A 230686-nucleotide genomic window follows, 5' to 3' on the forward strand; every position below is an offset into this window, starting at 1 on the left:
CGATGGTATTACCGCCCATTTGCGCGAAGATCGCCGCCATATCCGTGACGCAGACATGAAAAGGCTGCGCGAAGAGGTTGATCTGCCATTGAATTTCGAGATGGCAGCAACCGATGAGATGCTGTCGATCGCGCTTGAGACCAAGCCGCATGCGGTCTGCCTTGTGCCGGAAAAACGTGAAGAACGCACGACTGAGGGCGGGCTTGATGTTGCTGGTGGTCATAATCACTTGAAGCCCTTTGTGTCCGAGCTGGTTGAGGCGGGTATTCGTGTCTCGCTGTTTATCGAAGCATCCGAAGCACAGCTTGATGCCGCCAAAAGCCTTGGCGCGCCGGTGGTGGAAATCCATACCGGGGCCTATTGCGACGCTGAGACCGCCGAGGAACGCGCGCGCGAACTGGACCGTATTCGCCATGCCGTGCAATATGGGGCAGGGATCGGGCTTGAAGTGCATGCCGGACATGGTTTGAACTTTGAAACCGTCCAGCCGATTGCTGTCATGCCCGAGATTGCCGAGCTTAACATTGGTCATTTTCTGATCGGCGAGGCGGTGTTTGTCGGCCTGGAAGCGTCGATCGCGGAAATGCGCCGTTTGATGGATGAAGCACGCACGCAAGCAGGTTATGCGTAAATGATCATTGGGATTGGCACGGATTTATGCGATATCCGTCGGATAGAAGCGACACTTGAACGCCATGGTGAGCGTTTTATGAAGCGCGTCTATACCGATATTGAGATCGCGCGTGCCACACGCAAGCCACATCGTACCGCGTCTTCGTTGGCCATGGCATTTGCCGCCAAGGAGGCCTGTTCGAAGGCGCTGGGGACCGGATTTCGCCGCGGTGTTTATCACAACACCATGGGTGTGGTACATCAGCCCAGCGGCAAGCCGGACATGGTGTTGATAGACGGCGCGCTGGAAAGACTTAAAGAATTGACCCCGGACGGGAAAACTGCCTCTGTGTATGTGACCCTGACGGACGAATATCCGCTGGCCAATGCGGTCGTGGTGATTTCGGCAGATTGACAAAAAAATTGATTGGTTGAACACGGAATGGAAAAGCTTGTGCATAAAAAGAAAACGGGTGGTTTGCTCGACACCTTGAAAACCGTTTTCTGGGCCATTGTCATTGCACTTATGGTTCGGACCTTTGCTTTTGAGCCGTTCAATATTCCGTCAGGTTCAATGATCCCGACCTTGCTTGTGGGCGATTATCTGTTTGTGTCGAAATTCTCGTATGGATATTCGAAACACAGCATGCCGTTCAGCCTGCCGATCATTCCGGGCCGCGTATTTGAAAGCGAGCCGGAGCGCGGTGATGTTGTGGTCTTCAAACTGCCGTCAGATACATCGCAGGATTACATCAAACGTGTGATCGGCCTGCCGGGTGATACGGTCCAAGTCAAGGAAGGTCGTCTTTACATCAACAACAAGATGACGGAGCGCGAACGCATCGAGGATTACATCCTGACCGATGGTGGCGGGCGTTCAGCAGCCGTGCCGCAATATATCGAAACACTACCGAATGGTCGCGTACACCGCATCCTGGAGATGTTTGGCGATCAGGGGCCGAGTGACAATACCGAGGCCTTTACTGTGCCCGAAGGTCATTTCTTCATGATGGGGGATAACCGGGATAATTCCGCCGATAGCCGTGCCTTCCCGTCGCGGTTCCGCTTTGTGCCGATTGAAAACCTCGTTGGGCGTGCAGAATTCCTGTTCTATTCAAAGGACAGCTCCCAGCCGGTATATGACCTTGGCAGCATCCGATTTGATCGCCTGTTTCAGGGGGTTAACTGATGAGCGACGGCTTGCCGGTGATCGCCGAGATTGATCACGGTTTTTCCGACCCGGACCTTCTGCGTGTGGCGCTGACCCATCGCAGTGCGGCCAAGGGCAAGGATATGCTGAGCGGCGGCAACGAGCGCCTTGAGTTCCTTGGCGACCGGGTGCTGGGGCTTGTCGTGGCCGAAATGCTTTACACCCGTTTCGGGCGTGAACGCGAAGGGGCGATGGCCAAGCGGTTTGTCGCACTTGTTCGCCGCGAGACCCTTGCGCGTGTGGCCGAACAGATCAAATTGGGTGAACACATTCAGATGGCCAAGGGCGAACGTGCCGCAGGTGCGGACACCAACCCGGCGATTTTATCTGATTGCATGGAGGCGGTGATTGCCGCACTCTATCTGGATGGCGGGCTTGAGCCGGCACGGCGGTTTATTGAAAAGCTGTGGACGCCGCTTCTTGATGAAGCCAACAAGCCGCCACAGGATGCCAAGACGCAGCTTCAGGAATGGCTGCAAGGGCGGGGCAAGCCGCTGCCGAAATATGAGATGGTCGGGCGTGAAGGCCCGGCCCACGCGCCGGTATTTACCATCGAACTGACCACCGGAGACGGTGAACGTGTCAGTGCGGAAGGCAAATCGAAACGCGAGGCGGAGCAACTCGCCGCCAAATTGATGTTGGAAAAACTTAGTGATGAATGAGGTTCCCGAACCGGTGGCCGAAGACAGATTACCTTATCAGCAACGTTGCGGCTTTGTGGCCCTCGTTGGTGCACCGAATGCTGGCAAATCAACGCTTTTGAACCAGCTGGTCGGCACGAAAGTGTCGATTGTCTCGCCAAAGGTCCAGACGACCCGTACCCGCGTACGTGGCATCGTCATGACCGAAGATGCGCAGATTGTTTTCATTGATACCCCGGGTATTTTCGCCCCCAAACGCCGTCTTGACCGCGCAATGGTCAAGGCCGCCTGGAATGGTGCGGATGATGCGGATCTTGTTGTTCTGGTGATTGATGCCGGAAGTGGTGTCACCGATGAAGATCTTGCCATCATCAATCAGCTTAAAGATCAGAACCGCAAGGCTATTCTGGCACTGAACAAGGTCGACAAGGTTTCCGACAAGGAAAAGCTTCTGCGCCTGTCGCAAGACCTGTTTGCGCATGATGTCTTTACCGATGTTTTCATGATTTCGGCCAAAAAGGGTGCCGGGACGCAGGATCTGGTGAACTTCCTTGCCGCGAAGATGCCCGATGGCCCATGGATGTTCCCGGAAGACGATGTTTCGGACATGCCGTTGCGACTGCTTGCTGCCGAAATCACCCGTGAGAAGCTTTATTACCAGCTTCAGCAGGAGCTTCCCTATTCGGCAACGGTCGAGACGGAGCTTTGGGAAGAACGCAAGGACGGGTCGGTCAAGCTTGAGCAGACGATCTTTGTCGAGCGTGAAGGCCAGAAGGCGATCATTCTTGGCAAAGGTGGTAAACGTATCAAGGCGTTGGGCAGTGATGCGCGCAAGGAACTTGAAGCCATTTTCGAGCGCCGTGTGCATCTGTTCCTGTTTGTGAAGGTACGCGAGAACTGGGGTGATGATCCCAATCGCTTTGCCATGTGGGGCCTTGATCACAACGCGTAAGCGTGTGATTGGCCGCATATCGACTGACCATAACGTGCCGGGTAGGTAATGGAAATCGGATCCGTCTGGGGAATTGTCATGATCGTTGTCGGCGCTGCTGCCGCAATGATTGTCGCGCGTGTTGCCAGACGGCCTTTTCGTAACCGCAGTTCCAGCACGTCCGTGCAACGTGAAAAATCGTTCCTGCACAAACCGCTCAATCTGGTTGCGCTATTGGTCGCAATTGCCGTTTTCGTGCTGGGCCTGTTCTGGCGCATGACGGGTGGAGGCCCCGGCTAATGAGAAATAATTCGAAAGACCCGCTAACAGACGCCATCGACGAGATCCCGAACCGTCCGATCCTGCGCAAGGTGGTGTTTGGGCTTGCCCTGTTCAGTTTGGCGTCGTGCCTGCTTGGGTTCTTTTTTCTTGTTACCCGCTTGATCGTGCCCAGCGGATTTTTCTAATGGATTGGCGGGACGACGGCATCGTTCTTTCAACGCGTAAACTGGGCGAAAACTCAGTCCGTCTTTCCGTCCTGACCCGCGATTATGGCCGCCATGCCGGTCTGGTGCGCGGTGCGACCAGCAAATCCATGCGCGGGACGCTTGAGCCCGGAAATGAAATCAGGGTGGGGTGGTCCGCCCGTCTGGCCGAACATCTGGGCCAGTTTCGCTGTGAGCTGACCGGCGCACATGCCGCAGACCTTTTATTGCAAGCCGGGCCGTTAATGGCGATGAGTTCGGCTTGCGCCATGCTTGATGCGACCTTGCCGGAACGCGAAGCTCATCCGGATCTTTATCGCGGCACCGTTGCGCTGATGAGCGCCCTTAAATCCGAGCAGTGGCTCCCTGCCTATATCCGCTGGGAAGTCGGGCTGCTCGAAGAGCTTGGTTATGGCCTTGCGCTCGATCGGTGTGCCGCAACAGATGAAACCGAAAACCTTGCCTATGTATCGCCCAAAAGCGGCCGTGCCGTGGGGGAGGCATCCGGGAATGCCTATCGGGATCGATTGTTGCCATTGCCGGCCTTTCTGGCAGGCGGGCACGCGGCATCTTCGCGTCGGGAAATGTCGCTCGGGGAGCAGTTTCGTGATGGCTTGAAGCTGACCGGGTTTTTCATTCACCGCGATATTTTCGAGGCAAAAGGCATCAAACCCGTGGCGGCGCGTGATCGGCTTGTCAGTTATGTTTGGCGCACAGATCTTGGCGAAGAAAAATAAATTCGGCAATTTGTGCGCCATATGTTGACCAAGCCCATGCCCGGCGTAGTATGTTGCCAATAACGTAAGGTGTTCGGTTTCGAACGCACTTGCACATGTCCATTTTGACAAGCAACAAGAAAAATCGTTCATGAGCACCAAGACTTCCGATCCGGCCGGTTCCGGACAAATCAGGGAAACCCGCCTTGCCGACGCGCTGAGCGAACGTTATCTCGCTTATGCGATGTCGACGATCATGTCGCGTTCCCTGCCTGATGTGCGTGATGGTCTCAAGCCTGTGCATCGCCGTCTTCTTTACGCCATGCGTCAGCTTAAACTGAACCCGGAGCAGGGGTTCAAGAAATGCGCGCGTGTTGTTGGTGACGTGATCGGTAAATATCACCCGCATGGTGATCAGTCGGTCTATGACGCGCTGGTCCGTCTGGCCCAGGATTTCGCGGTGCGTTATCCGCTGGTCGATGGGCAGGGGAACTTCGGGAACATCGATGGCGATAACGCCGCTGCGATGCGTTACACCGAAGCCCGGATGACTGCGATCGCCGCCGCCCTGATGGACGGCCTTGACGAGGATGCGGTTGATTTCCGCCCGACCTATGATGGTGAGGAACAGGAACCGGTTGTCATGCCGGCAGCCTTCCCGAACCTTCTGGCCAATGGTGCGGCGGGCATCGCCGTGGGTATGGCGACCAACATTCCGCCCCATAACGTTGGCGAATTATGCGCCGGTCTGATCAAGCTGATTGATGATCCGGAAACCTCGATTGCGCAGCTTGCGCGTTGTGTCCCGGGGCCGGATTTCCCGACCGGTGGCGTTCTGGTCGAGCCGCGCGAAAACATTCTTGAAGCCTATGCCACGGGGCGCGGATCGTTCCGCCTTAGGGCAAAATGGGAAGTCGAGAAACTGAGCCACGGTCTGTATCAGGTCGTGATCACGGAAATTCCCTATCAGGTTCAGAAAGCCAAGCTGGTTGAACGTATCGCCGATCTGATGGTGGCAAAGAAATTGCCGCTTCTGAACGATGTGCGTGATGAATCGACCGATGTGATCCGTCTGGTTCTGGAGCCGCGTACGCGTGCGGTTGAGCCGGAACACCTGATGGAAATGCTGTTCAAGAATACCGAACTGGAAATCCGGTTTGGCTTGAACATGAACGTTCTGGATGCGGATAACACGCCGCGGGTGATGAACCTGCGTGAAGTGCTGCGCGCCTTCCTTGCGCACCGTCAGGACGTTTTGATCCGTCGTTCCAACCATCGCCTGGCCAAGATCAATCATCGTCTTGAAGTGTTGGAAGGCTATCTTGTTGCCTATCTCAACCTTGATGAAGTGATCCGGATCATCCGTTATGAGGATGAGCCGAAGAACGCATTGATGAAGGCCTTTGATCTTACCGAAGTTCAGGCCGACGCGATCCTGAACATGCGTCTGCGGTCTTTGCGCAAGCTCGAAGAGATGGAAATCAAGAACGAGCACGCCAAACTGACCGAAGAAAAACAGGGTCTTGAAGCACTTCTTGCCAGCGAAAGCATGCGCTGGGAAAAAATCCGCGACGAGATTGAGGTGATGCGCGAGACCTTTGGCAAGAAAACCGCCATTGGCAAACGCCGTACCGAAATCGGTGATGCGCCGGAAGAAATTGAAGTGCCGCTGGAAGCGTTGATCGAACGCGAACCGATTACGGTCATCTGTTCGAAAATGGGCTGGGTACGTGCGCTTAAGGGCCATGTTGCCGACGTCAGCGACCTCAAGTTCAAGGATGGTGACGAGCATCGTTTTGCGCTGAAGGCCTTTACCACCGACAAGCTTCTGATCCTGTCGACGGCCGGGCGTTGTTACACCATGTCGTGTGACAAGCTGCCGGGCGGGCGTGGCCATGGTGAGCCGATCCGTCTTTCCATCGATCTGCCCCAGGAACATGACATCGTTTCGATGGTTGTTCACAAGGACGGGCGGAACCTGCTGGTGGCAAGTTCTGGTGGCCGTGGTTTCCAGGTGGCTGAAAAAGAAGTCGTCGCACAGACCAAGAACGGCAAACAGGTTCTTAATCTCGGTACCGGTGAAGTTGCCAAGATCTTCGAGCCGGTCGAAAACGATCATGTGGCGGTTTTGGGTGACAACCGCAAGCTTCTGATTTACCCGGTTTCCGAAATCCCGGAGATGACCCGTGGCCGTGGTGTGATCTTGCAGAAATATCGTCAGGGTGGCTTGTCTGACTTGATGCTGTTTAACCTTGAAGACGGTCTGAGCTGGACCATGGGTGGCAGTGAAGGTCGTACCCGTACCGTGACCGAACTTGCTGAATGGATCGGCAAACGTGCCGGAGCAGGGCGCCTGCCGCCGAACGGTTTCCCGCGGTCCAACAAGTTCGAATAACACGCGATACAAGACGTTTATGAAAGCCGGATGGTGCGATGCCATCCGGCTTTTTCTCTGCGTGAATGGCGAAAAATGATGCAGGACCGATCATTTGTTACATTTCCCGGCAGAAATGGCGGAAATTCGGTGCAAAAGATATAGCGTTTTAGGTGGTTAATATGTAACTTCCCACCCTGATAAGCAGGATGCCCGCAATTTTCCTGTGAGATTCAAAAAGGGCTTGGGAGTGAAAAGTGAGATTTCTCGGAAATTTCGTCCGCGTGATCGATGGTCTTAATGACTGGATTGGACGCGGCGTGGCCTGGCTGGTGATCCCGATGGTGGTGATCACGTTTTTGGTGGCCACATTGCGTTATGGTTTTGCGATTGGCTGGGTGTCGATGCAGGAAAGCTATATGTGGCTGTATGGCATCATGTTCATGGTCGGTGCCGGTTATACGCTGCTGCATGGTGGCCATGTCCGCGTTGACGTGTTCTATCGGCCGGCTTCGGCACGCTACAAGGCATGGGTTGATCTGTTTGGGTCCCTGTTCCTGCTGGCACCGGTCATCATCATGATGTTCATGTACAGTTACCCCTATGTTGCGACCAGTTGGGAGCGCATTGAGGGATCCCATCAAACCGGCGGGCTTCCGGGCCTGTTTTTATATAAGTCTGTGATTTTGGTCTTTTGTGTCCTGATGCTGCTTCAGGGGCTGTCGCTTGCGGCACGCAGCATTCTGGTCCTTGCAGGTCACAAAGAGTTTGAAATTCAAGAAGAAGAGCACGAGGGCGTCTGATGTCGGGGGAAATTCTTAGCCTGGTAATGTTCGCCGCTGCGTGCGGTGTGCTTCTTCTCGGTTTTCCTGTTGCCTTCTCGCTTGCGGGGACCGGTCTTGCATTTGCGCTTATCGGCAATTCGATGGGCGTTTTCGATATGCCGCTTTTGGGCTCCTTGCCGTCACGCTATTTCGGTGTGATGACCAACGAGCTTTATGTTGCGATCCCGCTGTTCGTGTTCATGGGCGTGATGCTCGAACGCGCCCGGATCGCTGAGAAGCTCCTGACCACCATGGGCATGCTGTTTGGCACCATGCGTGGCGGTCTTGGCATTTCGGTTGTGATTGTTGGCATGTTGCTGGCCGCATCGACCGGTATTGTCGGTGCGACGGTTGTGACCATGGGTTTGCTCAGCCTGCCGGCGATGCAGAAAGCCGGGTATGATCCGAAACTTTCGACCGGTGTGATCTGCGCATCCGGTACGCTTGGTCAGATCATTCCACCGTCCATCGTTCTGGTTCTGCTGGGTGATATCCTTCAGGGGGCCTATGCCGAGGCGCAGCGTTCGCTTGGCAACTGGGCACCGGAACCGATTTCGGTGATGGATCTGTTTGCCGGTGCCTTTATCCCGGGTCTTATGCTGGTTGCGCTTTATATCGGCTGGATCATCATCAAATCACTGATCGATCCGAAGTCGGCCCCGGCACTGGTGGAAGGCAAACGCCCTGAAGGTCTTTGGGGTGAAGTGCTGCGCGCCTTGCTGCCACCGGCATTGCTGATTGTTGCGGTTCTGGGCTCGATTCTGACCGGTATTGCGACCCCGACGGAATCGGCTGCATTTGGTTCGGTTGGTGCGACCATTCTGGCTGCGTTCTACAAGCGCCTTGATAAGCCGGTTCTGCGCCATGTGGTGCGCCAGACGGTTCAGGTCAGTGCGATGGTGTTTGTCATTCTGCTTGGTGCATCGGTATTCTCGCTGGTGTTCCGTGGCCTTGGTGGTGATCACCTGGTCGAGGAACTGCTGCTCAACCTTCCGGGTGGTGTGTTCAGTGCGATGCTGGTCGTGATGTTGCTTATGTTCTTCATGGGCTTCTTCCTTGATTTCATCGAGATCGTCTTTGTCGTGATCCCGATCGTGGGTCCGATTCTGCTCAAGCTTGATATCGATCCGGTTTGGCTGGGTGTGATGATTGCAATCAACCTGCAGACCAGCTTCCTGACGCCGCCATTTGGCTTCGCGCTGTTCTATCTGCGCGGTGTGGCCCCTGCGGCAATCAGGACACTTGATATCTATCGCGGTATCATTCCGTTTGTGATCATTCAGATGCTGGGCCTGTGCCTTGTTGCGGCCTTCCCATGGCTGGCAACCTGGTTGCCGAGCATTCTGTTCTAGGAACGATAGCGACATATCTTCAAAGAAAAAGGCACCCAAGTCGGGTGCCTTTTTTATATCTGTTTTCCGCCCGATCAGCTTGGGACAGGGCAAACAAAAAGGGCTGGCAGATGCCAGCCCTTTGTCGTTTTCCGGTTTCGGAGAACTTAGTATTTGAACGGCAGGACACGTGCCTGTGCGAATGCTGATTCCGAGAATTTCGACCATGCGATCGACTGGGTACGGAAGGCAATCAGGCTTTCGAAGACTTCCTGAGACAGCGGGTTCGACGCAACGAGGTCACGCAGAACTTCACCGGACAGTTTGCCAAGGTTGGTGAGAATGTCGTCAGAGAACGGACGAACATCAACGCCGTGCTTGTTACGCAGGGTATCAAGTGCCTGAACGTTACGGGCGGTGAATTCGGACAGAACCATCTGGTTAACGGCACGGTTTGCCTGCTCGACGATGGCTTTCAGATCATCCGGGAGTGCGTTCCATGCATCCAGGTTGATGAAGTTGTCGAGAACGGTCGCCGGCTCGTGCCAGCCCGGGTAGTAGTAGTATTTCGCCGATTTATAGAGGCCAAATGCAAGGTCGTTATACGGACCAACCCACTCGGTCGCGTCGATCGCGCCCGACTGAAGGGCCGGCGGAATTTCGCCACCCGGAAGGTTCACAACGTTAGCACCTGCGGCTTTGACAACTTCGCCACCAAGGCCCGGAATACGCATTTTCAGACCTTTATAGTCATCAATGGTGTTCATTTCCTTGTTGAACCAGCCGCCCATCTGCGTGCCGGTGTTGCCCGACGGGAAGAACTTACAGTTCAGTTCTGCATAGACCTTGTCTGCCAGTTCCTGACCGCCACCCCACTGGAACCATGCATTCTGTTCCTGGGCGTTCAGACCGAACGGCATTGCGGCGATATACTGGGTCGCATCAACCTTGCCTTTCCAGTAGTAAGGCGCGCCGTGGCCCATTTCGACCGTGCCGCTGCCGACAGCGTCGATGGCTTCGAATGCCGGAACGATTTCACCCGCGCCGAACACGGTCACTTTTAGACGACCTTCGGATGCCTTGGTGATGTATTCGGCAAGAAGGTTCGCACCGGTGCCAAGGCCCGGAAAGTTTTTCGGCCAGGTGGTGACAAGGCGCCACTCACGGACGTCCTGGGCAATTGCCGGTTTGGCGAAAGTTGACGCGGCAGCAGCAGTCGCACCTGCTACGGCGGCGCCGGAAAGAAATTGACGACGTTTCATTGGTTACAACCTCCCAAAGATGCAAGCTCATGATTTATCAGTAAAAGCCGGTCTTATCGGCTATGAACCGCAGCTTATATGCGTCTTTGCGGGCAGGCAACCAAGGATCGAGTTGTCGTATCGTACTTTAGTCTAATTGGGGAAAGTGGTTCAGGCAATTGGTGCAGAGCGCAAGCCCAAAAAGCTTATTCGGAGTCTTCCATTGCGACCCACTGGCCGTCTCTAAATCCTTCAAGAGGCTGGAAGCGCATTTTATAAGACATTTTGCGACACTCATCGATCCAGTAACCCAGATAGATATGGGGAAGTGACAGCATTCTGGCTTCGTCGATCAGATCAAGAATGATGTATGTGCCCAGTCCCCGGCGGTCTTCGGCAGGATCAAAGAAACTGTACACCGCTGACAGGCCGTCAGCCAGAATATCGACCAGTGCGACGGCAATCAGGCTGTCATCCGCACGACGATATTCAAAGATCGAGGTTTCCACCGTGCTGTCTTCGATCATTGCACGGTAATCACGGGCATCCATGCGCGCCATGTCACCATTGCCGTGGCGGGCATCCTGATAGGTGCTGAAAAGCTGATACTGTTCCTGTGTCGCGGTTGGCGGCATCACGCTGCGGACAAGGTCGCTGTTCTTGTTCTTGATGCGGCGAAACGATCGGCCGGGATTGAACCCTTCACAACAGACACGTACCGGAATACAGGCATTGCAGTCGCTGCAGGCGGGCAAATAGGCGATGGAATGACTGCGACGGAAGCCGGCACGCGATAACAGGTCATGGACATTGTTGGCTTCTGGTCCGCGCAACTCGGTAACCAACTTACGCTCGAACCGGCCGGGCAAGTAGGGGCACGGCATTGGTGCGGTCATGAAATAATGCTGGGTCAGGCGCCGCTGATTAACTGTCATTTGGTCCGATCAGTCCCGGTCACATCAAGAAGAACTACCTTATGAGATTAGGTTCGATTTATGACAGTTTAAAGGCCTGACAGGCAAAAGGGCACTGAATTCTCATCCAGTGCCCGAAATCACTGTTGCGAAGGGACCGAGAAGGTCGGGCGGCGCTGGTTTTCATCTTGTGCCGGTTGGGCTGGTGGCGCCGGGCTTTCACCTGCTGGTGCGGTCTGACCGTCACCGGTCAGCTCAGAGCGTTCACCGGTACCGCGCAGCAAGGTGATGCTGATACGACGGTTGCTTTCATTTTCAGGTGCATCGGGTAGAAGCGGGTCCGTATCCGACAGGCCGGCAACCTTGGCAAAGCGGGCCGTTTCAAGCCCCATGTCTTCAAGGGCGCGACGGGTTGCAAGCGCACGGTCAGCCGAAAGTTCCCAGTTGGAATAGCCATCCGTTCGGTTAAATGGCACAGCGTCAGTATGGCCTTCGATCGAGACATCCTGGGGCATATTTTCGATCACGTCAGCTACTTGCTGCAACAGAAGCCGGGTATGTTCGGCCATGGCAGCACTGCCGCTCGGGAACATGGCCGTTCCGTCTTCATCGAGGATCTGGATGCGCAGGCCTTCGTCGGTATTTTCAATACGGATGTTCTTTTCAAGGCCTTGAAGTTCCTCGTTGGCTTCGATTGCCTTGAGGAGTTCTTCCTGTGCCTCGTTTAATTCCTGTTCTTCCATCTGGGCAACCCGGATGGCTTCGCGTTGTTCGGGTGTTTCAACCGGCGGGATATCCATGCTGATGCTGGGATTGCCGAATTCAGAACGCATCGAGCCTTCTTCGGCAAGGCTGGTACCACCCAGCAAGCCACCAGAACCCGACGCATTTTGCGAGATTGTTTCCGGCGTGAAATACATCGATACGCCTTGCAACTGTTCCTCAGTCGCGCTTGAAAGCAGCCACAGCAGCAGGAAGAACGCCATCATCGCCGTCACAAAGTCAGCATAGGCAACTTTCCACGCACCACCGTGATGCCCGTGCCCACCTTTCTTGATCTTTTTTATGACGATATCTGGCATGTGCTGCGGTGTCCCTTAAACGAACTCAGGTTCAGGCCGACGGCGCGTCTTGCAGCGCATCGTCGAGTTCCTTGAAGCTGGGCCGAAGATTATGCGGGAGTGTCTTGCGCGCGAATTCAACCGAGACTTGCGGGGCATATCCCTGCATATGGCCGATCAGCGCGGCTTTGATGCAGCCATAATATTTCCCGTCCATATCAACAGTGTTTTTGATGATGGATGCGGTCGGGCCAACAAAGCCATAGGCGCCCAGAATACCAAGGAAGGTGCCGACAAGGGCGGCTGCAATCAGGCCACCGAGAATTTCAGGCGGCTCGGTAACTGAGCTCATGGTGACAATCACACCAAGAACCGCGGCAACAATGCCAAGTGCCGGGAGGCCGTCACCGGCAGTCTGAACCGCAGCTGCGACGGCATGTTCTTCTTCATGGTGGGTTTCAAGTTCCTGATCCATGACCGCTTCAAGCTCATAGGAGTTGGTTGTGCCAAGGGTCAGCAGTCGAAGATAATCGCACATGAATTCCATCGCATGATGATCTTTCATCAGCGTCGGGAAATTGGAAAACAGGGCCGAACTTTCCGGGTTCTCCACGTGGCTTTCAAGTGCGAGGTCGCCTTTGGATTTTGCCAGACGGAAGACCGCGTACAGACAGATCAGGAGTTCCTGGTAAGCGGCTTTTTTCTTGGGGCCTTTCATGGCGCGCAGCGTGTATGTGAAGGATTTCTTCACAATGCCAAGCGGGTTCGCCGTCAGATAGGCGCCAAACGCTGCACCGAAAATGATCAGGACTTCAAGGGGTTGGACCAGAATTCCAAAGTCGCCATGCGGCAGATAACCGCCCAGAACAGAGCCGATTACGACAATATAGCCAATGATCAAGAACATTCTTTTTCTTCTCCGCTACCCCACGCCAGATTCCTGAACGATCATCCCCGTGTTCATTGAAACATCTGTCTTCTGCGGCAGTGCAGAACGCGTTTCTGGCATCTATATGCTCTTATTAAGTTTTAATCTTATTAACATCGCGTTTAAATTAGCGGCGAGTTAGGTTTGACAGGGCGATGATTAGACGCCATTTTCCCCAAGCCCTGCATGCGGGGCGCGTCAACCATCCGACTTCGTATACAAGAGAATTCTTAAATATGTCTTTCTCTCCGCGTGATTTTCGCGATTGCCTTGGTCAGTTCACAACCGGTGTGGCCGTTGTAACGACCCGTGCTGCCGACGGTGCAAAAGCAGGCATTACCATCAACAGCTTTGCCTCGGTATCGCTGGATCCGGCGCTGGTTTTGTTTTCGGTCGATCACCGTGCTGCGACGCACGCGCTGTTTACCGGCGAGGCGACGCGGTTTTGCATCAATATTCTGAGCCAGGACCAGAAACAGGAATCCGAGGTGTTTTCAGCCCCCGGACAGGATGGCTGGGACAAGATCGCGTATGAGGATGACAGCCTTGGCATGCCGCGCCTGACCGGCAGCGTTGCCGCGTTCACCTGCGAGCGCCATGCATTGCACGAAGGTGGTGATCACAGCATCATCGTGGGTCATGTGCGCGAACTGGTGATGGGGGAAACGGGCGCGCCGCTGCTGTATTACGGTGGCCGGTATCGCGCCTTGGGCGACTGAGTGCGCCTTTAAGGCCGTGCTTAAAGAAATAAAAGGGCCGCGGTGGAATGCCAGCGGCCCTTTTTGTTTGCGAGTTTGTTTGCGTAATGTTTCTCAGTCGAGTGACGTATTGCCGAGCAACCGGCCCCCAAAGCCTTCCTTGATCAGGCGGTCAATCACGTCCTGACCATGCTGGGTGTCGCGAACTTCAAGAACCATATCAACATCGGTCTGCTTGGCCGGAACATCATAGAAGTGACGCTGGTGGTAAACTTCTATGATATTGGCATCTTCTTCGCCAATCAGCGCGCTGATGGTCGACAATGCACCCGGGACATCGGGGATCTCGATCCGCACGCGCACAAGACGCCCTTCGCGCGCCATGCCGCGCATCAGAACCTGGGCCAGCAGGCGGGTGTCGATATTGCCACCACTGATAACCAGGCAGACTTTCTTGCCCTTGAAACGCTCAGGGTGATCGAGCAGGGCGGCAAGCGGGGCAGCACCCGCACCTTCGACAACGCTTTTCTCGATCTCGATCAGCATCTGGATGGAACGTTCGATCGAGCTTTCCTCGACCAGAACGACGTCATCAAGCTTTTCCTTGCAGATATGAAGCGTGAGGCCGCCGGGCTGCTTGACCGCGATGCCCTCCGCAATGGTCACACCGCCGCCGGTGAAATCTTCGCCGCGCATCCCTTCATACATGCAAGGGTACAGCTTGGTTTCAACGCCAACCACCTCGATGTCGGGTCGGCGGGATTTGATTGCGGTCACGATACCCGATGCCAGGCCACCGCCACCAACCGGTACAACAATGGTGTCGATATCATTGGTTTCATTAAGGATTTCGAGCCCGACGGTCCCTTGGCCAGCAATGATATGCGGGTCATCAAACGGGTGCACAAATGTCAGACCGCGTTCCTGCTGAATGCGACCGGCGGCCTCAAGGCTTTCGGCAAAGACATTGCCGGTCAGAACGACTTCAGCACCGTGCGAGCGTGTATGATGCACCTTGGTGTAGGGGGTGTTTTTGGGCATCACGATGGTGGCGGGAATACCAAGACGCTTGGCGTTATAGGCGACACCTTGCGCGTGGTTTCCTGCCGAAACGGCGATGACGCCTTTTTCGCGTTCTTCGGGTGTCAGGCTTGCCAGTTTGACGTAGGCGCCGCGTTCCTTGAAGGAGGCGGTATATTGCTGGTTTTCAAGTTTAAGATAAACTTCTGCCTGGCAAATGTTTGACAGCGTTAAAGATTTTACCAGCGGTGTTTTCGCGACAATGCCTTCAAGAAAGCCCGATGCGCGAACGATATCGTGATAGGAAACAGTCATAATTTCCATGCTCCTGCGGCCACCATCTTTATGGTGAGGTGGCAATATTATCATGTGTTGGGTGAAAAACGGTAATCAACCGGACCTGTCATCCGCAGATGACAGGGATCACATTCGCAGGTCGGAAATACCCATAATCATGGCGATCACACCGGCACGAAGCGTCGGGCGGGAGTGTGATGCGAAGATGTCAGTAGCTGCAGACATAGCCATGTACTTTCCGGGTTTGGATGTGTTTAACAAAAGCACCTTTGCGGATTGCGGGGGCAAGGTCAAGTACGCGAAAAGAAAAACCGGGTTGCGTTATGTGCAACCCGGTTTCTTGATGTTTGGCGTGTCTGACGCGCGACCTGTTATTCCATGTTCAGGATAACGGTCTTCTTGTAGGTGAAGTGTTCAAGCATGCTTTCAAGCGATGCTTCCTTGCCAAGGCCCGAAAGCTTGATACCGCCATAAGACAGGTTCGGCTGAACAACCAGGTTCTGGTTAACCTGAACAAAACCGGCTTCAAGGCGCTTGGTCGCGACAAGGGCGGTTTTAAGATCGGTCGTCCAGACGGTTGCAGCCAGACCGAAGTCGCTGTCATTGGCAAGTTCAAGCGCTTCTTCAAAGGTTTTGAACTTGAAGACGCAGGCAACCGGGCCAAAGATTTCTTCGCGGGCCACACGGGCATCCGGATCAACATCGGTGAAGATTACCGGGCGGACAAACAGGCCGTCGGAAAGGGCACTGTCGGTGGGAAGGGCGCTGAGTTCGTTCTTGGTCGCACCTTCTTTCTCGCCGGTTTCGATATAACCGCATACCTTGTCGAACTGTTTGCGGTTAATGATCGTGCCGATGTCGGTTTCTTCATCAAGCGGGTCCCCCATTTTAAGGGTGTTGACCTTATCAATCAGGCGTTTGACGAATTCATCATGCAGGCTTTCATGCACCAGCATGCGTGAGGCCGCCGTGCAGCTCTGTCCCTGACGGGTGAAGCGCATACCGCCAATCGCACCGGCGATGGCCTTATCAAGATTGGCATCATCCATGACGATCATTGGCGACTTGCCACCGAGTTCGAGGGTGACCGGAATAAGCTTTTCAGCAGCGGCGCGATACACGGTCCGGCCGGTTTCAACCGACCCGGTGAAGGAAACCTTTTTGACGTCCTTGTGTTCGACCAGCGGGCCACCGCAAGACGGGCCAAAGCCAGACAGGATGTTGAATACGCCAGCCGGCAAAACTTCCTGCATGATCTGGCACACGCGCAGAACAGCAAGCGGGGTGTCTTCGGCGGATTTGACAACGACCGCGTTACCGGCAACCAGTGCCGGGGCAACCTTGATCGCCATCAGCATCATCGGCACGTTCCAAGGAATGATCGCACCAACAACGCCGACAGCCTCACGCGTGGTCAGGGTCATCATGTTCGGGTTGAACGGAACGGTTTCGCCCTTGAGCTCGGACGCGAGACCACCAAAGAAGACGAACATGTCAGCCAGAACCGATGCCTCGACCCGGCTTTCGGTGCGCAGCGCCTTACCGGATTCAAGCGCGACCAGACGACCGAGTTCCTCGGAATGCGACATCAAAACGCGACCGCATTCAGACAAAAGCTTGCCGCGTTCACGTGCCGGGCGTTCTGCCCAATCCTTCTGCGCCTCTTTGGCGGCGGCGACGGCAAGTGCGACGTCGTCTGCGTCACCGTCGGCAGCCTGACCGATGACCTTACCGGTTGCCGGGTTGAGAACATCAAAGGTCTTGCCGTTTTTCGGGGCGACAAGCTTTCCGTTGATCAGATGATAGCCGGACAGTTCCTTGGCCAGTGCGGATGGATCAAGGATCGGATCGATGGGCATTTCAGGCTCCCTGTAGGTTGACGTGCGGGACCGCTCAAGCGCGTGGGGCGCACGATATTGGTTATTTGGTATTGGTTTACCAAATTATCGGCAGGGCGAAGCAATATCAAGCGCAATTCGTGCACGATTAGAACGATAGCAAATTCAAGGAACATGACAGGTGGGAAAAGGGCTGGTACGCTTAACGCGCTAAAAGGCCAGCCCGGCGGCGGTACGTGTCTGGGCGCCTGATATTCGTAAACGATGGAGTATATTGTGCCACGTCATTTCGATACGACGTTCGATGTTGTTAAGGAACTCAAACCTTCCTATCCGGTGTATTGCCTCAGACCCAATATTCTTCGAGAAACAGCGCAGCGCTTTGTCGAAATGTTCCCGGGAGACGTCCTTTATGCGGTGAAATGCAACCCGCATCCGGAGGTCATGCGATATCTTCACGAAGGCGGGGTGCGTCATTTTGATACCGCTTCGCCCGAGGAAATCTCTATCGTGCGTCGCCAGTTCCCGGGAATGAAGGCCTATTTCATGCATCCGGTCAAAAGCCGCGATGCCATCCGCAATGCCTATCGGATGTTCGGGATTGATCACTATGTGATCGACACCATCGAAGAACTAGAGAAAATCCGCGAAGAGACCGAGGGCGATACGAACCTGGTCATCCATGTGCGCCTGGCGACCCCGCCAGCCGGTGCGACCTATAACCTGTCGGCCAAGTTTGGCGCGCGTCCGATGGTGGCGGCCGAGCTTCTGAAAAAGGTTGATGAATACGGTTATCATGCCGGGCTGTGTTTCCATGTCGGGTCGCAATGCACGACGCCGACCGGTTACCGGATCGCGGTCGAGATTATCCGTCAGGTCGTCGATTTTTCCGGTGTGAAGGTCAAGCATATCGATGTCGGGGGTGGTTTCCCCGGTCAGTACATGAACCAGCGCGGGGCCAGCCTTGAAGAGTTCATGGATGAGATCAAGGATTGTATCCGTTGGCTTGATATGCCTGAGACGACCTATATGTGCGAACCGGGCAGGGCGCTGGTTTCCAGTGGTGTTTCGCTGATCACGCAGGTGCACTTACGCAAGGAAGATACGCTGTTCATCAATGACGGTGTTTACGGCAGTCTGTCGGAAACCGTGACGGGGCAGTTGCGGTATCCTGTCCGCCCGATGCGCATTGATGGTGATTTTGACGCCGAGGAGACGCTCGACTTCACGATCTATGGGCCGACCTGCGACAATATGGATGTCTTGCCGGCAACCGTGACGTTGCCTGCCGATATCCGCGAAGGCGACTGGATCGAGTTCGGTCATATCGGGGCCTATAGCAACGCGCTTGCCACCCATTTCAACGGGTTCCATCCCGAGGTGCAGGTAACGGTGGGTGAAGCTTTCCCGTATGTGGATGGTGAGTTCCCCCACGTTGCGATGGACTAGGGGCTTGATCCCAAAACCTGTGTGAACCACAGATAAAATCTATCATTGCGGTAAAAAGGTACTTGTTTACCTATAATGATTGGTTGCACTATGCTGCCCGCACAAAAGACCGGCAGGGAAACCTGCCGGTCAATTCTAAATTTTCGGGGAAGCAGTAAAGTGACCAACAGCCTATTCATGCGCATTCGTGACCGGTTTCCGGCAGACCTGTCTTCGGTTCTGATCGAGACGCCAGACGGCAAGACCTATAGCTATGGCGATGCCGATCATGCATCGGCCCGAATTGCGGGGCTTTTGACGTCGCTTGGTGCGAAGAAGGGCGACCGGGTTGCTGTTCAGGTCGATAAATCCCCCGAAGCACTGTTTCTTTATCTTGGCTGCATTCGTGCAGGGTTGGTTTATCTGCCGCTTAATACCGCCTATCAGGCGGGTGAGCTTGCCTATTTCATGGATAACGCATCCCCGATCATTTTCGTGTGCCAGCCCCATCGTGAAGATGAGGTCAAGGCGATCGCGAACGAACAGGGTGTATCGCACGTTCTGACACTGGGCATGGAAGCCGAGGGTAGCCTGATGGACGGGGCGGCATCGCAATCCACGGAGTTCGTCCCGGTTGCCTGCGAAGATGATGAGCTTGCGGCCATCCTTTACACATCTGGCACGACCGGCAAGCCCAAGGGGGCGATGATGACCCAGATGAACCTGTGGTCCAATGCCGCGACGCTTGAGAAGCTTTGGGGCTTTAAGGCGGGCGACACGCTTTTGCATGCCTTACCGATCTTCCATACCCACGGGCTGTTCATTGCGTGCCACTGCGTGATGCTGTCGGGGTCGAAGATGTTCTTCCTGCCGAAATTTGATCGCGACCAGGTTATGGCGCTTTTACCACGCAGCACCGTGATGATGGGCGTTCCGACCTTCTATGTGCGCCTGTTGTCGGGTGATGATTTCACCGCCGATGTGACATCAAACATGCGGCTGTTCATTTCCGGATCCGCACCGCTTCTGCCCGAAACCTTTACTGCCTTCAAGGAGCGCACGGGCAAGGCGCTGCTTGAACGTTACGGCATGACGGAAATGGGCATGGCAACGTCCAATCCGCTGGATGGCGAGCGCATTGTTCATACGGTCGGCCCGGCCTTGCCGGATGTCGAGGTGCGTGTATGTGATGAAGACGGTAATGTTTTGGGAGCGGATGAAATCGGCGTGCTTGATGCACGTGGGCCCAACGTGTTTGCCGGTTACTGGCAGATGCCCGAAAAAACCGCCGAGGAATTCCGCGATGACGGGTTCTTTATCACCGGTGATATCGCCAAGATCGATGCCAAGGGATATGTCCACATCGTCGGGCGTGCCAAGGATCTGGTGATTTCCGGCGGGTTTAACGTGTATCCGAAGGAAATCGAAACCCTGATCGACAAGATGGATGGGGTTGTTGAAAGTGCCGTGATCGGCGTTCAGCACCCCGACTTTGGCGAGGCGGTCGTTGCCGTGATCGTACCGGAAAAGAAGGGTGGCCTTAGCGAAGAGGGCGTGATTGCCGCGATTAAATCGGAACTCGCCAATTTCAAGGTGCCCAAGCGCGTGTTCTTTGTCGAGGAGCTGCCGCGCAATGCCATGGGCAAGGTGCAGAAGAATGTCCTGCGTGAAGAACACAAGGCGCTGTTTGCCAACTAGTGCAGCGCGCGTTTGTTCCGCGATCCTGAAATGCAGACAAAGAAAAAACCCCGACAGAAATTCTGTCGGGGTTTTCTCGTGGACGCTACGGTCGTGGCTTAGCGACCGAAAGCAACTCGGTGTGCTACATCGTCGATCATGTCGCGGTTCAGACCGATGTCTGCCAGTTCGCGCGGATCGAGTTTACGCAGCGCGCTCTGGGTCTGGTACTGAACGCGCAGAGCGCGGAGGAAAGCAAAAATCTTGGTTACGATCATTTCATCACCTATTTCAAACCGGCCGATTGTTCGGCGTCTAATTCAGTTAACCGGCATGTTCTCACCGAGATATTCCGAAGCGGAATAGTTAGCTGGTTTGACGTGTCGGTTTGCATGGGATGTATCGAATGATCAACTGCCTGGTGGCGCATTCATCAGTCGATACGTCCTAGTTCATTTCGTGAGGGCAATCTACGGGTGAATACGCAGATAATCCAATGCGTTTTTTGCATGCCAGCGGCTTGAAAAGTGCAAAAATCGCTGAAATCTCTCGTTAACCTGTCTAATGTGCGCATATCTGCGGCGTGTAGTACTTTTCAGAGCCATGCGCATGGTGCATGGATAATTGGGTCGTGTGAAGTGTTCCGGTTGATTATCCGTGTTTGAGCGGCTGCGAATAATTTTACGTGTAATTAAAGCGCTAATCGGTTTGAATACGCCGGAAATTGAATGACGTGCTGTTTGAGTGGGAGAAACGACGATGAGTGCCAATCGGTTGCAACTGGATTTTGCGCAGGCCATGGATGCCTATTTGCGCTATGCACCGCGTCTGCCACAGGTTCAGCCCGATGCCGTTCCGGCAGCCACCGATTATGTCGATAATCTTCTGGCGATTGCCGGTCAGTTTGACCTGATCGTGTTTGATGCCTTTGGGGTGCTTAATAGCGGACAAAGCGCCATTCCCGGTGCGGTCAAAACGGTCGCCGCCCTTCAGGATATGGGCAAGAAGATTGCCGTTGTCACCAATGATGCCTCAAGCTCGGGCGAGGCCATTCTGGCACGCCATCGCAATCGTGGTTTTGATTTTGACAATAACAGCCTGATCAGCAGTCAGCAGTTTGTCGCACCCCTTATGCGTGAATATGCCGATATCACCCATTGGGGGGCGATGGCACCGACTGACTGGCCGTTTGATATTCTGCCGGGAGATGTTGAGCCGCTTGGCAGTGATCGCGCGCTTTATGATGCCGTGGGCGGGTTCCTGCTGATTGATTCCGACAGCTGGACCGATACGCAGCAATCGCTTCTGGAAGCGAGCCTTAATGATAATCCGCGTCCGATCCTGGTCGGGAACCCGGATATCTGTGCGCCGATGGGGGATTTCCTGTCGGTTGAGTCGGGCTATTTTGCGCATCTGGCCGCCGATGCGTCGGGTGTGATGCCGCAATGTGTTGGCAAGCCATATCATCACGTGTTTGAGGAAGTGCTGAAACGTCATCCCGGCGTTGATCGCAACCGTGTGCTGATGGTGGGTGATACGGTGCATACCGATGTGCTCGGCGGGCTGGCATCAGGGATCAAGACCCTTCTGGTGCATCGGGGCGGATTCCTGGATGGGCAGGATATCGAAGGGGCGTTTGCCCTATCTGGCCTGCGGCCGCATTTCTGTGCACGCGCAATCGGCCATGGCGTTGAAGATGATGCCGACGCGGTTGCCGTTCAGTCCGCCTGATGTGGAACCGAGTTTTCCAAAACAAAAAGGGCCTCAAACGAGGCCCTTTTTTAATGCGGAATTTGTTGTGGCGCGGCGGAAGGTTAGCCTTCCAATGCCTCGGCCACTTCAATCGCGCTATAGGTCAGCACGCCTGAGGCGCCAGCACGTTTGAAGCAGGACAGGGTTTCAATCGCGCAGCCGATATAATCAAGCCAGCCATTCTCGGCTGCAGCGCGGATCATCGCGTATTCGCCCGATACCTGATAGGCAAAGACCGGCACGCCGAATTCCTGTTTGACGCGATAGAGCACATCAAGATAGGGCAGGCCCGGTTTGACGATGACCGAGTCAGCACCTTCATCCAGGTCATAGGCGACTTCGCGCATGGCTTCATCGCTGTTGGCCGGGTCAAGCTGATAGGTTTTCTTGTCGGCCTTGCCCAGTGCGCTGGCCGAACCAATCGCATCGCGGAACGGGCCATAGAACGAAGATGCGTATTTGGCTGAATAGGACATGATCTGCACGTTCTTGAGGTTGGCATCCTCAAGCGTTTTGCGGATGGCGCCAATACGGCCATCCATCATGTCAGACGGTGCAACCACATCACAGCCGGCCTGTGCCTGCACAAGGGCCTGACGTACCAGGGCCTCGGTGGATTCGTCATTTAGGATCTGACCATCGACAACGATGCCGTCCTGCCCATCGGCATTGAAGGGATCAAGCGCGACATCGGTGATGACGCCAAGATTGGGGCAGGCATCCTTGATCGCCTTGACCGCACGGCACACGACGTTGTCGGGGTTATAGGCTTCGCGCGCGTCCTTGGTTTTCAGGCTGGCATCGATATAGGGAAACAGCGCCAGAGCCGGAACGCCCAGCTTTTCGGCATGTTTGGCCGTTTCAACCAAAACATCGACAGATTGGCGTTCGACGCCCGGCATGGACGGGATCGCAGTGCGTTCGTTTTTACCGTCAATGACAAAGACCGGCAGGATCAGATCATGGGAGGTCAACCGGGTTTCCGCGACCATGCGGCGCGACCAGTCGGTCATGCGGTTGCGGCGCTGGCGGGTGCTGGGGAAGGTGCCATAGGCGAATTTATTGACCATGATCTAATCTCTGTAATGTGAGGCTGGGCAATTTATGCGGCAGATTGCGCCTTTGATCAACCATTGCCCGCAATTTGCAAGCGGCTCCGCATGGTTAGCAGATAAACCGGGATGATCATGGCAAGGAACATCGCCGTTAAGGCAAAGGCGTTAACAAGGCCAGCGGCCTCGCCAATTGCACCAATGATTGGTGGCCCGGCCATGATGGCGGAATAGCCCGTTGCGGCAATGATTGAAACAACAGCACCACCACCTTTTCCGGTCGTCTGGGCGGCGGCGGACAGCAACAAGGGCAGGATCACCGCAAGCCCCATCCCGGCAATCGCACAGCCAAGCCAGGCAATCACGATATGCGGGGAAAAGGTCAGAACAAGCGTGCCAAGCGATGCAAGTATTGAACTTGTCAGCAGGACCTGCACCCGGCCAAAGCGCGTGACCAGCGCATCACCCGACAGACGGGTGGCAGCCATGGCGCAGGAATAGATGGCAAAGCCGACGGCGGCCAAGGTTGGCCCGGATGACAGTTCGGAATTCATGAAGACCGTCGCCCAGTCAGTCAGGACACCTTCACCGAACTGGCCGATAAAGGCGCAAACCCCGAACGGCAGCAACATCAGGAACAGGTTGCGGTCCCTTGTGACTGTGTTGGAGGTTCGGGTGCCATCTTTTTCTTGGGCGAGATAGGTGTGTGCATCGTGATCGGTCAAAAGTCTGGCCTGAGCAATCATATGGGCGATCAGAAACAGCGACAGCACGAAGGGCAGGTGAAACTCATTGCCAATGGGCAGGGCGAACCAGGCAGCAGCGATACCAGCCCCGACAAAACCGCCCAGACTCCAGAAGCCATGCAGGCCCGACATGATGCTGCGGCCCTTGATCCGTTCGACCTGAAGCCCGTTGGCATTCATGGCGACATCCAGAAATGCACCGGAAAAGCCAAGCGCAAACATCGCAATCGAAATGCTGAGGTAATCGGGCATGAAGGCAGGAATGCCGACGGCAATGAAATAGAACAAACCGGAAAAGCGCACCACGCGTTCACTGCCAAACCGATCGGCGAGCCGTCCGGCAATCGGCATCACGGCAAGAACCCCGATGGCGGCTGCCAACAGAATACCGCCCAAGTCATCATGCCCCAAACCAAGGCGTTCCTGTACCAGCGGGATATGTGGCACCCAACTTGAAAATGCCGCACCATGCAAAAAGAAGATGGCGCGCACCCGGTTATGCGCAATGGCGTGGCTTTGCATTTATCGAATTGCTCCGCAGAGTAGGGCGATATGATCAGGCCTGAATGACATTCAAGCCGCGTCGGGTGTAATTGGAAAGATAGCCGGTCGAGAGCTTCCGACCGGTGACTAGATGTGAGATCGCATCAATGTCACAGACCCGATGCGGCAGGCTGGTTTCAAGCTTGTCAGCGGTGGTGATGGCAATGACTTCTGCTGATTGGGCGATCATCGCGGCCTTGGTTGCGCGTTCTTCGGGGCTACTGGTCGAAAGACCGGCTTCGGGGTGAAGGGCGCAGGTGCCAAGCAACGCGATATCCGCGTTGAAGTTTCTGAGTTCATCTAGGGTTGTCGAGCCACATACCGCCATATCGGTTTTGCGAAACGTGCCGCCCAGCATGATGACTTCGGCATTCGGATGATTGGCGAGCTCAACCGCGATCATCGGATTGACCGTGATCACCGTGCCACGAAAAGACGGTTTCAGGTTGCGCGCGACCTCGCAGATCGTGGTTCCGCTGTCAAAGAATGCCACGCAATCATCGGGGATCAGATCGCGCGCGGCCTTTTGGGCGATGGCTGTGCGTTCGGGTTGCAGTTCCTGCGCGCGTTCCGTGTAGCTTTCATGTGCGGTATTGGGCAGAACCGCACCGCCATGAATGCGGCGCAGATAGCCGTTTTCTTCCATCTGGCGCAGATCGCGCCGGATCGTATCAAGGGAGGCGTGGAAGAGGGCGGCCAGATCGTGGATATGAACCGTGCCCTGACTGCGCAGAAGTTTCTGGATTTCGTCCTGACGGCTGGTGACGCTCGACATCGTACTGCCTGTTTTGCATGTTATGCATGTATTGCCGGTATTGGTTATCTCGGCCGTGCAGTAGCGTCAATAAAAAACCGGTCAGACGATGGTCTGACCGGTTTCTTGATCTCGTAGCGATGCGGTGGTTGATCAGGCTTTATCAAGCGCCTGGGTCAAGTCCGCCAGAATGTCGTCAATATGCTCGATGCCGATGGAAAGGCGGACATAGCCGTCCGTCACACCCGATGACAGGCGATCTTCTTCGGAAAGCTGGCTGTGAGTCGTTGTGGCCGGGTGAATGGCGAGCGAGCGCGTATCACCGATATTGGCCACGTGATAGAACAGCTCGAGCGAGTTGATGAATTTCTCGCCGGCGTCTTTGCCGCCTGCCAGTTCAAAGCCCATCAGGGAGCCCAGACCGCCTTTAAGGTAGGTATCCGCGCGACGGCGGCTTTCGCCGTCCTGTTTGCTGGGATGGGTGACCTTGGTGACTTTCGGGTGTGCAGCCAGGAAGTCCGCGACCTTGATCGCGTTTTCGCAATGGCGTTCCATGCGCAACGGCAAGGTTTCCATGCCCTGGATGGTCTGGAACGAGTTGAACGGCGATGCGGCCGCGCCAACGTCGCGCAGAAGCGTGCAGCGCAGTTTGATTGCATAGGCCACCGGGCCAATCGGTTTGACAGCCTCGGTCCAGACAGCGCCGTGATAGCTTGGGTCCGGTTCATTGAGAAGCGGGAAGCGCTTGGCGTGTTTTTCCCAATCAAATTTGCCGGAATCAACGACAATGCCGCCAACCGATGTGCCGTGACCGGCAATGAATTTTGTGGTCGAATACATGACGATGCTGGCGCCATGCTCGATCGGTTTGCAGATCACCGGCGCGGCAGTGTTATCAACGATCAATGGAATACCAAGATCATCACCGATATCGGCCACTTCACGGATCGGGAAGACCTGAAGTTTCGGGTTCGGCAGGGTTTCGGCATAGAACGCGCACGTCTTGTCATCGGCAAGTCGGCGGAAGTTTTCCGGGTCTGATGGATCGGCAAAGCGGACTTCGATACCCATCTGCTTGAAGGTGTTGGCAAACAGGTTCCAGGTGCCACCATAAAGGTCGGTCGAGCTGACAATGTTATCGCCCGCCTGTGCGATATTGAGAACCGCAAAGGTTGATGCGGCTTGACCCGATGCCAGTGCAACTGCCGCGGCACCACCATCAAGGGCAGCAACGCGTTGTTCAAGCACATCATTGGTCGGGTTCATCAGGCGGGTATAGATGTTGCCGAGTTCCTTAAGCGCAAAGAGGTCTGCGGCATGCTGGGTGTCGCGGAACTGATAGCTGGTGGTCTGATAAAGCGGCACGGCAACGGAACCGGTTGTCGGTTCGGCGCGATAGCCGGCATGAAGGACAATGGTTTCCGGTTTGGTCGAAGACATGATGAATGTTTCCCTGATTTTTCGTTGTTCCTGACGCGAGGAGGGTATGCGCAGCCGCCCGGTATCTGCAAGGAACATTTGGCGAAATAGATCAGATCCATGCGCGTGGCGGGCGTTATCATGCGTAATTATGATAATTCGGTACGATTATACCGAATGAATTGACAAGCAGCCGATTTCACGTTTACGTAAAGGGAAATAACAAAAGTAAAAGAGGCGGCGATCCAATGGAATTCACCCTGTCTGAAGATCAGCAGGCATTTGCCCAGGCTGCGCGCGATTTCGCAGAGAATGAAATGGCCCCACATGCGGGCGACTGGGATGCAAATCATATCTTTCCGGAAGAAACCCTGCGCAAGGCGGCCGAACTTGGTTTTGCCGCGATCTATACCGGCGAGGAGCATGGCGGTACGGGGCTTGGGCGCCTTGATGCGGCGGTCATTTTCGAAGAACTCGCCGCAGCCTGCCCATCAACGGCGGCCTATATCTCGATCCATAATATGGCCTGCTGGATGATTGATACGTTTGGCAATGACGCGCAGCGCGCCAAGTACTTGCCCAAACTGGTCACGATGGAACATTTCGCCAGTTACTGCCTGACCGAGCCGGGTGCCGGATCTGATGCAGGATCGCTTCGAACCCGTGCCGAGCGTGGTGGTGATCATTACATTCTGAATGGCGAGAAGGCGTTTATTTCCGGCGGGTCGCGCAGTGATGTTTATGTCGTGATGGCGCGCACCGGCGATGACAGCCCGAAAGGTATTTCGACCTTTATCGTGCCAAAGGATGCCGACGGCCTGTCATTTGGCAAGCTTGAAGAAAAAATGGGCTGGAACAGTCAGCCGACCGCAGCCGTTATCTTTAGTAATTGCAAGGTGCCGGTCGAAAACCGTCTGGGTGAAGAGGGCGAAGGGTTCAAATTCGCCATGAAGGGCCTGGATGGTGGGCGGTTGAATATCGCGGCCTGTTCGATCGGTGGTGCACGCGCAGCCATGGAACATGCACGCGACCATATGAAAGTACGCAAGCAGTTTGGCAAAAGCCTTGATCAGTTTCAGGCGCTTCAGTTCAAGTTTGCCGATATGGTGACCGAACTCGAGGCTGCCCGTTTGATGCTTCACAAGGGGGCATGGAAGCTCGATCATAAGACCGACGATGCCACACAGTTCTGTGCCATGGCCAAGCGGTTTGCGACCGATACCGGCTTTAATGTCTGTAACGAAGCGCTGCAGCTTCATGGCGGATATGGTTATATTCGGGAATATCCCATTGAGCGGCTTTTGCGCGATTTGCGGGTGCACCAGATCCTTGAAGGTACCAATGAAATCATGCGCCTGATCATCGCGCGTGCAGCCCTGAAAGACTAGGTTATGAGCACAGTTTCAAATTCATCGGAAAATACAGCCGAAGCACCGGTTCTGTTTTCACAGGACGGGCCGGTTGGCCGCATCCTGTTGAACCGTCCCAAGGCGCTCAATGCGCTTGATCTTGCGATGGTCGATATGATGATGGCGCAGCTGAAATCCTGGGAACAGGATGCATCGGTAAAGGTCATTATCGTCGAGGGTACTGGTGAAAAGGCATTTTGTGCCGGCGGTGATATCCGTGGTCTTTATGATGCCCGCCAGATCGATGACGAAGAGATACTCGATGCGTTCTATCGCCGGGAATATCATCTGAACCATTATATTGCGACCTATCCCAAGCCCTATATCGCGTTGATGGACGGGATCACGATGGGCGGTGGCGTTGGCGTGTCGATCCATGGCCGGTTCAGGGTCGTGACCGAGCGAACGCTTTTTGCTATGCCCGAAACCGGGATCGGCTTCTTCCCGGATGTCGGCGGGGGGTATTTCCTGCCGCGATGCCCGGGCAAGATCGGAATGTATCTTGGCCTTACCGGCGCGCGGATCAAGGCCGCCGATTGCCTGTATGCCGGACTTGCCACCCACGGGGCACAAAGTGCGGATCTTGACGCGATCAAGGGCGCACTTGTCGGTGCAGAATGGGCTGGCGATGGCTTTGCCATCGCCGAGGAGATCCTTAACAAGCATGAAACACCGTTCGGTGTGGCGCCGCTTTCCGAAGTTCGCGATGAGATCAATCACTGCTTTGCGGGCGACAGTGTCGTGGCGATCTTTGAGGCCCTGCAGAATGCGGATAGTGCGTTTGGCACAGAAACCCTTGAGGTATTGCGCGGCAAATCGCCAACAGCGCTTTGCGTCAGTTTCGAGCAAATCCGTCAGGGTGGCGACATGTCGCTGGCCGAGGTCCTGAACATGGAATACCGCCTGTCGCAGCGCATGGTCTGCAAGCCCGACCTGTTTGAGGGTGTCCGGGCGGTGATTGTTGATAAGGATCATGCGCCGAAATGGCAGCATGGCGATATCGGGCAGGTCGATCCGCGCGAAGTGGCGGAATATTTCGAAATGTTGCCAGAAGACAAAGAGCTTAATCTTTAGAACGCATTGGGCGGGAACCCAAACCTGCCAGATCACCATAAATCAGAACAAAACACCCGATCGGGTGACAGAGGAGACTTCAAATGGCGAATATCGGTTTTATCGGGCTGGGCAACATGGGCGGGCCGATGGCGGCAAACCTTGTAAAGGCAGGACACGCGGTCAAGGTATTTGACCTGTCAGCGGATGCGGTGGCAAAGGCGGTTGATGCCGGTGCTGCGAAGGCCGCATCAGTCGGCGAAGCGGCAAGTGATGTCGCATTCGTCGTAACCGTTCTGCCGGCAGGCAAACATGTTCTGGCCGTTTATGACGGACCGGACGGTGTGATTGCGCATGCCAAACCGGGTACGGTTCTGATTGATAGTTCGACCATTGATGTGGACTCGGCCCGTAAGGCATCCGAGCTGGCCAAGGCTGCCGGACTTGGCGTTGTTGATGCGCCGATTTCGGGCGGAACGGCGGGTGCAGCTGCCGGGACGCTAACCTTTATGGTGGGCGGATCCGAGGCCGATTTCGCCAGTGCAGAACCCATTCTGGCAGGCATGGGCAGTAACATCATTCATGCCGGCGACAGCGGGGCCGGGCAGGCGGCCAAGATTTGTAACAACATGGTGCTGGGTGTCAGCATGATCGCGGTTTCCGAAGCCTTCATGTTGGCCAAGCGCCTTGGCCTGGATGCGCAGAAACTGTTTGAGGTCTCGTCCAAGGCATCTGGCCAGTGCTGGGCGCTGACAAGCTATTGCCCGGTGCCGGGACCAGTACCCGCATCACCGGCAAACCGCGATTATCAGCCGGGCTTTGCCGTTGATATGATGCTCAAGGACTTGAAGCTCGCCCAGCAGGCGTCTTCATCATCCGGGGCGACAACCCCGATGGGGGCCTTGGCCGAAAGCCTTTATGCGCTGTATTCCAATGGCGGGAATGGCGGTATGGATTTCTCGGCCATTGTCAAAATGCTGGATGGTGAAAAGTAATCAGAACGCAAGCAGTCGCGTAAAGAAGCGGGTCCGGTTTGCCGGGCCCGTTTTGTTATCTGTTGCGTTGTTCGAAAATGGCGGCAGAATAGCCATATTCGTTTTTTGACAATATCAGTACAGCAATGGCCACACGCTATAACACCTCAAACGAGATCTATTTTGAACTGCGCAAAGTGGGCACTTACTTGCGCTGCACGGCCATTGATGGAAGGACCGGGGTGGAAGTCACAGTGGCCGGCCCGATTAGCCGTAACCCCGAACAGTTAAAGCGCGTGGCGGCCCAGAAACTTCAATACGTCCTAAACAAGAAATCCTGAGACCAGTTTGGCTGTGTTTTTTGCTGCCGGACCAAAAAAGAAAACGCCGCCCGGAAATTGGGCGGCGTTTCTTGTTTCGGCGATTTAAGGGAAGGGCGTTATTTCGCCTTGCGACCCAGGCCGATTTTCTTGGCGAACTGCGAACGCTGCTTGGCGTAGTTCGGGGCAACCATCGGGTAATCCGCCGGCAGGCCCCATTTCGCACGGTATTCTTCCGGGGTGAGGTTATAGGTCGTGCGCAGATGGCGTTTGAGCATTTTCAGCTTTTTGCCGTCTTCAAGGCAGACAATATAATCATCACCAATGGATTTCTTGATCGGAACAGCCGGTTTCAACGGTTCGGCTTCAGGTTCTTTTTCAACTTCGTGTATTTCATCAAGAGAAGCAAAGACGGTGGAAATCAGTTCCGGAATCTGTGCCGCCGCAAGGGCATTGTTGCTGACATAGGCAGATACAATGTCGACGGTCATCTGTAAAAGTTCGTCGCGGTCAAGCACGCTGTTCTCGGTTTCAGCCATAATTGAAGTAATCCTTCATTTGATAATTCAGATTAAACTTAATGCACTATTCTTCCGATATAATCAAACCACAGAAAAACACAAGGTAAATTATTAAATCCGCCCTGTATTAGGTTATATTGGGGCTATATTAAAGTTTATGTTCTGTCGAATTTCATTTAAATCCATACGCTTTCAGACGGCGTAAGAAATACAACCGCACCGATTGCGCAATACTACTGTTTAAATGGCAGGATCATCCTGTACGGCGATATCGGCATTCTGATACCTCGTTTGGCCTTGTTGACGGCGTAAAAACCGACATATGTGTTCAGTATGTGGAGCGTCTGAACCATGCCGGTTTTGCTGCGTCCGTTCTGTTTGGAAAACTTGCCGTTTTGGGTGAGCTGCGCGTTGGCAGGTCCGACGCTATATGCTACAAGGCGCTCAAATTTTATCTTCTGCTTTTGGATGAAGGCACGCCTATGACCGTCAAGACCCTTGCCATTGCTTCCGATCACGGTGGTGTGGACCTGAAATCAACCATTGCCGAGACCCTGAAAAAGCGCGGAATTGAAGTGCTTGATCTGGGCACGGATGGTTCGTCTTCTGTCGACTATCCGGACTATGCGCAGGCGGTCGCCAAGGCGATTATCGATGGCAAAGCCGAGGCAGGCATTCTTGTCTGTGGTTCGGGCATCGGTATGAGCATGGCAGCCAACCGCTATCCGCAAATTCGGGCCGCACTGGTTCATGACCGTCTTTCGACCGAACTTTGCCGTCAACATAACAACGCAAATGTTCTTTGCCTTGGTGCGCGCCTTATTGGTGAAGCCACGGCACTGGATTGCGTGGATGCATTCCTGTCGACCGAATTTGAAGGTGGTCGTCACGAAGGTCGCGTCGCAAAAATGTCCTGCTCCGTCTGATTTTATCGCCATCTGGCATCAACCGGAACGGGCAGGCGGCCCAAGGGTCGCTCCCCGTCACATCGCATCGAAAGAGGCCCCCGCATGTCGTTCAAAGGCTTTTTTACCACCAGCTTGTCCGAAGCTGATCCGGCACTGTTCAAATCTGTTACCGACGAACTTGATCGTCAGCAGAACCAGATCGAAATGATTGCTTCGGAAAACATCGTTTCCAAAGCAGTTATCGACGCACAGGGCACCGTCCTGACCAACAAGTACGCCGAAGGGTATCCTTCGCGCCGTTATTACGGTGGTTGCGAGTATGTTGACGTTGCCGAACAGTTGGCAATCGACCGCGCCAAGGAAATCTTCGGCTGCGAGTTTGTTAACGTTCAGCCGCATTCCGGCGCACAGGCAAACGGTGCGGTGATGCTCGCACTTTGCAAGCCGGGCGATACCATTCTGGGCATGTCGCTTGATGCCGGTGGTCACCTGACCCATGGCGCACGTCCGGCTCTGTCGGGCAAGTGGTTCAATGCAGTTCAGTACGGTGTTCGTGAAGACGACCTGACCCTTGATTACGATCAGGTCGAAGCGCTTGCGGTTGAGCACAAGCCGGCCCTGATCATTGCTGGTGGTTCGGCCATTCCGCGTCAGATCGATTTCAAGCGATTCCGCGAAATCGCCGACAAGGTTGGCGCGCTGCTGATGGTTGATATGGCGCACTTTGCTGGCCTCGTTGCCGGTGGCGTCCATCCGAGCCCGCTTCCGTATGCCGATGTTGTTACCACCACCACGCACAAAACCCTTCGTGGCCCGCGTGGCGGCATGATCCTGTCGAACAACCTTGATATCGGCAAAAAGATCAACTCCGCTGTCTTCCCGGGCCTGCAGGGTGGTCCGCTGATGCATGTGATTGCGGCCAAGGCGGTTGCCTTTGGCGAAGCACTGCGTCCGGAATTCAAGGAATACGCCCAGCAGGTCGTTGATAACGCCAAGGCACTTGCCGAAGTCCTCGTAAAGCGTGGCTTTGACATCGTGACCGGCGGTACCGACACCCACCTGATGCTGGTTGACCTGCGCCCGAAAGGCCTGAAAGGCAACGCCGCAGAAGTCGCGCTGGAACGAGCCGGTATTACCTGTAACAAGAACGGCATTCCGTTCGACACCGAGAAGCCGACCATTACATCTGGTGTGCGTCTTGGTACGCCGGCTGGCACCACGCGTGGTTTCGGTGTTGCTGAATTCCAGCAGATCGGTGAACTGATTGGTGACGTTCTTGACGCCATGGTCGACAGCCCGGAAGGCAATGCCGAAGTTGAGGCAACCGTCCGTGCGAAGGTCGAAGACCTCTGCAAGCGTTTCCCGATCTATTCCTGATCGATTTGAGGCTTAGATAAACATATGCGTTGCCCGTTTTGCGGACATACCGATACCCAGGTTAAGGACTCCCGTCCGACCGAAGAGCATCACGCCATTCGCCGTCGCCGGTTCTGTCCTGCCTGTGGTTCACGCTTCACGACTTTCGAACGTGTCCAGCTGCGTGAGTTGATGGTCGTGAAAACAGACGGGCAACGCGAATTGTTCGACCGCGACAAGCTGGCGCGGTCGATCTTTCTTGCCTGTCGCAAACGCCCGATTGAAGACGAACGTGTTGAAAAGGCCCTTAATGGCATTCAGCGCCGTCTTGAAAGCAGTGGCGAAAGCGATATTTCCACCGATACCATTGGCGAAATGGTGATGGAGGCGCTCAATGCCCTCGATCAGGTGGCCTATGTACGCTACGCTTCGGTGTACAAGAATTTCCGTGAAGCGCGTGATTTCGAGCAATTCGTCGAAAAAATGCATGATGGGGAAGAAGAGGCGGACGCAGAGTAATGAGAGCCCCCGCGTTTAGCGAAGACGACCGGCATTTCATGCGGGTCGCATTGAGCCTGTCAAAACGCGGTTTGGGAAATGTCTGGCCGAACCCGGCCGTTGGCTGTGTCCTTGTTTCTTCTGATGGCACCATTGTTGGTCGTGGTCATACAAAGCCCGGTGGTCGCCCACATGCCGAACGTGTTGCCCTTGATATGGCCGGTGATCTGGCCCGTGGCGCAACCGCATATGTCACCCTTGAACCTTGTAGCCACGTTGGCAAAACGCCGCCCTGTGCGACCGGCCTGATTGAGGCGGGTGTGTCGCGTGTTGTCAGCGCACTGACTGATCCGGATCCGCGCGTATCGGGCAGGGGGCATGACATGCTGCGTGCGGCGGGCATTCAGGTCGATGTCGGGCTTTATGGTGATGACGCACGCCGGGTGAACGAAGGGTTCCTGTCCAAGGCCGAACGTGGGCGGCCGTTTGTGACGCTAAAGCTGGCATCCACCCTTGATGCGCGCTCCGCCACGAAAGCTGGCGAAAGCCAGTGGATTACCGGTCCTGTGGCGCGCGAAGCCGGACATCTGTTGCGTGCCAATCACGATGCCATTCTGGTCGGTGCCAATACGGTGATCGCCGATGATCCCAGCTTGACGTGCCGTTTGGCCGGGCGAAGCCATCAGTCCCCGGTGCGGGTTGTTCTGGATCGGGCAGGTGATGTTCCTCTGACCGCAAAGTTGGTCGAGACAGCAGATGCCGTGCCGACATGGCTGGTGACGGCAGAGCAGAATTTCACCGAACTATCGGAAAAATTTGAAAAAACGGCGATAAAAGTGATCGCTGCGGGATGCGCGGAAGATCATCTGGACCTACATGACGTCATGCACAAGCTTGCAGATGAAGGTTTGACACGTGTTCTTGTTGAAACGGGTGGCAATCTTGCCGCAGGCCTGATCAAAGCGGGCCTTGTGGACCGCATCATTCATTTCGTTGCGCCATCCGTGATTGGTGGCGACGGCAAGGCAATGATTGCGGACCTTGGTTTGGCGAAGCTTGAAAACGCACCGCGCTTCAAACGCATTTCGACTCAACAGATGGGTCAGGATATTGCGGTAACCTACGATAAAATAACGGAATAAGTGAATGTTTACTGGCATCATCACCGATATCGCAACCGTTCGTGCAATCGAAAAAACCGGCGACACCCGGTTTGAGTTCACCACATCTTTTGATACCTCAAAGATCGTTCTGGGCGCATCCATCGCCTGTAATGGTGCCTGCATGACCGTGATTGAAACCGGTGATGACTGGTTTGCCATCGAAGCATCGGCAGAAAGCCTGTCGCGCACGACGCTGGGGGATCTTGCAGTCGGCTCGAAGGTCAATCTTGAACAGGCGACCCGCGTAGGTGATGAACTGGGTGGGCATATCGTATCGGGCCATGTCGATGGGGTCGCAATCCTGACCAAACGGGTGCCAGAAGGCGACTCTTTGCGGCTGACCTTCGAGGTGCCGGAAGAATTCGCAAAATATATCGCATCCAAGGGGTCTGTGACGCTTGAAGGCGTTTCATTGACCGTCAATGAGGTTGACGGCAACACATTCGGTATCAATCTGATACCTCATACCCAAACCGAAACCACCTTGGGTTCAAAGCATCCGGGTGACCGGATCAATTTTGAAATCGACATGCTGGCACGCTATGTCGCGCGTATGCTGGGCAAGGATTGATCAACAATGCCGCACAATTACCTTTCGCCGATTGAAGACGTCATTGAAGAGGCCCGTAACGGCCGGATGTTTATCCTTGTCGATGACGAGGACCGCGAAAACGAAGGCGATCTTGTTATTCCGGCCCAGATGGCGACCCCGGATGCGATCAATTTCATGGCGACCCATGGCCGCGGCCTGATTTGTCTGACGCTTGAGTCCGAGCGGTGCGATGAACTCGGCCTGACGATGATGAGTGCCCATAACGGCACCCGCCACGAAACGGCCTTTACTGTTTCAATCGAAGCCAAGACCGGCGTTACCACCGGTATTTCGGCGCCGGATCGCGCGCGTACCGTCGCGGTCGCGATCGATCCCAATGCCGGACGCCACGACATCGTGACACCGGGGCATGTTTTCCCGCTGCGCGCCCGTCCGGGCGGGGTACTTGTCAGGGCCGGTCATACCGAGGCATCGGTGGATATCGCACGCCTGGCGGGTTTGAACCCGTCGGGTGTGATTTGCGAAATCATGAGTGATTCGGGTGAAATGGCGCGCCTGCCGGAACTGGTCGAGTTTGCCAAGAAGCATGATCTGAAAATTGCACAAATTGCCGATTTGATCCGCTATCGTCGCAAGCATGAAAAGGTTGTCCAGCGCAAGGCTACGACCAAGATCAAAAGCATCAATGGCGGCGAATTTGACATGCATCTTTATGTCAATAACGTCACCTATGCCGAACATATCGCACTGGTCAAAGGTGATATTTCCGACGACGCACCCGTATTGACCCGTGTACATGCGCTTAATGTCATCGAAGACGTTCTGGGCGACACCCAGGACGGCCATCAAGGCCAGCTTGCTGCGGCCATGCGCCAGATCGGCGAGGAGGGCCGTGGTGTGGTCGTTCTGATCCGTGAACCGCGCCCCAATACGCTTTCATCATCGATTGCGAAGCTGATTGAGCTAAATGGTGGTGATGGTTCAGCCCTCCGTCAGGAACTGGCCGATGAAAATGGCGATGGTGATTTACGTGATTACGGTGTTGGCGCGCAAATCTTGCATGATCTTGGCATTCGCGACATGATTCTGCTTTCAAATACCAAACGCCACATTGTAGGACTTGACGGCTTCGGCCTAAATCTGGTTGATCAGCGTCCGCTTGTCGTCTCGGAGGAATAAAATCATGAGCAACGCCCCCCACATTCTGATTGTGGATGCGCCCTATTACACGCATATCGTCGAGGACCTTGTAAAAGGGGCCGCATCGACGCTGGAAGCTGGTGGCGCAACATGGGACCGGATTTCGGTTTCGGGTGCGTTTGAGGTGCCGATCACCATCCGATATGCTGTGCAGTCGATGGAAGAGCTGGCAACCGGTCCGCGTTATGACGGCTATCTTGCGTTGGGCTGTGTGATTCGCGGTGAGACCTCGCACTATGATCACATCTGCGAAGAAGCCAACCGCGCGCTGATGCAGCTTTGCCTTGAATACAAGCTCGCAATCGGCAATGGCATTCTGACTGTCGAGAACGAGGCGCAGGCACTTGCACGGGCCAAAGCTGACGAAAAGAACAAGGGCGGCGAGGCTGCCAAGGCTGTTCTGCGTCAGATCGAAGTTCAAAACCATTTTGGAATACATCACAAGTAATGACCGATAAAACAAAGGCATCAGCCGCACAGCGGCGTAGCGCAGCGCGCTTTGCCGCCATTCAGGCGCTTTATCAGGCAGAGCTGTCGCAACTGTCAGCTGCCGATATCGTGCGCGAATATTCCGACTTCCGCCTTGATGGCACGGGTGGTCGTGATCTTGATGTGCCGAACGAAGACCTGATCGATCCGGATCGCGGCTTTTTCGCCGATCTGGTGCAAGGTGTCGCGGCACGCATGGTCGATATCGATGCACTGATTGATGGTGCACTTGAAAAGGGCTGGACCACGCAGCGTCTTGAGACGGTTCTGCGCAGCATCCTGCGCGCCGGCACGTATGAGTTGATCGCGCGTGAAGACGTGCCGATGCGCGTTGTCATCACCGAATATGTCGATGCCGCGCATTCGTTCTTTGATGAGAACGAACCGAAGCTCGTCAATGCCGTGTTGGATCGTATCGGGAAAACCCTGCGTCCCGGTGAAACCGGGCAAAATTGATATGGCAGCGCGATCCGGCGAATTTGAACTGATCGCGCGCCATTTTGCGCCCATCGCGCAAAGTGATCCGGCCGCATTGTCCCTTAGGGATGATGCGGCTGTGTTTTCTCCGCCTGCCGGGTATGAAGTTGTTGTCACAACCGATGCGCTGGTGGCCGATGTCCATTTCCGAAGCATCGATGATCCGGACCTGATCGCAAGAAAGGTTCTGCGCGTGAACCTGTCTGACTTGGCCGCCATGGGCGCCAGGCCGGGTGGGGTCGTGCTCAGTGCTGGCTATAACCGCGATCTTTCCGATGATTGGGTTGTGCAGTTCGCAGCGGGGTTTGGCCAGGATTGTAAATCCTTTGGTGTATCGCTTTGGGGTGGTGACACTGTTGCGACGCCGGGGCCAACCTTTTTCAGCCTGACAGCCTTTGGCTATGTGCCAACCGGGCGTGCCCTTAAACGTGATCAGGCAAAGCCCGGCGATGTTCTGGCCGTGACCGGAACGCTTGGGGACGCAGCCTTGGGACTTGCGGTGTTGAACGGGGAATTTCCCGATCTTTCAGCGGATTTGGCTGATTTCTTGAAAGACCGCTATTGGCTGCCGCAACCTCGCATGACGGAAGCTGAACGCTTTGTTGGCGCAGGAATGAGACTGGCTGCCATGGATGTCTCTGACGGGCTTTCCGGGGATTGTCGCAAGATTTGCGCGGCATCGAATGTCGGACTTGTGATCAATCGCGATGCGATCCCGCTATCCGCAGCGGCAAAGGCCGTTGTTGATAGCGACGAGACCCAGTGGGAACGCGTTCTTGCCGGCGGCGATGATTACGAACTTCTGATCACCGGATCACCTGACGATATTGCGTCGCTTGGCGATATGGTGACGGTTATCGGTGCTGTGACCGATGAAGCTGGCATTGTGTCGCTGGTCGGGGCGGATGGAAAAATGGCCGAACTCGCAGAAGGCGGGTTCGACCATTTCAAATAACGGCAAGGAGTTTGATCGGTGCGGCGGGCTTATTGCCCTTCGCTAAACCGGCCAAGGTTGCCAAAGAGCTGCTGCAGGATCGTGATTTCACGACCAGCCGTCGGGGTGACACGGTCCGTCGGGATCACCGGTTTTCCGTCCTCAAGATCATATTCGCTTAGGATTTCAACGCGGTTGGCGGCATCGAAGCTGATCAGGACGACCTTTTGTTCAACGGTTTCCGGTTCAAAGAAGGCGACGGTTTCGGTGACGCTGGAAATGTAAAGCCAGACATTTTCGTCAAAGGCAGCAACCGAGGACGGCGAGCCCAGAATGTTGGTGACATCACCCTTGGTCGATTCTCCGACAGAGATCTGTTCAAGCTGTTCTGGTTCCGGCGCGTTGCCGCGGGTCGCAATTCTGGGGCTGCAAGCTGTGACAAAGGCAACAGCCAGCCCTGCCAGCATGATCAGGGGAATGCGGGTAGTTTTATTATGCATGAAGCTCACCTGAGCGACCCTCTTGTTGAAGCCAAACCGGAATTGCCTTGAGTTTCTGCGCGAGGCGCATGATATTGCCGGGCAATGACTGGGGCAGACATGCCCCAATGAGATTTACGGTATTCTGCGTGCCATGACAGGAATGTCAACGAAGGAGTGTTACTGTTGTTTGGATGGCTAAAGAAAAAGGACCGCAAGCAAACTGCTGCGTTCGAACTTTACACGGCAATGGTAACCCAGGCGCGCCAACCCGGCTTTTATACAAAGCTCGGTGTGCCCGACACGATGGAAGCGCGTTTTGACCTTATTCTCGTGCATGCCTTCATCCTGTTTCGCCGCCTCAAGGCGGATGACGGGGACCGTGATCTTGCCCAGCACATCTTTGATGTGATGTTTGCTGACCTTGATCAGAACATGCGTGAAATGGGGGTTGGCGATGTCGGTATCCTCAAAAGGATCCGAAAAATGTCTGAATCCTATCACGGACGCATTGTTGCATATGAAGAAGGTGTTCAGTCGGGCGCAGCCGAGCTTGCCGCCGCACTGGATCGCAACCTTTTTGCTGACTGTGAGGTCAGCGACGCACAACTGATGGCAATGGTGGGCTATGTGCATGACGCACTGGCCAAACTTGAAAATCAAACCATTTTGCAAATGCAGAACGGTGCCGTGCATTTCCCCGAAGTGCCCGACGTCGCCGTGACTGACCCGCAATAGAAAGAAAGACCGGATGTCTGATAAATTTACCCCCGAGTTTTCCCGAATTGTCAAAACCTACGAAATGGTCAGTGGCAAAGAGAAACTTGTCGTCGAAGCCAATGAAAAAGAACGCGCTGCCCTTGCTGAGCGTTTCGAACTGGTTTCCATCAACAGCCTGCGTGCCGAGCTTGAAATCAGGACCGCATCGAACGGCGAGGTGACCGTTCTTGGTCCGATGAGTGCTGATATCGTTCAGCGCTGTGTCGCGACGCTCGAGCCTGTGCCTGAAACCGTCGAAGATACCGTCGAAGTTCTGTTCTCCCCGCATGTGTCCGAAGAAGACATGCCGTCAAACCCCGATGATCTTGACGATCTGTCGGAAGAAGAACTGATGGCGCTGCTTGAACAGCCAGAGCCGCTGGTTGATGGCATGATTGATCTCGGTGAAGTTGTCGCCCAGTTCCTGGCTGTTGCGATGGACCCGTACCCGCGCAAGGACGATGCGGAAATGCCGGAATCGATCCAGTCCGAAGAAGAGGCCGAAGCCGAAAAACCCAATCCGTTTGCGCAGCTGGCTGGCCTTAAAGAACAGCTCGAAAAGAAAAAATAGTGGTCATTCGGGCGGGAACGTCTGATGATTAGACCTGATGAATATGCCGGTATTTACCGGCATTTCACTTTTGTACGGCACGATGGCTGCGTTTAAGCTGTCATGCTGCGGGTCACCGGAATAGGCTTTACCTTGTATCTGGTCGAGATTTCCGGTAATTACGGGCCTTCCGGCCTATGAATGACGGCTATTGCCTATTGGCTTGTCTGCCGGGTATCCGGTTCAGAGATTTTAGAACAACCATAAGAGAATACGTTGCCTGAACAGGTTTGCATATCACTTGACGCGATGGGAGGAGACCACGCGCCTGAGATGGTTTTGGCAGGTGCCGAAATTGCTCTCAAGCGGTTGCCCCATCTCAAGTTCATGATGTTTGGTGATGAAGCGCAGCTCAAACCGCTGCTGGCCAAGTATCCATCCCTGGAAGCCGTGAGCGACATCCGCCATGCGTCCCAGGAAGTCTCGATGGAAGATAAGCCTTCCGTCGCACTGCGCCAGCGCCGTGATTCCAGCATGCGTCTTGCCATCAATGCCGTCAAAGAGGGCGATGCGCAGGGTGTCGTCTCTGCCGGGAATACCGGTGCGCTGATGGCCATGGCCAAGTTTGTCCTTAAAACCGTGCGCGGTATCGACCGTCCGGCGATCGCGACCTATATGCCGACGCAGCGCGGCGAAACGGTCATGCTTGATCTTGGTGCGAATATCGAATGCGACGAACACAACTTGGTGCAATTCGCCCTGATGGGTGAGGTGTTTACCCGCATTCTGTTTGGCCTTGAAAAGCCGTCTGTCGGTCTTCTCAATGTCGGTATCGAAGAGCTCAAGGGTAATGAATCGGTCAAGAAAGCCGCTGCAATCTTGCGCGAGATTGATCTGCCGATCCGTTTCGAGGGCTTTGTCGAGGGGGATGACCTTGCCAAGGGGACCGTTGACGTCATCGTGACCGATGGCTTTACCGGCAACGTCGCGCTAAAAACCGCAGAAGGGACCGCACGCCTGTTGGTGCATTTCCTGCGTGAAACCTTCAAAAGTTCGTTCTTTGCCAAGATCGGCTATCTTCTTGCCCGTCGTTCGCTTCAGCGTTTCCGCGATCGCATGGATCCGCGCCGTTACAATGGTGCGATGCTGCTGGGGCTGAATGGTATTGCGGTCAAAAGCCATGGCGGTACGGATGCGCTTGGTTTTTCCAATGCCATCGGCGTGTGCCATGACTTGATCGTCAATAACCTCAATGACAGCATCAAGCATGAACTTGAAGTGTTTGAGCAGGCCATGACCGGCCTTGAAAATGCTGAACAAGAAGACGTTGCCGTTCCTGTTGGTCAAGCCAACTGATTAACCCACCAGAAAACAGAAAGCCGGCGGTTCCCAAATCATGACAATTCGTTCTCGCATTATTGGTTGCGGTTCATATCTACCTGCAAACGTTGTAACCAATGATGATCTGGCCAAGCGCGTCGATACGTCAGATGACTGGATCGTTGCGCGGACCGGTATCCGTCAGCGCCACATCGCTGCCGAGGGGGAAACCACCAGTGATCTGGCGTTCGCCGCAGCCACAAGTGCGATGGAACATGCCGGTGTCACCGCAGAAGACATCGACCTGATCATTGTCGCGACGGCGACACCGGACAATACCTTCCCGGCAACTGCAACCAAGGTGCAAAACCGTCTTGGGGTCAAAGGGTTTGCCTTTGATGTGCAGGCTGTGTGCTCTGGCTTTATCTATGCCCTGACGACTGCAGATATGTATATCCGCAATGGCCAGGCCAAAACGGCCCTTGTCATCGGGGCCGAGACATTTTCGCGCATTCTTGATTGGGAAGACCGCCGGACCTGCGTGCTGTTTGGTGACGGTGCGGGCGCGGTTGTTGTTCAGGGTGTCGAAGGAAATGGCACCATGGATGACGTCGGCATTCTCGCCAACCGTTTGCATTCCGATGGCAGCAAATACGAACTTCTTTATGTCGATGGTGGGCCGTCCGCGACCCAAACCGTTGGACATCTGCGCATGGAAGGCCAGGAAGTCTTCCGCCATGCTGTGACCAACCTTGCCGGCGTGATACGCGAAGTCCTAGCCGATACCGGGTTTGAGCCGACAGATATCGATTGGCTTGTTCCGCATCAAGCCAACCAGCGCATTCTTGATAGCACCGCGCGCAAATTTGGTATTTCCAAAGACAAGGTCGTTGTGACGGTTGATCGCCACGCCAATACATCTGCGGCGTCGATCCCGCTGGCCCTGGCTGAGGCCGTTCATGACGGACGTGTTCAGCGTGGTGATATCGTCGTGCTTGAAGCCATGGGTGGCGGTTTCACATGGGGTGCGTCGCTGGTGCGCTGGTAACCAGGCCAGCGGTTGCGCAGAATGGCCGAAAAACACGTGAAATTCTTAATTTTCACAACATTCTGTCAAAAAGCAGTGTATCCTGTTGATATTGACTGATTTCGCTACCAGATATAGCCTTGTAAATTAAGTCCCGTAATTAGGAGGCGGCCTGTCATGTCGGAAACAACGATTACCCGTGCGGATCTCGCTGAAGCCGTTTACCAGGAGGTAGGTCTGTCGCGGAACGAGTCCGCCCAGCTGCTGGAAACTGTTCTTGATGAAATTTCGTCTGCCTTGATCAAGGACGAAGTCGTGAAAATTTCCTCGTTCGGAAGTTTCTCGGTTCGTCAGAAAGGACAGCGCATCGGCCGAAACCCGAAAACGGGCGAGGAAGTGCCGATCCTTCCGCGCAAAGTGCTTGTCTTCCGGCCGTCACAGGTCCTGAAAGCCCGCATTAACGCTTAAGAAAAAGAACTCATGAAAACGAATTTGGGGGCTGCGGCGGGGAATTCCCGCCGGACAGCAAAGTCTGACTCTGCTTTTCGCACAATTAGTGAAGCTGCAAAGGAGCTTGGTCTCCAGCAGCATGTTTTGCGGTTCTGGGAATCCAAATTCCCCCAGATCCAGCCGATGAAACGGGCAGGGGGACGGCGCTATTACCGTCCCGAAGATATTGATTTCCTTGCCCATATTCGAACCCTTCTGCATGATCAGGGGTTCACGATCAAAGGGGTTCAAAAGCTTCTTGATCAGAACAAGGGCAAGTTGCCCTCTGAAATCGCGGTTGTCGGACAAGACGCAGACGTGGCTGCTTCTGATGTGGCGCCAAGCAGCTCAGCATCGGTTGAGGCCAGTGCTTCCGGTCCAGACAAGGCGGCGCTCAAAGCTGTTTTGGGCGAACTTGAAGAACTTCAGGCGATCCTGCGCACAGGCCTGCAGGACGCCAAAAAAAATCCGTAAAAACCATTTGCGTCTTTGGCGTGGCGCCGCTATTTATCGAGCCGCGCCAAACGGCGCATCTCTACGGTCGGAGCGTGGCGCAGCCTGGTAGCGCACCTGCATGGGGTGCAGGGGGTCGGAGGTTCGAATCCTCTCGCTCCGACCAATTATCTCTCCCTTGATAACATTTCTTTGTTCACGTCCCGGGATGCTAGGGCATCAAGCGGGTCAGTACGTCTATGTCATCGTTGTTTTCCGTCAGTCGGAACAGAATGATTTCGCCAGATCGCGGGAAAATTCCCGTCAGGGCGGTGATGTTTACCTGATGGGTCACCAGTAATACTTTTTCCGTGTCAGACAGGCCTGCAATTTTCTGTTTGATCAGGCGCGTTTGGGCGCCTTCCGTCGAGCGGTCACGGAAAAAGGAATTCAGCGCGGGTTCTTCGGTGACCGGGCCGACGTCCAGCAGATCTGCCGTATCAACGCATCGACACCACTGGCTTGTCAGTACAGCGGTGAGCTTTATGCCTTTGTCGCGAATGGCATTTCCGGTGTCGCGCGCCTGTTTGCGGCCGGTTTCATCAAGGTTGCGTTGGGTTGAGCAGTCACCAAGCACAAAGCTTGCCGGATCGCCCGTGCCCGGTGCGATGGCATGGCGCATCAGGGCGTGAACGCCATCTTGCTGCCAAATCCGCCACGCGTCTTCGCTGGCGTTCGCGGGGTGCGAAGAAAAGGTCAGTACGCCCAAAACACACACGGCACGGAACATATTTCTGAGCAATATCGACATCAGCCTTACCCATCTGTCATGCACAGGAAGTTAAGTCTGATACCGTTGAGCGGTGCTTTTGGATCAGAAAGTCAGTGAACCTAGTGGGATTGGTTGGGGTAATCTCAAGCTTAACCGGTGTCAGATGCCGGCACTTGCGACGCGGCGTCCTTCGTCGGTCAATTTGCAGATCAACCAGTCCGGTTTGACCGGGTTTTCGAACCACGGGGCCGCCCAGCCATGGTCAATGCAGCTCCGAACCGTTTTTTCGTTGATCTGTTTGCCGTTTCCGTCAAATAACGGCAGCTTGCCGCCCGGCTGGCTTAGGCCGCGACGTAGCCATTCAAGCTGTACTTCTGTGGGTTTCGAATGTTTTTTCCCCGCCATCGGTACTCCCCGCACCGTTATGATATGATTGGTGATACAAACATCAGATGTTGGTCAGTGTGACGGATAATCAACCAAGGAGCAATCGCAATGACGCCAGAAGAGTTTCAGCCAAGCGAGATGTCATTTCTGTATGTGACGGTTCCGGATATGGAAATCGCACGCGTGATTGCCGGTGGTGCGATCCGCGAGAAACTCGCAGCCTGTGCAAATGTGTTGCCCCAAATGACCGCTATTTATGAGTGGGACGGGGATGTAGAAGAAGAAACCGAGATTGTTGTTCTTCTGAAAACATCGAAAACAACCGCCATCGAACTGGCGCAATGGGTGGAAGATCACCATCCTTATGAAGTTCCCTGCATCCTGGAGCTGCCATTGGGGCGGGGAAATCATGATTATGTGTCGTGGCTTCAAAGCCAGCTGGGATCAAGATCACGGCTGATGTGATTGCATCTGTGGGCCATGGCCCCTAGGATGGCGCAAATTTTAGTCCTTGGATGATACGAGTTAATGAATCAGCTTACCAAAATGGCCCTCGAAATGGGGCCGTTGATCCTGTTTTTCGCAGTCAACGCCACGACCAATCTGATGACGGCGACGGCGGTGTTCGTGGCCGCCACCGTTGTTGCCCTTGCCACGTCCTATGCGTTGGCGCGGACCATTCCGGTCATGCCCCTGATCGGCGGGGTTTTCGTCATCGTGTTTGGTGGTTTGACGCTGTATCTTGATGATGAACTGTTCATCAAGATCAAGCCGACCATTGTTAACCTGCTGTTTGCCGGCATCCTGTTTGGCGGTCTGGCTGCTGGTAAGCTGTTTCTGAAGCTTGTTCTCGAAAGCGCATTCAAGGCAACCGATGAGGGTTGGCGGATCCTGACCTGGCGTTGGGCGTTCTTCTTTGTGTTTCTGGCCGTGGTCAATGAACTTGTCTGGCGCAATTTCTCGACCGATACTTGGGTGGCCTTCAAGGTCTGGGGTATCATGCCGATCACCATGGTGTTTGGCATGGCGCAGGTACCGGTTCTGATGAAGCATCAGTTGCCAGAAGAAGAGGGCAGCGAAACGGCGTCTTAGGGCTTCTGGTCTGCGTACGTACCGCTGACATGCAAAAGGGCAGGATTTCGATCCTGCCCTTTGTTCGTTTGCAGTAGGATTAGTGATTAGCTGATCGGCAGGGCAACACTGACCGCGGCCTGAGCCGCAATGCCTTCTTCACGCCCGGTAAAGCCAAGCCGCTCGGTGGTGGTGGCTTTGACATTCACCCGATCAACATCAATCTCGAGGATTTCAGCGACCTTTTCACGCATTGCTGGCGTGTGAGGGCCAATCTTCGGGCGTTCGCAAATCAGCGTTACATCGACATTCACAATCCGTCCGCCGCGTTTGCGCACAAGGTCGGCTGCATGTTTAAGGAAAATATCGGATGCGGCACCTTTCCACTGCATGTCGCTTGGCGGGAAGTGCTGGCCAATGTCACCAGCACCAATCGCGCCCAGTATGGCGTCGGTCAGCGTGTGGAGGCCGACATCGGCATCGGAATGGCCTTCAAGCCGTGCGGTGTGCGGTACTTTGACCCCGCACAGGATGCAATGGTCGCCCGGGGCGAAGCGGTGAACATCAAATCCGGTGCCAGCCCGGTATTCTTCTTGCGACATGTGCGCTGTTTCCTTGTTATTCGTATCCGCCCAGCTTTGCGCGCGGCCAAAATCATCACGATGGGTGATCTTGTCATTGTTGGTGGTGCCGGCCACACAGATTACATCAAGACCGATGGCTTCAAGCAGGGCGGCATCATCGGTAAACTCCTGACCCTCGAATTTCTGATGCGCATCAAGAATGGTTTTGAAATCAAACCCTTGCGGCGTTTGAGCCCGTTGAAGGCTTTCACGCGGAATGGTTCGGTGGATAATGCCATTGCTGTCTGTCTGCTTGATGGTATCCGCCACGGGCAGGGTGGGGATCGCACCAGATTGCGTTTCAAGGGCTGCCATGACCCGTTCAATCACATCATCGGAAATACCCGGGCGCGCGGCGTCATGGATCAGGACGCTGTTTGGCGCGCGTCCTGCCAGTGCACGCAAACCGTTCAGGACGGATTGTTGACGGGTCTCGCCACCCGCAAGCGGAGCCGGGAGCGATACGGTATCGCTCAAGGACGCGGTTGCGCTATCATACCAGTCCTGATGGGCCGGGTTATAGACCACCTGAATAAGGTTTGGGTCGGTGTGTCGTGCAAAACATTCGATACAATGCGCCAGAATGCTTTTGCCGCCAAGCATGTGATATTGTTTTGGTATTGGGTCGCCAAATCTGCTACCGCTGCCGGCAGCAACGATGACAACGCCTGTTTTTTGGGTCATAAACGTAATGCCATGGCTTGTCTGAACTGCGCCGCAGGCTATCTTTCTGCGGAGGTTTTGCCAAGTCGGCAAATGCAATATCGGGATCGTTTACGGTTCTGAAGATCAAGATGGGTTCCAAGATGCTTGCTGCATATATCCATATCCTTGCGCTGCTGCCCCTGACCGCGCAGATCATGCGTGCCGAACCACGTCGTGACGTGTGGCTATATGCATCGATTTGTCTGGCAGCACTCGGCACGATGGTATTGCTTGGTGTTACCGGCGAGGAAGTCCAGTCACGCGGTTTTGCGGCCGCTTTGCATTGGTCGGAACTGACCGTCATCATGATCTTTGGCGGGTTGGTGATCTGCAAGGGCCCACATCAGGTCTGGCGTCTGGCCGGCTATATTGGCGGTTATCTGCTTTTGTTTGCCGTTCTTGCCGCGATCTTCCGGCTGTTTGGCAATAGTGATCCGGAAGTGGTCAATGGTCCGGCACTCTATTCCGGTTGGCTGTGGGCGCATATCGGCAGTTCGTTGATCACCTATGCGCTGGTGACGTTGGCCGCGATTGCTGCGATGGCCTATGTGGTGCAGGAATACGCCCTTAAAAAGCGCAAGCCAACCCGTTGGAGCCGCCGCTTGCCGCCATTGCGCGACAGTGAATACATGCTGGTCGGCTTTTTGAAATGGTCGGCCTGGGTGTTGATTATCGGGATCATATCAGGCTTTGCATTGCGCTACGTCGAAGGCCAAAGCCTTTGGGAAATTGACCACAAGATGCTCCTGACTCTGCTGGGATTTGCCACCATCTGTATCCTGATCTTTATCCACGAACGATCAACCCTGCGTGGGCGCATGGCTGTGCGGTTTGTTCTGGGCGCCTGGTTGCTGCTGACCCTGGCATTTCCGGGCGTTCGGCTGGTGACCGGCTTTATCATCGGCTAGCCAGAAAATCGGTGCTACACACAGCTGTTGCCCAATTTTTACGATGATTTTGATGCCTTATGCATAATTGCTAGTCATTCACCCGGGCGTCTTACCCTTTGCCACGCACGACGCGGGGGCGGGGGATTTGAATTTTCCACGGTTTTTCTTTGAATTATCAGGTTTGACGTCACGATATTTGCGTTGATGCGCCGAGAGTTGTTGCATGTCGTGGCCAGTTTTATTAATCTGCCCAAGTTTTAGGCAATTGGAAATCCTTCATGTCATTGCAGATCGGTTCTGTGCATGTGCCAGAGAATGTTGTGCTGGCACCGATGTCAGGTGTGACTGACCTTCCGTTTCGGCAACAGGTCCGCCATTTTGGTGGGCATCTTGTTGTGTCCGAAATGATTGCGTCAGACGCCATGACCCGCATCCAGCGGCATGAAAAGGAAGTCCGGAAAATGAACGGCGATTGCGCTGCCGAAAGCCCGCTTTCGGTTCAGCTTGCCGGTACCGAGCCCGAAGAAATGGCCGAGGCCGCCAAGATGAACGAGGCCCGCGGTGCCATGATCATCGATATCAATATGGGCTGCCCGGCCAAAAAGGTCACCAAGGGCTATGCCGGATCAGCGCTGATGCGCGATGAAAAGCTGGCAGCAGACATCATCAAGGCGACCGTTGATGCGGTATCTGTTCCGGTGACGCTTAAGATGCGTCTGGGCTGGGATGATGATAACCGCAATGCCCCGACACTGGCCCGTATTGCCGAGGACCTTGGGATTGCGATGCTGACCATTCATGGGCGCACGCGCTGCCAGTTCTACAAAGGCGAAGCCGATTGGGATGCGATTGCGTTGGTCAAGGACGCGGTTTCTATTCCGGTTCTGGGCAATGGCGATGTGAACAGTGAAGAATGCGCCAGGGAACTTCTGGACCGATCCGGTGCCGATGGCGTGATGATCGGCCGTGGTGCGCAGGGGCGCCCGTGGTTCCTTGCGCAGGTTTCGCATTATCTCAAAACCGGTCAAAAGCTTGCGGCGCCAAATCTGGAAATTCAGCTTGAAACCATCCTGCGCCATTACGATGCGATGATTGATCATCATGGCCGTCAGGGTGTGCGCATCGCGCGCAAGCATCTGGCATGGTATTGCAACAGCTTGCGCAATGCGACGGAATTTCGACGCGTTGTCAACGTGTTGGACGACCCGCGCGAAGTTAAAAATCAAATTCGGTCATTCTACGATCCGTTGATCGAAGCCGAAATCAAACTGGATCAGGAAGCAGCCTGATCGCTTCATAACAATAATATGGCGACCGTCAAAAATGCGTCGTCGGGGAAGATATGCATGAGACTGGGATTTGGAAAAGGCAATGGGGTTGATCCCACCGGCGTTCTGAACGCCATTGCCAGCGCTGTTGTCGTCGCCAATCGGGATGGCAAGATCAAGTTCGTCAATCAGGCGACAGAGCAGCTGTTTAACACAAGCTCGAGCGTGTTGTGCCGCAGTGACCTGACGGACTTCATCCCGGCAGACAGCCCGGTTTTCTCGCTGATCAAACAAGCGATCGACGAAGCAACACTGGTTGCCGACCACAATCTTCTGATCGAAAGCCCCAAGATCGGCAAGCATACGGTCAACCTGACCGTGGGGTCCATGCCCGATGACAGTGATTGTGCGGTACTGACATTCGAGCCGCGATCAATCGCGCAAAAGATAGATAACCAGTTGCTCAGCCGAAATTCGGCACGGTCCGTCAGTGCAATGGCAGCTATTCTGGCCCACGAGATCAAGAACCCGTTGTCGGGCATTCGCGGGGCGGCGCAGTTGCTTGAACAAACCAGCAATGAAGATGACCGCGTTTTGACGCGTCTGATCTGTGATGAGGCCGACCGGATTGTCGAGCTTGTTGACCGCATGGAGATCTTCTCCGACAAGCCGCTTGAGCGTGGGGCCGTCAATATCCATACAGTTCTTGAGCATGTCCGTCGTCTGGCGGAAAACGGGTTTGGCAAGAACCTGACATTCGAGGAAATCTATGATCCGTCCTTGCCGCCTGTATTTGGCAACCGCGATCAGCTTGTTCAGGTGTTCTTGAACCTGATCAAGAATGCTGGCGAGGCCGTCGATCCCAAGGATGGCAAAATCACCATTTCGACGCGCTATCAACATGGCATCCGCTTGGCGGTTGCTGGCGGTGACGCACGCGTTCACCTGCCGTTGGTGGTGTCGGTACGTGACAATGGACCGGGCATTCCGCAAGACATGCGTGAAAGCCTGTTCGATCCGTTCGTTACAACGAAGCCGACCGGTTCGGGGCTTGGCCTTGCGCTGGTGGCGAAAATTATCAATGACCATGGCGGTGTGATTGAAGTCAAAGATGTGCCCGGGGGAGGTGCAGAGTTTCAAATCATGTTGCCGATATACAATCGGGCTCTGGCCGAAGGGGCATCTGACCCGGTCATAATCAAAAACAGGGAAGAAACCGCATGAGTACCAGCCCTGCGAGAATTCTGGTCGCCGACGATGATCGGGCCATTCGCACTGTCCTGACCCAGGCATTGTCACGTCAGGGACATGAAGTCCGCAGCACCGGCCATGGCCGCACGCTGTGGGACTGGATTGCCGATGGGGACGGCGATCTTGTGATTACCGACGTCATGATGCCTGACGAGAACGGGCTGGATATGGTGCCGCGCATTCGCAAGCTGCGCCCGGACCTGCGCGTGATTGTCATGAGTGCCCAGAATACCCTGATGACCGCTGTAAAAGCAGCTCAGCGCGGTGCGTTCGAATATCTTCCAAAACCCTTTGACCTCAATGAGTTGATGGGCATTGTTGACCGTGCGCTTGAAACCCCGCAGGAAAGCGAAATGGGCGAGGAAGAAGACGAAGAGGGTGATGATCGCCTGCCGTTGATCGGGCGCTCGCCGGCCATGCAGGAAATCTATCGGGCGCTGGCGCGCCTGATGAATACCGATCTGACCGTAATGGTCACCGGTGAAAGTGGAACCGGCAAGGAACTTGTTGCGCGCGCACTGCACGAATATGGCGGGCGTCGTCATGGACCGTTCGTTGCCATCAACATGGCCGCGATCCCGCGTGAGTTGATCGAAAGCGAGCTGTTTGGTCACGAAAAGGGCGCCTTTACCGGTGCGAACGAGCGCAAGGTGGGCCGGTTCGAGCAGGCCGAGGGCGGCACGCTGTTCCTTGATGAAATCGGTGATATGCCGCTTGAGGCGCAGACGCGCTTGCTGCGTGTTTTGCAGGAAGGCGAGTATACCCGTGTCGGCGGCCGTACGCCGATCCGCGTCAATGTTCGTATTGTCGCCGCCACCCACCGTGATTTGCGCAAGCTGATCCGCGAAGGCACGTTCCGTGAAGACTTGTTCTATCGCCTCAATGTCGTGCCGATCCGTTTGCCGTCGCTTCGTGAACGTCTTGAAGACATTCCAGAACTGGTCAATCACTTCCTGATGCAGGCAAGTGAAGAGGGCCTACCGCGCAAGACCTTGTCCAATGAAGCGATGGCACGTTTGAAAGCGCATCGTTGGCCGGGCAACATCCGCGAACTCGAAAACATGGTGCGGCGTCTGACGGCCCTGTACTCGCACGATGTGATCGGTGTGGATGTTATCGAAACCGAGTTTTCCGAGAACAATGTCAGCGAAGCAGCCCCAAGTGCCGAGCCACAGTCGCTTTCGGAATCCATCGAACGCCATGTGCGTGAGTATTTCGATGCCCATGATGATGATCTGCCGGCCAACGGGCTTTATGATCGCATACTGCGTGAAATGGAACGTCCGCTTTTGAATGTGACGCTTGAAGCAACGCGCGGCAATCAGGTCAAGGCGGCAGAGGTTCTAGGTCTTAACCGCAATACGTTGCGCAAAAAAATCCGTGATCTTGGACTGGAAGTCGTCAGGGGCACGAAATGAACAATACCGACCGTTCGATCTCCAACCGGTTCCTGCGGTCGGGCTTTGTACGGTTTCTGGGGCGGCTGGGCCAGTCACGGCGCTTTGCGTTCAGTGTGGTTACAGCGGCCCTGATTTCGGTCACGGCGACCTATCTGGCCATGACGGGGACGGCGCCATTCCGTCCTGACCCACGGCTTATTCTGCTGTTACTCAACATCGATCTGGTGCTGGTATTGCTTCTGGCAACGCTGGTGGCGCGCAAGCTTGTTCAGATCTGGGTAGAACGTCGGCGCGGGGTGGCAGGGGCCAAGCTTCACACCCGAATGGTGTTGATGTTCTCGCTAGTCGCAGTGACACCAGCGATTGTCGTGGCGATTTTCTCCGCACTCTTTCTGCATTTCGGTATTCAGGGCTGGTTTAGCGACCGCATCCGTACCGCGGTTGAAGAAAGCATGGTGATTGCGGATGCCTATTTGCGCGAACACCAGGAACTGATCCGCGCCGATGCCCTGGCGACCACCAGCGACTTGCAGCGCTTTGGTGTCAATTTCTCAACCAATCCGGATCGCATTTCCAGCATTCTGACCGATCAGGCGCTGGCGCGTGGTTTGCCGGAAGTCATGATGGTTGACGGGGCGGGCAGGATCATCGCCCAGTCAGAATACAGTTTTTCCTATGACGCAAATCAGACGTCTGTTCCCGAAGAAGTGTTTGACGAAGCACGTCAGAAAGATGTGGTTTTGATGGTGGGCGCAAGTGACAACCGCATCCGCGCCATCGCCAAGATCCCAAGCCTCATTGATGCCTTCCTGCTGGTTGGGCGCTTTGTCGACCCGAATGTGCTGGATCGTATCGACAAGGCGCGCCGCGCCGTTGATGCCTATGAAAGCCTGGAAGGTGAACGATCCGGGATCGTGATCACCTTTGTCATGATCTTCGTTCTGATTTCGGTTGTGCTTTTGCTCGCCGCAGTCACGCTTGGCTTGATGGTGGCAACCCGTCTGGTGCAGCCGGTCTCACAACTGATTACCGGTGCAGAGCGTGTCCGTGACGGGGATTTGTCCTTCCGGGTGCCGCTTGACGGGCAGGGCGATGAGCTTGAAGCGCTGAGCCGGGCATTTAACCGCATGACCGCGCAGCTTGAAACCCAGCGCAATGAACTGATTGCCGCCAACCGGTTAAATGATGAACGTCGCCGCTTTACAGAGGCGATCCTTGGTGGGGTGACCGCTGGTGTGATTGGTCTTGATCCGAACCGCAACATTGATCTGCCTAACCGCAGTGCGTCGGATTTGCTTGGTGTCGACCTTGAAGATTACCTGTCTCAGGAACTGACAGAAGTTATTCCGGAATTCCAGCCACTGTTTGATGACTTTGGCCGCGATGGCGAGCGCAGCAAACCCCGCCAGGTTGAAATTCGCCGCGATGGGGTCAGTCGCACCTTGATGTCACGGGTGACCGCCGAGTGGGCCGATGACGGGACGGTGTTTGGCTATGTGGTGACGTTTGACGATGTCACAGAGCTTCAGACCGCACAGCGCATGGCCGCCTGGGCGGACGTGGCACGGCGTATTGCCCATGAAATCAAGAACCCGCTGACCCCGATCCAGCTGTCTGCAGAGCGGCTTAAACGCCGATACCTCAAGCAGATCAATGATGATCAGGAAGTATTTACGACCTGTACCGATACCATCATTCGACAGGTTTCCGATATTGGACGGATGGTTGATGAGTTTTCCAGCTTTGCCCGCATGCCAACCCCGACGATGCGCCTGGAAAATATCGGTGAACTGGTGAAAAGTGCAGTGTTCCTGCAAAAGCAGGCGCATAGCGATATCAGCTATGATTTCGATCGCAGTGGCATCGAAGATCTGCAGATTTCCTGTGATGCCCATCAGGTCAATCAGTGTCTCACCAACACGCTTAAAAACGCGGCCGAGGCGATCGAAGGCCGCGAAAAGCCCGAAGACGGCGATCTGCCAAAAGGCCGGATCGAGATTTCGGTCGCGACATCGCCCGATAATCAACGTGTTTTCGTCGCTGTATCGGACAACGGAAAAGGGCTTCCTGCCGAACACCGCGAACGATTGACCGAGCCGTATGTCACCACGCGATCCAAGGGAACCGGGCTTGGCTTGGCGATTGTAAAGAAAATCATGGAAGACCATGGCGGAGAGCTTATACTCTCTGACGGCGTTGAAAGCGGAGCGACGATTACGCTATCTTTCCCGAAGGTTATTGAACCCGAAACCGATGGCGTTGCTTCGAACGCAAACTCCTCAGGCAATTGATTTAATTGTCAAAATCGTAACAAGAAAAAGATTGATTTGGTCACGACATGGCGCACGACATTCTTATTGTCGACGATGAAGAAGATATCCGGGCTCTGATTTCCGGCATCCTCGAAGACGAGGGCTATACAACCCGCCAGGCAGGATCAAGTCAGGGCGCTTTGTCCGAGGTTGCTGCCCGCCGGCCGAGCCTTGTGGTGCTTGATATCTGGATGGATGAAAGCGACCATGATGGCATCGAGACGCTCAAGCTGATCAAGCGTGAGCATAGCGAAGTCCCGGTGGTGATGATTTCCGGTCACGGTAATATCGAAACCGCGCTTGAAGCGTCGCGGATTGGGGCCTACGACTTCATTGAAAAGCCGTTCAATACCGATCGCCTGTTGATGGTGGTGGAGCGCGCGATTGATGATGCGCGTTTGCGCCGCGAGAACCGCGAGCTCACTCTTAAGGCAGGCGGCGATACCGAGCTTGTCGGCAAATCATCGGTCCTGAATAACCTGCGCCAATCGGCCGAACGGGTGGCGCGCACGGGAAGTCGCATTTTGATCCATGGTCCGGCAGGGTCGGGCAAGGAAGTTGTCGCCCGGCTTATTCATCAGAAATCTGCCCGTGCCGAAGCCCCGTTTGTGGTCCTGAATTGCGCAAATATTGCGCCGGATACCATGGAAGAGTCGCTTTTCGGTGCAATTGCGACGGCGGACCGCGAAGCGCGCACCGGCGTCCTTGAATTGGCTCATGGCGGGACCTTGTTGCTCGATGAAGTGGCGGACATGCCGCTTGAAACCCAGGGCAAGATTGTCCGGGTGTTGCAAGATCAGACGTTTGAACGTGTTGGCGGTTCCGTGCCGGTTAATGTGGATGTGCGTGTGATCGCAACGACTGCGCGTGATCTCGAACAGCGGATCGAAGAACAGAAATTTAGGCAGGATCTGTATTACCGCCTGAATGTGGTTCCGCTTGAGGTGCCATCGTTGCAGCAACGCCGTGATGACATTCCGGTTCTGGCGGAAATGTTCCTTGATCGCTATGCCGACGCAACGGGTCTTCCGAAAAGAAAGCTCTCGCCCGAGGCGATGGCAACCCTGCATGCCTATGACTGGCCGGGCAATGTGCGCCAATTGCGTAACGTGATCGAAAGACTGATGATCATGGCGCCCGGCGACGAAGACAAGGTCGATCTGATCAGCGGCAAGATGCTGCCATCCGAGCTGTTTTCTGACGTGCCGACATCGCTAAGTTTTGACAAGACCAGTGAAATCATGGCATTGCCGCTCCGCGAAGCACGTGAGATGTTTGAAAAAGAATATCTCCAGACACAGATTGATCGTTTTGGTGGAAACATCTCCAAAACGGCCAGCTTTGTCGGCATGGAACGTTCAGCATTGCACCGCAAGCTGAAAAGCCTTGGTGTGAACGGGCAATAAGCCCAAGATCACCACGGACTGTTGTGAACGGGAGAACTCGACATGAAGGTCATCATTTGCGGCGCCGGGCAGGTGGGCTTCCACATTGCCAAATATCTGTCTGCCGAAAACAATGATGTAACCGTGATCGACCAGTCCGAAGAACTGGTGCGCAAGATTTCCGATACGCTTGAGGTCAAGGGCATTATCGGGTTTGGCTCGCATCCGGACGTGCTGCAGCAGGCCGGCGCTGAAGAAGCCGACATGCTGATCGCCGTGACTTTTGCTGATGAAGTTAACATGACGGCCTGTCAGGTGGCGCATTCGCTGTTTAACGTGCCTACCAAGATCGCGCGTATCCGCAGCCAGACCTATCTGCAGCCGGAATGGGCCAGCCTGTTTGGTCGCGAAAAGCTGCCGATCGATGTGGTGATTTCCCCGGAGATGGAAGTTGCGCGTGCGGTTGCACGCCGCCTTCAGGCGCCCGGTGCGTTTGACATGATCCCGTTTGCCGATGACAAGGTCAAAATCCTTGGTATTCGCTGCAGCGATGATTGCCCGGTGATCAACACACCGCTACGTCAGCTTCATCAACTGTTCCCGGATCTCAATATCTCGATCCTTGGCATGATCCGTGGCGACAAGGCGGTCTATCCCAAGGGCGATGATCAGATGCTGGCGGGGGACCTTGTCTATCTGGCGGTATCGGGTGATCAGGTGGATCGCGCCATGTCGGCATTCGGCCATGAAGACCCGGAAGCCCGCCGGATCGTAATCTTTGGCGGCGGGAACATCGCGCTGTTCCTGGCTGAAGAAATCAACAAGAACTTCCCGGGTGTCACCACCCGACTGGTCGAAGCCGATCCGGAGCGCGCGCGTTTTGTTGCCCAAAAGTTGCCGAAGAAAAGCGTTGTTCTGCGTGGTGACGTTCTGGATCCGGAACTGCTGGAAGAAGCCAATGTCGGTAATGCCGAAGCAGTTGTGGCCCTGACCAATGATGATGAGACCAACATTCTGGCGTCTCTACTGGCCAAACGGTATGGCTGCCCACGTGCGCTGACCCTGATTAACAAAAGCACCTATAACTCGCTGGTGTCCGAACTGGGCGTGGATGTGGTGATCAGCCCGCGTATGACGACGGTGTCGACCATCCTGCATCATGTACGCCGTGGGCGTATCCGGGCTGTACACAGCCTCTCAGAAGGCTTTGGCGAGGTTCTTGAGGCAGAAGCGCTTGAAACCGCACCAATCGTTGGCAAGGCGATCAAGGATATCTCGATGCCGGCCGGTGTGGTGTTTGGCGCTATTTTGCGCAATGGCGAAGTTGTGATGCCGCGCGCCGCAACCGTGATCGAGGCCAATGACCGGATTGTGGTATTTGCAGGGTCCGAGCAGATCAAAAAGGTTGAAAAGATGTTCGCTGTTCGTCTCGAATATTTCTGATCGGGCAGGCGGTTCTTTTAATCCTCACACAAAACAATACCCAGCCAGCCACCGGAAATTCAAATGTCTGACCAATTGCCCCATCCGCCTAAAGCCGTCATTTTTGACTGGGATAATACCCTTGTTGATAGCTGGGGCACCATTCAGGCTGCCCTTAACATGACGTTTGAGGAATTTGGGCTGGAACAATGGTCGCTTGATCAGACCAAGCAGCGGGTTGCGCGCTCCATGCGCGACAGTTTCCCCATCCTGTTTGGCGAAGATCGCTGGGAAGATGCCAAAGACAGCTTTTATGGTCATTTCCAGTCCATCCATCTTCAAACGTTGAAGCCGCTTGATGGGGCGCATGACCTTTTATGTGCGTTGCGTGATAACGGGACCTATATCGGTGTCGTGAGCAACAAGAATGGTGACTTCCTGCGCAAGGAAGCCGATCACCTTGAATGGACGCCGTTTTTTGGCAAGATCGTCGGGGCGACGGATGCGGCAAAGGATAAACCAGCAGCCGATCCGGTGCATATGGCGATGGGCGACTCTTCGGCATCGCAATATGAGAATCTGTGGTTTGTAGGCGACAGCGTGGTTGATATTCAGTGCGCGCGCAATGTCGGGGCGACGGCAATCCTGATTGGTGATGAAATTACCGGTCACGGCGACACGCAGAATTCTGCGACTCTTAGCCCTGATTGGCATTTCGCCGATTGCGAGGCGCTTGTAAGGGTTGTAAAAGGCTTCTCGAACGTCTTATAGTTCATGAAGGTCATTAAAAATGGGGCCGGAATCGTGACTGACCTGAAAAGTCGACGGTTCCACATTTTCCTTGGCCGCCCGAAACCAAAAAAACGCTCATAAAAGAAGGCTAGGTCTAACCAATGGCGGAAAAATCACAAAATGTTCAGGACGTCTTTCTGAACTATTGCCGTAAAAACAAAACGCCGGTTACCGTGTTTCTGGTCAACGGAGTCAAATTGCAGGGGATCATTACCTGGTTTGACAATTTCTCTGTTTTGCTGCGGCGCGATGCTCATACCCAGCTCGTGTACAAACACGCGATTTCGACGGTAATGCCGACGACCCCGATCAAGCTGTTTGATCCGAGCCAGCCTGCGACGGAAGAAGAAAATAGCTGACGAGTCTCTGACTTCGGGGGGCGGCGATACGCCGGAATCTCCCCGGGTCCTGGTTTTCCACCCTGAACTAAAACGCGCAGACCCAACCGGGACTTGGCGCGACGCTTCGTCGCGTCTGGAAGAAGCGATCAGTTTGACGGGTGCACTTGAATTTGAAGTGGTGGGCGCAGAAATCGTGCCCATCGCAAAGTTGCGTCCGTCCACCTTGTTTGGCAAGGGCGTGACCGAACGGCTTGGTTTGCAAATCAAGGCTGAAGAAGCCGACATTGTGATGATCAATGGCATTCTTACCCCGATCCAGCAACGTAACCTGGAACGGGAATGGAAATGCAAGGTCATTGATCGAACCGGTCTGATCCTTGAAATCTTTGCCGATCGCGCGCGAACCCGTGAAGGTCGTTTGCAGGTGCAGTTGGCATTGCTGAGCTATCAGCGATCCCGCCTTGTGCGCACCTGGACGCACCTTGAACGTCAGCGTGGTGGTCGTGGCTTCCTTGCCGGTCCTGGTGAACGTCAGATCGAGATCGACCGCCGTCTTATCGGTGACAAGCTGGCCAAGCTCCGTCGCGAGCTTGAGGAAGTCAAACGTACGCGTGAACTGCACCGCGAAGCGCGCCGTCGGGTGCCTTACCCGATTGTCGCGCTTGTCGGCTACACGAACGCCGGCAAATCGACGCTGTTTAACCAACTGACCTTGTCTGAGGTGTTTGCCGAGGACATGCTGTTTGCGACGCTGGACCCGACCATGCGCGGTCTGGTCCTGCCGAGCGGCCGCAAGGTTATTCTGTCTGACACTGTGGGCTTTGTTTCCGATCTCCCGCACGACCTTGTCGCGGCCTTCCGCGCAACCCTTGAGGAAGTGCTGGAAGCGGATCTGATTGTTCATGTGCGCGATGCGTCTTCGCCCGAAACCGAAGAACAGAAGCTTGATGTGCTCGAAGTTCTCAAGGAACTCGGGCTTCAGAAGGCAATTGACGGCGAAGAGCTGGTTGAGGCACTGAACAAGATCGATCAGCTTGAAGGCGAAGACTTGCAGGCGGTGTCTGAATATGCCGCACGCCATGACAACACCATTGCGATTTCGGCCGTCAAGGGCACGAATTGCGAGGCATTGCTTGATCTGATCGAAGATCGCCTGACCGAAGATATGCCGATCTTTGAACTTTGCGTGCCGTATGCGGACGGGAAGTCACTTGCGCGGCTTTATGAGCAGGGTGAGGTTCTCAAACGCAATGAGGGGCAGGACGGTATTTCAGTTCAGGTCCGGGTCGATGCAACCCGTGTCGGCCGGTTCGAAGATTGGTGTGCCAAGGCCGGGCTTGATATTCATCTGGTGTGATAGGGAGAAAGCGCGTGGCGATCAAAGTCGATATGGACAAGGTAACCGAGATCATTCGGGAAGTGTCGGCTGCTGAAATCGCCCCGCGTTTCGGCCAGCTTGATGATGCAGATATCGACACCAAGACCCATGCGATGGATCTTGTTACCATCGCCGATACCGAGGCAGAGCGTGTTCTGACCCGCCGTCTGACCGATCTTTTGCCCGGAAGTCGTGCGCTTGGCGAAGAAGCCGCCCATGAAGACCCGAGCCTTCAGGAACGCATTTTTGCCGCAGATGACCCGTTCTGGATCATTGATCCGGTCGATGGCACCAAGAATTTTGCCCATCACAGACAGCCGTTTCGCTGCATGGTTGGGCTTTATGCGGGCGGGGAAACTGTCGCAGCCTGGATTGTCGATCCGATTGAAGGGGCGGCAACTGTCGCCGAACTGGGATCAGGCACACGCTATCAGGATCAGCCGGTTTCGGTGCGATCCAACATTACCAAGGCGTCCGATGCCAAGGGCTTTCTGATTTCATATGCGCGTGATCGCATCCGCAAGCATTATGGTCATCTCGATTTCTTTGCCGATGTTGCGCATTATTCCTGCTGCGGGGCGGAGTATGAAGAAATGGCGCGCGGGGCATTTGATTTCTGTGCCTATCGCACACTCAAGCCCTGGGACCATGCACCGGGAACACTTCTGGTGCGCGAAGCAGGCGGTTATGCACGCTATATCACCGCAGATAAAGATAACGAATATAATGCCAATGCCACGGCGGCAGGGCTTCTCTGCGCGAGTTCCGAAGAACTCTGGGCCGAGATTAATGAAATCCTGATGCCGCTCTTTCCGGCGTAACGAGCGGTCGCAAGTCCGCAAGATTTGTCAAATCGACGCGTGCTAGCGTTTTCGAACTGCACAACAAACTGCACGAGAGAACGATGAACAAATTGCATGCCCAGAAGTCCTATCAGGAACGTCTTGCCCGGGTGCAGGGCTATATCCATGATCATCTCGACGAAGAGCTTGATCTGAACAAGCTGGCCGAAATCGCCTGCATGTCGCCAACTCATTGGCATCGCATCTATCACGGCGTGTTTGGGGAAACCATTGCCGCGACCGTGAAGCGCGTGCGCCTTCATACGGCAGCCGGAATGCTGGCAAATAGCGCCATCGCGATTGAGGAAATCGGCAAACGGTGCGGGTATCCGAACCTGCAATCCTTTACGCGCATCTTTTCGGATTGTTATGGCATGCCGCCCGCGCGATATCGCAAAGAAGGTAGCCACGCGAAATTCCAAAGCGCCCTTGAAGATCAAGGGGCTGTCATCAGCGGACCTTGGGACGTCGAAATTCGTGAAGTGCCGGAAATGTCGCTGCTGACGATTGATCATCATGGATCATTCATGCAGATCGGCGAGGCGTTTGACAGGTTGTTCGGATGGCTGGCCGTCCGTGATTTGATTGCGCCTGATGTCAGGCTAATAGGGGTGTATCACACCGACCCCGATAGCCATCTTGAAGAGGACCTGTTTTCCAAGGCGGGTGCGTTGCTTTCAAGCAATTCGGAGATCGAACTGCAGGCACCGGTTGAGAGAACAAAGTTGGCGGCGGGAAGATATGCCTGCCTGCACTATAAAGGGCCGTATGCCGATATGAAGGCGGCCTATTTGTGGCTGTTTGGCAAATGGTTGCCGCAGTCGGGTGAAGAGGCGCGCGAAGGTCCCGTATTTGAAGAATACCTCAACAATCCGCGCGAAGTTGCGCCAACCGAACTGCTAACCGAGATCTATATGCCGCTGGAAAACTAGGTTGGGGAATCTGGACCAGGTCAGGTGCGCATTCACACCTGACCTCGTTCGGTCTTTTTCGCCAGATTCCAAAGATTATCCATCTCTTCCAGATTTGAATCCGCAGCCGTTCGGCCATCACGCGCGAGTTCATCTTCGATGAAATGGAAGCGTTTGGTGAATTTGTGGTTTGCCCCCCTTAGGGCAACTTCGGGATCGACGCCGATCTTGCGCGCCAGATTGGCCATGACAAACAACATGTCTCCCAATTCATCTTGCAGACGCGCCGGATCGGGGGTGTCGGTCATTTCGGCTTTGAGTTCGTCAATTTCCTCGTGCAGCTTATCAAAGACTTCATCGGTACTGGGCCAGTCGAAACCAACGCGGGCGGCACGCTTGGTGAGCTTTTCCGCGCGCATTAATGCGGGCAAGGCGCTTGCCACGCCATCAAGGGCACTGTGGCGTTCATGACCCTTGTCTTCGGCTTTTTGGGCACGCTCAGCTGCCTTGATCTTTTCCCAGGTCTGATTGACGCCATCGGTTGTGGTAGCATCGCCGTCGCCAAACACGTGCGGATGACGGCTGATCATTTTTGAAACGATGCTGTTGGCGACGTCTTCGAACTCGAAATGACCGGCTTCCTTGGCCATCTGGGCGTGGAATACGACCTGGAGAAGCAAATCCCCCAGCTCGTTGCAGAGCTCGGGCATGTCGTTATCAGCAATCGCGTCGGCAACTTCGTAGGCTTCTTCGATGGTGTAGGGCGCGATGGTCGAGAAATCCTGTTCCAGGTCCCACGGGCAACCGCCATCCGGGTTGCGCAGCTTTGCCATGACGTCGAGAAGGTCGTTGATGGCTTTGCTGTTATGCGTGGTCATGGTGAGTGTCCCGTCAGTTTGCTGTTTTGCCCAGTGCTATTGTTTGATTCCTATCGCGCTGCACCACGACTGACAAGAAAGATGATGCGGGCAAAACAAAACCCGCAAGGCCAAACTGGCACTTGCGGGTTTCGAGGTGATGTTTGGATGCCCTTTTGACTTATGCAGCCTTGAGCTTTTCCTGTGTGGTAGCGCTGTCATCCTTGGTTTCCTTGGAGGATGCGCCTTTCTCTTTCTTGCCTTCAACGAGGCCGCGGTGCAGGGCAACGATTGCCTTGTTGAAGTCGCCTTCGGCAACAACAAACTGCAGATCAACGCGGCGGCTCGGATAGTGGGAGGCCACCAGCTCAACACCGGCTTCATCCAGGATCGAAACGGCACGGGCAAACAGACCCGGCTGTTCGATATTGGCACCGATGACCGAAACAATCGCGACCTTACGGGTCTGAACGGTTGCTTCGGGCTGATTTGCCTCGATCTCGTCAACACAACGACGGATCTGTTTCAGCGGTGCCGAGACATAATGCGTGATTGTGTTGGCATTCAGGTTCTTGGTGACAGTCGGCACCTTGTAACGTTTCAGAACGTTCAGGATTGCTTCCTCGCCACCTGGAACACCCACCATGTCCTGATTGAAGACTTCAATCTCGAACGCGGTCGGAACGCCGGTCACGATTTCAACACGGCTGTTTTCCGGTTCCCAATGATCATCAATCACCGTGCCCGGATGTTCCGGTTCGAAGGTGTTGGCAATCCGCAGCGGAATGTCGTTCTGACGAAGACCCTTGGCTGCGCGCGGGTGGATGGCTTCCATACCCATGTTCGAAAGCTGATCGGCCACGTCATAGCTGGTGCGGCCAATCGGGCGCACTGCGTCTTCACCGACGATGCGCGGATCGGCGCTCGACAGGTGGAATTCCTTGTGAATGATCGCTTCGCGCGCCTGGGTCAGGCAGGCAATGCGCGAGAAGGTCACTTCACTGTAGCCACGACCATAGATGCTCATCAGGCCTTCGCTGCACTGGGCATAACCCGTTGCAATTGCAAGCTGGTTTGACAGATCAATGTCTTCGAACACCTTGTTGATGCGACCATCAAGGGTGGATGCCTCTGGCTCGCGCCAGCCTGAAAGGTCGGCAAACACGGCGTTTACGCCCTTTGCGCGCAGCAGCAACATGGTGTTGTGCGCGCTGTGGGCTTCACCAATGGCGGAAAGCATTTCGCGCACGGTCAGCAGATGCTTTTCAAGCTTGAAGTGACCGAAGCTGCACAGGCGATGAAGATCCATCAGGCAGCTGCGCGTGCCTTCGATGCGTTCCTGAACAAAGGCATTGGCCAGTTTCAGTTCCGGCGCATCACCAAAGATTTCTTCGTTGATGGCACACATTTTTTCGGAAACTTTGGTCAGAGCATCGCCCCAGGCCCAATCGGTTTCCGAACCGGCGTAAAGCTGATAGACGCCTGCTTCGCCAGTCTTTTTGTTTTCGAGCAGAAGGTCGGTAAATCCGCCATATGCCGAAACGACAAAGACACGGTTGTAAAGTTCGTCTTCGCTGCGATTGCCGACCAGAATGTTGTCCATGACCGCGTCAACCTGGGTCATCGACGTACCACCGATCTTGTGAACGCTATGCCCAGCGTCCTTGTTTTTCTGGGCTGAAAGCATGTTGCCTCCTTTGGGGGCGTTTCCTTTAAAAAATATGCTCAAGAGCGTCCGGGGCGGTGAATGAATTCCGCCCCGAACAAAAGTGTTTAGCTGGCGAGTGCGTCGCCATCGAGCGGGTAGACACCGTTCTCGTCATGGACTTCACGACCATTGAGCGGCGGGTTGAAGGCACAAGCGACAACCATGTCCTCGGTGCCGCCGCGTAGATAGTGGCGGTCATGCTTGTCGAGGATGTAAACCGTGCCCGGCTCAATCTTGTATTTCTTGCCGTCAGCAATGGTTTCCACTTCGCCATTGCCCGAGATGCAATACACCGTCTCGAAATGGTTGGCGTAGCAGATCTCGGTTTCGGTGCCGGCATAGATGGTGGTGATATGGAAAGAGAAGCCCATACCGTCTTCGGCGAGCGACAGACGGGTGCTTTCCCAGTTATCCGAAACCACACGGCGACCGGATGCTTCACATTCTTTCAGAGTACGAACAATCATTTTTAACTCTTTGATCTAATTAAGTTGTGGGGCAGGGCGACGCAGCAAAGCGTCGCCCCAACTTGTTGTTACTCAGCGGCTGCTTTGGCCGGGGAAACTTCCTTGCCCATGGCTTTGGCGGTTGCCAGTTCAAGGATGTCCAGACCGTGTGCAAGATCCTGCTTGGAGATGATCAAAGGCACAAGGCATTTGACAACTTCATCTTCCGGGCCGCTGGTCTCGATGACAAGGTTATGCTTGAAGCATTCCTTCGTGACCTTGGATGCGACGTCACCGCTTTCAAAGCAGATACCCTGCATCAGGCCGCGGCCCTTGCGATAAAGTTTGCCATCGCCGTAACGATCAACAATCTCCGAAAGGCGCGTTTCAAGGAATGCAGCCTTGTCACGGACATCAGCAGCAAACTTGTCATCTGACCAGAAGTGCTCAAGGGCAGCTGCAGCGGTCACGAATGCGTGGTTGTTACCACGGAAGGTGCCGTTGTGTTCGCCCGGATGCCAGACATCAAGTTCCGGCTTCATCAGCAGAACAGCAAGCGGAAGACCATACGCCGAAAGCGATTTCGACAGGGTTATCATGTCCGGCTTGATGCCGGCCGGTTCGAAGCTGAAGAACGTACCGGTACGGCCACAACCCGCCTGAATGTCATCAACAATCAGAAGGATGTCATGCTTGCGGCAAACCTGTTCAAGGTTCTTGAGCCAGCCGAAGTCAGCAGCATTCAAGCCGCCTTCACCCTGAAGGGTTTCAACGATGACAGCTGCGGGCAGGGCAACACCACTGGAATTGTCCGACAGGACACGGTCCAGATATTCGGTGGTATCGGCGCCATCGCCCATGTAACCGTCAAACGGCACGGCAACGGCATTGTCCAGCGATACGCCAGCAGCGCCGCGGTGATGTTCGTTACCAGTGATGGCAAGCGAACCCAGCGTGCAACCATGGAAACCGTTGGTGAATGAAATCACGGTTTCACGGCCTTTGACACGGCGCGCGAGCTTCAGCGCGGCTTCGACGGCGTTGGTGCCGGTCGGGCCGGTAAACTGAACCTTGTATTCCATGTCGCGCGGCTTGAAGATTTTGTCTTCGAGAGCTTCAAGGAAGGCTGCCTTGGCTTTGGTGTGCATGTCCAGGCCATGGGTCACGCCGTTTGATTTGATGTAATCAATCAGCTTTTCCTGCAGAACAGGATGGTTGTGGCCATAGTTCAGGCTGCCGGCACCGGCGAGGAAATCAAGATAACGGTTGCCGTTATCGTCGGTCAGCCAGGCGCCTTCTGCCTTTTCAAAGGTTACAGGGAAGGAGCGTGCATAGCTCTGAACTTCCGATTCAAGGCGATCAAATACAGTCATGGTTCCCTCTTTTCATTTTGGGAAAAATCAAGTCCACCTGTCATGCCAAACGTTCCGGCTTGCCGGTTGTTCCAAAAATGGCCGTGCCATTTTGTGCATGAAAGGTGGGAAAAATTCGGTCAGCCGGATCAGGCGGCGACGCGTTCGACGTCTTCGCGCTCGAACGGTCCGATCTGCCACAGAATCTCGCTGGCAGCGGCACCTTCGAAGTGCGTTTCACGTTCAAACTGGACTTTGCGTTTGACGTCCGCGCCCAGTTCGCGTGCAACAGAACGGAAGACACCCTGCGACGGGGCGTTGGTCGACGTAATCGTCGTGTTCAGCTGCGAGACGTCATGGCAGGACGGACGATCCAGAATGTCGAGGATCAGGCGTTTCGCCAGACGCAGGCCACGGGCCTTGGGCGAAACGGCGACCTGCCAGATGAAAAGCTGTTCGGGCTTGTCCGGGACGATGTAACCCGAAACAAAACCAACGGCTTCACCGTTGAGTTCGGCAATCGCGCACGTGTCCGCAAAGTGCGAGCACTGCAGCAGATTGCAATACATCGAGTTTTCGTCCAGCGGCTTACAGTCGGAGATAAGGGTGTTTACCGCAGCACCGTCTGTTGCCTTGGGTTTACGGATAATCAGGTTGGCTTTCTGGCCGGTATTGCCGTTTGTGTTGGCAATTTTCATCGGTCTGCCTGCTCTGTTATTTCGATACACGATCATTTATGTCGCGGCAGATATATAGAACACCGATAGAAATTGATCAACCCCTTCTGTGTGACTTTCCTGTGAAAAGCACTAAAATACTGAAAGTAAACGAAAGAATGATCTATCGGCCTTCGATGAGGATAATGTTCCTTCGATGAAATATTCTTTCATTAAGGGATCTATGTCCGATGGAATAAATAATCGAAATTCGATATAAAAATGTCTTAAAGCGTTGCACAGTCGCGGTTGTGCGGCTAAAACAGCGTCTTCTACTGGAAACCGAAGATGCCCGGAAAATAACAATGGATAAATTGCATGAAGCGTTGATCTCCATCCGCCGTATTCTGCGCGCGAGTGATATCCACGCAAAAAAGCTTGGTAAGGTGACCGGGCTTAAAACCTCACAGCTTCTAGTTTTGCAGTCCCTTGAGGAATTCGGCGAGATGACGGTTGGCCAGATTGCTGCCAAGGTTAATCTGGCCCAGGCATCGACCACGGCACTTGTTGACAAGTTACAGGCGATGCAGCTTGTCACTCGCGAACGTGGCGATACGGACAAACGCAAAGTATTTGTCCGATTGACCGACCCGGGCAGGGCTATACTGGATCGTGCACCGATGGCGCTTCATGACCGGTTTTCAGAGAACTTCAACAGTCTTGAAGAATGGGAACAGACCTTCCTGATCGCCGCACTTCAGCGTGTTTCAGGCATGATGGATGCAAGCGACATCGATGTTGCCCCGGTTCTTGATCACGATGTGATTGTTGAAAAGGCCGCCGATCGTCGTTGAATGTAGCGCTTTTGAAGTTTATTTCAGTGGGCTGTAAATAAATAAAAAATCGGGTGAGTATCCAACGGTTACTGGCACGGACATGGGTGCAGTATCCGAGGCTTTCCGCGCGCAATTATCTCCACATGATGTGTTTTTAGGTTGACCAACTCAACCATGAGTGCATTCATTCAAAAAAACATATATGTGGAGGATGCAATGTCTGGAAACGGTTTCTGGTCTCGTCGTGACGTTCTGAAATCTTCGCTGGCCCTCGCTGGTATTGGCGCCGCCGGGATGTTTCCCGGGCCTGCATCGGCGGTTGGATCGCTGAAAGTAGGGGCCTCTGACATCACGGTCATATCGGATGGGAATCTGATGTTGCCGTTATCCTTTGCCTTCCCCGATGTTTCACGCGATGAACTGATTGCTTTCCTCAAAGCCGAAGGACAGCCCACCGATGCGTTGCTGCCAGATTGCAATATCACGGTGTTGCGCCATGGTGATCGGGTGGTGATGTTTGATGTCGGGTCAGGGTCGCATTTCATGCCGTCAGCAGGCAAGTTGATGGACAACCTTGATGAGGCTGGCGTCAGCCCGGATGAAATTACCGATGTTGTGTTCACTCATGCGCATCCGGATCATTTGTGGGGCCTGATTGATGATTTTGACGAGCTGATCTTTACCGATGCCCGCTATCACATGAACCGGATCGAGTGGGAATACTGGCGCGCGGAAGATACCCTGGAAAAAACGCCGGAAGCGCGGAAAAGCTTTGTCGTCGGGGCGCGCAATCGCATGGCGTTTCTTGAAGACCGTATCGAGTTGTTCGAGTATGGTGCTGAGGTCGTTTCAGGCGTTGAAGCCGTTGACACGTCTGGTCACACACCCGGGCATACATCCTTTATGATCCATGATGGATCAAACAGTGCGCTTGTGGTGGGCGATGCCATTACCAATGTTGCGGTTTCGCTGGCCCATCCGGAATGGGCAAGCGGATCTGATCAGGATGCCGAAAAGGGCATTGCCACGCGCAAGATGTTGCTGGACCGCCTTGCCGTTGATGGATCGCGGATTATCGGTTTTCATATGCCGCATCCGGGGCTGGGCACGGTCGAGCGGGCAGGTGCGGCGTATCGGTTTGTCGTGGCGGGATGATTGCGCCGCAGGCCTTGGCCTAGCCATGCTTGCGCAGGGATATCGCGCGCAGGAACCCGAACGGTGATCCTTCGAGAAGCACACCAAGGCCCACCCGTGCCCCGATCGTAATCGAGATCATGACAATCGGCGAAGAGATTGCCAGCGTGGAAAACGCGCTGACACCCTGGCCGATGGTGCAGCCCAGCGCGAAGACGCCGCCGGTCCCCATCAAAAATGCGCCCAGCAGATGACGGCCGAGCTCGCGGGCATCGTCACAGGCTTCCCAGCGCATATCGTTGCTTTTCCATGCCGCCAGCGCCGCGCCAAGAAACACCCCGATCACCAGACCAACACCATAGTCGGGCAGGATTCCGGTGACGGTGATGATCTGCATGATCGTGTCGCCGACCGGGGTGACAAAGGATCCGGCTTCGATCTGGGTTTCAACGAAGCGATATTGGGCGAATGTCGTCGTCCATACCCAACCAAGCGATATGCAGGCACCAATCACAATGGCGCCAAGCGCCTTGGCCCGTTCTGCACGGAAATCAGCACTGCGAAATACCCACCAAAGTCCGACAGCCCCGGCAAGCAGGGCGATCGGATAATGCAGATCCAGGCCGCTGGCCTTTGACAGGACCGCCCCGATTGATTGCGATCCGGCCGCGGTGAATTCAATGGAAAGCGGGTCAAGGAACCAAACACGAAAATGGCCGGTAACACCGCGAAGTGCGGCGATGGCCGCCAGTCCGATCCCGGTCAGAACGACAAGCGCACGCAAATTGCCACCGCCCAGACGGATGATGGCACCAAATCCGCAGGTGCCGACAAAGGCCATGCCAAAACCAAACATCAGACCGCCCAGTATGCTGCCGGCAATGGGCAGGGTCGGGGTGATGTAAAAGCTGTTGGAAAGATCGACAATGCCGAGCGCAACAAAGGTTTGGGTACACAACAATGCTGTGATCGCCGCCAGCACCCAGGCACGCAGACCGATGCTGTTGGCAGCAAACCAATAGCGTTCAAGCGCAGCCATCGTGCAGAAATGTTGTCGACGTGCGACAAATCCCACCACAATCCCGGTCAAGATACCGGCAAGCGGCAGGGCCCAGGGATTATCCAAACCCAGCATGACGTTTTCCTCCCGCCTTGTTGATTGTAATTTTTTGCCAAGGCGTCGGCGGAATCGTGACGTTTTTTTTGTTCTAATTCAAGAGAGGTTTTTCGATCAGCGGTTGCTGCTTATTCCGCAGCAGCTTTTTCTTCGTCGCGGACCGGGGCACAGAACAGGTCATAAAGGGTGCCAATGATTGTCGCCATTTCGGTGTCAACAATGCGGTAATAGATCATGCGACCTTCGCGGCGCGCGGAGACGAGACCATCAATGCGAAGCCGGGCCAGTTGCTGGGATACAACGGCCTGGGGCATGGACAGAATTTCTTCGAGATCGGATACCGACTTTTCGCCTTCCTGCAGGATGCAAAGGATCAGCAAGCGTGTCTCATGCGACAGCGCCTTGAGCATTTCACTGGCCTTGCGCGCCTGCTTAAGGAGGGCTTCGGCTTCGGTCGAGTCCATGTCTTGCTTGAAACGTGGTAGGGCCATCGTTTGCTATGCTCGTTGGTTGAAGGGTCCGAAGCCGTTAAATGTCCATCCTATACGGACATCTAGGTCAATACACGATCCGTTGCTGTGCTTCAAACCGAATATACAGTTTTCCTAATCGTTCGGCAATTGTGAGAGCATATCATCAAGCATGGGCCAGAAAAAATGATCGCCGGGATAACCACGCAGGCGTGCGACTTCCTGGTTGTCGTCTATCAACACAAAAGTGGGTGTAACGCGTTCACGCGCGATGTGATCAAGATCCTCAGGCCATTCATGGATATCGACGCGACGAAGAGGGGCCTGCTTGCCTTGATCGGTATTCGGGTAGGCTTCGCCAATTTCCTGATGCCAGCGCAGACACCACGCGCATCCCTGCTGTTCAAGCATCAATAATTCGGTCGCCAACGCGGAGCCGATCCACATCTGCGATGCAAGGATGATGATTAGAATGCGCCCGAAAGCACCGGGAATATGCGGGTTTTTCATGTGTATGACTTCTACATAAACTTGTGATTGAATTATATATATGAAAAAGACTATGCTTTGAGAAGGCGCTGATAAACAAATTGCAAAATCAGCTACCCACAGCGCCGGGAGGAACATGAATTGCTTGATATCGGTTTCGGCGCAGCCTTCCTTGCCGGGGTGCTGTCGTTCTTTACGCCATGTGTATTGCCGATTGTCCCGCCATACCTTGCCTATCTGGCAGGGGTCAGTGTTGCGGATCTTGATGATCGTGCGGTTGCGAGTGCGAAGTCACGTCAGGTGTTCTTTACCGCCCTGGCTTTTGTGGCGGGTTTCAGCACGATCTTCGTCGCACTTGGCGCAACGGCCAGCGTCATTGGCCAATCACTGGCCAGTTATTTTGACATTCTATCGATCATTGCCGGGATCATGATTGCCGTCATGGGCCTGCATTTCATGGGCGTGTTCCGGATATCGCTGTTGTATCGCGATGCGCGGGTCAATGTCGCGAACAAGCCGGCGGGATTGATCGGGGCTTATGTGATGGGGCTTGCCTTTGCCTTTGGCTGGACACCCTGTGTGGGGCCGGCACTGGCGGCGATCCTGTTTGTGGCCGGGGCGGAAAGCACAGCGTTGCGCGGCGCTGGGTTGCTTGCGGTCTACTCGCTTGGAATCGGCTTGCCCTTTGCGTTGGCGGGGCTTTTTGCCGGACAGTTTGTTGGCTGGTCGCGGAAATTCAAACGTCACATGCACACTGTTGAACGGGCAATGGGGCTATTGCTGGTGTTGACCGGCGTTCTGTTCATGACAGGGCAGATGTCAGCCATCGCCCAGTGGTTGCTTGATACTTTTCCTTCGCTTTCGACCCTCGGATAGGAGTTGTGTGATGAATATGCGTCATCTGCTGCGTGGAGTGCCTTTGGCGAAATATCTGGTCGCCGGTTTGCTGATGGTGAGTTGGCCGCAAGGATCACAGGCCGCATCTTTGGGCGAAGACGGACTGCACAAGCAGGACTGGTTTTCGATCACCTTCCGCGACATTGCCGATGATATCGCAGCCGCCCGTGATGAGAACAAACGTCTGGTGATGATCTTTGAGCAGCGTGGCTGCATCTATTGCGCCAAGATGCATACAGATCTTCTGAGTGATCCGGAGGTATCGGATTACATCAAGAAGAACTTCAAGGTTGTTCAGTACAACATGTTTGGCGACGAGGAAGTGATCGACCTTGATGGCGAGGTGCTGAGCGAAAAAACCGCGGCGCGCAAGTGGGGCTATGTCTTTACGCCGACCCTTGTTTTCTTGCCTGAAGAAGCCCCGGAAGACGGCATGAGTGCAGCAGACGCGGCGGTTGCGACCATGCCCGGGGCGTTTGGCAAGTGGACGTTTCTGAACATGTTTCGTTGGGTGAATGAGAAGGGCTACGAAACCGACGAGCACTTCCAGAAATACCATGCGCGCATCATTCGTCAGCTTCAGGAAGAGGGGCGTCTGGGGCAGTAGCAAGCGTTTGATAACCCTAGTGTATTCCTAATTCAGCACTTAACACATTAAAAATATCATATTTATGTGTTGAATTAAAAGTTGAGTTTGAATAACGTTAAATAAAGGCGCCGTTAGAGCAGCCAGATGTCAGACCGGGGATGCGCCCATGCCACACAGAGGGCAGGGACATCGTCACAGGAGGAAACATAACGCCATGTCTTGGAAACCAAGAGCCTTTCTTGCGTGCCTGATCGCTGGCCTTCCGGCCCTTGCTGTCGCTGATGGCCTTGCGCCCGCAGACGTCAAATATGATGACATGTCTGTATCCCAGCCACTGACCAGTCAGCCGGGGGATCCGGAAAAAGGCCGCTCGGTCTTTGCCAATCGTAAACTTGGCAACTGTCTGGCATGTCACGCCGTCAAAGATCAAATCGAACAGCTGTTCCACGGCGAAGTCGGCCCGCCCCTTGACGGTGCTGCCGATCGCTGGAGCGAGGGTGAACTCCGCGCAATCGTTGCCGATGCCAAACAGGTCTTCTCTGAAGAAACCGTCATGCCCGGTTTCTATTCGCTGAATGTCGGCGTCAATGTCCGCGAGGATCTGGTCGGCAAAACAATCCTGACGGCTCAGGAAGTTGAAGATGTCGTGGCCTATCTGGCGACGCTCAAAGAATAACAAACACCGAGGAACCAAGATGAATCTCACACGACGCCAAATGCTTTGTGGATCGGTCGGTGCAGCTGCAGCCGGAGTGTTCGGCTTCTCGCTGTCCGCCTCTGCCACGCCGGAAGCCACAGCCGAAAGCATCAAGAACTTTGCCGGTGGCAAAGATCCCGCCATGGGTGGGGATCTGACATTAAACACGCCGGAAATTGCCGAAAACGGCAATACGGTTCCTGTTGAAGTATCCGTGGCCAGCCCGATGACGGATGACGATTACGTTGAATCGGTTGTCATCTATGCCGAAGGCAACCCCAATCCGGATGTCGTTGTCTTTCACTTCACCCCGATGAGCGGTGCAGCCGAAGCGAAAACCCGCATGCGTCTTGCGAAAACCCAGAATGTGGTTGCCGTCGCCAAGACCAGCAAAGGGCAGGTTTTCATGGATAAAAAAGAAGTCAAAGTGACCATCGGTGGTTGCGGCGGCTGATCGGATCGGGAGCAAGTTAAATGGATAATATCAAGCCGCGTGTAAAAGTGCCGAAATCCGCATCGGCAGGTGATGTCATCACCATCAAGACCCTGATCAACCATCCAATGGAATCAGGTTTGCGCAAGGGCAAGGATGGGAACCTCATCCCGCGCCAGATCATCAATAAGTTCACCTGTGAATTCAACGGTAAGCCGGTGTTTTCCTGTGACCTTGAGCCGGCAATTTCCGCCAACCCCTATATCGAGTTTTCCGCCAAGGTTACCGAAGCGGGAACATTCAAGTTCAGCTGGTTGGATGATGACGGTTCTGTCTACGAGACTGAAAACAAGATCGCCATAAAATGATTCGGGACGGGTCCGTTGGTCAGGTGATCACGGGCCCGCCACTGTATCGGGAGGGAATGTCTTGAGAAACCAAATCATAGCCAAAGCTGCAGCGGTTGCCATGACCGCAATGGTTCCGGGGATCGCGTTTGCCGGTGGGCCTGTTGACGATGAACTCGTGATTGATGGTGAAATCCAGATGATCACGCGGGCTGCACCGCCAGAGGGGCACCCGCTTGACGAGGTACGGTCAGGCTGGCTGTACCGAACCGATGAAACGCGGATGCTCGAAACCGACACCTTTGAAAACCCCGGAATGCTTGAGGTGGAAGATGGTGCGGATCTGTGGAATACGGTCGATGGAACGGCGGGAAAATCCTGTGCATCCTGTCACGGTGATGCCGAGGAAAGCATGGCCGGTGTCGGGGCGAACTTCCCGAAATGGGATGAAGCATCCAACCGCCCGATCAATGTGGAACTTCAGATCAATAAATGCCGTACCGAAGAGATGGGGGCGGAGGCCTACAAGTTTGATGCGCCTGAGCAAAAGGCACTGACTGCCTATGTCAAACATCAGTCTTTGGGAACCCCGGTCACCATCGACCTTGCCGAAGGGCACATGCAGAGCTGGTGGGATCGCGGGAATGAGCTTTATTACACCCGGACCGGTCAGCTCAATCTTTCCTGTGCGTCCTGCCATGAGCAGAACAATGGCAACTACATTCGGGCCGACCATCTCAGCCAGGGTAATGTGAACGGGTTCCCGACCTATCGCCTGAAACAGGCCAAGTTGATATCGCTGCATAACCGTTTCCGTGGGTGCATTCGCGATACCCGTGCGGAATACCCTGCTGCGTTCTCTGATGAGCTGATGGCACTTGAGGTTTATGTGACCTGGCGCGGTACCGGATTGTCGGTCGAGACACCGGCAGTTCGCCAATAAGACCCAAAAGTTACTTCAGGGGTGATTGGATTATCCTCCCGGTTGCCCCGCCTTTTTTCCTTTAAATGCCTCGGCCGCGCTGCCGAACAGGTGAATATTGCCCGGAGGCCACTAATAGATGTTTTCGCGCCGTGAATTTTTACAATGGGCTGCTGTGACCACCGCAGCGACCGGCTATGTGGGCAGTTTGACCCGTGTTGCCGCCCAACAGCGTCTGACACAGGACGATCTTTTGAAGTTTGATAGCAAAGGCACGATTACGCTTTTGCACTTCACAGATGTTCATGCCCAACTAAAGCCCGTCTATTTCCGCCCGCCATCAGAGAACTATGGCGTCGGGGCGTTTGAAGGCATTCCGCCGCATCTTGTCGGTAAGGAGTTCCTGTCTCACTTCGGCATCAAGCGGGGCAGTCCGCTTGCCTATGTCCACACCATGGTCGATTACATGGATATGGCGCGCACGTATGGTCGCCTTGGTGGTCTGGACCGAACGGCAACGCTGGTCAAGGCGATCCGTGCCGAACGCGGGGATGGCAACGTTCTGTTCCTTGATGGTGGCGATACCTGGCAGGGGTCCTATACGTCGCTTAAGACCAATGGGCAGGACATGGTCGATTGCATGAAACTACTCAAGCCGGATGCGATGGTCGGGCACTGGGAATTCACCTTTGGCGAAGACCGGGTTAATGAGATCGTTGATGATCTCGGCTATCCGTTCCTGGCCAGTAACATCTTTGACAATGAATGGGATGAACCGGTTTTCGAACATACCGCGTTCTATGAAACCGGTGGGCACAAGGTGGCCGTGATCGGGCAGGCGATGCCATATACCCCGATTGCCAATCCGCGCTGGATGATCCCGAACTGGTCATTTGGCATTCGCCCCGAAGTCATTCAGGCCAATGTTGATGCCGCCCGCGAAGCCGGGGCGGCAGTCGTGGTTCTGCTGTCGCATAACGGATTTGACGTTGACCAGAAACTGGCAACCGTTGTGAGCGGCATTGATGTGATCCTGACCGGCCATACCCATGACGCCGTGCCCGAAGCCATCAAGATCGGCAGTACGTTGCTTTTGTCGTCGGGGTCGCACGGCAAGTATCTTGGGCGTGTGGATCTGGAAGTTAAAGATGGTCGGGTAACAGATTATAATTCAACGCTTATTCCGGTGTTTGCCGATGTGATTGCACCAGATACGGAAATGGCCGCTAAGATTGACGAGGTTCGCGCACCTTATGAGGCCGAGTGCAACCGAGTGCTGGGTAAGACATCGGACCTTTTGTATCGCCGCGGGAATTTCAATGGCACCTGGGACGACCTGATTTGTCAGGGAATGATGGAAGAACGTGATGCCGAGCTGGCATTCAGTCCCGGCTTCCGTTGGGGCACGACGGTGCTTCCGGGTGGGGATATCACGGTCGATGAGCTCTATAACCAGACCAGCATGAATTATCCCTCTGTTTATCGACTGGAATTCACCGGTACGCAGATCAAGGAAATCCTCGAAGACGTCTGTGACAACCTGTTTAACAAGGATCCGTTCTTCCAACAGGGCGGTGACATGGTTCGGGTCGGCGGCATGGCGTATAGCTGTGCGCCGAAGGAAAGCATCGGCAATCGCATTTCGAACATGACCATGATCAAGACCGGCGAAGCGATTGAAGCCGATCGCAGTTATGTCGTTGCCGGTTGGGCATCCGTCAATGAAGGCGTCGAAGGTCCAGCGGTTTACGATCTCATGGAAAACTACATCACCCGTCACAAGGTCATTGATATTCCACGCAATGACACTGTGAAGGTGATCGGGATGAACTAGGCGAAATCACTTGGCCGGTTGCAAACACCGGGCAAGGCATTTTTGTCTCAATATATATAAAATATCGAATGTGTAGGGAGGACACCAGGAGCCATGTCCCAACAACCAGAAAAAGATAAGAATTTTGTGCCAAGCCGGCGCAGTTTTCTTCAGGGTGGGCTGACAGCTGCCGGTGGTGCAGCGGTCGCTGCAATTGGTGGCGGTGCCGCGATTGCAGCCGGGACACCCGATCCGGCGATTACCGAACTCAAGGATTGGAACCAGTATTCCGGACCGGGTGTTGATGCAGCACCGTATGGCGTCCCATCGCCGTTTGAATCACATGTCGTGCGCCGAGATGTGCCGTGGCTGACAGCCGATCCGATATCGTCGATCAATTTCACGCCATTGCATGAGCTTGACGGCATCATCACGCCAAACGGTCTTTGCTTTGAGCGTCATCACAGTGGGGTTGCCGAAGTGGATCCGGCAGAACATCGGCTGATGATCAATGGTTTGGTCGATAAGCCGCTTGTTTTCACCATGCAGGACCTGATGCGTTTCCCGCGTGAAAACCGGGTGTATTTCCTGGAATGTGCGGCGAACTCCGGGATGGAGTGGCGTGGCGCACAGCTTAATGGCTGTCAGTTCACGCATGGGATGCTGCACAACGTGATGTATACCGGCGTTCGCCTGCGTACGCTTCTGGAAGAAGCAGGCGTTAAGCCATCTGGCAAGTGGATCCTGGCCGAAGGTGCCGATGCATCGGGGATGGGCCGTTCAATCCCGATTGAAAAGGCGCTTGATGATTGCCTTGTCGCCTTCAAGATGAATGGCGAGGCTTTGCGTCCGGAACAAGGATATCCGGTGCGTCTGTGTGTGCCGGGTTGGGAAGGCAATATGTGGGTGAAATGGCTGCGCCGGATCGAAGTCGGTGACAAGCCATGGCAGCTGCGCGAGGAGACGTCGAAATATACCGATCTGATGCCCGACGGTCGCGCACGGCGGTTCACCTGGGCGATGGATGTCAAATCCGTCATCACCAATCCAAGCCCGCAGGCCCCGATCACGCATGGGCGTGGTCATACGATCATCACCGGCGTTGCATGGTCCGGTCATGGCAAGATCAAGCGTGTCGATGTGTCGATTGACGGCGGTCGCAACTGGCAGCATGCCCGGATCGATGGGCCAAGCCTGAGCCGGTCACTGCATCGGTTCTATTACGAATTCAACTGGGATGGATCGCCGCTTTATCTGCAATCGCGCGCGATTGATGAGCATGGCTATGTCCAGCCGACCAAGGATGCGTTGCGCGCGGCGCGCGGGGATAACTCAATCTATCACAATAATGGCATCCAGACCTGGTACCTGAAGTCGAACGGAGAGGCGGAAAATGTCGAAGTTTCTTAAGTTTACCGCAAGCATCGTTCTGCTTGGTGCTGCGTGGGCAACCCATGCCAGCGCCCAAGATGCCGATGCCGGCGAAAAGGTTTTCCGCAAATGTGCGGCCTGTCATGCCGTCGGTGACGGGGCCAAGAACAAGGTCGGCCCGGAGCTCAATGAAATTTTCGGCCGCCTTGCCGGTTCGCATGAGGATTTCAAGTATTCCAAGGCCATGGTCAAAGCCGGTGAGGAAGGGTTGATCTGGGATCATGATAGTCTGAGCGAATATCTGGCGAAGCCACGTGCCTTTGTCAAAGGGACGCGTATGGCCTTTGGCGGTCTGAAAAAGGATGACGAGATCGCCAACGTCATTGCCTATCTTGCGACCTTCTCGACAACTGCGGAGCAGGTGGCAGCGGAACCGGATCCCGAACCAGCAGCGGTTGAAGGTGGGGAAACCGCGCCGGTTGAAACCGCCGCAGCACCGGCGGCGAATGCCGCAGATGCGGTGATCCCGGAACATGGTGTTTATCACCTTGGCCGTGAAGCACTGCCGGAAGAAGTGGCGGCATGGGATATTGATGTCCGCCCGGATGGTGTCGGGCTGCCGGTTGGGAGTGGCACGGTCGCCGATGGTGGTGTTCTGTATGATGACAACTGTGCGGTGTGTCACGGTGTGTTTGGTGAGGGCGAGGGACGCTGGCCGGTTTTGGCCGGGGGTTTTGATACCCTGACCGCGGATCGCCCCGTCAAAACCATCGGATCATATTGGCCGTTCGCGTCGACGATTTTCGACTATGTACATCGGGCGATGCCGTTTGGCAATGCCCGGTCACTGGACGCGGATCAGACCTACGCAATCACCGCTTATCTGTTGTATTTGAACGATATTGTGACGGATGAAGATTTCGAGCTGTCCAACGAAACCTTCAACGAGATTTCGTTGCCCAACGAAGAAAACTTCTATCCCGATGATCGATTGGAAGAGGCCAATTTCGCGACCAATGTCGAACCCTGCATGGAAAACTGTGGCGATGGTTCGGCCGAAATCGTGATGCGGGCGCGTATTCTTGACGTGACCCCCGACGGCGATGATGAAGGTGGTACCGGGGGCATTGATTAATGCGGAGCTGTCACCGGAAACACTATGAAACGGATGGTGACGGCAGTTTCATGGCGCGCGGTTTTCGGGCGTTGGGGATTCATAAAATCGGGCTGTTCGCAGCGTGCGGGATCTTTGTGATCCCGCATTTTTCGTTTGCTGAACCCGGTGCGCAACCGCCAATACCCGACATGCCGCTGGGCGCGGCCATCGGACAGGTATTGGCAATTCCGGGCGATGCAGAATACGGCGCGTATCTGGCGACCGAATGTGTGACATGTCACCAGCAGCATTCAACCAACCATGCGATCCCGGCGATCAACGGGCTACCGCGCGAGTATTTTGTCGAGGCGATGCTGGAATACAAATATCGCCTACGCGACAATTCTGTGATGCAGGCCATCATGGCAAGCCTTGGCATGGAGGAACTCTCTGCGCTGGCAACCTATTTTTCGACCAAGGACTAGAATCTGGAGTTTGTGAAACGTCATTAATCAACGGATCAGGAACAAGAAAATGAGCAGTGTCACACGGAGAACGTTCAACAAGTTGCTTGGCGCCGGGGCGGGGGCCATGGCGATGCCGGGGCTTTTGCATGCGCAAGGGCGCAAGAATGTCGTGATTGTCGGCGGCGGAGCAGGCGGTGCGACGGTGGCACGCCATCTGGCGGAAAAGGCAGGCGGTGCCATTAATATCACCCTGATCGAAGATTCCGAAAAATACACGACCTGCTTTTTTTCCAACCTGTATCTGGGCGGCTACCGCGATTTTGCGTCGATCACCCATGGCTATGACCGGCTGGTCAATGATTACGGCATCCGCAAGATTACCGCACGGGCCGAGGAGATTGACCGGACTGCCCAGACAGTCCGCACATCAACCGGCGAAACCATCCCCTATGACCGCCTGGTCCTGTCACCCGGTATTGATCTGGTTTTCGAGAGTGTGCCGGGATATTCCAAGGAATTTGCGAAAATCGCACCACATGCCTGGCAGGCCGGACCACAAACGCAGCTGCTGAAATCAAAGATTGATGGCCTCAAAAATGGAGATCAGGTGGTGATGGTTGCGCCGCCCAATCCGTATCGCTGTCCGCCGGGACCGTATGAACGTGTCTCAATGATCGCCCATACCCTGAAATCCCGCGGGCTCAATGACTGCACGATCGTGGTTCTGGACCCCAAGGAGAAGTTCTCCAAACAGGGGCTGTTTACGGCCGGTTGGGAAAAATACTATCCGGGCATGGTCGAATGGTATGGCCCTAATATCCATGGCGGGATTACAGGCGTGGATGTTGAAGCCGGAACTGTTGAAACCGACTTTGATACCTTTGGCGGTGCGTTGCTTAACATCATTCCAGCCCAGCGGGCCGGGAGCATTGCCATCAGCGCAGGGCTTTCGGATGACAGTGGTTTCTGCCCGGTGCACGCCGAAACCATGCGGTCCAAACGGGATGAAAACATCTTTGTTATCGGGGATGCATCGATTGCTGGTGCCATGCCCAAGTCCGGATCTGCGGCCAACAGTCAGGCGAAAGTGGTGGTGATGCACTTGATGGGCGATCTGACCGATGCCCGAGTTTTTCCGGCACGCTATCTCAATACCTGCTGGAGCCTTGTTGAGACCAATGACGGGATCAAGGTGGGCGCGCAATATGCCAATGTGGATGGCGCGATCGCCAGCACATCGTCCTTTATCAGTCAGCCTGATGAAAGTGCCGATATCCGCAGACAGACTTTTGCGGAATCCATTGCCTGGTATGACGGGATCACCAAGGACATGTTCGGCTGATCCGGCAAAGGGATCGCGTGAGGATTAGTGTAAATCCTGCCGGGTGGCCTTCTTTTGCATGTGGCGCTGAAACCACTTGGCAAGGATCGGCGCCAGCAGGACGATTTCGAAAATACGCACGATGTGGTGGAAGGCAACAAAGCTTGGCTCGACGTTTAGTGCGAGTGCAATCAACGACATCTCGGCGACACCACCCGGCGCAAAGGCCAGCAACACGGCGATAAAATCAAGGTCAAGCCATTGCGACACAAACCACGCAACACCGCCGGTAAAGGCCAGAACGACAAGGGTCGCCAGCACGGAATAGCCGGCAAGTCGGACAAGAACCGCCATCTTGACGCCAGAAAATCGGCTGCCAATTGCCGATCCCAGGATCAAAAGACTTCCTGCCAGCAACCAGCCCGGCAGGTTGCCCTCAACCACGCCCGATATATGCAAAACCATGCTGGCAGCCATGGCACCGGTCATGTAGGCCGCTGGAACGCGTAGCTTGCGAAAGAGCAGAACAGCGAGGAGGGCGCAGACAGCAGTCAAAACACCTTCGCCCAGTGTCATCTGAACGGCTTCGCCGCCGCCATGTCCGTTTGCGACTACGCCCGTGATCATGAGAACGATCAAAGGGGCTGACATCACCAGTAACAGAACCCGTAACCCTTGTGTCAGGGCGATTTCCTGTTCATTGCCGCCTGCGGCGGCACCCAGAACCACCATCGGTGTCAACCCGCCCGGTGTGGCAGAAAACAGGGCTGTCGCCGGATCAAGGCGCGCGATGCGGGAATAAAACCATGTAATGACAAAGGTAATGATCGGCACATAAAGAAGCACCGCGATCATGCTGATCGGCCAACGTGCCGCCTGATCAAGTGTGTCGGGCGTGAAGGAGGCGCCAAGAAAAATGCCGATAATGCCGAGAATACCGGAGCGAAACTGCATCGGTACGCCCATTGGAACCCGAAGCAGGCTTGCGACAAAGGTTGCCAGCATCGGGCCCATCATCCAGGCAAGCGGCATATTGATGAAATGGGCAATTAGGCCGCCCACGAGACCAATGCCCAAGGCGACCGACAGTTTTTTAAAAAACTGGGGTGTCAAAACACCGGAGATTTGATTGATCCAACGGGCGTTTGATGGACCGTCCGGTGTTCTGGTCATTATGCTTGGGCCTTGTTCTTGTCAATCTGCTCGAGGAAACCATCAATCGCGTTGCGCAGTTTGGTGGCCTCGGTATTGAGCGTGCTTGTCGCGCGCGTCACATTGGCAGATCCGTTATGGACGCGTGCCGTTTCGCCGTCGAGTGCGCCGACGGCCTCGGCAACGGTGCGCATGCCGCCATTGGCATCCTGAATGCTGTCAGAGATGCCCGCAGTGGACGCCTGTTGTTCTTCAACAGCGGCGGCAATCGCCGCAGCAGATTGATCAACCTCGCCAATCACATCAGCAACGCCTTGTAGGGCATTTACAACATTATCGGTCAGGCCGCGAATTTCTTCGACCTGATTGGCGATGTCCTCGGTCGCACGTGCCGTTTGGGAAGCAAGGTTTTTGACCTCGCCAGCAACAACGGCGAAGCCTTTGCCGGCATCGCCAGCGCGTGCGGCCTCGATCGTGGCGTTCAGGGCCAGAAGGTTGGTCTGGCTTGCGATTTCTTCGATCAGGCCGACGATATCGCCAATCCGCTGGGTGGCGTTGGTCAGCTGTTCAAACAGGGCGCGGGAATGTTCGCTTTCTGAACGGGCGCGTCCGGCAACCTCGGCGGAATTCTGGGCCTGTTGGCCAATTTCGGCAATGGCTTCTGACAGGCTGGCGGTCGTTTGTGATACGGCTTCGATATGATGCAGGACCTGTTCGGAATGCTGATTGGCATCGGCCGAGCGTTCGCTTGCCAGGGTGGCGATCTGTTCCATGTCGCTGGCAGAGCCATTAAGCGAGCTGAATTCCTGATCAAAGCCCGATAATGCTTCCTGAACCGCGCGTTCGAAATGATGGGTTGCATCAATCAGGTTCTGCTGACGCTGACCTTCAAGGCCGCGCACACGTTCGCGTTCCTGACGCAGCATTTCGGCTTCTTTGGACTGATTGCGCAAGACCGTGACGGAGCGGGCAACCTTGCCGATTTCATCCCCGCGTTGACCACCCCGGATATCGACATCAAGGTCGCCGTTGGAGATCTGTTCGATCAGTTCGGAAAGATCGGTCATCGGGCGAGATATACGGCGCGATACAAAAACAGAAACCGCCACTGCAGCGACAATGACTATCAGGGCAACAATCACAAAGATGCGTTGCAGGGCTTCGGCCTGGGCATAGGCATCTGCAAATGATGTTGTGGCAATGTCCTGGGATTGCGCAAGGATATCGTTCAGCGGGGCTTGAAGGGCCTGGAAGGTTTCATCGGCCTGGGCAATGACTTCAAGTGCGCCATAGATGTTCATTTCGCTTTCAACAAGGAACTGGCTGACCTGTTCCATATATTTGGCGTAGTTCTCGGTGAAGGCGTCACCACCAACCGCGGCAAGACGCTCGGCAAGCGGGGCCAGCTCGCCTTCAAGTTTGCTGACTTCTTCGCGAAGGTCCGGGACAACCGCAGCGTTAATGCCGTTGGAATCCCAGGTCAAAATGCGAAACAGCGATCCGTGCGCCTCGTTCAGCGCGTTGCTAAGGGTTAGCGCATCGGATCGCCGTTCATAGGCTTCAACGCGAAGGCTGGTAAGTGTGTTCTTTTCGCTTTCAAGCGTTGCGACAGTCGCAATCCCCATGGCGATGATGACGATCATCAGGAAGACCGGAACCAAAAGGGTTTTGGGACCAATCGATAGGTTGTCAAGAAAGCGCATAACCAGTTTCCTTCGCGTCGCTCATTATCGGAGCTTAGAGTTCACCATCATTCGGAACTGCTGCCTTGCGGTTGGCCAACCAGCTGCGCAGGTTGGCAATCAGCGGTGCTGACAGGAACAGCAGGCTCAGCAACAGAATGACCAGCGTAATCGGGCGTTCCCACAGGAAGGAAATCGAACCGTCACTGATTGCCAGTGCGCGACGCAGGTTTTCTTCCATCATCTTGCCGAGAATGAAGCCAAGCAGCATCGGTGCCATCGGATAGTTCAAAAGACGCAGGCCGATCGCGATGCCAGCTGCAATCACCATCATGTGGATGTCCATGGTGTTAAAGGTCACCAGATAGACACCAACCAGCGAGAAGAACAGAACGAACGGAACGAGAAGCTGCTGGGGCAGGGCGAGAAGACGCGAGATATACGGGATCAGCGGCAGGTTCAGAACCAGCAGCACGATGTTGCCGATATACATCGATATGATCACTGACCAGAAAACATCGGGCTGTTCAACAAACAGGCGCGGGCCCGGCTGTACGCCATAGGAAATCAGCGCACCCATCATGACGGCCGTCGTCCCCGAACCCGGAATGCCAAGGGTCAGAAGCGGCACGAACGAGCCGGAACATGCCGCGTTGTTTGCTGTCTCCGGTGCCGAAAGTCCGCGGATCGACCCCTTGCCAAAGCCAAGCTTTTCCTTGGCGGACGCAATGTTGCGTTCCATGCCGTATGCCAGGAAAGATGCGATGGTCGCACCGGCACCCGGCAGAACGCCGGTGAAGAAGCCCAGAACCGAGGAGCGGCCAATGACCGGTACCATGGTTTTTACTTCTTCCTTCGACAGCTTCATCGAGCCCAGGCTTTTTAGCGCCTTTTCTTCTTCGGAGCGGGTGTCCTTGGTCGGACGCAGGATCGAAAGAAGGGCTTCGGACAGGGCGAAGGTCGACATGGCCAGCAGAAGGAAGCTGATGCCATCAACAAGATCCATGCTGCCGAATGTGAAGCGGGCCACACCGGCCGCCGGATCTGTCCCGATGGTCGAAAGCATGATCCCGAACAGGGTCATGGTAATCGCTTTGAGAACCTGTCCTTTGCCGGCAAAGGCAGAAACGGCTGTCAGACCAAGTACCATCAGGGCGAAATAATCGCCCGATTGGAACGAAAGTGAAACGGACGCCAGTGCCGGGGCGGCAACCAGAAGGAAGATCGCCGCAATCGTACCGCCAGAGAATGACGAGTAGGCGGCAATCGCCAAGGCCTTGCCAGCCTGGCCTTTTTGCGCCATCGGATAGCCGTCAAACGCGGTCGCAACCGTACCGGCAACACCCGGTGCGTTGATCAGAATAGATGAGGTCGAACCGCCAAAGATGGCCCCGTAATACACGCCCGCCATCAAAATCAGGCCGGTGGACGGATCAAACCCATAGGTGATCGGGATCATCAGGGCAATGGCAGTGATTGGGCCAAGACCGGGAAGCATCCCGATAAAGGTGCCTGCGAAACAGCCGACAGCAACCATCAACAGGTTGACCGGCATGACAGCGGTCGAAAGACCGGAGAAAATTCCCTCAAGCATCGTTTGACATCCAACCGAGATAATAGAAGAAGTCGCCCGGGGTCAGGTAGATGCCCATGGCATAAAGCAATCCCCAGAAGGCAAGCGTGACACCAACAGCCGTCAGGATCAGAACCAGCGGGCGTCGCTCACCGAGCGTATAGAAACCGCCCATCAGGAAGAGCGATGTCGAAATCGGGAAGCCGATCTGGCGGATCGTCAGGCCGTAGAACACCATCAGAGCCGCAAGAATGATCACGCGTTTCCATTTAAGGCCACGAAACGCGTGTTCGAGACTGCCGGCCTCTTTGTTGGTCGGCAGCACGAGTTGAAGGAAGGAAACCACACCAAGCAACCATGCAAGGGCGTTCGGGAGGGTTCTGGCATTAAACGGGGCATCCTCGTCGCCAAACAGCAGCGGAATGTCACCGACATAAAAGCCATAAATCAGCGCAAGGCAAAGAAATAGCAGCGCGCCAAATTTGTCGCGATTGATGGACATGGCGTGATTTCCTTCGGAGGTCTTTTTAGTTGTGTATCAGTGGCTTATTTCAGGAAGCCAAGTTCGCGCATCAGATCGCCGACAACTTTTTCCTGCTCTTCCATGAAGGCAGAAAACTCGGCACGCGGCTTGTAGATTTTTTCCCAGCCATTGCGGGTACGAACGGTTTCCCATTCCGGGGTTGCCTGAACGTCCTTGAGGATTGCGGCATAGGCATCAGCTTTTTCAGCCGACAGGGCCGGCGAACCGAAGTAACCGCGCCAGTTGATGAATTCGGCATCAATGCCGAGTTCGCCAAGCGACGGAACGTCCGGAGCAGCTTCAACACGTTCTTTCGAGGTTACAGCCAGAATGCGAACCTGACCTGCTTTTGCAAGTTCAAGCAGTTCACCCAGACCGGTCGACAGAACGTTGGTTTCACCCGACAGAAGGCCAGCGATTGCTTTGCCGCCTGCGTCATAGGGAATGTATTTGACCTGTTTTGCATCGCCGCCGCCTTTCTGAACAGCGTAGGCTGCAACGATGTGGTCCATACCACCACGAACCGAACCCCCACCGAACTTGACCGAAGACGGGTCTGCTTTGACCGCTTCGACAACATCGGTGAAGGACTCATACGGGCTGTCTGCCGGAACAGCGAATGCTGCGTATTCGGCAACAACAGCTGCGATCGGGGTCAGGTCACGGAAGGACTGCGGGAAGACACCGGTCAGCGAACGCACGATGATCGGGGTGGAGTTGACCATCAGGGTGTTGTCAAGGCGATCAGCAGCTTCGATCATGTAGGCAATGGCTTTACCGCCGCCGCCGCCAGACATGTTTTCGTAGGACGCGGTGCCGACCAGACCCGATTTGGTCAGGGCTTCACCGGTACCACGTGCCGTACCATCCCAGCCGCCGCCTGCGCCGCCCGGAATGACGAAGTGAATTTCGTCCATTTCTGCCGCTTTGGCATCCATTGCACCAAAGGCAGCAGTCGAAACAGCAACAGCCGTGGCTGCTGCGATAAATCCGCGACGCGAGAACATCGACAGTTTGTTCATCAGAGTCTCCTCCAGACACTAAAGCAATTTCCCAGCCACCCGAATGGTGGCGAGCCGACCGTAAGGAACAAAGATCCTGCAAGGGGAATCTGAACACCGCTTTCAGAGGGAACTGACCGCCTGACCCCGGAATTTTCACTGTCCTCCCTTGCCGAATATTATTCTTGTTTGTTCCGGGCCAATTTATGACTCACGGATCGGCAGTAGCGGGACGGTATCAGTCAAACCTGTCACCAACCTGTCATCGGCAAAAATCGGGTGAAAAAAGTTCACATGATTTATGCGCTCAGGGCAAAAATAAGCGTTCGCTTGTGATCATGAAGACATGCGTTTGCCACAATCATATGCACGCGATTGTAGAGATTTCAGGCAGTTGAGTCGCTTTTTGGGTGTAAATCGACTGATCGGACCAGACAGGGCCAGTGCGCCCAGAAGATGGTTCTGACGATCAAGGACCGGAACGGCAATTGCTGAAATATCCGGGTCACGTTCGCCTTCGCTAAGTGCGAATCCGTCATCAAGAACCTGAAGAGCTTTGTCATCGACACCATCGCCCCAGGCGCGGATCACGTGGCCTGCAGCCCCGAATTCGCACGGCAGGATCGCACCTTCTTCAAGGTGATGGCGCAGGCTGCTGGGTGAATTTTCACGAAACAGGCACAGGCGGTTCGGACCTTCGGGCACATAAAAAGACGCGGTTTCACCGCTTTCTGACACCAGCATGGAGAGATGCGGGCGAACAATGTCATCCATGCGGTACGATCGCCGGTAAATCGACCCCAAACGCCAAAGGGCAGGGCCAAGCCGATATCGGCCGCGCCCGGAGACCATCAAGAAACCACAGGACTCTAACGTTCCCGCCAGCCTGGAGATGGTGCTTTTATACATCCCGGTGCGTTCTGACAGGTCCTTCAGCGACAAGTCAGGGTCCTGGTCGGTAAAGGCATCGAGAATTCCCAAGGCCCGTTCGACGGCCGTAACATTTTGTTCTGACATGGATAAATCCGTTTTGGTTTTATGTGCGCACATTGCAACGGCGCGAATACCATTTTGCCGAAGTCAGAAATTCTATATAATAGAACATAATTCTACTAGACAGAATTTAGGAAATATCCATGAGCGGACCAAACTCTCTTTCCGGAATCACGGTTCTGGACTTGACCAACGTCTTGGCCGGACCATTTTGCTGTCATCAGCTGGCCCATATGGGGGCTGACGTCATCAAGGTCGAAGCGCCAGGACGTGGTGACCTTGCGCGGCAATTGGGCGCGGATATGGAGCTCAATGAAAAGCTGATGGGCGTTTCATTTATGGCGCAAAATGCCGGCAAACGGTCAATCACGCTGAACCTCAAGGATCCGCGCGGCAAAGAAATCCTTAAAAAACTCGTGGCGAAGGCAGATGTGCTGGTCGAGAACTTCCGACCCGGTGTGATGGACCGGCTCGAGCTCGGTTATGATGTGCTTTCAAAGGTCAATCCGGGGCTTGTCTATTGTGCGATTTCCGGTTTTGGTCAAAGCGGTCCGATGAAGAAACTCCCGGCCTATGATCAGATCGTTCAGGGTCTTTCGGGCATCATGACCATCACGGGCGAGGAAGATACCGGTACCTATCGCGTGGGCTATCCAATGGCGGATACCATCGGCGGTATGACGGCGGCCTTTGCGATTAGTTCCGCCCTTGCGGGCCGTGCGATGGGTAACAAGGACGCAAAGGGCAATTTCATCGATATCTCGATGCTGGAATCCGTGATTGCCACCATGGGATGGGTGGTGTCGAACTATCTGATTGCCGGCAAGGAACCGACGGCCAATGGCAATGACAATTTCACATCGTCGCCATCTGGCGCATTCGCCACGGCTGACGGTCAGATCAATATTGCAGCAAACAAACAGGAACAGTTCGAAGCGCTTTGTGGCGTTCTTGGGCTTGAACCGCTTCTGGAAGATGCACGGTTCGTAACCCGCAAGGAACGGCTTGAAAACAGATCCGGCCTGACCGAGGTGCTGGAAGAAGTGCTGGTCACGCAGTCAACGGATTACTGGGTTGAAAAACTGAATGCAGTCGGGGTTCCGGCCGGGGCGGTTCTGACCGTGCCACAAGCGCTTTCCCTTCCACAGATTGCAGATCGCGGCATGATGGCGTCGTTTGACAATGTTCCGGGGGCTGATCGCGATATCCGAATTCTTCGGACCGGGATCAAGATGGATGGCGATGCACCGTCGGTGAATGCGCCGCCGCCCGAACTGGGTCAGGACAATCAGGATATTCTGGCGTCACTTGGCTTTTCCAATGACGAGATCGATAACCTTGCCAAGGAGGGCGTGCTGTGAGTTCAAAAACCGTTGAAGACGTTGAAAACGAAGTACGCGACTGGTGGCAGACCGGTATCATCGATATGGAGCCGGGAAAAATTCGTTATGGCGGGTATGCGATCGAAGATCTGATCGGCAATATCAGTTTCCCGACCATGATCTGGTTGATGACGCGCGGTGAACTGCCATCCGCCCCGCAGGCCAAGCTGCTTGAAGCAGCACTTGTTTCCGCGGTTGATCACGGCCCACAAGCCCCCAGCATTGCGATTGCCCGCATGGCGGCGACGTGTGGTGTGGGCCTTAACAATGCCATGGCCAGTGCGGTCAATGTGCTTGGCGATGTGCATGGCGGGGCCGGTGAGCAGGCCGTGGCCCTTTATCATGACATTGCGGCACGCATGGATGCCGGTCAGGATTTGCCAGCGGCAGTTTCAGACGGGCTTGATCATCAGATTGCCGAACATGGCAAACATATTCCGGGCTTTGGTCACCGGTTCCATCCGGTTGATCCGCGCGCACCAAGGTTGCTTGCGTTGGTCAGCGACGCGGCCAAAGAAGGCCACATTTCCGGGCGCTTTAGTGAAATTGCAAGCGCAGTTGAGGCGGAGCTTCTGGCGCGCAAGGGCAAGCGCATCCCGATGAATATTGATGGGGCGACGGCTGTCATCTATGCCGAACTGGGCTTTGCCGCCGAACTGGCACGCGGGCTTTTTTGCCTGTCGCGTTCGGTCGGTATTCTAGCCCATGCCTGGGAACAGACCGAGCAGGGTGGGCGGAACAAAGGGCCAATCCCGCGTCGGATGATCTGGAATTATACCGGCCCGGATCGCCGAGCGGTGCCTGACAGCGCCAAATCATGAGTTTTAACTCGGACACACGGGCAGGGTGCATTATCTGCGGTTCAGCAGCGCATCCTGCCAGTGGCGCAAGAAGCGTTGGCGTTTGGCCTGATCAAGGTAGACCAGCAATCCCGGACCGACCGGGAAGGAACGCACGCGTTCGCCATATCGATCAAAAACCAGCGAAGAGAATGTGCTGGGCGGAACATCCGCACGCACCGGATTGAAGTTGCCTTCATTCTGCAGGACGCTTTGCCCCTTGATCGAAAGCATGAAATCAAGAAAGCGCCCGCCAAGTTCCGGATTGCGTGCACCGCGCGGAATGATGGCGATCCGCGAATAAACGACAATGAAATCATCGGGCAGAATGACGCCAAGATTGGGGTTTCGCTGATTAAAGGTGTCCGCGTAGGACCCCAAAAGGTTGTAGCCCAACACGACCTGGCCGGATGCGATCTTTTCAAGCATCGGTGATGTGTTGGAATATAGCTTCACCTTTGCCTGTCCGAGGGTGCGGACAAAATCCCAGATACCGGGGAAAAAGCGTTCATCCCTGGCTAGAAACAGGAATCCGACCCCGCTGCGCTCGATATCATAGGTCGTGACCTTCTCGCTCAGTAATTCATCGTGGTGGGCCAGCAAGGCGATGAAGTCCTCGCGGGTTCTGGGCGGCTCAAGGTCGTTGTCGCGGAAAAATGCCCTGTTATAGGCAATGACGGCGGGTTCCTGTGTGACAGCAAAGGCCTCGTTGCGCCAGCGGGCCCAATGGGGCAGGGCATCGGTCTCGGCACTTTGATGCGATGTGGCGTAGCCGTCATTGGCCAACTTCATCTGCAGGTCCATCGCGGAGCTGATGATTAGATCCGCATTCGCGTCCCCATTTGTACGCTGACTTCGCGTCATATCATACATTTCAAGGGTTTGCAGCTGATGGTAATCGACAGCGATAAACGGGTTGTCTTCCTGAAACGCCTCGATCACCGGGGCAAAGGCGCCGATATCAGCGGAACCATAAATAACGGCGGTCGGTTGCGCGGTGGTCAGCAGGGATTGTTCGGGGTCGGACGCCTGTATTGTACGCAAGGCCGGAAAGGTGAAAACCTCGGCCAGAGCAGAAGAAACTTGCATCGCAAGCGCGATGACACATAAACCAATACAGATACGGCCCGAATTCATGCTGCAATACTCTGTGTCACGGATGGTTATAGGCATATGGGGCGGCAATAACGATATCGCTTGTTCTCGCATGCCTTTGCCGGGAAAATGAGACACGCAAAACGCCTCTGACGAGGTTTATCAGGGAAAAGTTACGCAAACAATGAGAGTCCTTGTCGTCGAAGATCACGCGGCCCTTGCAGATGGCATTGCCGGTTCCCTGCGCCAGTCCGGCTATGCGGTTGACGTGATTGCCGACGGCGAAGAAGCCGATGACGTTTTGCGTACCCAGGAATATGGCCTTGTGGTGCTTGATTTGAACCTGCCGAAACTGGATGGCCTGGAAATCCTCAAACGACTGCGCCATCGTGGGGCGGAAAGTGCTGTTCTTATTTTGACCGCACGCGGGGATATCGAAGACCGGGTCAAGGGATTGGACCTCGGCGCAGACGATTACCTGGCCAAACCGTTCGAGCTTGTGGAGCTTGAAGCACGGGTGAGGGCACTGATGCGGCGCAATGCCGGGACGCATAATACCCAGATTAAATGCGGCAAGCTCAGTTTTGATACGGTTGCGCGTCGGGTGACGATTGATGGCAGTGATGTCGATATCCCGAAGCGAGAACTTAACATCCTTGAAATCCTGCTGATGCGGTTGGGGCATGTTCTGAGCAAGGAACAGATTGTCGATCAGCTTGCCGGGTTTGAAGACGAATTCAGTGCCAATGCGGTCGAGCTTTATATCAGCCGCTTGCGCAAACGTGTTGAGGCAGCAGATGTTAAAATCCAGACCGTGCGCGGTCTTGGGTATCTGTTGAAAAAAACATGAAATGGCGTAACCGATCCCTTCGACGCAGACTTGTGATCTCCTTGCTGGTGCCGCTTCTAGTGGTCAGTTCCTTGATGCTGCTCGAGGTCAGAAGCAACGCAGTTAAGTCGACAAATCAGGCATTTGACCGCGCACTCTTAAGTTCCGCATTAGCAATTGCAGACCGCGTTGTTCTGATCGGTGGCAAGATCGAAGTGGATGTGCCCTATGTTGCGCTCGAGATGCTGACCAGTGCAGCTGAGGACCGCGTTTTCTATCAGGTTAGCACGGCACAGGGCGAATTCATCACCGGGTATGAGGATTTGCCACCGGTACCCGAACGGTTCCTGCCGCTGCGTGAGGAGCCGGTTTTCTATGACGCGGTCTATAACGGTGAAACCGTGCGGATCGGTGCACTGTCGCGATATGTGGCAAGCGTGCGAAAAGCAACGCGTTTTCAAGTGCTTGTTGCAGAAACCATGGGCACACGAACCCGGCTGAGTGAAGATATCCTTGCCAGTGCTGCAGCCCGCCAAATCTTGCTGATTGTGATTGCCGCAATGATCGTCTGGTTCGGGATCGGGCAGGGCCTGAAACCGCTGGCAAGGCTGGAAGAAGCACTTAATAGGCGGTCTCCAAGTGATCTCAGGCCCATTTTACATGATGTGCCGATCGAAGTCCGTCATCTGGTGGGCGCGATCAACCAGCTTTTCGGGCGCTTGGAAAACAGCCTCAAGACCATGCAGCGCTTTACCGCCGATGCAGCCCATCAGCTCAGGACACCGCTTGCAGCGCTGAGAACCCAGGCCGAATTGGGCCAGCGAGAGAAAGACCCTGAAAAAGTCCGGCAGATCATGGATACCATCGCAGCATCGACGCGCCAGACATCACATCTGGCCAATCAGCTGCTGGCATCGGCACGTGCAGCGCCGGAAGGCCTTGCTGGGCGGCCGTTTGACAAGATTGACCTGTGTGAAATTACCCGGACGGTGACGGGTTCTAAAGTGCCAGTCGCGTTGGAGCGTGGCATTGATCTTGGATATGAAGGCATTACCGAGACCACTTGGATTATGGGTGACGCAACTCTGATCGAAGAGCTGCTTAAAAACCTGGTGAATAACGCACTGACATATTGTCCGGGCGGCAGTGCCGTCACTGTCCGACTTGAAGAGGAAGCCTCAGATAAGGTCTTGTTGACCGTCGAGGACAATGGCCCGGGCATTCCGGCCGAACATCGCAAGGATGTCTTCAAGCGGTTCTTCCGGATGAATGATGCGGGATATGACGAGGGATGCGGCCTGGGACTGTCTATCGTCAAAGAAATCGCTGCGCGTCACGAAACGAAAGTGAGACTGACCGAACCGAAAGGCCACAGCGGCTGCATCTTTAGTATCAGTTTCGATCTGGCAGAAGAAACCGAAGGTGCGGACGTTTGACCGCATCGGGATAGACGGATGTGAGAGCAACAGATCCTAAGACATTGATTGGATTACTGAATGACCAACATCTGCAGCAACCATTATTTACCAAAGTGTCTCACCAAATTTTACGTTGTGATTTTGGCTGAAAATTTGGCTTTATAAAACAATGATATACTCAAATTTTTACTTTAAATCACAACGTGCAAAAAAAGTGCTTCCAAATGATTGGTGTTGTGATTCCTCCTAGGATCAGATCCAACAGTTTGACCTTGTCAAGGATAATGCCGACACATGGGCGGTTATTTCAACGTCCTGATGTCTAATTTGCTGCATATGCTTTTAGGGCGCTTAACGGGGCTTGTTGGGACATTTGCAATCCCATCTGTTTGATAAGAATCCCATTGGCCCAAGGTTCGTGCACCAAAGGTGCCTTACATGGAGTAATATCGACCATCTCACCATAAATTTCTCTGTCGAAGGTGGTTTGTACTTTTTGTTAGTTGATCTGGATACCCTGGGGTTCTAAGACACCGAGTGTCCAGAGAGGGTGGACAGCATTTTTGAACTTCCGTTCTTCAGACGAATACTTAAGGCGTGGCTAGATAACCGGAACGCGCAACTTGCCATGTAATGTAGCTGGACGGTCCGGTTTCTTCTTAAGCCTCAACATATGATCGGTTCGACTTGAATTGGTTAGTGATTTCATCACTGGCCAAAACTTGTTTTGGGCCGACAAGCCATTGTCTCGTGCGAGCAGCGGATTCCCAATTAATGGCGTTGACCTCATAGGGAGTTGCAACGTCCTGTGCAATCTCTTTGCTTGGCGATACATCTGGCGTGAGTATCAGGGCCTGATTGCGGGACATTGGAATTCGAATCCCCTTAGCAACATCACCTTTCTCCGTCAGCAAGGGATTGTCGCCGAGGATGAACTCAACCGTCTCTGAAGTTTTCAGGGTCCATTGCATGTTCAACAACGCTGTTCTAATGACGCTCAAACCGCTTTCATCAGTCAACAGGTCTGTGTGAGGCGCATCCGGATGTCCGTCACTATTTCCTAGAGCGTCGTAGATAGCCTGAAATCTTGTGTCGTTGTTAATACCAGACGTCTTGCCCAACTCGGAGACGAGCGCGTCGTATTGGTCTTCCGATGGCATCATTCCTGCGTGGGGAATTTCCTTACGAAGCTTAGTACTGAAATCATCATAGTCTCGAGCCTGAGAGGCCGCCTCTTTAATAGCGACAAGCATTTCTTGCATTGCGGGCGCATAACGGGCCATGGTTGATGGATCTCGCATGAACTGAACGGAGAAGAAAGAGGCCAGGCTGTCTTTTACAGTTTCGCTATAATCTTCGTTTTTGAGAAGGGCGTCGAACGCTGTTACGCATTCCTGATCCACTTTTTTCAGCTCGACTTCTTCTGCATCCGTATTGTCGATGCCTTTAGGGTCCACTGTGTAAAGGTTGAAGATCTCCATTATCTTCTTTGTTGTCTGAGGTTTAATGCGGATGCCAGCCTCATTGTATGTCATGACTTGTACGTGATTTGGCTTATTTTCAGTGATTTCTGGATCATGGACCGGTCGAAAGCGCTTTATCCAGGATTGCGTTACAAAATGGTGGTGTCTGGACTTTTCTTGGGTTGTAGCATTCATCAGGGAAACTCTCTTATGGTTGTTGTTTACAGTCGTATATCTTTTTGGGGCAGAGGCTCCGCAAGTGTTGGTGGCAATTTTGTTCAGCATAAAATCAATAACATGTGATCCATAAAGACTGCCCAACCGACGTATCATGGGATTATTGTACCGAGATTCCGAGTGCCGTCAGGGTTGCATTGTCACCTGGAGGTTGTATTTTTAGTGGAGGGGGGACGTTGGTTAACCGCGCAAGAAAAGCGGAGAACTGCATCGCGCTTACACAATTATACCCCATGGCAGGAATTCGATGAGGAGCGAGGATTTGGAGCGGTATCCGGCGAGGTGCATGATTACTCATAGTCCAAAACAGGCTGCAAAACGGAGCTCCGGCCGCGGTACTTCTGCCATTTGTGTGTTTTGGCACTCAGAGCCGGAGCGCAATGCCGACAGCTGCTGCGGGGGTGAGATTGGTACGGTGCTCCGCCCCTATCTGAATGCGCTGACGACAAATGGCTAAGGCTGGCGGATATATCTTACGTCTAAGCCATGAGCGGTGCGATGTCTTTCATCATGCCTTAGACGAGTATGGCCGTTTTGCTGAAGCGGTACCGTCGTTTGGGCATAGCCGCAACGCACCGTTGATCTGTTTCATCGTCGATCCGTCTGGCCGTGTCACGCATATCGGACGGGGACGACGAGGGGTGAACGCGGGAACGCAGCAAAGCCGCCTCAACATTGAGGAAATCCATCCGGTCGAGAGCGCCATATCCATTCAACTAATTATCGATGGCGTTCCAAACCGCAATCGGAAAGTCGTCGAAGAGCGATTCCTAAATGGCGGTTTGCTATCGCCGAAGGCATTTCAGGAGACTATCGATCTCTTTGTCCAGCTCGCGCCAAGCGTTCGTAGCTTAGTTGGTCGTTTCACAACATCGACCCGCCAGCGCCTTAAGCGGCTTAGCGAGCGGACGCGGGATAATCTTGCCTATCAGAAGGAAGCGTTGGCGGTCGCGTTAAGCCTTGCCGGGATCGATCGTGCGCCGCTGGCTCAGTGGTCATTGGAGGATGAGGCCCCCGGGTCATTCTTGGACGGGTTGCCGGAGGCTCGCATGCGCGAAGATCCGATGGTTATCCAAGATATGCGACAAGTGCCGGGTTATGATTACCTGCGAGAGATTCCCAATGCTGCCGCTGCCGTTTTTGCTGACGGTGACGACCGCCTTACCGTGATAATGGCCAACCGGCAGCCGCTCGAGGAGCAGACCGGGACTGACCTGATCTACTATAATGAGCGGTTCAAGGCGTTCGTCATGGTTCAATACAAGGCCATGGAGGCGGATGACGGTTTAGGTGCGATCTTTCGGTTCCCTGAGGCAAAACTCACCGATGAGCTTAATCGAATGGACAGGTTTCTCAAGGAGTTGTCCAAGGTAAAGGCCGCCTCGGCACTGGATGATTTTCGCTTTAGCGACAACCCGTTCTTTTTGAAGTTTTGCCCACGCATTCAGTTCGAACCCGATAGCACAGGCCTGACGAAAGGAATGTACATCCCCCATGCCTATTGGAAGCTTCTTGAAAACGATGACCGATTTAAGGGCCCGCGGGGCGGTCGCCGTCTGGCGTACTCGAATGTGGGTCGATACTTCGACAACACCTCGTTCACAATGATGGTCAAGGATGCATGGGTGGGGACAAACATTCCACAATCCGAACTTCTGGAAATGTGGATGCGCGATGTCGTGGCCGCCGGCCGCTCCATCACCTTTGCGGTCAAGCCCGACGATCCGGACCCCGATGGGGACGGTGTGTTAGTCGTGAATCCAAACTTGGATCTGGATGGCTCGGTTGTCGAACACAACGAAGAGCCCGAGCGAGTCCAAATTTCACGCGGGTGACGAAGCTAGGGGTTGGCGGTAAGCGTCTGGGAGAAGAACATGGCGGTTATTCGAAAGGTTGAGATTTCGCATTTTCGATCGATCAAGTCGTTCGAATGGTATCCGTCACCTGGTTTTAATTGTCTTATCGGGTCTGGTGATGCTGGCAAGAGCACGGTTCTCGACGCTATCGACCTGTGCCTTGGTGCGCGTCGGTCCGTTCAAATAACTGATGCGGATTTTTACGAACTCGACGTTGAGACGCCTATCTCTATCACACTGACCTTGGGTGCGTTGTCAGACGCACTAAAAAATTATGAGGCGTATGGGGACTATTTACGCGGTTATCAGGACGTACTTGGAACGATCGAAGATGAAGCCGGGCACGAACTCGAAACAGTTCTGTCGTTGAATCTTGAGATCGCAGGCGACCTCGAGCCACGCTGGAGGTTAAGGTCGGATCGTGCAGACGCTAAGGGCGCGGAGCGAAATCTCAATTGGAAGGATCGGGTCGAGCTTGCGCCAACTCGTCTCGGTGCGACGTCTGATCACAATCTCGCATGGCGGCGCGGCTCCGTTCTAAATCGATTGAGTGAGGAGAAGCCGGATGCGTCCCTCGCTTTGTCGCAGGCGGCACGCGATGCAAGAAAAAGCTTTGGAAATGAGGCGGACGCTCAGCTTGGCGAAGCGCTAACATTGGTAAAGAAGGCGGCGGATGAATTGGGCATCCCGATTGGCGAGAAGGCGCAAGCACTTCTCGATATGCATTCTGTTTCGGTCACCGGTGGTTCGATCGCCCTGCACGACGAGCGAGGGGTTCCTCTGCGGGGTTTGGGGCTCGGTTCCACCCGATTACTTATCGCAGGTCTTCAGCGCGAAGTTGCGGCGATGTCCTCCATTTTATTGGTTGATGAAGTGGAGAATGGTCTTGAACCGCACCGGATCATTCGGCTTCTCGGCTCACTAGGAGCAAAGGACGAAACGCCGTCCCAGCAGGTCTTCGCCACGACACATTCACCGATCGTGTTGCGGGAGCTTTCTGCGATTCAGCTTCGGATCTTGCGGCGGTCTGGCGAAAAACATCAAGCACAACCTGTGCGTAGTTCGGCGCAGGGGACACTACGCCGATCACCGGAAGCTTTTCTGGCGCCATCTGTTCTGATTTGTGAGGGCGCGTCAGAAGTTGGGTTTGTGCGCGGGTTCGAGCTGTTTTGCGCGGGACGGGGTCAACCTTCGGTTTTCGCTCGGGGCGTAGCACTAGTTGACGGGGGTGGCGGCCATCCGGATCAACTGTATCAGCGTGGCACCGAATTCGCGAAGCTTGGATATCGGACAGCCGTTTTTCGAGATGCCGATATCACGCCCACTACGCAGGTGCAGGTGACATTTCATGAACTGGGCGGCACCACGTTCACTTGGGACATGGGTCAGTCTCTGGAAGCCGCGATCTTAAATAATGTGGGGGATGCGGCCCTCCTGGCGATGCTAGACTATGCGATTTTCGAGTACGGGCAGGAAATGGTGACTGCTCATATTCAGTCGGCGTCCGGTAATCAAGAGACGGTCGAAAATCTACGAGCGTTGCTCCACTCGCCCCAGCACACCATTACGCCTGTGCAGCGTGCTGTTCTCGTCACAGCGAGCACCAACAAGAGCAACCCGTGGTTTAAGTCGGTGGGTCGGATGGAACATGTTGCCAGCAGAATCTTGGCTTTGAACTTCGCCAATGTAAGTGAAGACTTCCGTAACCGCGTCAATGCGTTGCTCGGCTGGGCACAGACGTAGCATGGCTGATATCGATCTGCTCAAGATTGACTGTGGCAGCGTTTCAGCTCCTGCTGGTTGCGGGAAAACACACCTGATCGCGTCGGCTCTATTGCGGCATGATGATGCGAATCCGGTCCTCATCCTGACTCATACCAATGCAGGGGTCGCGGCGCTCCGCGCTCGGCTGACGCATCTGGGTGTATCACAACGTGCCTATAGGATCACGACAATCGATGGCTGGGCGATGCGCCTCATCGGTACTTTTCCGCTCCGGAGCGGTCATGCCAGAGGCATTCTTGATCTGACTGATCCGAGAAATGACTACCCCGCAATCCGACAGGGAACGGTCAATATCCTAAAAGGCGGTCACCTTCGGGATGTGCTGAAAGCGACTTATGCGCGTTTGTTCGTGGATGAGTACCAAGACTGTATTGTTGAGCAGCATGCGATGGTCTCTATGATAGCAGATGTACTGCCGACCTGCGTGCTCGGTGATCCGATGCAGGCGATCTTTGGATGGGGCACTAATGTGCTGGTCGATTGGGAGGCTGACGTTCAGTTGAGGTTCCCACCGGCGGGCGAACTGGATACGCCTTGGCGTTGGCGGAACGTTGGAACTGAGCACTTTGGTCGATGGCTCCTGACTGTGAGAGCCGCGCTAAAAGCTGGTCAACCGATCGATCTTCGTGTGGCTCCGCCTGAAGTAGAGGTGATTACAGTCACCGGTGATGACGACATCGAGAATCAAACCAAGGCTGCCAATACACGTGTACCGATCGAAGGTGGAAACGTGTTGATTGTCTGCGATGCCCGACGGCCTCCGCGGCATCGGGAGATCGCTGCACGGGCACGAGGTGCTGTTGTCGTCGAGAACGCTGATCTGACGGACTTCATTCGTTTCGCGGCATCTTTCGATATGCATGCGGCGACCGCCGCCGATGACTTGATCGATTTCGCCGGATCGACAATGACTGGCGTCGGTGCTGCACATATGAAGCAGAGGTTACGCGTTCTTCTCGCTGGCCGGGAACGATCTCCGCCAAATGATGCAGAGGTAGCTGCACTGGCATTTGCACGAGCGCCAAGCCCGACAACAGCCGTGACTTTGCTGGTCGAGATCAATCGCCAGGCCGGCGTCTTCCCGTTACGACCAGCACTGGTGCAGTCCGCAATTCAGGCCTTCAACGGCTGCGTCGATGCAAAGGATTTTCATGAAATGGCGGTCCGAGCTCGCGAGCAATCGCGCGTTAAAGGGCGTATATTGCCACGTCGAGCGGTTGGAAGTACCTTGCTTCTCAAGGGATTGGAAGCCGATGTCTCCGTCATTATCGATACAGATCATTTGAGTGCTCGTGATCTTTATGTTGCAATGACACGCGGATCCCGAAAGCTTGTGATTTGCACGACCAATCCAATTCTCACGCCAGCTGTTTAGTGGAGGCGCGAGACCGTTAATGGGGTGTTGGGAGAGAGTAAACCATAGCTTTTTAAGCTCGCCTCGGCGTGATGCAAACTGTCGCAGGAAACCTGATCATGCCTAAACTCGATTATCAGATCGCTTCCACCCATCAGATCCATCAGGATATTGCTCAACGACTGAATCGATACCGGATTCATCTTGAACTTACCCAGCAGGAACTCGCCGATGAAGCCGGCATATCTGTTCCAACCCTCAGCCGATTGCTCAATGGCAAGGGTGCTACACTCGATACATTCCTGCGCGTTCTCAAAGCGATGAACCTAGTCGAGGCAATGGCTGCCTATATTCCGGAGCCACGTGACAGTCCGTTAGCGCCACGTCGTGCTCGGCCAATTGCAGATCGGCAGCGTGTTCGGGGCAAGAGTGAGCCGCCTGTCTGGGAAGGCTTCGATGATACCGCGCCTATATTCGATGATGACTAAATACCAGTAACCCGCGTCCGAGTGCCGCGGGTGTTTTGGCATCTGCCAAACAGGTGCGTACTCGATAATGACTGCTATTAGGCCCCTGATTTAATGTATCACTATTGATACGTTAACGTCGAAAATGCCAGTTAATACATCAAAATTGATGTGTTAGTGTTTGGCGATATTGCCCTCCCAAGAAACTGCCCGGCAACGTGCCGGGCAGTCCGTGTTTGCTCGATGTCACAACCTGATATCAGGACGCCTTTTTCGCTTCTTTTTGCTCTTGGAGTGTTTCAAGGGCCGGTTTGAGATAGCACGAAACATAGAAGTATCTGCGATCTCTCATGGCCTGTTTAAGTGCCTGCTTGAGAAGTGTCTCCAGATCAGTTTGGTTGTGCATCGAATTCCCTCCATGGAAGCAAAACGGGCGATATGCCCAGGACAACACAACACACAACCTATGATTTAGATGTGATGGTGGTAATATTAGAAAATGAATTTATCGCGAGCAGGCTCAAGCATCAGAAAATCCAAAGAAAATATCGATACTTGCTGTTAAACTTTCTGGCGTTTTACACATGACAGATGTCTGGTGTTCCCGGAGGCTCTGTGAACCATCAGATTACAAAGGAGCGTCGGAATGCCTGACTTGCAGGGAGATCAAAGTGCGAATTATCTCGATTCAGCCATTCTGAATTCTTTGCGGCAGCTTATTGAGTTACATCCGGCTCTTGAGCAAGCGACCGGGCAGCTCCCGAGGGTCGACATCGTGCTTGATGCGAACATCGCCATTAGAGATTTGTTGTATAAATACCGAAAACCTCACCTCAAACAAACCACCCTTGAAGAGGTCGTCAAATCAGGTGTCGTAAGGCTTTACGCACCGAGCTGGCTTGAAACGGAGATGCTGTCTAGCACCATCCCGCAGATATCGGAAAAATTCAAAATACCGCAGGAAACCCTGTTTTCCAGTTGGGAGAGCTATAAGGCGATCATCATATTTGACGCACGATTTAATCAACCAGAAGAGGTCAACTCATCGTGCTTAGACCCCAAGGATGCCCCTTATGTGCAGCTACAGAACGCCATATCGGCGCTCGGTATCTTGAGCAACGATAGAGATATTGATGCGCTGGGGGGTACCAGGCTTGACCGAGAACTCGTGATGACGATCCGCGCCTACGCGCGCTCAGCCAGCTATTCGGTTTCGATCAAGGTAGGGGGTGTTGTTATTTCCAACATAAGCCTCTCGGTGCTGGGAGACGTCATGCTGTTTATCCGTGATATGGTGGCACGCATGCCTGACTGGATGAAGCTGCTGTTGTTGGTCGGGGTATTCTTTGTGTTGGCCCATCCAGAGAGCCGTGCACGTCTCACTGCTGTGATCAGATCCATTGGCCACGGGATCGGCGATGTCTGGCCGGACATTCAACAGTTTCTGGTCTATGCATCAGACAAGGTTGCTGAGGAACAGAGAGCCCTTGCCGAGCTGAACAACGCGACCAAACCCTATATTGGTTCGTGAAAGGGCATTCTGGCAATATTACCGAGATTACAGCAATTGTTTCGGCTGTGAATTTGTCCGTTAAGGAACTTTAATGAACAAAATCAGTAACACCGCTTTAGGAAGATGCCGACCAATGCTCTAGGCTTGATGAGCGTACAATCATAACTACTAATGACCGGAGGAACAGTGTGAGCAAAATTGGTCGGAATGATCCGTGCCCCTGTGGGAGCGGCAAGAAATATAAAAAATGCTGCTTACGGTCCGGTTTTGAGGAACCGACGCCTCCTAATCTCCACCAGGTTCTTGGCATGATAGGCTCGTCTTCGCCTACCGACGATCCTCACGACCAGCAATTTAATAAAGTGCGGTCCTCGTTGGAGGCGCTATTCACAGCGTATTCCGCTGAAGACGTCATTCTGACACTAGGCGTTTCAGATCTTTGGCTTCCGAATATTTCAAGCCAGATCAAACACCTGTTTGCGTTCGGCATTTTTGCTGCAATTTCACCACATCGATTTAAGTCTGAATCCAGAGTGAAGGATTATGAAACATTTTGTGAGGCTTTAACACACATCCACGAACTGCTTCCGTCGTTTCCTATGCTCGAGGACTATGTTCCCGAAGCAGATTGGGGCGAAGTCAAGAGTTACTGGCAGGGGCGAGCACTGCGCCTGTTTTATGGCACCTCGCTTGAGCGCGTTCCGGATTACATCGAAGCCTTTCGCCTCACGAATGCAGATAAGCAGGCCGCTTTGGACGACATGTTTGCCGCGGTCCTTCTGCAAGATAGCATTTTAACTTCCATCGATAAATCGCTCATCGGTGACATAGACGGCATTTCTCCGGGGCATATCGAGATTCCCCCGGAACCATTTTGGCAAGTGTGCCGGGCGACACTTCTTTCTGTTGGAACCAGTTTCACAAGCCCCGGGCAATTCAGCTCGGAATTGGTTGTGGAGCTTGGAAAATCGGACTTTCCAAAGAGCTTCTTCGGCTTTGGGGATGCCTCGATGACCGGCAAACTGCTCCCGGCTCTTTTTGTTAAGATCGGTGAGCTTCTATTCCCGGTAGCGCCACGATGCGCTGTAACCAACATCGTCGACTTTTGGGGGCATCGGGCGGAAGCCTTACCTTTCAGGGGGCATTACAATCTCACGCAACAGGTCAGCGAATTTCTCGCAAGCAGAATAGCTCACGGTACGATCATCGGGGGACCATTCTGGGTTCGTGACGAGAATAGAATTATACCGACGCCTTTCGCCGCTTTCTTACGGGGTGATAGCTGCTTTTATTTCGTCGTCATCTTGAGCATGGGCGATTTAGAGCGCCTTCCCGCGATCGAGGCCGAGCTTCTAGATCTGGTAACTCGCCAAGACTGGGGGATCCAGATTGACGGCACAAGCCAAGGACTCCAATTTTCGGGCGTCGATGGCAACGCCATAAAGCCGGACGAGATCGTGATTCTGGCCGCCTTACCGCAGGAATCTACTGAGGGAAGCAACTTTATACCTCCCGAAACGAAATCTGCTCAGATTCTTCCAATTGCTGATTTGGTGTCGATTTTCGACTCAATTAAGGACCTGTCCGAGTTCGATCGGTTTTGGGCTTATATCAAGGCAAATCAAGGCGCCCTCCACCTGGGCCTCCTTAGCCTCACGGACAAATTTGCAGCGTTTCGCTATTCCCATGGCGTCCTGATAGATGGAGCGATTGAACCGAACCTCGTCATGATCGATCCGCACAGTGGATCGAACTGGCGATACGAGGAGTTGACCAAATTCTGGAGCATAGCAACGGCATGTTTCCCAAACGATGACCCAAGGAGTTGGGTCATTGAGCCTGGCGAGGATGGAATTCTGGATCTGACCTCGAAGGCACAGCCCACGCAGGCTTGGGCAATGACGGTGTCAGGATGCACATTGCTTCTCGTCCACCACATTCAACTTGATCTTGATAACTTGGACATCAGAGTATTAGAACTCTTCATGCACTGTGTTGCCGACGCCATTTACCGCAGGCGGGGTGATTTCGAGAACGCCGACATGTTTCGCTGGCATCGGATCATTGTCGAGTTCAGGGCTAACACGGAAATGCTTGCGTCCGGGCCACAGGTTCAAGGTGACGATATGCCCTTACTGCAAGGGTGGGAGCAGATCGACGACGGTAGCGACGACACATCCGTAAGAGTCGGTGTTTCCATAAATCTTTCATCTGCTCTGGCCCACTTTGAAGATCCGGTCGACAACAGCTTCGAGGTCAGTTGCGCCTGTTCCATTTTGGAAGGAATGGCAGCATTTCTCGGAGAGCCCATGGACGCTATGCTGATGCAGAAGGTGCGGTCGGTGGCGCCGGGCAAACCACGGTTCATGCTCTCACGATCACCGCGAATCTTCGATGTCCCGGACTTCGTTGATCCGCAAAAACCACGACCAGATATGTTCAAGCTTGCTCGTAAAGCCATTGCGATCATCTTTAAAGAGCACGGTATCGAGCCCGGCCGATTTGAGCTCGATGAGGCAAAAAGGTTAATCGATTTGGCACGCAATGCCTTTCGTGATCAACTTCACAAGCAAATTGGTCGCTTCAACAAGAATCGGGTGCTGTCGTACTGCGTCGCCCAACATGACGCGTGGTCTGTAAAATTTCAGCGAACACGAGATCGCCTGGAACAAAGTCTTAGGCACGAAGTCAGTTATGATCGACGACAAGCTTTTGCTGATGCCCATCACGACCTCGTAACAGAAAGTCGCAATCTCCGCTTTCTGTTGGAGAGCTCCCTCAGCCTGCCGTCGACACAGGACGTTATGCCGTCTGATGACGACATCCTACAACTTCTAGCGCATGTCGACTGGCTTCTGGTCCTTTACAGCGCCAGCGACGCGCTTCACAACGGAATCGCTACCGGAGGGATTGAGATCAGCGAGGAATTGGTGCCGAACGTCTTTTATTCCGACCAACAGGTGGCCCAGGAAGAGGCGTTCAACCGAGAACAGGCGAGCTACAGCCTAGGTATCGACCTCGATTCCAGCGCTGATACAATGCAGCAGAATGCCGATAATGGATACAAAGAGGATTTTGATGCAGCTTTCCTCAGAGATACTCAGTTCAGCTTCAGCCACATGATGGACGCTCTGTCAGTCTTGATGCAGTGGGAAACACTTCATGGGAGATCGAGTTTCCAACTTTCCTACCGTGAAACAAAGAGCAACATTGTGCAGGCGCTCTGCTCGTTCATTGACGGAATAAGCGCAGATGAGGCGGATAGCATCGTTCAATTCCTTAGCCTGCGCCCGACCGAGATTCGGAGGCTGATCGGGAAGGATGTCGACGAAGGCGATGTCCCCATCTGGGAGCATAAAAAACGCGGCGGACGATATACAATCAAGCCACTAGTTCCCCTAGACCAAGATATCCTAATTTGGGGCGCAGCATCTGCGCAGAACGCACAAAAAATTTGGGTGGGAAACGTCATGAGTGGCTACCTACCGGCTGATTATGATTGGCCATCGATCCAGAAGCAGGTCCGGACGATTAAACAAGCTCATGAAAAGGGGCTAGAGCACTTGGCTTTCGAAATCGTCTCGAATTACACCTCGTTCTCCGTTAAAGGCATCGACTTTAATCGCCGTTTTCCGGAGGAAAAATTTGACGATGTTGGTGACTTCGACGTCCTCGCTTACTGGCCGCAAGAGGGAAAGTGGCTAGTTGGCGAATGTAAGTACAACCAACCTCCCTTTTGCCCAAAGGATGCAAGACGATTGCGCGAGCGGATTTTTGGGATTTCCCCTGACAGGGGGCAGTTTGCCAAGATCGAGAGGCGCGGGGCTTTTCTCTCAACAAACATGGAGCGGTTGCGTGAGCTTCTGAAATGGCCAGCGCCTACCACGAGGCAGATCTCCATTGACGAATTGTACATAAGCAAAGAAATTTATTGGTGGATGCGCTTCCCCCCATACGAGGTCAGCACCCAATTCGTAAGAATTGATGGTCTTGACTTTTGGATGAGGAACAACTGCTCAGATCGCATTTTGGCGCTTCCACCACGACCGCACTGAAAACAAGCCTCCTCTCTTCAATATCATCGGCCAAACTGCGACATGAGTTGGTAGCAAGTTTTTGTTTCGACAAGTTGCCTCAGGCTGTGAAACTGACGCACCGCCAAACGGTCACCGGGCGAGGTTCGCGCTTGTCTGATTGGCGGAAGTAAAGGGTGCGTCACGGCTACCTCAATACCAGTTTCCGAGAGGAAATCAGGATTGGATGTCGATGATCCAAGGGAGCAGATCGTCAATCCAATTGATCGGATGAAAAGAACCTTTGATAGTGGACTTTTGTCGCAGTTTGATCGTTCAATCGGCGGTTTTCAGTTATTTAGGTTGAAAATAAATCCTTAAATATTAGACCTTTAACTCGTTTAGTCATGCTCAGCAGAAAGACGTTGGACTTTTGTCGCGCTCTTTCTTTTTGCTGGATCAGAAGCATGCCTAAGGCCGGAGGCGGTTTCCAAGAAGGTTAGCGCTTTTTCATACTCACCGAAGAAGCTTCTCCAAGCTGCCATCCCGCCGTATTCTCCAATTATCGCAATCATCGCTCGGTGGGATGCAATTAGCATTTGTTGTTGCTCGCTTACTTCTTTTATCTCTTTTCTCGCATTCTCCAGTTCTTTCTTGAGCTGTTTGACTTTACGCTGGTCTTCATTTTTGCTGCGCCGTTCTCTCTGAAAGTTTCTATATTTTTCAAGAAGATCTCGGCGAGCTGGTATGCGAGTAATATCTGAAGGGTTTTTGACTAAACCCCGCCGAACACATGAACGAGCAGAAAGGTCGATATCTTCAGCTAACATTTGCTTCAGCTGCCTTTCGAACGCCAACAAGTCTTGCTGAGATAGGGTCATTGTCTTTTCTCTCGGCAGGTTCTTTGCATTAAAGAAATACATCAGCCATCTAAGATGGAAGCGCTAGAGTGGGAGCCATCATCATATCGGTCATCCCCATTTGGTGAGACTTTTTGTCCCGGTTTGGTGTCGAGAGCTCTCTTCACTGCGTCTAATCGCGTTTGAGCGTGCGTTAATTGGTTTTCCCAACCGAGTGGACGAACTTCGATAGGCTGTTTCTCAATTTGATCAATCCAACTGGATAACCGTTTTTTGAGTTTCCTAAGGTTGTCTTCTTCCGATTTAACTTTCGTCCGGGCCAAGTGTTTACAGTTGTTGAAGCACTCAAGGTGGTTTGGGCATGTATCAACTGTAAAAGCATTCAAGCACACACCGTAGGGGGTAACATGGAAGCCATCTGCCTCAGTTTGTAGATAGGCGATTGCGTCATCTAGCCCCACGGTATCCTGAAGTTTATAGAATTCGCTTACAATTGGGCCAGCAATTTTCTTTTCCTTGATCATCTTAAACAAGCTCTGACTGCGCTCACTAAGCTCGTTTACAAGTTCGTCTTCAATTTCAATGTGTTGTAGTTCCTCAAAAAGACTTCGATGGTCATATGAAGCAGAATGGCGTACATCTTTTCGGAAGCGCTTGGATATGACCGTGTCGGCAACGCCAAGGCGCATGAGTTCGGTGTTTTGCAGATGTCGAAATGAGTGCGTTTTAATCGTCAGATCCTCAGCAATGTTTGGGCGATAGCGCGCAAATATGCTGTCTTTACGTTTTCCGTCCAGCATTAGCATGATGTCGGATGCTGAGGATTTTCCTATTGCGTAATAGTGGATCAGATCAGTTATTCCATTATTTCGACCTTCAGCTAACGCTCGAATAGGCATCAAGAACAGGTGCTGATAGGGATAAAAGGAAGATCCATTCTGTAGTGTGCTGGGCATCCAATCAGGCATTTTGTCTTTCCTGTGTTTTCTGAGAAATGCCTCAATTTGAGAAACCTTAAAGCAGGCCATGTCCCATAAAACTTGCCCTTCAAATTCCACACCACGACAGTTTAATGCATCAACATGTTCTCGCCAGCGACTGTGTAATGAACGAAGTCGTGGAGTCACTCCCATGCCGCGGGCAAAGATGTTATCTTCTTGCTCTCGATAGATGTCCCGTAGCGCACTTTCGTGATAATGCGCGCGATATAATGCAATAAGTTCCTGGCTAATAGGTTGAGAACTAACCGCAATATTTCCGGTAACTCTGGCATAAGCCTCGTAAGCGGGAATTAATGACGATTGGTCAAGATCTGGAAACAGGCTGTTTCGTTCGATTTGCTGTTCAAGGTTACTACGCATAACAGACGTAGCTGCCAACGTACTTTGCACTAGATCTTCAACAACATCTGCGTATAGGGGAGGGACATGTTGGACATTTTCTGTAAGTACTACAGAAGATTTATGGTGCTGAGTAAGACTCTTTTCTGCGAAATACTTCAATGTAAGGGATTGCGAAATCCCGTGTTCCTTCTCCGCAGGCAGTCCATCCTTTGTTGCGTAACTCCGCCATCTCAAACAATTGGCAGGTAGCGAAACGACTTCACCTATTCTAAGTCCAGTCATAATACATAGCTGGAGTATTCTAAAGCGAATGAAGTCGGAGAAAGTTGTGGGTTGTTCTGTAAAGATGATTTCAACGAGCTCCCAGAATGCCCGCTTGTCTGGTAAAAAATTACTGGATTTGCGTTCTGACAGTTTGGTGCGAATTCCTTCTGTTTGACGAAAAGTCCGTTCATGAATGCGCCGTTCATCGACTTTCTTCTGAGCGTTCTGTCGATCTTGATAAGGCAAGCAATACTGTGAGAGGGGACGGGTCTCTGCGATTTGCATTCCGTCAAAAACAAGTCGCACTACCATTTCAAAGTTCGCTGCAATCTTGCCTGAGCTACCTACGCCAAGTGCGACGTTGTATGAATACCGCACATCCTCCGCGGTGACTTCCCAAGGTTGATGCGCTTGATTTACGACACCAATGATTCGAATGATTTTGGCAATATTTGAATTTACGTGGCTAAGCTTGTTCTTCTTTATCAATAGCTCATTGATAATGATGGCCTTGTAGAAGTCTAACCAGTGTCCGTCCAAGAACAATTGCTTGGGGCAGGGGACATCTCTTTGTAAACACATCTCCCTTAGTGATTTTTCGGCATTTGGCGTAATTCTAGTGGTACCTAACCAAACTAAAGGGGGAGGCGGAGTGCCGATGAGTGCGTTTAAATTCCATCTATGTTCTTTAAAAATATTTCCTTCTTCGTCGATAGGCGTGTCCCATTTGAGCTCACGTTGTTGTGCTAGTTGCTGAGCAGTAGCAATCAGAGTTTTACATTCAGCGATTCCCATTGGTTTCACCCTCTCAATCCATCTCCTGAATGTCCTGGAGAGTTCGTTGCACAGCTGCAATTGTATCTTTTAACTGGAGAAATGCTGGAGAAACTTCACTGACTCGTTCAGCGTTGTAAAAGTCACGTGCAACCTTCCGAAAATCTGTCAGCGTCCTCTTGTGTACTTCCTCGTCCTTCAAAGCGAGAAAGTGACGGCAATTATAACAAGAAAATACGGGGTGTTTTTGGCAGTTTGGCTGGCCAACAGTGCATTTTCCAATTCCAGACACAGGAATACCATGAGGCATGCCTGCTACTATGGTGTTACTAGGGGCCTCGCCTAGTGCTCTCTTCGTGATTGTTTTTGTACGAGCGACTTCGGCGATCGTTGAATAAATTGGGGAGATGGATAGCGCTTGGTTAATTAATTCCGCCTGGTTGGCTGATGTATCGTAATACACAGTTCCCGCATTCAGCGTTGAATGTTCCAAGAACTCCGCTACGGATACAGATGATGCCCCAGCATCCACCAATCTTTGACTGGCTGTATGCCGAAAATGCCCCGGCGTATATGGAGTACCACATATATCTTGTGTGAAATCTTTGATGCGGCTTGTTACTTCATTAGGTTTGACGTGAAAGAGTTTGTCAGAAGAGGGCTTTCTTATTTGTAGGTAGCTTGTAAAAAGTGGGCACCATTCACGCTTGATACGCCGTATAGCACGTGAATGTGACTTTCTCTGTTTTGTTCGAGGGAAAGATATATGAACAGCACCAGTGTCGAAACAGCGTACATCACTTACAGATATGCGAGCAATTTGCCCTGCTCTCAAACCATATTGAAAGCAAAGCACGAGCATGCAATACGACTGTATCTCAAATAGAGATTCTTTAGAGCTATTGTTGTTCAGAACTTTAACCGCAGAATCTATCCTTTCAACGAAAGAAGTTTGATCTTTGCTACAGATAAAGCAGTCACCTGACTTAATGCGTTTGTACAAATCCAGTTTTGGGGTGGGTAGTGCAGAAATTCTCTGCATATAAGATGGGTGCCATGCACCTAAATTCTTCTCGCAAATGAAGTTTAATAAGCTTTTGATTGCCGTTGCTGTGTCTTTTCTGATATCGGTGGATATTACTAAATTTTGCCAAGAATGTTGTATTTCGTCCGGTCCGCAAATTATCATTAATAATAGTTTATTAACTGAGTGACGTGAACACCAAACCACAATCCGCTGCAAATAAGCATGAACCACTCGACATTTCAAACCGGTGGATATTTTACTTATAACCCAGTGCTTGAATAATTCGCGGGCTCCTTCTGGAATACGCCGAAAATCAAAGTATTCAGCTCTTCCATCTATTACAGTGAGCCATCGATCTTCGGTCCGGATGTTAATTAGTGTTTTGTAACATTCCGCGTAGTCGTCATAATATCGCGCTAGTACAGGAAGGGGTGGCCAGCGGTTAATATTCTGCTGGATGAATACAACCAAACCGTCAAAATCATACTCTGGTTTGCTCATGGCAATGGCCTCCCAAAGTCAACCTAAGTCCGTTAGTAAATCGATCAAAGTTCTCCGACCAAACGTCCTGGTGCGAAGATTCAAAATAAGCCCTTGCATACAGCCGTGGCATCTGTGAGGTCGGTGCCCAACCAAAAAAAACACGCAACTTTTCAACAGCAATATCCAAAGAATCGCCTTGATCGATGTGTTTTCGAATTCTGTAGACTGCTGCGGTATGGCGTAGGGCGTGGGGAGAGATAGATTTACTGTTTGCAATGCAGTTAAGCGCATTGTTAGAGAGGTTCTCTTTTGCCGTAGCGAAAACACTATTTACCCGGGCTGTGGATAGTGGAAGCCCATTTCGAGATGTAAGAAGGTAGGGGTAGGGTGACCTAGTTCGGAAGTTGCGCAAATAAGTGTCGTGGATAGCGATTAGCTCGGAATTGACTGGAATGTTACGAGCTGAGAAAGACGTTTTTAGTGAAGGTTCGGTATGTCGAGGGTCACGAATGTTGACATTTGGTGGTTCTATGGAAATCCATGCCTTTGTTTGACAGCCATTGCTGCCATAAAACGTATCTTGTTTAACCGAAGTGGTGGTGAGTAGTAAAAGTTCGCTTCGGCGTACACCTAGTGAAGTCAGAAGATGAAAAATAAGATAGTTTCTCCACCTTTGCTTCTCCGTGCGGAAAGGGTTTGAGGAGGAGGTCGGGTTGAATATCTCACACAATTCGGTCAGGACGGCGGCAGGAAGCACCTTTGCTGAAGTAGGTTGTGCATGCGCCCTGAGGGTCAACTGATCATACAGATTTACCCGATGCTTGAGTCTTTCAAACAACTCAACAGCCTTATTGTCATATGACGGCGGTACTAGATAGTTCAACAAATCAAGCAGGAAAGCAGTGCACGTGTTCCAAATATCATGAGCTTGGTTGTCTGAAGATGCGCGCTTTTGACGGTTTCTTAGGTGATAGAGATAGCCACTTAGTATTGTTTCGATCAGATCAAAATCTAAATCGGAGATTGCTCGATCGAAAGCACGTCTGCCGTAAAGTTTTTCACTGTAATCGTAGAAAATGCTGAGATGGCGACAGTATCGTCTGTAGGTGCTTTGTGCCAATTTGGGCTTCAAACTGTCGAGCCATACAATTATCCAATATCTCGGCACACCATCGCTCTCGACTGATAGTGCGCCAAGCAATTGGTTCGGGAGATGTGGGCTATTGATAACAATAGTCGGCATCGGTCAGTAAACCTTCTACTGAAGGCGGATACGCCCCACATGTGAGCCTCGTTCCGCTACGCTACACAAGCCTCACATGTGGGGCGTATCGCTGGAATGTCCAGATAAACGCAACGGATATGAATGAGTTGGTTTTGTCATAATATATATTATAGAACTTCAGTCTAATTTCAGGTGTGTTGCGTTGAGATTGATCGGATACCCTTTTGGGTTGTGTGTGAGTCCCTATTCTTGCTGCATTTGAAGCTGAAATCGGCAGTTGTTGTTAACTTGAAAAACTACGGAACTTATGATTTCGGTTCCTGTGCCTTGGCTTACGGCCATTCGGTGTGGGCAATTGGTGCTCCATACTAACGAGTGTTGGAGCAAGCGGACGTCAACTAGGTATGTTTGTGGGCCTCAGGCTAAAGTTCGGCTCCTCTAATTTGGGCCGGACTTTGTTGGGCCGCCAGGGCTTCCGAGCATCATTCGGGCAATCGAAGTGAAGCGCCCTGCTCTCAACCACGATTAGGTCGTCAAAGATCAATTGTTTGTCACGCGAACGCGGTCAAATGTTCTTACGCCTGCTCGGTATTTTCTTGTGAAGACCAATGCGCACCGGCCCCAAGACGGCGCGAAATGTCCGTGGTGACGTCGATCAGGCGTTCCCGGCATTCATCAACCGTGGCGACTGATGTCCCAGAAAGGCGTTGGATGAACGGTACTGTCAATGCTGCGACGACCTTGCCCGAAAAATCGAAAATCGGCGCAGAAAGGTTAAGGACACCCGCAATGGTCAGGGATTGTGATTCACAATAGCCCGCGGCCTTGACGTTCGGAAGATCATCCAGGAAAGCCCGATACTTATCTGCCGGTTCGCGACCGACCTCATTCATCAGGTTATCAAGGGCCTCCTGCTCCATCCAAGCTGCAAGAACACGCCCGGACGCCGTATCGAAAATATTGATCTGTGCGCCCAAGCGGACTGCAGTGATATTATTGTCCTGACAGTCGACCTGCGCAATGACCAGAACACGGCCTGAATGAATGATCGCCAGATGCATTGACTGGTTCACTTCATTTGCAAGCCGCTGCATGGCGTCGCCAGCGATTGATGTCAGTCGGCGGATGGGTGGATGACGATGGGCCACCTCGAACATCTTGGTCGTCAGTTGGTAGCGGTCATCCTCTTCGCGCTGTTCGATGTAGCCACGTTGACACAGAACCATCAGCATCCGGAAGATTTCCGATGTGTTTCGATCCAGCTGTTTCGCAATGGCAATCTGCGACAGGCCATCCGCTTCCGAGGCAAGCAATTCGAGGATATCGAGCCCTTTTGACAAGGCTGGAGCTCGGTATTTTTCCTGTTCAATCTGTTCTTCGGTTTTGCCGTTCATTGGTCCTCGCAGGCAGATGAAAACCGCTTGGTTTTTGGTCGACTGAGTATATGCGGCTCAGTCATATCGTGGCAACTGACGCTGTGACATAGAAAACAACATATCAAATATAAAACATACTTTCATTTATAAACGTTCGATATTAAACTCATGGTGGGAGGAAAAAAATGACCAAACAAAAGAAAATCAGGGGCATGACGTGGTCAGATCCGCGCGGCTATGACCCGCTAGTGGCAGCCGGTGCAGCCTTTCGTGAACGCCATCCTGATGTAGATATCGTCTGGGATAAGCGGTCGCTGCAGGGGTTCGAGAGCACCCCGGTCGAGGAGCTGGCAAGCACCTACGATCTGATTATTATCGATCATCCTCATGTTGGCACGGTTGTGGAAAAGAACTGTTTGTTGCCGATTGATCGCCTGGCAGATGCAGACACCCTCACCCGGCTTTCGGCCGAGACCGTTGGCAAAAGTTATCAGAGTTATTTTTTCAAGCGGCACCAGTGGGCCCTACCGGTCGACGCGGCTTGTCAGGTGCAAGCAATTCGTTCGGATCTATTGAGCGCACCGGTTCGCAGTTTTTCGGACGTGATCTCCGAGGCCAGAGATGGTCGAGTAGTCTGGCCGCTGCGTGCGCCGCATGTGCTGATGTCGTTTTTTACATTGTTGGCAAACGCTGGTGATCCCTTCCCTGTCACCAAGGGAACCGCGATAGATCAATCGTCCGCGCGTGATGTGATCGCCGCGATGAAAACCTTGAGTAACCTTGTGGACCCCGCGTGTTTCGACATGGACCCCATTGCTGCCCTTGATGCACTAAGTGAAAGCAGAAAGCTCGGATTGTGCCCCTATGTTTATCTGTATGCGCCTTATGCGCGAGACCGTTATCGCGCCAATCGCATTGCCTTTCACGATATGCCGTCGCTTGGCGATTCAGGACCGCTTGGCTCAGCACTTGGCGGAACTGGTATTGCGGTTTCATCGAAGACGGTAGAACCGGATCTTTGCGTGGAATATGCACTTTGGGTGGCGTCGGCCGATATCCAACGCGGTCTTTATGCAACGCATAACGGCCAGCCCGGAAATGCGCTCGCCTGGGCTGACGAGACAGTCAATGCGCCGGTTGGGTCTTGCTATAGCAACACCCGGATGACCCATGAGGCCGCTTGGGTTCGCCCGCGCCATGACGGCTATATGGCGTTCCAAGAAGAAGCATCGCACATCCTTATTGATGCCCTGACGGCGAAAACCAGCCCGGAAAATGCCCTTTTGGCCCTTCAGACACGTTTTGACGAAAGCTTCGATAATGATTGAGATGTTGCCCCTTAACGGTTTGAAAGTACTCGACTTTTCGCAATTTCTTGCGGGCCCCTACTGCGCCCTCAAACTGGCAGACCTTGGGGCGGATGTCGTCAAGGTGGAGAGGTCCGGTCTTGGAGACTTGTCGCGATATCTTTATCTGACCGATACCAAGATTGGTGGTGAAAGCACTATTTTTCACGCGATTAACCGCAATAAGCGCTCGATTGCTGTCGACCTTAAATCCGATCAGGACAAGGCCCGTCTTACCCAGCTTGTGAAGGATGCGGATATTATTTTGCAGAACTTCCGTCCGGGGGTAATGGAGCGTCTTGGGTTCGGATATCAGGCGGTTAAAAAGATCAATCCAAACATCGTGTATGGCACTGTGACTGGTTACGGATCGGAAGGCCCATGGGTCGACCTTCCCGGACAGGATTTGCTGGCCCAGGCACGGTCAGGCGTCATGTGGCTTTCTGGCAGTCGTGATCATGGCCCGGTTGCCATGGGTCTACCGATTGCTGACGTCTTGGCCGGGGCTGCGTTGGCACACGGCGTTCTTGCCCTTTTGTATCGCAAGGCAACACAGAACATTGGTGGCTATGTTGAAACCTCGTTGATTGAGGTTCTCGCCGACCTTCAGTTCGAATTGTTGACCACCTGGTTTAACGATGGCAACCGGACCCCGGAACGGTCGAAAAACAATCCAGCCCATGCATACCTTGCAGCACCCTATGGCGTCTATGAAACCGCAGACGGTCACATCGCCATTGCAATGGGCAAACTTGATTTGCTTGCTACTATCACTGGACTGGCACCAGAGATTGCCGCGCTGGATGCATTCAAGCAGCGTGATGACATCAAGGCAGGTCTCGCCAAACAGCTTAAAACAAAACACAGTGCCGATTGGATGGAGGATTTTGTTGCCAATGATATCTGGGCGGCACCGGTCATGGATTGGGATGGTGTCGTCGGAAGTGGAGTCCTTCAGACCCTTGATATGGTGCAGAATATTGAACGGGGGGATGTGGCCATGAAAACGACCAAGCTGCCGCTTCGCATTGATGGTGTGCGGCCGTCTTCATCACGTGCTGCGCCGGAATTAGGTGATGCAAATGAGTTGTTGGAAAATGGTTGGTAACCAAAACAGCCATCAATAAAAAAGCGCGGCATTTTAACGATGCCGCGCCTTTTTTTTGATCTTCGTGACGTTTAGTCGTCGTTGACACAGACTTGGCGCTGGGTGCCCAAACGGTCAATGCCGAGTTCGACCACGTCACCCGCCTTGAGATAGCGCGGCGGGTTAAAGCCAAGACCAACCCCCGGGGGTGTGCCGGTAGAAATGATGTCGCCTGGATGCAGGGTAAAGAACTGCGACAGATAAGAAATCAGTTGCGGTACACGATATACCATGGTGGCGGTCGAACCATCCTGAACACGTTCGCCGTTCACATCGAGCCACATACCAAGATTGTTGAAGTCACCCACTTCATCCGGCGTCACAAGCCATGGCCCAGTCGGACCAAAGTTGTCTGACGATTTTCCTTTGGACCACTGACCAGCGCGCTCGATCTGGTATGCCCGTTCGGAAACATCGTTAATCAGGCAAAAACCAGCCACGTGATCAAGCGCCTCAGCTTCGGAAACATATTTGGCTTTTTTGCCGATCACGAAACCAAGTTCGACTTCCCAGTCGGTCTTCTCCGAGCCACGTGGGATGATGATCGGGTCATTCGGGCCACAAATTGCCGAGGTGTATTTGGCAAAGATAACCGGTTCTGGCGGCACTTCCATGCCAGACTCTGCCGCGTGATCGGCATAGTTCAACCCGATACAGATATACTTCCCGGTTTGGCCGACACAGGCACCAAGCCGCTGTTGTCCTTCTACAAGCGGCAGGCTGTCCGGATCGATTGATTTAAGGTCGCCCAAGCGTGTCAGAATGTCGCCTGCGATATCATCAACATGTGCCGAAAGGTCGCGGAGGTTGCCATTGGCATCGACCAGTGCGGGCTTCTCTGCACCGCGTTCTCCATAACGTGCGAATTTCATATTAAGTCCTATCCTTCATTCAAAATCTGATCAGGCGGTCCAGCCACCATCGACGACCTGCACTGTGCCGGTGGTAAAGCCACTTTCATCCGATGCAAGATACGCAACCAAAGCTGCAATTTCGTCTGGTTTGCCAATTCGGCCCATCGGCTGGCGGGCGATAAATGCCTTAAGCGCACCTTCATAATCCCCGGTCGCGCGCAAGCGTTCATGCAGACTAGGGCTATCAACCGTTCCCGGGGCAATTGCGTTACACCGAATGCCCTGTGTGACGTGATCGTTTGCAATTGCGCGGGTCAAACCAGCAACCGCCGCCTTTGAGGCGGAATAGATCAAGCGGTTGACTGGGCCAGTGACCGGACCTGCAACCGACGACATGTTAATGATCGAGCCAGCGCCTTTTTCGAGCATGCCCGGAAGCACGGCACGGATCATCCGAAACTGCGATTTGACGTTTAAGTCAAAGGCGAAATCCCATTCTTCTTCGGTCGCCTCAAGAATGGTCCCATTGTGAACGATGCCAGCGCAGTTAAATAGTACATCAACGGTCCCGATGTCATCGATCAGGCGGCTGATGGCGTTCTTGTCCGTAACATCAAGTTTGCGGGCTTCGATCCCGCCAATCTCAACAAGCTCGGCCAAGGCTGCGTCATTGATGTCTGTGGCGATGACACGTCCACCTTCGGCAGCCAAACGTTCGGCAGATGCTCGACCAATGCCCTGCCCGGCTGCAGTGACCAAACAGAGTTTTCCCTCAAGTCTTTTCATGTTTCCTCCTTAGACCGCAGGCAGGCACGACGGCCCGATTGGATTGAATGATTTATAAGTCAGAATGAATTCCCGATGGCCAAGGGCCTCGGATTTTGTTTGTGCCCCCTTGGCGACGGAAACAACCAAATCACGGATTTGCTGCCCAACCTCGGCAATCGACCGATTGCCTTCGATGATGTCGCCGGCATTCACATCCATGTCGTCTTCAAGAGCACGATAGGTATCGGGATTTGCACAAATCTTGATAACGGGCGATATCGCTGACCCGACCACGGATCCGCGACCAGTCACAAACAGTGTCATATGCGCACCGCTTGCGATCATCTCGACAATCTCGGCATTGTCCGAAATATTGGGGAAACCAAACCGGACCTCACCGTCGGGCACGACATCCATGAGGTATAGCCCGCCTTTGGGCGGTACATCGCCGGGTTTGATCAGCCCTGAAATCTGACTGTCACCGGATTTGACATAGGCGCCGAGGCTTTTTTCTTCGATCGTGGACAGCCCACCTGCGGCATTGCCAGCGGCAAACGATCCATATCCAAGCGTTGCGTAATAACGTTCCGCCTTCTGAACAGCAGCGCGCAGTTCTTCGCCGAGTTCGGGCGTTTTTGCGCGTTCCGCCATAATATTTTCACAGCTGATCAGCTCGCCGGTTTCTTCAAAAATACAAGCAGCCCCCTCGCCGATCAGAAGATCAAAAGCCTTGCCTGCAGCTGGGTTACCAGAAATGCCTGAAGTCCCGTCCGAGCCACCACAGATCGTCCCAATGATCAACTCGTCTACCCCCATTGGGGCACGTTCAACATTTGCGATTTCTTCCAACGCAGAACGCACCCAGAAACGACCGGTTTCAACGGTTTTCGCGGTTCCTCCGGACCGTTGTATAACAAGTGTTTCAACAGGGCGTCCGGTACTTGCAACGGTTCCTGATGCCCTTACCTTGTCAAAGCTTTCGCAGCCAAGGGAGACAAATAGAACTGCTCCAACATTGGGGTGAGTGCACAATTGCCCCATTACGCGTGCGGCATATTCATTTGGGAAACAGCCCGGGAAACCAATCAGTTGGACATCTTCATCTTCAAAACCGGCAACTATCTTTGATGCGACAAAATGAGCGCACTCAACCAAATAGGCGACAACTACCGTATTGCGTATTCCCTTACGTCCGTCAGAGCGCAGGTATCCTTGGAATTGTTCTGTCATTTTGACGTCTCCGGGCTTTGACCGTTCGCGTCCTGAAGGGCATGCGTCGGTGTATATGCCGAGCGAATATTGTGAATATGCACATGCGTACCGGCCGCGATGTCTTCGGTTGCGATGCCAATGGGCATCCCGTATTTCAGGATGCGTTCACCGGCTTCGATGTCCCGATAGGCAATCTTGTGGGCAAGCGGGATAGGCTGACCAAGCGTTACTGAGGTGTTCTGCAGACGGACTTCTGTTCCGGCTAAGGCTGTGGCACGCGCAACAAGCACATTGTCGTCGGCATGCAGATGCAGGAACGGGTTCGTCATTGCTTCATCTCCACCATGTAAATATGGTCCGCAACAAGCGCGGTTTCCCCAGTCTGCTTGGTCACGGTAAGGCGTTCGGTCACCCGCCCGTATCCGGGGCGTTTTTCCATCACTTCCTTGGCGATAATTTCAACCTTTGAGGTGATCGTGTCGCCGATAAAGACCGGTTTCACGAACCGCATCCGGTCATAACCGTAAGAAAAGGCAACCGGGTTGATGATCGTGGCTGTGAGGCCGACACCAATCGTGAAAACCATCGTGCCATGAGCAATACGTTTTCCGAACGGCAGTGTCTTGCAGAATTCTTCATCAAGATGATGTGGGAAAAAATCACCGGAATGACCTGCATGAACCACGAAATCGGTCTCTGTTATGGTGCGGCCAACCGTGTTGCGCCCCTCGCCAACCTGATAGTCTTCGTAATATTTAAGTTGCTCAAGCATCAGGAGCCTCCTTGATCGGGTGCATTGGCAGGGCCGAGCTCTCATAAGCCGCCTCAACTAGTGCCATGGTGTGCCACGCGTCTTCGGCAGACCCTTCAAGCACGTCATCAAGACCGGCAGCAAAGCGCTGCACCTGTGCGAAACGTCCGTGGAATGCAGCAATGAACCAGTTACCAACAAGGTCGATTTGTCGCCACTCTCCGTCGGTACTCAGCCAGAGCTCATCCGGTTCGCCTTTCGGGTAATCAAGATTGACACCCAGCTTCATATAGGCGGCCCCTTTTGTGCCGCAGATCCGGAATTCGCATGCCTGGAACTTGCGGCCAAAGGCGTGGTTATGGTTGATCGAAAGGTTACAGCGGACAGTCTCACCGTAATCGAGCATGATTGCGCTGCGGGTGTTTGAAACCATAGATGACGGGTGCCCTATCGTGCGGGCATGAACCCCGTTCGGATTGCCCATCAAATCGCGCACGAAGTCCAGATAATGGATGGAATGCAGAAGAATCTCGACACGTGGCAAATTGGCAAGAAACGCCCATAGGTGCCACGGCGTATCAAGTGCCAGCCACGCATCAAAATCAACGATTTCACCAAGTTGGCCCTTGCTGATCGCGTCCTTTAGCGCAAGAGACATCGGGGCGAAACGTAGCTGAAAATTAACCGCTGCCTTGATGTTTTTTCGCCGCAAAACGGAAATGATCCGCTCCGCCTCCGCCAAATCGGAGCCAAGGGGTTTCTGGATGATGGCAACGGCGCCGTTCGGCAGTTTTTCAAGCAGGTCTGCGATTGCTTGGGGTGGCACAGCCAAGTCAAACACAACTGATCCCTGACTTGTGGCGTCTTCAATGGTTGTAAAGTTTGCGACATCCCATTTCTTGGCAACGTCCCGTGCCTTTTCAAGATCAGGGTCATAGATGCCGGCGACTGGAATATTCAGACCACGGTATGCGGGCAGATGGGCATCTGTGACAATCGAACCGGCCCCGAAAATGACCGCCGGTATTGCCTTTTGCGGCATCTCCAAAGTTTGGCGTAACTCAGTCATGATGGAATACCTCCGGCATTTCCGACCACCACTCACCATCTGCCCGGCTGTCCAAAGGGCGCTGCAGGGGCATGCAAACTGACCACCATTTCTGGGTTTCCGGGTCAGCTGCCATTTTCGCCATGTCAGCTTCGAAGTCTGATCCGACATATTCGAAATAGGCAAAAAGCAGGTTTTCGGGCTCTTTGAGGAAGATCGAATAGTTGCGGATATTACATTGGGAAATCTTGGCGAGCACGCCGGGCCAAACCTTTGCATGCAATGCTTTGTATTCGGCGATGGCATCGGCTCCTATTCCGATCAATTGTCCATGACGGGTCATTGGCTGGCCTCCATGATTTCAAATGCGCTTCCCTCAACCGTTAGTGAGGTGAGTTTTTCATGATCCCACTCGATCCCGAGCCCCGGGTGCGTGGGTGCGATGGCATTGCCACCGTGCCGTTCCATTGGGGCTGCGATATCTTCAAGTTGTGGGATATATTCAAGCCACGGCGCGTTTGGCACGGCACAGACAAGGCTTACATGCAGTTCCATGAGGAAGTGCGGACAGATTGCAATGTTATGCGCCTCCGCCAGGTGAGCGACTTTTAGCCAAGGCGTAATCCCGCCGATGCGTGCGACGTCAGCTTGCACAATCTCACAGGCATCTTGGGCGATATAATCGGCAAACTGACCGGGGCTATACATGCTTTCGCCAACTGCAACCGGAACACGGGACTGGCGTTGAAGCCGGGTATGTCCGGCGATGTCATCCGCTGGAAGTGGTTCTTCAAACCATGCAATATTAAACCTTTCGAGCATCGGTAGACGACGTTTGGCCTCCCCCGATGTCAGTGATTGGTTTGCATCTGTCATGATTTCGTAGTCATTGCCCAGCGCGCAGCGTACGGCTTCGAGGCGCTCTGCATCTTGGGCGACAGTTGGTTTTCCAATTTTTACCTTGGATCCGAGAAAACCGGCTTTTCGTGATTCCAATGCATCATCGACAAGTTCCTCGGGGGAAAGATGCAACCATCCTCCCTCGGTGGTGTACATTGGAACTGATGATTTGGCCCCGCCAGCCAGAATATGTAGCGGCAAACCAGTCGTGCGTCCGCGCATATCCCAAAGAGCAGTGTCAACCGCCGCCAGTGCCAGTGACATGATCGGCCCGACAGCCGTTGCGTGCGTGCAGAACAACAAATTTCGCCAAACGGCTTCAATCCGATCCGCATCCTGCCCCATCAACCGCGGCAAAAGCGTTTCTTTTAAAAGCGAAAGGATTGCGGGTCCGCCATCGCCGATGGTGTAGCTGTACCCTGTTCCATTGGCGCCATCCACGTCACGTAAAACGACAAAAATCGTTTCCTGTGAATTGAACGACTGAATGGCATCAGTGCGCACGACCTTCGGTTCCAGATCGACCATAAAGGCCTGTGCAGAAGTAATGCGCGCCATTGATCAATCTCACTTCCGAAGCATCGCGCCAGTTTCGGCGTTAAACAGGTGGCACTTGTCGAGCATGACCTGGAAGATCATGCGCTCGCCACTTTGAACCGGGCGCGGATTAAGCATTTTAGCCTGGATCTCTGTACCTGCGAGTGATGCAAATAGAAGAGTTTCCGTACCGAGCGGCTCGGTCAGCTCAACAGTCATCTCGACCTCGGCCATGTGATCTCCGCTTGGTAATGCGTGGCCGACCGGCATGATGTTGTCTGCACGCACCCCAAAGGTTACTGCCTGACCTTCCTGAAGATCATATCCGGGTGGGATGGCCAGACTACTGCCGTCTTGGAATGTGATCGCATCATCTTTGATGATGCCGTCCAACAAGTTCATTGGCGGAGAGCCAATAAACGTCCCGACAAAAGTATTTACCGGGTTTTCGAAGACTTCAAGAGGTGTACCAACCTGTTCGATATGGCCGTCACGCATGATCACAATGCGGTCAGCCAAGGTCATGGCTTCAACCTGGTCATGAGTGACATAGATGATCGTCGACTTCAGTTTCTGATGAAGTTTCTTGATCTCGACGCGCATCTGGGTGCGCAGTTTGGCATCAAGGTTGGAAAGCGGTTCATCAAACAGAAATACTTCGGGATGACGCACAATCGCGCGCCCCATTGCGACGCGCTGACGTTGGCCGCCAGACAATGCACCAGGCTTGCGATCCAGCAACGGTGTCAGGGATAATATCTGGGCAGCTTCATCCACTGCCTTGTCGATATCCGCTTGAGAATGCTTGGCGATTTTCAGCGAGAATCCAAGATTTTCTCGGACGGTCATATGCGGATAAAGCGCGTAGTTCTGGAACACCATGGAGATGTTTCGTTCACGCGGCGGCAAATCATTTACAACCTGATCGCCAATAACAACCTCGCCGTCTGAGATGCCTTCAAGGCCGGCAACCATGCGCAGCGTTGTGGATTTACCACATCCGGACGGACCAACAAGAACGACAAATTCGCCGTCGACAATGTCGAGATTGATAGAGTGAACAACTTCAAGCGGGCCGTATTTTTTGACGACGTCGCGAAGATGGACCTGAGCCATTCTATTATCCTTTCACGCCGCCAAATGTAAGGCCGGCAATGAGGTGTTTCTGCACGAGGAATGTGAGGATAAGCGCGGGAATAATCATCAAAACCGCAAGCGCACACATCCCACCCCAATTCAGGGTGAACTCAGACGTAAAATCGAGAAGCCCGACAGGCATGGTTTTAGATGTAGTTGAACGGGTTAACTGTGCCGCCAAAGCATATTCATTCCATGATGTCAGGAAGGCAAAGATGCCGGCCGATGCGATCCCGGATCGGGCCACCGGGAACTCAACTCGCCAAAAGGCTTGCCAACGGGTGCAACCATCAATTTCGGCAGCTTCGGCCAGCTCCGGTGGAACCTGGCGGAAGAACCCGTCAATCAACCACACCGTGAACGGTACATTCAGGGCCACGTAGGCCAGGATCATCCCGATATGGGTATCAATAATGCCGATACGGGCGAACAGGATGAACAATGGCAGTGAGAGTGCCACGCCTGGCACAGCACGGGTCACCATCAGGCCAACAAAAATACCACCCTTGAACTTGAATTTGTATCGCGCAAATGCGTACCCGCCGGCCATGCCGATCAGGATGGCAATCACTGTCGAGGTCACCGAAATGATCAATGAGTTGGTGAAATAGGTCAGCACGGGCACGCTGCCCTCGCCGATCCCGCCAAACATGGCCCGGTAATGATCAAGATTAAGATCATTGGGGACCCAGACCGGCGGTTTTGCCATGATCTCCACGGTTGGACGGAATGAATTTAGTACGATCCAGAGCCCAGGAACACACAGCACCATCATGGCGCAGAAAAGGCCAACAGTGTGCGACCATTTAAGGGCAATACGGCGTGCACGATGATTGATATTGCTAATCATGACTTACACCCCCATTCCGAGCTCTTTGCGAGCGCTTTGTAGTTTTTTGAAGAAATAGATGGTGAAGAAGATCGCCAGAAAGATTGAGACATATCCCATCGCGTTGGCATATCCCATGCGGGCATCGACATATCCCGTTCGACCAATCAGCGTCCAAAGCAGTTCGGTGCGCCGCGCAGGTCCCCCATTGGTCATGATCTGTACAATGTCATAGGCACGCGCGACATCCAGTGACCGGATGGCCATTGCGATGTAAATGAAAGGCATCAGAAATGGCAGCGTTACAAAACGGAACGACTGGAACGGCGTGCAACCATCGACCTTGGCGGCTTCCAACGGATCACGCGGAATGGCATAAAGCCCAGCCAAAATGAGGATCCCGAACACCGATGTAGAGGTCCAGACTTCGGCAAAAATGATTGAGAACATAGCAAGCTTGCCATCGACCAGCCAGGGTATGGCGGTGTCAGTAATACCAAGCGACTGCAAGGCATTGTTTACCAAGCCGACATTGTCATTAAAGATGAACTTGAACTGAAAGCCGACCAGGATCGGCGAGAACATCATCGGGAACATCATCATGGTCCGCAGTGCGCGTTGACCACGTGTGACTTTTGAAATCATCAATGCCAGGCCGAGGCCAAAAAGCATCTCCAGATTCAAGGCAACCGCCAGCAGCAAAACTGTCCGGCCAAATGCCGCCCAGAATTTTGCGTCGGTTACGGCCTTTTCATAATTGAATGTCCCGATCCAGTTAAACAGGCTACCTGGCCGGGTCAGGCGATAGGATGTGAAACTTGAATACAATGACAAAAGCAGTGGAATCAGCACAACAGCCGATAGAATAATTATGGCTGGCATCAAAAGAACCAACCATGGCGGGAGCTTTAAACGCTTCATCAGAATGTCCCGTGGATCGGCATGGAACAGTTCCATGCATTTCAGCCTGTTTATGGGGAAGTTGGATGATGCAATCCTACGGATCGCACCATCCAGATCTCAGGATGTCTTAATAGACGCCCTCTTCCAGCATTAAGTCGTTAACAGCATCCGAAGCATCTTCAAGTGCTTCATCGACCGTCTTGTCAGCCAAAATAGCGGCCTGAAGTTCTGGATAAATAAGGTTTGTGGCTTCGATCCAAAGCGGTGTTGGTGGGACTGCAAAGGCCGTGGCAGCAGTCTCCTTGAACGCAGCAAGAACGTCACTACGATACGGATCATCCTTTGCCTGCTCCGAGACATAATCCCAAACGGCAGTCCGGCTTGGCAATGGGCCTGCTGCGCTTTCGACCTTTTGGCTTTCTTCATTCGTCAGGAAGTCGACCAGTGATGCTGCCGCTTCCTTGTTCTCGCAATCCTGCGTGACGGAAAAACCATGGAAGCCAGACCAGCCAGTGCGGGCACCTGCTGAACCTTTTGGTGCCGGTGCAACACCAACGTTGCCTGCAACTTTCGATGCTTCCGGATCGTTAAAGAACCCGGCCCAGCCCGGCCAATCCAGATTTAGGGCAATCGTGCCTGATGCGAAGCCATTGCCGAGGTCATCCCAAAGATAATTGGTCGTACCGGCGGGAACGGCTTTGGCGTTGTAAAGGTCAACAAACCACTGCAGAGCGCGTTTGCCTTCTTCTGAATTGAAGGCTGGCGAGAAATCGTCGTTAAACAGTTTGCCACCTTCGGCAACGACCATTTCGTAATAGCGACCGACAATCGCTTCATCCTTGCCGGCATACTGGGTGCCATAGAAGTTTGGTGGATCGGCAAAGAACATCGCCTGATCTTTGACTTCGGACCAGGTATCCGGCACCGCGAGCGGATATCCGAACTTGGCTTCGAAGGCTTTTGCCTTCTCTGCGTCTTCGTAAAGATCTTTCTGATAGTAAAGCGCCGACACATCGAACTGTGCACGCGGCAGCATCACGAGTTTGCCGTCAAAAGTTGCCGCTTTGATGTTGGCCTGGACGAATTCCGCAACCACATCTGCTGCGATCAAGTCGGATAAATCCGTGTACAGGGTTGGATATTGCGACGCAAAGGATGAATGGTTCGAACCAACGCACCAACTGGTCGTTCCAGCTGCGATGTCGGATTTGAACTCCTTGTCCAACTCGAAATGGTTCTTTTTTGAGATGACATTTACTTTGGCACCGGTTGCTGCTTCCCATTCCGGAATTCGGGCATACAGTGCTTCGTATTGCTGACCACCGATCAACTTGGCTTCGATTGTAACACCATCAAACTCAGTCGCCTGCGCGGCGCCGAATGCGGAAACTGTTGCGGCAATTGATGCAGTTGCAATCGCGGCACGGGACGCACCGCATAATAACGTTTTCATTCTATTCCTCCCTAGGAAACGGTCCTCCGGACCGAGTTTCACTTCCGAGGTCATTCTTGATGAGACTTTCATATTCGGAAGCATGTTTCATATGTAAACTTGACTTCTATGGTGAGTCAAGGTGAACTCCATAAGAAATCGCCCTAATGCTGAAAAAAAAACTACGATTGCCATGACATTATTCCGCACGTTCACCTCGGGCGTTTCGGAGAATGTCCAGCGAAATAAGGAAACGTTATGTTCATTGACACACATTTGCACCTTGTTGCCCGCGACCGGATTACCTACCCTTGGCTTAAAGACGTACCTGCACTGGATCGCGACTGGACGTTTGAGGACTATGAAGCAACAGCCAAACGCATCGGCATAGAGGGTGTGCTCCACATGGAAGTGGACTGTGCACCAAATGATATTGCAACTGAAAACGTGTTCATTGGTGAGCTTGTGGCCAAGCCAAACAGTTTGCTGCAAGGCGCGGTTTCCTCGGCTAGACCGGAATCGAAGGACTGCGAAGCGTTTCTTGAAAGCCTTGATCTTGCGATTGTGAAAGGCATTCGGCGCGTATTGCATGTTGTTCCCGACGAGTTGTCACAAAGCAACTTGTTCCGGGAAAATGTGCGCAAGATTGGCAACATCGGGCTGCCATTCGATATCTGCGTTCTACAACGTCAGCTTCCTTTGGCATGCGAACTTGTTGATGTCTGCCCGGATACCGTTTTTGTACTGGATCATTGTGGCGTTCCAGACATCGCAGGAGATGGCTTTAATGATTGGGAACGCTCAATTACGACACTATCGGAACGTCCAAACGTGAATGTGAAGATCTCAGGTATCTCTGCCTATGCAAAGCCAGACTGGACTATCGATACCCTACGCCCTTACTTCGAGCATATTATAGAGTGTTTCGGCTGGAACCGTGTTGTGTGGGGGTCTGACAGCCCGGTATGCACGCTGAATTCATCGCTTGATCAATGGATGGCAACAACGCAAGCACTGATCGAAGGGACATCAAACTCGGAAAGGGCGGCTTTCGCGTCAGAGAACGCAAAGCGAATTTGGTCCCTATAGTTCTTTGAGACCTCCAAATATGCGCATTTAAGTGTCGTATCTATTATTATTGGGACCAAAGGCGTGCCACTTTGTCTCGTTTTACAAATCAACCCAGCAACAGGGTAAAATGCCTGCTCCATGGTCAAATTCTCACTTAAATCGAGAGCATTTTTTGATATTTCAAAGGTTAGAGCAGATAGCTCAACGCAACAATTTGGGAAAATTTAAAAGGCAACACGAATTGGATAGGATAATTGCACGTTGATAGTGAAGAAGTGAGCATATGGCTTACACTTCTTCACTATCAACGCGCCCAAAATCAATAGCAACAGAACCCGAAATTGCACTATTTAGAGCTTACGGGTGTGATGTTTGGGGTACCGATGTGAACCTCACCTCTGACGTCTTTCGTGGTTAATTCACCTCAATAACCAGGCCGTCATAAGCCGGTTCCACATGATCTGGGGTATCGGACATCGCTTGTGCGTAGTCGAACTGGATGCCCATGTGGGTCATGTAGACCTGCTTGGGTTTGTATTCTTCAACCCAAGACAGAAGTTTTTCGAGATGTGCATGTGTATTGTGCGGACGATGGCGCAAGCAATCGACCACCCAGACATCCAGATCATAGAGATGTTCTTTGGACTCTTCGGGGAATTCCACCACATCGGTTGAATAGGCAAACTTCCCTATTTTAAAGCCAAGCGTCTCGCCATAACCGTGATCCTGGGAGAATACCGTTATCGGCACCCCTGCTGGCTTGATCGGTCCTGTGATGACATGCGGGATCAAAACGGGCTTGAAATAGAACTCAACGCCGTCTGGCAGCGGCGTGAAGACATAATTGAAGCGATGATCGATATCCGAGATCGTCTGTGCATTGGCATAGATATCGATCGGACGTTCCATCGCGACATTCAGCCAGCGCACATCATCGATGCCATGCACATGATCGGCGTGCGAATGGGTAAACAGGATCGCATCAACATGGTTGATGTTGTGCGTTAGCGCCTGTTGACGAAAATCCGGTGTGACGTCGACAAGAATCTTCTTGCCCGCCTCTTCGATCAGGATCGAGCTACGCAAACGCCGGTTTTTCGGGTTATTCGGGTCGCACTTGCCCCATCCAAGGCCAACCGATGGCACGCCATTTGAAGAGCCGCAGCCAAGGATGGTTACTTTGGTCACTTTTACTCTGCTCCCAGCGCCAGCAGATTTTTGCGATCTGCCTTGGTGAACAGTTTAAAGAAGTTATCTGTCGTGATCCGGGTGATTTCTTCGACGGTTACACTCTTGATTTCCGCCAGTTTGGCCGCGGTATGGGCGACATAGCTTGGCTCGTTCGGTTTGCCACGTTTGGGCACAGGTGCCAGATACGGTGCATCTGTTTCGACCAACAAACGATCCAGCGGCACATCCTCAAGCGCTGCGCGGATTTCCTTGGCCGAATTAAAGGTAATGATGCCCGAGCAGGAAATATAGAACCCGATCTTAAGTGCCCTCTGAGCGAGCATGGCTGAACTCGAAAAGCAATGAATAACGCCGGTAAATGGCCCCTTTTCATACTCTTCTTCGAGAATATCCATCGTGTCATCGTCCGCGTCACGCGTATGCACGATCAAGGGTAAACCGGTTTCACGGCAAGCTGCGATATGCGCGCGGAAGCTTTCCTGCTGCGCATCGCGCGGGGCGTTGTCATAGAAGTAATCAAGCCCGCTTTCGCCAATACCGATGACTTTCGGATCAGATGCCTTTGCAATCAGGGCATCGGGGCTTGAAAGCCCCTCCTCGCCCGCTTCATGCGGATGAACGCCAATCGTGCAATAGATATGGTCGGCCTGCTCGGCAACCGCACGGACATTCTCGAATGTCGTAAGCTTGACACCGATGCTGACCATCATGCCGACACCGGCATTTTTGGCGCGCGCGATGGTACCGCTCAAATCGTCGGAGAATTGCGGGTAGTCCAGATGGCAGTGGCTGTCGACAAGGGCGACATTCATGCCTTCTCTCCTTCGTCTTCGGTCTCGACATAGCGCGGGAACACACCGGCCGGTTTGGGGATTTCCGAACCCGGTTTCAGAGCGTTTTCCGGGCCAAGGGCATCAAAGCCACGCTGATCATCGCCCAAAACCAGAAGATCCAGGATCTTGGATGCTGAGTCCGGCATGATCGGCTGCACGAGGATACCAACATGGCGAATGACTTCGGCCAGAACATAGAGAACCGTCTCCATCCGTGCGGGATCGGTCTTCTTCAGGCCCCAGGGCGCCATTTCATCGACATAGCGGTTGGCATCGCCAACAAGGCTCCAAATCGCTTCAAGCCCCTTGTTAAAGGCCTGTTCGTCAAATAGCGGGCGCACGGTTTCAAGCATTCCATGCGCCTTGGCGAGGATTTCCTTGTCCGCATCGGTGAACGCGCCCGGCGTCGGTACCGCCGCGTTGCAGTTCTTATGGATCATGGAGAGAACACGCTGGCACATATTGCCAAGATCATTTGCCAGTTCACTGTTCATGCGGTTGACCATGGCGCGATGGGCAAAATCGCCATCATTGCCGAACGGCACTTCGCGCATCAGGAAATAACGCGTCTGATCCTGGCCATATTTTTCCGTCAGGTCATAGGGATCAATGACGTTGCCAATTGATTTGGAGATTTTCTGACCTTCGTTGGTCCACCAGCCATGGGCAAAAACACGTTTGGGCGGCTGAATGTCGGCTGCCAGCAGGAAGGCTGGCCAATAGACCGCATGGAAACGCAGGATGTCCTTGCCAACCATATGAAGGTCTGCCGGCCAGTATTTATCAAGCTTGGCCGGATCCGCATCGGGATATCCGATGGCGGTCAGATAGTTGGTCAGCGCATCGAGCCAGACATACATGACGTGATCTTCGTCGCCAGGCACCGGTACGCCCCATTTGAAGCTGGTGCGTGAAACCGAAAGATCATGCATGCCGCCCTTCACGAAGCTGATCACTTCGTTGCGGCGTGACTGTGGTGCGATGAAGTCCGGGTTCTGTTCATAGAATTCCAGAAGCCGATCACCCCATTCCGATAACTTAAAGAAATAGCTCGGCTCTGACACCCACTCGACTGGTGCGCCGGTCGGTGCAAGCTTTTCACCGTCTTTCTCGATCAGTTCCTTTTCGGCGTAAAACGCCTCGTCACGGACCGAGTACCAACCATCATAGGAGCCAAGATAAATCTCGCCCTTTTCAAGCAGGGTATTCCAAAGTGCCTGACAGGCTTTCTTGTGACGTTCTTCCGTGGTGCGGATGAAGTCATCGTTGGAATAGTTCATGTGAACGGCCAGATCGCGGAAGTTCTGCGAGACCTGATCGGTAAAGGTTTGCGGATCGATGCCCTTGGCCGCGGCCGATTTGTCGACCTTTTGACCATGTTCATCGGTCCCGGTCAGGAACATCACGTCATAACCGTCCAGGCGCTTGAAGCGGGCCAGAACATCACAGGCAAGCGTGGTATAGGCATGGCCGATATGGGGCTTGTCATTGACGTAATAGATCGGTGTCGTGATGTAATAGGGCTGTTTGTGCCCGGTCATGGTCGCAAATCCTTCGCGCAAGTCGTGAAACAAAACGGCCCGAAATGGGCCGTGATGGTCAAAATTTCGGTGTGTGGGCAGTGATGTCAGGTTCGCATGGTTTCTTCAAGCATGAAGAATGCATTCAGCAAGGCCTGCTTGCGATCAAGATGCAAACCGCGGGTCGCGCCCATCAGTTCGTTGATCTTTTCCCATACCTCTAGCCATTGATCAAGCGGTTGCGCGGCGGCCATGCGCTGCATGGCGGGCAATTCGCCCTCAACGACCTCTCGCGGCGCCTGCCCTGTGGCGGCAAAGCGGATCATGCGCGCAAGCCACCAATGCAGCAGCTCGGTGATGGTAGCAAAGGATGCATCCTTGTCTGCGGGCGAAAAACGCTCCGCAAACTTGTGCTGGGCCGCGACATCGGTGTTGGGAAGTGCGGCGATGATATTGACAAGCTCGGTATAAAGCTCAAGCCCGCCGACATCATGAAGCTGTAGTGCACGTCCAATGCTGCCCTCTGCCAGACCAGACAGTGCGTCCCGGGCGCCAAGATCCATCTCAGGACAATAGCGTCCCAGAAGATCGACAACCTGATGATCGTCAAGCGGCGCAAGATTAAGACGCCGACAGCGCGAGCGTATGGTTGGCAACAAGCGCCCCGGGTGATGGGCAACCAAGATCATCATGGCGTTTGACGGCGGTTCTTCGAGAACCTTGAGGATCGCGTTGGCGGCGTTACGGTTCAACTCATCTGCTGCATCGACAATGACTATTCGCCAGCCGCCCTCGGCCGATGTTTTGGACATGAAATTGCCAACGGTACGCACGTTCGCGACCGTGATTTCGCCCTGAAGACGCTTTTTCTTGTCATCATACAGGCGTTCGATAACCTTGAGATCGCCGTGACCGCCACCGGCAATACGTCGTGCAACAGGATCCTCGGGATCGACGTAAAGGCCATCACCCTGATCGCCAAACAGCCCTGCACCGCCATTCTCGCCGCCACCAGACAGAATAAAGCGCGCCATGCGATAGGCCAGAGTGGCTTTTCCGACCCCTTTGGGGCCGCATAACAACCATGCATGATGCATGCGTTTGCTGTTCCAGGCATCAAGGATGGCTTTTTCGGCGGCTTCATGACCAAGAAGCGCATCGTTGCGGCGGGGTTCAAACGGATTTTCTTCTTCGGGAAGGTCGTCCTTGGCCATGCGTTCAGGCCCCCTGCCCGGCACTTCGGTCGCGAACGGCTGTAATCACGCGTTCACTGACGACCTCAATCTCGCCGCTTGCATCAATGACGACACAGCGGTCAGATTCATCCGATGCGATTTCGCGGAACCCATCGCGCAGACGCTGATGAAAATCCAGCCCCATGCGTTCAAAGCGATCCTCCGCCGCGCTGACATTGGCAAACCGTGCACCTGCGCGTTCAAGGCCAAGCTTAATCGGCAGATCAAAGATCAGGGTGAGGTCCGGTTTGAAATCGCCAATCGCCAGCTTCCAGAGATTGCGAATGTAGTCCGCCCCCAGACCATGGCCATAGCCCTGATAGGCTACCGATGAGTCGGCAAAACGGTCACACAGGACAACCTTGCCATCCTCAAGGGCCGGACGAATGGTTCGCTCAACATGATCGCGGCGCGAGGCAAACATCAAAAGAGCTTCGGTGACAGGATCCCAGCGGCCAGGATCGCCGGTCAGAAGAAGATTGCGGATTTCCTCGGCCCCAGGTGATCCACCGGGTTCGCGGGTGACAACAACATCCTTGCCCTGATCCCGAAACCACTTTTCCAAGGCGCGTATCTGGGTGGACTTACCGCTGCCTTCCCCGCCCTCAAAACTGATGAACAAACAGGGCTTCGATGTCACCCGTTTGCCCCCCAGAGAAGGTATTTGATCGCAGCACCAATACGGCCGACAAAGCCAAGGCGTCCAACATCGTGGGCGGCATAAAGCGGGAACTCGATTGCATCCTGATCCGGAACTTCGACCTTGAGCATTGCAATCTGGTCACCCTGACTGATCGGTGCCGGGATCGGCCCTTCATAGACGACAGACACCTTCATGTCGCGGCTTGCTGTGCGCGGCAAGGTCAGAAGAACTTCCTTGTCGGCAACCAGATCCACCTTGGTTTCCGAGCCAAGCCAAACATTGGCAGAGCTTACGGTTTCGCCCTCGGCAAACAGGTCGTAGTTGTCAAACTCGCGGAATCCCCAATCAAGGAGTTTCTGTGATTCTGTACGACGTTCACGGACAGAGCCCAATCCATTGACGACGAGAATAAGACGACGACCATCACGCTCGGCCGAGGCCGTCAGGCCGTAGCCTGCTGCTTCGGTGTGGCCGGTTTTAAGGCCATCAACGCCAGCACTGGTGCCCAGAAGCGGGTTGCGGTTCGGCTGACGGATGCCGTTATAGGTGAATTCCTTGACGGAATAGAGTTCATAGAGATCCGGGAAATTGCGAATGGTGTCCTGGGCCAGGATCGCAAGGTCATGCACCGTCACAAGGTGCCCTTCTGCCGGCCAGCCGGTGGCGTTTTTAAACACCGACTTGGTCATGCCGATTGCGCGAGCTTCTTCGGTCATTGCCTGGGCAAAGGCTTCTTCAGAACCGCCCAGACCCTCGGCGACAACAATGGCGGCGTCATTGCCCGACTGGACGATAATCCCGTGCAAAAGGTCGGAAACGGAAACGTTGGAATTTACCTCGACGAACATTTTCGAGCCGCCCTTGCGCCATGCCTTTTCGCTGACGTGGAAGGTATCGTCGAGAGAGACCCGACCATCCTTGATATACTTAAACAGCATATGGACGGTCATCATTTTGGTCATAGAGGCGGGCTCGGTCAGGGTGTCCCCTTCCTTGTTGAGCAGCACGGCCCCGGTATCAAAATCCATAATGAAGGCTTCGCGCGCATTGGTCTCGATTGCCTGTGCGCTTGCGGAAGTCATCGACATTGCCATGACGGAACCAAGAATAAAGGCCCCGGCCACTACCCGGTTCAGAGTGTTTTTGAACGGAACTGGCGGCATAAAAGTCATGGCATTCAAACCCTGTTAAATAAATTCTCTAACCACCGGGACCCGGTGTATCCGCTATTTTGCTTATGTCGCAAATTCGGCAGAATTGTGCAACACCGCATGCTCAGTGCGTTAAAGCGGTAGCATAACCAGCTTTTTTTGATCAACATCCAGATGCAGCGGAACCGCCATCAGCGCATTCGACAACAACTTTCGCGCCGTTCTGGCCTGTGGCAATCACACGTTCCAGAAGGATGTCCGCTTCGGGAACGGTTTCCAGCGGGCCAAGGCGGACACGGTAGAAGGTCGTGCCCTTGATATCAATCGGTTCGATCTTGCTGGGGCCAAGGTCATAGAGACGATTGCGCAAGTTCAGCGCATTGTCATAGATCGAAAACGCGCCGGCCTGAACATAGATTGAGGACGATGTGACCGGCGTAACTTCAACAACCGCGGCTTCCTCAACCACGCCATCGAGCGGTGCACTTTCGACACTCGTGCTTGATGATGGCGGTGTCAGCTTGATCCGGGACGTCGTGGGCTCTCCACTGTCGGTGATTGGTTCGTCATCCAGACGTACGGTTTCGACAACATCGCGCGGGGCAGCACTTACCGTGTTTTGTTCAGCAACGGTTACTTTCGGGGCTGCTTTGCCCTGCGCGATGGCCGCGATCTGACGGCTGTCGGCCTCGATCACTTCAACCATGACCTTGGCCGTACCCTTGCGCTCAAACCCAAGCAGCTGGGCCGCACGGCGGGACATATCAATGATACGGCCATGGGCGAACGGACCGCGGTCATTGACCCGGACTTTGATGGACTTGCCGTTCTCAAGGTTGGTTACGCGAACGATGCTCGGCAGCGGCAAGGTGCGATGGGCCGCGGAAACCTCGTACTGATCAAAAATCTCACCATTGGCGGTTTTCTTGCCGTGAAATTTGGGGCCGTACCAAGAAGCAATACCGGTTTCAGTATATTCGTAGTCGACGGCCGGATAATACCACTGACCGGCAATCTCATAGGGATTGCCGATCTTGTAGTTCCCGACCTGTGCCGGTTGCGATTGTCCGCCAAGTCGTTTGACGCCATGGACTGCAAGCTGCGTTTCTGCACACCCTGCCAGTAAAATGCCAAGGGCTGCGGCCGCCATCGCAAAACGGCCTTTGGATCGCAGATGTGCCAAGGCACTTTTTCGTGGTTTGGGCATCAAGGTGTCCCCGCTTGTAGATGCTCTGTCCATGCTCGTTCAGTTTTAAATCCGTTCTTCGGATTGTATTTTAACGGCCCGCAATTGCGTCAGCCAGTGTACCAACTGCAATCGCAAAGTATGTCGAGCGGTTCCAATGCATGATGGTATGGAAGTTGTTATAAACCATATATGCTGGACCTTCACCGCCATTTACGATGACAATTGATGCTTGCATGTCGGCAACAGGCAAGTCAGACCCGCTTGGCATGCGCACACCGAGCTCTTGCCATTCGGCAATCGGCTTGCGGATATCGCGGCCTTCAAGTTCCATATCAAAGTTTTCCGGCAGAGAAATCTTACGGCCCCAGCGCTCATCCGCATGCCAGCCGACAGAAGACAAATAGTTCGCAGCCGACGCAAACACGTCTTCATTTGCGCCCCAAAGGTCAATTTTGCCATCGCCATTTCCATCACGGGCATAATTCAGGAAGGTGGATGGCATGAACTGCGCCTGTCCCATGGCCCCTGCCCAGGAGCCCGACATGTCTTCCGGCGCGATATGGCCTGCATCAATGATCGTCAGGGCGTTCATCAGCTCTTTGCGGAAATACTCTGCCCGACGGCCTTCGAACGCCAATGTGGCCAGGGAATCAACCACCGAATAGCCGCCGGTAAATCGACCGAACCCGGTTTCAATGCCCCAGAACGCGGTCAGGTAGTGGCCCGGAACCCCGTATTTCTTGGCCGCCGCATCAATAACTGCGCGGTTTTCGGCGTATTTTCGGCGACCTTCATTCACACGCGACTGCGGCACGACGCGATCAAGGTACTGCTCAAATGTCAGCTTGAATTCCGGCTGGCTGCGATCATATTCGATCACCTTGGGGATCGGTTGGGTGTTAGCAAAGGCAACATCAAGGGTTGCCTCGGAAATGCCCTTGCTTGCGGCTTCTTCCTTGAATTCGACGAGCCATTCGTCAAATCCTTCGGTGGTGAATTCTGGGAGTTCCTCATTGGTCTGTGCAAAGGCCGGTGCATATGCCGCCATAACAGCAACGACGGAGGCGGCAGTAAGCAGTTTCCAGAATTTCATCTAAGCCTCATCCAATCATGTATCAGTTTTCAGCCCCGGGTGCTTGCGGCCCAGGGAACCACGCATCTGTTCGACCGGTCCAGTAATAGGCGGTCAAACCAACCCATTCTCGCAAACCACGGCTAAGGGATTTGATACCCCCTGAGACGTTAAGACTTGCTAAATGGAGCTCATCAGAGGTGAATCTGTCGACCGGATACGCGATAACATTCCAACCCGCCTGACGGAACGCCCCGACAGCGCGCGGCATATGTTGTGCGGAAGTGATAAGGACCCAAGGCTTTCGGGCAAGTGCAGGCCAGTCGCGATACACCATTTCAAGGGATTTCGTGGCGTTCTCATGCGTATTGCGTGATTGCGCCTCGAAATACATGTTCGGTGTCTTGAGGTCCGAATCGCCCAACCAGTTTTCAAGCACAGCGGCTTCACTAAACCCACGCTCTGTCAGGTTGCCATCTCCGCCGGTAAACAGCATGGGTTTGTCTGGATACAGGCTTGCCAATCGAAGCATTGCGAATATCCGGTCAGCGGATGACCCTACGTTCATTTCACCGAGTTCAAGGTAACTGTCTGGATCAAGGCTCCCTGCCAAGGTGATGGTTCCAGCAAATTCGGTCTGTGAAAGCTCCGGTTTCTCGAAACGGGTTTCAAGAGGATGCGATAGCATGTCACCAACCGGCACAGCCGTGATCAGAACAGAGGCCGCGCTCACAACAGTCAGGCCTATCACTGCAAATTTGCGTGTTCTCTTAACGAGCATAAACACTAGCAGGACTGCGAGAAGAAATCCGTGCATGAAAACAGCGTCAATCAAGATGCGGACCGTTTTGGACAGAAAGTAGAACACGTCTGGAAATTCCAAAAAGAATTGGTTTGTGCGATGTGCTTACCATACTGAAATCAAGATAAATCACCAGCATTCGCTGCAATATTGGATTGCCCTATTGACAGGTCATCCTCCCCAATTTATTGAAAGCGCCCAGAGCGTATTATGCTCCAACCGGTTTTGCGGAGAGGTGGCAGAGCGGTTGAATGCAGCGGTCTTGAAAACCGCCGTGCCTTTACGGGTACCGTGGGTTCGAATCCCACCCTCTCCGCCACTTTATCCAGGACAGAGCAGAACCAGTTCAGCAAACGCAAGGCGATGTTCCTTGCTTGCTGCCTAGCCGTATCTGCCGTGACGTCACAATCGTCGAAAGGTCATTGATATGAGCGAACTGCCACCCTGCCCCAAATGTGAATCCGCTTACACTTATGAAGATGGCGAGCTGTTGATTTGCCCGGAATGTGCCCATGAATGGTCACTGTCTGCGGCGCAAACAGATGCAAATGTCGTTCGTGATTCCAATGGTACGCCGCTCGCGGACGGCGATACCGTTTCGGTGATCAAGGATCTCAAGGTCAAGGGATCGTCGTCCGTTGTTAAAGTCGGCACCAAGGTCAAAGGCATTCGCCTCGTTGATGGTGACCATGACATCGACTGCAAGATCCCCGGCATCGGCCAGATGGGACTAAAATCGGAGTTCGTTAAGAAGGTTGCTGAATAAGCGATCTTCTTAACAACCAACCCGAAAGAAAAAGCGCACCGAATATGGTGCGCTTTTCTTGTTTTCAGGTCGCTCGTTTTAATCCGCCCCGCCACTTCGGAGGGTCGATCCCGGTTTTGGTTTTAGGACACGCTGAATGAACAGTGTGCCGATCGCCATTCCGACCCCGATGAGATCGGTAATCAGGCCACCCGAAATCATGAACAGGGCGGCAATGATCAACAGAATGCGCAGGAACCAGACCGCACTGCTTCCAAGGAACCATCCCTGCACGCCTGATGACAGCAAGAACACGCCAACGACGGCCGTCACCAGAGCCTGACCAATCTGAAGGTAAGTACCATCCATCAGAATGGATGAGTTATAGAAGAACATGAACGGTACGATGAAGGCGGCAATGCCGATCTTGAACGACGCAACCGACGTTTCCATCGGGTTCGCCCCCGATATCCCGGCCGCAGCGTAGGATGCCAATGCCACCGGCGGGGTAATTGCCGAAACCACAGCAAAGTAGAACACGAAGAAGTGTGCCGTAAGTGGTTCAATTCCGAGCTCAATCAGGCCCGGTGCAACCACAGATGCCGCCACGGCATAAGCCGCCGTCGTTGGCATGCCCATGCCCAGCAAAATGGCAATCAGCATGGCGAAGACCAGTGCGAGAAGTTGGGAGGCTTCGGCCAGACCAAGCAGCAGGTTCGAGAACCGGGCACCAACACCGGTAAGCGCAATCACACCAACGATGATACCAGCGCAGGCACAAACCGCGATGATCTGGATTGACATGCCGCCGGCAAGCTCAAAGGCCTTGGCAACAGCTCGCACACCAACGCGGTTGGGTGTCAGCCAACTGACAACCACAGCTGCAACCGTGGCAAGCGTTCCTGCCCTGATCACGGAGTATCCGAGGAACAGCGCAATGATCAGAATGATGATCGGCAGGAACAGGAAGACCTTTTTGACCATCGCATCAAAGCGCGGCAATTCGTCATCGCGCATGCCGCGCATACCAAGCTTGGCCGCCTCGAAATCGACCATGAAATAGATCGAAACGAAATACAGGATGGCCGGGATGACGGCGGCAATCGCGATATCGGTATAAGGAATGCCGGTGATCTCGGCCATGATGAAGGCACCTGCCCCCATGATCGGCGGCATGATCTGACCGCCGGTCGAAGCCGCGGCCTCAATCGCGCCGGCGGTTTTCTTGTGATAGCCAACCTTTTTCATCAGCGGAATGGTCAGCGACCCGGTGGCAACAACATTGCCCGCCGAGGTGCCGTTGATCATCCCCATCAGACCGGATGCAAAGATGGCAACCTTTGCCGGACCACCACGGGCCCGACCGGCAACCGAAAATGCAAAGTTCACGAAATAGTCGCCAACCTTGGACGCCTGAAGGAAGGCCGCGAAAATGATGAAGAGAATGATGTAGGTCGACGAAACGGCCGTCGTTGGTCCGAGAATCCCGGCGTCGGTATAGACCTGGCTAAAGAAGCGCTGCCAGGTGATCGACGGTGACTGCAGGAAGCCTGGCAGGAACTCTCCAACGAAAACGTAGACCAGGAAGATCGTCGCAATAATGACGAGTGCCAGACCGGCAACGCGGCGTGTCAGCTCCATGATCAGCAAGGTGCCGGCGACGGCTGCGATCGAGATGCCAATCGGCGCAAACGGTGTACCGGTCGAGTTACGCATCAGGGTGCCGTAAATCGTAATCAAATAGACGGCCACGGCAACACCACAGACGCACAAGACAAAATCTGGTGCGGAATATCTGTCGCGCGATGTCTTATGGAACCAGGACAGAACGATCCCGCCAACCGTTGCGATAAGAAGCGGTGTTCCGAACATCCAGGTTTCATTGAACTTGATGGTCGCATCAATCCCGTTCCACATCACACCGTTCTGGATGTCGAATGCGAAACTGATGGCCATGCCGGTTGCCATGAAGGCAGGCACCAAAAGGACATAGGACAGATAGCCTAATAACGGCGTCGAGGTACCCGGGGTGTCACTAAAGCTGTTGGCAGAATACCACAGGAAACCAAGTGCCAGTGCGCCGGCGACGTGGACAATGCGGAAATTCCAGGTTTCAAGCGGGAAATCCGGCAAGAATGGCAAATTGACAATGCCACCCGTCATGCCAGACAGGGAGACGCCATTGAGCGCAAGCATATGGAAGGCCGCGTAAATCGCCGCAGACAGAGTGATGAAGGTCAGTGCCCTGCCCTCAAACAATCGACGATTATGTTCGACCGGTTCTTCATCTACACCATCGGCAATGAGGTGTTCGTCTTCCACCTGGCTTTTGTCTGACATCTATTCCCCCGCACTCACGCAAGATTGTTTTTGGCCACAGGCAAGCTGGTAATCGAAATATGGCGGACCGTCCACAAGGACAGTCCGCCTTTCAAATGTTTTGCAAACAGAGATCAGTTGATCATGTCTGCCGGAATGGATGCACCATTCTCGTTGAACCACTTCGCAGCACCCGGGTGCCACTTCATGACCTTGTTCTTGTCCCAGTTAGCCGGAACAGTCGAACGGGCTGCACGGTGGATCGAAACCATCCGGTCATTGTCAGACATCACAACGTCGGTGACCGCATAAACAAAGCTTTCCGGAAGATCGCAGTTGGCGATCGCAAAGTTCCACATCGAAACCGAGCGTGCTGCTTCGGTTAGCGTCGTGTAGGTGTCTGCAGAAATGTCGAACTCGGATACCGGGAAGGCATCCATGATCTGTTTCTGTTCATCTTCGGTGAACTCGATGATGTTGACGTCGGTCTGGACTTCCAGCTGGCTGACAGCCGGAACCGGGACGCCTGCCGCGAACGCGATCACGTCAAGCAGACCATCCTGCAACTGACCACCAAGGTCCGACCAGCCGCCATTGCGGCGTTCGAAATCAACACCGAGTTCTTCAAGCATACGCGGGAAGTAGGTGTCGGACGTCGAACCAGCCGGTCCGAAGCCGATCTTTGCCCCTGCCGGAATATCGGCAACCGAGCCGATACCGGAAGAAGACAGTGCGGTGATCGAGAACGGCGTCTGATACATCGGGAACATTGCGCAGGCATTGGTCATCTGCAGTCCCGGTGCAATCGGGTTGGTACCCGCAAGCGATTCAGCAGCCGGGCCCATGGTCGTCATGCCAAAGGCAGCTTCGCCGGTATGCACAAGGGCCATGTTCTGCATCGGACCACCGGTGACTTCGCCGCCACCCGAGATGCCGAGTTCTTCAGCCACAAGGTTGGCCCAGCCAGAACCGTATGCAAAATAGGTCCCGCCCTGAGACGCGGTGCCGACGGTGAAGCTTTCAGGCCAGCCGTCACGATCCTGTGCTACGGCAGCTGTGCTCCCGAACGCGAACGCGACCGCCATCCCTGCAAATAATGCGCGTTTCATTAATTTCCTCCGTTTATCGGTATTTTGTGAGAGTTCGCCACAAGCCATTTCCTCATGTGGGGAAACTCGAGGTTGATGGCAATGTGGTTCTTAATCAATACCGAAAACGGTGAGATTTCATAGTGATGTCGATCTCTCGTATTATCCTACTTTAGTCGCAAGGGCTGCGTTTGCAGTGCCGGTATTCAACGCATGATCCGTGCGCGATTCACTATTCAAGTCACAAGGTACAACTCGGCGCCGATGGAATCCTTCGTCCTCGATATCAGGCGTTTTCATGGACTCCCGGCTTAGTGCGAAAAAGGGCTGTAGTTTTTTATTGCGTAAAATCCCTTACTGCTGCACGATTTGTGCAATGCGGTCGTTAATGGTGATGTCTAACCGTCTGAAACCGCAGTTTTCTTCATAAAACTGCAAAATATCAGTGGAAAAGCTCTCGTTGGACAGGCAATTATTGACGGAATGAGAGGCGCTTTGGCGTGTCTTGTGGGGGAGCATCTGTTTTCAGGTGCTAAGACGAACGAAGAATATAAGACTCTCAACAGGGATAATTTAAACTCGATATGAGCACAGACATACCCGCCCTGCAGGTCGAAGGGATGTTCAAAAGCTTTGGGGAGCATGAAGTTCTCAAAGGAATTGACCTCACGGCCAACACCGGGGACGTGATTTCGATTATTGGCTCGTCCGGATCGGGCAAAAGTACGTTTCTGAGATGCATCAACCTGCTTGAAACGCCAAATGCCGGCGAAGTTCACGTCAAAGGTGAGCTAATCCGCATGAAGACGCTCAAGGACGGTTCACAGGAAGCCGCAGATAAAAAGCAGCTTCAACGTATCCGCACCAAGCTTGCCATGGTGTTTCAGAGCTTCAACCTCTGGAGCCATCTGACCATTCTTGAGAACGTGATCGAAGCACCGGTCCATGTTCTGGGTGTGCCTCGCAAAGAAGCGATCGAGCGCGCCGATGCGTTGCTCCAAAAGGTCGGGATGTATGAACGTCGGGATTATTATCCCGGTCATGTATCCGGCGGCCAGCAGCAGCGTGCCGCCATTGCCCGTGCGCTTGCCATTTCACCGGACGTTTTGCTGTTTGACGAGCCGACCTCGGCGCTCGACCCGGAACTGGTCGGTGAAGTTCTTCGCGTTATGACCGATCTTGCCGAAGAAGGCCGCACGATGCTTGTGGTAACCCACGAGATGGGCTTTGCCCGCGGTGTTTCGAGCCATGTCATGTATTTGCATCAGGGACGTGTCGAGGAATTCGGCAATCCGACTGATGTTTTCGAGAATCCAAAATCGGAACGCATGAAGCAGTTTCTTCAGCGCGATTTCTGATCTGGGCAGGCCAGGGCCTGGTGTGCCTTGGTCTTAAGAATGGGAGTGCCGTGGTGCACGCTCCGTTCCAATCAACAAGGGAGACTATGAATGAAAAACTGGATCAAGGTTGCATCTGCCGCAGCAGTTGGCGTTGCACTGAGCGCTTCGGCAGCAAGTGCTGATTGGGATAAAGTCGTTGTTGCGACCGAGGGTGCCTACCCTCCGTTCAACATGATGGACGACAATGGCAACCTCATCGGTTTCGACGTTGATTTCACCAACAAGCTTTGCGAAACCGCAAATGTTGAGTGCGAAATCGTTGCACAGGACTGGGACGGCATGATCCCGGGTCTTCTGGCCAAAAAATATGACGCGATCATCGCGCAGATGTCGATCACCGAAGAGCGCAAGCGTTCCATCGACTTCTCCGACTATTACAGCAACACCCCGGCGGTGTTCGTTGGTAAAGACGGCATGAGCATCACCGCCTACAAAGACGGCGAAGTCATTGAAGACGCTCTTGATGGCATGTTTGTTGGCGTTCAGCGTTCGACCACGCACGCGAACTTCCTCGAAGACAACTTCATGGATATCGAAATCCGCATGTACGGCACCCAGGACGAAGCCCTGCTTGACCTGACCGCTGGCCGTATCGATGCAACCCTTGCTGATTCCGGTACCCTCGAAGCTTGGGTTAACTCGGAAGAAGGCGAAGGCTATGGCTTCGTATCCAACCAGTTCGCACCGAGCGAATGGTTCGGCGAAGGTGCCGGCATCGGTATCCGCAAGGAAGACCAGGACCTGAAGGAAATCTTCAACAAGGCCCTGGCTGAAATGCTTGAAAACGGTTCTTACGACGAACTGAACAAGAAATACTTCCCGGCGATCGATCTGCATCCGAATTGATCTGCCTGAGGCATCTGGGGCGGCGAACTGTTCGCCGCCCTTCCCTTATTGTTGTGCGTTGTTTGTAAGTCAGGGGTGACAAGTACGCGCAGCATCAAGGAAAGCTGGAGATACCATGCTCGATTTATACGGCCGCGGCTGGCAGATGCTTGAAGGGGGACTGGTGACAGTTCAGCTTTGCCTGACCGTCCTGCCATTCATGATTGTTATTGGTTTGTTGGGCGCGTCTGCAAAGCTGTCGCGTTATCGCACACTGCGTGTGATCGGGGAAAGCTATACCGTTCTTATTCGTGGCATTCCCGAGCTTCTTGTTATTTTGTTGATTTATTTCGGCGGCACAATGGCCGTCCAAGGCCTTGCCGAGCTTATTTCCGGCGAGGAAACCCGTGTTGATATTCCGGCCTTCTGGTCGGGGGTTGCGGCCCTGGCCCTGGTTCAGGGCGCATTTGCATCCGAAGTTTTCCGCGCGGCCATGCAGTCGATCCCGATTGGTCAGATCGAAGCTGCAACAGCGTGCGGCATGACGCCGATGCAGATTTTCATGCGCATCAAGCTGCCGCAGCTGTGGCGCTTTGCCCTGCCGGGCTTGAACAACCTGTTTCAGGTCCTGATCAAGGACACCGCGCTTATTTCGGTCGTCGGTGTCGAAGAGATCATGCGCAAGGCCGCCATCGGTGCCGGCACGGAAAAGGCGCCGTTCACTTTCTATCTGGTGGCGATGCTGATGTTTCTTTCATTTACAACGGTTTCGTTGCTGGTCTTCAACTATCTTGAAAAGCGGGCAGCCCGCGGTGTGGCGAGGGCGTAGCAGATGTTTGAAGATCTCATATACGTTCTTGGTAAATACGACACCTGGCTGTGGCGCGGGTTCCTGCTGACCATTGAGTTGCTGGTGATTTCGGTCACGCTGGGGACCCTTCTGGCCATTCCGCTCGCCGTCGCGCGCGTGTCGAAAAAGGTCTGGATACAGGCCCTGCCCTTTGCGTTTATTTACGTGTTCCGTGGCACGCCGCTGATCGGGCAGCTGTTCATGATGTATTATGGCGTCGGGCAGCTGATTGCGAATATTGATGGCATTCAGGATCACTGGACCTGGACCTATTTGCGCGATCCTTACTGGTATTGCCTGCTGACATTTGTCCTGAACACAGCGGCTTACGTCGCCGAAATCATGCGTGGCGGCATTCAGAACGTGCCGAATGGTGAACTGGAAGCAGCGCGTGCGTGTGGCATGTCGCCCTGGATCACCTATCGCCGAATCATTTTCCCGCGTATGTGGCAGATGATCTGGCCAGCTTACACCAACGATGTGATTTTCACGCTGAAGGCGACGTCGCTGGCGTCCACCGTCACCATGATGGAGCTGACCGGTGCTGCACGTAAAATCGTTGCCCGTACCGCGCTTCCCTATGAAGCGTTTATTTCGGCCGGTGTGATCTATCTGATTATCGTCTACACCCTGACCTTCGGGTTCAAAGGGATCGAACGTTATTTGCGCCGTAGCGAAGTGCGCAAGGAACCAAAGTCGGGTAAAGCCAAAGCAGCATCTGCCTGATCGAATACCCATATCAAACCCGGCCTTCGGAGACGGAAATGCCCAACCTTATAGGTTGGCGTTCCTGATCCGGCCGGGTTGTTCTGCGCCACATCCCCACCTTTCAGGATTTCGAAATGCAAGAAGAACGCATTGAACTCGTCCGCCCGCAAATGGGCACGTCACGCGCCCTGACGGTGCGTCGCTATGGCAAACCAGGCCAAGGCCCAAAGGCCTATTTCCAGGCGGCATTGCATGCCGATGAATTGCCCGGTGTGATTACCCTGCATCACCTTGAAACCCTTTTGAAAGAGGCCGATGCCAAGGGCGAGATTATTGGTGAAATCGTTATCGTGCCATTCGCCAACCCGATTGGCTTTACCCAATATGTCGACATGAAGCCGCTTGGCCGGTTTGAGCTGCGCAGCGGCCAGAACTTTAACCGGCATTATCCGGACTTGAGTGCGGCACTGATTGATGCGGTTACCGGAAAACTGGGTCAGGATGCAGATGCCAACGTTTCCCTGATCCGTGCTGAATTGCGCCGCCTGATCAAGGAGCACCGCCAGGATGTCAGTCCGCTGACCGATCTGCAGGATTTGCGCCTGACCCTTGCCGAACTGGCGATTGATGCTGATTATGTGATGGATCTGCATTGCGACTGGGAAGCGCCGATGCATCTTTACATCAGCGATCATAACTGGCCGGATGCAGCCGACCTTTCAGCACAGATCGGATCGGAATGCAGCCTGATCGCGGAAATCAGTGGTGATAACCCGTTTGACGAGGCGTTCAGCCGTCCGTGGGTCGAACTGCGCCGAGCCTATGGCGACAGCTTCCCGATCCCGATGGCGACCCTAGCAACCACGATTGAGCTGCGCGGTGATCGTGACGTCTATGACGAATATGCGATCAAAGACGCCGAAAACATGTTCAAGTTCCTGCAGCGCCGTGGTCTGGTGGCGGGCGACCCAGGGCCCCTGCCCGAAGCCAAATGTGATGCCACCCCGCTTTCGGGTGTTGATCGTGTCATGGCGCCGCAGGGCGGCATGGTGGTGTTTGGCGTGGAAGCCGGTGCAAAGGTCAAAGCGGGTCAGGAACTGGGCTATGTTCTTGACTGTGAAACGGGTGAGAAAACACCGTTCTCGAGCCGGACGGATGGCGTTTTGTATTCCCGCATTGGCATCCGTCTGATCGTCCCGGGTGGCTATCTGTGCTCGGTCGCGGGGGACACGCCGCTTGAGGGACGTGAAGGACAGCTCTTGTTGTCCAAGTAACGCGCCAGAACGCTTTCCCGTGTTCTGATTGAAACTGTGTTTTGAGACGGATCGATTGATTGCCGGGTGAAGGTTGGATACCTTTCAGGGCAGCTGATTGATCCGTCTTTCGCGTTCGTGCCCCATGGCATCGAATGCTGTGATGGACAAACTGCACCATAGAGATTGCCGGTGCATTACAAGGAATGTTTGATGTTTGATCCAAGTACCGTTTCAGAAGTGATTTCTGCTGCAAAGGACAAGGCTGTGGCAGATGCCGATACGGCCCGTCGCGCCATTTCTGTTCTGGATCTGACCAGCCTGAATGATGATGACGACGAACAGGTCATCGAAGCGCTGTGCAAGCGTGCACAAACCCCGGTCGGCAATACGGCGGCTGTTTGTGTCTATGCACCGTTTATCGAAACCTCATGGCGGGCATTGGGCAAGTCCGGTGTCAAAACCGCTACTGTCGTGAACTTCCCCGAAGGCGGCACCAATGCACAGCGCGTTGGTGACGAGACCGCCAATTGCGTTTCCAAGGGCGCTGACGAGATTGATTTGGTCTTCCCCTACAAGGCGTTTCTGGATGGCGACGTTGCGACTGCGACCGAGGTTGTCGATGCCACCCGCATGGCCTGCGGCACAATGACCATCATGAAGGTCATCCTTGAAAGCGGCGAGTTTGATGATCTTGCCAAGCTTTATGAGGCCGCCCGCCTTGCGATCAAACACGGTGCTAATTTTGTCAAAACCTCGACCGGTAAGGTGCCGGTTGGTGCAACACCCGAAGCCGCGGTTGCCATGCTGACAGCCCTTCGTGATGCCCGTGACGAGGACGGCATTGATGCGGGTTTCAAGGCGTCAGGCGGGGTGAAAACAACAGCGGACGCGGCCCTTTATCTTGCGATTGCTGATCACATCATGGGCGATGGTTGGGCAAAGCCGGAAACCTTCCGTTTCGGGGCGAGTGGCGTTTTGACCGCATTGCTTGAAACCTGTGGTGCGAAACCGGGTGATGCACCGGCTGCGACTGGCAACTACTAGAATTTATGACTATCTGCGGGTGATCATGTTGCCTGCATCAGGTTTGAAGGAAGACATCAATGGCACGTGCCATCATTATCGTGGCGGACAGTTTCGGGATCGGTTCGGCACCGGACGCAGCAAAATTCGGCGATCAGGGCTCCGATACCCTTGGTCATATCGCAGAACAATGCGCCAAGGGCCTTGCGGATAGCGACAAGCGCAGCGGGCCACTCAATGTGCCGAACATGGTTGCACTTGGTCTTGGTGAAGCCGCCAAGGATGCCACGGGGCGCGTACCGCCCGGGCTTGATCATGGCGGCGCGATGATTGGTGCTTTTGGTCATGCCAAGGAAATCTCACGCGGTAAGGATACGCCAAGCGGTCATTGGGAAATCGCCGGTGTGCCCGTCGATTTCGATTGGGGCTATTTCCCCCTTTCTGTTCCGACCTTCCCGGCCGAACTGACCGATGCCCTGATTGCACAGGCTAAACTGCCCGGTATTCTTGGCAACTGTCATGCATCGGGCACGACCATCATTGCCGAGCTTGGCGAAGAACACATCAAAACCGGCAAGCCGATTTGCTATACCTCGGCCGATAGCGTGTTTCAGATCGCGGCCCACGAGGAGCATTTTGGTCTGGACCGTCTGTATGAGGTTTGTGAGACCGCCTTCAAACTGGTGGAGCCATACAATATCGGGCGTGTGATTGCCCGTCCGTTCGTCGGTGAAACGCCGGCCGATTTCAAGCGGACCTCAAACCGGCGCGATCTTGCCGTGCCGCCGCCCAAGCCGACGCTGCTCGATCATTTCAGCGATGCCGGTGGCAAGGTGATTTCTGTGGGTAAAATTGCCGATATTTATGCCCATCGCGGGATTGCCAAAAAGGTCAAGGCGTCGGGGAATATGGCACTGTTTGATGCCATGATGAACGAGATTGCCGAAGCTCCGGATAACAGCATTGTGTTCACCAACCTGGTGGACTTCGACATGGAATTCGGTCACCGTCGCGATGTGGCCGGGTATGCCAACGCGCTTGAGGAATTTGATAAACGTATTCCTGAGCTGCGCGCAGCCCTTCAGCCCGGCGATCTGGTGATCATTACGGCCGATCATGGATGTGATCCGACCTGGCGTGGCAATGACCATACGCGCGAATTTGTACCGATCCTGGCATTTGGCCCCGCCATTGCGCCCGGTCCGTTCGGAATGCGCGAAACCTTTGCCGATATCGGGCAAACGGTTGCCGACCATCTCGGGATTGCGCCGCTGGCCGCCGGAACGTCCTTTTTGAATGGATAATGTGGAATGAACTGGCAGTTCGGACAAAGTGAACCTTCAAATTCGCCGATCAGGATCGAGGCGATTGTCGATACGATTTGTCCGTGGTGCTATATCGGCAAAAAGCGCCTTGAAAAGGCCTTGGCGCGTGAGAAGCTCGATAACCTGATCATTCACTGGCGCCCGTTCCTGCTGAACCCCGACATGCCAAGCGGCGGTATTGATCGCAAACTCTATCTGTCGGCCAAATTCGGCGGCTCCGAAAGTGCCGAACGGGTTTACAAGGCGATCGAGGATGCCGGGGCAGCCGTTGGTATTCCGTTCAAATTTGATCAGATCCAAGTCACCCCTGATTCAACGGACTCGCATCGCCTGATTCACAAAGTTTGTGCCGAACGCCCCGCCGTGGGCAATGATCTGGTCGAAGACCTGTTCGTCGCCTATTTCCTCGAAGGTCAGGATATCGGTGATCAGGAACTTCTGGCCGATATCGCAGTCCGGCATGGTGAGGACCGAAATGAAATCCTTGAATATCTGGCCGGTGACATGGACCGGGAATTCGTCGGCCAGGAAAACCGCGTTGCTCATCAGATGGGGGTAACCGGTGTGCCGTGCTTCCTGTTTAACAGTCGCCATGCCCTTTCCGGCGCTCAGGAACCAGACATCCTTCAACGCATGATCCGGTTGGCCCGACAGGAAGAAATACCGGTTTAATATTCGCGAAAAAGAGTAAAAAGAAAGGCGGGATAACAATATGTTACCCGCCTTTTCTTTATGTGGCGACTGCGATATCCGACAGCCGTTTCATCAGTCGTTTAAGCCCCTCAAGCCGGTCGGTCGGCCCATCCCAGCCGGCGGAATAGACCATTTTGTGATCCGGGCGCAGGCGCGCGACCCCCACCTGTTGCTGGATAAAGCCGATCAAACCAGCCGGGTTCGGGAACTCGTTATTACGCAGCGTGATCAAGGCACCTTTCGGACCGGCATCGAGCTTCTCGATATTGGCAACACGGCACCATTGTTTGATGGTGACAACATCCAGAAGGTTTTCGACTTCTTTGGGCAGCTTGCCAAACCGGTCGATCATCTCGGCTGCGAACTGGTCAACTTCTTCACGCGATCGCAGTTCCGAGATCCGGCGATAAAGACCCAGTCGCACCCCGAGGTCCGGCACATAACGGTCCGGGATCAGGACCGGCATGCCGATATTGATCTGCGGGACAAAGCTTGCTTCTTCGGATGCGTCGATTTCTCCCTTGGCCTCGGCCACGGCTTCTTCGATCATCTGCTGATACAGTTCGATCCCGACTTCCTTGATGTGACCGGATTGTTCTTCGCCCAACAGGTTCCCTGCCCCGCGAATATCTAGATCGTGGCTGGCGAGATTGAAACCAGCTCCCAAGCTATCAAGCGTCTGCATGACTTCGAGGCGCTTGAGTGCCGTTGCCGTCCGTTTCTTGCCGTTTGGCAAGGTCAGATAGGCATAGGCTCGCTGTTTGGAGCGTCCGATACGTCCACGCAACTGATAAAGCTGCGCCAGGCCAAACATGTCGGCCCGGTGGATGATCATGGTGTTGGCGTTGGGCACATCAATACCGGATTCAATGATGTTGGTTGCCAACAGAAGATCAAATTTCCGGTCCGTAAAGTCGGTCATGACCTGTTCAAGGTCACGCGCACCCATCTGCCCATGTGCGACGTCAAACTTGATTTCCGGCACAAGGTTTTCAAGTTCCTTGGCAACCCGGCCCAGTTCATTGACCCGTGGGCAGACATAGAAAATCTGACCGCCACGATGGCGTTCGCGCAAAATGGCCTCGCGCACGACAACCGGGTCATAGGGCGTGATATAGGTCCGAACCGCCAGACGGTCGACCGGCGGTGTCGCAATGATCGAAAGTTCCTTCACCCCGGTCAAGGCCAACTGCAAGGTTCGCGGAATTGGCGTCGCCGTCAGGGTCAGAACATGCACATCGGATTTCAGTTCCTTCAGCCGTTCCTTATGCTTCACACCGAAATGCTGTTCCTCATCAACGATCAGAAGACCGAGATCCTTGAAATGCACACCGTTGCCCAACAACGCGTGCGTGCCGCAAACGATATCAACATGGCCGCTTTCGATATTGTCCTTGACCAGTTTGGCATTCTTGCCCGTGACAAGGCGCGAAAGCTGTTCGACCCGAACCGGCAGACCTTCAAAGCGTTCCTTGAAATTCAGGTAATGCTGACGACACAAAAGGGTCGTCGGCGCCACCACAGCAACCTGCTTGCCCGACATTACGGCGGCGAAGGCTGCGCGCATGGCGACCTCGGTCTTGCCAAAGCCCACGTCACCACAGACAAGACGGTCCATTGGCTTGCCCGCCGACAGGTCATCAAGCGTATCGCGGATCGCGCGCGCCTGATCGTCGGTTTCGGCAAACGGGAAACCCGCGCAGAACTCGTCATAGGCCCCTTCGGGCGCCTGAAGCGTTGCGCCCTTGCGCAGGTGACGTTCGGCGGCAACCTTGATCAGCTTGCCGGCCATGTCGCGGATACGTTCGCGCAGCTTGGCCTTGCGCGCCTGCCAGGCAACACCGCCCAGCTTATCAAGAATCGAGACACCCTCGTCCGAGCCGTAACGTGACAGGACCTCGATATTCTCGACCGGGACAAACAGCTTGTCTCCGCCGTCATATTCAAGTTCGAGGCAATCATGTGGCGCACCACCCGCCGTAACGGTCTTCAGGCCCAGATAACGCCCGATACCGTGTTCAAGGTGAACCACAAGGTCACCCTCGGCAATCTCGGAGGCTTCGCGCAGAAAGTTATCGGCCTTGCGACGACGCCCGCCCGGGCGGCTCATGCGATCGCCAAGGATATCCTGTTCGGTGACGAGCCACAGGCCCTTGCGCCGGAAACCGCGTTCGATATCAAGGATGACCACGCCGACATGCTCATGGGTCAGATCATCGGCGATGTCTTCCCAGCATTCACAAGGCACGACCTTGCCCACACCATGTTCACGCAGCAGCGAAACCATTCGGTCGCGCGATCCGTCGGAATAGGCCGCGATGACAACCTGATTTTCCTTGGCGCGCTGGGTGGTGATGAAATCACGCAGTTCGTCATAGAGATTGACGTCTGCCCGTGTGCGGATATCGCCAAAATCGCGCCCTGCCCGCGCACCCAGGTCAAAAATGCCGCGCTCCGGGTTTTCATCATCGTAATAGGGCGAGAATTCCAGAACCGGGCGGTCTGACACCATGCGGTCAAACTCTGCCTGATCAAGGTAAAGCCGTTCTGGCGGTACGGGTTTATAGACGTTATCGCCCGAAAGGCCACCACCCTTGATGTTCAGACGCGCCTGATAATAATCGTCGATCATCTCAAGACGGTTTTCGATCACTTCGCCATACTGATAATCAAGGCTGACGATGGTTTCTGGCAAATAGGCAAAGATGGTGTCGAGCCCATCATGGAACAGCGGTAACCAGTGTTCCATCCCGCCATATTTCAGGCCGTTGGAAATTGATTCGTACAGCGGATCGGTCTGCGACACCGCGCCGAAAAGCTCGCGATAGCCGCTGCGGAAACGAGAAATGCTGTCCGGATCAAGATAGACCTCACCGACCGGCAAAAGAGCGATTTCCTTGATCTTGCCGACGGTGCGCTGGGTTTCGACGTCAAAGCGTCGGATGCTTTCGATCTCATCGCCAAAGAAATCGAGACGTACCGGCTCTTTCATGCCCGGCGCAAAGATATCGACAATGTCGCCGCGAACCGCATAGTCGCCCGGTTCCATCACCTGTTCGGCGCGGTTATAGCCCATCCGTTCGAAATAGGCCGTCAGTTCAGCACGGTCATATTCATTGCCGGCCTTGAAGGCCAGTTTGCCCTTGCGCATCACATTAACCGTCGGGACGCGCTGAATGGCCGATGCCGCAGTTGTCAGGACAATACGCCCGTTTCCGGTGGCAGATTCCACGCCATCGGCAAGCGTCGTCAGCGTTTCAACGCGACGTGCCGTTACCTCGGAAATCGGCGATACCCGGTCATATGGCAGGCAATCCCACGCCGGCAGGGTCAGGACTTCAATTTCACCGGCAAAGAATTGCAGTGCCTCGGCCAGCTGGGCCATGCGCTTGTCGTCGCGTGCGATGTGAAGAACGGTTTTGTTCGTGCCTGCACTCTCAAGCAGCTCGCGCAGGATCAGGGCGTCGGCACCTTCTGGTACCCCGCCGACCCGTTTGCGACCATTGGTCGATATGATTTCTTTAAGCTTGTTCAATGTCTTGTCAGGCGTTGCTTAGCGCGCGGATCATGCGCAGGACATCGGTGTCATACTGCGCGGGTGCTTCTTCCTTGCCGGTGGCCCATTTGAAGAAATCGGCATCCGGAACTTCGTTGATCAGGGTTTCGAATGTATCAAGCTGCTCTTCGCTCAAGGTCGCGAGATGCTTGTCCATGAAACGGCCCATCAGGATATCGTTCTCCTTGGTGCCACGGTGGCTTCCCCGGAACAGCAGCTTTTTACGGCGCATTTCAAGGTCCGATACGGTGTCGGTCATTATACGATCTCCTGACTTCCTCGGCAGTGCCTGGCGGGCGGCGACTGCAGCCTGTTCTGTGGCATGGTTTGTACGGCAAATTTTCCTACGGGTCCATGCCGTGATCGGGTCATTTTGCATCAAATGATGACTTGATGGTTGTGGCGGGATAGTTTTGTTGTATACCCGTGCCATAAACGCAATTGTTCTATTAACGTTCTCATCGAAAGTTTCAACGAAAACCGTCATGCGCCCGGAAATTCTGTTCCCGCTTTTTGCTGAAATTGACACGCTGGCCGGTATCGGACCGCGCCTGAAGCCGTTGGTGGCGCGCCTGATCGGTGGGGAACATGTGGCAGATCTGCTGTGGCATTTGCCATCTGGCATCATTGATCGCCGGTTTTCCCCGGACCTTGCTGACACCATAGACGGTTCGGTCGTGACCATGGATGTCTGGGTGGAACGGCATGACCCCGCACCCAATCGGCGCCGTCCGTATCGCGTGATTTGCAAAACTCAAAGCGGTATGCTGGTTCTGGCGTTTTTCAATGCGCGGGCCAAGTACCTAAATGACATCTTGCCGGTGGGTGAAAAGCGCATCGTTTCAGGCAAGATAGATCATTATCGCGGGGAATATCAGATTACCCACCCGGACCGTATCGGGACAGAGGCAGAACGTTCTGAAATCCAGACGGTTGAGCCGGTCTATCCGATGTCTGCCGGGGTTACGGGTAAAACGCTGACCAAGGCAGTGCGAGGGGCACTTGAGACCCTGCCCGATTTGCCGGAATGGCATGATCCGGCCCTGGTTGATCGCCACAAATGGCCGGATTTGAAAACGGCACTTTATACGGTTCATAATCCACAGGATGAAACCGACCTGTCGCCCGATCATCCGGCGCGCAAGCGCCTCGCCTATGATGAATTACTGGCCAACCAGCTGGCCCTGACACTGATCCGCGCCAAGATGCGCAAACTGGGCGGTCGTGTGACCAAGGGCGATGGCCGCCTGCGCAAAGCGCTCGGCAACCACCTGCCCTTTGCCATGACCGGTGCGCAGCAACGCGCACTTGGCGATATCTATGATGATATGGCAAGCGAAGGCCGCATGCTGCGCCTACTCCAAGGGGACGTCGGGTCAGGCAAAACCGTGGTTGCGCTGATGGCGATGCTAAATTCGGTCGAATGCGGCCGTCAGGCGGCCCTGATGGCGCCGACTGAAATCCTTGCCCGGCAGCATTTTGAAACCATTTCACCACTGCTTGAGCAAATCGGCATCAAATGTGCCATTCTGACCGGCCGCGACAAGGGCAAGGCCCGCAAAACCGCACTCGAAGGCTTTGCCAGTGGCGATGTCCAGATCGCAGTCGGAACGCATGCCCTGTTTCAGGATGATGTAGCGTTCCATGATCTGGCTTTTGCGGTCGTCGATGAACAGCATCGCTTTGGCGTGCATCAGAGGTTGATGCTGGCTGGTAAAGGTCAGGCAGTGGATGTTCTGGTCATGACGGCCACCCCTATTCCACGTACCCTGACCTTGACGGCCTTTGGAGATATGGAAGTCTCGCGGCTTGATGAAAAGCCACCCGGTCGGAAACCCGTTGATACCCGTGTCTTGCCGATTGATAAGGTCGATGATGTCATTTCGGGCATCGGACGCGCCATGCGCAGCGGCACCAAGATTTACTGGGTGTGTCCGCTGGTCGAGGATTCAGAAGTTCTGGACCTGCAAGCGGCCGAGGAACGCCATCGCGTATTGGCAGAGCTGTTTGGCGCGGAGCGTGTCGGCCTTGTTAATGGCAAGATGAAGGGCAAGGAAAAGGATGAAGTCATGGAAAAGTTCGCCCATGGCGATACCTCCATCCTTGTTGCCACCACCGTGATCGAAGTCGGGGTGAATGTGCCCGAAGCAACCATCATGGTGATTGAGCATTCTGAACGCTTCGGCCTGGCACAGCTTCACCAGCTGCGCGGTCGTATCGGGCGTGGTGACGCTGCCTCAACCTGCCTGCTGCTGTATGGCAATCCGCTTGGGCAGGTTTCCAAGGCCCGCCTCAAGATCATGCGCGAAACCGAGGACGGTTTCATTATCGCTGAAGAAGACTTGAAGCTTCGTGGTGCTGGCGAGGTTCTTGGCACGCGTCAAAGTGGCCTTCAGGAATTTCGGCTGGCCAATTTGGAGCTACATGGTGATTTGTTGGCGATTGCGCGCGATGATGCGCGTTTGATTGTCGAACGTGACCCGGATTTGCAGAAAACCCGGGGGGATGCGCTACGGCTTTTGCTTTATCTGTTCGAGCGCGACGAAGCGGTTCGGTATTTCCGGTCTGGGTAAAAAAAACAAGGGCGCATCTTTTGATGCGCCCTTTTCTTCTAAAGCATGCAGGGTGTTCAGCAATCACGCGTCTTCAGGTGTCTTGCCGTCCTTCGGCTGCGTGTCACTGCTTTCTGTCCGTGCAGATATGTCGCGCGAGACCAGGATTGGAACGTTTTCCTTTTCGCGCAGGGTATCGACATTCTCGTAGGTTTTGGCCGAGACCTGCGGCTGGTTGCGCTCTGCTTCCGGACGACGGTCTGGCGGTGTAACGATGCCGCCCGACATGACCATCTTGATGGCTTCTTCGACCGTCATATCAAGGATCACCACATCACGCTTGGGCACGAACAGCAAAAAGCCCGAAGTCGGGTTTGGTGTGGTGGGCAGGAAGATATTGATCACCTTGTCTTCGGTCAGGTTCTGCACCTCACCTGTGGTTTCGCCGGTGATAAAGCCGATCGCCCACATGCCGCGGCGCGGATATTCGAGAAGGACAGCCTGACGGAATGCGTTGGACTGGTTGGCCAGAACCGTTTCAAGGATCTGTTTTACCGCGCCATAGATGCTGCGCACCGCCGGGATGCGGCCAAGAATGCGTTCGTAAAGCTTAATTAACGCTCGACCGGCAAAGTTGGTGGTAAACCAGCCAACAACGGTGATGAAAACGATAATGACCAGAAGGCCAAAGCCGGGAATCCCGTAATCTTCATATCCGACCGGAAGATAGGATTCCGGATTGTAGTGCGCCGGAATTAGCGGGATGACCTTGCTGTCGACAAACTCGATGAACCACCAGGCAAGCCCGAAGGTAATTGCAAGAGGTGCACTGACAAGCACACCGGTCAGGAAATAGGCTCTTATCCGGGCAAACATACCCGGACTTGGGATAACATGATCCGAACTCTTGTTTTCCGGATCATCACTGTCGTCGCGCTTGGCGTTCATTGACCACCTGTGCAAAAGAGCCAAATATCAAGAGCCAAAACTGCAAGATTAGTCTTTGGCTTTTGATCATTGTACGTGAGAATATAGTGAAGCTGGGACTTAAAGCCGGGTTATTCCCGCTTCTTAAAGTGATAGCAGTATTCAAGTTTGCGGTGCAACCAACAAACCGTAATTTGCAGATCAGAATTGTTGTGGAGACGTTTTGCAGGTCTGGATTGTTGAATATATTTACGATGATGACGGCTCGGTCGGGATCAAAACCGCCAAGGTTCGTGCGCCTGATTATGAAACCGCGCGGCAGTTTGCCATCGGTGATGCGCCGACCCGGGATTTTGTGATGTCGCTCCATCCGGAGTCCGAGGAACAGTTTCTTGGAACCCCCGGTATTCGGGCCCGCGAAATGACCGGCAAGGTCGTGCATGAAGTCCCTGACCCGGACGATGATTTGGAAGAAGATGATGACGATTACTGAACTTGATGATCAGCGAACCTTTTTGCCCAGACCCCTTATCGGTGTCGGCGCCGTTGTCTGGCACAAGGACCATGTTCTTTTGATCCAGCGCGGCAAGGAACCGCATGCGGGCACCTGGAGCCTTCCGGGTGGTGCGCAGGAGCTTGGTGAAACCGTCCGCGATGCCGTTTGCCGCGAGGTTCTGGAGGAAACCGGGATCAAGATTTCAAGTCCGATCCTTGTCGATGCGGTGGACATGATTTCCACCAACGAGGATGACAAGGTCGAATATCACTACACGTTGATCGATTTTGTCGCGGTGGCGCTTAATCCTGACATCACGCTGGGCGGTGATGCCGCCGATGCCAAGTGGGTCAATGTAAAGGAAGTCACCAAATACGCGCTTTGGAACAAGACCATCGAAATTATTGCCAAATCGCGCGACGTGCTTTCAAAAGGCTGAGCTAGTCTATTTTCGTTCAAACGATATAGCATAAAAAAGGCGGCACCGAGGGGATGCCGCCTTTTGTTTTGGTCGGGTGCGTTATGGTTAAGCCGCCGCGTGCTGGGTCAGAACGCTTTCCTGGATCTTCTTGAAAGCGCGTGCTTCAAGCTGACGGACACGTTCGCGGCTGACACCGAAGCGTTCACCAAGCTTTTCCAGCGTGATCGGATCATCGCTCAGGAAACGGGCCTTGATGATTTCCTGTTCACGTTCCGGCAACTCGCCCAGGGCGTTTTTCAGCATGCCGTTGTGAAGAACACGTTCTTCGGCGTCGGCAACCATGGCTTCCGGGCTCGGTGCTTCAGACGACAGGGTATCGAGATACTCCATCCCCTCGTCTTTTGGCATCGGCGTGTTGAGCGAGAAGTCACGCGCCGCCAGGCGACGGTTCATATCAAGCGCTTCACGACCGGTTACACCAAGTTTCTCTGCAACCTGATCAGCTTCCTCTGGCGAAAGCTCGCCATTGTCATAAATGTTAAGCTGACGCTTGGCTTTACGCAGGCTGAAGAACAGCTTCTTCTGCGCGGCCATCGTACCGAGCTTGACCATAGACCAGCTCTGCAGGATGTATTCGGTCACGGCTGCACGGATCCACCACATCGCATAGGTCGACAGGCGGAAACCACGTTCCGGATCGAACTTCTGCACAGCGCGCATCAGGCCGGTATTGCCCTCTGCAACAAGGTCTGCCATCGGCAGGCCGTAACCGCGATAGCCAAACGCGATCTTGGCAACAAGGCGCAGGTGACTGGTTACAAGTTTGTGGGCGGCCTCGGTGTCATCATGGTCCTGATAACGGTGGGCCAGCATGTATTCTTCATCTGCCGTAAGCATGGGGAATTTCCAGACTTCACGGAGATAGCCCGAGAAACCCTCTTCCTGGGGAACGGCTGGTAATTTAATGGCGCTCATTCTATGTCCTCCTGAGAGGTTTACACGTCGGCATCTATACTGGATACGGAGTCCGTCAGAAGCTGGATGACGCGCAAACGCTATCGGTTGTGAAATAATTCACGTGGACGACCGGATTCTGCCTGCGAAGACGTGTTATCCGACCGTATCTCATTCCAAAGTCACCTATGGAAGAGGACAGCAGACGCTAATAAGAAGTTCATTCATCGTGTCTCATCCTTACTCGAAGCAAATCGACAATTTACATGTCCGCCAATTGGCCGGACGTTGATCCGGCGGTGCCTTTGGGCCCCCACCCGCATTTATTAATATATCTAAACCCGACTAAATCCGTCAAGAACTTCCGACATGTGTTTCAGATATATTAATCAGTCTAAATCAGCGTTTTAGCAACTATAGTCGACAAAAACAGTCGGGTACTTAAAACGCTAACAATTAACGCTAGGATCGATATGCGGCGAAACAAAGGCAAATTGTCCAAATTCCCATTGCCGCATCTGACATACGGCTTTTCCAGTCGTATCAGGCCATATTTCAATATGCGCGGCGCTGCGATATGGCGTGCGTGAAAAGGCTCCTGTATGGTGGCCGCAAAAGCCCAAGCTGAATGGAGTTCATCATGCACACCCTTACCGCAGACGCGCCCTGCCCGTGTCGAAGTCTGAAAAGTTATGGCGCCTGTTGTGGGAAGTACCATTCGGGTGCTGCCAGTGCTGAGTCGGCAGAAAAGCTGATGCGATCAAGATATTGTGCATTTGTCCTGCGTGATGGGGCTTACCTTCTTTCAACGCTGGCAGAGGAAAATCGTTCCGGGTTTGACGCGGAAAGTATCGCGCAAGACACCACGCATTGGACTGGTTTGGAAATTATTGAATGCGTCGCTGGTGGCATTCTTGATCAGACCGGCATTGTCGAATTCATCGCCCGGTTTGAGGAAAACGGCAAAAAACATCAGCTTCACGAACGATCCAATTTTGAACGTCGCGACGGCAAGTGGTTTTATGTAGATGGCGTGTTTCCGGGCGAAAAGCACTTGTCAGTGCCGGCCAAAGCCGGTCGAAATGACCCCTGCCCGTGCGGGTCGGGCAAAAAGTTCAAAAAGTGCTGCGGTTAGCGCACAAATTCCAGTGCCCATCGATGAAATGGCCGGATGAGGCCATCATGGGCTTCTTTATAGGGTAGCCAAAGCAGTTCGTGGTCCTGATCAACCGGTGGGCCAAGCTTTTCGGTCAATTCACACAGAAAGAAGGTCGCACGTTTCAGGCGGAAGCGGTCCTTGGCAGCATTATTGACATATTGGGACGCAAAGCCGAGCCGCGATAGAATGTGCGCCCGGTATCCGGATTCCTCGTAAGCTTCACGATACAGGGCATCGCGTTCACTTTCGCCGTCTTCAACGCCGCCCCCCAAAAGAACAATCCCTTTGGGCGTGCGCGCAACGGCAACGTCGCCATTCTCGCGTTTGATCACGGCATAGACACAGTCCTGAACGTTATAGCTCTGCCCCATCCGCGGGGTTCCAAATATCGGACCGGCCAAAAACGGCTCCCATGTTCCACCAAGTGTGATCTTCAATCTTAAATCAGATTTTCTTAAGTATTTATAGCGTCGTAGCTGAAAATCTTTTGATTTGGCTGTTCCATGTGATGTGTGACTGGAAGGACCGAATTCAAAGGACCCGCCCCAAAACAAAACACCTCGAAACAATCAATGTTTCGAGGTGCATTGAATTCTGTCGTTTGACGCAGATGCTTAGAACGGGATCTCGTCATCAAGATCCGGGGTGCCAGCCGGTGCCGAACCGCCACCGGACGAGCCACCATTGCCCCAACCGGCATCAGAACCGCCACCAAAGCCGCCGCTGTCCTGGCCCCCGCCATAGCCACCACCGGAGGACGAACCGCCGCCCATGCCGCCACCATCACCGCCGCCGCGGTTGTCGAGCATGGTCAGGTTCGAGTTGAAGCCTTCAAGGACGACTTCGGTGGTGTAGTTGTCTTTGCCGTCCTGCCCCTGCCATTTACGGGTGCGTAGCTGACCTTCGATGTAGAGCTTGCTGCCTTTTTTCACAAAGCGCTCTACCACATCAGCAAGCCCTTCATTGAACACGACAATGCGGTGCCATTCGGTGCGCTCACGGCGCTCACCGGACTGACGGTCACGCCACTGTTCGGAGGTTGCGATGCTGAAATTGGCGATCTTTTTGCCAGCCTGGGTAAACCGGATTTCAGGATCGCGGCCAAGGTTCCCGACGAGAATGACTTTATTGACACTGCCAGCCATGGGTTATCTTCCAAAGTTTGTGTTGTCCGCTGCCCCGGTTTGTCGGGGCTTGTGGGTTATCATTGCGCAAAAATGCGCTGCATTAAAGATTCAAGTGCAATGCGATCCGTTTCATCAAACGAATTGGCTTCGACACTATCGACGTCGAGCACGGCGATCAACTGTCCATCCGCATTAGTCACGGGCACAACGATTTCCGAATTGGTCCGGCTATCACAGGCGATATGGCCTGGAAACGCATGAACATCGGCGACCACCTGGGTTTCAAGCGTTGATGCCGCCGCACCGCAGACACCCCGCCCGAACGGAATGCGAAGGCAGCCGAGGGTACCCTGATATGGCCCGACGACAAGTTCGTTTTCCTTTTGGGGATCAACATTATAGAAGCCCGTCCAGAAGTAATAATCGAACTTTTGCGAAAGGATGCAGCAAACCGTTCCCATCAGGGCGGTCACGTTGGTTTCGCCTTCAGTGATGCTGATCAGTTCTTTTGTCGCTTCTTCATAAAGCGCTTTTTTCTGGTCGGTCTGCACGATGTACTCCTTAACGTTCGCCGATAGGAACTACCCCGGTCGCACGGTTTGAGACAAGGGTAAACTGTCCATGCGGAGAACAAAAAACGCCCCTGACAGTTATGGTGTCAGAGGCGCTTGATAAATAGCTGAGATATTCGATCGTGGTCAGATGCGCTTGCCGCTATCGATATCAAATAGATGGATTTTCTCAGCCGGAACAGAAAGGTTCAATTTCTGACCTTGAGCAAACTGATGCGTTCCCTGCAGACGAAAGGTGACGTTGTCGGCGTTCGCACCGAAATCCAGATAGGCCAGTGTTTCCGCACCAAGCGATTCAACCATGCGGACCCCGGCATCAATGCGGCCCTGGCCATCATTATGCATGTTAAGATGTTCTGGGCGGATGCCGACCGTGACATCCCGCCCCCCTTCGACATCGTGATCAAGTTCCAGTTCAACACCGTCCCCAACCGTCACATGCTTCTTGTCGGCAGAGACCTTGCCTTTCAGGAAGTTCATGGCTGGCGATCCAATAAAGCCTGCAACGAACTGGCTTGCCGGTCGTTCATAGACTTCAATCGGTGAGCCGATCTGTTCGGCAATCCCGCCATTCATCACGATCAAACGATCGGCAAGCGTCATTGCCTCGACCTGATCGTGGGTGACATAAACCGACGTAATGCCAAGGCGTTGCTGCAGGTTCTTGATTTCAAGGCGCATATCGACACGCAGCTTGGCGTCCAAGTTTGAAAGGGGCTCGTCAAACAAAAACACCTTTGGCTGACGTACGATTGCGCGGCCCATGGCCACACGTTGGCGTTGTCCACCGGAAAGCTGGCGGGGTTTGCGTTCAAGATGGTCTTCAAGCTGGAGAATGCGGGCCGCATCGCGGACCTTGGTATCGATTTCCGACTTGCTGTGACCCCGGTTTTTCAGGCCATAAGCCATATTGTCATAGTTGTTCATATGCGGATAAAGCGCATAATTCTGGAACACCATCGCAATATCGCGGTCCGCCGGGGCGACCGTGTTGACGACCTTGTCATCGATGCTGATTTCCCCGTCAGAAATGCCTTCCAGACCTGCGATCATGCGCAGCAAGGTCGATTTGCCACAGCCGGACGGACCGACAAGAACGGTGAACTCGCCATCCTCGATTTTAAGGTCAATCCCGTGAATGGCCTTGAAGCCGTTCGGGTAGGTTTTCTGAGCCTGATTAAGCGTTACAGTTGCCATCTTAGTATCCTGTATGCGGATCAATTATTTTCAATTCAGCGGGCTTGGGAGACGGAATTATTTCTCCGTCTCGACCAACCCCTTTACGAACATGCGCTGGAAGATCACCACCACCAGAACCGGCGGGATGGTTGCCATGATTGTCAGTGCGAATGCCTTGGGGAACTGCGGAATTTGCCCGCCTTCATAAAGCGAGTTGTAGACCTGCTTGATCCCGATCACGATGGTGTAGAGCTGATCATCCGTCGTCATCAGAAGCGGCCAGAGATACTGGTTCCAGCCAACGACAAACATGATGATGAAGATCGCGGCAATCATGGTGACAGACAGCGGCACAAGAATGTCGATGAAGAAGCGCAGCGGCCCTGCCCCGTCCAGTCTGGCAGCCTCAAGAAGCTCATCCGGGACCGAACGGTAAAACTGCCGGAAGAAGAATGTGCCCGTAGCGGACGCGATCAGCGGCAAGATCAAACCGGTATAGGTGTTGAGCAACCCGAGATTTGCGACAACCTCGTAAGACGGCACGATGCGGACTTCGAGTGGCAGCAACAGCGTCGAGAAAATGATCCAGAACAACGGCACCGCCAGTTTGAAGCGGAAATAGACAATGGCGTAAGCCGCCATCATCGAAATGATCACCTTGCCGATCGCAAAGCCAAGGCCAAGCACCATGCTGTTAAACAGCATTTCGATTGCGGTGACCCTGCCCTTGGTTGCCTCTGCATCAAACAGGATGGCGCCGTAGTTTGAAAAGAACTCGTTCCCCGGCCAGAATTGCAGACCATGCTGGAAAATGTATTCCCGGGTGTGGGTGGAAGACGCAAAGGCTATCCAGACCGGAAGGATCATGAAAAGTGCGCCAAGCACCAGAATGGTGTGGTTGGTAAATATACGCCATTTTGACTGATACATGATGACGTTCCCCCTAGTAATGCACTTTACGTTCGATGAAGCGGAACTGGAACACGGTCAGGACGCTGACCATGATCATCAGCAGGACCGACTGCGCGGCACTGCCGCCCATATCTGCACCAAGGAAGCCATCGACATAAACCTTGTAAACAAGGGTCGCGGTTGATCCACCCGGCGCGCCTTTTGTCGAAACGTCAATGATGCCAAAGGTTTCAAAGAAGGCGTATGTCAGGTTGATCACCAACAGGAAGAAGGTCGTCGGTGCGAGAAGCGGGAAAGTAATCGTCCAGAAACGGCGTTCCGGGCTTTTGCAGTCAAGGGTTGCTGCTTCCTGGACCGATTTCGGAATGCCCTGAAGACCGGACAGGAAGAAGATGAAGTTCACACTGACCTGTTTCCAGACGGCAATCAGAATGACGACGAAGGCTGCGTCATTGGCGTTCTGGATGTGGTTGAACTCAAACCCGAAGCTGTTGAATGCCTTGTAAAGGTCACCCATCAACGGGTTGAACATCATGTTGCCCAGAAGACCTGCCACCGGCGGCGCAATCGCATAACCCCACATCAGAAGCGTTTTATAGCTCTTGGCACCCCGGATCACTTCATCGACGCGCACTGCAAGAAACAGGGAGATCGCGATGGAAAGCACGGAAACCAGAACCGAGAATACGACAGTGAAGATGGCAGAGCGTGTCCAAGAACTGCTGGAAAGCACATCTTCGAAATTGCGGAACCAGACAAACTGCGAAGACAGGCCAAAGGCATCTTCAAGCAGGAACGACTGATACAGCGCCTGGGCCGCCGGCCACAGGAAGAATATGCAAATAATCAGAATTTGCGGTGCGATGAAAAGATATGGCACCGCGCTGTGTTCAAATTGTACGCGCTTCATTGTGAACGCAACCTCAAGGCAAAATCAGAAAATGCAAAACAGGGCGGCCAAAAGATCGGCCGCCCCGCATTTGCGAAAAGCAGATTAGTTCGAGTAGGTATCGTTGAAGCGATCCAGCAGACCGTTTGCTTCTTCTTCGATGGTCGCAAAGGCTGCATCAACGGTTTCTTCGCCGTTCATGATCTTGTCGACTTCACGATAGATGACTTCACGGATCTGGACGTAGAAGCCAAGACGGTAACCTTTGGTCCACTCGCCGCCTTCTTCTGAAAGCTGGATGATACCAACTTCGGCATCCGGGCTTTCTTTGTAATAGCCGTCCGATTTTGCAAGGTCATATGCTGCGTTGGTGATCGGAACATAGCCGGTTTCTTTGTGCCAGTAGTACTGGGTTTCCGGCTTGGTCAGGAATTTGAAGAATTCAGCAACACCTGCATCCTGTTCGGCATCATGGCCCGAGAATGCGAAGAGTGCTGCACCACCGATGAAGGTCGATTTCGGTGCATCGCCAACATTTTCCCAGTACGGAAGGGTCGAGGTGCCGAAATCAAACTGCGCGGATTTACGCAGGCCACCGAACGAACCAGACGAACCGATCCACATTGCAACCTGTTGCTGAACAAATGCGTCCTGGTTTGCGCCCCATGCACGGCCATAATAACCATAATAGCCAGCGTCTTTCCAATCCTTGACGTGCTGCCAGTGATCTTTCAGAGCATCGTTGTTGTAGAGGATTTCAACATCGGTGCTGTCATAACCGTTGTTGGCGGTCGCCATCTGCAGGTTGTGACGCGACATGAAGTTCTCAAAGAAGATCCACGGGCTGTGCGACTGTGCAAGTGCTGTGAAACCAGCTTCCTTGAGTTTCGGAGCAGCAGCTTCGAACTCTTCCCAGGTCTTCGGCACATCAACACCAGCTTTGTCGAGGGCTTCCTTGTTGTAATACAGAAGCGGGGTCGAGCTGTTGAACGGCATGCCGATCATCTTACCTTCTGAATCGGCATAGAAGTAACGAACACCCGGGATGTAATCATTGATGTCGAAAGTGACATCGTTTTCTTCAAGCAGGTCCTGAACCGGCTTAACAGCGCCTTTGGCGTTGATGATGGTAGCAGCACCGGCATCGAAGATCTGAATGATGTTCGGCTGGTTTTTCGCGCGGAACGCTGCGATACCGGCCGTCATGGTGTCTTCGTAACCGCCCTTGTTGATGGATACGAGTTTGTATTCATCCTGGCTTGCGTTGAAGTCTTCGGTGATCTGGTTGACGACGTCGCCAAGTGCGCCGTCCATTGCATGCCACCAAGTGATCTCGGTTGCAGCTTGTGCGGTGCTGCCAAGGGCAAACACGGCAGCAGCCGCCATCAGTGTTTTGCGGAACATGATTTTCTATCTCCCAAATAAAAACTTTGCGCGAAAAGCCGCTCGTTGAACGGTCTCTCGCAACGCTCTCGTTTTCATCTGAGGGGGACGCTTCCTCAAGTGACAGTTTTCGGAAATTTACTTTTTGATGTGCGTAATTACCGTTTGGACTGTCGATTATTGATATTGTTAGTACATTCGACCCCTTCAAATGTTCAAATGAACATCTCACAAATTGAATGGGCATGAAAGCCTTTCGATCATGCAGAAATCCTGTGTTTGACGACGCCCCTCCTGCATGCCCCGGTATTCCTTGTGTTTTCGCATTCCGTCGAAATGTTACAGTAAAGTGATTTTTTGAATCGACTGGCTGCGATTTTGATTTTCGGCTTTGTTGAAACGAATATTGCGTTTGATGTGCCGATTTTCATTTGCGAATTTGGCTTCGAGCGTTCTTGACGATTCTAAAACCCGAACGTCGGGTATCTTAAAATCAACGAGTAACTGTTGGTTTGCACATTGCAGATGTGTAAAGGTTCTGGGAAATTCGGTTTGTGCGCCAGCAAGGTACGCACGCCCTACTTAGTCGCTATCCGAAAGCTTTGCCGGGAAGACCAATGACCACATTTGCAATTTTCAACGCCCGGGTTTTCGATGGTAACGATTTTCATACGGATAAGGCTGTTATCGTCCGTGAAGGGATGATTGAAGCCCTACTCCCAAAAAACGAAATCCCTTCTGACATTGATGTTATTGATGTAGGTAATCGGATCCTCGCCCCCGGACTGATTGATGTTCAGGTTAATGGCGGCGGCGGCGTGCTCCTGAACGATGCACCAAATGTCGAGACCATCAAAACAATCGTCGCCGCGCACCGTCGGTTCGGCACAACCGCCATGCTGCCAACACTGATCACAGATACCCGTGAAAAGATGGTTGCTGCCATTGCTGCTGTTCAGCAAGCGCTTGATGAAGGTGTTCACGGTGTGGTCGGGATCCACCTTGAGGGACCTTACCTTAACCGCGAGCGACGTGGTGTGCATCCGGCCGAGCAGATCCGGCCGATGGAAGATGACGCGATTGAGCTGCTGTCAGGCCTGCGCAATGGACGGACACTGGTCACCTTGGCACCGGAAAATACGGAGCCTGATGCCATCACAAATTTGGTCTCACGCGGTGTTCTTGTTTGTGCCGGACATACCGCTAGTCGTTATGAGGATATCATGGCAGCCATTGGTCAAGGCATGCATGGCTTCACCCATCTGTTTAACGCCATGAGCCCCCTAAGCCATCGCGAACCGGGTGTCGTCGGCGCAGCACTGTCTGATGACAGCACGTGGTGCGGCCTGATTGCCGATGGTTTTCATGTTCATCCCTCCGTGATCAAGGTTGCCGTGCGCGCCAAAGCCAAGGGCAAAATGATGCTGGTGACCGACGCGATGCCAACGGTTGGTGCGACTGAAAAGCGTTTTAAGCTGGGAGATGAGGAAATCATCGCTGTTGCCGGGCGCTGTGCGCTTGCAGATGGGACATTGGCGGGTTCGGACCTCGATATGATTTCTGCGGTGCGCAATTGCATGAAAATGGCCGAGATCGGGCTTGATGAAGCCCTGCGCATGGCATCGCTTTACCCGGCGGAATTTCTTGGGCTTGGTGATGTTCTTGGCCGGTTGGCGCCAGGTTATCAGGCCGATATGATCTTGTTTGATGATCAGTTCAATGTGTCGCAAAGCTGGATCAGGGGCGCGCAATCGACATAGTTCTTGGGAAACGCGATATTTTCCGAAAGTCTATGATGGAAAACCTTGACCTGAGAGAGCATTTAGAAGATGCATTGGGCTCTGTAACAGTTTGTATGCAGGATCCTCAGGAGATTTTGCTGTTGATCTGTTTTTACTCTGACCCCCAGGAGGAGTACCCACATGCCTTCCGTTAAACCCGGTGTTGTTACCGGTGCTGCCTACCGCGAACTCGTTGCTGCCTGCAAGCAGGACGGTTACGCCCTTCCCGCCGTCAATATTACCTCATCGAGCACAATGAACGCGGCCCTTGAAGCTGCTGCAAATGCCGGTTCCGACATCATCATTCAGCTGTCGAATGGTGGTGCGCAGTTCTTTGCCGGCAAGGGCATCAAGGATGCCGCAACGGCGCGCGTTTTGGGCGCTGTTTCTGCTGCCCGCCATGCGCAGCTTCTGGCCGAGCATTACGGCGTTGCTGTTGTCATGCATACCGACCACGCGAACCGCAAGTTCGTGCCGTGGGTCGATGAGATGCTGAAATGGAGCGAAAAAGCCTACGCCGAAACCGGCAAGGCGCTTTATAGCTCCCACATGCTTGATCTTTCCGAAGAGTCCGTTGAAGACAACCTCGCAACCTGCGAGACGTTCCTCAAACGGATGGCCGCCATCGAAATGAGCCTTGAGATCGAACTGGGCGTTACCGGTGGTGAAGAAGACGGTATCGGTCAGGAACTTGATACCTCGGTCGAGGAAATCGATCCGCGCCTGTACACCCGCCCGGAAGAAGTCGAAGAAGCCTATCGTCGTCTTTCCCCGCTGGGTCACTTCTCTGTCGCGGCCGCATTTGGCAACGTGCACGGCGTTTACAAGCCGGGCAATGTCAAGCTCCGGCCGGAAATCCTTCTGGAAAGCCAAAAATACGTTGCCGAGAAACATGGTCTTGGTGACCGTCCGCTCGACTTCGTGTTCCATGGTGGTTCCGGTTCGGAAAAAGAGAAAATCGAAGAAGCTGTCAGCTATGGCTGCTTCAAGATGAATATCGATACCGATACCCAGTTCGCCTATGCCCGTCCGGTCGGCGAATATGTCGAAGCCAATGATCGTGCTTTCAAGTATCAGGTCGATCCGGAAACCGATCAGCCCTACAAAAAGCAATACGATCCGCGCGTCTGGATCCGTGAAGCGGAACTTTCGATGGCAGCCCGCCTCGAAGAAGCTTTCAAGGACCTTGGCGCAACCGGTCGCTCGGTTACCAAAGGCTAAGCCAGAAAAAAATCTGACCTTTCCGGTCACAGGATTTATGAAGCCCGCCGGTCTTGTTCGGCGGGCTTTTTCGTGGCTCCATCATGCGCGGGATTGTTAATTGACAGTCTCCTGACAAATACTGACAGGAACTGTCAGGGGTGCGCTTGCGTATAGCGTTTGGCTCCTCTATACACTTTCCGAACAATTCAGGAACAAAAGGCCCGACATGCTGACGAAAATTTCGGTTCGCGGTGCGAAAGAACACAATCTTCAGAACATTGATGTGGAACTGCCGCGCGATTCCCTTGTGGTGATTACCGGCCTGTCGGGGTCTGGCAAAAGCTCGCTCGCGTTCGACACCATCTATGCCGAAGGCCAGCGTCGCTATGTCGAAAGCCTGTCGGCCTATGCGCGCCAGTTCCTTGAGCTGATGCAAAAGCCCGATGTCGAGTATATTGATGGTCTGTCGCCAGCGATTTCCATCGAACAGAAAACGACATCGAAAAACCCGCGTTCCACCGTCGGCACGGTGACCGAGATCTATGACTATATGCGTCTTCTCTGGGCGCGTGTTGGCATCCCCTATTCGCCGGCGACCGGCCTTCCGATTGTCAGCCAGACCGTGTCGCAAATGGTTGACCGGGTTATGGAAATGGATGAAGGCACGCGCCTTTATCTTCTGGCCCCGATCGTGCGGGGTCGCAAAGGCGAATACAAAAAGGAACTGCGTGAATTGCGCGCACGCGGCTTCCAGCGTGTCAAAATCGATCGCGAAATGTATGACATCGATGAAGCACCGGAGCTGAACAAGAAGCTCAAACACGACATTTCCATCGTAGTCGACCGCCTGATCGTCAAGGAAGGCATTTCAACCCGTCTGGCAGACAGTTTCGAGACCGCGCTTGAACTCACCGACGGCATTGTCCTGACCGAGGATGCCAAAACCGGCGACACCACCGTGTTTTCGGCAAAGTTCGCCTGCCCGGTTTCCGGCTTTACCATCGAGGAAATCGAGCCGCGTCTGTTTTCATTCAACAATCCGTTTGGCGCCTGCCCGGCATGTGATGGCCTTGGCACCCAGATGGAGTTTGATCCGATGCTGGTCGTGCCTGATGAAAGCAAGACGCTTGAGGACGGGGCTGTTGCGCCCTGGGCCAGCACGACATCGAAATATTACCTGCAGACCCTGAAGTCGGTTGCCAAGCATTTCGGGTTCAAGACCAATATCGCGTGGGAAAAACTGCCCAAGAAGGCACAGGATATCATTCTGCATGGTTCCGGTGACGAGGAAGTCACGGTGACCTATGACGATGGTTCGCGCAGCTACAAGGTTTCCCGCCCGTTCGAAGGTGTGATTCCCAACATGTCTCGGCGCTGGCGGGAAACCGACAGCCAGTGGGCCCGTGACGAACTGTCTAAATACCAGATGGTGTCAAATTGCCCGACCTGCTCGGGCAAGCGCCTGAAGCCCGAAGCATTGGCGGTTAAGGTTGATGGCTGTGATATTTCACAGGTGACCGACCTTTCGATTGCCAAGGCAGGTGACTGGTTCATCGCCCTTGAAGAGAAACTGAACGCCAAAGAAACCGAGATCGCGCGTCGTGTCTTGCGCGAAATCAATGATCGCCTGCGCTTCCTCCGTGATGTCGGTCTGGATTATCTGTCGATGTCACGCACATCAGGTACGTTATCAGGTGGTGAAAGCCAGCGTATCCGATTGGCCTCACAGATTGGGTCCGGCCTGACCGGCGTTTTGTACGTGCTTGATGAACCGTCCATCGGCCTGCATCAGCGTGACAATGACCGCCTGCTTGAGACCCTGAAACGCTTGCGTGATCTGGGGAACACGGTGCTGGTCGTGGAACATGACGAGGATGCCATTCGTGCGGCCGATTACGTCGTTGATATGGGCCCAGGTGCGGGTATCCATGGCGGCCGCATTGTTGCCGAAGGCACGCCCGAGCAGATCCAGCAAAACCCGGACAGCCTGACAGGTAAATACCTTGTCGGCGTTGAGCAGATTGCGGTTCCAAAGGAACGCCGCAAGGGCAATGGCAATGGCAAGGCGATCACTATCAAGGGTGCGACGGCCAACAACCTTCAGGGCATTGATGTCGACTTCCCGCTGGGTAAATTCATCTGCGTTACCGGGGTTTCCGGTGGCGGAAAATCAAGCCTTGTGATCGAAACGCTGTATAAGGCGCTGGCCAAGCGGATGCATAATGCGCGTCATTATCCCGGCGCACATGACGAGATCACGGGTGTCGAGCTGATCGACAAGATCATTGATATCGACCAAAGCCCGATTGGCCGAACCCCGCGTTCGAACCCGGTGACCTATACCGGCGCCTTTACGCCGATCCGTGAATGGTTCGCGCAATTGCCTGAAGCCAAAACACGCGGTTACAAGCCCGGTCGGTTCTCGTTTAACGTCAAGGGCGGGCGTTGCGAAGCCTGTCAGGGCGATGGCGTGATCAAGATTGAAATGCACTTCCTGCCCGACGTTTATGTCGAATGTGATCAGTGCAAAGGCCATCGCTATAATCGTGAAACGCTGGAAATATCGTTTAAAGGCAAGTCGATATCCGATGTCCTTGATATGACAGTCGAAGAAGGTGCGGATTTCTTCAAGGCCGTGCCATCAATCCGCGACAAGATGGAAACCCTCAAACAGGTCGGGCTTTCCTATATCCATCTGGGCCAACAGGCGACGACACTGTCCGGTGGTGAAGCCCAGCGTGTGAAGCTTGCCAAGGAACTGTCAAAACGCGCCACGGGTCGCACCATCTATATCCTTGATGAACCGACGACGGGCTTGCATTTCCATGATATCCGCAAGCTTCTGGAAGTGCTGCATACTCTTGTTGATCAGGGCAATACAGTGGTTGTGATTGAACATAATCTGGATGTTATCAAGACCGCCGACTGGATCATTGATATCGGTCCAGAAGGTGGCGATGGCGGCGGCCAGTTGGTCGGCACCGGGACACCGGAAGACATCATGGGCAATGAGCGCAGCTATACCGGCCGTTACCTGAAACGCCATCTGGGGCTTGAATAAACCAAAAGGGCAGCTTCGAGCTGCCCTTTTTTATTTTTGTGTCTCGTCCTGAAATACGTTGTCACCTATAGGAGATGACAATGTCAAAGTCAGGAGCAGCGCGTCGCAAGCGCACGCAACGTGATTACAATATGGGCTTTAAACTGGCTGTCGTGGATCAGGTCGAAAAAGGCGAGATGACCTATAAGCAGGCACAATCCCACTATGGTATCCAGGGACGCAGTACAGTCCTGAACTGGTTGCGCAAACATGGTAAGCTCGATTGGTCCATAACGAGGCAACCAGCCATGTCCCCATTGAAAGAAACACCTGAACAGAAGATCAAGCGCCTTGAAAGGGAGCTTGAAGACGAACGGATTCGCGTCATGGTGATGGATGGCATGATCACCATCATGGATGAGGAATATGGAGCCGGCCTGCGAAAAAAGTACTTATCCGAACTGCGAGAACATTACAGGCGCAAGGGCAAGTCAGTCTGAGCCGAACCTGTCGCTGTTTTGGTCTTTCAAGGCAGTCGGTTTACCAACTGCTGCAGGATGATTTACGCCGTCTTGGGATCAAGATAGGGCGTGATCGTCTGTTTGACTGGCTCAGAGAGCATCGTCTTTTGGTGAAGCCACAAAAGAATTATACCAAAACCACCCACAGCAAACACTGGATGAGAAAGCATCCAAACCTGGTGACCGGACGCAAGCCATGCCGTCCCGAAGAGATCTTTGTCAGCGACATCACCTATGTCGAGAGTGATGAAGGCGTGCACTACCTTTCGCTGGTCACCGATGCCTTTTCCCGCAAGATTATGGGACATGTGCTCAGCCACAACATGGCCGCATCCGAGGTAGTCGGGGCATTGAAACAGGCAATCAGTAACCGGATCACCAAAGAGCCGTTGATCCATCATTCTGATCGAGGCCTGCAATTTTGTTCGGGCTGCTATCAGAAGGTTCTGAGGAAGCACCAAATTACACCATCAATGACCGATGGCTATGATTGCTACCAGAATGCCTTGGCCGAGCGCATGAACGGTATTCTTAAGCAGGAGTTCCTCTTGCACCGCTGCAAAACCTTCGAGGACCTCCGTAAACTGGTCAAGGAGGCCATCGATACTTACAATACCATGCGACCGCACATCGCTTTGGGAATGCAAACACCAGAAAACGTGCATCAAAAAGCCAGCGGATGATCATCCGCTGGCTCAAGCAAAACCGTCAACGTATTTTAGGACGGCACATTGGATCGGGTTCAGACATACCTAGCCGGAATGCGTGACCCGGTCCTCGACCCGTTTGACCAGTGCTGTGCTGAGGCGTTCACTAAATCCGGACAGGAAGGCAAAGACCAAAACGATGGAAATCTGCTGACCGGCGGCAGCTGACTGACTGATCTGGTCAAGGTCATCAATCTTGTGCAGCTCATCAAGCGGGATTGGCAACATCCCTGCTCGCAACGCCAGAAGCACGATGATCGCAAAACAGAACCCCATGCAGGGCCTAAACAGGAAATTAAAGAACACAGATGCCGGTTCCATTTCATCCCACGGCACATCCTTGCCAAGTCGCATCATCATGCTGGTCAGCGCACCGATTGCGCCAAAACTGCCCACGACAAACAACAAGTCATAGCTAAACCCGAATACCTTGCCACTGCCCGTACTGATGATGTTGTCGACCTGAACAAACAGCAACACAGCAAAAACGAGCACAATCGGCGACAGCGCCAAAGCTAGGGCAGCAATCCGCAGGCTTTTGTTAAACGCCTTTTCGACCGGATTGGCCGGCGGCAAAAGTTTCGGTTTGTCTTTCTGTTCATGTTTCAGGTCATGCAGATATCCCTGCACAAAGCCATCCCGCCCCTGATTAAGCGCGAGAAGCATGATGATGGCATCGGATTGCTTGCGGTCCTGTAGTGCCGCGTTTTCGGGATCGCCTTCCTCGCGCCACCATCGCAGGAAGGCACGAATAACCATCGAAGACCGCCATCCTTGTCGCGTGGCGACTACATATTCGATCATGCCTTCAATATCGGCCGGACCAAACCCGCCCTCGCCCAAGCCACCGAACGGAAAACCAAGCCGACGCTCTTTGGGTTCGGTTTTGATTTCATCATCCTCATTTTCAGGTTCTTCACGCACCTCGATGCACTCCACATCGATGACGTGTCTTCGGCGCGGCACAAGGCCGATCACCGGACAATGGGTGGGTTCGTAACCATAAGGATGATGCGGGTAACTCATGATGCCATCTTCGCGTTATCGGGACAGAACGGCTCTGGCCTTTAAGACGCGATGGATGTGGTGTTGTGAAAATTGTTTTCCCGCCTGGCGCGATGTGAACTCGTTTGCTGATCTTGCAGTGCAATTGACTTGAAATCTGCCCCCTTGCACCGCTATGTGTGTGCCACGTTATCAAAACCCACTCTGGCAAGGAGTTCGCACACGTGAATACGGTCAAACCTGTTCATATTATCGGCGCCGGTCTGGCAGGCAGTGAAGCCGCCTGGCAATTGGCAGAAGCCGGTGTGCCCGTCATCATCCATGAAATGCGTCCGACGCGCCCGACCGATGCGCATCACACTGACAAGTGTGCCGAACTGGTCTGTTCGAACTCGTTCCGGTCTGACGACAAGGAATACAATGCCGTCGGCCTGATCCATGATGAAATGCGCCGTGCTGGATCGATCATTATGCGCTGTGCCGATCAGCACAAGGTGCCCGCGGGCGGTGCATTGGCTGTCGACCGCGAAGGTTTTTCCGAAGCCGTGACGAACGCGCTTGAAAACCATCCATTGATCACGATGGAACGCGGCGAAATTGATGGCCTCCCGCCCGAAGAATGGGAACAAACCATCATCGCAACCGGGCCGTTGACATCCGGTGCGTTGGCAGATGCCATCCGCAAGGCCACTGGCGAGGAAAGCCTGGCCTTCTTTGATGCCATTGCCCCGATTGTCTATAAGGACAGCATCGATTTCGACAAGGCATGGTTCCAGTCGCGCTATGACAAGGGCGACGGCAAGGACTACATCAACTGCCCGATGTATGAAGACGAATATAACCGCTTCATCGACGCCCTGATTGACGGCGAAAAAACCGAATTCAAGGAATGGGAAAAAGACACCCCCTATTTCGATGGCTGCCTTCCGATTGAGGTCATGGCCGAACGTGGCCGTGAAACCTTGCGCCACGGCCCGATGAAGCCGGTTGGCTTGACCAACCCGCATAATCCGACGCAAAAGCCGCGCGCAATCGTTCAGCTGCGCCAGGACAACGCCCTTGGCACGCTCTACAACATGGTAGGGTTCCAGACCAAACTGAAATACGGCGCACAGGTCGACGTTTTCCGGACTATTCCGGGCCTTGAAAACGCGGAATTCGCCCGTCTGGGTGGCATTCACCGCAATACGTTCCTGAATTCGCCACGTCTTCTGGATGGTACGCTGCGCCTCAAATCACGCCCGGACCTGCGTTTTGCCGGTCAGATTACGGGCTGCGAAGGATATGTTGAAAGTGCGGCCGTTGGTCTTATGGTCGGTCGGTTTACGGCGGCAGAAAAAGCCGGCACGGAAATCGCGGCCCCGCCGCTTGCAACCGCCATGGGCGCCCTTTTGAACCACATCACCGGTGGTGCGGATGAAAGCACCTTCCAGCCCATGAATGTGAATTTCGGCCTGTTTCCCGATCTTGAACTGACAAAACGGGTCAAGGGGCGTGATCGCAAGAAGCTCTATACTGACCGGGCCATCCCGCTATTCGATGAATGGTTGGGTGCTGTGTCGAGCGCCTAAAAGGACAAAAGCCGCATCACATCAGATGCGGCTTTTTCTTTGAACATCACGCGCGATCAGTACGGATCGGATTGCCGGGTCAGCTTGCCGGTAACATCGCGAATTTGTTCACCATCGCGGAAACGGCGAAAGACCAGATCAAGGTTTCCTTCCTCGTCAAGCGTGCGCTTGTAGACCTGCATCTCATACCCGCCTTCATCGTTGATATAGAGCGCATGAATGGTCAGCGTCTTACCAACGATCCGGGCCCAGAAGAACGGTTCGCCTTTGAGGGGATCATTGGGAACACGTTTGCCAAACAGGCCCGAACGCATCGCACTGCCATAAATATCGGCCCGTTCCGTTGCATAGAACTCGACATCCAGCGATACGTTTTTTTCACGGCCATCGGGCTTATGGATCACGGTTGACCAGTCGACGACAAAGCCGCGTTCGGTTTTTTCAATCACGACATCAAGATCACGCGCCTGAAGCTCGTTCTCGGCATGTTCGATGGTGGTCCCGTGATAAGATCCGACAAAGGGATCAATGCTGGCCGCACGCGCCGTCGAAAAGGAAATCGCAAACAGGCACAGGCTGGCAAGAAGCACAAGGCCATCAAGCCATCGCATCCGTGTCAGTGAGATCGAATTTGCCATGCCGGTACTCATCTCAGGTTCGTCCTGTGTTGCGCCCAATTTCAAAGCCTTATCAACGCTACCATGGACAGTTCGATGCTGTCCTGACCTTTGTTCTCACATTAAGAGATATTTTTGTGATGCTTATGTGGCAAGCCACATGCAATCAATATCTCTTGAGCATCCCGTTTAACGTTAAACGCAAGCTTGCCGGGCGTGCCAAACCAAACTCAGCAGAAAACGGATCAAAATCGGCCTTTGCCAGTTTGCGCAGATACCCATCGGCCAGAACAACCGGCAATGCGGCGGCGTGGGCCGTTTTTGGCAAGGCACGGCGATGTTTGCGGGCTTCATGGATCCGGTCACGTGCAAGCTTGGCCAACTCGCCGATGAAATCGCGGATTTCCTGCTTTTTGCGAAACTCGAACACATCACCTTGGGCTACTTCGTGATGGTCCATTCGGTCCTTGGGCAGATAAAGCCGTTTCGAACGCCCGTGGAAGACAATGGCGCGCATGATCCCGAGCAACCCATAGGCATTGCCGGCGAGACGTGCGGCATGTTCGGCATCCTCCCCCTCTGCCCCGAGAAGTCGTGACGCAAGGACACTCACCTGCCCCGATGTCTGATCGATATAACGATCAAGCTCCTGCTGCGTGGCGGGTTGACGATCTTCCAGATCAAACTCGCGGGCGGCCACAATGGCTTCAAGGTCGGCAACATCAAGTTGACCGTCCTTGACCAGTTCGGCGAGTGGTTCGACGACTTCGTGTTTGCGCACTTGCCCCTCGCCCAGTTCGGTCAGGGTGTCACGCCACCATTGCAGGCGGATATGGCCCAGCATGACTTCACTGACCATCTCGCGGGTTTTGGAGACTTCCTGATTAAAGGCATAGAGCGTAAACAGGGATTCGCGTTTTTCCGGTGCCGCAAACAGCGCGCACAGGAACCGGTCCCGGTCATGGCGCCGGACATAGTCGGCACAATGGGAAAGCTTGGGCGTATCGGTCATCTATCCTATCCGATCTTACGTTCGGAACGTTGATCGTCATTCGGGCTATTGGTGAGTTCCGGCATGCTTTCGACATATAGCGATTGTGACGGGAAGGCGAAAGCCGCCCCTTCTTCTTCGACAATGCGCTTGAAAGCAATGATGTGGCGATTGCGGATGTCGCGCCAGGTCACCCAGTCCGTGGTGGTCGTGAAGTAGTAAAGGTCGATATTGATCGAGCTGGCACCAAAATCCGAAAAATGAACCATCTGGGCAACATCGGTCTGCGCGACATCATCATCGTTTTTCAGGAAATCACGCAGCTTGTCGACGATGGCTTCCATCTGTTTGGCTGTTGTGCGGTATTCAAGACCGATCACCATCTTGATCCGGCGATGGGTCATGCGCGACCAGTTGATCACCGGAGAATCGACAATCTGGGCATTAGGCATGGTGACCAGCGCCTTGGCAAAGGTGCGCACCTTTGTGGCACGCAAACCAACGACCTCGACCGTTCCTTCGAAATGCGGCGTTTCGATCCAGTCGCCGCGCTTATAGAGGTTATCGGCAAAAATCGTCAGACCGCCAAAAATATTGGCAACAGAATCCTTGGCCGCCAATGCGACCGCCATCCCGGCCAGACCAAGGCCGCCGAGGAAGGCTGAAACATCGATGCCCCAGTTTTCGAGAATGATGACGCCGCCAATAACAACAATGAGCGTCTTAACACCGCGAATAAAGAACTGTCGCAGATCGTCACCAAGACCGGCGCCAAAGCGCCCAACCAGGCGATTAAGCGAAACCCCCAAGGGTTCCACAGCCCTAAACAGAGCCCAGAAGATGCAAAACGCTGCAGCAACAGAAATGGCCTCGACGACAACCGCATCGACTTCCTTAGGCAGGGACAGCACTTCGGTCGCGAAATAGGCGCCCAGCAACATGAAAAGCGCCTGCAGCGGCAGCGCAAAGGCATCGAGCACCTTGGCCATCATGCTTTGTGAGCGTTGCTGCGCAACCCGGCGCAATATCCCAAGGGCACCGCGCACCAGAACACGCTTGAAGATAAAGAACACCACCAGCACCAGAAGCGCGCCGATCAGTCTTCCGATCTCTCCGCCGCCAAGCATATCGACCCATGAATTCATGTGGCCGATCACCTCCTCGTTGAGGTTGTCCAGTTCGGTCGTGATTTCATCCATGGCTTGTAAGCTGTTCTGATGTTAAGGTTATTGCGACTTCTGACATGCTGCGACTTTGTAGCACATCGTTCTCTGGCCTTTGTATAACAACTAAATTGGCTCAGGCATATGGCATCATTTGCGTCGGGAAGCTTACACGTTATTGGCGGCGGCCTTGCCGGATCGGCACTGGCGACCTGCATGGCCGAAGATGGCTTTGACGTGACGCTTTATGACGAGGCAGAGCCATTTGAAAGTCGCTGGACACGCGGGATGCACACCGCACCCGAAAGTTATAAAACGGCCGAGCCTGAGATATTTTATGATCCGCTTGGTCTGGTGGCAGATTTTTTCGCGCGTTACCCGGAAGTCCCCAACAAACTGATCAGACCCGCCCATAGCGTGATGGGATTAAAACGCGGACGGCGCAAACCCGCCATCGTGTCCCTTGATCAGGGTGTTTCACGCGCCTTGATTTCCCGCAGGATCGGCTTTGCCGCGCGGTTTTATACCCTGCTCGCCATGTGGCAACAACGTTATGCCAGTGAAGAAAACCGGGTCGAAAGTACTTTGTCATCCGGCACATTTGAACCGGATGACAAGGCCTATCAACCGGGCACTTATCACCGCGATGCGCTTACCGTCTTGGCCGAAGTCCTGTTTTCAATGCCGGCCCACCGATGTTCGAAGGCGCTTCTGGGCCGCATATTGGTGCCGAAACTGCGGGCAATTTTGGCACAAAGCCATGAGCCGGTGTTTTCGGCAATTGACCCGATCATCCTCAATGACATCGCCCTGCCCGCCCTGCGTGAACGGTTTCTTACCGCTGGTGGCGTGATCAAGGGCCAAACCAAGCTTGGTGACATCGACAGCACGTCCGATTACGCGACAGACCTGTTATTCGAAGATGATAGTCAGGTGGTCTTGAAACCGGATGACGCCGTCGTTCTCGCCCTCCATCCCAAGCCCCTTTGTGACGCAGTGCCCGATATCGGTATTTCCCCGGCACCGGCACAACGGCGCAGCATGGCGTTTGAAATGCGCAAGCTCTTTGCCGAACCGCGTGCTTTGTTGGTCAGTGATGACATCGTCCGGGCGATCTTTTGCAATCGTCGCCACCTTCTGGTCAGCCTGAATGCCAGCTTGCATCTACCCGACACAAAGGACGCCGAACAGTTCGCCGAACTTGTTTGGCAGCGTTGTGTCTGGCTGTGCGATCAATATCTTAATCTGGATCTGGAAACCCGAACCGACAATACCGACGCCGGCGCGCACCCAAAGCATCTTTTCATTGATGCTGAGGCACCTTTTCCGGAAATGACACCCGGCATGGCCGCAACCCGTCAGCACCTGCGTGCACCGTGGAAAAACCTGTTCCTGTGCGGGGATGTTTTCCCGGTCGATCAGGCACCCGGACCCGCGGCCTTGTTTTCAAGCGTGCAAGATGTCCGGCACGAACTGCAGAGGTTCTTCGCATAAGGCTTGTCTGGCTGGACTACCTGGCCCGGACTAAACCGCAATCATCGCTGCAGCGACACGGCGGGCCTCGGCCACCAGAACATTATAGGTTCGGCACGCGGCGCCGGTATCCATCGGCTCAATAACAATACCATGTGGTTTAAGCGCCTGCCGCCAGGCCATTGGAACCTGCGTCAGCCGAGATCCCATACCAAGCAGCAGAATTTCGATATCGTCTGCGTTTTCGATCACCCGGGTAAAGGAGTCTGGCGTAATGTCCTCAGACTTCGTTACGTTCCACGAATAGACTGCTTCGGGAAACAGCAAGATCGACCCCGTTACTGTCTCTTCGCCAAACCGGAACACACCGTCACCATAACTGGTGACCAGTTTACTGCCCTCGGCAACCAAGGTACTTACTTCAAGAGACATATTGGCCCCATTTCGCCATCGTTCGATAAAGTTGGTTCGGACTTAGTCCGAATTTTGCGGTGTGTCGAGATGCTCTTCGGTAATTTTTCGACGCCACAAAATGAACAACCCGGATAAAACGACAATACCGCATCCGATCATCATTAACATGTCTGGCTTCTCGCCAAACAGGATCACACCCAATGCAATACCAAACAACAAACGGGTATACCTGAATGGCGTAACTGCGGAGACATCACCAGTGCGCATCGCTTTCATCAAAGCCGCGTAAGCAAATGCCCCCATCAGGATTGCGCCAACGAAATACAAAGAGCTTTGCGTATTCATCCAGGTGAATGCTTTTCCATCCCAAAGCGAAAACACAACACCGGCCAGAATTATGGCCACAAAGCCATAGAAACCTAGGATAGCCGTACTTAGGGATACAGGTGCAGCACGACTGGCGAGATCACGCCCGGCAAAGCCAATTGTCCCAATCACGGCGAGCAACGATAACGCAGAAAAACTGTCCGCAGTCGGGCGCAAAATAATCAGAACGCCGATCAATCCGATGATGATTGCGGCCCATCTTCTCCAACCGACTTTTTCGCCAAACAGAAGCGCGGCTCCTAAAACAACAATGATAGGTGTCGCCTGAAGAATTGCTGTCGTCGATGAAAGCGGCGTTAGTGCCAGTGCGAGGACGTAAAATAAACGTCCAATAATTTCAAACACGACCCGAATGCTCATGGCACGCGACAGCACGTCGGGATTAAGCAGACGCTTCTTCTGAATCCGGGCAACAACTGCAAACAGCAGCGCCCCTCCGACACCAAACACAACCAAGACCTGACCCACGGCATGGGTCTCTGAGGCAGCCTTGACAAACGCATCCTCAAAAGAAAACGCCACCATCGCGGCCATCATCCAGATGCTACCTATCAGATTGGCGCGGTGTTCGGGATTAGAAGCTATATGGGCTGTCATCGGTTGCCGTCAGTTTTTAATGGACTTTTTCGGCTCCCCATGGACGGAAGCTCGCGACCGCAAACGATCAGTTCCCCCAAAAGAAATGGCCAGGTTTGTTGTCTCACAAACCCGGCCATAGTGTAAATGTCTATAAATTCCAACCGAATGATCAGGCGTTGGCTTCCTGGCCTTCTTCGGCTTCCGGGATTTTGCGTTTGAGGCGCAGAACCACCAGAAGCGGCGAAGCCACACAGATCGAGGAATAGGTCCCGATCACGATGCCGAAAATCAATGCCATGGTGAAACCACGGATGGCTTCCCCACCAAACACGAACAACGCAATCAAAGCCAGCAAGGTGGTCAATGACGTCATGGTCGTACGCGCCAGTGTCGAGTTGATCGACAGATCCAGCAGATCCGGAATTTCCATCTTGCGGAACTTGCGCAGATATTCGCGGATACGGTCAAAGACAACCACCGTATCGTTGATTGAATAACCCGCGACCGTCAAAACGGCTGCCAAGGTCGCCAGATCGAACTGAACGCCGGTAATGACAAAGAAGCCAATGGTGATCAGCACGTCATGGAGCAACGCGGCAACAGAGGCGACAGCAAACTGCCATTCGAACCGCACCCAGATATAGACCATGATCAGGAACAGCGAGATCACGACCGAATAGAAACCGGCCTCCTTAAGCTCGCTCCCGACTTTCGGGCCGACGAGTTCGCTACGGCGAATGGTAACGTCTTCGCCAAGTGCCTCGGTCACGGCAGCAAGCGCTGCCATCTGGGCTTCTTCTTCGCCGTCCTGACGCTGCAACTGGATCAGAACGTCATCCGGCTCGCCGAATTCCTGAATGGAAACATCGCCAAGGCCAAGGCTGCCAAGGTTATCACGCAGTGCATTGATATCTGCCGGGCCATCGGTCTTGATTTCGACCAGTATGCCACCACGGAAATCGATGCCGAAGTTAAGTCCCTTGGTAAAGAACATGCCAACAGATGCCAGCACCATTACCAGAGACACGATATAGAAAATCTTCCGGAATTTAAGGAACGGGACGTTCACGTCATCCGGGATAAGATGTAAAGGTTTCATATCTTCCCTGTTCCCTTCCTTAAACTACCAGCTCGGTCGGACGACGGCGCTTGACCCAGGTTGCAATAAGCAAACGGGTCAGCCAGATCGCCGAGAACATCGATGTGATAATCCCGATCGCCAGCGTCACGGCAAAGCCCTTGATCGGGCCGGAACCGAAGCTGAACAGCACAAGGGCTGCGATCAGGGTCGTGATGTTGGCATCAAGAATGGTCGACATGGCACTGCGGTAACCGGCATCAATCGCATTGATGATCGTTCTGCCGTTGCGCCGTTCTTCACGGATGCGCTCGAAAATCAGCACGTTGGCATCAACTGCCATACCGACCGTCAAAACGATCCCCGCAATGCCCGGAAGCGTCAGCGTCGCCTGAAGGACTGACATCACCGCCAGAACCAGGATCAGGTTCATCATCAGTGCGATGTCGGCATAGACGCCGAACCGACCGTAACTGATGATCATGAAGGCAATGACGAATACAAGGCCAAGAACAGCGGCAAATTCACCCGCCTCGACCGAATCCTGACCAAGGCCCGGACCAACAGAGCGTTCTTCAAGGATCTGCATCGGGGCCGGCAAGGCACCTGCACGCAGAAGCAGCGATAGATCGTTGGCTTCCTGAACGCTGAACTGGCCGGTAATGATACCATTACCACCCAGGATCGGCTCATTGATGCGCGGTGCGGAAATCACTTCGCCATCCAGAACAATGGCAAGGCCACGTCCGGAATTCTTGCTTGTGATATCGCCAAAGCGCGCACCACCGGCCGCATCAAAGCGGAACGACACAACCGGACGCCCGTCACTAAAGGTCGGCTGGGAATCAACAAGGTTGTCGCCCGACACTACAATACGGCGATCAATCAGATATTCACGAATGCCATCGCCTTCGTCTGCTGACGGCAGGATCATGGTTCCCGGCGGAAGGCCGGTCGCGCGAGCATCCGCAGCCGTTTTTTCGTTGTTCACAAGATGGAAGTTCATCTTTGCGGTACGGCCAAGGATAGCACGCAGGCGCGACGGATCATCAAGGCCCGGCACCTGAACAACGATGCGGTTTTCGCCCTGACGCTGAATGGACGGCTCGGTTGTGCCCAGTTCATCAACACGACGACGAACAACTTCAAGGGACTGGGCAATCGCGCGGTCGATCAGCTCGCGATAGGCAACCTCGTTATAGGTCACAACGATGTTGTTGCCCTCGCCGCCAAGGTCGGTGTTGGGTTCAGCCGTGCGCGCAATCTCGCGCGCCTTTTCCACGTCTTCGGGGCGCAGAATGGTGATCTCGGCACCATTGGCCGTCGCTTCACGCGGGCGGTTACGGATCTGTTCCTGGCGCAGTTCGGTACGGATCGCATCGGCAAGCGCGTCATAACGTTCGCGCAGGACAGTGTCGGTGTCGACTTCAAGCAACATGTGCGAGCCGCCACGCAGGTCAAGGCCAAGATTGATCTGCTTGCCCGGCAGATAACTGGATTCAGTCGGGAACGTACCCGACGGCAGGAAGTTCGGCGCCGCATAGATGACGCCCAATGCACACACCAGAAGGACCAGTGCTGCTTTCCATTTGGTAAAATAAAGCATGTTTTTGTGACCGGATCTGTCTGGGTCAACCTTGGTCTGGTTCCAAGGTTCTTGGAACAACGGGTATTTGGTACCGCTTCAGGCCACCGGCAAAATGCAAGAAGGCGGAGCCATATGCCCCGCCTTGCTTGATACGAAGAGATCAGTCTTTCTTGGTCTCTTCTTCTTTTTCTTCTTTGTCTTCTTTCGCGTCGCTTTTGGCCGGTTCGGTTTTCGAAAGAACCGTGGAAACCATGCCGCGCGCTACTTTGACTTTGACGCCATCCGCGATCTCGACCGACAGTTCGTCATCACCAACAACCTTGGCAACGGTACCGATCAGGCCACCCGCGGTGACAATCTTGTCGCCGCGACGGATCGCTTCGAGCATTGCTTTATGTTCTTTCTGCTTTTTCTGCTGAGGACGAATAAGCAGGAAATAGAAAACAACAAAAATCAGGATCAGCGGCGCAAACTGCATGAGCGCACCCGCACCATCTGCACCACCAGCGGCCTGAGCGTAAGCCGTCGAAATAAACATTAGGAACTCCTAATTCCTCAGGACAAAAAATATCAACTGCCGGAATATAACGGGGTGTTGCGCCAAAGCAAGGGAGAACCGGTTTTAAAGCGGTAAAATCAGCACTTGTGTGCTTTTGTTCACCTTGCGTTGCACGAAAGTCCAGACAACAAACACTTCCATTGGCTTACTGATGTGCTAGCTTTCCGGCCAAACAAAAAATGCCACCAAATTAAGAAACACCCAAGAGGCCCCGATGAGTAGCGATTTCGACAAAGTTTTGCCCACCCTGGAACGCATTGCCACAGCACTGGAACGCATGGCGCCCCCGCCACGGTCCGAAAATGACCTGAGCGCTGCTGACGCCTTTGTCTGGCAGGCGCAGACGAGCTACTTGCAGCCGATCCGCAACGTGAACCGGGTTGATATCAGCTTGCTTCAGGGCATCGGGCAGCAAAAAGAAATCCTTTATAACAACACCAAACGCTTCGCCGATGGCCTACCGGCCAACAACGCATTGCTTTGGGGCGCACGCGGGACGGGTAAAAGCTCCATCGTCAAGGCGATGCATGCCAAGATCAACGCCGAAAGCCCGGCGTCGCTGGCATTGGTTGAAATCCACCGTGAAGATATCCCGACCCTGCCCGATCTTTTGCATATCCTACAGGAAAGCGGCCGCCGGACGGTTCTGTTCTGCGATGACCTGTCCTTTGACATGCATGATGAAAGCTACAAGTCGCTCAAGGCTGTGCTTGATGGCGGTATCGAAGGACGTCCGAAAAACGTGATCTTCTATGCGACGTCAAACCGTCGTCATCTGATGGCGCGTGACATGATTGAAAATGAACGCTCGACGGCGATCAATCCGTCCGAAGCAGTCGAGGAAAAGGTATCACTTTCGGACCGGTTTGGCCTGTGGCTGGGTTTCCACAATATCTCGCAAGACGTCTATTTCGAGATCATCGATGGCTACGCCAAGGAATTCAAACTCGATATTCCCTCAGAAGAACTGCATGTACGCGCCAAGGAATGGACGGTCACACGTGGCAGCCGGTCCGGTCGTGTTGCCTGGCAGTTTATTCAGGAAGTTGCTGGCGAGCTTGGCAAGTCGATCGACTAACCAAGCAAGACATCAGAAAAGATGAAAAATGCACCCGGGCCGCTGGTCCGGGTGTTTTTGTTATCGCGACACCATCACACTTGGCAGGTATTTGGTCGGATCTGCGGATTTCCGCCCTTGTCGGACTTCAAAGTGAAGCTGCGGGAAGGTCACCGCACCGGTCGTGCCAACGGTCGAGATCTTTTGGCCGCGCGTTACAACATCACCGCGCGCCACCAGCGGGTTTTCGGTATGTGCATAAGCCGTCACGAAGTTATCGGCATGCTTGATCAGGATGAGGTTACCAAACCCGCGCAACTCATTGCCGACATAGGTCACAACGCCATTTTCGGCTGCGACAATGGGGGTGCCACGGTTGGCCTGAATATTGATGCCGTCGTTAAACAGCCCACCAGACCCTGCCCCGTATTTCAAGACGACTTTACCCTGAACAGGCCAGATAAAGCCTTTTCGTGCGGATGGCTCGGCCAACGCGACGTTCTGACGAACATTGCTGCCTTGGCCGGCGACCGGTGTGGATCTGCTATCTGATACCCAGCTGCGCGCGGATGCCATCTTGCGTTCGGCAGCCGCGGCGAAATCCTGTGGTTTTATGCCAGGTGTCGGGATGCTGCCGCCATTGCGCGGCGAGACCCGTGCAACGGTGGTTGTCGGGCGCGATGTCCGAACCTGTTTGTTCGTGGCTTTCTCGGGCACATTGACCACCGTTCGTTTGCCGCCAATCGTGACGGTTTTCGTCCGGCTCGTGGATTTGGATGCAACGGCCGTGTCCGGCGGCATGCTGTCGTAATTTGGTGTCCAGGGCGGCAGCACAAGGCGCTGCCCCGGATAAATCACATAAGGCTTGCGAAGGTCATTGCGGGCCGTGAACTGCACGAAGTCCATGTGATAGCGCACGGCAAGCTCGGAAACCGTGTCACCCGGCGCAACCGTAATCACGCGTTCACCGTTCTTGAGCTTCGGCATGCTATAGGGGCTATAACTTGCCCCGTCGCCATAGACCACAGGCACCGGAACGGAATTGAGCAAACAGCCGCCAAGCGCCGCACTTGCCGCACAGACAAGCAGCAGGCGTTTTCCGTGATAAACAGCGCGTTTGACACAATTTTCCATCATGTTTTTGATTGTCTCCGATCAGCGGTTAACAATCAGTAAGCATGAAGGCGTTTTGCGACGGAATTTTTGTGGTCCAGAAAGATTAGAATTCTTCAGTACCGGGCAGCATTGGCACAAAGCGAACCGGCATCAGTTCAGTAACGTCCACACCAGTCGGCGTGCGCATGACGCGAAGCAAAAGCTGCGTATGGGATACCTCGCCCACCGGTACAACCATAATGCCGCCAACAGCCAGCTGATCGACAAGCACGGGCGGTACGTCCTGTGCGGCAGCTGTGACGATAATGCGATCAAACGGCGCCTGTGCCTTCCAGCCGAGCCCGCCATCGGCATGGAGAGTGGAAATGGTGTGAAGCCCAAGCTCGCGAAACTTGTCTTCGGCCTCACGCAACAGCGGCTTGTGACGTTCAAGGGTGTAAACCCGGCGTGCAAGCTTGGCCAGAATGGCGGCCTGATAGCCAGAGCCCGTGCCGACCTCAAGAACCTTCATGCGGTCATTAAGTTCAAGCGCCTGGGTCATCAACGCGACGATATAGGGCTGCGAAATCGTTTGCCCCTTGCTGATCGGCAAGGCGACATTTTCCCAGGCACGGGTCACGAACGGTTCCGCGACAAAGGATTCACGTGGAATATCAGCCAGTGCCGACAGCACTTCTTCATCGTGAATGCCATCATCACGAAGCGTCTGCAGCAAATTGCCTATGGCGGTTTCACGCGTAATCACCGGCTCGTTCACGGAAATGCCTTCGTCAGTTTTTCAAACGTTTCGTAATGGGTGAAATCAAGACTGATCGGGGTAACAGAAATATTGCCCTGTTCAATCACACGCAGATCAGATGTTGGGTCTTCTGGCAGATCGGATTGAATGGCACCGATCCAGTAATAAGGCTCACCACGTGGATCAAGCCGCTCTGCAATGTGATCACCGATCTTGCGTTGGCCCTGCTTGGCTATTTTGACTTCTGCCCCGCTATTGGCTTCATGATCAGGGAAATTGACGTTGATCAGCACCCCTTTGGGCCAGGTCGTCGTCACCAAGGTCGCCAAGACGTCCTTGAGGTATTTCTCGGCAATCGTCCAGTCGATCATATCGCTGGCAAAGTATTGCGAGAACGCCACAGCTGGCACGTTCAGAAGCGTTGCCTCCATCGCGGCTGCGACGGTTCCGGAATAGGTCACATCCTCGCCAAGGTTACCGCCCCGGTTAATTCCGGACAAAACGATGTCAGGCGGGCTATCACGCATCACCTGCTGCAAACCAAGCAGGATACAGTCGGTGGGTGTGCCATCAACGGCGAAATGCCGTTCGTCACGTTTGTGAATGCGCAGCGGGCGGCGCAGGGTCAGGGAATGCCCTGCCCCGCTTTGCTCCATCGACGGTGCGATCACCCAGACATCATCGGAAAACTCGCGCGCGAGCTGTTCGAGCAGCTTGATCCCTGGCGCGTCAATGCCATCATCATTACTGATCAGGATTCGTGCATTGGTGAGATCAAGCATGTCTGTATCGTCCTAGCGCGCCGAGATGACCTCAAGACCGCCCATGTAGGGTTTGAGCGCATCCGGAACACGGATCGAACCATCAGCCTGCTGATAGTTTTCCATCACCGCAATCAGGCAACGACCAACCGCAAGGCCCGACCCGTTCAGGGTATGGACAAACTGGGTCTTTTTCTCGCCGGTCGCACGGTAACGTGCATTCATGCGGCGTGCCTGGAAATCACGCGTGTTCGAGCAAGACGAAATCTCACGATATTTGCCCTGCCCCGGCAGCCAGACTTCGATGTCATAGGTTTTTGTTGCCGAGAACCCGATATCACCCGTGCAAAGAATGACAGTGCGATACGGCAATCCCAAGCGTTCCAGAACGGTTTCCGCGCAACGGGTCTTGCGGGTCAGTTCCTCGTCGGACTTTTCGGCCTCGACCACCGAAACCATTTCGACCTTCGAGAACTGGTGCTGACGGATCATGCCACGGGTATCACGCCCGGCTGAACCGGCTTCTGAGCGGAAGCACTGGGTCAACGCGGTATAACGCAGCGGCAGCGTTGCCTGATCAACGATTTCATCAGCCACCTGGTTAGTGAGCGTGACCTCAGAGGTGGGGATCAACCAGTAATCATTGGTGGTCTTAAACAGGTCTTCGGCGAATTTCGGCAGCTGACCGGTTCCAAAGACTGCATTGTCACGCACGAGCATCGGCGTAATGGTTTCTTCGTACCCATGTTCGGTCGTGTGAAGGTCGATCATGAACTGCGACAGCGCGCGTTCAAGCTTGGCCAGACCACCCCGCAAAATCACGAAGCGCGATCCCGAAAGTTTGGCCGCGGTTTCAAAATCCATAAGGCCAAGTTTCTCGCCGATCTCGAAATGTTCGAGCGGCTTGAAATCAAACTCGCCGGGCGTTCCCCAACGATTGACTTCGACATTGTCATCTTCGTCTTCGCCAACCGGAACTTCTGGGTCAAGGATGTTCGGAAAGGAAGACAGCAAAAGATCAAGCTGATCATTGAGCGATGCCTGACCGTCTTCGGCTTCCTTGATCTTGTCCTTGAGCGTGCCCATTTCGGCCATCAGATCGTCGGCATTCTCGCCGTTTTTGCGCAATTTGCCTATTTCACCGGAGATCGTCTTGCGGCGGGCGAGCATTTCCTGATGCTCGGTCATCAGTTTGCGGCGCTCAACGTCGATATCGATCAGACGCTGTGCGGTTACGTCCTGTTTGCGCGCAGTCATTGCTGCGTCAAAAGCCTCGGGATTGTCCCGAATCCATTTAATGTCGTGCATCGAACAGCACCCTGTCAGTCTATCTATTTGTGGCTTTATACGATGGGGTGGACCCAAGGTCCACCCCGTCAAATCGGACGGTTCCGGCGGGCGTTTTCAATCAACGGGCGTTGTTGAAATCATCCTCGCCATCATCATTGGTCGATGGTCCGGACAATTTCGGCGCATCGCCGTCATCATCGGAAGATCGGGTCAAGGATGACTGACCATCATCATAGGACGCAGCGGCTTCTGCCTGGGCATCAACGCTGTCTTCCGAGGTCGCGACCGTTGTTCCGGTGGCAGCCTGTGCTCCAGCGTCGTCATCAGTCTCCGCCTCATCATCCTCGTCTTCGTCGTCCTCGGCATTTGCCTTGGCACGCTTGCGCTCGGAAACCCGCGCCATGATGATCGAGATTTCATACAGAATGATGATCGGGATCCCCAGCCCCACCTGTGAAATCAGATCCGGCGGTGTCAGAACAGCCGCAAAGCCAAACGCAATGACAATCGCGTATTTACGACGTCGCGCCAGACCATCAGCGGTAACAATACCGGCACGCGCCATCAGGGTCAGGAGAACCGGCAACTGGAAGCAAAGCCCAAAGGCAAAAATCAGCTTCATCACCAGTGACAGATATTCACCGACTTTGGCTTCAAGCTGGATTGCAAGATTGGCTGCCCCACCCGCCTGTTCGAAGCTCAGGAAGAATTTCCAGGCCAGCGGCATGATCAGGTAATAGACCAGCGCACCGCCCATAAGGAAAAGAACCGGGGTCGCAAACAGGAACGGCATGAAGGCCGAACGTTCATTCTTATAGAGCCCCGGTGCGACAAAGGCCCAGAACTGGCCAAGAAAGACCGGTGCAGACACAAAGCAGGCCGCAAAGAACGACACCTTGACATAAGTGAAGAACACCTCGGTCAGGGCGGTATAGATCATGCGGCGATCCGGCCCCATGATGTCGGCAAGCGGTCGTACGAGGAACCCGTAGATATCCTCGACGAAGTAGTAGCAAACACCGAATGTAATAAACAGCGCAAGAACCGCCCAGGTCAGGCGGTTTCTCAGCTCGATCAAATGCTCCATGATGGGCATCGGTCTGTCATGCGATTGCATGTTCACGCCTGGCTCTCCGGCTGATCTTTTTTCTTGCTCTCATCTGCGGACTTACCAGCCGTCTTCTCCGCCGGTTTTGCAGGGCTATCCGCCTTGGGGGCGGGTTTGTCTGCAGCCGGCTTTGACTCGGTCTTCGTTTCGTCGCTTTTGGGGCTTGAGATTTTATTCTCGAGGAAATCGGTCGGATTGCTGTGCGAACTGTTGACCTGCTTGCGCAGATCATCAAGCTCCGCCTCACGGATGATGTCATCAATTCCGCTTTGGAATTCGCGCGCCATTCCGCGCACTTTTTTCCAGTAACCCGCCAATTTATACAGCAAATGCGGTAGCTCTTTGGGGCCGACGACAAACAGTGCGACGACGGCCACCATAGCCAATTCGGTCCAGCCGATATCAAACATATGACACGCCTATCTGAAGGAAATCCGACAGACGATCAGGATTTCACAGAATCCTTTTCATTGTCTTTGCTCTCGGAAGAAACCGATGCAGAGGTCGTGTTTTCGATGGTCTTGGCCGAAGCGCCTGCATCCTGTTCTTCTTTTTCATTGATGCCCGCTTTGAAGCTCTTGATCCCTTTGCCCATGTCACCCATGACTTTCGGCAGTTTGCCTGCGCCAAAGATGATCAGGACAATCGCAAGAATCAGAACGATTTGCCAAACGCCAATACCCATAACTTCAATCTCCAAAGATCCATTCTGCCTTCCGGCGACTTGCCCGGATAATGGCAGAAAGCCCCCCACTGTGCAATGCGACGGTTGGTTAATAGCCGTGCACTACAAAATGCCTGTTACACTTGCGTCTTTTAGTCTGTCAAACCGGGTTAAAACCCCGCTCGCGACAACGCCTCAGGACATAGGAAACACGAAGGTCATCTCGGGATCAAGCGTTATAGCTACAGATGGCTGATTAATCGGTGAAAAACGCCTCGGGACCCGCGCATGAATGTGGTCGCCCGCCTCAAGTGTCAGGTGGACCAGATTAACTTCACCAAGAACACGTATGGCGTCGACATGGGCCAAGACATCATGACCGTTGATCGCCTCACCGATATGCAGTCCTTCGGGGCGAATCAGCACTTCAACGTCAGTTCCATCGTCGATCTCGGCACTTTCGACGGCACCGAACGGCGTTTTTACCTTGCCATCTGAAACTATGCCGGCAAACCGGTTCACTTCACCAAAGAATGACGCAACGAACCGGTTTTCCGGACGGAAATACAGCGTTTCAGGCGTGCCATCCTGCATGATCTGGCCTTCATTCATGATGATGATCCGGTCAGCCATATACATGGCTTCCTGCGGATCGTGGGTCACCATCACGGTCGCGATCCCGGCGTCCTTGAGTACATGCAAGGTGGTGTCCCGCAAATCTGCGCGTCGTGCCACATCAAGGCCCGAAAACGGTTCATCAAGCAACATGATACGCGGTTTGGGCGCCAATGCACGTGCAAGCGCGATGCGCTGCTGTTGCCCACCGGAAAGCTCATGCGGATAGGCATTGAGATATTCCGACATCCCGACCTGATCGAGTGCTGCTTCAATTGCGTTTGTCCGATCGGCTTCACTGAAATGACGCAGGCCAAAGCCAATGTTTTTCGCAACATTCAGATGCGGGAACAGGGCATAGTCCTGAAACACCATGCCGACACCGCGCTTTTCCGGCTCTACATAGCCACCAGGCTCGGCAACGATCTGATTATCGACGGCAATTTCACCGATCTGAAGCTTTTCGAGCCCCGCCGCCAGTCGAAGTGCAGTGGTTTTGCCACATCCGGACGGTCCCAAAAGACACACCAGTTCGCCGGGTGCTACATCGAAGCTGATATCGCGCAACACACGGTTTTCACCGAACAGGTGCGATACATGCGACATCTTCAGGCCGTCGGTCATCAGGTACTCTTCTTACAACAGGGATCGAACACACAAAGGTGCAAATGATTTGCGAAATCTTTCGTGAAACTTAAGGTCCCTGCTTGCCCGATGCAAGAAGATGGATCAATTGGTTTCGGGGTCGTGTGCGTCGCCAACGTCGATCACGTCGTTTTCAGTAGCCCTGCCCGGCTTCTGTTCGTCCGCATCCAGCAGATTTGGATTGTCCGAATAAATCGTCTCATCCAGATCTTCAAGATTACGTGTGGTCAGCGCTTCTTCGACGACAGAATCGGTAACTTCGCCGTCATCAACCAGATCCGGCAGGGCTTCGTCATCGGAATTCGCCCCGTAACGGCCCATGCCCGGACGGCTATCGAGCAACCCGGCCGCCTTAAGATCGGCAAGCCCCGGCAGATCATCTCGGCTTTCAAGGCCGAAATGATCCAGGAAGTTGTCCGTCGTCGCCCAAAGAACCGGACGCCCCGGAACCCGTTTACGCCCGCGCGGCCGGATCCATTTGGATTCCAGCAGGATATCCAGCGTGCCCTTTGAAAGCGCAACACCACGGATTTCCTCGATCTCGGATCGGGTGACCGGCTCGTGATAGGCAATGATGGCCAGGGTTTCCAGCGTCGCACGCGTCAGCTTTTTGGCCTTTTCGACCTCGATATGCAGGTCGCCGGCCAGATCGACTGCGGTTCGGAATGCCCACTTGTCGCCAACCTGCTTCAGGTTTACACCGCGCGGCTCATACGTGTCGGCAATCGCATTCATGATGGCGTTGACGTCAGTGCCTTCTGGCAGGCGCGCGGCGATTACCCGTTCGCTGACAGGCTCGGCCGAGGCAAACAAAACAGCCTCGACGATGCGGATATGTTGAAAATCGATCTCCGGACTGGATTCGACGCCTTCAATTTCAAGCTGCGATTCTTCGCTCATTAAATGCCCCTGCCCACCTATTCCTGAACCGGATCTGCGTCATAGTCATAATCGCGCGGCATATCCCCATCGCGTAACGTCTGCGGTGATCGCAACAAAATCGGTCCGAATGTTTCTTCTTGTGAAATTTCCAACTCGCCGTCACGGCACATTTCAAGACTGGCAACAAAGTGCGCAGCCAATGCAGAACGCGCCTTAAGCGGTGTTCCAAGCCCGCGCGGCATGAATTCAAGCAGTTTGGTCCATGTCGGGACCACACGGCGACCAAACAGGTCACGCAAACGCTGAATGGCATCATCCATCGCGTAAAGATCAAACGCCTCGATCTCAAGCGTTTTGCTTTCCGAGGTCAGCATGATCCGCGCATAAGCCTTTAGAAGATCATAAAGCGACGCGTCATAAACTGACGCCGTCGTCACCCGCACTTCTTCCGGATCGCCGCGCCCAAAGAAATCACGCCCGAGATTTGGCCGCTCCAAAAGCTTGTCACCAGCGGCTTTCATCGCCTCAAGACGTTTCAGCTGGAAGGCAAGAAGCTCTGCCATTTCCTCGGCACTGAGTTCTTCTTCGTCGCTTTCCTGCTTGGGTAGCAACAAGCGTGATTTCAGATAAGCCAGCCACGCCGCCATCACCAGATAGTCAGCCGCCAGTTCAAGGCGCAAACCCTGCGCGGTGTTGATGAATTCAAGATATTGTTCGGCAAGATCAAGGATCGATATCTTGATGATATCGACCTTCTGATCGCGTGCCAGTTCAAGCAGGACATCAAGCGGCCCCTCGAACCCGTCCAGGTCCAGAATCAGCCGTTCGGCAAGGCTCGGTCCTTCATCGACCGGTTTCTTGTCAAATACATCATCTGGAATTTCGAATTCGAACTGGTCTGCCATTTATCCCCGACTATCCCCTGCATGCGTCGGCGTTCAGGCAAAGATATCTGCCAGAAGCCTTACCAGTGCATTGGCCGGTTCAAGCACCAACCATTGGAACACCGGCAGGTCTATATCAAGCTGCGCTGTCACATAGGGCAGCAAAAAGACCAAACCGATCAAGATGATCATGCCGGTTTTTTCCATACGCGCCAAGACCCGTGCGATCGGCATCGGTGAAATCGCTGTCAGAACGCGTCCACCATCAAGTGGCGGGATCGGCAACATGTTAAACACCGCAAGAATACAGTTCAGCCAAAGCGACTGGTTAAGCATGGTCGCAAGCCAGTCATTCACCGCTGGTGAGAAGCTCGGCAACCAGACCAGAAGCAGGATCGATCCGATTGCGAGCGCCACGTTGGTCGCCGGCCCCGCAATCGCAACACCGATGACACCCAGACGTTGGGGGTGCAGACGATGAAACGCCACCGGAACCGGCTTGGCATAGCCAAACAGAAACGGTGCCGCGGTAATCAGAAGCAATGCCGGGATCAGGACAGTCCCGACCGGATCGATATGCCGGATCGGGTTCAGGCTAAGTCGGCCCATACGCTGGGCCGTATCATCACCAAACAGCTTGGCGGCAAAACCATGGGCGGCTTCGTGCAGGGTAACGGCCAGCAGGACCGGAATAATCCAGGTCGAGGCCGAGATGACCAGATCAATCACATCATTCACTTCTGATCATCTCCTGCCGACCAGACTGGTGCCAGAAGATCGGCAAGACGCGCCTGCCAGTCGCCAACCTGAGAATTGTCGGGCACACCTGCCTTAAAGGTCGCAATCTGGTTGGTAAATGTCTGGGCCCGTTGTAGGGAGCTGCCGGTCAGAAGCGGCGCCATAGAAACGACCTCTTCCATTTCGGTGCGCTTGCCATTGCAATGAAGCGCGATATCACATCCAGCACGCAGGCATTCATGCGTGCGGCTGGCGATTGAACCGCCAAGGGCCTCCATCGACAGATCATCACTGATCAAAAGGTTCTCAAAGCCGATCTCGCCGCGAATAACATCTTCAATGACCGTGGGGGATATGGTGCCGGGGCGCTGATCATCAATCGCGGTAAACAGCAAGTGTGCCGACATTGCCGCCAGCACATCTTTCATGTGCGAAAACGGCGCGAAATCAAACTCGGACAGCGTATCGCGCGATACCGTGACGATTGGCAGGTCCTTGTGGCTGTCAACAGTCGCCCGGCCGTGCCCCGGGATATGTTTGATGATCGGCGCAATCCCGCCATCCAGAAGGCCCGCGGCAACCGCGCTGGCCAGCATAACGACCTTACCGACATCCGCACCATAAGACCGATCCCCGATCACGTCACTCATGCCCGGCAGGCGCAGATCAAGAACCGGCGCACAGGTCGTATTGAACCCGGCTTCGCGCAGATCCATCGCCATCAGGCGCGCGCTGGTATAGGCCGCTTCGCGGGCATCATCCGGATTGCGATCAAACAGATCACCAAATGCACCCACCGGCGCGATATGGCGCCAGTGCGGCGGTTTTAAGCGCATGACGCGTCCGCCTTCCTGATCAACCAGAATCGGAACGTTCGTATTGCCGACGGTTTCGCGCAACGCGTTGGTCAGTGCACGGACCTGATTGCGGTTTTCGATGTTGCGCGCAAACAGGATGAATCCGAAAGGATCGGCTTCGCGCAGGAAACCCTTTTCCCAATTGCTGAGCTCCGTTCCTGCGATCCCGAGGATACAGGCACGCGGCTTTTTGACATCAAGGCCGGACAATGAGGCACCCCACACTGCGTTCTTTCAAATCTGTACAAAGCTTTTCGGCCGCCCCGGCATCGCCCAGCGGGCCGGCCTGCAGCCGATAGAAGACACCTTTGCCTTCGATTTCAATACGTTGTACAAACATCTCAAGATTGCCAAGCAAGTCTTTGTTTTTCGAAGATAATCGCTTCCATTCCGAAGCCGCACCGGCTTCTTCGCGTACTGAGGCCAACTGCACACGAAAGGCGCCCGACGGCGCCGCTGCTTGCACTGTTGGTGCTGGTTCTTCTTTGGCCGCGTCCACGGTTTCGGTTGCCGAGGTTTCATTGGCGCGGTTTTCCGCAGCCGCAACCACTTTCTCGGCGTCGGTCAGATCAGGTTCGTTGATTTCCGGTGCTTCAACGACCGGCTCATCAGCGGTTTCGCTTGTTTGTTCCGGTTCAGCGCTTTCCTGAGTGGTGGGCTCTTCCGCTACTTCTGCGGCTTGATCACCTTCTGATGCCTTTGGGGTCGGCAGAACTTCCGGTGCGCGTGGCATGTCGGGCAGTTCCTGCAAGACCACATCGGCATCCGGATCAACATCGCTCAACTGATCGTAAACGGTGGTTTCACGGTGCGGGACTTCCATCCCGCCGGGATCTTCCGGGCGGATTTTGATCGGTGAAGGATCGGGCAGCAGGATCGGCAGATTGCCGTCATCCTGGATCGGCTGGCCCTGATTATAAAACCAGTAGCCTGCACCGCCCAGCGCGCCGCCGACAACCACAAGCCCAAGAACAACGGTGGCCAGCCCTTTGATCATGCTCTTGCCGGCGGATTTTTCTGATCCATAGTGATCAGCACGCTCTGCATGAAGGTTGGAACCGTGTTCTTCGCTCATATCTTACATCTCCTCGACAGGCGTGACGCCCAGCACCTCAAGACCGGATGCAATGACCGTTGCAACTGCACGGATCATCGCCAGACGTGCCAGAGTCGCCGGCAGATCATCGGCAACAATGAAGCGCAGCGCGGTGTTGTCACGTCCCTTGTTCCACAATGCATGGAATTCTGCGGCAATTTCTGTCAGGAAAAAGGCAATGCGATGTGGTTCATGAGCGGTTGCCGCCTGTTCGACGATACGCGGCCACTCTGCCATGCGACGCACCAGGAGTTTTTCTTCTTCCGTGCTCAGCAATGCAAGATCGGCCTCGGCGAGCGTTTTCTCGGAAAGGTCCTGTCCCGGGAACGCTTCCGCTGCCTGACGGAAGACCGAATTGACGCGTGCGTGGGCGTACTGCACGTAGAAGACCGGGTTATCCTTGGACTGTTCGGTCACCTTGGCGAAATCAAACTCCAGTGCCGCGTCGTTTTTGCGCGTCAGCATGATGAAACGCACGACGTCCTTGCCAACGCGCTCCACCACGTCACGCAGGGTCACAAAGGTCCCTGCACGTTTGGACATTTTAACCGGCTCGCCATTATCAAACAGGCTGACAAGCTGACAAAGCTTGATATCAAGATCGCCCTCGCCATGCGTGATCGCCTTGGTCGCAGCTTTCATGCGTTTGACATACCCGCCATGATCAGCCCCGAAGATATCAATCATCAGGTTGAAGCCGCGCTCATACTTGTCAAAGTGATAGGCAATGTCTGATGCAAAATAGGTCCAGCTGCCATCCGATTTCTTTAGCGGACGATCAACGTCATCGCCAAATTCGGTCGCGCGGAACAAAGTCTGCGGGCGCGGTTCCCAATCATCGGGCTTTTTGCCCTTTGGCGGCTCGAGAACGCCGACATAGATGTCACCCTTTTTCTCAAGATGCTCAAAGGCTGACTGGACCTTGCCGGCCTTGACCAGACCATCTTCAGACGTGAACACATCGTGGGAAACGCCCAGAAGACGCAGGTCTTCCTTGATCAACGCCATCATTTCAACGATGGCAAAGCCGCGGAATTCCTCAAGCCATTCTTCTTCGGGTGCGTTCTGCCACTTGTCGCCTTCTCGTTCGGCCATTTTCTTGCCCGGCGCGACCAGATAATCGCCCGGATACAGGCCCTGCGGGATGTCGCCAATGTCTTCGCCAAGTGCCTCCCGATATCGCATATGCAGCGAGCGCGCTAATACATCCACCTGCGCGCCGGCATCGTTGGTGTAATATTCCTTAGTCACGTCATAGCCAGCCTTGCCCAGAAGGTTGGCCAGAACGTCACCCACAACCGCACCACGGCAATGGCCGACATGCATCGGACCGGTCGGGTTGGCTGATACATATTCAACGTTGATCTTTTCACCCTTTCCAAGGTCGCTGTTGCCATAGGCTGTACCGACTTCAAGAACCTTGGTGACCTGGGACAGCCAGAACTGATCGGCCATACGCAGATTGATGAAACCCGGGCCGGCAATCTCGACCGTTTCTATGTGATCAAGACCACGAAGCTTTTCCGCAAGCTTCTCAGCCAGATCGCGCGGCTTCATGCCAGCAGCCTTTGAAAGCAACATTGCAGCGTTGGTTGCGGCATCCCCATGAGACGGATCACGCGGCGGCTCAACTGTCACGCGCGACGTGTCGCTTCCGGCAGGAAGAACACCGTCTTTTTCAAGGGCGAGAAGCTCGTTCTCGATATCGCTTTTCAAAAGGCTGAAAACATTCATGACTTGGAACTTTGTAATTTCTGGTTCTGACCGGACCGGCCAATTGACTGGCGCCTGTTTTGAGCCATTTCACCTCAAAACGCAAGTCACCCTTATTTAGACTGATTACAGGTTTTGACATTTCAGCCATGCGCGCTAAATAGTGACTTAAATACAGCGTTCAGACCATGCTATCATGTCGTCAAGGATCGCAAACACACCTGCCCCGGCAGGTTGAAGATCAAGGAGTGTTGAATGACCGATTCTGCTCGGCAAGTTCAAATGACTGAGAGTGCTGCGAAACGCATTCTTGAACTGATCGCAAGTGAAGGTGCTGCGAACACGATGCTGCGCCTGCAAGTCTCTGGCGGCGGTTGCAGTGGCTTCCAGTATGAGTTCTCGCTGGATTCTGACACCACGGACGAAGACCGCATCTTTGAAAACCACGGTGCGAAGATGGTGATCGATGAAGTATCGCTCGACCTTCTGGGCGGTGCAGAGATCGATTTCGTGCGTGAAATGGTTGGTTCGGCGTTTCGTGTGAACAATCCGAATGCCACGTCTTCTTGTGGTTGCGGATCAAGTTTCTCGATTTGATCCGGATCGACAAACCGATTTATAAAACGGGGTTCGTTACTGGCGAACCCCGTTTTGTTTGACCAGACACCCATAAAACCGAGGCCCGAATGAAAATCGCCACTTGGAATGTCAACTCGATCAAGGCCCGCCTGCCCAACATTCTTGACTGGTTGCAGGAAGGCAAACCCGATGTGGTCCTGTTGCAGGAAACCAAAACGGTCGATGACGCGTTCCCGGCGATGGAGATCGAAGACCTTGGCTACAACATCGCGGTACATGGTCAGAAAACCTATAACGGGGTTGCGATCCTGTCCAAATTCCCGATCGAAGATGTTGAGCGGGGCCTGCCCGGCAATGATGACGACGAACAGGCGCGCTATATCGAAGCAACGATCAGCTCCAACCACCCCGTCCGGGTAGCATCGATCTATGTTCCGATGGGAACTGCCGTCGGGGATGAGAAGTTTGATTACAAACTGAACTTCCTTGATCGCCTGATCACCCGGTTTGAGAAGATCCGCGCCAGTGGCGAGGCCGCTGTCATGGGCGGCGATTATAACATCGCGCCGGATGACATGGATGTTTATGACCCGGCAAAACTGCACGAAACTGTGCTGTGCACGACGGTTGAGCGCAAGCGTCTGCGCACCATTATGAATATGGGCTTTACCGATGCCTTCCGGACCTTCAACCCGAAAGGCCATCAATATAGCTGGTGGGACTATCGTGCAGGAGCCTGGAACAAGGACAATGGCATTCGCATCGACCACCTTCTTCTGACACCAGCCGCTGCCGACCGCTTGAGCGCATCGGATATTGACCGCGAACCGCGCGGCAAGGAGAAGGCATCTGATCACACCCCGGTCTGGTGCATGATCGACGATTGATCGGTTGTCATAACTGACATAGCAAAGGGCCGCACCTGATTAGGATGCGGCCCCTTTTTGTTTTGGTAAGCGCCAAGCGTTATTCGGCGGCCTGCTGCATCGCGCTGCGATAGGCGACAATATCCTCGATGCTGATCACGACCATGTCGTGACTGTTGGCATATTCGATCAGCTCAGGTAGGCGCGCCATGGTGCCATCCGGGTTGGTGACTTCACACAACACACCTGCGGGCTTGAACCCCGCCAGTCGCATCAGATCCACCGTACCTTCGGTATGGCCACGACGTTCAAGAACGCCACTCGGACGCGCGCGCAGCGGGAATACATGGCCTGGACGTGCCAGATCGCTTGGTTTGGTGTCATCGGCGATGGCGGTTTTGACTGTGGTGACGCGATCTGCGGCCGACACACCGGTGGTAACACCGACCTTGGCTTCGATGGTGACGGTAAAGCCGGTTCCCATGCTTGACGTGTTGTCAGCAACCATGGGCGGCAGTTCAAGTTCCGTGGCCTTTTCATCGGTCAGGCACAGGCAGACAATACCACTGCAATCGCGGATCAACATTGCCATCTGTTCATTGGTCAGATTTTCTGCGGAAAAGATCAGATCGCCTTCGTTTTCGCGATCTTCGTCATCAACAACCAGAACGCCTTTGCCTTCACGCAGATCATCAAGCGCACGTTCCATACGCGCACGCGGATCGCCAAAGATCGAAAGATCGGATTGTTTTTCAATACTCTGATTCATAACCGTCCTCTACGGATGGGGCTTACGAACCAGGGCAACAAAGAAAGGCCCGCTTTGCGACAACATGCCACATCGCGGTCGCAGTCAGACGGTAAATCAGTCACGCCAAGGCGTTCCTGTCCTTACCGTCACGCTTTATCCTCTCCCATCCGGACTGTTACCGTCGGCTCCGGAATCTCACCGGATCTGCTGACCCCAAAAGTCTTGCGACCTGTGGGCGCTCGCGGGCTTTCCAGAAAACTGAATTACCGCCGGTCGGGATTTGCACCCTGCCCTGAGAATAAGCGCCGTGTTTCAACGACAAACGCCGATCACAATTGATCGACAGCCGCACTTTAAGAAAGCCCATCTCCGTTGTCAAACACCTTAAAACCATTGAAAATTTGTGGTTTAAATTTCCGAAAGGACTTTGCCGGCCCGGAAGTGGAACTCACAGCCGCTCTTGCGCGCCTCACGTGGTGCCCATTGGCACACAGCACATCTTTTATCCGAAGAACGGCGCTTTGATTTGCATTCCCGATGCAAATAGCTGCCTAGCATGGCGTCGATATAGCTGCCCTCAAAGACATCGACGCCCAGACTGCGACCCATGCGAAGTGCGGTTCGGCTGTCACAGCGCGTCAGGATCAGGCTTTGGTCCGCAAACAGTGCAGCAAATTCACGCAGTCTTTCCGAGACTTCGGCGCGACGGGAACCGACAATATTGTGGTCCCAGATCACCTTGATGAAATCGACATTCATCTTGCGCGGCGACAAAAACTCAAGCGCAGGCAACGTGATCCGGTCCAACCCGACCTGTATGCCAAGGGAATGCAGGAAAGCGCAGGCATCTTCGAATTCCCACCAGTTCGCGATCGCGTCCTCCATGGAAAACTCGATCGCCATATTCTCGATCAGTTTTCCGTCATGCTCGGCGATGAAATCGGTGAATTTGTCGGTATGCACGGTCTGAATTTGCATATTCAGATGCAGTTTGTCCGGCAGGATCTCAGGCGCGATGGAATCCGTGACCTCCATAATCTTTTCATCAAGCACACGCGACAGAATTTCGATCTCGCCCGGCCCTTCGAGCAGGAAACTGGCAAGATGATGTTGGCGCAGGTAATCCAGTGAACAATAGATTTCATGACCAAGGATTTCGCGACGGCTGTCGTCAAACGCAACAATCGCCTGACGCCGACACGAATCAAAGACGGCGTCGGTTGTGATCGCACCGCGGAGCATCTCGGCCATATCGAAACGGTGGGAACTTGCCGTGGTCGCGCGCTCGCTTAGCGATATTCCAAGCAACTCGCCCAGCTTTCCCTGATCCTGAGGCCACTCAAAGCGGTTCCACAGGTTATCGGGAATATGGCCAAGTCCCTGACGATCAATAACATCGGTCAGGATTTCGCGAATATGCTCAACAAAGGTGTGGTCATCATTCTCCCACGCTCCGGCCCGCGCAAATGCCACCATACCGTTTTCAAGGCGTTGAACCTTGGTGTTCTCTGGCAGGTTGTGAAAGGCATCGCGCGTGATGGCCTGATAGTCTTCTGTGCCAAGACGCAGGTCGGCCGGGATATTCAGGATACCCAATGATGGCGATTTGCCGTTGGCCGCGTGTTTGCGCAGGCTTTCGACAAACCGGTTAATGGTCAGCGCGGGATTGGTTGAGTGGGCGTTCATGGCATTCCTGTGTGAATTGGTCACAACCTATGCCACAAATATGGTTAACTCAACCTAAATATCTATACCATTGCATAGTGACTCCTCCACCTTTAGAGCAAGCTTGGTGAAGAATGTCATCGCCGGCACCCCGACGACATAGCCGTCAATGCGGTCAATCACCCGTAGCCCCTGAAGGGCGTTGGCCGTAAAGACCGCATCAAATTCACGCAATTCTTCGGGTGTTTTCGGATCCGTGCTGATTTCAAGCTCGGCTTCCTCGGCCCACTGCAGGACATAGTCACGGGCAAGACCGCACAGAATTCCGGTATCTTCGTCGGGCGTCCACACGCTGTCACCGGAAATCCCGAACAGGTTAGCCACGCTGGTTTCCGCCACATGACCATCTGCCGACAGAATGATGGCATCATCCATTCCGTATTTCTGCACTTCCTGTCGGGCGGCAATGTTATCCAGGTAATTGGTGCTCTTGATGCTTCCTGCCACCGAATGGGCATTTCGGCGCACTTTTTCCGACGTCGCGACGTTAAGACCAATATTGGGATCGACCGGCTCAAACGGTGCAGCGGTGATCAAGATGGTGGGATCCGGTGCGTCTGGGGGCAAAATGCCCCGCTCCCCCGGTCCACGCGAAACGGTCATACGTACGACCGCATCCTGGCGGTGAATGTGCTCAAATAGTTTTGCAACAACACTTTCGACTTCTTCAGTCTCAGGCAAAAGATCAAGCGGGAATTCAATCAGTTCCGCATGATGGTCAAGGCGCCCCATATGGGCATCAATCCAGGCAATCTTGCCTTCATGCGCGCGCATGGTTTCAAAAAAGCCATCGCCAAGAAGAAAGCCACGATCCGTTACCGGAATGGACGCTTCATCAAGATCGCGAAAACTGCCATTCATCCAAACCTGCATAGCCCGATCCCTTTTAGTCGTTGTCGGCTCCCTGCCCGGAAGCACGTTTCAGAAAATTGGCCAACAATGCGTGGCCCTGTTCCGTCAGGACAGCCTCGGGATGAAACTGAACGCCATAAAGCGGCAGGGTCGCATGGGCAAATGCCATGACCTCGCCGTCCGGCCCCGTTGCTGTCTCAATCAAACTGCCATCATTTGGCAAATCAACAATTAACGAATGATAACGCGTGACTTGCAAAGGATTGTTTAATCCCGCGAACAAACCGCTTCCAGTGTGACGGATGTCCGATGTCATGCCATGGACCGGTCGTTTTGCCCGTTTGACAGTCCCGCCAAAGGCCTGCGCGATCGACTGATGGCCAAGACACACCCCTAACATCGGGAACTCGGTCTTAAGCGCGTTAATCAGATCAAGACTGTTCCCCGCTTCATCGGGCCCACATGGCCCGGGTGAGAACACAATCGCCTCTGGCTTGATGGTGCGTACACCATCCGGGGTAATCTCGTCATTGCGGACAACCATGACAGCATGGCCGAGTTCTTCAAGATAGCGGGCAAGGTTGAAGACGAAGGAATCGTAGTTATCAATCAAAAGGATCATGTCAGATCCTCTGCATCAATGCCGAACAACTCGAACATTTTGGCGGCCTTGACCAAAGTTTCCTCGTATTCCAGCCCCGAATCACTGTCGGCAACGATCCCGCCGCCAACATTAAAGGCCATCTTGCCGCCATTCACGCTAAGCGTTCTGATGGCAATGTTGGTATCCATACTGCCATCAAACCCGACATACCCGATCGCCCCGCAATAAGCCCCGCGCGTTGTGCCTTCGAGTTCGGTAATGATTTCCATGGCCCGTATTTTCGGGGCACCTGTAATGGACCCACCGGGGAAACAGGCCCGCAGGGCATCAATCGCGGTCTTGCCGTCTTTCAGTTTACCGGTAACCGTCGAAACCAGATGATGAACATTGGCATAACTTTCCAGCGAACAAATCGCCGGCGTTTTCACAGTGTGAGGATTACTCACTTTTGACAGGTCATTGCGCAAAAGATCAACGATCATAACGTTTTCCGCGCGATCCTTGCCTGACAGCATTAATTCCTGCGCCAGTACCGCATCGCTGAGCGGCGTCTCTCCGCGGGGGCGCGTGCCCTTGATCGGTTTGGTTTCGATCTGACCGTTGGTGACCTTAAGAAACCGTTCGGGCGAGTTCGACAGGACCGCAACATCGCCAAAATTCAGGAACGCGCCAAACGGGGCGGAGCTGATGTCACGTAAACGGCGATACAAATCAAACCGGGTTGGAACTGCATCATCTGGATATTCCGCCCGGAAACTTTGCGACAGGTTTGCCTGAAAAATGTCGCCGGCAAAGATATAGTCAATCACGCGCTGCACAGCGACCTCATAGGCGCTGCGATCAAAATTCGACTTCCAGCTTGAGACGTCGGGCTTGTGCGGCGCTTCCGGCGTTTCGATCAGGGGCTTGGCAAGTTTCAGATACTTGCGCACCAGCGCCATGCGATCATTTGCACGTTGATCACGCTTGGGTCCGGGCGCCTCTGGAATGCCCGTTGAGATCAGCCACATGCGGCGTTCATGCTGATCAAAGGCAATCACCAGATCATAGATCCCGACCGCCATATCCGGCATGGAAAGCCAGTCATCCGCCGCCACCGGAAGAACTTCTGTCTGATGGGCCAGCTCATATCCGAAGTAGCCGACCGCCCCGCCCTGAAATGGTGGAAGATCATCTCGCGTCTCGACCGCGTAGCGCCCTAAGAGATCATCAAGCACATCAAACGGATCACCGGGCACATCAAAACCATCCAGGATCGCCTGCCCGTTCTTTGCCGTCAGCTTGTGTAACGGCGATACCACGATGTAGGAAAACCGGTCCCGGTCACCAGAATCCAGAAAGTGGCTATCAGCAAAGATGGCAAAGGCACCGTAGGCATCGACGGGCTCGATATAGGGGCATTCTTCTATCAGCATTCAGCAGGGGCAATCTTGCGGGAAAAGGGATCAAAACCGCCGCAACGTGCGGGCTGGCGCCATATCCATGACAAAGCACGCCAATCTAAGCGATTCTTTTGCTATCTGGCGAAGGTTTTTATTGCCTCGATGTGATTTCCAGCTCCAAAAAAGAAAAGGCCAACCGATCAAGGTTGGCCTTTCGCATGAAGCATCGAAATCCTGATTACATCGAGGCAATACGTTCGAACGCCTCGTTGAGCTTTGCCAGGGTATCCTTGGCTTCCTCAAGCTTGGCTTTTTCGGCATTCACGATGTGTTCAGGTGCACGGCTGACAAACTTCTCGTTCGAGAGTTTGCCTTCCTGCGCCTTGATGTATTTGGTTTTGTCCTGGATTTCCTTTTCCAGACGGGCCTTTTCCGCCGCGACATCGATGAAATCGGCGACAGAAACAAAGACCGTCACGCCATCAACCACAGTCTGGATCGCACCTTTGGCAATGGCTTCGACATCGCCCTGCCCTTTGAAGGAAATCTCGGCAACACGTGCAAGGCGTTTGACTTGGGCTTCCTGTGCGGAAACAGCCGCCTTCATCGCATCAGACGCATCCACCAGATAGATCGGCACTTCGGCTGCTGGCGGTACATTCATCTCTGAACGGACACCACGGATGTCCCCGATCAGGCGGATGGCCAGATCAACTTCGGCTTCTGCCTGACGATCAATCAGGGCTTCGTCAAATGCCGGATAACCTTCAGCGATCAGCATTTTTGCACGACTGTCGGCCGTCTTGTCCCAAAGTTCTTCGGTGATGAACGGCATGATCGGATGCAGGATCAAAAGGATCTGATCAAGAACCCAGGCGGTCACCGCGCGAATTTCAGCTTTGGCTTCTTCGTCATTGCCCATCAGAACCGGCTTGGCCAGTTCCAGATACCAGTCACAGAACGAACCCCAGACGAACTGATAGGCGCTGCTTGCAGCATCGTTGAAGCGATAGGTCTCAATACCGGTGCCAACAGACTTGGCGGCTTCAACCGTCTTGCCAACGATCCAGCGACCAAGAGTCGATTTCACGCTTGCTGGGTCAAAGCCATCCACCGGCTTGCATTCGTTCATTTCAGCAAAACGGGCCGCGTTCCAAAGTTTGGTTGCGAAGTTGCGATAGCCTTCAACACGCGATGCAGCAAGCTTGATGTCACGCCCCTGTGCCGCAAGCGCTGTCAGGGTAAAGCGCAGCGCATCACAGCCATATTCATCAATGATTTCCAGCGGGTCGATCACGTTGCCCTTGGATTTGGACATCTTCTGACCGTGTTCATCACGCACCAGCGCATGAATATAGACATCACGAAACGGCACTTTGCCGTCCATGAAATACATGCTCATCATGATCATCCTGGCAACCCAGAAGAAGATGATGTCAAAACCGGTGACCAGAACATCGCCCGGATAGTATTTGGCAAGCTCAGGCGTCTTTTCCGGCCAGCCAAGGGTCGAATACGGCCACAGACCAGACGAGAACCAGGTATCGAGAACATCGGTTTCCTGGGTCAGCTCGACATCCTTGCCGTAATGGGCCTTGGCGGCTGCCTTGGCTTCTTCTTCGGTTTCCTCGACAAAGAATTCGCCATCCGGGCCGAACCATGCAGGGATGCGATGCCCCCACCACAGCTGACGGGAAATACACCACGGCTGGATGTTGCGCATCCACTCGTAATAGGTGTTTTCCCAGTTTTTCGGCACAAAGCGGATACGGCCATCTTCAACCGCCTCGGTTGCCGGTTTGGCCAGAACTTCGGCATTCACGAACCACTGGTCGGTCAGATACGGCTCGATCACAACGTTCGAACGGTCGCCATACGGCACCATGTGAACGGTATCTTCGATTTTCTCGAGAAGGCCCAGTTCGTCCATCTTGGCGACGATCTGTTTGCGGGCTTCAAAGCGATCAAGACCACGGTACTCTTCCGGCGCTTCATCATTGATGCGCGCGTGATCATCCATGATGTTGATCTTTTCCAGACCGGCGCGTTTGCCGACCTCGAAGTCATTGAAATCATGGGCGGGTGTGATCTTCACCGCACCCGATCCTTTTTCCGGATCGGCATATTCATCCGCCACGATCTGGATCCGACGGCCCACGATCGGCAGGATGCAGTATTTGCCAACCAGATCCTTGTACCGTTCGTCTTCCGGATGCACAGCAATACCGGTATCGCCCAGCATGGTTTCCGGCCGCGTGGTTGCGACCGTTACGAACTCGCCATCACGCCCTTCGATCGGATATTTGAAGTGCCAGTAATGGCCTTTGACTTCTTTCTGAACGACTTCAAGGTCGGAAATTGCGGTCAAAAGCTTCGGATCCCAGTTTACCAGACGCTTGTCACGGTAAATCAGGCCATCCTTGTGCAGTTTGACAAACACCTTGCGGACCGCAGCTGACAGGCCGTCATCCATGGTAAAGCGTTCACGCGGCCAATCCGGCGACGCGCCAAGACGGCGCAGCTGGTTGGTAATGGTTCCGCCGGACTTTTCCTTCCACTCCCAGACCTTCTCGACGAACTTCTCACGACCGAGGTCATGGCGCGTGACATTCTGTTCGCCAAGCTGGCGCTCGACCACCATCTGGGTCGCGATTCCGGCATGGTCGGTACCCGGCTGCCAAAGGGTGTCCTTGCCCTTCATCCGGTTGTAGCGGATCAGGATATCCTGAAGCGTAAAGGTCAGTGCGTGCCCCATGTGGAGGCTGCCGGTCACGTTTGGCGGCGGCATCATGATGACATAGGGATCGGCGTTTGAGCTCACATCACAGGCAAAGGCGCCTGCTTTTTCCCATTTATCGTAAAGTCTGCCTTCAACATCGGCCGGGTTGTAGGTCTTCTCCAACATGGTCTTTTGATCCGCTGCGGGTTTCATCATCTATACAAAGAAAAAGCGGCGCACCGTTGGCGCGCCGCTCGAATGTCAAAATCGGCTCGCCTACAGGTCTTCGGCGCGGTTCACAATCCGCTCGATTTCCTTTTTCACAAGGCGTTCGATCATATAGGGCAGGTTTTCGTCAAGCCATTCCTTAAGCAACGGGCGCAGCATGTCGCGCACCAGATCTTCAAGGGTGGCATGTCCTGCATTGACGCCAAGCGCAACTGCGCGTTTCTTTGCAACAGCTTGAGCCAGTTCGGAGATGGTGCCGGTCGCTGTTGATTCCGTCATATTGGAAATCAGCGGCTCGTCATCTTCCTCGTCGTCATAAAGCGCTGGCATTGCCGGTTCGGGCTCTGGCTCCGGTTCCGGCTCTTCGAATTCTTCTTCCAGAGGAGTCTCGTCGAAATCGAGCATATCGTCGAGTTCGAGTTCTTCCTCTTCTTCCGGCTCGTCAAGCTCGAGCTCTTCGGGTTCGTCGTCGAATTCAAGCTCTTCTGGCTCTTCATCAAGAACGAGCTCGTCGATTTCTTCTTCCGGCTCGGGCTCGGGCTCGGGTTCCGGTTCTGGCTCGGGTTCCGGTTCTGGCTCGGGTTCCGGCTCAGGTTCTGGCTCGGGCTCCGGTTCCGGCGTCGGTTCGGGTTCAGGAGCAGCTTCTTCCTGTTTTTCTTCGTCCCCCTCATCGGCAAGAATCTTGCGGATGGACTGGAGGATATCCTCCATGGAAGGTTCTTGTTGCCCGTCACTCATAATTAAACTTCCGCACTAGTGTCATTCAACCAGACCGATCCGACCCAAGTCCGAAGGCAGGGTTATTCACCCTGCCCCGACCATCAACAAATCAATCCGTTCCCCACCACTGGTCCTTGACCTTGTTATAGTTGGACTCAGTGTCATAAACTTCGACCGGCAGACCAAGGACCTGCGCATTGAGCGCGCCCATGGCAGCCTTGACCTGAAATTCTGCAACGGCGGCATCACGGCGCGACCCGACTAGATCCACGCGGGCCTGCAGAAGTTCCTGTTCCTGATCAAGAACATCAAGAACGGTACGCGATCCGACCGATGCTTCACGCTGAACACCATCAAGGGCAACTTCAGCAGATGAAACCTGTGCTTGCTGCGATTCGATGCTTGCACGCGCGGTCACAAGCGTTTCCCAGGCACTGGTCGCATTTTCAATCACGGCACGACGTGCTTCATCAATCTGAATGCGCGCCTGACCGGCCGTCTGCTTTGCCGAACGGACGTTCGAGAAAACAGCCCCCTGCTGATAAAGCGGAATCGATACCGATGCGATGATGTCAGCACTGTCAGCCGTGAAATCCTCGGTCGAGGCTTCATGTGCGCGCTCGACACCGGCAGCCAGGTTGACTTCCGGATAGAGCGAACCTTCGCTCAGCCGAATGTCAGACTGGGCTGCTTCTTCGGTGTAAACGGCTTGCAGAACATCCGGATGCTGACCCTGTGCAATTGACAGAACGTCAGAAATGCTGGTCGGGAGACCGGCAAGCGGGTTTGGGATTTCAAGATTGCTCGGCGGGTTGCCAACAAGGCGCTCATACTGCGCGCGGGTATTGGCCAACGCACCCTGAGCCGAAATCAGATCGGCTTTCGCACCGGCAAGGCGGGCTTCGGCCTGCGATACGTCGGTACGGGTGACTTCACCAACCGCAAAGCGGTCACGCGTTGCTTCAAGCTGACGTTCAAGAACGCGGACGTTGTTCTGATTAAGCTCAACAACAGCCGTGTCACGCAGAACGTTGAAATAGGCTGTGGAGACCTGAAGCATCACATCCTGCTCGGTCGAGCGCAGCGAAGCGCGCGCTGCCTTGATGCGGGATTCTGCACGTTCGGTTTCTGCCGTCGTCCGGCCACCACGATAGAGCGGCTGCGTAACATCAAGGCCAACCGTGTACGGTGTCAGGCTGTTATCGGTGTTCGTACCGTTGACTTCGGTTTCGTAGTCACGAACGCCTGCGCTGCCCGAAAGGCTGACACTCGGCCGCCAGTTGGACAGGGCCGAGGAAATTTCTTCGTCGGTCGAACGCAAAGACGCACGGCCGGCTTCGAGTGTCGGGTTGCTCTGGTACGCCTTGATAAGCGCGTCTTCCAGGCTTTCTGCAGAAGCACCACCGGCAACCACGCCGCCGGTCGCCAGAATACTGCAGGTCAGCAAGAACCGTTTGATCATTTATCTACCCTTGTAAAATCCTACACCAAGTCCCGACCCCGGCGCAGTTTCACGTATGGTAACGACGGAAGAAAAAATTTCCAAGAAAAGAGGCATTTGCATCAAAAAAAAGTAATGTGCCCCGTTTCACCGTCATTGCCGTTCTCAATCGTAGCGGCTCATATCGCGCTCAATTTCAAGCGCCCATGCATCTATACCGCCGCGAACATTAAAAACCTCTTTAAATCCACGGTCCTCAAGGAACCGCCCAGCATGACGACTGCGTACGCCATGATGACAAATGATTACAAGGGGCTTGTCAGGTGCCAGTTCATCCACCCTGCCCGACAGCTCGGAAAGCGGAATATGCAGCGCCTGACTGATCGCGCAGATTTCTAGTTCCCAGTCTTCGCGTACATCAAGCAAGGTCATCGGTGTTGCGTCATCAAGTCGCGATGCAAGTTCCTCACAACTGATATCGAACACCATCAAACCTTAACCCGGTCCCGTTCAGAATCCGAAAGCCAAATCAGAAGACAAAGCTTTCTTCCGGCTCGAAGCCCGGAAGATACGGAATGTTCGCATCAAACAGATCGCGATGACCAATGATACCGTTTTCGCGCTCATACAGGCGCGCAACGCCGACCTTGCCCGGCTCACGTACAACCGCCAGCAAACGACCACCTTCGGAAACCTGCTCAAGGATTGCCGCCGGAACCTCGGCAACGGCACCATCAAAGATAATGACGTTATACGGTGCCTGTTTGGCATAGCCGGTGGCCATATCGCCTTCGACGACAATAACGTTGTCGTAGTTTTCGGCCTGGAAGGTCGCCTCGGCTGCGGCTGCCATGTCCTTGTCGCTTTCAACCGACACAACGGTTTCGGCAACGCGCGACATCAGGGCGCTGGAATAGCCATACCCGGCGCCAATCACCAGTGCGACATCGGTTTCGGCGATCTGTGCGCTTTGCATGAGGCGTGCAATGACCATCGGCTCCATGGCGAAACGACCGCCACCAACAGCAATGTCTTCGTCAATATAGGCGACACCGCGCTTGGCTTCGGGCAGGAACAGTTCGCGCGGAACCCCTTCCATCGCTGCGATGACCAGCGGATCGGTAACCTTGTTGGTCCGAACCTGATTTTCCACCATGTTATGGCGCGCGACTTGGTAATCCATGATTATCTGACCTGAAAATTCTCGCGAGAAACAGACCGCAGTCCCCTTGTTGTCCCCAAAGACGGCTACGGCAATTGCCCTGTTTATAGTTGCCACTTAAGCACCTGACAACCACGGATCAAGCGCAAAGCCTTCTTTGAGCGTGGACTTTCTGCTCTTTTTCGTTTGCGCAGCGTCACAATCAAGCAATTTTTCAAACTTTGCGGCGTCTCAAAGACGGCCTGATCAAAATGACGCATAAAAATACTGAGACAAACAGAATACATTATTCATTTGAGCGCTATATACCATCGTATATATTCACAATCGCGCAACAAGCATTACTTGCATAAAAGAACCTGCCACAATTCCATTTGGCGCGACATGACGTGACGCAACACGGTTCAATTTAGGGGAACATCAGACATGCGTGATAACGGTCCTGTAACCAATCGCGAAATTCAAATGAACGACGAGGACATCCTAGTCTCGAGAACGGATAAAGGCGGGCGCATCGAGTTCACGAACCAAGCCTTTGTCGATATCAGTGGATTTACCGATGAAGAACTCAATGGCTCTGCGCACAATATTGTCCGTCACCCGGACATGCCCAAGGAAGCCTTCGCAAATTTGTGGCAAACCATCAAAGCTGGTATGCCTTGGCAGGGACTTGTAAAAAATCGGGCGCAAAATGGTGATCATTATTGGGTCCGCGCCAACGTCACACCAACTATCGAAAATGGGGAAGTGACGGGCTATATCTCCATCCGCACCAAACCAACCGAAGCCGAAAAGAGAAATGCGGAACAAGTTTATGCCGGACTCCGCAACGGCAATGCGAAGAATGTAGCACTTGAGTATGGCGAAATCATAGACACGGGCTTTGGCGCCAGAGTTAAAAAGTTCATAAACAGCATCAAGGGCAGCCTGACGCTAGCCTTCGGTACGATACTTATTCTGATGCTGTTGGTTGGTGGTTACGCCATTTACTCAGAATACCAGACCGAGCAGACTCTAGAGCGCATCTACGACAATCAGGTCAAACCCCTTAAGCTTTTGAAAGAGATGTCGAACGACTACGCCGCCTTGGTGATCGCAGCAACCCACAAGGTAAGCAATGGCAGCTTTACCTGGCAGGAAGGGCTCGACAGCATCGATTATGCAGCACAACACATAAAAGAAAATCAGGACGCCTATTTCTCACGTAGCACAGAAGGGCAAGAAGCCAGCAACATCCAAAAAGTCCAAGCACTTGTTCCGTCGGCAGATGCATTAATTGCAAAACTTCGTGCGATATTGGTCGCGCAGGACGCATCTGCTCTGGAAGACCTCATTCAGAATGACCTTTACCAGACCATAGACCCGTTAATCGAACAGATTAGCAATCTGTCAGCATATAAAAGTGAAGTCGTTGGTAAACAGGTTGCAACCGCACGTTCGAATTTCTTTACTGCGGTTGGTGTAACCATCGGGTTACTGATCTTAGCGTCAATTTTGACCGTTGTTTATGGCTTCCTACTGGCTCGGAAGTTTCGCCGTTCGCTTGACGACATGAGTCAACATTTTGAAGCCATGGCACGCAATGATTCGTCCTACCTTATTCCATTGCCCAAAATGTCCGATTTCAACTCTGTCACCCAGCAGCTTCGTGCACTGCATGCGAAACTTGCCTATAACCGCTTGGAACGTATCGAAAATGAAGCAAAGGCCAATACACAGCGTATCGGTGCTTTGCGAGGTCTTGCTGAAACGGTTGAACAGGAACTGCAGAGGGTCGTTCAATCGATCATTGACCAGACCCAGCGCCTGAACTCGGCTGCCGGTGACATGGCTGGATCCTCGGAGCGTGTCTCAGAAAACTCGGAAAGCGTCGCTGCTGCGGCCCACGAAGCGCTGGCAAATGCCGAAACTGTTTCTGGTGCATCTGAAGAACTCGCAGCTTCGATCCAGGAAATAACCCGGCAAATTAACGAAGCTACGACCATCACTGCAGAAGCCAATCAGGCCGGAGTTAGTGCAGAAAGTACTGTGACGTCACTCAAAGACAGCGTTGACCGTATTGGTGAGGTCGCAGAACTAATTGGCGATATCGCAGCACAGACCAATTTGCTGGCCCTGAACGCCACCATCGAAGCCGCGCGTGCTGGCGATGCGGGCAAAGGATTCGCCGTTGTCGCGCAAGAAGTCAAAAATCTTGCAAATCAAACCGCAAAATCGACCGAAGAAATCACCCGTCAGCTTGGCGATATCCAGAATGTGACGGGTTCGGTAGTCTCAACCGTACAGGAAATGACATCAAGTATCCGTCGCGTGGATGAAGTCGCATCCAACGTGGCTGTCAGCGTCCGTCAACAGGATGATGCCACGCAGGAAATCGCACGCAACGTCGTCCAGACGGCAGAGGCATCAAATGAGGTAACCGAAAAGATCGGTCATGTTGCCTCCGAAGCACAAGACAACCTTTCCCGAGCAGCAGATATGAACAAGATCGCAGAGGAGGTCGATGAAAGCATCGCCGAACTGCGAAGCAGCCTTGTTCGAATCGTTCGAACCGCAACCCCGGAAGTTAACCGCCGCAAAGATCCGCGCTACGATGCGCAGCTTGCTGTGACGGTTAACGTGGGTGGCAAATCAATCCGTGGTCAAACCATTGATGTGTCATTCGGTGGAACAAAGGTTTCACTAGCAGAACCTATTTTGCAGGGCGCCAAAGGCGAAATCACCATCGACGGGCCAAACACCACCATCCCGTTCGAGGTTGAAAACGCGCTTGGTACCGTCGCAAACCTTGATTTCGCGCCCAGTAATGTCCGTGAAGAACGTTTGCGGCCCTGGCTTGAGCAACGCTTTGGCAAACCAGGTAAAGAATAATCCTGTCCGAATCTTTGCGCATGCCTCGTAACCTCCGTTTTATGACCGTCCGGGAAGTTTTCCCGGACGGTTTTTTCTTTTTCATGCATCCAATCGTCAAGCCTTCTGAAAAATGTAAAATTGGGTGCTTGACGGGCTATGTTTGTTGGGGCTATACACCGCTCCAGCCAACGCGAAGGCGCGATGGCGGAGTGGTTACGCAGAGGACTGCAAATCCTTGCACGCCGGTTCGATTCCGGCTCGCGCCTCCACTGATCCGGCATAGCTCAGTTGGTAGAGCAAATGACTGTTAATCATTGGGTCGCAGGTTCGAGTCCTGCTGCCGGAGCCATAAACCCCTGGAACCCTGTTCCGGGGGTTTTTGCTTTTCACGGCCCATTTCGGTTCGAGCTGATGGCATTCTCAACAGCAGACCAACGCGTATAACGGCACGCCTCTTTCAACCCCGTTTTGACCCGCCCGCCACCAGATTTGATCGCGTTGAAAAAAGACACGATTTTGGCCGGATTTTCTCAAAAAAGGTCTTGCGGCCCTCGGACTGTTTGATTATACACCTGCCACGCGCTTCGAGAGACGCGCAACGCCTGATCCGGCATAGCTCAGTTGGTAGAGCAAATGACTGTTAATCATTGGGTCGCAGGTTCGAGTCCTGCTGCCGGAGCCAATTAAAAAGGGACCGAACAGATTGTTCGGTCCCTTTTGCTTTTGCCCCACAGACATGATGGATGATCACGTGATGAAGACCGTCAAAATCGACCTGCGCGAAGTAGAACTTGCTACCCTTTCCGGATCGACCCGCGGCTGGCTGATTGTTGGGGATAACGGCATCATTCACGGGATGGTGCACCCGATTGATGGCGATTTGTTTACCATCTCGTCGAACACCGATCAGCGTATTCAGGCCTTTGGCTGGTGCCCGATGTTTGACAGCCTGGCCCATGTGCAAAGCGATCTTGAAATCGCGCTGGCCATGTCGTCACAGGAAGAAGTCGAAACCTGGCTTGAAGAATCCGAACGGTTTGATGACGACGGCCATCATGGACACGTCCATTAACGCCCTGCCCTTGCTTTAGTCACCGACCAGTGCGGATGCGCTGCAATGCACTGCCACAAAAACTTCGTGTGCGCAGTGCTTTATTGATGCACAGCAAATCAATATAATTATTACGCCTCTAAAATACCGCACTGCATCATGGATGGCGTGCTGACAATCTGGCATGCGCATCACCATATAGGGCGAATTGGCCGAAACCCGGCCCTGCCCACAGGACAAGGCGCAATTTGGCGATGAGTACAATCAACCTCGATCATCTGTTCAAACCCAAATCGGTTGCCGTGATTGGCGCGTCAAACCGGCCGCACTCTGTTGGCAGTGTGTTGATGAAAAACCTGCTTGCTGGTGGCTTTGATGGGCCGATCATGCCGGTCAACCCGCGCAGCCAGTCTATTGGCGGCGTTCTGGCCTATCCGGACGTCAACAGCCTGCCGGTGGTTCCGGAACTCGCCGTGATCTGTGTGCCGCCCAAGGGCGTGGTACCGGTCATGGAATGTCTGGCGGAAAAAGGCTGTCTTGCTGCCATCGTGCTGACTGCCGGCCTGTCCGCGGAGCAATATGATGAAAAGCGCAACGTCAAACAGGCGATGCTCGATATCGCGGCTGCCAAAAAGATCCGCCTGCTTGGCCCTAACTGCCTTGGCCTGATGGTGCCGGGCATTGGCCTGAACGCGAGTTTCAGTCATCAAAGCATTGGCAGCGGCAAGATTGCCTTTGTCTCGCAATCCGGCGCGCTGTGCACCGCTGTACTTGATTGGGCGGCGGCACGTGGAATCGGGTTTTCGCACTTCATCTCGCTCGGTGAATGTGACGACGTCGATTTTGGCGATGTGATCGATTATCTGGGGTCTGATCCCGATACCCGGGCGATCATGCTTTATATTGAATCCATCCATGAACGCCGAAGCTTCATCTCTGCCGCCCGTGCGGCATCCCGTAACAAGCCGATCCTGTGCATCAAATCCGGCCGCTTTGCCGAGGGTGCGGCAGCCGCCGCATCACATACCGGTGCGCTTGCCGGCGCTGACGACGTCTTTGACGCCGCGATCAAACGGGCCGGTGTTTTGCGCGTGTATACGGTCAGTGAGATGTTTTCGGCCGCCGAAACACTGTCGCGCATGCGCCCATTCCGCGGCGACAAGCTTGGCATCGTGACCAATGGTGGCGGTATTGGCGTTCTCGCCGTTGATGCCCTGATCGAACGTAAGGGCCAATTGGCACATCTTGAAGACGAAACCATTTCTGCGCTGGATGACGTTCTGCCGCCGACCTGGTCGCATGCCAACCCGGTCGACATCATTGGTGACGCCCCGGGCGAGCGTTATGCCAAAACCATTGATGCGGTCCTGAAAGACAAGAACATCGACAGTTTGCTTGTCATGCATGCCCCGACCGCGATTACCGATCCTGTCGAGGTCGCACAGGGTGTGATCGACACGATCAAGGGCAGCAAGAAGAACATTCTGACCAACTGGGTCGGTGAGGCCACGGTGGCGGAAGCCCGCAACATGTTCTATGCGGCGGGGATTCCGACCTATCGCACACCTGAAAACGCCGTCGCAGCCTTCCAGCACATGGTCAATTTCCGCAAGCTGCAAGATCTTCTGATGGAAACGCCGCCATCCGTACCGCATGATTTCACGCCTGATATCGACAAGGCACGCAGCATCATTCATTCGGCCATTCATGCCGGACGCCACATGCTGACCGAACCGGAAGCAAAATCGGTTCTGGAATGCTATGGCATCAACACGGTCAAAACCTATGCCGCCCTTGATGTCCAGGATGCCGTCAGCAAGGCCGAAAAGATCGGCCGTCCGGTGGCACTCAAAATCCTGTCTGACGACATCAGCCACAAATCCGATGTCGGCGGGGTTGTTCTGGACCTTGAAAACGTTGAAGAAGTCCGGGCTGCGGCCGAGAAGATGCAGCGTATCATCCGCGAAAAATTCCCGGAAGCGCGTCTGCGCGGCTTTACCGTGCAGGAAATGGTCAAACGTTCCGGAGCTCGTGAACTGATCGTTGGCATGACCACCGACCCGATTTTTGGCCCGGTCATCCTGTTTGGTCATGGCGGTGTCGAGGTTGAGGTTGTGCGCGACCGAGCGATGGCTTTGCCGCCGCTTAACATGAAGCTTGCCCGTGAGCTGGTCGAAGGCACACGTATCCACAAGCTTCTGCAAGGCTACCGTGATGTCCCTGCGGTCAACCTGGAAGAGCTTTACATGACGCTCGTGCGCCTGTCGCAGCTGGTTGTGCAGCTTGGCGAGGTTGTCGAGCTTGATATGAACCCACTTCTGGCCGACCGCGAAGGTGTCATTGCCCTTGATGCCCGCATCAAGGTAACGCCAAAGGTTCTCAGCGATGAAAACCGTCTGGCCATTCATCCCTACCCGCGCCATCTCAAAGAAAAAGTGGTGATGGATGATGGTACGACCTATCTGTTGCGCCCGATCAAGCCCGAAGATGAACCGGCCCACTATGAGTTCATGTCGCGCCTGACCCCGGAAGACATTCATTTCCGCTTCTTCGGCTCTGTTCGCGAACTGCCGCATTCGGAAATGGCCCGTCAGACGCAGCTTGATTACGACCGTGACATGGCGTTCCTCGCCATTATGATGGATGGCGACGAAGAGGTCGAATTCCACGGTATCGTTCAGGTTGTCATCGACCCGAACAACGAAAAGGCCGAATACGCGATCATGGTCCGCTCCGACATCAAGGGGCGCGGCCTTGGCCGCATTCTGATGGAAAAAATGATCGAATTCTGCCGCCGCAAAGGCACAGAAACCTTCATTGGGCAGGTGCTTCCCAATAACCGTCGGATGCTGACTCTTTGCGAAAGCCTCGGCTTTACCCGCAAATTCATCGCTGATGAGGATGTGTTTGAGGTGACCTTGCCCTTGCAGCGTGATCCGGAATAAATCGTCACACCGAGATCAAACAACAAAGCCCGGCGATTTGCCGGGCTTTGTTGTCCTGGCGATGCATCGCTGGATGTTAGGCGGTTTCTGCCACCAGTTTCGCCTTGATATCAGAAACGGCCTTTTCCGGGTCGATGCCTTTTTCACGCAGCGAATCAATTGCTTCATTCTCGATCGTGCGCAATTCCTGCAAGGTCGTCTGAACGTCTTCAAGCTGCTGTTCAAGTTCCTCAATCCGGCGACGCCCGACCAGCATCAGATGGGCAAGCTGCTCTGTCCGGCTGCGATCGGCGTCGTAAAGGTCGATATATTCCTTGATGTCTTCAAGCGAGAAGCCAAGGCGTTTGCCACGCAAAACAAGCATCAGGCGCGCACGGTCGCGATAATTGTAAACACGCGTCGACCCTGCCCGCTGCGGCGCAAGCAGGTTTTTGGTTTCATAAAACCGGATCGCGCGCGGGGTGATATCGAATTCTTCGGCCAGCTCGGTAATGCTATATAGCTTGTCGTTCATGGTTTTTCTTGTTTGTTGAATGCGATCCGCCACCATCGCAACATTCCGACAGCCCAGTCAACAGATTTACGCATACGTCAGGAGAAAACAGCCTGTGTGGCGTCTTACGATGACGTCGCCTCAGTCATTGTAGGTCGGCAAGGACCGCACGTAATCAAGATCGACAGGAACATAATCCGGGCCTTCGAACACATGCCCATTCATCAATGCGCCGGGCCAAACCCCACCAGCTGACAGCCAGTTACTGCCATCTGGCAAAGGAACGGTCACGCGATCACAGTAAGCTTCCTGATGCTCGGGACGGAGTTCAAAGCGTGCCCCCAATCCGTCCTCAAACAGCGGGGTGTCCGAGACGCGTGGCGCATTCAGAACACCCGGGTACGAATCAAACACCTCGGGATATGTCTGATGGTTTGCGAGATCGCCAGTAAATTGCACGGGCAAGGGTCCGGTTGAAGAAAGTTCAAGCTTTTCGGCGGACCCAAAGAAGGATTGATCAAGCGGCATCATGTCTTCGGGCAGCTTGGTTGGATCGGCGTGCTCGATCGCGTTGCGGGCATTGATCAGACCGCGCGTTGTTCCCTTCTTGATGTATTTCTGGCGGAGGAAAAAGCTGTTGTGCAGGCATACGGAAACGTAATCCGGTTGGGCAACAGAACCACCTTTGCCAAGTTTGAAGACAGCGCCACCATTATACTCATCCCCCTCGGGCCCGGGACGGCTGTCAAACCAGCAGATATTGCCGAAATAATACCAGAATCCGCCACGCACACCGTCCTGAGAGAACAGCTTGTGGCAGTTATAGAACCGGTTGCGCCCGATCCACCAGCCGACGGCAGTGGCTTCGGGTTCGACCGGATTGTCGCGGATATATCGGAAACGGTTGTCAAATATCCGCACATCCCGGTTAAAGCTGCCAATCGGGGAATCAAGGTTACGCGCGGATACGTCCATTCGAACGCCATTATAGCAATCACAGATATCGTTTCGGATGATCTCGACATCACCGATAATGTCATCCGAACCAAAGAACGCGCCGTTCAGATAGCGATATTCGACCTTGATAACGTTGCCATCCGCGTCCTTGCCGTCGTGAATTTCATCCCAGCAGATCTGACGCCAGATATCGGGATTCTGCACCCAACGACAGTCAGAGATCGAAATACCACGTGTCTGCTCCCCATTGGCATAAAAGGCATAGGTGCCCTCCGTAATATCAAGATCACTAAATGCCAGATCGTGACTGTTTTCGATATAGACCGCACTCGGCCATGCGCGTTTGATGGTAAACAGCTCCAACCGGATATGGCCGACATTGATCAACTGGAAGACGGCAAAGCCGGCCTGCCCCGGATTGCTTGCCGATATCGACGGGTCGGGAAGCTTTGCCGCATCAATGATCGCATCGGGCTCCCCACGAACAATGATCGGTTTGTCAGCTGTTCCGCCGCGCGGAAACCGCAGGGGCGCATCACAACTATAGTTACCGGCAATCATCCGGATCATTTGGCCCGGTTGGCTTTGCGCAATGGCCTGATCAAGGGTCAGGGTCGAACGGAGTTTCGTATCGATCCAGTGATCACCCCCGTCACTTGAGACGTAAACAATATCCATAAGCCCGCCCTTTCGGTTTTCGATTGCAAAACCATACCCCAAAACAACTCTGGGAAAAGTCTGTTTTTCTGAATCATACCTTTTGATATTTTGTATGAAATGTTTTAAATCAATCTCATGCCGATATCAACTTACGGCATTCACCCAATAGATTATCGCATAAAGGACCATTTCATGTCCCTCACATCCGGCCTGTTTTCCAAGCTATCTCTTTCCGTGATCATCGCTGCTGCCGCCACCAGTGGCGCGCAAGCACATTTTCAGAAAATGATCCCGTCGACCAATGTTGTTGATCAGGAAACAGGACGGACGGTGTCCTTTGATCTGACGTTTACCCATCCGATGACCAATGGTCCGGCAATGGAAATGGAAAAGCCGCTGCAGTTCGGTATGCAGTTCAATGGCGCCAAAACCGATCTTCTGGGCAGCATCGAAGCCAAGAAAGTCGATGCTAAAACCGCCTTCGATGCAACCGCACAGCTCAAAGCCCCGGGCGGTTACGCCTTTTATCTTGAACCGGTACCGTATTACGAGCCGGCTGAAGGCAAGTTCATCATCCAGTACACCAAGACGATTATTGATGCCTATGACGCGGGCGAAGACTGGGATCAGATGGTTGGCTTCCCGGTCGAGATAGAACCTCTTACCCGCCCCTATGGCGTTTGGACCGGCAATGTCTTTTCGGGCATGGTGCGTCACAATGGTGAACCGGTTCCGTTTGCCGAAGTTGAAGTTGAATATGCCAATGACGGCAGCGTTACCCTTCCCAACGCAACCTTTGCCACCCAGGTGATCAAGGCAGACGCCAATGGTATTTTCCACTATGCCATGCCCAAAGACGGCTGGTGGGTCTTCGCCGCCCTCATCGAAGACGGCACCATGGCAGCCCCCGACAGTGACCAACAGGTCCCGGTCGAGCGCGGCGGTGTGCTTTGGATCAAGACGGACGCAATGGATTGATGTCATTCGGGCGGGTGCGCATCACCTGCCCGCTTTCATTTTACCGATCCCAATTTTCACATGGCCTTGAGCATGACATTTCTTCGACGCCTGACCTTGATAATCCTGTTCGCATTGATCGTGCCGATCAGTGCCGCACAGGCGCATAACCTGAATGTGTTTGCGATGAGTAACGGTGACACCATCGAAGGATATGCCTATTTCACCGGCGGCACGCGCGCGCAGCAGGCACAGATCGAATTGCGTAACGCCGCAGAGAGGGTGCTGTTCACCACAACGGCCCATCATGATGGCAGCTTTGCGTTTACGGTCAGCCACCGTGGCGATTACAGCGTCTTCACCAACACCGGTGACGGCCATGTCGCGACTTTTGATCTTTATGCTGATGAATTCGCAGAACACCTGCCAGTTGCCACACCCAATGCCGACATCATCGTTGAGAATGTGGTCACAGCACCCGATGAGGCCACAGGCAATGCAAGCACCCAATCAAAGGCAAAAACTGAGCAATCCTCACAATCGACTGCCTCCGGGTTGAGTACCTTGTCGCATGATGAGCTCAGCACCCTGATCAATCACGCGGTGGCGCGTCAAATCGGCCCGCTGCGCGAAGAGGTCAATGCCTATCGCAATGATGTCCGCATGTCCGATATTCTCGGGGGTATTGGCATTATCATCGGGATTTTCGGCGTGTCGGCCTGGGTGATGGCGCGTCGGCAGTTGCGAAAGTGAGCTTTCCTCACTTTCTGTGCATTTCAAATATCGCCTAAACGCGATCGCCGCTTTCCATTGGCCACTTTGTATGATGGCTGTCGATCACGAAACGATGCTTGTGGGTCACCGGCGGATGGTAATGGCGATGCCGGTGTTTTTCGTCGCCCCCTTCGGCGTCATGCACATGGACGTGATGCGGATCGTTATGGTCATGCGGATGTTCATGCCAGAAACCGGGATGGCTGTGGCTGATTTCCAGACGATCTTCCCTCCGCCACAAAACCATCGCCGCAAAGATCGCGCAAAGCGCAAGACCGCCCGAGGCCAGAAACGCAACCGACAGATCGGCCAGACTGCCCAGCCAGCCAACAATGCCATACGCAAACAGCCAGCCGCCATGGGACAGGGCAAAATTGGCAGCAAAGAACGCCGACCGGTCCCCGTCGCCCGCCGAACGTTGAACCAACCGACCGCCCGGCGTTTGCGCAAAGGTTGTTCCGGCCCCGGCAATCGCCCAAAGAACGGCAAACGCGATTACAGACGCATGTCCTGCAATCATCAAGGCGCCACCAACCAGCATAGCCATTGCTGCGACGACAATGCCCGACAGCATCAAGCGACGTTCGCCCAGCCATTCGATCAAACGCGGGATCATGAGCGCGGCCATCATGGAACCGCCGCCTGCACAAGCAAGGAAACTGGTGGTCAAAAGCTCACTGCCCCCTAGGACACCACGGGTAAGCACCACCGTATTCACAATGATCATCGCCCCGACCGAGGATACAGCAAAATACACCGCCAGAAGCCCGCGCAATCGTGGCGTTTTCAAATAGGCCGCAACCCCGAAAATCGTATTGGCATAGATCCCGCCGGTCCGATCAGTTGGGGCGGCCTTGGGCACACTGGCCGTCATGATCAACATGGCCGAGATTGCGAACGTCAGGCTGTTGGCCATAAACAGGCTGTCAAACGACCAAAGCGCAAGCAGGGCTGCGGCCAATACCGGACTGGTAAGGTTTTCAAGATCGTAGGCCAGCCGGGCATATGAAAGCCCCTTGGTGTAGACCTTTTCGTCTGACAGCACTTCGGGGATGATCGCCTGAAATACCGGGGTGAAGGCGGCAGACGCGGCATTCACCACAAAGACCAGAACGAAAATCTGCCAGACCTGATCTACGAAGGGCAGACACAGGACAATCACCGCACGCAGTACATCCAGCCCAACCAGCCACATCCGGCGTGGCAGCAAATGCGCCATTCCGCCCGCGATCGGCGCGATGACAAGATAGGCCACCATTTTCAGAACAAGGATGGAACCAAGCACCCGCCCGGCATCGTCGCCCGCAAGATCATAGGCCAACAGTGACAGCGCCACTGTCGTCAGCCCTGTCCCGATCAGAGACGTAATCTGCGCTGCAAACAGATGGCGAAAGGCCGGTTTGGCAAACGGGGATATGCTTGATGTCATCTCCGCCCTTTCATGCTCGACCACGGGACCTTTGCTCAGATCCTCAGGATGCGTCCTCTGCCTGCTTGGCGCGCTCGCCGGCCGTGCATTTCTTTTCAGGCAGATGCAACATCTTGCCTGTGCGCAATTCAATGATCCGCGTGGCGAGCTTACGCCGGAAATGAGGGTCATGCGACACGAGAATCATGGCTTGCGGCAGGCCAAGCAGGATTTCCTCAAGGCGGCGCATATTTTCTTCATCAAGCGCGTTGGTCGGCTCATCCAGCAACAAGACATCGGGTTTCATCGCAAGCACCGCTGCCACAGATACCAGCCGCTTTTCACCACCCGAAAGTTCGTGGGTAATCCGTTCACGCAGATGCTTGAGATGGAGTTGGTCCAGGACCTCATCAACGATCGCAAGCGCCTCTTCGCGGCTGGCGCCAAGGTTTAGCGGCCCGAAAGCGATGTCTTCGATCACGGTAGGACAAAACAGCTGATCATCCGGGTCTTGAACGATGAAACCGACCCGGCAGCGCAAATCATGGAATTCGGCATCGGTCACGCGCGGGGTGCCAAAGGCGCGAATTTCGCCCGCATGCGGCTTGATCAGGCCAACAAGGATCCTTAGCAGCGTGCTTTTGCCAGCCCCGTTTGGCCCGGCAAGAAACAGACGTTCGCCAGGATCAAGTGCCAGACTGACACGGTCTAGTACGTTCTGCCCTGCCCGGTAGCCGTAGGAAATATCGTTCAGTTCAATAAGCGAAGACATAAATTCGATCCAAAAGGACTAAGGCGGTAATCAGGGCCAGGAAGAACACAACGAAAAAACCATCGCGACGCCGAAAGGCCATGTCATCAATCATCGGGAAATGACCACTGAACCCGCGACATTTCATGGCTTCAAGTACTCGTTCGGCACGCTCCAGCGAGCGCACCACCAACATGCCAAATAAATAGCCAAAAGACCGGTATGTGTGGGCATTGTTGCGTGCCTTGAACCCACGCAGTTTCATGGCCATGCGAAGGCGATGATATTCATCATGCAAAACAGAGATATAGCGCACCGTGAACATCATCAGATGCACAAGTGCTGGCGGGCATTTCAAACGATAAAGCGTATGCCCCAGGGCCACCGGCGTCATGCCCGAAAGCAGGCTTAACATCATCAAGACAACTGCATTGGCCCGAATACCGATCAGGATGGCATGCATCAAACCTTCCTGACTGGCTTGCGCACCAAGGACAGTGAACATCGGCGTACCCGGTGTTGTAAAAGGCAGCATCACCAGCATCACAATGATGAAGCCATCCATGGCCGCCATGCGCTTTAATGTCACGCGCAACGGCAAATCGGTCAGGCTCAGCGTGATGGCCGCAACCGCCAACGCCCCCAGCGCAAATTCAATTTGATGCAAGGCCACCACGACGATCGCAAACACACACGCCGCGACCAACCTGACCCGAGGGTCAAACATTCCGATGAATGACGGCGTGTGTCCGCCGCCCCCCGCCTGAACGTTCAAGGGTTGGTCATGTCCGAAAAGATGGCTCATGCTTTGGGTGCTTTTGCTCGTAACCGTCGCGCTGCGATGTAGTAAATGATCCCGAAGGCACCTAATATATAGCCAATCCCACCCAGAATCGATTGAAGATCATTCTTTTCCTTATAGGCCGTGATTTCACGTCGCAGCGGACGCAATTCATCGCGGACAATGGTCGCGATGATCTTTTCCTGTTCGCGGGTGATTGCGGCGTTTGAGTTGGATGCAGTTACGCGTGATGCAGTGCCTGTTTGATTGGAGACCGCTTGTTCGACATCTTCGACAGTCGACAAATCACTTATGGCAAAACGCGCTTCGGCCACATGCCCCGCCCCAAGATCGGCGCGAAACAACAAATCAACATCACCGCTTGGCGTATAGACAAAGAAACCATCTTCATCGGTTGTCACTTCGTCGATCTTGTTGCCTTCAGGATCGAAAACCTCGACAAGCGTGTTTTCGGCCATATCCCCGCTTGAAAAGCCGATTTCACCTTCAATGTTCTCGCCGCTGGGAAACACCGACGCGATGACCTTGTGTGCCTGCACCGGCCCAGCGCCAAGCACCATTACCCCCAAAGCGAGGGCAACCATAACTGCCTTAGCCATTTGATGCCTCACCGGCCTGCTTTGCGCGAAGTGCCGCCGCCTGTAATTGGAAATCGGTTACAGGGTCTGCGGGCTGTAACAAGGCCGGTTTAACCTTTGCAATCAGATAAACCGCGGCCGCAGAAACCAGACCTTCGACAACCATGATCGGGATATGCGCAAAGAAGACGAGTTTCGCCGCCGCGACGAAGCCATCCCCGCTAAGCGCAAGGGAAACCGCCACACAAAGCGTTGTTAGCGCAATTGAAAAGGCCCCGGCAATGCCGCCCAGAATAGCGGCTGTTACCGGATTGCTGCGCGACACCATGCCGCGGAACAAGAGCCCCGCCAGAACGGCTGGAAACGCGATATTGACCGTATTGACGCCAAGAACCGTCAAACCGCCAAAACCAAAGAAGATCGCCTGCAGCAAAAGTCCTACAAACAGCGCAGGAAATGCAGTCCAGCCGAGCACCAGCCCGGCCAGACCGCTCATGATCAGATGCACGCTGGATGGTCCAACTGGCACATGAATAAGCGAAGCAACAAAGAATGTTGCTGACAAAACCCCGGTTGCGGGAATTTTATCGATTGGCAGCTTCCGCAAGCCCAGCCCAAGCCCGGCCACTGCAAGAACGCCCCCGCCAATCAAGACTTCCGGTGCCAGCGCACCATCCACAATATGCATCTGTTTTGTCCCTCGCCTATTTCACATCATAGGCGCGAACCCACAGGACTGCATCCTGTGAAAGCTCTTTGCCCTGAAATTCTTTTTCAGGGCCGCTGCCAAGTGCTGCAAATCCCCAAAACCCTGCCTTGGGGACACCAAAGGTGAAATACCCGTTTTCATCTGAAATTGCCACCACAGCACCACCTGGCATCGGCGATGCGGTTGGTCCCTGTGGTGTGTTGCTGGCCATATCGGGTTCTGCGGCCATGTATTCGATCTCAATCTCGCTACCCGCGACCGGCTGTCCTTCGCTCAGAACACGGCCGGTAAAGGTCGAACCGGCGATGATGTTGGTCGGGCGGTTCAGCGGCAGGATTTCGGTTTTCAGCCCTTGCGGCTCCATCCAGTCGGTCGGAATTTCGTTGCGGTTCACATAGGATTTTGTGATTTGCTGGATATAAAGTTCTTCGCTTTCCTCGTAATACGGGCTTGGCACGACAACCATGACATAGTCGCCGCTGCGGCGAAGGGAAAGCACACCATCAAAGGCCGCGGCCGAGTTCGCAGAACCGGTGAAGGTGATCGGCGAAAGTGTTGATTTCAAATCAATTTTCTTGCCGCGATTGATCGCGTAAAATTCCAGCGGCTCAGCCATATCCATGACATGGCCATTTTCGAACGGATGCCAGAAAATCAGCTTTACCGGCTGATCTCCGGCCTTGGTCACGTTTACTTCTGGCGTGTAGGCCAACTGAAAATGTGCCTGGGCCGGCATGGTTGCCGACAGCACGCAGGCGCTTGCGATTGCAAGCTTTCCAAGAGTCTTCAACATATAATCGTCTCTTTCTCAAACGATGCACGCAGGCGAAAAACCCAACGCGCAGGGTCAGGACAAAGAACGATAGGATGGCTGGAAGCAAGATTGCGGATCTTAGTAAGACCGTGTGTACCCCTGCAACCTGACGCTCACCCCGGCGTCCAACAGTTTGATACCAAGTGCCAGGCACTTGGCAGTCAAAGGCAGGTCTCCTGGCTCGCGGTTTGAAAAGCACTACGCCTTCCCGGTATATCCCAGTGGCATATGCAGTGCTTGGACCGCTTACAGTTGCGGGGGCAGCCGTGGCCTTGTCACGCGTGACGCACCACGTTCCCTTTTAAGTTGATCCATTCAGATCAACACCAAAGACACTGTCATAATCCACGTGCGGCGGATCGCTGTCAACTCTTAGCCCGGTTGTGGGGCCATAATCTTTTGGGGGGACGGCTTGACCTGATTGGAGCGCCGGGCAAAGATCATCACCACCTTTGGCGACGGGCTTCAAATGCCTGCATTACGATGGGCGGAAACATCATGACACCTGAAACGGTTCTTGTTTTCTGGTTCAAGGAACTCGAAGAAAAACAGTGGTTTATCAAGGACACGTCCCTTGACCGCCACATCACTGAACGGTTTTCCGATTTTCATGCCGCCGCGTGTGCCGGTGAGCTTTTTACCTGGCGCACAACGCCCCATGGGCGCCTGGCCGAAATCATCGTTCTCGACCAGTTTTCGCGTAATATGTATCGCGATCAGCCGCAGTCCTTTGCGTACGATACGATGGCACTGGTGCTGGCCCAGGAAGCGGTTGCCTTGGGGCTTGATCGCAAACTGGTAACGCCGCAAGAGCAAGCCTTTTTGTATATGCCATACATGCATTCAGAATCCGAAATCATCCACGAAGTCGCTGTCGATCTGTTTTCTCAGCCGGGCCTTGAGCATAATTACGAGTTCGAGCTGAAGCATAAAAAGATCATTGATCGTTTTGGTCGCTACCCGCATCGCAACGACATACTTGGCCGCACCTCAACGCCAGAGGAAGCAGCGTTTCTCAAGGAACCGGGTTCATCGTTCTGAACATGAAAAAAAGGGACGGTTTCCCGTCCCTTTCATTCGGCGTCGCCAAATTCCCAAACGATCAGCCAACATCCCGGTCGCGATTGTCCCACCAGTCTTGAACAAGGTTTTCGGCCTCGTCCATGTAGTCGGCCTTGCCGGCAAGGAAAGCTGCCATGGCTGCACTGCCCTTGATCTTGGCTTCGGCGGGCGTGTCTTCAACGTCGCCGCGCCACACACCGAGAAAATGTTTGAGCGATATCGGGCTTTGCTCTTCGCCGTCCTTGGCGGTTTTGGGCAGCATCGCTGGCCAGCGCACATCATTGAGTTCCCCGTTATCAAGCATCCGCAGGTCCACATGCTTGTAAGGGGTTCTTTCGGCCTCGCCCCCGCCGCCCTTGATCACACCAATACGTGGCAATTCCAGAAGCTTGCCTGTTTCCCGATGAACATCGAGGAACGCCGGGTGAAACACACCCAAAAATGCCGATTTTGCCTGCAACGGGTTCAGCAAACGAAGCAAGGTATTGACAGGGCTGCGCAAACCAAGCAACGGACGCAGGCCAATCAGTTCCTGAAGCTTCGGATGCATATGACGCAGCGGCAGATAGGCAAATCCCTTGGATGCGATATCTGATCTGGCTTCTTCGGCAGACATGGCAATCGGCAGTTTCAGCGCCTTGATGGCGGCCTCGGTGCCCATGCCATTGACCAGATGCGAGTTATAGCCATGCATCAGGATTGGCACACCGTTCTGCGACAGCAACAAGGCAGAAAGCACAAACCATGGCAAACCACGGGTTCGGCCCGCCGCATATGACGGCCAATCGAGTGCCGGACGGTCAAGATTTTCGTCCTCACCCTCTTCATCCGGTTCAAGACGGGCCGCCTTCCGGACGGCCTCGATCATGCCAGCGAGTTCTTCAGGGGTTTCCGCCCGATAGCGCAGCATCAAAAGAAACGCGCCAAGCTGGATCGGTTCGACCTCATCGCGCAGAATCATCGAGAACGCGTCAAAGGCTTCCTCGCGGGTCAGGCTGCGTGACCGGCCCGGCCCACGGTAAAACGTCCGCAGATAGCCCGAAAACGGGTGTGATTCTGGTAAGGCATTCTCATCCTCGAGCTGTTCAAGATGCTCGTCGGTCATAGGGCTTCACCGGATAGTTATGTCGTTACTGATCGTGGATGCGCGTAAAGACCCACTCCGTCTCGGTCGAGAGGTCATCCTGATAGCTGTAGCCATCCACATTGAATTTCTTGAGCTCTTGCGGGTCTTCGATCCGATTGTCAATCATATAGCGCCCCATCATGCCCCGCGCACGCTTGGCCGAGAAACCGACAACCTTGACCGTACCACCCTTTACCTCTTTGAAAACAGGGGTAATAACCGGGCCATCAAGTACCTTGGTCTTGATCGATTTGAAATACTCGTTCGAGGCCAGATTGATCAAGCTGCGATCCTTGTGACCCTTGGTGATTTCGTTGATTTCTTTTGAAATCTTGTCATCCCAGAACGCATACAGGTCCTTGCCACGCGGATTGGCAAGGCGCGTTCCCATTTCAAGACGGTAAGGCTGCATCAAATCACGCGGCTTCAACAATCCATAAAGACCTGAAAGCATCCGGAAATGGGCTTCGGCCCAATCGATGTCTTCGGCCTTCATCGTATCCGCATCAAGACCGACATAGGTGTCCCCACGAAACGCGAAGATCGCCGGTTTTGCGTTGGTCTTGTCAAACGGGCGCGAAAAATGCTGAAAACGCTGATAGTTCAGATCGGCAAGGTTTTCGCTGATCCCCATAAGCTTCATCAGATCGCTGCGGCTTTTTTTGCGCGCGACATCAACAAGTTCTTCGGTGTCATCCAGAAATGCAGGTTGGGAAACAGACATTTCAGGAACGTCGGTTTCGAAATCAAGCTTCTTGGCCGGGGACACAACAGCAAGCATCAATCTGCCTCTTCTCTTTCATCTCGGTTCGATTTGTCGTAACAAGCCACAAGGCATGGGCAATGTCTAGGGCCCAACCCCATGTACAGGAGTATACGGCTGTACATTGGTTTGGACCCTTGGCGTTAACCATAAACTTCTAATTTTGCAGAAAATCTGTCTGGCGCAAGCTTTGACGGAAGAAAGGACCCATTATGAGTGAACAAGTTCGCGCGTCGCACATTCTTCTGATGTATGCCGGTTCGGCCCGTTCGACCGCCACCCGCACCAAGGACGAAGCCCTGACCGAAATCAACGCGCTCAAGGATCAGGTTGCAAACGGTGCCGATTTTGCCGAACTCGCCAAAGCCAACTCTGACTGCCCGTCCGGCCAGCAGGGCGGCGATCTTGGCTTCTTTGGCCGTGGCATGATGGTTCCGGAATTCGATGCCGCCGCATTCAGCATGGATGTTGGCGCGACGTCCGACGTGGTTGAAACCGATTTCGGTTACCACCTGCTGCAGCGTACCGCCTAAGCAACCGCTTACGCGTCGTGCACTAAAAAAGGCTGGCATTCATTTGCCAGCCTTTTTCTTTTCAGTCGTGTCAGTCGCGCCCTTCAGAAATCAACAATCGGCGCATCAAGCTCGTACTGCCCCTTGTGATCTTCGATCTCGAGCACCCAGACATCGGGATCAAAGCCGACCTGCTTGCGCCAGTAATCGTCACAGGCAAATTCGGTTTCCCGGCCCCCGTCCGGGCCGCCAGCAACCAGCATCCAGCCCAGATCGCCATCAAGTGTCGTGACCCGAGAATAGACGAAACATCCGCTTTCAAACCGGTTGAGCTTCAAAAGGACCGCACCAGCGTCCTCATTGCCCTTATGTGCCACCATGGCTGTAATCAGGTTCGCCTGACAAATCGCGATCTGCCCGCGCACCCATAGCCCAGCTTTAAGGCGCGGCTGCATCTATACCCCTTCCCGCGTTGCGGTGACGTTTTCTGGCATTTGCAGGATCAGGTTCGGGTTGGGACAGATACTTTCCCAGATATCCCATTCCGACGGCTTGGCGGCGCCAAAGAAGTCGCCTTCCCGGCCGAGCATGTCGAAAATGATCTGGAAATGCAGATGCGGGATCCAGTCGCCATTGATCGGGATATCCCCAAAGCTGCAAAACAGATCACCCGCCGCAATTTCCTTGCCCTTATAGAGCCCTTCAAGCGATTCGCGGCTCAGATGGCCATAGAGTGTGTGGAATTTGATGTCTGCCGCCGGTTCGTGCTGCAAGATGATGGTCGGCCCATAATCAAGATGCAGGTTGTTGTCGGCAAAGCTGTGCACAACCCCATCGAGTGGCGCGAATACCGGGGTGTATGCCGGGGCAAACAGATCGATGCCAAGATGCTGGCTGCGGGCTTCGCCATCATTTTTGAACTGTTCGGACTGATAGCAGATCCGGTCTTCACGATAGCGGCCAATGCCAACC

219 protein-coding genes, 5 tRNA genes, 1 pseudogene and 2 riboswitches (2 of these 227 only partly in view) are annotated in these 230686 nt (G+C 54.0%); of the genes and pseudogenes, 108 read left to right on the top strand and 117 right to left on the bottom strand.

Annotated features, from left to right (window positions below):
• The 11 genes from ACXAF0_RS11000 to ACXAF0_RS11050 all read left to right on the top strand — a co-directional run.
• Window positions 1-631, top strand: partial view of a pyridoxine 5'-phosphate synthase gene (locus ACXAF0_RS11000; RefSeq protein WP_475345896.1) — the 3' portion only. The gene continues 119 nt to the left of window position 1, outside the view; only the last 631 of its 750 coding nucleotides appear in the window; its start codon lies beyond the left edge, outside the window; the stop codon is at window positions 629-631.
• Window positions 632-1027 carry a holo-ACP synthase gene (gene acpS, locus ACXAF0_RS11005; protein WP_475345897.1) on the top strand — a complete coding sequence of 132 codons (396 nt, stop codon included), beginning with the start codon at window positions 632-634 and terminating at the stop codon, window positions 1025-1027.
• A 27-nt stretch (window positions 1028-1054) separates the two neighbouring features.
• Window positions 1055-1801, top strand: coding sequence for a signal peptidase I (gene lepB, locus ACXAF0_RS11010; protein ID WP_475345898.1), 747 nt, complete (start codon window positions 1055-1057; stop codon window positions 1799-1801).
• Window positions 1801-2484, top strand: a complete 684-nt coding sequence (gene rnc, locus ACXAF0_RS11015; protein WP_475345899.1) for a ribonuclease III — start codon at window positions 1801-1803, stop codon at window positions 2482-2484. Before lepB ends, rnc begins: the two co-directional genes overlap by 1 nt.
• Window positions 2477-3415, top strand: coding sequence for a GTPase Era (era, locus tag ACXAF0_RS11020; RefSeq protein WP_475345900.1), 939 nt, complete (start codon window positions 2477-2479; stop codon window positions 3413-3415). The genes rnc and era overlap by 8 nt, the downstream gene beginning before the upstream one ends.
• Window positions 3416-3463: 48 nt before the next feature.
• On the top strand, window positions 3464-3694 hold the full coding sequence (locus ACXAF0_RS11025) for a hypothetical protein (RefSeq protein WP_475345901.1): 231 nt from the start codon (window positions 3464-3466) through the stop codon (window positions 3692-3694).
• The gene (locus tag ACXAF0_RS11030; RefSeq protein ID WP_475345902.1) at window positions 3694-3861 is read left to right on the top strand and encodes a hypothetical protein; all 168 of its coding nucleotides are present in this window, start codon (window positions 3694-3696) and stop codon (window positions 3859-3861) included. The genes ACXAF0_RS11025 and ACXAF0_RS11030 overlap by 1 nt, the downstream gene beginning before the upstream one ends.
• Window positions 3861-4616 (top strand): DNA repair protein RecO, encoded by a 756-nt coding sequence (recO, locus tag ACXAF0_RS11035; RefSeq protein WP_475345903.1) that lies wholly within the window; start codon window positions 3861-3863, stop codon window positions 4614-4616. Before ACXAF0_RS11030 ends, recO begins: the two co-directional genes overlap by 1 nt.
• 130 nt (window positions 4617-4746) lie before the next feature.
• The gene (gene parC, locus ACXAF0_RS11040; protein WP_475345904.1) at window positions 4747-6990 is read left to right on the top strand and encodes a DNA topoisomerase IV subunit A; all 2244 of its coding nucleotides are present in this window, start codon (window positions 4747-4749) and stop codon (window positions 6988-6990) included.
• Window positions 6991-7226: 236 nt separating this feature from the next.
• Window positions 7227-7772 (top strand): TRAP transporter small permease subunit, encoded by a 546-nt coding sequence (locus ACXAF0_RS11045; RefSeq protein ID WP_475345905.1) that lies wholly within the window; start codon window positions 7227-7229, stop codon window positions 7770-7772.
• On the top strand, window positions 7772-9145 hold the full coding sequence (locus ACXAF0_RS11050) for a TRAP transporter large permease (RefSeq protein ID WP_475345906.1): 1374 nt from the start codon (window positions 7772-7774) through the stop codon (window positions 9143-9145). Before ACXAF0_RS11045 ends, ACXAF0_RS11050 begins: the two co-directional genes overlap by 1 nt.
• Before the next feature lie 146 nt (window positions 9146-9291).
• Here ACXAF0_RS11050 and ACXAF0_RS11055 read toward each other — a convergent pair whose 3' ends face one another.
• The 4 genes from ACXAF0_RS11055 to motA form a co-directional block, all read right to left on the bottom strand.
• Entirely contained in the window at window positions 9292-10386 is a 1095-nt protein-coding gene (locus ACXAF0_RS11055; RefSeq protein ID WP_475345907.1) for a TRAP transporter substrate-binding protein, read from the bottom strand.
• Window positions 10387-10571: 185 nt separating this feature from the next.
• Window positions 10572-11300, bottom strand: coding sequence for an arginyltransferase (locus ACXAF0_RS11060; RefSeq protein ID WP_475345908.1), 729 nt, complete (start codon window positions 11298-11300; stop codon window positions 10572-10574).
• A 119-nt stretch (window positions 11301-11419) separates the two neighbouring features.
• Window positions 11420-12361 (bottom strand): flagellar motor protein MotB, encoded by a 942-nt coding sequence (locus ACXAF0_RS11065; RefSeq protein WP_475345909.1) that lies wholly within the window; start codon window positions 12359-12361, stop codon window positions 11420-11422.
• 31 nt (window positions 12362-12392) lie between these two features.
• Entirely contained in the window at window positions 12393-13247 is an 855-nt protein-coding gene (motA, locus tag ACXAF0_RS11070) for a flagellar motor stator protein MotA (RefSeq protein WP_475345910.1), read from the bottom strand.
• 257 nt (window positions 13248-13504) lie between these two features.
• Here motA and ACXAF0_RS11075 point away from each other — a divergent pair, with 257 nt between their 5' ends.
• Window positions 13505-13987, top strand: a complete 483-nt coding sequence (locus ACXAF0_RS11075; protein ID WP_475345911.1) for a flavin reductase family protein — start codon at window positions 13505-13507, stop codon at window positions 13985-13987.
• Between the two features lie 93 nt (window positions 13988-14080).
• On the opposite strand, the gene ACXAF0_RS11080 is transcribed toward ACXAF0_RS11075, so the two are convergent.
• Both ACXAF0_RS11080 and ACXAF0_RS11085 read right to left on the bottom strand, forming a co-directional pair.
• Window positions 14081-15301: a threonine ammonia-lyase gene (locus tag ACXAF0_RS11080; RefSeq protein WP_475345912.1), complete on the bottom strand. Its 1221-nt coding sequence runs from the start codon at window positions 15299-15301 to the stop codon at window positions 14081-14083.
• A gap of 353 nt (window positions 15302-15654) precedes the next feature.
• A complete protein-coding gene (locus ACXAF0_RS11085) occupies window positions 15655-17142 on the bottom strand; it encodes an aldehyde dehydrogenase family protein (protein ID WP_475345913.1) in 1488 nt (495 codons plus the stop codon).
• Window positions 17143-17385: 243 nt separating this feature from the next.
• On the opposite strand from ACXAF0_RS11085, the gene ACXAF0_RS11090 reads away from it, so the two are divergent.
• On the top strand, window positions 17386-18570 hold the full coding sequence (locus ACXAF0_RS11090; RefSeq protein WP_475345914.1) for a type III PLP-dependent enzyme: 1185 nt from the start codon (window positions 17386-17388) through the stop codon (window positions 18568-18570).
• A gap of 159 nt (window positions 18571-18729) precedes the next feature.
• Window positions 18730-20247 carry a malonate--CoA ligase gene (locus ACXAF0_RS11095; protein WP_475345915.1) on the top strand — a complete coding sequence of 506 codons (1518 nt, stop codon included), beginning with the start codon at window positions 18730-18732 and terminating at the stop codon, window positions 20245-20247.
• Window positions 20248-20345: 98 nt separating this feature from the next.
• Here the strand turns inward: ACXAF0_RS11095 and ACXAF0_RS11100 are convergent, their stop codons facing one another.
• Complete coding sequence (locus ACXAF0_RS11100) at window positions 20346-20504, bottom strand: DUF1127 domain-containing protein (protein ID WP_167718073.1); 159 nt, start codon at window positions 20502-20504, stop codon at window positions 20346-20348.
• Between the two features lie 481 nt (window positions 20505-20985).
• Between ACXAF0_RS11100 and ACXAF0_RS11105 the strand changes: the two genes are divergently transcribed.
• Window positions 20986-21957, top strand: coding sequence for an HAD-IIA family hydrolase (locus tag ACXAF0_RS11105; RefSeq protein WP_475345916.1), 972 nt, complete (start codon window positions 20986-20988; stop codon window positions 21955-21957).
• 83 nt (window positions 21958-22040) lie between these two features.
• Here the strand turns inward: ACXAF0_RS11105 and hemB are convergent, their stop codons facing one another.
• From hemB to ACXAF0_RS11125, 4 genes are all read right to left on the bottom strand, one after another.
• Window positions 22041-23048 carry a porphobilinogen synthase gene (gene hemB / locus ACXAF0_RS11110; RefSeq protein WP_475345917.1) on the bottom strand — a complete coding sequence of 336 codons (1008 nt, stop codon included), beginning with the start codon at window positions 23046-23048 and terminating at the stop codon, window positions 22041-22043.
• Window positions 23049-23104: 56 nt separating this feature from the next.
• On the bottom strand, window positions 23105-24298 hold the full coding sequence (locus tag ACXAF0_RS11115) for an MFS transporter (protein WP_475345918.1): 1194 nt from the start codon (window positions 24296-24298) through the stop codon (window positions 23105-23107).
• A 34-nt stretch (window positions 24299-24332) separates the two neighbouring features.
• Window positions 24333-25094: a DeoR/GlpR family DNA-binding transcription regulator gene (locus tag ACXAF0_RS11120; protein ID WP_475345919.1), complete on the bottom strand. Its 762-nt coding sequence runs from the start codon at window positions 25092-25094 to the stop codon at window positions 24333-24335.
• A 132-nt stretch (window positions 25095-25226) separates the two neighbouring features.
• Entirely contained in the window at window positions 25227-26513 is a 1287-nt protein-coding gene (locus ACXAF0_RS11125; RefSeq protein WP_475345920.1) for an O-acetylhomoserine aminocarboxypropyltransferase/cysteine synthase family protein, read from the bottom strand.
• Window positions 26514-26740: 227 nt separating this feature from the next.
• Here ACXAF0_RS11125 and ACXAF0_RS11130 point away from each other — a divergent pair, with 227 nt between their 5' ends.
• From ACXAF0_RS11130 to ACXAF0_RS11145, 4 genes are all read left to right on the top strand, one after another.
• Complete coding sequence (locus ACXAF0_RS11130; RefSeq protein WP_475345921.1) at window positions 26741-27880, top strand: acyl-CoA dehydrogenase family protein; 1140 nt, start codon at window positions 26741-26743, stop codon at window positions 27878-27880.
• 3 nt (window positions 27881-27883) lie between these two features.
• A complete protein-coding gene (locus ACXAF0_RS11135; protein WP_475345922.1) occupies window positions 27884-28975 on the top strand; it encodes an enoyl-CoA hydratase/isomerase family protein in 1092 nt (363 codons plus the stop codon).
• 83 nt (window positions 28976-29058) lie between these two features.
• Window positions 29059-29949, top strand: a complete 891-nt coding sequence (gene mmsB, locus ACXAF0_RS11140) for a 3-hydroxyisobutyrate dehydrogenase (protein WP_475345923.1) — start codon at window positions 29059-29061, stop codon at window positions 29947-29949.
• 125 nt (window positions 29950-30074) lie between these two features.
• Window positions 30075-30269 (top strand): DUF6898 family protein, encoded by a 195-nt coding sequence (locus ACXAF0_RS11145; protein ID WP_475345924.1) that lies wholly within the window; start codon window positions 30075-30077, stop codon window positions 30267-30269.
• 98 nt (window positions 30270-30367) lie between these two features.
• On the opposite strand, the gene ACXAF0_RS11150 is transcribed toward ACXAF0_RS11145, so the two are convergent.
• Complete coding sequence (locus ACXAF0_RS11150; RefSeq protein WP_044829176.1) at window positions 30368-30787, bottom strand: Ros/MucR family transcriptional regulator; 420 nt, start codon at window positions 30785-30787, stop codon at window positions 30368-30370.
• 464 nt (window positions 30788-31251) lie between these two features.
• Here ACXAF0_RS11150 and rpiB point away from each other — a divergent pair, with 464 nt between their 5' ends.
• The 9 genes from rpiB to thiL all read left to right on the top strand — a co-directional run bounded on the left by rpiB (window position 31252) and on the right by thiL (window position 38368).
• Window positions 31252-31695 carry a ribose 5-phosphate isomerase B gene (gene rpiB, locus ACXAF0_RS11155; protein ID WP_475345925.1) on the top strand — a complete coding sequence of 148 codons (444 nt, stop codon included), beginning with the start codon at window positions 31252-31254 and terminating at the stop codon, window positions 31693-31695.
• Window positions 31696-31779: 84 nt separating this feature from the next.
• Complete coding sequence (gene glyA, locus ACXAF0_RS11160; protein ID WP_475345926.1) at window positions 31780-33054, top strand: serine hydroxymethyltransferase; 1275 nt, start codon at window positions 31780-31782, stop codon at window positions 33052-33054.
• A gap of 24 nt (window positions 33055-33078) precedes the next feature.
• Window positions 33079-33552, top strand: a complete 474-nt coding sequence (gene nrdR / locus ACXAF0_RS11165; RefSeq protein WP_008891109.1) for a transcriptional regulator NrdR — start codon at window positions 33079-33081, stop codon at window positions 33550-33552.
• Window positions 33552-34673 carry a bifunctional diaminohydroxyphosphoribosylaminopyrimidine deaminase/5-amino-6-(5-phosphoribosylamino)uracil reductase RibD gene (ribD, locus tag ACXAF0_RS11170; protein ID WP_475345927.1) on the top strand — a complete coding sequence of 374 codons (1122 nt, stop codon included), beginning with the start codon at window positions 33552-33554 and terminating at the stop codon, window positions 34671-34673. Before nrdR ends, ribD begins: the two co-directional genes overlap by 1 nt.
• 4 nt (window positions 34674-34677) lie before the next feature.
• Window positions 34678-35265 carry a riboflavin synthase gene (locus ACXAF0_RS11175; RefSeq protein WP_475345928.1) on the top strand — a complete coding sequence of 196 codons (588 nt, stop codon included), beginning with the start codon at window positions 34678-34680 and terminating at the stop codon, window positions 35263-35265.
• A gap of 6 nt (window positions 35266-35271) precedes the next feature.
• Window positions 35272-36426, top strand: a complete 1155-nt coding sequence (ribB, locus tag ACXAF0_RS11180; protein ID WP_475345929.1) for a 3,4-dihydroxy-2-butanone-4-phosphate synthase — start codon at window positions 35272-35274, stop codon at window positions 36424-36426.
• A 4-nt stretch (window positions 36427-36430) separates the two neighbouring features.
• Window positions 36431-36895, top strand: coding sequence for a 6,7-dimethyl-8-ribityllumazine synthase (ribH, locus tag ACXAF0_RS11185; protein ID WP_475345930.1), 465 nt, complete (start codon window positions 36431-36433; stop codon window positions 36893-36895).
• Window positions 36895-37392, top strand: coding sequence for a transcription antitermination factor NusB (gene nusB / locus ACXAF0_RS11190; RefSeq protein WP_475345931.1), 498 nt, complete (start codon window positions 36895-36897; stop codon window positions 37390-37392). The genes ribH and nusB overlap by 1 nt, the downstream gene beginning before the upstream one ends.
• A 1-nt stretch (window position 37393) precedes the next feature.
• Complete coding sequence (gene thiL, locus ACXAF0_RS11195) at window positions 37394-38368, top strand: thiamine-phosphate kinase (RefSeq protein ID WP_475345932.1); 975 nt, start codon at window positions 37394-37396, stop codon at window positions 38366-38368.
• 29 nt (window positions 38369-38397) lie between these two features.
• Here the strand turns inward: thiL and ACXAF0_RS11200 are convergent, their stop codons facing one another.
• Window positions 38398-38847 (bottom strand): outer membrane protein assembly factor BamE, encoded by a 450-nt coding sequence (locus ACXAF0_RS11200; protein WP_167718113.1) that lies wholly within the window; start codon window positions 38845-38847, stop codon window positions 38398-38400.
• A 165-nt stretch (window positions 38848-39012) separates the two neighbouring features.
• On the opposite strand from ACXAF0_RS11200, the gene ACXAF0_RS11205 reads away from it, so the two are divergent.
• The 7 genes from ACXAF0_RS11205 (at window position 39013) to ACXAF0_RS11235 (ending at window position 43590) form a co-directional block, all read left to right on the top strand.
• Window positions 39013-39564 (top strand): ubiquinol-cytochrome C chaperone family protein, encoded by a 552-nt coding sequence (locus tag ACXAF0_RS11205; RefSeq protein WP_475345933.1) that lies wholly within the window; start codon window positions 39013-39015, stop codon window positions 39562-39564.
• Between the two features lie 13 nt (window positions 39565-39577).
• Window positions 39578-40156 carry a YceD family protein gene (locus tag ACXAF0_RS11210; protein ID WP_475345934.1) on the top strand — a complete coding sequence of 193 codons (579 nt, stop codon included), beginning with the start codon at window positions 39578-39580 and terminating at the stop codon, window positions 40154-40156.
• 255 nt (window positions 40157-40411) lie between these two features.
• Entirely contained in the window at window positions 40412-41491 is a 1080-nt protein-coding gene (gene plsX, locus ACXAF0_RS11215; RefSeq protein ID WP_475345935.1) for a phosphate acyltransferase PlsX, read from the top strand.
• A 40-nt stretch (window positions 41492-41531) separates the two neighbouring features.
• Window positions 41532-42503 carry a beta-ketoacyl-ACP synthase III gene (locus tag ACXAF0_RS11220; protein WP_475345936.1) on the top strand — a complete coding sequence of 324 codons (972 nt, stop codon included), beginning with the start codon at window positions 41532-41534 and terminating at the stop codon, window positions 42501-42503.
• Between the two features lie 156 nt (window positions 42504-42659).
• Entirely contained in the window at window positions 42660-42950 is a 291-nt protein-coding gene (locus ACXAF0_RS11225; RefSeq protein WP_008891097.1) for an integration host factor subunit alpha, read from the top strand.
• Window positions 42951-42962: 12 nt separating this feature from the next.
• Window positions 42963-43445, top strand: a complete 483-nt coding sequence (locus tag ACXAF0_RS11230; protein ID WP_475345937.1) for a MerR family transcriptional regulator — start codon at window positions 42963-42965, stop codon at window positions 43443-43445.
• 68 nt (window positions 43446-43513) lie between these two features.
• Window positions 43514-43590: transfer RNA gene (locus tag ACXAF0_RS11235), tRNA-Pro, on the top strand.
• Between the two features lie 45 nt (window positions 43591-43635).
• On the opposite strand, the gene ACXAF0_RS11240 is transcribed toward ACXAF0_RS11235, so the two are convergent.
• The gene (locus ACXAF0_RS11240) at window positions 43636-44214 is read right to left on the bottom strand and encodes a histidine phosphatase family protein (protein ID WP_475345938.1); all 579 of its coding nucleotides are present in this window, start codon (window positions 44212-44214) and stop codon (window positions 43636-43638) included.
• Between the two features lie 120 nt (window positions 44215-44334).
• On the bottom strand, window positions 44335-44580 hold the full coding sequence (locus ACXAF0_RS11245; protein ID WP_475345939.1) for a hypothetical protein: 246 nt from the start codon (window positions 44578-44580) through the stop codon (window positions 44335-44337).
• A gap of 90 nt (window positions 44581-44670) precedes the next feature.
• Here ACXAF0_RS11245 and cutA point away from each other — a divergent pair, with 90 nt between their 5' ends.
• Both cutA and ACXAF0_RS11255 read left to right on the top strand, forming a co-directional pair.
• A complete protein-coding gene (cutA, locus tag ACXAF0_RS11250; protein WP_475345940.1) occupies window positions 44671-45027 on the top strand; it encodes a divalent-cation tolerance protein CutA in 357 nt (118 codons plus the stop codon).
• Between the two features lie 63 nt (window positions 45028-45090).
• On the top strand, window positions 45091-45654 hold the full coding sequence (locus tag ACXAF0_RS11255; protein ID WP_475345941.1) for a septation protein A: 564 nt from the start codon (window positions 45091-45093) through the stop codon (window positions 45652-45654).
• A gap of 86 nt (window positions 45655-45740) precedes the next feature.
• On the opposite strand, the gene ACXAF0_RS11260 is transcribed toward ACXAF0_RS11255, so the two are convergent.
• Window positions 45741-46940 (bottom strand): bifunctional 2-C-methyl-D-erythritol 4-phosphate cytidylyltransferase/2-C-methyl-D-erythritol 2,4-cyclodiphosphate synthase, encoded by a 1200-nt coding sequence (locus tag ACXAF0_RS11260; RefSeq protein WP_475345942.1) that lies wholly within the window; start codon window positions 46938-46940, stop codon window positions 45741-45743.
• 110 nt (window positions 46941-47050) lie between these two features.
• On the opposite strand from ACXAF0_RS11260, the gene ACXAF0_RS11265 reads away from it, so the two are divergent.
• From ACXAF0_RS11265 to ACXAF0_RS11320, 12 genes are all read left to right on the top strand, one after another.
• Entirely contained in the window at window positions 47051-47869 is an 819-nt protein-coding gene (locus ACXAF0_RS11265) for a cytochrome C assembly family protein (RefSeq protein ID WP_475345943.1), read from the top strand.
• 260 nt (window positions 47870-48129) lie between these two features.
• The gene (gene dusB / locus ACXAF0_RS11270; RefSeq protein ID WP_475345944.1) at window positions 48130-49140 is read left to right on the top strand and encodes a tRNA dihydrouridine synthase DusB; all 1011 of its coding nucleotides are present in this window, start codon (window positions 48130-48132) and stop codon (window positions 49138-49140) included.
• A 57-nt stretch (window positions 49141-49197) separates the two neighbouring features.
• The gene (locus ACXAF0_RS11275) at window positions 49198-50343 is read left to right on the top strand and encodes a two-component system sensor histidine kinase NtrB (RefSeq protein ID WP_475345945.1); all 1146 of its coding nucleotides are present in this window, start codon (window positions 49198-49200) and stop codon (window positions 50341-50343) included.
• Window positions 50340-51788 carry a nitrogen regulation protein NR(I) gene (ntrC, locus tag ACXAF0_RS11280; protein WP_475345946.1) on the top strand — a complete coding sequence of 483 codons (1449 nt, stop codon included), beginning with the start codon at window positions 50340-50342 and terminating at the stop codon, window positions 51786-51788. Before ACXAF0_RS11275 ends, ntrC begins: the two co-directional genes overlap by 4 nt.
• On the top strand, window positions 51785-54061 hold the full coding sequence (locus tag ACXAF0_RS11285) for a sensor histidine kinase NtrY-like (protein WP_475345947.1): 2277 nt from the start codon (window positions 51785-51787) through the stop codon (window positions 54059-54061). Before ntrC ends, ACXAF0_RS11285 begins: the two co-directional genes overlap by 4 nt.
• 47 nt (window positions 54062-54108) lie before the next feature.
• Window positions 54109-55488 (top strand): nitrogen assimilation response regulator NtrX, encoded by a 1380-nt coding sequence (gene ntrX, locus ACXAF0_RS11290; RefSeq protein WP_475345948.1) that lies wholly within the window; start codon window positions 54109-54111, stop codon window positions 55486-55488.
• Between the two features lie 42 nt (window positions 55489-55530).
• Window positions 55531-56910, top strand: a complete 1380-nt coding sequence (gene trkA, locus ACXAF0_RS11295; RefSeq protein ID WP_475345949.1) for a Trk system potassium transporter TrkA — start codon at window positions 55531-55533, stop codon at window positions 56908-56910.
• A gap of 63 nt (window positions 56911-56973) precedes the next feature.
• Window positions 56974-57660 (top strand): HAD family hydrolase, encoded by a 687-nt coding sequence (locus ACXAF0_RS11300; protein ID WP_475345950.1) that lies wholly within the window; start codon window positions 56974-56976, stop codon window positions 57658-57660.
• 122 nt (window positions 57661-57782) lie between these two features.
• Window positions 57783-58040 (top strand): RNA chaperone Hfq, encoded by a 258-nt coding sequence (gene hfq, locus ACXAF0_RS11305; RefSeq protein ID WP_008891082.1) that lies wholly within the window; start codon window positions 57783-57785, stop codon window positions 58038-58040.
• 7 nt (window positions 58041-58047) lie between these two features.
• Window positions 58048-59379 carry a GTPase HflX gene (gene hflX, locus ACXAF0_RS11310; RefSeq protein WP_475346240.1) on the top strand — a complete coding sequence of 444 codons (1332 nt, stop codon included), beginning with the start codon at window positions 58048-58050 and terminating at the stop codon, window positions 59377-59379.
• 14 nt (window positions 59380-59393) lie between these two features.
• On the top strand, window positions 59394-60221 hold the full coding sequence (locus tag ACXAF0_RS11315) for an inositol monophosphatase family protein (RefSeq protein WP_475345951.1): 828 nt from the start codon (window positions 59394-59396) through the stop codon (window positions 60219-60221).
• 83 nt (window positions 60222-60304) lie between these two features.
• The gene (locus tag ACXAF0_RS11320) at window positions 60305-61174 is read left to right on the top strand and encodes an AraC family transcriptional regulator (RefSeq protein WP_475345952.1); all 870 of its coding nucleotides are present in this window, start codon (window positions 60305-60307) and stop codon (window positions 61172-61174) included.
• Window positions 61175-61206: 32 nt separating this feature from the next.
• Here the strand turns inward: ACXAF0_RS11320 and mazG are convergent, their stop codons facing one another.
• The 5 genes from mazG to ectA all read right to left on the bottom strand — a co-directional run bounded on the left by mazG (window position 61207) and on the right by ectA (window position 66214).
• Window positions 61207-62031 (bottom strand): nucleoside triphosphate pyrophosphohydrolase, encoded by an 825-nt coding sequence (gene mazG, locus ACXAF0_RS11325; RefSeq protein ID WP_475345953.1) that lies wholly within the window; start codon window positions 62029-62031, stop codon window positions 61207-61209.
• 160 nt (window positions 62032-62191) lie between these two features.
• A complete protein-coding gene (locus tag ACXAF0_RS11330; RefSeq protein WP_475345954.1) occupies window positions 62192-63697 on the bottom strand; it encodes an aspartate kinase in 1506 nt (501 codons plus the stop codon).
• An 86-nt stretch (window positions 63698-63783) separates the two neighbouring features.
• Window positions 63784-64185 (bottom strand): ectoine synthase, encoded by a 402-nt coding sequence (locus ACXAF0_RS11335; RefSeq protein ID WP_417829911.1) that lies wholly within the window; start codon window positions 64183-64185, stop codon window positions 63784-63786.
• A 68-nt stretch (window positions 64186-64253) separates the two neighbouring features.
• Window positions 64254-65537, bottom strand: coding sequence for a diaminobutyrate--2-oxoglutarate transaminase (gene ectB, locus ACXAF0_RS11340; protein ID WP_475345955.1), 1284 nt, complete (start codon window positions 65535-65537; stop codon window positions 64254-64256).
• 128 nt (window positions 65538-65665) lie between these two features.
• The gene (gene ectA, locus ACXAF0_RS11345) at window positions 65666-66214 is read right to left on the bottom strand and encodes a diaminobutyrate acetyltransferase (protein WP_475345956.1); all 549 of its coding nucleotides are present in this window, start codon (window positions 66212-66214) and stop codon (window positions 65666-65668) included.
• 323 nt (window positions 66215-66537) lie between these two features.
• Between ectA and ACXAF0_RS11350 the strand changes: the two genes are divergently transcribed.
• Window positions 66538-67026 carry a MarR family winged helix-turn-helix transcriptional regulator gene (locus tag ACXAF0_RS11350; RefSeq protein WP_475345957.1) on the top strand — a complete coding sequence of 163 codons (489 nt, stop codon included), beginning with the start codon at window positions 66538-66540 and terminating at the stop codon, window positions 67024-67026.
• A gap of 198 nt (window positions 67027-67224) precedes the next feature.
• On the top strand, window positions 67225-68163 hold the full coding sequence (locus ACXAF0_RS11355; protein ID WP_475345958.1) for an MBL fold metallo-hydrolase: 939 nt from the start codon (window positions 67225-67227) through the stop codon (window positions 68161-68163).
• Window positions 68164-68182: 19 nt separating this feature from the next.
• Here ACXAF0_RS11355 and ACXAF0_RS11360 read toward each other — a convergent pair whose 3' ends face one another.
• The 3 genes from ACXAF0_RS11360 to ACXAF0_RS11370 all read right to left on the bottom strand — a co-directional run bounded on the left by ACXAF0_RS11360 (window position 68183) and on the right by ACXAF0_RS11370 (window position 70356).
• Complete coding sequence (locus tag ACXAF0_RS11360; RefSeq protein ID WP_475345959.1) at window positions 68183-69277, bottom strand: YeeE/YedE family protein; 1095 nt, start codon at window positions 69275-69277, stop codon at window positions 68183-68185.
• A gap of 110 nt (window positions 69278-69387) precedes the next feature.
• On the bottom strand, window positions 69388-69750 hold the full coding sequence (locus ACXAF0_RS11365; RefSeq protein ID WP_475345960.1) for an ArsR/SmtB family transcription factor: 363 nt from the start codon (window positions 69748-69750) through the stop codon (window positions 69388-69390).
• Between the two features lie 114 nt (window positions 69751-69864).
• Window positions 69865-70356 (bottom strand): thioredoxin domain-containing protein, encoded by a 492-nt coding sequence (locus ACXAF0_RS11370; protein ID WP_475345961.1) that lies wholly within the window; start codon window positions 70354-70356, stop codon window positions 69865-69867.
• 3 nt (window positions 70357-70359) lie between these two features.
• Here ACXAF0_RS11370 and ACXAF0_RS11375 point away from each other — a divergent pair, with 3 nt between their 5' ends.
• The 11 genes from ACXAF0_RS11375 to ACXAF0_RS11425 all read left to right on the top strand — a co-directional run bounded on the left by ACXAF0_RS11375 (window position 70360) and on the right by ACXAF0_RS11425 (window position 80192).
• The gene (locus tag ACXAF0_RS11375) at window positions 70360-71094 is read left to right on the top strand and encodes a cytochrome c biogenesis CcdA family protein (RefSeq protein ID WP_475345962.1); all 735 of its coding nucleotides are present in this window, start codon (window positions 70360-70362) and stop codon (window positions 71092-71094) included.
• Window positions 71095-71104: 10 nt separating this feature from the next.
• Entirely contained in the window at window positions 71105-71722 is a 618-nt protein-coding gene (locus tag ACXAF0_RS11380) for a SoxW family protein (RefSeq protein ID WP_475345963.1), read from the top strand.
• Between the two features lie 196 nt (window positions 71723-71918).
• A complete protein-coding gene (gene soxX, locus ACXAF0_RS11385; RefSeq protein WP_475345964.1) occupies window positions 71919-72380 on the top strand; it encodes a sulfur oxidation c-type cytochrome SoxX in 462 nt (153 codons plus the stop codon).
• Between the two features lie 19 nt (window positions 72381-72399).
• Complete coding sequence (soxY, locus tag ACXAF0_RS11390) at window positions 72400-72855, top strand: thiosulfate oxidation carrier protein SoxY (protein WP_475345965.1); 456 nt, start codon at window positions 72400-72402, stop codon at window positions 72853-72855.
• A gap of 20 nt (window positions 72856-72875) precedes the next feature.
• Entirely contained in the window at window positions 72876-73202 is a 327-nt protein-coding gene (soxZ, locus tag ACXAF0_RS11395; protein ID WP_167718180.1) for a thiosulfate oxidation carrier complex protein SoxZ, read from the top strand.
• A gap of 61 nt (window positions 73203-73263) precedes the next feature.
• Window positions 73264-74124 carry a sulfur oxidation c-type cytochrome SoxA gene (gene soxA / locus ACXAF0_RS11400; protein WP_475345966.1) on the top strand — a complete coding sequence of 287 codons (861 nt, stop codon included), beginning with the start codon at window positions 73264-73266 and terminating at the stop codon, window positions 74122-74124.
• 118 nt (window positions 74125-74242) lie between these two features.
• Window positions 74243-75937, top strand: a complete 1695-nt coding sequence (gene soxB, locus ACXAF0_RS11405) for a thiosulfohydrolase SoxB (RefSeq protein WP_475345967.1) — start codon at window positions 74243-74245, stop codon at window positions 75935-75937.
• Window positions 75938-76030: 93 nt separating this feature from the next.
• Window positions 76031-77326 (top strand): sulfite dehydrogenase, encoded by a 1296-nt coding sequence (soxC, locus tag ACXAF0_RS11410; protein WP_475345968.1) that lies wholly within the window; start codon window positions 76031-76033, stop codon window positions 77324-77326.
• Complete coding sequence (locus ACXAF0_RS11415) at window positions 77310-78422, top strand: c-type cytochrome (protein ID WP_475345969.1); 1113 nt, start codon at window positions 77310-77312, stop codon at window positions 78420-78422. Before soxC ends, ACXAF0_RS11415 begins: the two co-directional genes overlap by 17 nt.
• Window positions 78422-78868 (top strand): c-type cytochrome, encoded by a 447-nt coding sequence (locus tag ACXAF0_RS11420; RefSeq protein ID WP_475345970.1) that lies wholly within the window; start codon window positions 78422-78424, stop codon window positions 78866-78868. The genes ACXAF0_RS11415 and ACXAF0_RS11420 overlap by 1 nt, the downstream gene beginning before the upstream one ends.
• Window positions 78869-78917: 49 nt before the next feature.
• On the top strand, window positions 78918-80192 hold the full coding sequence (locus ACXAF0_RS11425) for an NAD(P)/FAD-dependent oxidoreductase (protein WP_475345971.1): 1275 nt from the start codon (window positions 78918-78920) through the stop codon (window positions 80190-80192).
• Between the two features lie 24 nt (window positions 80193-80216).
• On the opposite strand, the gene ACXAF0_RS11430 is transcribed toward ACXAF0_RS11425, so the two are convergent.
• From ACXAF0_RS11430 to ACXAF0_RS11455, 6 genes are all read right to left on the bottom strand, one after another.
• Window positions 80217-81344, bottom strand: a complete 1128-nt coding sequence (locus tag ACXAF0_RS11430; protein ID WP_475345972.1) for an AbrB family transcriptional regulator — start codon at window positions 81342-81344, stop codon at window positions 80217-80219.
• A complete protein-coding gene (locus ACXAF0_RS11435) occupies window positions 81344-83026 on the bottom strand; it encodes a methyl-accepting chemotaxis protein (RefSeq protein WP_475345973.1) in 1683 nt (560 codons plus the stop codon). The genes ACXAF0_RS11430 and ACXAF0_RS11435 overlap by 1 nt, the downstream gene beginning before the upstream one ends.
• A gap of 34 nt (window positions 83027-83060) precedes the next feature.
• Window positions 83061-84599, bottom strand: coding sequence for a tripartite tricarboxylate transporter permease (locus ACXAF0_RS11440; protein ID WP_475345974.1), 1539 nt, complete (start codon window positions 84597-84599; stop codon window positions 83061-83063).
• Window positions 84592-85080, bottom strand: a complete 489-nt coding sequence (locus tag ACXAF0_RS11445; RefSeq protein ID WP_475345975.1) for a tripartite tricarboxylate transporter TctB family protein — start codon at window positions 85078-85080, stop codon at window positions 84592-84594. Before ACXAF0_RS11445 ends, ACXAF0_RS11440 begins: the two co-directional genes overlap by 8 nt.
• Window positions 85081-85124: 44 nt before the next feature.
• Window positions 85125-86123, bottom strand: coding sequence for a tripartite tricarboxylate transporter substrate binding protein (locus ACXAF0_RS11450; protein ID WP_475345976.1), 999 nt, complete (start codon window positions 86121-86123; stop codon window positions 85125-85127).
• A 315-nt stretch (window positions 86124-86438) separates the two neighbouring features.
• Window positions 86439-87119, bottom strand: a complete 681-nt coding sequence (locus ACXAF0_RS11455; protein ID WP_475345977.1) for an IclR family transcriptional regulator — start codon at window positions 87117-87119, stop codon at window positions 86439-86441.
• A 119-nt stretch (window positions 87120-87238) separates the two neighbouring features.
• On the opposite strand from ACXAF0_RS11455, the gene ACXAF0_RS11460 reads away from it, so the two are divergent.
• Window positions 87239-88456 (top strand): CaiB/BaiF CoA transferase family protein, encoded by a 1218-nt coding sequence (locus ACXAF0_RS11460; RefSeq protein ID WP_475345978.1) that lies wholly within the window; start codon window positions 87239-87241, stop codon window positions 88454-88456.
• The gene (locus ACXAF0_RS11465; RefSeq protein WP_475345979.1) at window positions 88453-89298 is read left to right on the top strand and encodes a citryl-CoA lyase; all 846 of its coding nucleotides are present in this window, start codon (window positions 88453-88455) and stop codon (window positions 89296-89298) included. The genes ACXAF0_RS11460 and ACXAF0_RS11465 overlap by 4 nt, the downstream gene beginning before the upstream one ends.
• A gap of 30 nt (window positions 89299-89328) precedes the next feature.
• On the opposite strand, the gene ACXAF0_RS11470 is transcribed toward ACXAF0_RS11465, so the two are convergent.
• Window positions 89329-90453 (bottom strand): ABC transporter substrate-binding protein, encoded by a 1125-nt coding sequence (locus tag ACXAF0_RS11470; protein ID WP_475345980.1) that lies wholly within the window; start codon window positions 90451-90453, stop codon window positions 89329-89331.
• A gap of 142 nt (window positions 90454-90595) precedes the next feature.
• Here ACXAF0_RS11470 and ACXAF0_RS11475 point away from each other — a divergent pair, with 142 nt between their 5' ends.
• A complete protein-coding gene (locus tag ACXAF0_RS11475) occupies window positions 90596-91261 on the top strand; it encodes a response regulator (protein ID WP_475345981.1) in 666 nt (221 codons plus the stop codon).
• Complete coding sequence (locus tag ACXAF0_RS11480; RefSeq protein WP_475345982.1) at window positions 91258-92676, top strand: sensor histidine kinase; 1419 nt, start codon at window positions 91258-91260, stop codon at window positions 92674-92676. The genes ACXAF0_RS11475 and ACXAF0_RS11480 overlap by 4 nt, the downstream gene beginning before the upstream one ends.
• Window positions 92677-93317: 641 nt before the next feature.
• Here ACXAF0_RS11480 and ACXAF0_RS11485 read toward each other — a convergent pair.
• A complete protein-coding gene (locus ACXAF0_RS11485; protein WP_475345983.1) occupies window positions 93318-94316 on the bottom strand; it encodes a DUF4238 domain-containing protein in 999 nt (332 codons plus the stop codon).
• A gap of 491 nt (window positions 94317-94807) precedes the next feature.
• Between ACXAF0_RS11485 and ACXAF0_RS11490 the strand changes: the two genes are divergently transcribed.
• The 4 genes from ACXAF0_RS11490 (at window position 94808) to ACXAF0_RS11505 (ending at window position 99841) form a co-directional block, all read left to right on the top strand.
• A complete protein-coding gene (locus ACXAF0_RS11490; RefSeq protein ID WP_475345984.1) occupies window positions 94808-96193 on the top strand; it encodes a hypothetical protein in 1386 nt (461 codons plus the stop codon).
• 39 nt (window positions 96194-96232) lie between these two features.
• On the top strand, window positions 96233-97957 hold the full coding sequence (locus ACXAF0_RS11495) for an ATP-dependent nuclease (RefSeq protein ID WP_475345985.1): 1725 nt from the start codon (window positions 96233-96235) through the stop codon (window positions 97955-97957).
• A gap of 1 nt (window position 97958) precedes the next feature.
• Window positions 97959-99374 (top strand): UvrD-helicase domain-containing protein, encoded by a 1416-nt coding sequence (locus tag ACXAF0_RS11500; protein ID WP_475345986.1) that lies wholly within the window; start codon window positions 97959-97961, stop codon window positions 99372-99374.
• 98 nt (window positions 99375-99472) lie between these two features.
• Entirely contained in the window at window positions 99473-99841 is a 369-nt protein-coding gene (locus ACXAF0_RS11505; RefSeq protein ID WP_475345987.1) for a helix-turn-helix domain-containing protein, read from the top strand.
• Between the two features lie 238 nt (window positions 99842-100079).
• On the opposite strand, the gene ACXAF0_RS11510 is transcribed toward ACXAF0_RS11505, so the two are convergent.
• A complete protein-coding gene (locus tag ACXAF0_RS11510) occupies window positions 100080-100226 on the bottom strand; it encodes a hypothetical protein (RefSeq protein ID WP_475345988.1) in 147 nt (48 codons plus the stop codon).
• 240 nt (window positions 100227-100466) lie between these two features.
• Here ACXAF0_RS11510 and ACXAF0_RS11515 point away from each other — a divergent pair, with 240 nt between their 5' ends.
• Both ACXAF0_RS11515 and ACXAF0_RS11520 read left to right on the top strand, forming a co-directional pair.
• Window positions 100467-101351 carry a hypothetical protein gene (locus tag ACXAF0_RS11515; protein WP_475345989.1) on the top strand — a complete coding sequence of 295 codons (885 nt, stop codon included), beginning with the start codon at window positions 100467-100469 and terminating at the stop codon, window positions 101349-101351.
• A 170-nt stretch (window positions 101352-101521) separates the two neighbouring features.
• Window positions 101522-105388, top strand: a complete 3867-nt coding sequence (locus tag ACXAF0_RS11520; protein ID WP_475345990.1) for a YecA family protein — start codon at window positions 101522-101524, stop codon at window positions 105386-105388.
• Window positions 105389-105747: 359 nt separating this feature from the next.
• On the opposite strand, the gene ACXAF0_RS11525 is transcribed toward ACXAF0_RS11520, so the two are convergent.
• The 5 genes from ACXAF0_RS11525 to ACXAF0_RS11545 form a co-directional block, all read right to left on the bottom strand.
• Window positions 105748-106227 carry a hypothetical protein gene (locus tag ACXAF0_RS11525; protein WP_475345991.1) on the bottom strand — a complete coding sequence of 160 codons (480 nt, stop codon included), beginning with the start codon at window positions 106225-106227 and terminating at the stop codon, window positions 105748-105750.
• A gap of 41 nt (window positions 106228-106268) precedes the next feature.
• Entirely contained in the window at window positions 106269-108608 is a 2340-nt protein-coding gene (locus ACXAF0_RS11530; protein ID WP_475345992.1) for a hypothetical protein, read from the bottom strand.
• Between the two features lie 13 nt (window positions 108609-108621).
• A complete protein-coding gene (locus ACXAF0_RS11535) occupies window positions 108622-110115 on the bottom strand; it encodes a site-specific integrase (protein WP_475345993.1) in 1494 nt (497 codons plus the stop codon).
• A complete protein-coding gene (locus ACXAF0_RS11540) occupies window positions 110096-111340 on the bottom strand; it encodes a tyrosine-type recombinase/integrase (RefSeq protein WP_475345994.1) in 1245 nt (414 codons plus the stop codon). The genes ACXAF0_RS11535 and ACXAF0_RS11540 overlap by 20 nt, the downstream gene beginning before the upstream one ends.
• Window positions 111341-111897: 557 nt before the next feature.
• Window positions 111898-112716 carry an IclR family transcriptional regulator gene (locus ACXAF0_RS11545; RefSeq protein ID WP_475345995.1) on the bottom strand — a complete coding sequence of 273 codons (819 nt, stop codon included), beginning with the start codon at window positions 112714-112716 and terminating at the stop codon, window positions 111898-111900.
• A 167-nt stretch (window positions 112717-112883) separates the two neighbouring features.
• Here ACXAF0_RS11545 and ACXAF0_RS11550 point away from each other — a divergent pair, with 167 nt between their 5' ends.
• Together ACXAF0_RS11550 and ACXAF0_RS11555 are read left to right on the top strand one after the other, a co-directional pair.
• Entirely contained in the window at window positions 112884-114026 is a 1143-nt protein-coding gene (locus tag ACXAF0_RS11550) for a hypothetical protein (protein WP_475345996.1), read from the top strand.
• Window positions 114019-115152, top strand: coding sequence for a CaiB/BaiF CoA transferase family protein (locus tag ACXAF0_RS11555; RefSeq protein ID WP_475345997.1), 1134 nt, complete (start codon window positions 114019-114021; stop codon window positions 115150-115152). Before ACXAF0_RS11550 ends, ACXAF0_RS11555 begins: the two co-directional genes overlap by 8 nt.
• A 71-nt stretch (window positions 115153-115223) precedes the next feature.
• Here ACXAF0_RS11555 and ACXAF0_RS11560 read toward each other — a convergent pair whose 3' ends face one another.
• From ACXAF0_RS11560 to ACXAF0_RS11615, 12 genes are all read right to left on the bottom strand, one after another.
• Complete coding sequence (locus ACXAF0_RS11560) at window positions 115224-116063, bottom strand: fumarylacetoacetate hydrolase family protein (protein WP_475345998.1); 840 nt, start codon at window positions 116061-116063, stop codon at window positions 115224-115226.
• A gap of 30 nt (window positions 116064-116093) precedes the next feature.
• A complete protein-coding gene (locus tag ACXAF0_RS11565; protein WP_475345999.1) occupies window positions 116094-116831 on the bottom strand; it encodes an SDR family oxidoreductase in 738 nt (245 codons plus the stop codon).
• A 9-nt stretch (window positions 116832-116840) separates the two neighbouring features.
• Complete coding sequence (locus tag ACXAF0_RS11570) at window positions 116841-118043, bottom strand: UxaA family hydrolase (RefSeq protein WP_475346000.1); 1203 nt, start codon at window positions 118041-118043, stop codon at window positions 116841-116843.
• A complete protein-coding gene (locus ACXAF0_RS11575; RefSeq protein WP_475346001.1) occupies window positions 118040-118354 on the bottom strand; it encodes a UxaA family hydrolase in 315 nt (104 codons plus the stop codon). The genes ACXAF0_RS11570 and ACXAF0_RS11575 overlap by 4 nt, the downstream gene beginning before the upstream one ends.
• Window positions 118351-118797: a MaoC family dehydratase gene (locus ACXAF0_RS11580; protein ID WP_475346002.1), complete on the bottom strand. Its 447-nt coding sequence runs from the start codon at window positions 118795-118797 to the stop codon at window positions 118351-118353. The genes ACXAF0_RS11575 and ACXAF0_RS11580 overlap by 4 nt, the downstream gene beginning before the upstream one ends.
• A complete protein-coding gene (locus ACXAF0_RS11585) occupies window positions 118790-119845 on the bottom strand; it encodes a Gfo/Idh/MocA family protein (protein WP_475346003.1) in 1056 nt (351 codons plus the stop codon). The genes ACXAF0_RS11580 and ACXAF0_RS11585 overlap by 8 nt, the downstream gene beginning before the upstream one ends.
• Window positions 119838-120167, bottom strand: a complete 330-nt coding sequence (locus ACXAF0_RS11590) for an L-rhamnose mutarotase (protein WP_475346004.1) — start codon at window positions 120165-120167, stop codon at window positions 119838-119840. The genes ACXAF0_RS11585 and ACXAF0_RS11590 overlap by 8 nt, the downstream gene beginning before the upstream one ends.
• Window positions 120164-121282, bottom strand: a complete 1119-nt coding sequence (locus ACXAF0_RS11595; RefSeq protein ID WP_475346005.1) for a mandelate racemase/muconate lactonizing enzyme family protein — start codon at window positions 121280-121282, stop codon at window positions 120164-120166. Before ACXAF0_RS11595 ends, ACXAF0_RS11590 begins: the two co-directional genes overlap by 4 nt.
• Before the next feature lie 9 nt (window positions 121283-121291).
• Complete coding sequence (locus tag ACXAF0_RS11600; protein WP_475346006.1) at window positions 121292-122377, bottom strand: ABC transporter ATP-binding protein; 1086 nt, start codon at window positions 122375-122377, stop codon at window positions 121292-121294.
• 4 nt (window positions 122378-122381) lie between these two features.
• Window positions 122382-123173: a carbohydrate ABC transporter permease gene (locus tag ACXAF0_RS11605; protein WP_475346007.1), complete on the bottom strand. Its 792-nt coding sequence runs from the start codon at window positions 123171-123173 to the stop codon at window positions 122382-122384.
• Window positions 123174-123251: 78 nt separating this feature from the next.
• The gene (locus ACXAF0_RS11610; protein ID WP_475346008.1) at window positions 123252-124148 is read right to left on the bottom strand and encodes a carbohydrate ABC transporter permease; all 897 of its coding nucleotides are present in this window, start codon (window positions 124146-124148) and stop codon (window positions 123252-123254) included.
• Between the two features lie 109 nt (window positions 124149-124257).
• Window positions 124258-125583, bottom strand: coding sequence for an ABC transporter substrate-binding protein (locus ACXAF0_RS11615; protein ID WP_475346009.1), 1326 nt, complete (start codon window positions 125581-125583; stop codon window positions 124258-124260).
• 237 nt (window positions 125584-125820) lie between these two features.
• Here ACXAF0_RS11615 and ACXAF0_RS11620 point away from each other — a divergent pair, with 237 nt between their 5' ends.
• Entirely contained in the window at window positions 125821-126651 is an 831-nt protein-coding gene (locus ACXAF0_RS11620; RefSeq protein ID WP_475346010.1) for an amidohydrolase family protein, read from the top strand.
• A gap of 396 nt (window positions 126652-127047) precedes the next feature.
• Here ACXAF0_RS11620 and ACXAF0_RS11625 read toward each other — a convergent pair whose 3' ends face one another.
• From ACXAF0_RS11625 to ACXAF0_RS11665, 9 genes are all read right to left on the bottom strand, one after another.
• Window positions 127048-127821, bottom strand: a complete 774-nt coding sequence (locus ACXAF0_RS11625) for an MBL fold metallo-hydrolase (protein ID WP_475346011.1) — start codon at window positions 127819-127821, stop codon at window positions 127048-127050.
• A 2-nt stretch (window positions 127822-127823) separates the two neighbouring features.
• Window positions 127824-128636, bottom strand: a complete 813-nt coding sequence (locus ACXAF0_RS11630) for a TatD family hydrolase (RefSeq protein ID WP_475346012.1) — start codon at window positions 128634-128636, stop codon at window positions 127824-127826.
• Complete coding sequence (gene metG, locus ACXAF0_RS11635; protein ID WP_475346013.1) at window positions 128633-130198, bottom strand: methionine--tRNA ligase; 1566 nt, start codon at window positions 130196-130198, stop codon at window positions 128633-128635. Before metG ends, ACXAF0_RS11630 begins: the two co-directional genes overlap by 4 nt.
• A gap of 86 nt (window positions 130199-130284) precedes the next feature.
• Complete coding sequence (locus tag ACXAF0_RS11640) at window positions 130285-131391, bottom strand: DNA polymerase III subunit delta' (RefSeq protein ID WP_475346014.1); 1107 nt, start codon at window positions 131389-131391, stop codon at window positions 130285-130287.
• Window positions 131392-131395: 4 nt separating this feature from the next.
• Window positions 131396-132052 (bottom strand): dTMP kinase, encoded by a 657-nt coding sequence (gene tmk / locus ACXAF0_RS11645; protein WP_475346015.1) that lies wholly within the window; start codon window positions 132050-132052, stop codon window positions 131396-131398.
• On the bottom strand, window positions 132049-133227 hold the full coding sequence (locus tag ACXAF0_RS11650; protein WP_475346016.1) for a D-alanyl-D-alanine carboxypeptidase family protein: 1179 nt from the start codon (window positions 133225-133227) through the stop codon (window positions 132049-132051). Before ACXAF0_RS11650 ends, tmk begins: the two co-directional genes overlap by 4 nt.
• A gap of 142 nt (window positions 133228-133369) precedes the next feature.
• A complete protein-coding gene (locus tag ACXAF0_RS11655) occupies window positions 133370-134413 on the bottom strand; it encodes a septal ring lytic transglycosylase RlpA family protein (RefSeq protein WP_475346017.1) in 1044 nt (347 codons plus the stop codon).
• A 70-nt stretch (window positions 134414-134483) separates the two neighbouring features.
• A complete protein-coding gene (locus ACXAF0_RS11660; protein ID WP_475346018.1) occupies window positions 134484-135488 on the bottom strand; it encodes a lytic murein transglycosylase in 1005 nt (334 codons plus the stop codon).
• A 22-nt stretch (window positions 135489-135510) separates the two neighbouring features.
• Window positions 135511-136335: a YdcF family protein gene (locus ACXAF0_RS11665; protein WP_475346019.1), complete on the bottom strand. Its 825-nt coding sequence runs from the start codon at window positions 136333-136335 to the stop codon at window positions 135511-135513.
• Window positions 136336-136498: 163 nt separating this feature from the next.
• Between ACXAF0_RS11665 and ACXAF0_RS11670 the strand changes: the two genes are divergently transcribed.
• Both ACXAF0_RS11670 and ACXAF0_RS11675 read left to right on the top strand, forming a co-directional pair.
• Window positions 136499-136588 (top strand) — tRNA-Ser (locus tag ACXAF0_RS11670).
• 108 nt (window positions 136589-136696) lie between these two features.
• Entirely contained in the window at window positions 136697-137035 is a 339-nt protein-coding gene (locus ACXAF0_RS11675; protein ID WP_475346020.1) for a zinc ribbon domain-containing protein YjdM, read from the top strand.
• A 78-nt stretch (window positions 137036-137113) separates the two neighbouring features.
• On the opposite strand, the gene ACXAF0_RS11680 is transcribed toward ACXAF0_RS11675, so the two are convergent.
• Window positions 137114-139354: a TRAP transporter permease gene (locus tag ACXAF0_RS11680; protein ID WP_475346021.1), complete on the bottom strand. Its 2241-nt coding sequence runs from the start codon at window positions 139352-139354 to the stop codon at window positions 137114-137116.
• A 113-nt stretch (window positions 139355-139467) separates the two neighbouring features.
• Entirely contained in the window at window positions 139468-140442 is a 975-nt protein-coding gene (locus ACXAF0_RS11685) for a TAXI family TRAP transporter solute-binding subunit (RefSeq protein ID WP_475346022.1), read from the bottom strand.
• A gap of 563 nt (window positions 140443-141005) precedes the next feature.
• Between ACXAF0_RS11685 and ACXAF0_RS11690 the strand changes: the two genes are divergently transcribed.
• The 8 genes from ACXAF0_RS11690 (at window position 141006) to ACXAF0_RS11725 (ending at window position 148480) form a co-directional block, all read left to right on the top strand.
• Entirely contained in the window at window positions 141006-141779 is a 774-nt protein-coding gene (locus ACXAF0_RS11690) for an ABC transporter ATP-binding protein (RefSeq protein ID WP_475346023.1), read from the top strand.
• 90 nt (window positions 141780-141869) lie between these two features.
• Window positions 141870-142667: a transporter substrate-binding domain-containing protein gene (locus ACXAF0_RS11695; RefSeq protein ID WP_475346024.1), complete on the top strand. Its 798-nt coding sequence runs from the start codon at window positions 141870-141872 to the stop codon at window positions 142665-142667.
• Between the two features lie 115 nt (window positions 142668-142782).
• Window positions 142783-143475, top strand: a complete 693-nt coding sequence (locus ACXAF0_RS11700; protein WP_475346025.1) for an ABC transporter permease — start codon at window positions 142783-142785, stop codon at window positions 143473-143475.
• A 3-nt stretch (window positions 143476-143478) separates the two neighbouring features.
• Complete coding sequence (locus ACXAF0_RS11705) at window positions 143479-144222, top strand: ABC transporter permease (RefSeq protein WP_475346026.1); 744 nt, start codon at window positions 143479-143481, stop codon at window positions 144220-144222.
• 116 nt (window positions 144223-144338) lie between these two features.
• On the top strand, window positions 144339-145478 hold the full coding sequence (locus tag ACXAF0_RS11710) for a succinylglutamate desuccinylase/aspartoacylase family protein (RefSeq protein WP_475346027.1): 1140 nt from the start codon (window positions 144339-144341) through the stop codon (window positions 145476-145478).
• Between the two features lie 192 nt (window positions 145479-145670).
• Entirely contained in the window at window positions 145671-146504 is an 834-nt protein-coding gene (deoC, locus tag ACXAF0_RS11715; RefSeq protein ID WP_475346028.1) for a deoxyribose-phosphate aldolase, read from the top strand.
• Between the two features lie 59 nt (window positions 146505-146563).
• Complete coding sequence (locus ACXAF0_RS11720) at window positions 146564-147787, top strand: phosphopentomutase (protein ID WP_475346029.1); 1224 nt, start codon at window positions 146564-146566, stop codon at window positions 147785-147787.
• A 6-nt stretch (window positions 147788-147793) separates the two neighbouring features.
• The gene (locus ACXAF0_RS11725; protein WP_475346030.1) at window positions 147794-148480 is read left to right on the top strand and encodes a DsbA family oxidoreductase; all 687 of its coding nucleotides are present in this window, start codon (window positions 147794-147796) and stop codon (window positions 148478-148480) included.
• Window positions 148481-148538: 58 nt separating this feature from the next.
• Here the strand turns inward: ACXAF0_RS11725 and mfd are convergent, their stop codons facing one another.
• A complete protein-coding gene (gene mfd, locus ACXAF0_RS11730) occupies window positions 148539-152036 on the bottom strand; it encodes a transcription-repair coupling factor (protein WP_475346031.1) in 3498 nt (1165 codons plus the stop codon).
• 7 nt (window positions 152037-152043) lie between these two features.
• The gene (locus ACXAF0_RS11735) at window positions 152044-152316 is read right to left on the bottom strand and encodes an FAD assembly factor SdhE (RefSeq protein WP_475346032.1); all 273 of its coding nucleotides are present in this window, start codon (window positions 152314-152316) and stop codon (window positions 152044-152046) included.
• A gap of 226 nt (window positions 152317-152542) precedes the next feature.
• On the opposite strand from ACXAF0_RS11735, the gene recG reads away from it, so the two are divergent.
• The gene (gene recG / locus ACXAF0_RS11740) at window positions 152543-154630 is read left to right on the top strand and encodes an ATP-dependent DNA helicase RecG (RefSeq protein ID WP_475346033.1); all 2088 of its coding nucleotides are present in this window, start codon (window positions 152543-152545) and stop codon (window positions 154628-154630) included.
• A gap of 63 nt (window positions 154631-154693) precedes the next feature.
• Here the strand turns inward: recG and ACXAF0_RS11745 are convergent, their stop codons facing one another.
• The gene (locus ACXAF0_RS11745) at window positions 154694-155557 is read right to left on the bottom strand and encodes a DUF502 domain-containing protein (protein ID WP_475346034.1); all 864 of its coding nucleotides are present in this window, start codon (window positions 155555-155557) and stop codon (window positions 154694-154696) included.
• A 202-nt stretch (window positions 155558-155759) separates the two neighbouring features.
• Between ACXAF0_RS11745 and ACXAF0_RS11750 the strand changes: the two genes are divergently transcribed.
• Complete coding sequence (locus ACXAF0_RS11750; protein WP_475346035.1) at window positions 155760-156029, top strand: hypothetical protein; 270 nt, start codon at window positions 155760-155762, stop codon at window positions 156027-156029.
• The gene (locus ACXAF0_RS11755; RefSeq protein WP_475346036.1) at window positions 156016-156471 is read left to right on the top strand and encodes an NUDIX hydrolase; all 456 of its coding nucleotides are present in this window, start codon (window positions 156016-156018) and stop codon (window positions 156469-156471) included. Before ACXAF0_RS11750 ends, ACXAF0_RS11755 begins: the two co-directional genes overlap by 14 nt.
• 87 nt (window positions 156472-156558) lie before the next feature.
• Here the strand turns inward: ACXAF0_RS11755 and rpoH are convergent, their stop codons facing one another.
• Window positions 156559-157428, bottom strand: a complete 870-nt coding sequence (gene rpoH, locus ACXAF0_RS11760) for an RNA polymerase sigma factor RpoH (protein WP_475346037.1) — start codon at window positions 157426-157428, stop codon at window positions 156559-156561.
• Window positions 157429-158047: 619 nt separating this feature from the next.
• On the opposite strand from rpoH, the gene ACXAF0_RS11765 reads away from it, so the two are divergent.
• Window positions 158048-158542, top strand: a complete 495-nt coding sequence (locus ACXAF0_RS11765; RefSeq protein WP_475346038.1) for a YchJ family protein — start codon at window positions 158048-158050, stop codon at window positions 158540-158542.
• Here ACXAF0_RS11765 and ACXAF0_RS11770 read toward each other — a convergent pair.
• The 7 genes from ACXAF0_RS11770 to ACXAF0_RS11800 all read right to left on the bottom strand — a co-directional run bounded on the left by ACXAF0_RS11770 (window position 158539) and on the right by ACXAF0_RS11800 (window position 164649).
• The gene (locus ACXAF0_RS11770) at window positions 158539-158937 is read right to left on the bottom strand and encodes an NUDIX domain-containing protein (protein ID WP_475346039.1); all 399 of its coding nucleotides are present in this window, start codon (window positions 158935-158937) and stop codon (window positions 158539-158541) included. The genes ACXAF0_RS11765 and ACXAF0_RS11770 overlap by 4 nt on opposite strands.
• Before the next feature lie 243 nt (window positions 158938-159180).
• Entirely contained in the window at window positions 159181-159711 is a 531-nt protein-coding gene (gene ssb / locus ACXAF0_RS11775; RefSeq protein WP_475346040.1) for a single-stranded DNA-binding protein, read from the bottom strand.
• Window positions 159712-159770: 59 nt separating this feature from the next.
• A complete protein-coding gene (locus tag ACXAF0_RS11780) occupies window positions 159771-160244 on the bottom strand; it encodes a GAF domain-containing protein (protein WP_475346041.1) in 474 nt (157 codons plus the stop codon).
• A 147-nt stretch (window positions 160245-160391) separates the two neighbouring features.
• Window positions 160392-161462 carry a sn-glycerol-3-phosphate import ATP-binding protein UgpC gene (locus tag ACXAF0_RS11785; protein ID WP_475346042.1) on the bottom strand — a complete coding sequence of 357 codons (1071 nt, stop codon included), beginning with the start codon at window positions 161460-161462 and terminating at the stop codon, window positions 160392-160394.
• A gap of 57 nt (window positions 161463-161519) precedes the next feature.
• Entirely contained in the window at window positions 161520-162374 is an 855-nt protein-coding gene (gene ugpE / locus ACXAF0_RS11790; RefSeq protein WP_475346043.1) for a sn-glycerol-3-phosphate ABC transporter permease UgpE, read from the bottom strand.
• Window positions 162375-162387: 13 nt separating this feature from the next.
• Complete coding sequence (locus ACXAF0_RS11795; protein ID WP_475346044.1) at window positions 162388-163266, bottom strand: ABC transporter permease subunit; 879 nt, start codon at window positions 163264-163266, stop codon at window positions 162388-162390.
• Between the two features lie 84 nt (window positions 163267-163350).
• Window positions 163351-164649, bottom strand: coding sequence for an extracellular solute-binding protein (locus tag ACXAF0_RS11800; RefSeq protein WP_475346045.1), 1299 nt, complete (start codon window positions 164647-164649; stop codon window positions 163351-163353).
• Window positions 164650-165245: 596 nt separating this feature from the next.
• Here ACXAF0_RS11800 and nagA point away from each other — a divergent pair.
• From nagA to ACXAF0_RS11820, 4 genes and pseudogenes are all read left to right on the top strand, one after another.
• Window positions 165246-166388, top strand: coding sequence for an N-acetylglucosamine-6-phosphate deacetylase (gene nagA / locus ACXAF0_RS11805; RefSeq protein ID WP_475346046.1), 1143 nt, complete (start codon window positions 165246-165248; stop codon window positions 166386-166388).
• Window positions 166389-166550: 162 nt separating this feature from the next.
• Window positions 166551-167630 carry a class II fructose-bisphosphate aldolase gene (fbaA, locus tag ACXAF0_RS11810; protein ID WP_475346047.1) on the top strand — a complete coding sequence of 360 codons (1080 nt, stop codon included), beginning with the start codon at window positions 166551-166553 and terminating at the stop codon, window positions 167628-167630.
• A 208-nt stretch (window positions 167631-167838) separates the two neighbouring features.
• A complete protein-coding gene (gene uvrA / locus ACXAF0_RS11815) occupies window positions 167839-170673 on the top strand; it encodes an excinuclease ABC subunit UvrA (protein WP_475346048.1) in 2835 nt (944 codons plus the stop codon).
• Between the two features lie 80 nt (window positions 170674-170753).
• A pseudogene (locus ACXAF0_RS11820) lies at window positions 170754-171856 on the top strand (IS3 family transposase).
• Between the two features lie 69 nt (window positions 171857-171925).
• Here the strand turns inward: ACXAF0_RS11820 and ACXAF0_RS11825 are convergent.
• On the bottom strand, window positions 171926-172906 hold the full coding sequence (locus ACXAF0_RS11825) for a hypothetical protein (protein WP_475346049.1): 981 nt from the start codon (window positions 172904-172906) through the stop codon (window positions 171926-171928).
• A 203-nt stretch (window positions 172907-173109) separates the two neighbouring features.
• Between ACXAF0_RS11825 and trmFO the strand changes: the two genes are divergently transcribed.
• Window positions 173110-174456, top strand: coding sequence for a methylenetetrahydrofolate--tRNA-(uracil(54)-C(5))-methyltransferase (FADH(2)-oxidizing) TrmFO (gene trmFO / locus ACXAF0_RS11830; RefSeq protein ID WP_475346050.1), 1347 nt, complete (start codon window positions 173110-173112; stop codon window positions 174454-174456).
• Window positions 174457-174512: 56 nt separating this feature from the next.
• Here the strand turns inward: trmFO and ACXAF0_RS11835 are convergent, their stop codons facing one another.
• The 3 genes from ACXAF0_RS11835 to ACXAF0_RS11845 all read right to left on the bottom strand — a co-directional run bounded on the left by ACXAF0_RS11835 (window position 174513) and on the right by ACXAF0_RS11845 (window position 177263).
• Entirely contained in the window at window positions 174513-175106 is a 594-nt protein-coding gene (locus tag ACXAF0_RS11835) for a hypothetical protein (protein WP_475346051.1), read from the bottom strand.
• Between the two features lie 133 nt (window positions 175107-175239).
• Complete coding sequence (locus tag ACXAF0_RS11840; RefSeq protein ID WP_475346052.1) at window positions 175240-176085, bottom strand: phytoene/squalene synthase family protein; 846 nt, start codon at window positions 176083-176085, stop codon at window positions 175240-175242.
• A gap of 5 nt (window positions 176086-176090) precedes the next feature.
• On the bottom strand, window positions 176091-177263 hold the full coding sequence (locus ACXAF0_RS11845; RefSeq protein WP_475346053.1) for a mechanosensitive ion channel family protein: 1173 nt from the start codon (window positions 177261-177263) through the stop codon (window positions 176091-176093).
• A gap of 108 nt (window positions 177264-177371) precedes the next feature.
• Here ACXAF0_RS11845 and ACXAF0_RS11850 point away from each other — a divergent pair, with 108 nt between their 5' ends.
• Entirely contained in the window at window positions 177372-178721 is a 1350-nt protein-coding gene (locus ACXAF0_RS11850) for an NAD(P)-binding protein (protein WP_475346054.1), read from the top strand.
• 30 nt (window positions 178722-178751) lie between these two features.
• Here the strand turns inward: ACXAF0_RS11850 and ACXAF0_RS11855 are convergent, their stop codons facing one another.
• From ACXAF0_RS11855 to yajC, 5 genes are all read right to left on the bottom strand, one after another.
• The gene (locus ACXAF0_RS11855; RefSeq protein WP_475346055.1) at window positions 178752-179132 is read right to left on the bottom strand and encodes an Mth938-like domain-containing protein; all 381 of its coding nucleotides are present in this window, start codon (window positions 179130-179132) and stop codon (window positions 178752-178754) included.
• 42 nt (window positions 179133-179174) lie between these two features.
• Window positions 179175-180098 (bottom strand): DMT family transporter, encoded by a 924-nt coding sequence (locus tag ACXAF0_RS11860; protein ID WP_475346056.1) that lies wholly within the window; start codon window positions 180096-180098, stop codon window positions 179175-179177.
• A gap of 151 nt (window positions 180099-180249) precedes the next feature.
• Window positions 180250-181179 carry a protein translocase subunit SecF gene (secF, locus tag ACXAF0_RS11865; RefSeq protein ID WP_475346057.1) on the bottom strand — a complete coding sequence of 310 codons (930 nt, stop codon included), beginning with the start codon at window positions 181177-181179 and terminating at the stop codon, window positions 180250-180252.
• 19 nt (window positions 181180-181198) lie between these two features.
• Window positions 181199-182764, bottom strand: coding sequence for a protein translocase subunit SecD (secD, locus tag ACXAF0_RS11870; protein WP_475346058.1), 1566 nt, complete (start codon window positions 182762-182764; stop codon window positions 181199-181201).
• 142 nt (window positions 182765-182906) lie between these two features.
• A complete protein-coding gene (gene yajC / locus ACXAF0_RS11875; protein WP_044829074.1) occupies window positions 182907-183284 on the bottom strand; it encodes a preprotein translocase subunit YajC in 378 nt (125 codons plus the stop codon).
• A gap of 235 nt (window positions 183285-183519) precedes the next feature.
• Between yajC and ACXAF0_RS11880 the strand changes: the two genes are divergently transcribed.
• The gene (locus tag ACXAF0_RS11880; protein ID WP_475346059.1) at window positions 183520-184383 is read left to right on the top strand and encodes an ATP-binding protein; all 864 of its coding nucleotides are present in this window, start codon (window positions 183520-183522) and stop codon (window positions 184381-184383) included.
• A 60-nt stretch (window positions 184384-184443) separates the two neighbouring features.
• On the opposite strand, the gene ACXAF0_RS11885 is transcribed toward ACXAF0_RS11880, so the two are convergent.
• From ACXAF0_RS11885 to argS, 14 genes are all read right to left on the bottom strand, one after another.
• Window positions 184444-185499: a peptidoglycan DD-metalloendopeptidase family protein gene (locus ACXAF0_RS11885; protein ID WP_475346060.1), complete on the bottom strand. Its 1056-nt coding sequence runs from the start codon at window positions 185497-185499 to the stop codon at window positions 184444-184446.
• Window positions 185500-185581: 82 nt separating this feature from the next.
• Window positions 185582-186235 carry a protein-L-isoaspartate(D-aspartate) O-methyltransferase gene (locus ACXAF0_RS11890; RefSeq protein WP_475346061.1) on the bottom strand — a complete coding sequence of 218 codons (654 nt, stop codon included), beginning with the start codon at window positions 186233-186235 and terminating at the stop codon, window positions 185582-185584.
• Window positions 186232-186999 carry a 5'/3'-nucleotidase SurE gene (gene surE / locus ACXAF0_RS11895; RefSeq protein WP_475346062.1) on the bottom strand — a complete coding sequence of 256 codons (768 nt, stop codon included), beginning with the start codon at window positions 186997-186999 and terminating at the stop codon, window positions 186232-186234. Before surE ends, ACXAF0_RS11890 begins: the two co-directional genes overlap by 4 nt.
• A 12-nt stretch (window positions 187000-187011) precedes the next feature.
• Window positions 187012-188286, bottom strand: a complete 1275-nt coding sequence (serS, locus tag ACXAF0_RS11900; RefSeq protein WP_475346063.1) for a serine--tRNA ligase — start codon at window positions 188284-188286, stop codon at window positions 187012-187014.
• A gap of 100 nt (window positions 188287-188386) precedes the next feature.
• The gene (tatC, locus tag ACXAF0_RS11905; RefSeq protein ID WP_475346064.1) at window positions 188387-189364 is read right to left on the bottom strand and encodes a twin-arginine translocase subunit TatC; all 978 of its coding nucleotides are present in this window, start codon (window positions 189362-189364) and stop codon (window positions 188387-188389) included.
• Between the two features lie 23 nt (window positions 189365-189387).
• The gene (gene tatB / locus ACXAF0_RS11910) at window positions 189388-189786 is read right to left on the bottom strand and encodes a Sec-independent protein translocase protein TatB (protein ID WP_475346065.1); all 399 of its coding nucleotides are present in this window, start codon (window positions 189784-189786) and stop codon (window positions 189388-189390) included.
• 35 nt (window positions 189787-189821) lie between these two features.
• Complete coding sequence (tatA, locus tag ACXAF0_RS11915) at window positions 189822-190061, bottom strand: twin-arginine translocase TatA/TatE family subunit (RefSeq protein WP_167718353.1); 240 nt, start codon at window positions 190059-190061, stop codon at window positions 189822-189824.
• Between the two features lie 174 nt (window positions 190062-190235).
• Window positions 190236-191279 carry an ABC transporter ATP-binding protein gene (locus ACXAF0_RS11920; protein ID WP_475346066.1) on the bottom strand — a complete coding sequence of 348 codons (1044 nt, stop codon included), beginning with the start codon at window positions 191277-191279 and terminating at the stop codon, window positions 190236-190238.
• Window positions 191280-191384: 105 nt separating this feature from the next.
• Window positions 191385-192200 (bottom strand): SMC-Scp complex subunit ScpB, encoded by an 816-nt coding sequence (gene scpB, locus ACXAF0_RS11925; RefSeq protein ID WP_475346067.1) that lies wholly within the window; start codon window positions 192198-192200, stop codon window positions 191385-191387.
• 17 nt (window positions 192201-192217) lie between these two features.
• Window positions 192218-193087 (bottom strand): segregation and condensation protein A, encoded by an 870-nt coding sequence (locus ACXAF0_RS11930; RefSeq protein WP_475346068.1) that lies wholly within the window; start codon window positions 193085-193087, stop codon window positions 192218-192220.
• A gap of 33 nt (window positions 193088-193120) precedes the next feature.
• Window positions 193121-193804, bottom strand: a complete 684-nt coding sequence (locus ACXAF0_RS11935; RefSeq protein WP_475346069.1) for a site-2 protease family protein — start codon at window positions 193802-193804, stop codon at window positions 193121-193123.
• A complete protein-coding gene (gene nagZ / locus ACXAF0_RS11940; protein ID WP_475346070.1) occupies window positions 193801-194871 on the bottom strand; it encodes a beta-N-acetylhexosaminidase in 1071 nt (356 codons plus the stop codon). Before nagZ ends, ACXAF0_RS11935 begins: the two co-directional genes overlap by 4 nt.
• Window positions 194858-195736, bottom strand: coding sequence for an SPOR domain-containing protein (locus ACXAF0_RS11945; RefSeq protein ID WP_475346071.1), 879 nt, complete (start codon window positions 195734-195736; stop codon window positions 194858-194860). The genes nagZ and ACXAF0_RS11945 overlap by 14 nt, the downstream gene beginning before the upstream one ends.
• A gap of 3 nt (window positions 195737-195739) precedes the next feature.
• Window positions 195740-197491, bottom strand: a complete 1752-nt coding sequence (gene argS / locus ACXAF0_RS11950; protein WP_475346072.1) for an arginine--tRNA ligase — start codon at window positions 197489-197491, stop codon at window positions 195740-195742.
• A 234-nt stretch (window positions 197492-197725) separates the two neighbouring features.
• On the opposite strand from argS, the gene erpA reads away from it, so the two are divergent.
• Both erpA and xth read left to right on the top strand, forming a co-directional pair.
• Window positions 197726-198067 (top strand): iron-sulfur cluster insertion protein ErpA, encoded by a 342-nt coding sequence (erpA, locus tag ACXAF0_RS11955; protein ID WP_475346073.1) that lies wholly within the window; start codon window positions 197726-197728, stop codon window positions 198065-198067.
• Window positions 198068-198156: 89 nt separating this feature from the next.
• Complete coding sequence (gene xth, locus ACXAF0_RS11960) at window positions 198157-198936, top strand: exodeoxyribonuclease III (protein WP_475346074.1); 780 nt, start codon at window positions 198157-198159, stop codon at window positions 198934-198936.
• Between the two features lie 79 nt (window positions 198937-199015).
• On the opposite strand, the gene ribB (ACXAF0_RS11965) is transcribed toward xth, so the two are convergent.
• The 10 genes from ribB (ACXAF0_RS11965) to ACXAF0_RS12010 all read right to left on the bottom strand — a co-directional run bounded on the left by ribB (ACXAF0_RS11965) (window position 199016) and on the right by ACXAF0_RS12010 (window position 210520).
• Window positions 199016-199684, bottom strand: coding sequence for a 3,4-dihydroxy-2-butanone-4-phosphate synthase (gene ribB / locus ACXAF0_RS11965; protein ID WP_475346075.1), 669 nt, complete (start codon window positions 199682-199684; stop codon window positions 199016-199018).
• Window positions 199685-199817: 133 nt separating this feature from the next.
• Window positions 199818-199970: riboswitch (FMN riboswitch) on the bottom strand.
• Between the two features lie 104 nt (window positions 199971-200074).
• The gene (locus ACXAF0_RS11970; RefSeq protein ID WP_475346076.1) at window positions 200075-201352 is read right to left on the bottom strand and encodes an EAL domain-containing protein; all 1278 of its coding nucleotides are present in this window, start codon (window positions 201350-201352) and stop codon (window positions 200075-200077) included.
• A 54-nt stretch (window positions 201353-201406) separates the two neighbouring features.
• On the bottom strand, window positions 201407-202264 hold the full coding sequence (locus ACXAF0_RS11975) for an aminotransferase class IV (protein WP_475346077.1): 858 nt from the start codon (window positions 202262-202264) through the stop codon (window positions 201407-201409).
• Between the two features lie 13 nt (window positions 202265-202277).
• Window positions 202278-202865 carry an anthranilate synthase component II gene (locus ACXAF0_RS11980; RefSeq protein WP_475346078.1) on the bottom strand — a complete coding sequence of 196 codons (588 nt, stop codon included), beginning with the start codon at window positions 202863-202865 and terminating at the stop codon, window positions 202278-202280.
• The gene (gene pabB, locus ACXAF0_RS11985; RefSeq protein ID WP_475346079.1) at window positions 202862-204262 is read right to left on the bottom strand and encodes an aminodeoxychorismate synthase component I; all 1401 of its coding nucleotides are present in this window, start codon (window positions 204260-204262) and stop codon (window positions 202862-202864) included. Before pabB ends, ACXAF0_RS11980 begins: the two co-directional genes overlap by 4 nt.
• 205 nt (window positions 204263-204467) lie before the next feature.
• Window positions 204468-207134 carry a valine--tRNA ligase gene (locus tag ACXAF0_RS11990; RefSeq protein WP_475346080.1) on the bottom strand — a complete coding sequence of 889 codons (2667 nt, stop codon included), beginning with the start codon at window positions 207132-207134 and terminating at the stop codon, window positions 204468-204470.
• 90 nt (window positions 207135-207224) lie between these two features.
• The gene (locus ACXAF0_RS11995; protein ID WP_475346081.1) at window positions 207225-207887 is read right to left on the bottom strand and encodes a DUF2497 domain-containing protein; all 663 of its coding nucleotides are present in this window, start codon (window positions 207885-207887) and stop codon (window positions 207225-207227) included.
• A gap of 118 nt (window positions 207888-208005) precedes the next feature.
• The gene (locus ACXAF0_RS12000; protein WP_475346082.1) at window positions 208006-209358 is read right to left on the bottom strand and encodes a TolC family outer membrane protein; all 1353 of its coding nucleotides are present in this window, start codon (window positions 209356-209358) and stop codon (window positions 208006-208008) included.
• A 144-nt stretch (window positions 209359-209502) separates the two neighbouring features.
• On the bottom strand, window positions 209503-209826 hold the full coding sequence (locus ACXAF0_RS12005) for a rhodanese-like domain-containing protein (RefSeq protein ID WP_475346083.1): 324 nt from the start codon (window positions 209824-209826) through the stop codon (window positions 209503-209505).
• 40 nt (window positions 209827-209866) lie between these two features.
• Complete coding sequence (locus tag ACXAF0_RS12010) at window positions 209867-210520, bottom strand: protein-L-isoaspartate O-methyltransferase family protein (RefSeq protein WP_475346084.1); 654 nt, start codon at window positions 210518-210520, stop codon at window positions 209867-209869.
• 405 nt (window positions 210521-210925) lie between these two features.
• On the opposite strand from ACXAF0_RS12010, the gene ACXAF0_RS12015 reads away from it, so the two are divergent.
• The 6 genes from ACXAF0_RS12015 (at window position 210926) to ACXAF0_RS12040 (ending at window position 217348) form a co-directional block, all read left to right on the top strand.
• On the top strand, window positions 210926-213370 hold the full coding sequence (locus ACXAF0_RS12015; RefSeq protein ID WP_475346085.1) for a methyl-accepting chemotaxis protein: 2445 nt from the start codon (window positions 210926-210928) through the stop codon (window positions 213368-213370).
• Between the two features lie 177 nt (window positions 213371-213547).
• Window positions 213548-213621 (top strand) — tRNA-Cys (locus ACXAF0_RS12020).
• A 4-nt stretch (window positions 213622-213625) separates the two neighbouring features.
• Window positions 213626-213701, top strand: a tRNA-Asn gene (locus ACXAF0_RS12025).
• A 257-nt stretch (window positions 213702-213958) separates the two neighbouring features.
• Window positions 213959-214034 (top strand) — tRNA-Asn (locus ACXAF0_RS12030).
• A 72-nt stretch (window positions 214035-214106) separates the two neighbouring features.
• A complete protein-coding gene (locus ACXAF0_RS12035; protein WP_475346086.1) occupies window positions 214107-214424 on the top strand; it encodes a hypothetical protein in 318 nt (105 codons plus the stop codon).
• Window positions 214425-214657: 233 nt separating this feature from the next.
• Complete coding sequence (locus ACXAF0_RS12040) at window positions 214658-217348, top strand: bifunctional acetate--CoA ligase family protein/GNAT family N-acetyltransferase (RefSeq protein WP_475346087.1); 2691 nt, start codon at window positions 214658-214660, stop codon at window positions 217346-217348.
• 76 nt (window positions 217349-217424) lie between these two features.
• Here ACXAF0_RS12040 and ACXAF0_RS12045 read toward each other — a convergent pair whose 3' ends face one another.
• Window positions 217425-217862: a MerR family transcriptional regulator gene (locus tag ACXAF0_RS12045; protein ID WP_475346088.1), complete on the bottom strand. Its 438-nt coding sequence runs from the start codon at window positions 217860-217862 to the stop codon at window positions 217425-217427.
• Window positions 217863-217982: 120 nt separating this feature from the next.
• Entirely contained in the window at window positions 217983-219476 is a 1494-nt protein-coding gene (locus ACXAF0_RS12050; RefSeq protein WP_475346089.1) for a right-handed parallel beta-helix repeat-containing protein, read from the bottom strand.
• Between the two features lie 174 nt (window positions 219477-219650).
• Between ACXAF0_RS12050 and ACXAF0_RS12055 the strand changes: the two genes are divergently transcribed.
• Together ACXAF0_RS12055 and ACXAF0_RS12060 are read left to right on the top strand one after the other, a co-directional pair.
• Window positions 219651-220436 carry a DUF4198 domain-containing protein gene (locus ACXAF0_RS12055; protein ID WP_475346090.1) on the top strand — a complete coding sequence of 262 codons (786 nt, stop codon included), beginning with the start codon at window positions 219651-219653 and terminating at the stop codon, window positions 220434-220436.
• A gap of 72 nt (window positions 220437-220508) precedes the next feature.
• Window positions 220509-221168, top strand: coding sequence for a hypothetical protein (locus tag ACXAF0_RS12060; RefSeq protein WP_475346091.1), 660 nt, complete (start codon window positions 220509-220511; stop codon window positions 221166-221168).
• 34 nt (window positions 221169-221202) lie between these two features.
• Here the strand turns inward: ACXAF0_RS12060 and ACXAF0_RS12065 are convergent, their stop codons facing one another.
• The 6 genes from ACXAF0_RS12065 to ACXAF0_RS12090 are packed head-to-tail and all read right to left on the bottom strand — an operon-like array spanning window position 221203 to window position 226230.
• The gene (locus ACXAF0_RS12065; protein WP_475346092.1) at window positions 221203-222618 is read right to left on the bottom strand and encodes an MFS transporter; all 1416 of its coding nucleotides are present in this window, start codon (window positions 222616-222618) and stop codon (window positions 221203-221205) included.
• Window positions 222619-222661: 43 nt separating this feature from the next.
• Window positions 222662-223369 carry an energy-coupling factor ABC transporter ATP-binding protein gene (locus tag ACXAF0_RS12070; protein WP_475346093.1) on the bottom strand — a complete coding sequence of 236 codons (708 nt, stop codon included), beginning with the start codon at window positions 223367-223369 and terminating at the stop codon, window positions 222662-222664.
• Complete coding sequence (cbiQ, locus tag ACXAF0_RS12075) at window positions 223353-224153, bottom strand: cobalt ECF transporter T component CbiQ (protein ID WP_475346094.1); 801 nt, start codon at window positions 224151-224153, stop codon at window positions 223353-223355. The genes ACXAF0_RS12070 and cbiQ overlap by 17 nt, the downstream gene beginning before the upstream one ends.
• Window positions 224150-224749, bottom strand: a complete 600-nt coding sequence (locus ACXAF0_RS12080) for a cobalt ABC transporter permease (RefSeq protein WP_475346095.1) — start codon at window positions 224747-224749, stop codon at window positions 224150-224152. The genes cbiQ and ACXAF0_RS12080 overlap by 4 nt, the downstream gene beginning before the upstream one ends.
• Window positions 224742-225416 (bottom strand): cobalt transporter CbiM, encoded by a 675-nt coding sequence (cbiM, locus tag ACXAF0_RS12085; protein ID WP_475346096.1) that lies wholly within the window; start codon window positions 225414-225416, stop codon window positions 224742-224744. The genes ACXAF0_RS12080 and cbiM overlap by 8 nt, the downstream gene beginning before the upstream one ends.
• Window positions 225417-225432: 16 nt before the next feature.
• Window positions 225433-226230 carry a DUF4198 domain-containing protein gene (locus ACXAF0_RS12090; RefSeq protein ID WP_475346097.1) on the bottom strand — a complete coding sequence of 266 codons (798 nt, stop codon included), beginning with the start codon at window positions 226228-226230 and terminating at the stop codon, window positions 225433-225435.
• A gap of 170 nt (window positions 226231-226400) precedes the next feature.
• A riboswitch (cobalamin riboswitch) is annotated at window positions 226401-226597 on the bottom strand.
• A gap of 152 nt (window positions 226598-226749) precedes the next feature.
• Here ACXAF0_RS12090 and ACXAF0_RS12095 point away from each other — a divergent pair.
• Entirely contained in the window at window positions 226750-227292 is a 543-nt protein-coding gene (locus tag ACXAF0_RS12095; protein WP_475346098.1) for a DUF924 family protein, read from the top strand.
• A gap of 61 nt (window positions 227293-227353) precedes the next feature.
• Here the strand turns inward: ACXAF0_RS12095 and ACXAF0_RS12100 are convergent, their stop codons facing one another.
• Together ACXAF0_RS12100 and yaaA are read right to left on the bottom strand one after the other, a co-directional pair.
• Window positions 227354-228418 (bottom strand): glycosyl transferase family protein, encoded by a 1065-nt coding sequence (locus ACXAF0_RS12100; RefSeq protein WP_475346099.1) that lies wholly within the window; start codon window positions 228416-228418, stop codon window positions 227354-227356.
• A gap of 25 nt (window positions 228419-228443) precedes the next feature.
• Window positions 228444-229220, bottom strand: a complete 777-nt coding sequence (yaaA, locus tag ACXAF0_RS12105; protein ID WP_475346100.1) for a peroxide stress protein YaaA — start codon at window positions 229218-229220, stop codon at window positions 228444-228446.
• Window positions 229221-229414: 194 nt separating this feature from the next.
• Between yaaA and ACXAF0_RS12110 the strand changes: the two genes are divergently transcribed.
• On the top strand, window positions 229415-229735 hold the full coding sequence (locus tag ACXAF0_RS12110; RefSeq protein ID WP_044828881.1) for a peptidylprolyl isomerase: 321 nt from the start codon (window positions 229415-229417) through the stop codon (window positions 229733-229735).
• Window positions 229736-229818: 83 nt separating this feature from the next.
• Here ACXAF0_RS12110 and ACXAF0_RS12115 read toward each other — a convergent pair whose 3' ends face one another.
• Both ACXAF0_RS12115 and ACXAF0_RS12120 read right to left on the bottom strand, forming a co-directional pair.
• A complete protein-coding gene (locus ACXAF0_RS12115; protein ID WP_475346101.1) occupies window positions 229819-230169 on the bottom strand; it encodes a DUF1491 family protein in 351 nt (116 codons plus the stop codon).
• Window positions 230170-230686: the 3' portion of a peptidoglycan DD-metalloendopeptidase family protein gene (locus ACXAF0_RS12120; RefSeq protein WP_475346102.1), read on the bottom strand. Its footprint extends 278 nt past the window's final position; 517 of the gene's 795 nt are visible here — the last part of the coding sequence; its start codon lies beyond the right edge, outside the window; the stop codon is at window positions 230170-230172.

This window comes from Thalassospira sp. ABD4_177 (assembly GCF_056160125.1).

What these genes read in the sequence shown, in the direction of transcription:
- acpS (WP_475345897.1), top strand. Translation starts at nt 632, where the DNA reads ATGATCATTGGGATTGGCACGGATTTATGCGATATCCGTCGGATAGAA.
- lepB (WP_475345898.1), top strand. Translation starts at nt 1,055, where the DNA reads ATGGAAAAGCTTGTGCATAAAAAGAAAACGGGTGGTTTGCTCGACACC.
- rnc (WP_475345899.1), top strand. Translation starts at nt 1,801, where the DNA reads ATGAGCGACGGCTTGCCGGTGATCGCCGAGATTGATCACGGTTTTTCC.
- era (WP_475345900.1), top strand. Translation starts at nt 2,477, where the DNA reads ATGAATGAGGTTCCCGAACCGGTGGCCGAAGACAGATTACCTTATCAG.
- ACXAF0_RS11025 (WP_475345901.1), top strand. Translation starts at nt 3,464, where the DNA reads ATGGAAATCGGATCCGTCTGGGGAATTGTCATGATCGTTGTCGGCGCT.
- ACXAF0_RS11030 (WP_475345902.1), top strand. Translation starts at nt 3,694, where the DNA reads ATGAGAAATAATTCGAAAGACCCGCTAACAGACGCCATCGACGAGATC.
- recO (WP_475345903.1), top strand. Translation starts at nt 3,861, where the DNA reads ATGGATTGGCGGGACGACGGCATCGTTCTTTCAACGCGTAAACTGGGC.
- parC (WP_475345904.1), top strand. Translation starts at nt 4,747, where the DNA reads ATGAGCACCAAGACTTCCGATCCGGCCGGTTCCGGACAAATCAGGGAA.
- ACXAF0_RS11050 (WP_475345906.1), top strand. Translation starts at nt 7,772, where the DNA reads ATGTCGGGGGAAATTCTTAGCCTGGTAATGTTCGCCGCTGCGTGCGGT.
- ACXAF0_RS11055 (WP_475345907.1), bottom strand. Translation starts at nt 10,386, where the DNA reads ATGAAACGTCGTCAATTTCTTTCCGGCGCCGCCGTAGCAGGTGCGACT.
- ACXAF0_RS11060 (WP_475345908.1), bottom strand. Translation starts at nt 11,300, where the DNA reads ATGACAGTTAATCAGCGGCGCCTGACCCAGCATTATTTCATGACCGCA.
- ACXAF0_RS11065 (WP_475345909.1), bottom strand. Translation starts at nt 12,361, where the DNA reads ATGCCAGATATCGTCATAAAAAAGATCAAGAAAGGTGGGCACGGGCAT.
- motA (WP_475345910.1), bottom strand. Translation starts at nt 13,247, where the DNA reads ATGTTCTTGATCATTGGCTATATTGTCGTAATCGGCTCTGTTCTGGGC.
- ACXAF0_RS11075 (WP_475345911.1), top strand. Translation starts at nt 13,505, where the DNA reads ATGTCTTTCTCTCCGCGTGATTTTCGCGATTGCCTTGGTCAGTTCACA.
- ACXAF0_RS11080 (WP_475345912.1), bottom strand. Translation starts at nt 15,301, where the DNA reads ATGACTGTTTCCTATCACGATATCGTTCGCGCATCGGGCTTTCTTGAA.
- ACXAF0_RS11085 (WP_475345913.1), bottom strand. Translation starts at nt 17,142, where the DNA reads ATGCCCATCGATCCGATCCTTGATCCATCCGCACTGGCCAAGGAACTG.
- ACXAF0_RS11090 (WP_475345914.1), top strand. Translation starts at nt 17,386, where the DNA reads ATGGAGTATATTGTGCCACGTCATTTCGATACGACGTTCGATGTTGTT.
- ACXAF0_RS11100 (WP_167718073.1), bottom strand. Translation starts at nt 20,504, where the DNA reads ATGATCGTAACCAAGATTTTTGCTTTCCTCCGCGCTCTGCGCGTTCAG.
- ACXAF0_RS11105 (WP_475345916.1), top strand. Translation starts at nt 20,986, where the DNA reads ATGAGTGCCAATCGGTTGCAACTGGATTTTGCGCAGGCCATGGATGCC.
- hemB (WP_475345917.1), bottom strand. Translation starts at nt 23,048, where the DNA reads ATGGTCAATAAATTCGCCTATGGCACCTTCCCCAGCACCCGCCAGCGC.
- ACXAF0_RS11115 (WP_475345918.1), bottom strand. Translation starts at nt 24,298, where the DNA reads ATGCAAAGCCACGCCATTGCGCATAACCGGGTGCGCGCCATCTTCTTT.
- ACXAF0_RS11120 (WP_475345919.1), bottom strand. Translation starts at nt 25,094, where the DNA reads ATGTCGAGCGTCACCAGCCGTCAGGACGAAATCCAGAAACTTCTGCGC.
- ACXAF0_RS11125 (WP_475345920.1), bottom strand. Translation starts at nt 26,513, where the DNA reads ATGTCTTCGACCAAACCGGAAACCATTGTCCTTCATGCCGGCTATCGC.
- ACXAF0_RS11130 (WP_475345921.1), top strand. Translation starts at nt 26,741, where the DNA reads ATGGAATTCACCCTGTCTGAAGATCAGCAGGCATTTGCCCAGGCTGCG.
- ACXAF0_RS11135 (WP_475345922.1), top strand. Translation starts at nt 27,884, where the DNA reads ATGAGCACAGTTTCAAATTCATCGGAAAATACAGCCGAAGCACCGGTT.
- mmsB (WP_475345923.1), top strand. Translation starts at nt 29,059, where the DNA reads ATGGCGAATATCGGTTTTATCGGGCTGGGCAACATGGGCGGGCCGATG.
- ACXAF0_RS11145 (WP_475345924.1), top strand. Translation starts at nt 30,075, where the DNA reads ATGGCCACACGCTATAACACCTCAAACGAGATCTATTTTGAACTGCGC.
- ACXAF0_RS11150 (WP_044829176.1), bottom strand. Translation starts at nt 30,787, where the DNA reads ATGGCTGAAACCGAGAACAGCGTGCTTGACCGCGACGAACTTTTACAG.
- rpiB (WP_475345925.1), top strand. Translation starts at nt 31,252, where the DNA reads ATGACCGTCAAGACCCTTGCCATTGCTTCCGATCACGGTGGTGTGGAC.
- glyA (WP_475345926.1), top strand. Translation starts at nt 31,780, where the DNA reads ATGTCGTTCAAAGGCTTTTTTACCACCAGCTTGTCCGAAGCTGATCCG.
- nrdR (WP_008891109.1), top strand. Translation starts at nt 33,079, where the DNA reads ATGCGTTGCCCGTTTTGCGGACATACCGATACCCAGGTTAAGGACTCC.
- ribD (WP_475345927.1), top strand. Translation starts at nt 33,552, where the DNA reads ATGAGAGCCCCCGCGTTTAGCGAAGACGACCGGCATTTCATGCGGGTC.
- ACXAF0_RS11175 (WP_475345928.1), top strand. Translation starts at nt 34,678, where the DNA reads ATGTTTACTGGCATCATCACCGATATCGCAACCGTTCGTGCAATCGAA.
- ribB (WP_475345929.1), top strand. Translation starts at nt 35,272, where the DNA reads ATGCCGCACAATTACCTTTCGCCGATTGAAGACGTCATTGAAGAGGCC.
- ribH (WP_475345930.1), top strand. Translation starts at nt 36,431, where the DNA reads ATGAGCAACGCCCCCCACATTCTGATTGTGGATGCGCCCTATTACACG.
- nusB (WP_475345931.1), top strand. Translation starts at nt 36,895, where the DNA reads ATGACCGATAAAACAAAGGCATCAGCCGCACAGCGGCGTAGCGCAGCG.
- thiL (WP_475345932.1), top strand. Translation starts at nt 37,394, where the DNA reads ATGGCAGCGCGATCCGGCGAATTTGAACTGATCGCGCGCCATTTTGCG.
- ACXAF0_RS11200 (WP_167718113.1), bottom strand. Translation starts at nt 38,847, where the DNA reads ATGCATAATAAAACTACCCGCATTCCCCTGATCATGCTGGCAGGGCTG.
- ACXAF0_RS11210 (WP_475345934.1), top strand. Translation starts at nt 39,578, where the DNA reads ATGTCTGATAAATTTACCCCCGAGTTTTCCCGAATTGTCAAAACCTAC.
- ACXAF0_RS11220 (WP_475345936.1), top strand. Translation starts at nt 41,532, where the DNA reads ATGACAATTCGTTCTCGCATTATTGGTTGCGGTTCATATCTACCTGCA.
- ACXAF0_RS11225 (WP_008891097.1), top strand. Translation starts at nt 42,660, where the DNA reads ATGTCGGAAACAACGATTACCCGTGCGGATCTCGCTGAAGCCGTTTAC.
- ACXAF0_RS11230 (WP_475345937.1), top strand. Translation starts at nt 42,963, where the DNA reads ATGAAAACGAATTTGGGGGCTGCGGCGGGGAATTCCCGCCGGACAGCA.
- ACXAF0_RS11240 (WP_475345938.1), bottom strand. Translation starts at nt 44,214, where the DNA reads ATGTCGATATTGCTCAGAAATATGTTCCGTGCCGTGTGTGTTTTGGGC.
- ACXAF0_RS11245 (WP_475345939.1), bottom strand. Translation starts at nt 44,580, where the DNA reads ATGGCGGGGAAAAAACATTCGAAACCCACAGAAGTACAGCTTGAATGG.
- cutA (WP_475345940.1), top strand. Translation starts at nt 44,671, where the DNA reads ATGACGCCAGAAGAGTTTCAGCCAAGCGAGATGTCATTTCTGTATGTG.
- ACXAF0_RS11255 (WP_475345941.1), top strand. Translation starts at nt 45,091, where the DNA reads ATGAATCAGCTTACCAAAATGGCCCTCGAAATGGGGCCGTTGATCCTG.
- ACXAF0_RS11260 (WP_475345942.1), bottom strand. Translation starts at nt 46,940, where the DNA reads ATGACCCAAAAAACAGGCGTTGTCATCGTTGCTGCCGGCAGCGGTAGC.
- ACXAF0_RS11265 (WP_475345943.1), top strand. Translation starts at nt 47,051, where the DNA reads ATGGGTTCCAAGATGCTTGCTGCATATATCCATATCCTTGCGCTGCTG.
- dusB (WP_475345944.1), top strand. Translation starts at nt 48,130, where the DNA reads ATGTCATTGCAGATCGGTTCTGTGCATGTGCCAGAGAATGTTGTGCTG.
- ACXAF0_RS11275 (WP_475345945.1), top strand. Translation starts at nt 49,198, where the DNA reads ATGAGACTGGGATTTGGAAAAGGCAATGGGGTTGATCCCACCGGCGTT.
- ntrC (WP_475345946.1), top strand. Translation starts at nt 50,340, where the DNA reads ATGAGTACCAGCCCTGCGAGAATTCTGGTCGCCGACGATGATCGGGCC.
- ACXAF0_RS11285 (WP_475345947.1), top strand. Translation starts at nt 51,785, where the DNA reads ATGAACAATACCGACCGTTCGATCTCCAACCGGTTCCTGCGGTCGGGC.
- ntrX (WP_475345948.1), top strand. Translation starts at nt 54,109, where the DNA reads ATGGCGCACGACATTCTTATTGTCGACGATGAAGAAGATATCCGGGCT.
- trkA (WP_475345949.1), top strand. Translation starts at nt 55,531, where the DNA reads ATGAAGGTCATCATTTGCGGCGCCGGGCAGGTGGGCTTCCACATTGCC.
- ACXAF0_RS11300 (WP_475345950.1), top strand. Translation starts at nt 56,974, where the DNA reads ATGTCTGACCAATTGCCCCATCCGCCTAAAGCCGTCATTTTTGACTGG.
- hfq (WP_008891082.1), top strand. Translation starts at nt 57,783, where the DNA reads ATGGCGGAAAAATCACAAAATGTTCAGGACGTCTTTCTGAACTATTGC.
- ACXAF0_RS11320 (WP_475345952.1), top strand. Translation starts at nt 60,305, where the DNA reads ATGAACAAATTGCATGCCCAGAAGTCCTATCAGGAACGTCTTGCCCGG.
- mazG (WP_475345953.1), bottom strand. Translation starts at nt 62,031, where the DNA reads ATGACCACGCATAACAGCAAAGCCATCAACGACCTTCTCGACGTCATG.
- ACXAF0_RS11330 (WP_475345954.1), bottom strand. Translation starts at nt 63,697, where the DNA reads ATGCTTTCAGCCCAGAAAAACAAGGACGCTGGGCATAGCGTTCACAAG.
- ACXAF0_RS11335 (WP_417829911.1), bottom strand. Translation starts at nt 64,185, where the DNA reads ATGATTGTTCGTACTCTGAAAGAATGTGAAGCATCCGGTCGCCGTGTG.
- ectB (WP_475345955.1), bottom strand. Translation starts at nt 65,537, where the DNA reads ATGACTGTATTTGATCGCCTTGAATCGGAAGTTCAGAGCTATGCACGC.
- ectA (WP_475345956.1), bottom strand. Translation starts at nt 66,214, where the DNA reads ATGAAAATTGCCAACACAAACGGCAATACCGGCCAGAAAGCCAACCTG.
- ACXAF0_RS11350 (WP_475345957.1), top strand. Translation starts at nt 66,538, where the DNA reads ATGGATAAATTGCATGAAGCGTTGATCTCCATCCGCCGTATTCTGCGC.
- ACXAF0_RS11355 (WP_475345958.1), top strand. Translation starts at nt 67,225, where the DNA reads ATGTCTGGAAACGGTTTCTGGTCTCGTCGTGACGTTCTGAAATCTTCG.
- ACXAF0_RS11360 (WP_475345959.1), bottom strand. Translation starts at nt 69,277, where the DNA reads ATGCTGGGTTTGGATAATCCCTGGGCCCTGCCGCTTGCCGGTATCTTG.
- ACXAF0_RS11365 (WP_475345960.1), bottom strand. Translation starts at nt 69,750, where the DNA reads ATGGCCCTACCACGTTTCAAGCAAGACATGGACTCGACCGAAGCCGAA.
- ACXAF0_RS11370 (WP_475345961.1), bottom strand. Translation starts at nt 70,356, where the DNA reads ATGTTCCTCCCGGCGCTGTGGGTAGCTGATTTTGCAATTTGTTTATCA.
- ACXAF0_RS11380 (WP_475345963.1), top strand. Translation starts at nt 71,105, where the DNA reads ATGAATATGCGTCATCTGCTGCGTGGAGTGCCTTTGGCGAAATATCTG.
- soxX (WP_475345964.1), top strand. Translation starts at nt 71,919, where the DNA reads ATGTCTTGGAAACCAAGAGCCTTTCTTGCGTGCCTGATCGCTGGCCTT.
- soxY (WP_475345965.1), top strand. Translation starts at nt 72,400, where the DNA reads ATGAATCTCACACGACGCCAAATGCTTTGTGGATCGGTCGGTGCAGCT.
- soxZ (WP_167718180.1), top strand. Translation starts at nt 72,876, where the DNA reads ATGGATAATATCAAGCCGCGTGTAAAAGTGCCGAAATCCGCATCGGCA.
- soxB (WP_475345967.1), top strand. Translation starts at nt 74,243, where the DNA reads ATGTTTTCGCGCCGTGAATTTTTACAATGGGCTGCTGTGACCACCGCA.
- soxC (WP_475345968.1), top strand. Translation starts at nt 76,031, where the DNA reads ATGTCCCAACAACCAGAAAAAGATAAGAATTTTGTGCCAAGCCGGCGC.
- ACXAF0_RS11415 (WP_475345969.1), top strand. Translation starts at nt 77,310, where the DNA reads ATGTCGAAGTTTCTTAAGTTTACCGCAAGCATCGTTCTGCTTGGTGCT.
- ACXAF0_RS11420 (WP_475345970.1), top strand. Translation starts at nt 78,422, where the DNA reads ATGCGGAGCTGTCACCGGAAACACTATGAAACGGATGGTGACGGCAGT.
- ACXAF0_RS11425 (WP_475345971.1), top strand. Translation starts at nt 78,918, where the DNA reads ATGAGCAGTGTCACACGGAGAACGTTCAACAAGTTGCTTGGCGCCGGG.
- ACXAF0_RS11430 (WP_475345972.1), bottom strand. Translation starts at nt 81,344, where the DNA reads ATGACCAGAACACCGGACGGTCCATCAAACGCCCGTTGGATCAATCAA.
- ACXAF0_RS11435 (WP_475345973.1), bottom strand. Translation starts at nt 83,026, where the DNA reads ATGCGCTTTCTTGACAACCTATCGATTGGTCCCAAAACCCTTTTGGTT.
- ACXAF0_RS11440 (WP_475345974.1), bottom strand. Translation starts at nt 84,599, where the DNA reads ATGCTTGAGGGAATTTTCTCCGGTCTTTCGACCGCTGTCATGCCGGTC.
- ACXAF0_RS11445 (WP_475345975.1), bottom strand. Translation starts at nt 85,080, where the DNA reads ATGTCCATCAATCGCGACAAATTTGGCGCGCTGCTATTTCTTTGCCTT.
- ACXAF0_RS11450 (WP_475345976.1), bottom strand. Translation starts at nt 86,123, where the DNA reads ATGAACAAACTGTCGATGTTCTCGCGTCGCGGATTTATCGCAGCAGCC.
- ACXAF0_RS11455 (WP_475345977.1), bottom strand. Translation starts at nt 87,119, where the DNA reads ATGTCAGAACAAAATGTTACGGCCGTCGAACGGGCCTTGGGAATTCTC.
- ACXAF0_RS11460 (WP_475345978.1), top strand. Translation starts at nt 87,239, where the DNA reads ATGAGCGGACCAAACTCTCTTTCCGGAATCACGGTTCTGGACTTGACC.
- ACXAF0_RS11470 (WP_475345980.1), bottom strand. Translation starts at nt 90,453, where the DNA reads ATGAATTCGGGCCGTATCTGTATTGGTTTATGTGTCATCGCGCTTGCG.
- ACXAF0_RS11475 (WP_475345981.1), top strand. Translation starts at nt 90,596, where the DNA reads ATGAGAGTCCTTGTCGTCGAAGATCACGCGGCCCTTGCAGATGGCATT.
- ACXAF0_RS11480 (WP_475345982.1), top strand. Translation starts at nt 91,258, where the DNA reads ATGAAATGGCGTAACCGATCCCTTCGACGCAGACTTGTGATCTCCTTG.
- ACXAF0_RS11485 (WP_475345983.1), bottom strand. Translation starts at nt 94,316, where the DNA reads ATGAATGCTACAACCCAAGAAAAGTCCAGACACCACCATTTTGTAACG.
- ACXAF0_RS11490 (WP_475345984.1), top strand. Translation starts at nt 94,808, where the DNA reads ATGGCTAAGGCTGGCGGATATATCTTACGTCTAAGCCATGAGCGGTGC.
- ACXAF0_RS11495 (WP_475345985.1), top strand. Translation starts at nt 96,233, where the DNA reads ATGGCGGTTATTCGAAAGGTTGAGATTTCGCATTTTCGATCGATCAAG.
- ACXAF0_RS11500 (WP_475345986.1), top strand. Translation starts at nt 97,959, where the DNA reads ATGGCTGATATCGATCTGCTCAAGATTGACTGTGGCAGCGTTTCAGCT.
- ACXAF0_RS11505 (WP_475345987.1), top strand. Translation starts at nt 99,473, where the DNA reads ATGCCTAAACTCGATTATCAGATCGCTTCCACCCATCAGATCCATCAG.
- ACXAF0_RS11510 (WP_475345988.1), bottom strand. Translation starts at nt 100,226, where the DNA reads ATGCACAACCAAACTGATCTGGAGACACTTCTCAAGCAGGCACTTAAA.
- ACXAF0_RS11515 (WP_475345989.1), top strand. Translation starts at nt 100,467, where the DNA reads ATGCCTGACTTGCAGGGAGATCAAAGTGCGAATTATCTCGATTCAGCC.
- ACXAF0_RS11525 (WP_475345991.1), bottom strand. Translation starts at nt 106,227, where the DNA reads ATGACCCTATCTCAGCAAGACTTGTTGGCGTTCGAAAGGCAGCTGAAG.
- ACXAF0_RS11530 (WP_475345992.1), bottom strand. Translation starts at nt 108,608, where the DNA reads ATGGGAATCGCTGAATGTAAAACTCTGATTGCTACTGCTCAGCAACTA.
- ACXAF0_RS11535 (WP_475345993.1), bottom strand. Translation starts at nt 110,115, where the DNA reads ATGAGCAAACCAGAGTATGATTTTGACGGTTTGGTTGTATTCATCCAG.
- ACXAF0_RS11540 (WP_475345994.1), bottom strand. Translation starts at nt 111,340, where the DNA reads ATGCCGACTATTGTTATCAATAGCCCACATCTCCCGAACCAATTGCTT.
- ACXAF0_RS11545 (WP_475345995.1), bottom strand. Translation starts at nt 112,716, where the DNA reads ATGAACGGCAAAACCGAAGAACAGATTGAACAGGAAAAATACCGAGCT.
- ACXAF0_RS11550 (WP_475345996.1), top strand. Translation starts at nt 112,884, where the DNA reads ATGACCAAACAAAAGAAAATCAGGGGCATGACGTGGTCAGATCCGCGC.
- ACXAF0_RS11555 (WP_475345997.1), top strand. Translation starts at nt 114,019, where the DNA reads ATGATTGAGATGTTGCCCCTTAACGGTTTGAAAGTACTCGACTTTTCG.
- ACXAF0_RS11560 (WP_475345998.1), bottom strand. Translation starts at nt 116,063, where the DNA reads ATGAAATTCGCACGTTATGGAGAACGCGGTGCAGAGAAGCCCGCACTG.
- ACXAF0_RS11565 (WP_475345999.1), bottom strand. Translation starts at nt 116,831, where the DNA reads ATGAAAAGACTTGAGGGAAAACTCTGTTTGGTCACTGCAGCCGGGCAG.
- ACXAF0_RS11570 (WP_475346000.1), bottom strand. Translation starts at nt 118,043, where the DNA reads ATGACAGAACAATTCCAAGGATACCTGCGCTCTGACGGACGTAAGGGA.
- ACXAF0_RS11575 (WP_475346001.1), bottom strand. Translation starts at nt 118,354, where the DNA reads ATGACGAACCCGTTCCTGCATCTGCATGCCGACGACAATGTGCTTGTT.
- ACXAF0_RS11580 (WP_475346002.1), bottom strand. Translation starts at nt 118,797, where the DNA reads ATGCTTGAGCAACTTAAATATTACGAAGACTATCAGGTTGGCGAGGGG.
- ACXAF0_RS11585 (WP_475346003.1), bottom strand. Translation starts at nt 119,845, where the DNA reads ATGACTGAGTTACGCCAAACTTTGGAGATGCCGCAAAAGGCAATACCG.
- ACXAF0_RS11590 (WP_475346004.1), bottom strand. Translation starts at nt 120,167, where the DNA reads ATGACCCGTCATGGACAATTGATCGGAATAGGAGCCGATGCCATCGCC.
- ACXAF0_RS11595 (WP_475346005.1), bottom strand. Translation starts at nt 121,282, where the DNA reads ATGGCGCGCATTACTTCTGCACAGGCCTTTATGGTCGATCTGGAACCG.
- ACXAF0_RS11600 (WP_475346006.1), bottom strand. Translation starts at nt 122,377, where the DNA reads ATGGCTCAGGTCCATCTTCGCGACGTCGTCAAAAAATACGGCCCGCTT.
- ACXAF0_RS11605 (WP_475346007.1), bottom strand. Translation starts at nt 123,173, where the DNA reads ATGATGGTGCTGTGTGTTCCTGGGCTCTGGATCGTACTAAATTCATTC.
- ACXAF0_RS11610 (WP_475346008.1), bottom strand. Translation starts at nt 124,148, where the DNA reads ATGAAGCGTTTAAAGCTCCCGCCATGGTTGGTTCTTTTGATGCCAGCC.
- ACXAF0_RS11615 (WP_475346009.1), bottom strand. Translation starts at nt 125,583, where the DNA reads ATGAAAACGTTATTATGCGGTGCGTCCCGTGCCGCGATTGCAACTGCA.
- ACXAF0_RS11620 (WP_475346010.1), top strand. Translation starts at nt 125,821, where the DNA reads ATGTTCATTGACACACATTTGCACCTTGTTGCCCGCGACCGGATTACC.
- ACXAF0_RS11630 (WP_475346012.1), bottom strand. Translation starts at nt 128,636, where the DNA reads ATGAATGTCGCCCTTGTCGACAGCCACTGCCATCTGGACTACCCGCAA.
- metG (WP_475346013.1), bottom strand. Translation starts at nt 130,198, where the DNA reads ATGACCGGGCACAAACAGCCCTATTACATCACGACACCGATCTATTAC.
- ACXAF0_RS11640 (WP_475346014.1), bottom strand. Translation starts at nt 131,391, where the DNA reads ATGGCCAAGGACGACCTTCCCGAAGAAGAAAATCCGTTTGAACCCCGC.
- ACXAF0_RS11650 (WP_475346016.1), bottom strand. Translation starts at nt 133,227, where the DNA reads ATGACTTTTATGCCGCCAGTTCCGTTCAAAAACACTCTGAACCGGGTA.
- ACXAF0_RS11655 (WP_475346017.1), bottom strand. Translation starts at nt 134,413, where the DNA reads ATGCCCAAACCACGAAAAAGTGCCTTGGCACATCTGCGATCCAAAGGC.
- ACXAF0_RS11660 (WP_475346018.1), bottom strand. Translation starts at nt 135,488, where the DNA reads ATGAAATTCTGGAAACTGCTTACTGCCGCCTCCGTCGTTGCTGTTATG.
- ACXAF0_RS11675 (WP_475346020.1), top strand. Translation starts at nt 136,697, where the DNA reads ATGAGCGAACTGCCACCCTGCCCCAAATGTGAATCCGCTTACACTTAT.
- ACXAF0_RS11680 (WP_475346021.1), bottom strand. Translation starts at nt 139,354, where the DNA reads ATGTCAGACAAAAGCCAGGTGGAAGACGAACACCTCATTGCCGATGGT.
- ACXAF0_RS11685 (WP_475346022.1), bottom strand. Translation starts at nt 140,442, where the DNA reads ATGAAACGCGCATTATTTGCAGGGATGGCGGTCGCGTTCGCGTTCGGG.
- ACXAF0_RS11690 (WP_475346023.1), top strand. Translation starts at nt 141,006, where the DNA reads ATGAGCACAGACATACCCGCCCTGCAGGTCGAAGGGATGTTCAAAAGC.
- ACXAF0_RS11695 (WP_475346024.1), top strand. Translation starts at nt 141,870, where the DNA reads ATGAAAAACTGGATCAAGGTTGCATCTGCCGCAGCAGTTGGCGTTGCA.
- ACXAF0_RS11700 (WP_475346025.1), top strand. Translation starts at nt 142,783, where the DNA reads ATGCTCGATTTATACGGCCGCGGCTGGCAGATGCTTGAAGGGGGACTG.
- ACXAF0_RS11705 (WP_475346026.1), top strand. Translation starts at nt 143,479, where the DNA reads ATGTTTGAAGATCTCATATACGTTCTTGGTAAATACGACACCTGGCTG.
- ACXAF0_RS11710 (WP_475346027.1), top strand. Translation starts at nt 144,339, where the DNA reads ATGCAAGAAGAACGCATTGAACTCGTCCGCCCGCAAATGGGCACGTCA.
- deoC (WP_475346028.1), top strand. Translation starts at nt 145,671, where the DNA reads ATGTTTGATCCAAGTACCGTTTCAGAAGTGATTTCTGCTGCAAAGGAC.
- ACXAF0_RS11720 (WP_475346029.1), top strand. Translation starts at nt 146,564, where the DNA reads ATGGCACGTGCCATCATTATCGTGGCGGACAGTTTCGGGATCGGTTCG.
- ACXAF0_RS11725 (WP_475346030.1), top strand. Translation starts at nt 147,794, where the DNA reads ATGAACTGGCAGTTCGGACAAAGTGAACCTTCAAATTCGCCGATCAGG.
- ACXAF0_RS11735 (WP_475346032.1), bottom strand. Translation starts at nt 152,316, where the DNA reads ATGACCGACACCGTATCGGACCTTGAAATGCGCCGTAAAAAGCTGCTG.
- recG (WP_475346033.1), top strand. Translation starts at nt 152,543, where the DNA reads ATGCGCCCGGAAATTCTGTTCCCGCTTTTTGCTGAAATTGACACGCTG.
- ACXAF0_RS11745 (WP_475346034.1), bottom strand. Translation starts at nt 155,557, where the DNA reads ATGAACGCCAAGCGCGACGACAGTGATGATCCGGAAAACAAGAGTTCG.
- ACXAF0_RS11755 (WP_475346036.1), top strand. Translation starts at nt 156,016, where the DNA reads ATGACGATTACTGAACTTGATGATCAGCGAACCTTTTTGCCCAGACCC.
- rpoH (WP_475346037.1), bottom strand. Translation starts at nt 157,428, where the DNA reads ATGAGCGCCATTAAATTACCAGCCGTTCCCCAGGAAGAGGGTTTCTCG.
- ACXAF0_RS11765 (WP_475346038.1), top strand. Translation starts at nt 158,048, where the DNA reads ATGCACACCCTTACCGCAGACGCGCCCTGCCCGTGTCGAAGTCTGAAA.
- ACXAF0_RS11770 (WP_475346039.1), bottom strand. Translation starts at nt 158,937, where the DNA reads ATGGGGCAGAGCTATAACGTTCAGGACTGTGTCTATGCCGTGATCAAA.
- ssb (WP_475346040.1), bottom strand. Translation starts at nt 159,711, where the DNA reads ATGGCTGGCAGTGTCAATAAAGTCATTCTCGTCGGGAACCTTGGCCGC.
- ACXAF0_RS11785 (WP_475346042.1), bottom strand. Translation starts at nt 161,462, where the DNA reads ATGGCAACTGTAACGCTTAATCAGGCTCAGAAAACCTACCCGAACGGC.
- ugpE (WP_475346043.1), bottom strand. Translation starts at nt 162,374, where the DNA reads ATGTATCAGTCAAAATGGCGTATATTTACCAACCACACCATTCTGGTG.
- ACXAF0_RS11795 (WP_475346044.1), bottom strand. Translation starts at nt 163,266, where the DNA reads ATGAAGCGCGTACAATTTGAACACAGCGCGGTGCCATATCTTTTCATC.
- ACXAF0_RS11800 (WP_475346045.1), bottom strand. Translation starts at nt 164,649, where the DNA reads ATGTTCCGCAAAACACTGATGGCGGCTGCTGCCGTGTTTGCCCTTGGC.
- nagA (WP_475346046.1), top strand. Translation starts at nt 165,246, where the DNA reads ATGACCACATTTGCAATTTTCAACGCCCGGGTTTTCGATGGTAACGAT.
- fbaA (WP_475346047.1), top strand. Translation starts at nt 166,551, where the DNA reads ATGCCTTCCGTTAAACCCGGTGTTGTTACCGGTGCTGCCTACCGCGAA.
- uvrA (WP_475346048.1), top strand. Translation starts at nt 167,839, where the DNA reads ATGCTGACGAAAATTTCGGTTCGCGGTGCGAAAGAACACAATCTTCAG.
- ACXAF0_RS11825 (WP_475346049.1), bottom strand. Translation starts at nt 172,906, where the DNA reads ATGAGTTACCCGCATCATCCTTATGGTTACGAACCCACCCATTGTCCG.
- ACXAF0_RS11835 (WP_475346051.1), bottom strand. Translation starts at nt 175,106, where the DNA reads ATGAGTACCGGCATGGCAAATTCGATCTCACTGACACGGATGCGATGG.
- ACXAF0_RS11840 (WP_475346052.1), bottom strand. Translation starts at nt 176,085, where the DNA reads ATGACCGATACGCCCAAGCTTTCCCATTGTGCCGACTATGTCCGGCGC.
- ACXAF0_RS11845 (WP_475346053.1), bottom strand. Translation starts at nt 177,263, where the DNA reads ATGGATGAAATCACGACCGAACTGGACAACCTCAACGAGGAGGTGATC.
- ACXAF0_RS11850 (WP_475346054.1), top strand. Translation starts at nt 177,372, where the DNA reads ATGGCATCATTTGCGTCGGGAAGCTTACACGTTATTGGCGGCGGCCTT.
- ACXAF0_RS11855 (WP_475346055.1), bottom strand. Translation starts at nt 179,132, where the DNA reads ATGTCTCTTGAAGTAAGTACCTTGGTTGCCGAGGGCAGTAAACTGGTC.
- ACXAF0_RS11860 (WP_475346056.1), bottom strand. Translation starts at nt 180,098, where the DNA reads ATGACAGCCCATATAGCTTCTAATCCCGAACACCGCGCCAATCTGATA.
- secF (WP_475346057.1), bottom strand. Translation starts at nt 181,179, where the DNA reads ATGAAACCTTTACATCTTATCCCGGATGACGTGAACGTCCCGTTCCTT.
- secD (WP_475346058.1), bottom strand. Translation starts at nt 182,764, where the DNA reads ATGCTTTATTTTACCAAATGGAAAGCAGCACTGGTCCTTCTGGTGTGT.
- yajC (WP_044829074.1), bottom strand. Translation starts at nt 183,284, where the DNA reads ATGTTTATTTCGACGGCTTACGCTCAGGCCGCTGGTGGTGCAGATGGT.
- ACXAF0_RS11880 (WP_475346059.1), top strand. Translation starts at nt 183,520, where the DNA reads ATGAGTAGCGATTTCGACAAAGTTTTGCCCACCCTGGAACGCATTGCC.
- ACXAF0_RS11885 (WP_475346060.1), bottom strand. Translation starts at nt 185,499, where the DNA reads ATGATGGAAAATTGTGTCAAACGCGCTGTTTATCACGGAAAACGCCTG.
- surE (WP_475346062.1), bottom strand. Translation starts at nt 186,999, where the DNA reads ATGCTTGATCTCACCAATGCACGAATCCTGATCAGTAATGATGATGGC.
- serS (WP_475346063.1), bottom strand. Translation starts at nt 188,286, where the DNA reads ATGCACGACATTAAATGGATTCGGGACAATCCCGAGGCTTTTGACGCA.
- tatC (WP_475346064.1), bottom strand. Translation starts at nt 189,364, where the DNA reads ATGCCCATCATGGAGCATTTGATCGAGCTGAGAAACCGCCTGACCTGG.
- tatB (WP_475346065.1), bottom strand. Translation starts at nt 189,786, where the DNA reads ATGTTTGATATCGGCTGGACCGAATTGGCTATGGTGGCCGTCGTCGCA.
- tatA (WP_167718353.1), bottom strand. Translation starts at nt 190,061, where the DNA reads ATGGGTATTGGCGTTTGGCAAATCGTTCTGATTCTTGCGATTGTCCTG.
- ACXAF0_RS11920 (WP_475346066.1), bottom strand. Translation starts at nt 191,279, where the DNA reads ATGACCGACGGCCTGAAGATGTCGCATGTATCGCACCTGTTCGGTGAA.
- scpB (WP_475346067.1), bottom strand. Translation starts at nt 192,200, where the DNA reads ATGAGCGAAGAATCGCAGCTTGAAATTGAAGGCGTCGAATCCAGTCCG.
- ACXAF0_RS11930 (WP_475346068.1), bottom strand. Translation starts at nt 193,087, where the DNA reads ATGGCAGACCAGTTCGAATTCGAAATTCCAGATGATGTATTTGACAAG.
- ACXAF0_RS11945 (WP_475346071.1), bottom strand. Translation starts at nt 195,736, where the DNA reads ATGAGCGAAGAACACGGTTCCAACCTTCATGCAGAGCGTGCTGATCAC.
- argS (WP_475346072.1), bottom strand. Translation starts at nt 197,491, where the DNA reads ATGAATGTTTTCAGCCTTTTGAAAAGCGATATCGAGAACGAGCTTCTC.
- erpA (WP_475346073.1), top strand. Translation starts at nt 197,726, where the DNA reads ATGACCGATTCTGCTCGGCAAGTTCAAATGACTGAGAGTGCTGCGAAA.
- xth (WP_475346074.1), top strand. Translation starts at nt 198,157, where the DNA reads ATGAAAATCGCCACTTGGAATGTCAACTCGATCAAGGCCCGCCTGCCC.
- ribB (WP_475346075.1), bottom strand. Translation starts at nt 199,684, where the DNA reads ATGAATCAGAGTATTGAAAAACAATCCGATCTTTCGATCTTTGGCGAT.
- ACXAF0_RS11970 (WP_475346076.1), bottom strand. Translation starts at nt 201,352, where the DNA reads ATGAACGCCCACTCAACCAATCCCGCGCTGACCATTAACCGGTTTGTC.
- ACXAF0_RS11975 (WP_475346077.1), bottom strand. Translation starts at nt 202,264, where the DNA reads ATGCAGGTTTGGATGAATGGCAGTTTTCGCGATCTTGATGAAGCGTCC.
- ACXAF0_RS11980 (WP_475346078.1), bottom strand. Translation starts at nt 202,865, where the DNA reads ATGATCCTTTTGATTGATAACTACGATTCCTTCGTCTTCAACCTTGCC.
- pabB (WP_475346079.1), bottom strand. Translation starts at nt 204,262, where the DNA reads ATGCTGATAGAAGAATGCCCCTATATCGAGCCCGTCGATGCCTACGGT.
- ACXAF0_RS11990 (WP_475346080.1), bottom strand. Translation starts at nt 207,134, where the DNA reads ATGTTGGAGAAGACCTACAACCCGGCCGATGTTGAAGGCAGACTTTAC.
- ACXAF0_RS11995 (WP_475346081.1), bottom strand. Translation starts at nt 207,887, where the DNA reads ATGGAGGATATCCTCCAGTCCATCCGCAAGATTCTTGCCGATGAGGGG.
- ACXAF0_RS12000 (WP_475346082.1), bottom strand. Translation starts at nt 209,358, where the DNA reads ATGATCAAACGGTTCTTGCTGACCTGCAGTATTCTGGCGACCGGCGGC.
- ACXAF0_RS12005 (WP_475346083.1), bottom strand. Translation starts at nt 209,826, where the DNA reads ATGGTGTTCGATATCAGTTGTGAGGAACTTGCATCGCGACTTGATGAC.
- ACXAF0_RS12010 (WP_475346084.1), bottom strand. Translation starts at nt 210,520, where the DNA reads ATGGATTACCAAGTCGCGCGCCATAACATGGTGGAAAATCAGGTTCGG.
- ACXAF0_RS12015 (WP_475346085.1), top strand. Translation starts at nt 210,926, where the DNA reads ATGCGTGATAACGGTCCTGTAACCAATCGCGAAATTCAAATGAACGAC.
- ACXAF0_RS12035 (WP_475346086.1), top strand. Translation starts at nt 214,107, where the DNA reads ATGAAGACCGTCAAAATCGACCTGCGCGAAGTAGAACTTGCTACCCTT.
- ACXAF0_RS12040 (WP_475346087.1), top strand. Translation starts at nt 214,658, where the DNA reads ATGAGTACAATCAACCTCGATCATCTGTTCAAACCCAAATCGGTTGCC.
- ACXAF0_RS12045 (WP_475346088.1), bottom strand. Translation starts at nt 217,862, where the DNA reads ATGAACGACAAGCTATATAGCATTACCGAGCTGGCCGAAGAATTCGAT.
- ACXAF0_RS12050 (WP_475346089.1), bottom strand. Translation starts at nt 219,476, where the DNA reads ATGGATATTGTTTACGTCTCAAGTGACGGGGGTGATCACTGGATCGAT.
- ACXAF0_RS12055 (WP_475346090.1), top strand. Translation starts at nt 219,651, where the DNA reads ATGTCCCTCACATCCGGCCTGTTTTCCAAGCTATCTCTTTCCGTGATC.
- ACXAF0_RS12060 (WP_475346091.1), top strand. Translation starts at nt 220,509, where the DNA reads ATGACATTTCTTCGACGCCTGACCTTGATAATCCTGTTCGCATTGATC.
- ACXAF0_RS12065 (WP_475346092.1), bottom strand. Translation starts at nt 222,618, where the DNA reads ATGACATCAAGCATATCCCCGTTTGCCAAACCGGCCTTTCGCCATCTG.
- ACXAF0_RS12070 (WP_475346093.1), bottom strand. Translation starts at nt 223,369, where the DNA reads ATGTCTTCGCTTATTGAACTGAACGATATTTCCTACGGCTACCGGGCA.
- cbiQ (WP_475346094.1), bottom strand. Translation starts at nt 224,153, where the DNA reads ATGAGCCATCTTTTCGGACATGACCAACCCTTGAACGTTCAGGCGGGG.
- ACXAF0_RS12080 (WP_475346095.1), bottom strand. Translation starts at nt 224,749, where the DNA reads ATGGCTAAGGCAGTTATGGTTGCCCTCGCTTTGGGGGTAATGGTGCTT.
- cbiM (WP_475346096.1), bottom strand. Translation starts at nt 225,416, where the DNA reads ATGCATATTGTGGATGGTGCGCTGGCACCGGAAGTCTTGATTGGCGGG.
- ACXAF0_RS12090 (WP_475346097.1), bottom strand. Translation starts at nt 226,230, where the DNA reads ATGTTGAAGACTCTTGGAAAGCTTGCAATCGCAAGCGCCTGCGTGCTG.
- ACXAF0_RS12095 (WP_475346098.1), top strand. Translation starts at nt 226,750, where the DNA reads ATGACACCTGAAACGGTTCTTGTTTTCTGGTTCAAGGAACTCGAAGAA.
- ACXAF0_RS12100 (WP_475346099.1), bottom strand. Translation starts at nt 228,418, where the DNA reads ATGACCGACGAGCATCTTGAACAGCTCGAGGATGAGAATGCCTTACCA.
- yaaA (WP_475346100.1), bottom strand. Translation starts at nt 229,220, where the DNA reads ATGCTTGCTGTTGTGTCCCCGGCCAAGAAGCTTGATTTCGAAACCGAC.
- ACXAF0_RS12110 (WP_044828881.1), top strand. Translation starts at nt 229,415, where the DNA reads ATGAGTGAACAAGTTCGCGCGTCGCACATTCTTCTGATGTATGCCGGT.
- ACXAF0_RS12115 (WP_475346101.1), bottom strand. Translation starts at nt 230,169, where the DNA reads ATGCAGCCGCGCCTTAAAGCTGGGCTATGGGTGCGCGGGCAGATCGCG.